The organism is Rhizobium sp. ZK1 (genome assembly GCF_047782645.1).
GTDB lineage: Bacteria > Pseudomonadota > Alphaproteobacteria > Rhizobiales > Rhizobiaceae > Rhizobium.
In genome coordinates this window covers 856,254-1,085,627 of sequence record NZ_CP180587.1, presented here as the reverse complement: position 1 = coordinate 1,085,627, position 229,374 = coordinate 856,254, and the positions used below count along the sequence as shown (strand labels likewise).

The window sequence follows — 229,374 nt, the reverse complement described above, 5'->3', positions numbered from 1 at the left end:
ACCGTATCGCCGCCGGCAAAGCTCGATGCGCCGCCCTTCGGGCCTGGGATCGGGGCGACCGCGAACTTGACGTCGGGATATTTGCTGGTCAGCAGGTTGACGATGTAGGAGCCGGTCATGAGAATGCCGACCTTGCCCGAGGCGAACGCTTCGACGGCGTTGTTACCGTTGCCCGAACGCGAGGTTGGATGGATTGCGCCTTCCTTCCACATATCGCGATAGGCGGCGATGGTGTCGCGCAGCGCCGGGGTGTCGACGGTGGCGGTGCGGCCGTCATCGGAGAGCACATCGGCATTGGCGGCCCAGAGATGCGGCAGGAAATCATAGATCAGCCAGCTGCCGGAATTGGCGACGAAGTAGAAGCCGTAGGTTTCCTTGTCGAGCGCATGGATCTTCTTGGCGTCGGCAGCGATCTCTTCGAGTGAGGCTGGTGCCTTCTCCGGATCGAGGCCGGCCTTCTTGAAGAGGTCGGTATTGTAGGCGATGATCGAGGCATCGGGCAGCGCCGGTACGCCGTAGACCTTGCCGTCATAGGTGGCAAGGCGGATATGCGACGGGCTCAATGCTGCCGAATAGGGCAGACCCTTGACGAAATCGCTGATGTCCTCAAGGCTGTCATTGGCCGCGAAAGTCGGCAGGTAGATCAGGTCGAGCACCGCGCCATCAGGTGCCGCGCCGCCAGCAATCGCGGCACCGAGCTTCGGAACCATCTGCTCGGCGGTAATCTGAGTGACGTTAACCTTGTCGGAATGCGCGGCATTGTATTTTTCGGCCAGGCCCTGAAGCACGGCGCCCGAAGACGTCCGCACCCATAGCGTGATTTCTTCGGCGCTGGCGAGAGAAGAGCTCGCCAGCAGCGCAACGGCGGCAATGGTGGTTTTCAAATGTAACATGCGGGTTCCCCTTCTCTTATGCGAGGCTCCTCTGCCTCGAGACAAAGACGACGTTAAAGGAGAAAATTTTTCATGTCGACAGTCTGTATGCATCAAAAGGCCATGTTTTTGTTAAAACCTTTTAGCAACTAAATTATTTCTGCTAAAAGGTTTTAACAAGCCAGTTGAATGGGTGCGATTTTGAAGGAATCAGGCGGCGGCCGGCATACGATCCGTGACGTGGCGAAGGCTGCGGGCGTGAGTATTTCAACGGCCTCGAACGCGCTGAACGGTACCGGGCGAACCAATGTCGAGACGCGCGAAAGGGTGAGGAAGATTGCCGAGGAAATCGGATTTCGCCCGAATGCGCTCGCGCGTGGGTTGTTGACGAAGCGCAGCCACGCGATCGGTATGCTGACCAACGATACCTATGGACGTCTGACACTGCCGATGGCATCAGGCGTGTCGGAAGTGCTGGTCGACCATGGTGTCTCGCTCTTCCTCTGCGCCACCAACAACAATCCGAGGCTTGCGAAACTACACCTCGAAGCACTGCTCGACCGGCAGGTCGACGGGATCATTTTCACCGCGACGCGTATCGACCTCGAGCCGCCGCCGGAACTGACCAAGCTGCGTATCCCGGTCGTCTATGTTTTCGCGCAGGGGCCGTCGGACAGCGTCAGCTTCCATCCCGATGATGCCCAGGGCGCGCGGCTTGCGGTCGAACATCTCCAGAGCCTCGGCCGGTCGCGCATCCTGCACATCACCGGCGAGCAGAACTACCGCGCTGCCTGCATTCGCGCCGAGGCCTACCGGGAGCTCGTCGGAGCGGCGGCCGAGGTCATGTTCGGCGACTGGTCGGAAGAATGGGGACATGCGGCGATCGAGAGCGTCTTCTCGCGATCCGGTGCAAAACCGGACGCGATCTTCTGCGGCAGCGACGAGATCGCCCGCGGCGTCATTGATGCGCTGCGCGACAGAAACATCTCCATCCCCGACGACATCGCGGTCGTCGGTTTCGATAATTGGGAGGTTGTCTCACGGCAGACGCGTCCGCCTTTGACCACGGTCGATATGGAGCTCAAGGAGCTCGGTCACCGGGCGGGACTTGCGATCCTAGGCCTATCGAAAGGCGAGACGGTCGCACCCGGTGTTGAGAGATTGCCCTGTACGCTTGTCATTCGCCGTTCCGCTGGCCAAGCCGGCCAAGCCTGAGGTCAACCAGATCTAGCCGATCATCTACACGCGGGCTGCCTGATTGGTCTCGCTCTTGATCCCGGCTTTGTTGTCAGTTCCGCGCGACTTCAGCGCTTTCGTCAGGCACAAAGCCGCAATGATAACTGGCAAGCAGACGAGATAGGCGACCCTGATGCCCGCGTGTTCAGCGACAAACCCGAGCAGCGGGGGTGCCAGAAAGAAGACGACGAAGGACATCTGCCCGAGGGCCGCGACATTCAGATGGGCCGGACGATCGGTCCTCTGGGCTGCCGCGGAAACCGCCAGAGGGTAGACTGCGCTGCAGCCGCCGCCCATCAGCGCAAAGCCGAGCAGCGCGACATAGGGGTGTGGCGCGAGCCAGACGGCGCAGAGGCCCCCCACGGAGAGAATCAGCAGAAAGGTCGCGACAGCACGCGCGCCAAATCGATCGACCAGCGGATCGACGAACAGCCGCGCTACGGCCATGAAGAAGGTAAACAGCGTCAGCCCAAGGCCGCCGATAAAAGGCTCGGCTGCGAAGGCATCGCGCATATAAATGGCTGACCAGTCGATGCCAGCGCCTTCCACGAGAAAGGCGGCAATACCGATCACGCAAAGCGGCATCAGCCCCCATGTCGGCAACGCGATGCTCGGACCTTCTACATGTTCACCCTCGTCACGAGCCGCCGCATTCTTGATGCCCGAAATAACGATAGTGCCGACGATCAGAACGAAGGTGAATGTCAGTGCGAGGTGGAGATGCATGGGCACGCCTGCTTGACGAACGGCCGAGCCAACGAGCGCGGTCAGGAAGAAACCAAGGCTCCAGAAGCCATGCGCCCTGTTCATCACGCCGCGACCAAGCTGGGCTTCGATGCGATCGATCTCGACATTAAGATTGATCTCCAACGCGCCTGCCAGCAGGCCTTCGCAGAAAAGAATGAAGAAAACCAACCAGGCGGCGTTGGCCCAGGGGATGGTTGCCAGCAGAGCGGACGTACCGAGTACGGTCAGAAACGCCGTCTTGCGTGCGCCGAACTGTGCAATGAGCGGGGACGCGAAGGTCAGGGAAATCAGCGCACCGATCGCCGCACCGATCAGCGTGAGGCCGAGTTCGGACTTGTTGACGCCCAGCGCATCCTGAAGGTCAGGCAATCGCGAGAGCAATGCTCCCATCGATATGGCGAAGAGAAAGAAGCAGACATAGATCCGTTGTTGCGGCTGGATGTGCATTCGATCGCTCCGGGATGTGATCGGTTCGGGAGTTGGACCTCAGTCGCAACGACGGCGAAAAGGACAATTTCGAGTGGCATTTCCGAGATATATCTTGTTGGGGATTACCGCAACAACAACCTTAACTGGTTTCCGAGAGATTTTTAGGCTGACTTTCAAAGGCGATGATAGCCGCGCGGGAGCCAGCCTGTCGGGATCAGAGCGAGCCTCGCAGGAGAAGGGTACGATGCTCAGGTCAATCACCACTGCCATGCTGGCGCTGACCCTTGTTACGGAAAGGCCGTCACCCTGCCCCAGGATGTCTTCGATCTCTTGCTGATGCGCATCCATCGCTAAGGAGCTGGTTTCGAAGTCGATCAAGCAACGGAAATCGGCGCAATCTATGCGGGATAAATCCCGGCTTGCCAACACTGACGGCGATATTTGCCTGCAGATCGCATGCATAATGTTGGCCATTCAAAATTAAGTAAAAAACAAGTTTTCCTCTCAAGAATTAGGGTATTCGACGCATGGGGGACGATATGAGTGAAGAACAGATTAAGCGGCCGATTTGGATCCGCATCACAGCCTACGGGTTTGCGGCCGTTTTGTTTGCGAGCGCAGCAATTGGCGGACTTGCCTGGTATCGTCAGAGCGCGATGAGCGATCAATCGCTTCAAAAGGAGCTCTCGGCGGACCTGCACGTGATCCAGACCGACATGGATGCGCAGAAACGCGCCGCTGCCGCGCTTGCCATTACCCTTGCCGGCGAGCCCGATACGGCCGATCTGATCGCCAAGAATGACCGGGCGGCCATTTTCGCAAAATACACGGCCAGCTTGCCGGCAACTAAGGCGCAAGGCCTTCAGCTCATCACCTTCAGCAATTCCGATGGCCTCGCGGTCGCGCGTATCCACACACCTGATACCTTCGGCGACGACCTCAAGGCACGCCGCAAGATGATCGTTGCGGCGCTGACGCAGGGCAAACTGAATGCCGGCATTGAACCTGGACGGACCGCCGTCAGCATGTTTGCCTCAGCTCCCGTCATCAAGGATGGCAAGACTGTTGGCGTCGTCGACGTCGGCACCTCGCTCACGAATGCCTATTTTGCGCCGCTTGCAAAGTCCGTCGATGCCGAGGTTGCGGTCCATATCCTGCAGGACGGGAAATTTGTGCCGCAGGCTTCGACTTTCGGGGAAAAGGCAATCCTCACTCAGGAGCAGTTGCAGGCAGCCTTCAACGGCGAGCGCGTCCGTGTTCATGCCGTTCTCGGCGATAAGGATTACGAAGTCGCGGCTATTCCCTTCGAAGATTTCTCCGGCCGCAAGATCGGTGTTTTCGAAATCGGTTCTGATGTGACGGAGATCGTGGAAGCATCGCAGCAAGCGCTCTGGATGGCGGCGGTCGGTGCAGGTGTCGTTTCGCTCATCTCACTGCTCGGCTTCCTCATTTTTGCACGTTCGATTGCGTCGGTGATGAAGAAGACGACCGGCACAATGGCGCGTCTGGCCGCAGGCGATATCAATGTAGAGGTCGAAGGTCAGGCCCGGCCTGACGAAATCGGCGCGATGGCCCGTGCCGTTCAGGTCTTCAAGCAGAATGCAATCGAGCGGGTTCGCCTCGAGCAGGAGGCGGAAGCCAATCGCAGCTTGAGCGAGAGAGAGCAGATCGAGCGGGAGAAGGAAAAGGCGAAGGACGCCGCCGACGTGCAGTTTGCCGTCGACAATCTCGCTGCCGGCCTGTCGAAGCTCGCCGAGGGGGATCTGTCCTACCGCATCGTGCAGCCCTTCGTCACGAGGCTCGATGGCGTACGCAGCGACTTCAATGACTCCGCAGAGAAGCTGCAATCCACGCTGAACCGGGTGTCGCAGAATGCCCGCGGCATCGATTCCGGGGCAAACGAGATCAAATCGGCGGCCGACGACCTTGCCAAGCGCACAGAGCAGCAGGCGGCGGCTCTCGAAGAGACGGCTGCGGCTCTCGAAGAAATCACCACGACCGTCAAGACTTCCAGCAACCGCGCCCAGGATGTGGGCCAACTCGTGGCGCGTGCCAAATCCGGCGCCGAACATTCTGGCGAGGTGGTCCGCAAGGCCGTGCTCGCCATGGAGCAGATCTCCAAGTCTTCCGGTGAGATCGGCAACATCATCGGTGTGATCGACGACATCGCCTTCCAGACGAACCTGCTGGCGCTCAATGCCGGTGTCGAAGCAGCCCGCGCCGGCGAGGCGGGCAAGGGTTTTGCCGTCGTCGCGCAGGAGGTGCGTGAATTGGCGCAGCGCTCTGCAACTGCCGCCAGGGAGATCAAGGATCTGATCACGGCCTCGAATGCGCAGGTGCATGCAGGCGTGCAACTGGTAGACGATACCGGCAAGGCGCTTCAGGCGATCGTTTCGGAGGTTCAGGAGATAAACCGCCATATCGCTGCGATCGTCGAAGCATCGCAGGAGCAATCGTCGGGCCTCGACCAGATCAATATGGCCGTCAATCAGATGGACCAGGACACGCAGAAAAACGCTGCCATGGTCGAAGAGTCGACCGCTGCAAGCTACAATCTTGCGAAGGAGGTCGCATCGCTCAACCAGCTTCTGGCGCAGTTCAAGTTGAACGAAGCAGGCTACGTTTCGCGTTCGGCTGAACCTCGTCCGGTCGGGCGAAAAGATGCACCGGCACCGTCCCCCGTTCGAGCGCTCGGCCGCAAGATCGCCTCCGCATTCTCCGGAAATGCCGCACTCGATACGAAGGGCGGCGACTGGGAAGAGTTCTGAGGCTCGACCCGGCAAAAAGACAAGGTGCGACGATCATCGCCGCACCGCTTTCAGTGCCATGGTTTCGCGGATATTAGGCAGCATAAAGCAGCCGCTAGTCGATCGACAGGCGCTTTTCGGTCTTGGCGTCGAAGAGATGCAGTTTGCCGAGATCCGGCATCATACTGACGATGTCGCCGGCCTGCAGGGAAAGACGCTCCCGCACTGTGGCGACAATTGGATCCGATCCGAGCCTGGCATTAATCTGGGTTTCGGCTCCGGTGGGTTCGATCACCGCCACCTCGGCGCTCACGCCGTTCGGATTGACGGATAGATGTTCGGGGCGAATGCCATAGATCGCCTCCGAGCCTCGCGCTGACGAAGCACTTTCCGGCAGCGGCAGGCGCGCGCCACCATCGGCAATGAACTCCAACGGTCCCGAACTGCTGATCTTGCCCCTGATGACATTCATGCCCGGTGAGCCGATGAAGCCGGCAACGAAGAGATTGGCCGGCCGGTCGTAGAGATCGAGCGGCGAGCCTATCTGTTCGACGTAGCCGTCGCGCATCACCACGATCCGGTCCGCCATCGTCATGGCTTCGATCTGATCGTGCGTGACGTAGACCGTCGTCGTCTGCAGTCGCTGGTGCAACTGCTTGATTTCCGAGCGCATCTGCACGCGAAGCTTCGCATCGAGATTGGACAGCGGCTCATCGAAGAGGAAGACTTGCGGCTGGCGGACGATCGCGCGGCCCATGGCGACGCGCTGACGTTGGCCGCCGGAGAGATTTCTCGGGTAGCGGTCGAGCAGATGTTCGAGACCGAGGATCTGCGCGGCGTCACGGACGCGACCTCTGATCTCATCCTTCGGCGCCTTCGCCAGCCGCAGCGAAAATCCCATATTCGCCTCGACGGTCATATGCGGATAAAGCGCATAGGACTGAAAGACCATGGCGATGTCGCGCTCCTTCGGCGCCACATTATTGACGACCCGGCCGCCGATCGACACCTTGCCGCCAGAAATCTCTTCAAGCCCCGCGATCATGCGCAGCAAGGTTGACTTGCCGCAGCCGGAAGGGCCGACGAGGATGACGAATTCCCCGTCGCGGATGTCGATGTCGACCCCATGCAATACCTCGAAGTGACCATAGCTCTTGCGGACATTCGCCACGTTTACGGACGCCATAACTGTCTCCGGCTAGAAAACTGATATCGATCTGCACTCGCTCACCCGGAGCGATATGCGGTGATGAACGCGCCTGCTATCGAGGCGCCGTTGCGGCAGCGTAAGGCGCCAGCGCTGCATCAATAGCGGCGAGGCAGAGTTCGCGAGCATTCGGTGCGATGCGTTTCTCCACCACGTCCGGATAGAGGCGAGCAAGATGCTGGCTGATCAGCGTTTCCGGGATAGTGTCGGGAAGCCGGGCAAACAGGCGTTCGACCGCCGCCGCCGCACGCGCATCGGGCCAGTAATAGCGGATGCGGTCACTGTAGCTGAAATGCCGCTGCAGGCGCAGTTCCTCGGGCGTACCGCCGTAGTGGCCGGCCCAGTGGCCGGGCTCGGCGAGCATGATCTCTTCCATAATCGCTTTCAGCCCGTCAGCGCCTCTGTCTCCGGCTAGAATGGCAGCGATTGCGTCGAGGCCATAGAGGGCTTCGCGCAATGCGAAAGTGAGCCCAGGGCCGACTTTCAGGATTGCAAATCCGCCATCGACGAGCGCCGAAAGTGAAGCGGCCGGTTGATAGTCAGTGGAATGGGCTTCGAACAGCAGACCCTTCATCTCATCGAGCGCGGAGATTAGCGTCTGTGCACGATCCGGCTTGTAGAGCGCGACATTGGCGTTTCCGAATTCGACGCCCGGTTGGACGACGATGGCGATAATGCGCGCCAGTGCCGCACCGACGCCCGCTTTGATGAAAGCCTGGCGATGAACATCAAGCGTGCTCAAAGCGGCTTCCCGTTGCGTGACGTCGAGTTCGGCCAAAGCATGCGTTGCGCCGCCCGGCGGTGGCACTTCGGTGCCGATGACATAGACCGGCAGACGAGCACCGATGCGGCGGGCAGCGTCTTCCGCCGCCCTCGCCAGGCATGCTGCCCTTGCGGCGGTCAACTCGTCGGCAAGTGCCGATGGCTCACCGGCGCATCCCATCGACGTATCGAGATGCAGTTTTTCGAAACCGGCCTCGACATAGGCCGTCACCATGGCTTCGGCTCGGGCCATGGCATCCTCGGCGCCGAGCTTTCTCCACGGGTTCGGGCCGAGATGGTCGCCGCCGAGTATGATGCGATCGGCGGGAAAGCCGATACTTCCTGCAATCCGTTCGATGAAGGCCCGGAAGTCCGTCGGCGTCATGCCGGTATAGCCGCCTTCCTGATTGACCTGGTTGCAGGTCGCCTCGATGAGGACGGCTTCTCCCTGCAGGGCCGCATGTCGTAACGTCGCTTCGATCGCTAGCGGATGGGCGGAGCACACGGATGTCATGCCGCGCGGCAGGGGCAGGTCCCTTCCGCCGAACAGTTTTGCCAGGGCGATCCGGCGGTTCTGGTCGATGGCGGCGCTCATATCAGCGTCACGACCTTGGTGAGGTGGCGTGGCGAGACGGTATCGATGTGGCGCGCCTGCGCGGCGCGTTCGCCGAGGATCTGCAAGGCCGGCAGGACGACGAGACCGGCGAGCGACAGATCGACATCGACGGGAACCTCCAGATCGCCGGGGCCGCCGAGACCGATGACGACAGCCCCCTTCTCGCGCAGTTCGCCGACAAGCTTGGCCTCGGCTTGTCTCTGGTCCGAGCTGTAAAGCATGACGGCTGCCGTCTTTTCGTCGACGAGGCTGATCGGTCCGTGGCGATATTCGAGCGGATGAAAGGCCTGCGTCATCAGCTGGCTCATTTCCATCAGCTTGAGGGCACCTTCGAGCGCGATGCCGAAAAGCGGCCCGCCGCCAAGGAAGACGAAGTGCGAGCGGTCCCTGATGATATCGGGCAGCGCGGCATCGAGAGCGTTCGCCAGCTTTTGAGCCGATGCGACGACCGAGGCCGGGACGGTCTGGCCGATCATCTGCAGGCTCAGAAGTACCATGAGGCTTGCCGATACCGTCATGACGATGCCTTCGTCGGGATGGGTCGGAGAGCAGATCAGCTGGTCGCAGTTTTTCGCAAGCGTGCTTTCGGGCTCGACCGTCACGGCGGTCACGAAGGCGCCGGCGGCACGGCTCGCCTTGGCGGCGGCAACCGTTTCCGTCGTTTCGCCGCTTCGCGAGAGTGCAACCACATGCGTCTTCTGCCATTCCGGCCAGAAGGATGAGGGTCGATTCAGCCACTCCGCGCCGGGAACTGCGATCGCCTTGCGCTTGAGGCTATTGGCATAGGCGGCGAGAGACAAGGCGAGGTTGAAAGAGGTGCCGCAGCCGACAAAGACGAGGAGATCGTCTGTCTTGCCGCTGGCAGCATTCGAGCCGATAGCCTTTTCCCAATAAGGGAACTGCTCGAAGATTACCTTTTCGGTCGTGTTCATGATGTCTCCGATTATTTGACCGAACCAGCCAGCAGACCGCTGACGAGGTAACGGTTGAGGAAGATGACGACGAGGGCAGGGATGACGATCGCAATCGATCCGCTTGCCGTGATCAGCCCGTAGTCGATGAAGTTCTTGGTGACGAATTCGGGAATGAGAACCGTCAGGGGTTTTGTCGCCTGCGGCGAGAAGATGAGGGGGACGAGATACTGGCCCCACGCCCCCAGGAAGGTCAGGATGGCAGCCGCCGTCAGGCCGGGACCGGCAAGCGGCAGCACGATCTTGAAGAAAATATAGAGGCGGCCGGCACCATCGATCTGTGCCGCCTCTTCGAGCGCGATCGGAAGCTGCTCGAACACACTGCGCAATAGCCAGAGCGAGAGCGGCAGATAGGCCGAGACATAGATCAGCGAGACCCCGGTATAGGTATCAACCAGGTGCATCTTGATCATGATCTGATAGAGCGGGATCAGCACCGCATAGGCAGGAATGGCCAGTGTCGCGACGACAGCGCCAAACAGAATCTGACGTGCGGGAAAGCGCATCCTGGTGAAGGCGTAGGCGCCGAGTGCCGAGATTGCGACACAAAGCAGCGTGGCAGCCGCCGAAGTGATCATACTGTTGAGCAGCGCGGCGCGGAACTGTTTCCAGACCTCCACCCCGCCGATCCGTGAGATGTTGATGCCGAGCAGGCGCGAATAGTGGTCAAGCGTGAAATGCTGCGGGAAGAAGCGGATCGGCCGCGTGGAAAAATCTTCCGTCGGCGTCACGGAGCTTGCGAGCGTCCAATAGATCGGACCGAGCGACCAGATCAGTAGCACGGCAAGACCGGCCCAAAGCATCAGACGATGGAGAAAGCTTGGTTTCATCAGTCGAACCGTGTGTTGCGATAGACGCGCAGGACGTAAACGAGCGAGACGAGCAGCGACACCAGCGTGATGACGACCGAAAGCGCCATGCCGTAGGAGAAGCGCAGGTTCTGAAATGTCTCGAGATAGATCTGGACGAGGATCGGCCGCGTTTCGAGGCTCGACCCTGCCAATACCCACGCCTCGTCGAAGAGGTTGAAGGCGTTGACGGTCGCGTTCGTCATGGCAACGGCAATGGCGCTGCGTATGAGGGGAAGCGTCACCAGGCTGAACATCTGCACGCGCGTCGCGCCGTCGATACGGGCGGCCTCGTAAAGATGGGCCGGGATGCTCTGCATGGCGGCGAGCACGATGACGATCGTCAGCGGCATCATGCGCCAGACATGCACGACGGTGACTGCGATGATCGCGCTCGTCCGGTCGTTGAACCAGACATGATTTTCGAAGGGCAGGCCAAGTGCGACGAGGATGCCGTTCAAGAGGCCGGCGCCGGGCTGGTAGATCCACAGCCAGATGACGGAGTTGACGACGCCGGGAAGCGCCCAGGGCAGGATGACGGCCGCAAGCACCCATTGCCGCCCGACTTTCACCTGATTGATGAGCGCTGCGGCGAGCACGCCAAAGACGGTTTCGGCAGCGACGGCAAGGACGACGTAAATGAGCGTATTCGTCCAGGTCGACGCCAACTGTCCGTCCGACAGCATGCGCGTGTAGTTTTCCAAGCCAACGAAGGGTGTTCCCGCCTGCATCGGATTAACCCGGTGCAGCGAGTCCCAGACCGTTCGTCCCATCGGATAGAAGACCAGCGCTGCCATCGTCACAAGGATCGGCAGCACCAGCAGCAGTCCGAGCATGGTGTCGGCGTTGAGGCCGACACTACGCTTGGCTGCCACACCTTCAGCGGTGGCTGTTGTCATTGCGCCATCGCCTGCTTGGCGGCATCAGCGATGGCCTGCATGGCCTGATCAACCGTCATCTGGTCCTTCGCCGCACTGTTGATCGCCGTATTTACCGCGCTTGAAAACTGCGGGTACCACGGCGGCGTTCCCTGCTGGAACAACGGCTCGACGGTCTTCGACTGCGCGACAAGTGCGTCGCCGCTGGTCAGCTTGCCTTCCGTATTGAGTTCGGAAAGAGCCGATGTGCGTGTCGGCAGGAAGCCGTTCGCCGCGTTCTTTTTCTGGAACTCCTTGCTGGTGAACCACTTGACGAATGCGACAGCCGCTTCCTTGTTCTGCGACACGTTCGGAATGGCGAGCGCTTCCGGAAGGCCGAAGCTGCGCGTCTGACCGCTTTCGGTCGGCACGAGGATCGCTTCCACCTGGCCGGCGACCTTGGATTGCTTCGGATCGTTCATCTGACCCAGGCGGCCGGGTTCGCCCGAGATCATGATGCTGGTCAGTCCCTGGGCAAACATGCTCTCGTTGATCTGGCTGTCCTTGAGGCCAGTCGAGGCCGGATCGACCAGACCGTCTTTCAAGAGCGATAGTTCGAAGGCGAGTGCCTTGTGGCCGGCTGAATCCGGCGTGAGGAAAAGCGGCTTGAAATCCTTGTCGAAGAGTTCGCCGCCGAAGGCCTTGGTCAGCAGATACCAGCTTGTCGAAGCACCCTCCGTTGCCGAGAGCGGCAGGCCGATCGGATAGGTGGAGATGCCCTTCTCCTTGATCTTCCTGGCCGCGGCGACCAGCGCATCAAGTGTCTTCGGCATCTCGGTAACGCCGGCATCCGTGAAGTGCTTCTTGTTGACGAGCATGACGCGGAAGTCGTTGGTGTAGGGAACGCCGAGCAACTGACCATCGACGGTGAAGATCTTGGCAACACCGATATCCTCGACGGCGTCCTTGTCGATCACGTCGTTCAGCGGCATGTACCAGCCGGCGGCGCTGAATTGGCCGGTCCAGGACCAGTCGAATTCAGTGACATCGGCCGGTGCCGTGCCGGCGACCAGCGCCGTTACGAGTTTCGGGCGAATGTCGTCCCATGACAGGGTCTGAAGATCGACATGAATGCCGGTCTCGGCTTCAAAATCGGCAGCGACCGTGGCTCCCTGCGGCGATGGCATCAGGACCGTGATCGACTGGCCGGCAAGCGGCTTGGCATCATCGGCCAAAGCAGGCAAGGCAATCGCCAAGGCTGCTGAGGCAAGCAAAGGCAATATAAATTTACGCATGTTCCCATCCTTCGTTATCGTTGACACTCATTGTCTTGATCGCGCGATCACGGCTTCAGCCTCGACCGCGATTTGCCCGAACCAGCTTTCGTCCAGCGGCCAGTCGAGAAGTTGGGCGGCGGCCAGAAGCGCGCCGCCAATAGGAGGAAGTACAGGTAAAATCGCCCGTCGGCCGATCCGCCGTTCGACGGCTTCGAGCAGGAGACGGCTGGAAAAGGTGCCGCCCGCATAAGTCCAATCGGTGCCGGCCTCGCAATGGCTTGATATCGCCCAATGATGCTTGGCAAGCTCGTCGGCCGCCTTTTCGATCAGGCTGATCGACGTTTCGTCGCCCTGCTGGGCGGTTCGGTCAACAAGGACGGAGAGCGCGGCAATAGCCGCGCGTGGTCGTGCAAGCCCGTTGATCCAACTGCCGAGAGCATTGATCGGATCGGAAATGTCGAGCTGTAGATCATCGTAAATTGCCTTCGCCAGTGCCGTCGGCTTGGCACGTCCATCAAGGCTCTGGCTGATGAGCTGGAGCGCTTTGCGACCGATCCAGTAGCTGCTGCCTTCATCGCCGATCACATCGCCCCAGCCGCCTGCTCGGGTCGATAGCCCCGCGCCATTGCGCGCCCAGGACATAGAGCCGGTTCCCGAGAGGACGAGGATGCCTGGACGACCGGCAAATGCGCCAAGATGGGCGGCGTCGACATCGTTGAGCACGGCCTTGCGGATGTCCGGAAAGGCTTCGTCGATGCATTGCTTCTGGAGAGCGGAGAGATGCGCGACTTCACCATAGGCCGGCAGGGCCGCGCCGACGGCAGTCAGCCCCTGCTCGTTGCGGAACGGTTCGATATGTCGCTCCAGTTCGTGGCGCCAGTCCGGATTGTCCATGGGATTGACGCCGCCGCCGAGCGCGGTGCGCAGAATATGGCCATCTCTATCGGCCAATGTAACGAGCACCTTGCTTCCGCCGCCATCGATGCCGAGGATCAGCTCTCCGCTCATTCTTTTGCTCCGAGTTCGGCGAAGGTCGTATCGACGCCGAAGTTGGCGAGCTCGGCGCGCCATTGTGGTGTCAGGCCCTTATCGGTGATGAGCTTTGCGGCATTCAAAGGCGCGACCTTGTAGGTTGCCATCGTCCCGAATTTCGAGGAGTCAGCGAGCACATAACCGTTGGCCGAACGTGACAGCATGCGCCGGTTCAGGCTCGCTTCCGCGCTGTCCACGCTGTAGATCGCACCATCAGGACTGATGGCGCTGGCACCCAGAAACAACTGATCGAACCAGATCGTTTCCAGCATCGCCTCGGCCTGCGGGCCGACGAGCGAGGCGTTTTCGCTGCGCAGCTGGCCGCCGAGAAGGACGACCTCAAGGTTTGGAATATTGAGAAATTCCTGGGCGACGATCAGGCCGTTGGTGAAGATGCGCAGCGGCATCGGATTGATGCGGATCAGCCGGGCGAGCTGAAGAACCGTCGTGCCGGCGTCGAGGAAGATCGCCGTGCGGGGCAGGAGCATCTCATAGGCCGCATTGGCGATAGCGCGCTTTGCCGAAAGATGACGCTTTTCGCGCTCCTGGAAGGCGAGCTCGACCGAAGAACCCTCGGCGATGCGGGCGCCACCATGAACCCGATCGATAGCGCCATCCTGTTCGAGGACCTGCAGGTCACGCCGCACGGTCGCGAGCGAAGCGCCAACAGCATCGGCGAGATCCTGAATGGTCGAGAAACCGTTCGCATAGAGATGGCTTCTGATGGCATCGAGCCGATCGGTCTTCACTCCGCCACTCTGGTTCACCGGCTATCCCCCTGCTGCAATCGTGTCTTCTTGCGCCAAAGTTCACACCCAATTCGATCAATGTCAATCATAATTATGATCGTTTATGATCTTTTCCAGATTGGACGATTGCTTATTCATGATCAAAAACAAAGGCGCACCGTCCCGAAAGACGGCGCGCCTGCTGCAGAGTGTCTTCTATGAGAGAACCCGCGTGGGAACGGGCTTAGTGATATCCTGGCAGAAGGTCGCCATGCGCGTCGATCAGGTCGTCGACGAGGCTCCAGATCTCGTCCGGAGACAGTTCGGCCGACGTGTGCGGATCGAGCAGGGCCGCCTGGTAGATGCGGTCGCGCTTCCGTGTCAGCGCTGCCTCGACGGTGAGTTCCTGAACCGAAATGCTAAGCTTCATAACTGCCGCAAGCTGTGACGGGATCCTGCCGATACGGGTTGGTTGGATGCCATTTCTGTCGACATGGCAGGGCACTTCCACGACACATTCGGGCGGGAGATTCTCGATCAGGCCGTTGTTCGGAACATTGCCGTAGATCAGCGCCGGCTTGCCGGTGACGACAGCGTGAATGATGCCGGCAGCATATTCGTTGCTGCGGCAGACGTCGATCGGCTTGTTGCCCTCGAGATCGCGGCGCAGCGTATGCCATTCGGAGATCTGCTTCTCGCAGCGGCTGATATATTCGTCGAGCGGGATATTGAGTTTGTCGATGAGCTCGGGGCGGTGGTCCTTGATGTACCAGGACGTATATTCCGAGAAATGTTCGCTCGATTCCGTCACGAAATGGCCGAGCCGCTTCAGCACGTCAAAGCGGACCCGGTCGTCGGTTGGCACGCGACCCTCACCAGCAAGCGCCATCAGGCGGGGATAAAGGTCCTCGCGTCTGCCATCGGCGTGTAGCTTCTCGTATTTCAGGAAGAAGGCGATATGATTGATGCCTGCCGAAATAAAGTTGATGTCGGCGATGTCTTCGCCAAGACATGTCGCGAGATGAGCGGCTGTATGCTGGACGCTGTGGCAAAGGCCGACCGTACGGATGGACGGCGCCAACTCCTTGATGGCCCAGCAATTGATCGCCATCGGGTTCACATATTGCATGAGCAGCGCGCCGGGGCAGACCTCTTCCATATCGCGACAGATCGCTTCCAGTACCGGTATGGTGCGAAGCCCGCGGAAGATTCCGCCGATGCCGAGCGTGTCGGCGATGGTCTGCCGCAGGCCATATTTCTTCGGCACGTCGAAGTCCGTCACCGTCGCCGGCCTATAACCGCCAACCTGCATCATCAGGATGACGAAATCTGATCCGCGCAGCGCTTCGCGACGATCGAGGCTGGCTTCGATCGTCACCCTGCGCAGATTGAGCGCCTCGCAGATGCGCCTTGCGACAATCTCCGATGTCTTCAGCCGCTCGGGATCGATATCGAACAGGCTGATGGCATAGTCGCTGCCGGAAGGCGTCGACAGCACATCCCCCAGAATATTCTGCGCAAAAACGGTGCTGCCAGCACCCACGAGGCAAATCTTCGGCATTTTGATCTCCCGCCAATCAAGGTTGCCTTGTCTTTGCCTCTTCCAAATCGGAATTTCTTCCGCTTAATGGCATTTGTATTCCCGGATCGAAGCGCAAGAGTGACATGAAAGACGATCATTCTGACACAAGTGGCGAATGGACGGGGTCGCCATGCGGCTTTCTGATCGAGCGTCACACAGCAGATGCCATGAGCGCTGCACATTGGCACGACCATGTCGAAATCAACCTGCTTCTCGATGGAGCCATGACCTATCTCTTCAATGGCCGGCAAGAGCAGGTAGAGGCCGGCCGCCTTGTCCTGTTCTGGGCGGCCATTCCTCATCAGACGATTCTGGTGACGCAGGAAGCGCCGCTCATCTGCCTCTATCTTCCGCTCGTCGATTTTCTTGCTCTGTCCATAGACAAGAAGGCGAGGCAGGCGATCATGCAAGGCGCCTTCGTGGTCGAGCCCCACCGCCATGAGACGACACCGCCAACCGTCTCTGCATGGGTCGAGGAATGGGGCAGGGGCGATCCGGTGCGGCGTCAGCTGATTACCGAGGAGGTCAAGCTCCGATTGCGCCGGCTTATCCTCGATCATGCCGATGGCCAGGGCTCTTCGGTCGCGGCGCCAGTGACGCCGGTCAGTCCCGCAATCCGCCATTCGGAAGTGCTGACCGACCTGATAAACAGGCACTTTTCCGAGCCGCTCACTCTCGAGCTGCTCGGAAAGCGCGCCAATATCCATCCGACTACCGCCAACCGGGCGTTTCGCGATGTGCTCGGCATTTCGGTGATGGAATACCTGACGCGATATCGTCTCGCGAGAGCGATGCAGCGGCTGGTTGAAACCGAAGACTCGATCCTGGAAATCGCTCTGGACTGCGGCTTCGGCTCCAGCAGCCGGTTCTACGATATCTTCAAGCAGCGGAGCGGCACCACGCCCCGGCAATTCCGCCTGTCGCTCGGCAAGCGGTGATAGGCGCCAAGTCTGGGGCGAGGCAGCTATCGAATCCCCTGTCAAGCGCGCTAAGCTATCGGGGACAGAATGCCTGGACCTGCCAACGATAGAGCGAAATGGATTGAACCTTTGGCGAGTGATAGCACCAATCTTACCGGCGCTCTGGCGCCCCTGGCTGTCATCGAGGATTTCTGCCGGGAGGTCCTGCTTGCAGCCGGCGCTGACCAGCCAACCGCCGACGCCGCGACACGGGGGATGCTGCACGGCACGCGCTATGGCATCGACAGCCACGGTGTGCGTCTGCTTCCGCATTACGTAAAGGGGTTGACAGAGGGACGCCTCAATCCACGCCCAAAGCTCTCGCTGGCAAATGCCTTCGGCGCGGTCGCCTCGCTTGATGCAGATAATGCCCACGGCGCCCTTGCGACTTACACGGCCATGGATCGTGCGACGCGCCTGGCCGGTGAGTTCGGGATTGGCGCCGTCGCCATCCGCAATTCCTCACATTTCGGCCCGGCAGGGGCCTATGTGCTCGACGCCGCTGAACGTGGTTTCATCGGTTTCGCCTTCTGCAATTCCGATAGCTTCGTTCGCCTGCATGACGGCGCCATGCGCTTTCATGGCACCAATCCGATTGCCTGTGCCGTGCCGGTCAAGGGAGACAATCCCTGGCTCTTCGACATGGCGACGAGCGCCGTGCCCTATAACCGCGTGCAGCTCTATCGCAGCCTCGGCAGAAAACTGCCGGAAGGTGTCGCATCGGATGAACGGGGTTACGATACGACCGATCCCGATGTGGCCGACATGCTGGCGCCGCTCGGCGGCGAATTCGGCTTCAAGGGCGCGGGGCTTGCGGGCATTCCCGAGATCCTGAGCGCGGTGCTTACAGGCATGAAGCTGAGTTTCGATATCGCTCCGATGCCCGGCCCGGATTTCTCGACCCCGCGTGGGCTCGGCTCCTTCGTCATCGCCCTCAATCCAGCAGCCTTCCTCGACATGGAAACCTTCGATGCTGCCATGAAACGCTACGTCGAAACCTTGCGGGCATCTCCGCCGCGTGAAGGCTTCAAGGTGATGGCGCCTGGCGACCGCGAATGGGCTGTCGCCGCCGAGCGGGAAAAACACGGCGTGACGCTGGATCCGGCGACGGTCGAGGCGGTTAGGACCCTTGCATCCACTTATCAACTGACTAGCCCGGTCTGAGTGCATGCGTCGGATTGACGCACAACTTCCCCGATGATAGCTTCGGATCAATTGGTCAGGCCAGTTGACCAGTCGTGCGCTTGAGGAGAAGCGCGCCGGGAGGCCATAATGTTTTCGGCAGTTGAATCGCGCCGCCTTTACAGGCAGGTGGCGGACCAGATCCGTATGATGATCATCCGGGGCGAACTCGCCATCGGCCAAAGGTTGCCGGCTGAGCGTGAGCTCGCGGAGCAACTGTCGGTTTCGCGCCCCACGCTGCGCGAGGCGCTGATCGTGCTGGAAGTCGAGGGCTACATCAATATCCGCATGGGCTCCGGCATCTACGTCACGCGTAAACATGCGGCCGAAGGGTCTGGCAACGAGCGCGAACCTGTCGAAGGACCTTTCGAGCTGTTGCAGGCACGCGCCATCATCGAATGCGCAATATCAGAGGAAGCCGCAGAAAGCGCCCGGCCGGAAGACATTGCCGTTCTCGATGAGGCGCTGAGTGCGATGAGTGGTGTTGTGGATGATGCACGGGCCGTGCTTGTCGCCGACCGCGCCTTTCATACCGGCATTGCCGCAATCATCGGCAACGCGACCTTGATCCGGGTCACCGGCGAAATGTTCGACATGCGGATGACGCCATATTTCGAGCAGCTTGCCAGCCATTTCGAAGGACCGGTATCGTGGCGCAGCGCGTTGGAAGAGCACCGGGTCATCCGCGACGCGATCGCCGCCGGCGATGCGGCGAGGGCGAAGGCTGCAATGCGCACGCATCTGACGAATTCGCAGAAGAGGTTTTCCGAGAGCTTCGGGGAGGAGTTCTCGGGCGAGGAGGGGCGCGGCCATGTGGCCGGGCCAAACAAGGGAAAAGTAATCATCTAACCAGAGCTCAGGAGGAGAGAGCGATGAAGTTGAAACTGACAACGATACTCTGCGCCGCCGCCGCTATCATGGCGACAACGGCGATCGCCCATGCCCAGACGGTGCTGAAATGGGCGCATGTCTACGAGACCTCGGAACCCTTCCACACGGATTCCGTCTGGGCCGCGGAAGAGATCAACAAGCGCACCAACGGTCGCTACAAGATCGAAGTCTATCCGGCCTCGCAGCTCGGCAAGGAAGCCGATATCAACCAGGGCCTCAAGCTCGGAACGGTCGACATCATCATTTCCGGATCAAGCTTTGCTGCCCGCGACTACAAGCCGATCGGCGTCACCTATTTCCCCTATATCTTCCGCAGTCCGGAACACCTGATTGCCTATACAAAGAGCGACGTCTTCAAGCGCCTCGCCAAGGGTTATGAAGACAAGACCGGCAACCACATCGCCGCCGTCAGCTACTACGGCACACGCCATACGACCGCCAACAAGCCGATCGCCAAATGCGCCGACATGCAAGGCCTGAAGATCCGCGTGCCTGACGTTCCGGCCTACCTCGCCATGCCGCGCGCCTGCGGCGCCAACACAACACCGATCGCCTTTGCCGAGGTCTATCTCGCTCTGCAGAACGGCACGGTCGAAGCCCAGGAAAACCCTCTGACGACGATTGAGGCCAAGAAGTTCTACGAAGTTCAGAAGAACATCATTCTGACCGGGCACATCGTCGATCACCTGAATACGGTGATCTCGAAGACGCTCTGGTCGAGCCTTTCGGACGAGGACAAGAAGATCTTCGGCGAGGTCATGCAGGAAGCCGCCGAGCGCACGACAAAGACCATCGAGGGCAAGGAAAACGGCCTGATCACCACCTTCAAGGAAAAGGGTCTGAGCGTCACCGAGGTCGACAAGGCCGACTTCGAGAAGACTGTTGCGGAAAAGGTCAAGTTCGAGGACTTCGGCTACGAGAAAGCCGATTGGGAAGCGATCCGCGCGATCCAGTAAGAGCCCGAGGGCGCGCGGGAGCGCTGCGCGCCCTTCTTCCCCAACCGGAATAAGGCCGATGATGTCTCAAGAAGTCCATACGCAAGTCACCGCCGAGGAGATCGGCCATGAATTCGAAGGGCATGCGCCCACCGCAAACGTCTCGGACTATGCCATTGAAGACTGGATTACGCTGATCGTCTTCTGGCTGATGGCCGGCTGCGTCTTCTTGCAGTTCTTCACCCGCTACGTGCTCAACAACAGCTATGCCTGGACCGAGGAAATCGCCGTCAACTGCCTGATCGGCGTCGTCTTTCTGGGCGCCGTCATGTGCGTGCGCACCTCGCGCCACATCCAGGTGGACGTCTTCTATCACTATATGCCGGCAGGCCTTGCGCGGGTGCTCGCAACGTTCGTCGACATCGTGCGCATCGGCTTCTTCGCTTATGGCTGCTATCTGATGTGGCGCTATGTGCAGATCGTTGCCGACGAGCAGATGGTCACCGTCGACCTGCCGCGCAACATCGTCTTCTACAGCGTGTTTGCAGCCTTCGTGCTGATGCTGATCCGCGCGGTGATCGTCTTCATCGCCAACATGCGCCGCGGCTACTCCGTTCTGGAACGGCCTGAAGAATTCCACGCTGTCGAGGGTTGACCAGATGCTGCTCCTGCTTGGCTCGTTTCTGCTCCTGATGCTGATCGGTGTGCCCGTCGCAATCTCGATGGCCGTCGCATCCGTGCTCTACATCGTCCTATACGGCGTGGCGCCCGACATCATCGTCGCTCAGCGCATGATTGCCGGCGTCGAGAGCTTTCCCCTGCTTGCCGTTCCCTTCTTTATCCTTGCCGGTAACCTGATGAACTCGGCGGGTGTCACAGGCCGCATCTATTCCTTCGCGGTCGCGCTCGTCGGCTGGATGAAGGGCGGTCTTGCGCAGGTCAATATCATCGGCTCGGTCATCTTTTCCGGCATGTCCGGTACCGCCCTTGCCGATGCTGCCGGCATCGGCACGATCGAGATCAAGGCGATGAAGGATCATGGCTATCCGGTCGAAGCAGCGGTCGGCGTGACGGCGGCATCTGCCACGCTCGGGCCGATCTTCCCGCCGTCACTGCCTTTCGTCATTTACGGCATGATGGCGAATGTCTCGATCGGCGCACTTTTCATGGCCGGCATCCTGCCCGGCATCGTCATGACGCTCTTGATGATGATCACCGTCGCCGCCTTCGCCTACGTGAAGCGCTGGGGCTCCGACGCGCCGTTCGATCTGCGGCAATTATTCTCGGCGGGCATGGAGATCGTCGTCGTCCTGCTGGTGCCGCTGGCGATCTACCTGATGATACGATCAGGCGTATCGGTGAATGCCGCGGCCGGCATTGCCCTCGTCGCGCTTCTGGCGGCCGACTGGTATTTCCGCTTCTCCGCCGTCATGGCGCTGATGACGCCGGTCATCCTCATCGGAGGCATGACGATGGGCTGGTTTACGCCGACGGAAGCTGCTGTCGCGGCCGTGCTCTGGTCGCTGTTTCTTGGTCTGGTGCGCTACCGCACGATGACGCTCTCGACGCTTGCCAAGGCAAGCTTCGACACGATCGAGACGACGGCTTCTGTTCTCTTCATCGTCACTGCTGCTTCGGTCTTCGCATGGTTGCTGACGGTGAGCCAGGCCGCCCAGCTTCTTTCCGATGCGATCCTGTCCATCACCGACAATAAGTGGGTTTTCCTGATTTTGGTGAACCTGCTGATGCTCTTCGTCGGCTGCTTCCTGGACACGATCGCGGCAATCACCATCCTTGTGCCGATCCTTCTGCCGATCGTCGCAAAATTCGGCATCGACCCGATCCAATTCGGTCTCATCATGACGCTGAATCTGATGATCGGCCTGCTGCACCCGCCGCTCGGCATGGTGCTTTTCGTGCTGTCGCGGGTGGCGAAACTGTCCGTCGAACGCACCACGATGGCGATTCTGCCCTGGCTGGCACCGCTCTTCATCGCGCTGATCCTGATCACCTTCATTCCCTCCGTATCCCTGTGGCTGCCGCAGCAGCTAGGGCTTCTGAAATAGGAGAGTGTGATGGAGACCCGTCTGGCAAGGCTGTATGCAAAGGGCGACCTGCGGATCGAGACGGCTCCGGTCGCAGTCCCCGGTCCGGGCGAGGTGCTTTTGAAAATGGCAGCCGCAGGTATCTGCGGCTCCGACCTGCACTATTACCAGGATGGCGGTTTCGGACCGGTCCGGGTTCGCGAGCCGATGATACCCGGGCACGAGGCCTCCGGAACGGTGGAGCTGGCAGGAGAGGGTGTTACTCTGAGAGCCGGCACGCTGGTCGCCGTCAATCCGAGCCAACCTTGCGGGTCCTGCGAATATTGCAGGATCGGCATGCCGATTCACTGCCTGGAGATGCGCTTCATGGGCAGCGCGATGCGCCTGCCGCACGAGCAGGGCATGTTCCGGGAATGGCTGGTGGTGCCGGCCAGGCAATGCGTAGAGGTCGGCGCTACGACAACGCCAGCGGAAGCAGCTTGCAGCGAGCCGCTCTCCGTCTGCCTGCACGCCGCATCGCGCGCGTCTGAGGTTGCCGGCAAGAAAGTTCTCGTGACCGGCGCCGGACCGATCGGCTCCCTGATGGCCGCGGTTGTCAGGCATTTTGATGCAAGCGAGATCGTCATCACCGATCTTGCAGATGCGGCACTCGAACGCGCAAAGGCAATGGGTGCCAGCCGCATAGTCAATGTGGCACGAGATCCAGCTTCCTTTTCCGAATTCCAGACGGGAAAGGGATATTTCGATCTCGTCTTTGAATGCTCTGCAGCCGCTCCGGCGATTCAAAGTGCCATTGCGGCGATCAGGCCTCGCGGCACCATCGTTCAGGTCGGCGTTACCGGGGATGTGCCTCTTCCCCTCAACGCCATCGTCGGCAAGGAGTTGCATATCCACGGAACACAGCGGTTTCACGAGGAATTCGCTGTTGCCGTCGACCTGATCTCGCGCCGAAAGATCGACGTACGGCCGATTATCAGCCACAGCCTGCCGCTCGAGGATGCCGTTTCAGCCTTTACCGTTGCCGGCGATCGTTCGCTGGCTTGCAAGGTGCAGCTCACCTTTTAGTCAGTCAGACGATTGTCTCGCCGCCATCGACGACGAGGATCTGCCCTGTCATATAGGAAGAGCGGTCCGAAACCAGGAACAGGATCGGTTCGGCGATTTCCGAAACGTCAGCCCAGCGGCCGAGCGGCACTTTCTCGGCGATATAGCCTTCGATCGCGCTGCGCCCGCCCATCTGCTCGATGAACGGCTCGTTGAACGGGGTGTCGACCCATCCAGGGCAAAGTGCATTCACGCGGATGCCGAATTTTGCATAGTCGCCGGCCATCTGCCGGGTCATGGCGATGACAGCGTGTTTGGTGGTCGTATAGGCGATCATCTCGCGGTCGTAGAGCACGCCTGACGATGAAGACGTGTTGAGAATAACGCCCTTGCCGGCTTTTTTCATGATCGGCATCGCAAAGCGGGCGGCCATGAAATGCGCCCGTACATTCAGGCTCCAGGACTTGTCGAAGCCGTCGATCGTAACCTGCTCCAGATCGCCGGCAATCTGCGCGCCTGCGTGATTGTGGAGGATGTCGAGCCGGCCGTGACGGGCGGCGATAGCCGCAATGCCCGCTTCAAGCGCCTTGTCGTCGGTCACGTCGACGACAAGGCTTTCGGCGCTGCCGCCGGCCTCGGCAATCAGGCCGACGGTTTCTTCAGCGTTGGCGATATTGATATCGGCGACGACGACATGGGCGCCTTCGCGCGCCATGATCACAGCACCCGCACGTCCGATACCCGAACCTGCTCCCGTGACGATTGCAACGCGATCCCTCAGTATCATGATATTTCCCCGGTCAGTTTATCGTTGTCTTTTCGCGCATCAGGAAGCGCGCGATGAAAATGAGGGCGAGCGAGGCGATCAGCACCATCGTCGCGATCGCATTGATTTCCGGCGTCACGCCGCGGCGAATGGAGGCGAAGACATAGATCGGCAGCGTCGTGTTCGATCCTGCGACGAAGAAGGCGATGATGAAATCATCGAAGGAGAAGGTGAAGGCGAGCAGAAAGCCCGCGAGGATCGACGGCATGATCTGCGGCAGCACGATTTGCCGGAAGGTGGTGAACGGCGTGGCGTAAAGATCGCTGGAGGCCTCGACGATATCGCGCCCGAGGCTGGCGATACGCGCCTTCACGATCATCGTCACCAGCGCCATGGTGAAGAGCCCGTGTGCGGCTATGATCGAGCCGTAACCGAGCGCAAGCTTGGGCGGCTGGTCGCCCGGCCAGAGGGCGGCGATCACAGGGTTGATGAAGCCGAAGACTTCGACGAGGGCAACCAGGGTCGCAATGCCGATGACGACACCCGGCACGACGATCGCTGCAGCAAAAAGCCCGTCGAAGACGGCGCGCGTGCGGGCACTGAGCCGCTCCATGCCGATTGCGGCCATGGTGCCGAAGATCGCCGCGAGCGCGGCGCTGGTCACGGCGATGATCAGGCTGTTACGCAGCGCTTCCATCAGAAAGGTGTTCGACAGCGCCCGACCATACCATTGCGTCGAGAAGCCGGTGAACTCACTGGCATTGCGCCCCGCGTTGAAGGAAAATAACACGACGAGCGCGATCGGCGTATAGAGGAACAGGTAGACGAAGGTGACGAGCGCGCGCATCAGATGAGATCCACCTGCCGTGTGCCGGCGACACGCCAGGCGATCCGCATGGCGACAAGCAGAACGATGACGACGATGGCAACCAAAGTGACGGCGATTGCCGATCCAAAGGGCCAGTTGCGGGATTGCAGGAAAAGGTCGACAAGTGCATTGCCGATGAAGAATACCTTGCCGCCGCCAAGAAGCTGCGGGATCAGATATTCACCGAGCAGCAGGATCGTCACCAGCGCAACGCCGGTCATGACGCCCGGCAGAGACAAGGGCAGGGTGATGCCGAAGAAGGTCGAGATGGGTTTCGCGCCGAGATCGGCCGAAGCCTCCAGAAGCCGGCGATCCAATTTTTCGAGGCTGACATAGATCGGCATGATCATCAGCGGCAGATAGCCATAGACGATGCCGAGCAGCACGGCGCCGGGCGTATTGATGAGCCGGACGTTCTCTATGCCGACGAATTCGAGCAGATGCGGAATGCCGCGCGCGCCGAGCAGATACATCCAGGCATAGGTGCGCACCAGAAGACTGGTCCAGAAGGGAACGACGACAAGCGAGACGAGCAGCAGCCGGCGCTGCGGACTTGCCTTGACCGCAAGGTAGTAGGCCACCGGATAGGCGACGAGGAGACAGGCGGTCGCTCCGATCGGTGCCAGAATCAGCGTATTGACGAAGGCTGCCGAGCGCGCACCGAGATTGGCGAACTGCTCGAAGGTGAAGGCGGCCTGATAACCGCCTTCCGGCGCCCGCTCTCCGAAGGCGAAGACGATGATGGCGATGAAGGGTAGCACCAGGAACACGAACAGCCAGACACTGGCCGGGCCGACAAGGGCAGCAGTAATGAGGCGCCGCTTGGTGGCGCGGGTCAGGGGCATGGCTTAAGTCTCATCCGCCGGATCTTGGAGCTTGACCGGTCTCCCGCGACATGGCGCGAGACCGGAGTTCGGAGAGTGCGTCAGGCTGACTTGAAGCGCGCCATCAGTTCGGCACGGCCCGGATCGGTAAGCGTCACGGCGGCGCCGAATTCCAGCGGGGTGAGGGCGGCTTCGTCCGGATAGACGATCTTATTGGACGTGACCTCCTTCGGCAGCAGCGCGATGACGCGGCTGTCGGTGGTCGGCGCCCCGTTGGCGATATGCTCCTTCACCGCATTCTGCGGGTCCATCAGATAGTTGAGCAGTGCATAACCGGCAGCCTTGTTCGGCGCATCTTTCGGGATCGCGTAGTAGTCGGTCCAGATTTCACCGCCGTCCGTACCGAGGATATAGGCAAGTTCCGGCATGTCGCGGTTGAGTTGTGCGCCGTCATTGGTCCAGCACATGGTCAGCCATGCATCGGTGGAACGCATCGACGGCTGGTAGTCGGAATTGATCGCAAACAGATGCGGCTTGACCTTGATCAGCAGCTCTTCCGCCTTGGCAAGTTCTTCGGCCTTGATCGAATTGAAGTCATAACCGAGCGAGACAAGCGCGCTGCCGATCGTCGTCAACTGATAATCATGCACCATGGCGCGGCCATCGGCTTCCGTCTGGGCGATCTCGAAGAAATCCTTCCAGCTCGAAAGCTTGGTCTTGATCTTGGAGGTGTTGACGGAGAAGCCGGTCGTGCCCCAGTTCTTCGGCACGGCATAGGTCTTGCCGTCGATCTGACCTTCCTTGGTGAAGCGCGGGCTTTCGCTCGCCTGGCTGAAGTTCGGGATCTTCGAAAGGTCCAGTTCCTCGATCAGGCCAAGCTTGTGATGGGTCGAGATCGTATAGTTGGTCGGCACGAAGAGCGACCAGCCGGAAGCCCCGGCCTGCAGCTTGGCGAGCATCTCCTCGTTCGAACCGAAGACGTTGACCTCGACGGCGACACCGGTCGCCGCCTTGAAGTTCTCGAAGGTCGCCGGGTCATGATAGTTGGGCCATGTGGCGATCGACATCTGCGTGCCGAGATCGTCCGCCGCATGGGCTGATGTCGAAAGCGCGCCCGGGATGCGTGACAGCACGGCCGTTGCAAGGCCGAGGCCGGTGATGCCGAGGAAGTGGCGGCGGCTGACGGAGCCGCGCTTCAGGCGCATGAACTCGTCCATGAAACCTTCGGCGGAAATGGGGAGATTGTCCTTGTAGTCCTTGCTCATGATGCTGTTCCCTTGTTTTGGCTTATGCATTCGATGCTGGAAAGACATGGATGGCGGCAGGGTCGAAGCCGAGGAAAACCTCCTCGCCCGGCTCTACGAGATCGCTCTCGTTCATGCTGCGGCGATCGGCGGTGATCAGGAAGTCGCCGAGCCCCGGCACGCTCACGGCATATTCCGCCGACGAGCCGAGGAAGATGCGGTGCGTCACTGTCCCCTTGAATGACGCGCCTGATACCACCGGCTTGCGCGTCAGATGGATTGCCTCAGGGCGAAGCGCAGCGATGACGTCGCCTGAGGCGAGCCGCTTGCCGAAGGCGATCGCCGACCCATCCGCCAGCCGCAACGTCGTGCCGTCGGCTTCCATCGCAGCGGTGATCCGGTTCGTCTTGCCGACGAAATCGGCGACGAAAAGATCGGCCGGCCGGTCATAGACTTCCTGCGGGCTGCCGATCTGCCGGATGCGTCCGGCACTCATCACGCAGACGACATCAGCCATCGACAGCGCCTCTTCCTGGTCGTGGGTGACGAGGACGAAGGTGATGCCGAGTTCTCTCTGCAGGGTCTGCAACTCGATCTGCATCGCCGAGCGCAGCTTCTTGTCGAGTGCGGCCAGAGGTTCGTCGAGCAGCAGAACGGAAGGGCGGTTGACGATGGCGCGGGCGAGTGCCACGCGCTGCTGCTGGCCGCCCGACATTTCATGGATCCGCCGCTTGGCAAAGCCGCCGAGCCGGACCAATTCGAGCGCCTCGGCGACACGGCGGTCGATCTCCGCCGCCCCGATCCTCGGGCGCATCTGCTTCAGCCCATAGGCGACATTCTGCTCGACATTGAAATGCGGGAACAGGGCGTAGTGCTGGAAGACCATGTTGACGGGCCGGCGATAGGCCGGAACGCCATTCATCTCGCGCCCGTCGATCAGCACCGTGCCTTCGCTCGGCTGCTCGAAGCCGCCGATCATGCGCAGGCAGGTCGTCTTGCCGCAGCCGGAAGGCCCGAGCAGCGCCAGGAACGCACCCTTGGGTACAGTAAGGTTAATGTCCGTTACGGCGGTCACGGCGCCATAGTTTTTCGTGACCGAACGGAATTCGATATCGTTCGTCGAAGCGGATGCCACGTCTGTTCCCTGCGGTTGGTTGGAATGGCAGTCTGTTGCTGCCTCATTGCCACCGTCGTTAAGGAAAGAGTAAGCCTGAGCTTCCCGCGCGGTATATACCCCGAGAGAGGTATTTAGGCGCATAATGTTTCGTGGAAGGTGTATATCCGCTCTGCGCGAATTTGCGTGGAACGACGGAGGGAAAGGGCTAGATGAGCATCGACCTGGAGACGCTGTTTGCCGCCTTCAATACGACGATCGGTAAGCCGGCCATGCCGGATGCCGGTTTCGGCGATACCTTCCGCCAGATGATGGCCGCACTCGTGCGCTTCGACTATGTCGTCGTCTTCGCCTATCGCGGCAAGACGCGGCCGATCGATCTCTACAGTACCTTCGACCGCGAGGAGCACGTCGTTTTCGTCACGCTCTATCAGGCGGGGCCTTACTTGCTCGACCCATTTTATCATACCGCTCGGGAGCGGCGCGAAGGCGTCTTCCGGATGCGCGAACTGGCGCCGGACCGATTCTTCTCCAGCGAATACTATCGCACCTATTACGTCCAGACCGGACTTGCCGAGGAAATCGGCTTCTTCGTGCCTCTGGACGGCGACATCACAGTCGTCCTGTCGTTGATGCGACAGGAGAAGACCGGCGCTTTCCCGCCCGCAGAATTCGCGACGCTGAAGAAGGCCGAACCGCTGGTGGCAAACATGGTGAAACACTATTGGGCTGGACTTGCGCCGCGCTTCGACGCGCAGCTCGCCGTAAGAGGCAAAAGCCGCCGCAAAAGCGAGATCATCCCGCGCGCTGACACTGTCTGGAGCGATCTCAACCTTACGGGCCGTGAGACGGCAATCGTCGAACTGGTGCTGCAGGGACATTCGTCGGAATCGATCGGTCTGAAACTCAATATTTCGACGGGAACGGTGAAAGTCCACCGCCGCAACGTCTACCGCAAGCTCGGCATCTCCTCGCAGACACAACTGCTCTCGCTCTATCTGAAAAATCTGAGCTGACCGATTGCTTCCGGACCTGCTGTTATCGGCGTGCCTCCGCCTCACGCAGCGAAATCAGCCGTCGTGCCGTCTCGTCCCAGAGGATGAGTTTCACGCAGCGGAGGCTGTCACGAATGTTGATACGCCCCAGGCTCGCCAGCTCCGGATAATCCCGCAGGACTTCCGGCAACCTGTAAAACGGCACCCTGCTCGACAGATGGTGGACATGGTGCATGCCGATATTCGCGGTGATCCATCGCAGTGGGCGCGGTAGATCATAATGCGAGGCGCCATGCATGGCGGAATAGGGGAACGTCCATTCCGGAGGCTTGGACCAGTGGGTGTCTTCGAATTGATGTTGAACATAGAACAGCCAGACACCAGCCGATCCGGCAAGCAGAACGATTGGTAAATGGATCAGCAGAAAGGGAACGATCCCGACGGCCCAGATGAGGAGAATAGCCAGCGCAGCGATGCCCGCGTTGGTCGCCATCGTCGAAACCCAGGGCAGCGTCCCGGAGCGCATCATGCCGAACGGCAGTCTTTGTTTGAAGAGAAAAAGATAGGTGGGGCCAATGCCGAACATGACCAGTGGATGCCGATATAGGCGATAGGCGAGTTTTCCTCGTCCCGTCAGAGCGCGATATTCCGCGACCGTCAGCGTGCTGATGTCGCCCACCCCTCTCTCATCCAGATTGCCGGCTGAGGCATGGTGTTCCGCGTGCGCACGGCGCCAATAGTCGTAAGGTGTAAGCGTGAGGACGCCAATCGCGCGCCCTGTCCAGTCATCCCACTGACGCTTTCCGAAGAAAGAACCATGCCCGCAATCATGTTGCAGCATGAAGAGCCGTAAAAGGAAACCCGCCGCCGGTATGACGAGGATCATGCCGAGCCAATATCCAAAATGGATCGCGATCCACGCCGCTGCCCATAGAAGAACAAACGGGATCAGTGTTACGGCAAGTTCGTACAGGCTTCGGCCTGTATCTGGCTTCCGGTAATTCGAGAGAATCTTGAGCCAGGCTTTTTCCGTACCGGCATCTTGGCCGGCCGTTATCGTCATGTTCATGGTCGGTCGGCGTCTTTCTGTTCAGCTGCGCTGCGGAAGAAGTGTTCGGCATGCTGGTAGTCATTTTCTGCGCCGATCCGGTCGCCGGCCAAAGACTTCAGCTCGGCAAATTGAAGGTACTGCTTGTGTCGATCCAGCAGGCGCTGCCGCGATGATGTAGCACTTCTATCGGCTGTGGCGAAGTGGTGTTTTCTCATGATAAATCCGAACCGCGAGGGTTCGCTCCTGATCGTCTGAAAATAGTTTGAGCGCTCTGTTTGGCGATCATCCGCCATGACAGCTTGCAACTGATGCCTTGCGTTCGAAGGCTGTAGGCGAGTGGTCAGCGATCGGCCAAGCGGCGTTGCCGCCAACAGATGGGGTCATTGTGATCTGCAGGGATCCATGCGCAGAAGCAATCCTCGACTGCGGCTATTACAAATAGGTGATGGGAAGATTGCAAACGTGCGTCGGCAATCGGACCACGAATGCCTGCTTCATTGAGGATGCAGCGCCCTCGGATGTTGAGGTCGTTACAGCAGCATTGTGGCTGCATCAGGTCCAAACAGCCTTTCAAATCGATCCTGATCGAGAGATTCATGCGGCTGCCTTTCGCACCCACTGTTGAGCTGGCGACCGACGCGGGCTATCAGGACGGGCAACATATTATTGGCTCCGAGGCGCATCTCAAAATGATCCCGTTATACCTGGTTACGCATTCCGGCGGATTCCACGCCGATGAGCTGCTTTCGAGCGTCATCCTCACCCGGCTGTTCCCGCAGGCCAAGGTCGTTCGCAGCCGAAATGTCGAATGGATCACGCCTGGCACCGACCGCATCATTTATGATGTGGGCGGGGAATACGATCCCGCAGCAGGCATTTTCGACCACCACCAGCGCGGCGCACCCGCGCGCGAGGACGGACGGCCCTACAGTTCCTTCGGCTTGGTCTGGAAACATTACGGGGCGGATTATCTCTCAGCATTGGGCGTGCCCGAGGCGCATGTTTCGTCGGTACATGCGTCCTTCGACGCCAAGTTCGTCTTGCCAGTCGATCTGACCGACAATGGCGCGCTTGATCCTTCCATTGCGGGCGAGTTGGCTGGCCTCACGCTGCCGGCTCTGCTGGAAACCCTGAAGCCGGTTTTTGATGCCAAGGATCCCGAGGCCGATGACCGCGCGTTCCATGCCGCCCTTTCCATCGCGCGAAGTTTCGTAGAGGCAGGTGTCTTAACGCAGGATGCCAAGCTACGCGCGGAAGCTTTTGTTCTCAATGCAATTAACGAGACGGGCCAGGAGCACGTTCTCGAACTGCCGATGGGAATGCCCTTTCGCGCGGCGATCGTAAAGGCGAAGGCCGACCATCTGCTTTTCGTCGTTCACCCCAGGGAAAACGACTGGTGCCTGACGGGCATACGCCGTGCTGACGAGGGTTTCGAACTGCGCGCCGACTTGCCGGCATCCTGGGCGGGTCTTACCGGTCACGAGCTTGAGCGCATCTGTGGTGTCGAAGGAGCAACCTTCTGCCATAAGGGACGCTTCGTCGCGGCCGCAAAGACCCGGGAGGCAGCCCTTGCGATGGCAAAAATCGCCGTAGACGAAGCGCTCTCCTAAAACGACTGCGGACGTTCGTGATGTCATGTCATCCGATCCGATAGTGGGTCGACCGCGGCAATTTGTCGGCCGGCTTGCGTACCGCTTCGCTTGCGATCATGGTCACCGGCATGAAGACTATTGAGGTTATGCAGCGTCCTCGTTTACTGCCGCAGAGAAGCTTTCCGCGCTACGCCTATCTGCCCGGCCGGATGCCCCATCCCGTACGGGATCCGGCAGGGCATAGTTACCAGGTCGAGCCTGTGCCGGTTCTTCCGAAACAAGATTCCGATGAATTTGCGTGGGGGGCGGACCTTTTCAACCATGGCTATTACTGGGAAGCGCATGAAGCCTGGGAGGAGATCTGGCAGGTCGCGGAAAGAGGCAGTGCACTGCGTGCCTTGCTCAAGGGCCTGATCCTGCTCTCTGCCGCCGGTGTGAAGATCCGAGAAGGCAAACGCGCAGCGGCGATGCGTCATGCCGGCCGCGCTGCCGGGCTGTTTCGTCAACTGTCGAAAGTCCCGCATGACGCCTTTTCGCACGCACTCGGAATGTCGCTGGCAATGCTTGCTGATATGGCCGAAGAATCAGTGAACGCTCCACCGGTCTTGAGGGTGACCATGCCGGGACAGCCTGAACCGGTCTACGATTTCATTTTAGGGAAATCACGACACTTTGCGCCATTGGGATTTACAGGCACGTCCGTTTGAGACGGTAATATGGACGATCGTTCTTCGCTCGGTTTTCCGATCATGATGGAATTCTTCAATCTGATGTCAGACAGACGTGCACTTGCAAAAGGCCTTCTGCTTCTCGTGCTCGCCGGTTCTTGCTGCGGGCCATCGTTTGCCGCGGATCAGAAGACAAATCGACCCAGACTGCCGGAGGATGTCCGCACCTTTATAGAGCGTCGTGATGGATGCGATCATTTTCGTGGTGAAGGTTCTCCTGATGCGGAGCAGGGCGCAAATTGACAGGGAACTGCAGCGACTCTGCATCGGAACCGATGCCGAGCTTGCTCGACTGAATCGCATTTACGCCGGAAATAAAGCCGTCCAGCAATCGCTCGATGACTATGAGGTCAACATCGAAACGGGAAACTAGCTCATCGGTAGTCGAGAAGCGATTGCGTATTGACGAAAAGAGCGGCGGTTAGTTGCGAAGAAGACCCGCAAGAGAGCCACCATGGAGCCAATGCCCGATGACCTTCAAACCTCCATCACGTCTTCAAACGATTCCGGGAAAGTCTGGCGCGCCACCTTCTCGTTGATCACAAGCATCGCCTCATAGGATGTTGGATCGAAATCCTTGTCCGCTGCCACTACTTCCCGCCCAAAGAGCAGGTTTAGTCGGGCGGCGTCCAGATTGCCGCGCTCAAAAGGCTCCGCTCCGAAATGGTGCCAAAGCGCATGCAGGAAGGCAGCATCGACCCGGTGTTCCGCTGAGCCCGGCCGCGCACGGCGAGGCAGGGTTTTGATCGGCGTCACGCCCCTGGGGTTCGCGCGGCGGATGGTGAACTGAATGCCGCTGCCCGGCATACCAGATGGAAAGCCGCGGTGCTTCGTCATGTCTGCAAGCTTGGCCATCGCTGCCTCTCCTTCGCAATCGATCCTATCATTTTTTTAAAGTCGGGCTCGCCGATGGCGACACCCGCAGCCACACGAATAGCGATGTAGGTGCCACTTTACGAGCAAGAATATCACGTCCGATTGGGCCTGGCGTCGCGGCCTGGAAATTCGATGGCATCTCATGTCTGCCGGCCATCGTTACGACTGTCTATGAGGCGACAACACGCCCCAATCTTGAGCTCGAATTGTAGACGATATATTTCCAAACCCGTAACATGATACCTGCTAGTTTTCGATCGTAATCGGTCAAACAGGCTTTGAGGCCGTTTGAGCGCAAGGCACCATGACGAGGCCAGGATGCGAAGACAGCTTCAGCAAGAAATTCTGGATATGCTGGCACGGGGTTCCTCCCTTGAGGACGCCTGCGATCGCATTTGTGAGCATGCTGAACAGCTTGCGGCGGGCGTCCTTTGTTCAATCGTGACTGTTGATCGTGATGGTCTCCTGCATCCCCTGGCGGGGCCAACGATCGCCAAAACCTATTCGGACGCGCTCGATGGAATACCGGTTGGACCTGATGTCGGCTCTTGCGGCACGGCTGCCCATTTTCGCAGGCCGATCGCCGTCACCGATATCTTTGCTGACCCGCTTTGGATCCCCTATCGGTCGCTAGCCGACATCCTTGCAACGGAACATGGCGTCAAGGCGTGCTGGTCAAGCCCCATCCTGCGCAGTGATGGCCGCGTGCTTGGGGCGTTTGGGTTTTATTACAAGGACAATCGCGGCCCAACCCCCGAAGAACGAATGATCGTCGCCGAGTACCTCGACCTTTGCTCACTGGTGCTCGAGCGCGAGGAGGTGAAAGCCGACAATCAAAGGCTGGCCTTTTTCGACAACCTCACCGGCTTCGGCAATCGCGCCAATTTTCTCAAGACGCTGGAGGCAGCCATCGACGGCGGTGCTGGCCCTCTTTCGGTTCTGCTCATCGATATCGATCATCTCGGCCGGGTCAATGACGCCTTCGGGCATGCGACCGGCGACAGGCTGATCCTGGAGGTCGGTCAAACGGTTGCGCGGATCGCAGCCCCGGCGGCCACTTTTAGGGTAGACGCCGATGAGTTCGCGGTATTGATCGAAAATCGTTCCGGGACGGAATTGTCCGCGGTATCGGCGGAAATTCTACGCGCCATCGAGAACCGGACACCACGGCGCAACGAACATCTCCTGCCGGTCTCGGTCACCTGCGGGGGCGCGATCTCCGAACCGTCCCAGCCACCCGACGTCCCGACTTTTCTGCAACATGCAAATCTCGCACTTCACCACGCCAAGCGGACAGCCAGGGGCGGATTCGTGCTGTATAGCGACGATCTTGCCGGGGCGATCGCAAACCGGTTCCGTGTGCTCCAGACCGTGACGAGCGCCTTGGCCGAAGATCGGATAGAGGCGCACTATCAGCCGATCGTCAGCCTCGCAGCGCAGGAAATTATCGGCCTTGAGGCGCTCTGCCGCATCCGTCTGGATGGAGGGCAGATCTTATCAGCCGGCGCGTTCGCCGAGGCGCTCCAGGATCTATCGATGGGCCACCTCCTGACGGATCGAATGTTGGAGCAGGTCGCCCGCGACATCAGATACTGGCTCGATCGTGGGATGTCGTTTCAATATGTCAGCGTCAACGTGTCGATGGCGGATTTCAATCAGGGAAATCTCCGCGAGCGTATCAAAAGCATTTTTGCCCACCACGGCACGCCCCTCAAGCACGTTGTGCTGGAGGTGACCGAAACGGTCTATATGGACGAAAAGGACGGTAAGGTCGCACAGGCGATCGAAGAACTTCGCAGGGAAGGGTTGCTTGTGGCGCTCGACGATTTCGGCACGGGTTACGCCTCTCTCACGCATCTGCTGAATTTTCCGGTCGATATCATCAAGATCGACAAGACCTTCGTCGACCGGATGTCAGACGGACCCGGCGCAGTCATCGTCAAAGCCCTTCTCGATATGTCGATCGGTCTCGGCACCCGTATCGTGGCCGAAGGTGTGGAAACCGAAGATCAAGCGGAGCGTCTTCGGCGCCTCGGCTGCCCCTATGTACAGGGATATCTGTTTGGCCGCCCGGTTGACCGCGACAGGACAACCGAAGCGTTGCGGGCTAATGCTTCCGCCCTGGCAAGCAAGGCTGGACAAAAGGCCTAGCAGCCCGTGGCCTTGATGACGCGCTGACCATCACACGCGCCAGATAGCTCGATTATCGCGACAACAGTCGTGCCGCCATTACTCTGCAGCCTCGTTGCTGCGTTCGAGGTAATGCCCATTCAGGAAGGAGCGGTAGGCGCCTGCGATACCCTCCTTCAGCCCTATCTTCGGCGACCAGCCGAGAGCGCGGAGTTTGTCGACACTCATGAGTTTACGTGGAGTGCCATCCGGTTTGGTGAGGTCTCGCCTGATTTCGCCTTCGAAGCCGACGACCTCCGCGACGAGCTCTGCCAATTCGAGGATGGTAATGTCTTCGCCTGAGCCGACATTCACGTGACTTTCGGCGGAATAGGTCTTCATGAGATAGACGCAGGCGTCGGCACAATCGTCGACATGCAGGAATTCGCGCTGCGGTGTTCCGGTACCCCAGATGCACATGTCTTTCTGACCGCTCATCTTGGCCTCATGCGCCTTGCGTATCAGCGCCGGCATGACATGGCTCGAATCGAGGTCAAAATTGTCGCCCGGTCCATAAAGATTGGTGGGCATGGCCGAGATGAAATCACTGCCATGCTGTTTTCGATAGGCAGCGCAAAGCTTCAATCCGGCAATTTTGGCGATCGCATACCATTCGTTCGTGGGTTCGAGCGATCCGCTCAGAAGTGCCTCCTCAACGATCGGCTGATCGGCGAACTTCGGATAGATGCAGGACGAACCCAGAAACATCAGTTTTTCGACGCGAACCCTATGAGCTGCGTGGATGACGTTAGCCTGGAGGATCAGGTTGTCGTAGAGGAAGGCGGCCGGATAGGTGTCATTGGCGAGAATACCGCCGACCTTCGCAGCGGCGAGGAAGACGGCGTCGGGACGGTTCTTTCCCATCCATGCCTCCACCTGCTCCTGCCGTCCCAGGTCGACCTCGGCGCGCGTGGCCGTCAAAATCTCGCAGCCCTCGGAGGCGAGACGTCGCACGATCGCGGAGCCCACCATGCCGCGGTGGCCCGCGACATAGACCTTTTTTCCGGCAAGGCCGTAGATCACCTCAGGCATGGACCAAGCCCTTGTTCGCACCGACCGTCGGAACATTTCGTGCCATGACTTTCAGGTCTTCGCGAACCATCTCCGAAACCAGTTGATCAAGACTGGTCTCATGTTTCCAGCCAAGCTTCGTATGCGCCTTCGTCGGATCGCCGAGCAGAAGATCGACTTCTGTAGGGCGGAAGTAGGCCGGATCTATCTCCACCACACAGCGGCCGGAGATCGTGTCGTATCCCTTTTCCTCGACACCCTCCCCACGCCAATCGATCGGCATGCCCACCCTGACAAACGCCTTTTCGACAAAGGAGCGAACCGAGTGCGTTTCGCCGGTCGCAAGAACATAGTCCTCCGGTTCGTCCTGCTGCAGCATCAGCCACATGCCGCGGACATATTCTCGTGCATGCCCCCAGTCGCGCTTGGTGTCCAAATTGCCGAGATAGAGCCGGTCCTGCAGGCCAAGATGGATTGCAGCGGCCGCCCGGGTGATCTTGCGGGTCACGAACGTTTCGCCGCGGATCGGGCTTTCATGGTTGAACAGGATGCCATTTGAGGCATGCATGCCATATGCCTCGCGATAATTGACCACGATCCAATAGGCATAGAGCTTGGCAGCCGCGTAGGGGGATCGGGGATAGAACGGCGTCGTTTCGCTTTGGGGAACTTCCTGCACCTTGCCGTAGAGCTCGGAGGTGGACGCCTGATAAAAGCGGGTCTTCTTGGTCAGGCCCAGAAGGCGAATTGCTTCAAGCAGCCGCAGCGTTCCGGTTCCATCCGCGTTAGCCGTATATTCCGGCGTTTCGAAAGAGACTTGGACATGGCTTTGTGCGGCAAGGTTATAGACCTCGTCGGGCTGCGTTTCCTGAACGACCCGGATGAGATTGGTTGAATCGGTCATATCCCCGTAATGCAGGATAAAGCGAGGGTTCTCGACATGCGGATCCTCGTAGAGGTGCTCGATACGATTGGTATTGAAGGACGACGAGCGCCGCTTGATGCCGTGAACGATATAGCCCTTGTCCAAGAGCAATTCGGCCAGGTATGCGCCATCCTGTCCGGTCACGCCGGTAATCAGCGCAACTTTCCTGTTATTTCTCATTCCGGTATCCATGGTCGCTCTCCAACTCGAATACTAACGCTATCTTTGGATGCTGGTGGTGTAGGAAAGGCGCGAACGCCGATGAATTTCTCTGGCCATCCGGCGTTCTTTCGCTGCTTTATATCGTCGTTTTGTAGTATTTCATTAGCGATCTCGAGAACAACTCAGAATCGCCGAACGTATAAAGGGCATGCTTTCTTGGCTTTACGCCGTTTATCGCGATGGAAATTTCCGGGCTGCGTGAAGAAGCCCTCAACTGCTGAAGGCAAAAATCGACGGCTCGGCGGCTGGTTTTTGCCCATCTGACAACCATGAGCGTCCTCTCCGCGATCGCTGTCAGATGCATCGTATCGGTGGAGGCAAGCACGGGCGCACTGTCGAAGATCACAACCTGGCCATTTGCCCGGGCAATTTCGATCAGTTCCGCAAGATCGGCCAGACGGGTATGCCGAAGGTGGCTGGGGTTGCCGGCGGGAATGAAGTCGATACCGCTTGGATGATGACAGATGATGTCGTCGATCTCAGCCTGGCCGCTCATGAAATCGTTCAGTCCGCGCTTGAGTCCCGACTTGAAAAGCGAGTCGAGTTTTCCGCGCCGAAGGTCGCAATCGACGAGCAGCACGGGGGTTCCGTTGGCTGCGAGTTCGATGGCCAGCGATCCGGCGACAAGCGATTTGCCCTCGCCGCTATGGGCGGACGTGACGACAATGCTGGCCGGAAGCTTCCCGCCATTGGTTTGTTTGAGCGAAATCATGACGGTGCGAATTGCTTCGTCGAACATGCCGCCTTGAATTTGTCCAAAGAGGACCGACGGATTTCGCCGGGTTGCCTGACTCAGACGTGGTATGAAACCGGCAGGCACGAAGCGTCCCATCCCGACCAGCTGGTCGAAGCTGCGGACAGATTTGTCCATCATTTCTACAGCGAAAGCGGCCGTTGCAGCGATCGCGGACGAAGCCACAAGAGCACCGATCAGATAGAAAAGCCGGCCTCGTCCTTGTGGCATGAGTGGTACCGTAGCCGGCGACAGAACTTCAACTTCCGCGCCGGGCAGCATGGCTTGTGCCGCAAATACCCGACGCTGTTCCTCCAGCCTGTCCAAGGCTGTCTGTTCCCTATCGGCGACGCGCTCCAGTCGCGCCAGCTCGATTTTATCAAGTGTGGAGTGAGACCGGAGATTGTAAGCCGCCGCCAGGGCGGATCGGACTGTGCTGTCTTCACGATCAAGCGCAGCAAGCTTGGCGCGCAGCGATTGAACATAGCGATCGACGGCGGTGCCGAGATCGGCGCGTGATTTGACAATCTTTGCACGCAGATCGACGACCGGCTGGGCGTCGCTACCATATATGTCGAGAAGACGCTCGAGATCCTGTTGCTGTGCCCGAAGGTCACGTTCCATTGCGCTGATACTGTCGGGGATGGAGTCATTCTGCGTGGCGAGCGAGGCGTCGCCGGACGCCTCCAGGGTGGCGATTACTGCTTTTATATCGACGCGGTCCTGTTCAATTTTTGCCTGCCGGTCGCTCAGTTCCATAATGGATTTGATCTGTTCGCTCTGAGCATCGTCATTCGGGACGATGCCCGTGGTTTTTTGATATGCGTCGGCGGCATTGCGCGCCGCATCGGTGCGGCCCTGCTGCTCCGCTATACGCTGTCGAAGCCACCCTTCTGCAGCATCCAGACGATTGCGAGCGCTTTCTTCCCGCTCTTCAAGGTAAATATCGATCAGGCGATTGGGCACAGCGGCCGCCAATTCGGGATCATGCGTATCGAATCCGATTCGGATAACACCGCCCGGGCCGTCCCGGATCACCTGGAGCGCCTTGTAATATTCCTCGATAACCGGCTCGAGCCTGTCTTGCTGCGGCACGGACGGCTTACCGCTGTCGATCAACTGCCGCAGACTTGCCTTGATCTCGCTGATGAGGGACGGTTGACGCAGTGCCGGATTGAATTCCGCCCGCTCGTCGAGCCGCAGATCCCGAATAACACGTTCCGCCACGCTCCTGGACCGCAGCCGCTCCGCTTCCGATGCGACATTCAGGGGGTCATTGCCGCTGTCGTCGCTGTTCACCGATTTTGCCAGCGGCGCGTGGATCATAAGCCGGGACTCGGCATGATAGCTCGGCTGCATTCCCAGGATCATCACGGTGGTAACCGTCATCATCAGCACCACCAGACATACGATCATCACCATCCGGCGGCGGAGCAGGCGCAAACCGGATGCCAGATCGAAATCATCCGATCTCGCTTCTGCTTGAAACCGGGGTTCATAGTGCATCGTTCTGATAGGAACATTCCGATCTGGCGGAAAAGTCGAGATTGTCATGATGCGCTAACCCTTGCTTGAGGTTGCGTGGAGATGGCCTCGTAGAGTTTTTCGATCGACCGCATATATGCTGTCATACTGAAATGGTTGAGGTAGTGGACGCGGCCTTTGTTGGAGAGCTCAGCGCGCATTTCAGGGTCCGTAACGAGCTTTGCGAGGGCCGCAGCCAGAGCATCCTGGTCCCCGACAGGGACGAAGACACCGGTTTTGCCGTCGGAGATGACCTCCTCATGCGCTCCAACCCGCGTGGTGACGACGGCAAGGCCGTGGGCAAGTCCTTCAATGATCGCCATAGCCAGGCCTTCGGCATGCGAAGGCAGGACGAGAATATCGGCGCGGGCGCATAAGTCCTTGATCTCGTCGGCCCCAAGCCAACCAGGCATCTCCACCAGATCGGATAGCCCCATCGCGGCGGCTTGGCGGCGGTAGTCCTCGACCGGTCCGTCACCTGCCAGCACGGCACGCCACTGTAACTCTTTCATCGTCGGATGGCTGAGCGCCAGCAACAGCTCCGGCACGCCCTTGCGTTCGCTCAAACGGCCGAGAAAGACGATGAGTGGCGTCTGGCCGGCAGGAAGCCTGCGCCGCTCGCCGGGATCGGGGACACAATTGTGGATGACGACGACGCGGTGACCGTCTACGCCGAGAAGCGTCGTCAGCGTCACCTGATCACGCTGGCCAAGCGCCACCACGCAATCGGCATTTTGAAACATCCGCCGTATGAGCGCTTGTTGGCGTGGAGACCGGGCAGCAAAATCGCTCGCGTAATCATAGTCGTGCAAATGCAATATGTGAGAGCAGCCCAGCACACGGGCGGCCTCCGTCAGGATCAGCTTTCGTGACGTGCTGCCGCGACCTGCGACATGGATATGGTGAATACGTGCGGGAGCAACGATCCGATCCCTAGCCATCGTCAGGATGGCGCCCAACAGGCGCAGGGACGATGTCGCCGCGGACCATCGAGGCCCTCTGGTGTCGGTGACGAAGTGCGTTGCGCCGGCTTGCCTTGCAGAACTGGTTATATAACCGACCAGCCTGCCGATCCCACCGCCATTCTCGCAGCCGCCCGGGACATAGTGGCGTACGCTTGCCATTTGAGCTCTTTCCGCCGATGCCTTCATCAGCATGATCGGACGACCTCGCGATAGACGGCTGCAGCCTGGGCTCCAACCTGCTCGGGAGAATTCGGTCCCCTGGCCCAGGCAAGCGCGTTGGCGCCGAGATTGTTTCTGAGTTCGCTGTTTTCGGCCAATGTGCGGATGGCCTTTGCGAGGTCTTCCGCATCTGCGGGCGAGACCACGATTCCAAGCCCATTCGGCTGAACTGTCGCGCGCAATTCGCCGACGTCGGTGACGATGACAGGTTTGCCGAAGGCAGCGGCAAGGTTGAGTACCCCGCTTTGAGAAGCTTCCGTATAAGGGAGCACAACGATATCGGCATCGAGGAAAAGCTGCGCAACTTCAGCATCTTCAATGAATCGGTTGCGGATATCATAGCGACCGGCGTCCCCCATCAGTGGTTGGAACAGCCAGGGGTTGTCACCGCGGCCCGCGACCGTAATGCGCAGGTTCGGAAGCGCATCCTTGAGCATCGCTTCGGCGCGGATCAAATGTTCCAGGCCTTTGTAGGCAAAGATCCGTCCGAAAAGCAGGACGCGCAGAGTTCCATCGGCTTGGCCTCGCGCCAGATTTTGCTGCCGGGCGAGTTCCGCGTAACGCTGTATAGCGGGGTGCGACAGGACATGGACGCAGTCTGGAGATTTTGAATATCGATCGAGCGCCATCCGCTTCAGCTCTTCACCATGAACGACGAGGTGTCCGGATTGTCTCGCCATCAACTCCGGCGCCCAGCCGGGCAGGGTGCGGGTATCGGAATCTCCCGGATGTACATCGACATCATGGACGGTTGTGATGAGCGGGATCGGCCGCCAGAACGGAGCGGCGAAATTCAGCCAGAGCGTACTATTGCTGAGCAGATGAATAACGTTCGGCTTTTCGTTCCGGATGAGTCGGGTCAACTGATGCAGGAACCAGGGATTGGCGAGCGAACGGTGCCGCGGCCAGTCCAGCAGGTGCAGATCGATTGCCGGATCGAACCAGGACGCAAGATGCGCGTAGCGTCGGCGAGGGACGCCGAGTACGACATCAAGGTGCCGCGCGACGCCGCCGGCGAAGGCGATCGTGTAATCTTCCAGTTCGGAAACGAGGAGCAGCGCCTTCATTTCGCTGCCTCCGATAAGCCGATGTCCCGGCCGAACCGGGGGAGGTTGCGGACTGAACGCAATGCGTCGCGTGTGCGTCTGAGCACGTTTGGCTCGCCAGCGAAAAACAGCCCTTCGAAGGCAAGCTTGATGCGGGTACGCACATCGGCGCCGGCCAGCTCCGCCGATGCCACCCAGTAGGGATAGTGATCCGTCAGGCTTAACCGTGCCGGTATCTCGTGGATTGAAAGAAACCTGTTTGTCGCTTCGACGGTGCGCTGCCAATGGGCCATTCTCCGTCGCAACATCGCGGCATCATCGACCGGCCGATACCAGTTGTTGTTGTGGATCCGGTAGAAGCCGAGTGAATCCGGCAAAGACGCGACGTCCCCGAGAAACGGATAGATCCCCGTGAGCCATGCATCGGCCGAAATACGGAACTGATCCGGGATCGGTCCTGCAGCATCCCACGCGCTGCGCCGAACCGAGATGGCTGAGGTCATCGGGAAGGGCCACCAGCCGGCCGATCTCGTCAGCAGTGCCGAGAGATCTCCGGAACATAGCGTGCGGGGGATCGGCTTGAGGGTTGACGATCCATCGATCGAAACCGGCTGAAGTCGATGATAGACAAGCGATACCGCAGAATCCGACTGGAAGGCAGCGCGTGTCGCCGACAGTTTGCCCGGAGCCCACCAGTCGTCCGCGTCCAGAAAACACAGGATACCGCCGCTGCTAAGCTTTACCGCAGCATTGATCGCGGCTGCCTGTCCCGAATTTTCCTGGAAGAGTACCTTCACCCTGTCATCATATGCTTCCAGTACGGCGCGCGACCCGTCGCTCGATCCATCATCGACGACGATGATTTCGACGTCGGGAATATCCTGGCTCAGGACGCTGTCGATCGCCCGTCCGACGAAACGGCCATAGTTGTAATTGTTGATGAGAACGCTGATGCCTGACTGCTCCATGACGCCCTCAAGCGGCTTGCAGCACGACAAGGCGGTGCAACAGCATGGTCGTGATATCGTCCGGGAGGCAGGCCCCGCCATCGCCCCCATCCCTTGGGGTCTCGCGGATCGCTATATCAGGAGCGCTCACGTGCCCGATCTGGTTTTTTTTGGGTAGAGACGGTGAGGCAGGCGTTGACGCCGCCGCGACCGGTGAAGCTCTCGTCGTGGAGCATGCCGAACCAGGATCATAACGCGAAACCATAGCAATCCCAACCTTCCAAGCATCGCTGCGGACAGCCTGCGTCGGAACCCTCAATTCGCCAAAAAAACGTGGCGCAACGTGGCGTGCTTTGCTGTCTGCACCTTTGCAAGCTACCGGCGAATGGAGATGGGTAAAATCTGCTCTTATGGGCAATCCCGCAGGCTTAGGGCCTATCCTTTGGGGTAGGTTCCAGTCGCCTGCTTAAGCGTAACCACGTCTTTGGGTGATGGGTGCCTGCATTAGGCGTAGCCGCGTCGTCATTTGCGTGAGTTGACTGCGCGGATATTTGGATGGTTGTTCTTGTGAGGAGCGTAGCTGTGAAAGGAGATACATGCCTTTCCAGGCTGACGCGATCAACAGCCGCTCCTTTGGCCAGCTCGGCAAGGACCGACAATGAGCATATACGGTCTTAGAATTACAAGCGGGCCGGCCATCACTTGGCGAAGCATAGAATGCTGGGGAGCCGGTATATGCCTTTTCCTGCAGACGGGCGCGCTTTTTCCGCTTTTACTATCAGATCCGGACGGAGGGTTGAGCGATCACTCCAAGTCGCTGCTGCGTCTCGTCAGCCTACCCGTGTATGCATTTACAATAATGATCCTGACAAGAAATCTACCGCTCTTCCTCATGGCGCTGAGACGCAATCTGCTCCTCCCCCTGATCATCCTGCTGCCGTTTTTGTCCATCTTGTGGTCGATCAGTCCATCGCTCAGTCTGCGGCGCGCAGTCGGCCTGTTGTTTACTGTGCTTCTTGCCTACGTGCTGGCAATGCGCTTCACGCCGAGACAGCTGCTTTTGCTGGTCTTTGCGACTTTGGGAACGTGTATCGTACTGAGCCTGGCGATGTTCGCAGTGGCGCCTCATCTTGCCCGTATGCCCATGGACAGCGAGATGCGGGGCATCTTCATCAACAAGAACAGCCTCGGCTGGTATTCGAGCATCATGATACTGGCGGCGACTGTCGTGCTGATCGACGGCACTCTCGGCTTGCGGCGAACCGCATTTATTCTGCTGGCTGCGAGCGGGATTTGTCTTGTTGCTTCAGGATCGATGACTGCGACGATTGCGACTGCCTCGGCATTTTGCCTGATCGGATTCTATTCAGCCCTGCAGAGAAGCAGCGGCATCGGTCGCATCCTCCTCATCCTGCTGTTCGTTCAGCTCGCGGCTGGCCTTCTCATCTCGCTTCACGAGTTCCTGGTTCCGTTCCTCGAAGCGCTCGGTAAGGACGCCACTTTGACAGGTCGCGTACCGTTGTGGGAGCTTGTCGACCGCCAGATTGCCAGCCACTTGATGTTCGGCTTCGGCTATCAGGCGTTTTGGACGGAAGCTAACCCCGGAGCATGGTCCATCTGGTCCGAAATCCTATGGATGGCGCCTCACGCCCATAACGGTTACCGCGACGCGATGCTCAGTTTCGGCATCATCGGCACGGCCTTCTTTGTTCTGCTGCTTTTGCGTGCAGTGCGCCAGGGGGCGATTCTTCAATGCCGCGATCCGCAATATGGCTGGCTCTGGCTCAATGTCTTCACCGTCATGATCTTGGTGATGAACCTGACCGAGAGCATTTTTCTGGTCCAGAATGACGCCATTTTCATTCTGTTCAGCACGGCTCTCATCATGTTCTCGCTGCATGTGCCCGTCGTCTCGGCAGAGGCCGATCAAGGGTGGCAGATGCCCATGACAGCGCCGGATCCATCAATCCCATGAGACCTCGCTTCACACTGTCCTGTTGCGTACTGCTTGCAGCGCTCTCACCGCGCCTGGGTCATACTTCGTCGCTGAGTTCGGACGCAAACGCGCCCGACATCATGCGTAAGGCAATCCAGGCAGCGACCTGCGCCGAGGCCGCGCCAGGCGCATTATCGGACGAACTCAAGGGAATTCTCTCTGGTGATGCGGTGACCGGCACAGCCGCGGGACGCACGATATTCTATGTGTCGCCCGCCGGCAAAGACACTTGGAGCGGCCGTCATCCCGAACCAAATGCCACAGACGGGCCCTTTGCCAGCATCGAGCGCGCGCGCGATGCTGCGCGCGAAGCAGGGGGGCAGCGCATGATTGCCATGGAGGGTGGAGATTATTATCTAGCCCGCCCCGTTGTCTTCGATGCCAGAGACAAGGGTCTGGTCATCACGGCGAGATGCAACCAGACACCTGTCCTGCATGGCGGTCCACTTGTGAATAACTGGGTGTCACAGACTGCCGGACGCTGGACGGCGCCACTGCACTTGCCGACGGACGAGGCCGTCGGCGATCTCTTCGTCAACGGGGTTCGCCAGACCCTGGCCCGTTTTCCGAACGCTCCTTCCGACGGAGATCCGCGCAAGGGATGGCTGTTTGCCGCCAAATGCAATCCGGCGATTGACCAATGGGAAGGCAATACGCGCTTTTGCTATTATGCCGGCGACGTCCCGGTGCTTGAAGGCGCATCAGGGCTTGTCGTCAACATTGTCGGTGGCTTCAAGCCTGGAAGCCAATGGGGCAGCGACACACTGCCGGTCGTTTCGATCGACGCTGCAACGCGGACCGTTCAAACCAAGGGCACCAGCTACTTCTTCACTGCAGAAGGCAGCCGCTATTTCTTGACAGGAGCAGCGTTTCTCGACGCGCCAGGAGAATGGCGCTACAATGTTGCAGCAGGCCAGCTCGACTATATCCCGGCCGAGGGACTGTCACCTCATTCTACTGTTGTGGCCGGTGTGCTGCCGACATTCTTCCGGCTGGAGAGTGCCGATGAGATGGTCGTATCAGGGCTCCAGTTTCGTGACGGAGCGCCTCAAGGCAGCGGTAAGTTCTATACCGATACCAGAGGGTTCGGCGCCATACGGCTTGAACACGCCAACGGTGTCAGGCTGCTCGGAAATCTCGTCGAAAATGTCGGCGTCGGCATCCATGTGACCGAGAGCAGCGATGTTCTGATTGCCGCCAATGTGATCGGAGATATCGCCGGCAACAGCATCTATGTCGGCACCACCTATGGCAGCTTCGGCAAATCGAACGGCGTCAGAATTCTGTCGAACCATATCCATGACATCGGAAAGGTCTATTTCGAGACTGCGGGCATATGGTTCCAGGCAGGCGACGGTATCCGGATCGCCAATAACCTGATCGAAAATACCGCACAATTCGGGATCGCCGGCGGCTCCCTTTGGGGCGCCCAGGATGCAGTCCACGACGCGATCATCGAACACAATGTCGTGCGCAACGCCAATCAGCAGACAGCCGACGGCGGCGCCATCAAGATGATGGGCGAGCAGGCCGACCTGCTGAACAGCACCATCCGCTACAATCTCGTCACCGGAACAGGGCATCTCATGAACAGGGCCGATGGCACTTTCTGGCCTGCGGGATACGAAAATATCAATGAATGGCCGTCTCCGATCAGCTGGGCGATCTACACTGATGGCAAGGCGAGTGGCGTGCGCATCGAAGGAAACACTCTTTCCGGCAATGTCTGTGCGATCGGCATCAACGGCGGCTGGAATAACCTGGTGACAGGAAACACCATCTCAAACGGCTCGGGCGCGGCCTTCCGCGTGGACGACGGCACCGGTTGGGGATGGCATCCGCCGTGGGCCGTCCCCAACCGGATAGAGGACAATATCGTCTCGATCGATAACAGCAACGGGGTCGCAGCCTTCGTCTACGCGCCTGATCACGGGACTGGATCCGTACAGTTCGCGCGCAACCGCTACAGCGGCAATCTGAACAACAAGAGCTTTCGGATCGCTCCGGCGATCATGCGCTGGGGTGCTTTTGGCAGCCTGGCCGATCTTCAGAGAGCCGGAGCCGACACGGACAGTGTTTTCACCCGCGCTAATGATTGATAGCGCCGAGATGACCGGCAACGGAGCCGCATGACCTGTGGTTCGCACCGGCATGCATACGACGATGGGTGACGATGCGCTCGTTCCTGATCCGCGAAAGCCGTGCCCCGGCGGTTCAGTGCGATACGGGCATCCCGATAATGGGCGGGACAATATTGTTGACCGCGAGCTGCGCCAATACCTCTGCGCTGAGCGTGCCCCGAACACCGGGATGGCGATGGCCGCCTTCCTCGGCATAGGAATAGGTCTCCGCCTCTGACGGACCAAATGTCATGAAGACCGCGATACGATCAGGCGTTCTGCCGAACCGTCGAATGATCGATCGTGTTGAAGTGAAGGCCCGCTGAACATCCAGGCGAAACCACGGTCCGATCCGCTCACATAGCTTGCGCAGACCCCTGTCAACGAGTGTCGGCATTTGCCCCGCATGTTCGATACGCACATCGAAGATGATGGCGTCGCCCGCGCGTACACCAAGGCTCTTCGCCGGCAAGCTCTGGGTCAGGCCCTTGAGATGGGATCTTGGTCGAACCTTCAATGTCGCTCGCGAATTTTCGGCCTGGTCCTGCAGGTAGAACGCGATCTTGTAGACCCTGAAACTCTCGTCCGAGAAGATACTTCCATCAACGCAGCGAGGATGGTGAGGAACGTCGTTATGCCATGACGATGTCGTGTTGATCATGAGATCGCATTCACCTGTAAGGACGGCATCGAGCGGTTGCGTAATTTCCTTGAGACGAGTGAGGATCGTGTCGGAAGTCATGAAGCTTGCGACTTCCTCTACGGCATACATGGCATGAAGCTGAAATTTCCCACCGTACAGATACTTGCCGCCGGACCTCAGATACCGTTTGGCGATCCGCCGTAATGTTTCCACCTGCTGAGGCGTCAGGACGTCTCTGATGACGATATAGCCATCAGCGCTCAAATCGTCCTGCAGTTGGCTGGTCATGCCGGGTACCCTTGAAGGCTCTCTGGCCGGCACCCGTAATTCGTCTGTTGAATTCACTGCTGTTGAATTAACCATTGTCTCTCTCCTTTAACTTTATCGCGCGCCAATCTCCACTAGCTATGGTTGTGCTAGAGCGACTGTCTTCTATGTCTCGGCGAAGGTCAAACTGCTCTTTTCGGGGTAACGCTTATCAAAAAGGGCAATGAGGCATACCCTGGGGATGCCGACTTACTTCGAATATTGTAACTTATTTCTATATCTGACGCAGAAATGTGAAGTCTTTCTACGTCCAATAGCTGGACTTGAAAGTATGGATACACGCGGCTTGCCAGCATATTCTAGAAACAGTTTCAGTTGGCAAAAGCGTAGATCATGAGAAATTCAGCAGCAGCCAGAGGCCAGACTTCAGGCTTTCATCCAAAGGGCTCCCTGGAGTGGACGAATGTCCTTGGTGTTCGAATTTCAGCAGTCAATCTCAAGAGTGCGACCGGACTGATCGAAAAGGCGATTGAAGACGGCAAGAGAGAATATGTGTGTGTGCGTGACGCGCACGGTGTCGTGCGGTGTCAAAAAGATCCCGAACTTCGATCTATCCATAATCGTGCATTCCTCGTGACCCCCGACGGCATGCCGTTGGTGTGGGCGTTAAGACATGCTGGCCACGTGGAGAGCGACAGGGTCTACGGGCCGGATCTGATGCTATCTGTTTTCGAGGCCGGCAGATCGAAAGGCTTGCGTCACTTCCTCTACGGCGCAACGACCCAGACGCTGGAGCAGCTGGAGGCTCGACTTATCGCAAAATTCCCGGAAGCCCGGATCGTCGGCTCCTATGCGCCGCCCTTTCGTGACCTCTCGCGGCAAGAGGAAACGGATATTGCTGACCGGATCAATCTGTCAGGCGCGGATATCATCTGGGTCGGGCTGAGCAGTCCCAAGCAGGAACTCTGGATGGCGCGTATGCGCGACCGTCTGGACGCTTCGGTTCTCATCGGAGTCGGAGCTGCCTTCGATTTCCACGCCGGCCTCAAGCGGCAGGCTCCAAGGTTCATTCAGAGAAGCGGCTTCGAATGGGCGTTTCGTCTCCTATGTGAGCCGCGACGGCTGTGGCGGCGCTATGCGCTCGTCGTGCCGACCTTCATCTCACTGACTGCCTTTCAGAGACTGGGGATTCGGGAGTTTCCGCTCGAAGACCCTGTTTCTGGATCGGGTGCGTCGGCACAAAGGCTGTAGAGGAGTAAACCCACCATGTCCTTACTTGCGCCGTCAGCAATGACATCGGGTCCGTCGAAGGTAGCCAACACGAATGACGCATCCTCGCGAGCAGCGCCGGTAGGCTCTGTTCCCCCCATAACGGCCGCCAAGACCGTCGAACCGCTAAGGCAGGCGGGGCTGAATATGCCAGTTGCGCTACGGCGCCGGTTTCCTCGGCTTGCAACATCGTCGGTCTTGGTTGCCGGCGACATTGCCGCCTATCTGATCGCCTATTTTGCTCTCCTTTCCTTCCTTCCCGATGGTTCGGCGGGCACGGTATTGGAGCGTGCTTTCGCCCTCGCGGCACTGGCAACCATCGTTCTCTATGTATCGGCCGGCCTCTACCCCGGCTATCGTCTTCACGACCACGAACATCTGCGGCGTCGCACGATCGCCGCCTTCAAGGTGGCCGTTCTCGCGGCGCTCGGAGCAATCCTCCTGCCGGAAGGGGAACGACTGCTGCTCGCCGTCATCGGCTTCCTCGGCCTCGGACTGATTGTCCAGCCTGTCATGCATTGGCTCGCTCGAGGCTTGTGCTGGAGACTTGGAATCTGGGGAGAGCGTGCGGTAATCATAGGGGGCCGCAATCTTACCCCGGCACTCATGGCGCATTTCAAAGATCACTGGAAATATGGCATCAGGCCGGAACCCTTTTCCCCCGATGCGCCAGAAGTGTCGTCCGACAGCGCGCCATCCATTGCCCTGATTGCCGGTGACACCTCCTCGCTTGTTGCCGATCTGGCGGCGATGCGGCGAAAGTACTCCGAAGTCATTCTTCTGTCGGATACGCCGAGCCTCAAGATAAACGGCTTGCGACCGGCGGATGTCGGCGGAGAGATCGGTGTTCGTCTCACCAGCAGTGGGAGTTCGGTCAATTCGGACCTGGTTCGCCGGATCCTCGATCTCGCGATCGCCATTCCTGCGACGATCGTTGTTGCACCCTTCATTGCGATTGCTGCCGCGGCGATCTACGCCATCGATCCAGGCCCTGTCTTCTTCCGCCATGCCAGGGAAGGTCTGTCCGGCAAACCAGTGCACGTCCTGAAATTGAGGACGATGTACCAAGATGCCGAACAGCGCCTCGAAGCATTGTTCCGGGAGAACCCTGCGATGCGGGCCGAATGGTTGGCCCACTTCAAGCTCAAGAACGATCCCCGCGTTCTGCCTGTTATCGGCCATCTCCTGCGCTCTTCGAGCTTCGACGAACTCCCGCAATTGGCGAACATCATCGCAGGCGAGATGGCGATCGTCGGACCGCGTCCGTTTCCGGAGTATCACCTCCTGGCTATGGACGGTGAATTTCGAGATAAGCGCCGTTCCGTAACGCCGGGGCTTACAGGCCTTTGGCAGATATCCGAACGAAGCAACGCGGATATCGAGCTGCAGCAGCAACTCGACGAGTTCTACATCGACAACCGGTCCCTATGGTTCGACTGCCAAATTCTTCTCAGCACAATCCCTGCGGTCTTCAAACGCAGGGGAGCTTACTGACCATCCTCGTTCTGCGAGGCAACCATCAACAACGGAGCACACCAATGCACGGACATAAGCGAATTATGGTAACTGGCGGTACCGGGTTTCTGGGATCGTTCCTGTGCGAAAGGCTTTTGAGGGAGGGCAACGACGTCCTTTGCGTGGACAATTTTTACACCGGTTCACGCGACAATGTGCTGCATCTTCTCGACGATCCTCGTTTTGAGATTCTGCGCCACGACATCACCTTCCCGCTCTATGTGGAGGTCGACGAGATCTACAATCTCGCTTGCCCGGCATCCCCGGTTCACTACCAGTTCGATCCTGTGCAGACCGTGAAGACCAATGTTCACGGCGCCATCAACATGCTTGGCCTCGCCAAGCGCACCAAGGCGAAGATCTTCCAGGCATCGACGAGTGAAGTTTACGGCGATCCGGCAGTTCATCCACAGCCCGAGGAATATCGAGGCAGCGTCAATCCCATCGGCCCGCGGGCATGCTATGACGAAGGCAAGCGCTGCGCCGAAACACTGTTCTTCGACTACCACCGTCAATATGGCGTGGAAATCCGGGTGGCGCGGATCTTCAATACCTACGGGCCGCGCATGCAGACCAATGACGGCCGCGTCGTCTCCAATTTCATCGTTCAGGCGCTTCGAAACGAGCCGATCACCATCTTCGGGAATGGTACGCAGACACGCTCGTTCTGCTATGTGGACGATCTGATCGAAGGTTTCATCCGCCTTATGGGCACGCCTGCTGGCGTTACCGGTCCGATCAACCTCGGCAACCCGGGAGAATTCCAGGTTCGCGAGCTGGCGGAAATGGTCGTCGAAATGACGGGCTCTAAATCGGGTATCGTCTACAAGCCTCTGCCGGTGGACGATCCGACACAGCGCAAGCCGGATATCAGCCGCGCAAGGCAGGAACTTGGCTGGCAGCCGACGATAAACTTGCGTGAGGGCCTCGATAAAACAATCGCCTACTTCGAGTGGAAGCTTTCTGGCGGAGCGAGGAGCGTGCCCGGCACCAAATCTCGCACGGCGGTTACGGCATATATGCCTTCTCCGGCCGCCGGTCTTTCCGTGCCGGAAGCCGCACAGCTCGGTAACTGATGCTCAACGTCTCGTAGCCTAGCTGGGCGCCTTCGAACCGGATGTTGCGATATCTCCGACATCCGGTTGATGGCACCGGTTCGATCATGCGCATTCGAAAACGGCCGCCAGCTTCAGACCGGCGGCCGCGAAATAAAACAATGGGTCGACGATCATCATGAAGGTTCTCGTAAGCGCGCATCGCCTGGAGATTGGTGGGACGCAGGTCAATTCCATAGAACTGGCCGCTCATATGCGCGACCGATATGGCCACGACATCGTATTCTGGGCTCAGCCCGGGCCGATGTTGAAACTGGTCGAAGCGAAAGGTCTGAAATTCATCCCCGCGCCCGACGCCAGGGTGCATCCATCCCTGGCCAGAATGAAGTCACTCCGTACGATCGTGCGCGAGGAGGTTCCGGATCTCATTCATGCCTGGGACTGGTGGCAGGGTCTCGACGTTTACCTATCCGTCCATCTCCCATGGAAAAAGCCACTTGTCATCACTGACATGATGATGGGGGTGAGCAGGGTCCTTCCGAAGACGATCCCCACAACTTTTGGCACTCCCTTTGTCGTCCGCAGCGCGAAAGCGGCCGGATGGCGGCGAGCGGAACTGTTGCTTCCGCCTGTTGATGTTGAGTTCAACGCCCCCGGCGCCGTCGACGCGAGCGCCTTCCGGCAGCAATATAGCGAGCCCGGCACCGTGCTGGTGGTGACGGTAGCGCGCCTCGCAGCATTGATGAAACTTGATAGCTTGCTGAGAGCGATTGATGCCGTTCAACGGCTAAATGGGCGCGTTGCACTCAAGCTGATCATCGTGGGCGACGGAACCGAGCGGGCGAGGCTGGAGGCGCTGGCGCGCCAGACAAATGAGCTTTTGAAGCGGGAGGCCGTCGTTGTTGCCGGCCCCATGGTCGATCCGCGGCCGGCCTACGCCGCAGCCGATATCGTGATCGGCATGGGCGGCTCGGCGCTGCGGGGGATGGCCTTTGCCAAGCCTGTCATCGTGGTTGGCGAGCAGGGCTTTGCGCAGGCATTCCTGCCGGAAACCAGGGACTATTTCTACGACAACGGCATGTTCGGTCAGGGGGATCCTGCCTCGAAGGAAAGCCAGCTCGCATCCGAGCTCGCGCTGATGACACAGGATGGCGTCGACCGGGATGCGATAGGAGTATTCGGCCGTGACTTCGTGGTGCGCCATTATTCGCTCGATGCGGTAGGGGCAGTTCTGGACAGGGTTTACCGCTCCGCGGCCGTGGGCAGATTGAGCAGCACGGCTACCGCATCCGATGCCGCCCGCACGATGTACATGTATCTGCGGGAGCGCAGATTCTCCTGCCCCTCTCGCGAGCGCTGACAGAAAACCAGGCGAACCGTTCAAAATCCTGAGACAACAGTTCATGAACGCCTGCATTTCGGTAGCTGTGATCGGGAAGAGACTATCCAGCCTTGCGGCCTCGCTTACCATGCTGCTGCCTACATCCGCCGGCGGCGAAGCAGCAGCTATAGAACCTGATTGGATGGGAATGGAGAGAGGGCGTGTGGCGTTCTGCGAGACCTCGCTCTGGCTGGATCCTGTGTCCTCAGCGGATAGAGCTGCAAGTGGACTCCCAGCTTATGTCTGGTCACGGAATTACACAGACTTATGCCACTCGAACATCGAGGAGCAACCTCGGTGGCGCAGTTCACTTGCGTCCACCGAGGGTTGTTAAAATGAGAGCATGTTAGTGATGTGACGAGACTGGCGAACGACCGACAGTATCAATGCGATCTCTATTGGCGCCAGCTGAAGTAATACCTTCGAAGAGATCGTTTATTTTGAATACAACCTCTGTTCGATTGGTCGCCTTGACTTTCTTCATGATGTTGCGAACATGCACCTTGACGGTGCTCTCTCGCAGATTGAGCTCATAGGCGATGATCTTGTTCGCCTTTCCGCGCCGGAGCGCCTCTACGACTTCGGCCTGACGATCCGTGAACATGCCCGCCAACGGACGCGCCGTCGAGTTGCTGGACTCCAGCAAGTGACGCATGGCGAATAGGGTGCTTGCGGGAACAAAAACGCCTCCCGCAACTGACAGTGCGATCAGTTCCATGCAGACGCTGACGCTGACCGAGGCAGGTATGTAACCCTTGGCTCCATATTCGAGCGCCTTCACGATTTGAGTGAAATCGTCACTATCAGCCAGAACGATGACAGGGATCGTCCCGAACTCCGACGAAAGGCTCCTGATTTGCTCCGAAACGGCAGGCTCGTCGATTTTCTTGCCGCCAATGTTCAAGAGTATTGCCGAAAGCGGCGGATACTCGTCGCGTTTTTGCTTCCACTCTTCAACCGTTCCAAATGCCAGGATAAGTAAATCCGTCTTGTGGGCGGCCATGCACTGCGCAAGGCATTGCCGATCAAGTTCACGGTTATCGAGGATCACGAGAGAGTGCTTTGGCCTCGACGGTAAGATTGATGCCGTCGAACTATTCTCTATCTTAAGTGGCAGAGTTACATTTTCCTGCCTAAGGTCTAAATTTGGTATAAGCGCTGAATTCACTGCTTCATCCTCCCCAGCCGAGTTTCCCTACGCCCCAACAAAATCGAACACTCAAGCCCTTCAGATATGAGGGTTTGGAAGCACTAAAGTAGGAATTAAATACCACAGTTTCCGCGATATCAAACTAGCTAATATAGGCTAAAGACGCACATTAGTTCCATCGTAAGGTGTAAATAAGACTTAATTCTTGGTATAAACTCACGCGATATTAAGCCACTCGGGGAGTGGTCGATTACGTTGCTCATCGGTTACGGATCGAATGGCTAAACGCATGAAAACAATGTCTGCGTCTGGCGTGTGATTGAACCGAATCCGGACTTGTTCCACCACCAATGTTGATCGTTGGCTATGAATTTCGGCGTAAATCGTCATAAGTATATACGCCTTTAGGTGAATAAGCTTAGACGTTTTGTTTCTTTACTCAGATGACGAAAACAATTCTCTTTAAATGGAGAGCAATATTTGTTCTCTCGAAATGAAAACCTTGGGCGCAATCACCTGATTGTCGGTTTCATTTAGAAATAAGGGTTTGTTCAAGAGTAGAGGTGCATGCGTAATGATTGCATCGAACGTCAAGCTGGATGATAGCAGCGTCATCCATCATCGGGAACTCGTAAATCTTTACGGCTGCACGATCGGTGCCGGAACGCGCATCGGCACTTTCGTTGAAATCCAGAAAAACGTCCTCGTCGGAAAAGACTGCAAGATCTCCAGCCATTCCTTCATCTGCGAGGGCGTGACGCTGGAAGACGGCGTTTTTATCGGCCACGGGGTCATGTTCACCAATGACACGTACCCGCGCGCCGTCAATGTGGATGGCGGTCTGCAGACCGAAGCAGACTGGGTTGTCATCCCCACGCTGGTCAAGCGTCACGCGTCGATCGGCAGCAATGCGACCATTCTGCCCGGGGTGACCATCGGAGAAGCCGCGCAGGTCGGAGCCGGGGCAGTTGTAACAAAGGATGTGCCTGCGGGCGCCATTGTCGCGGGCGTTCCGGCCAGGATTACCGGTCACGTTCACGACCGATCAGTTGACATGCAAGCGTTGGGAGGAATGCGATGATCGGTATTGCCGTTGTTGGATATGGGTATTGGGGTCCGAACCTGGTTCGTAACATCTCGGAAGCGGCCGGTGCGCACCTCGTTTCAGTTTGTGATCTGAATGTCGAACGGTTGGCGGCAGTTAAAAGCCGCTACCCCGCAATAACGATCACCGATAATTTTGAGGAAGTCCTTCGCGATCCGAGAGTGGACGCAATCGCTATCGCAACGCCGGTCTCGACCCATTTCAAGCTCGCAATGCAGGCTATGATGGCCGGAAAGCATGTCTTCGTCGAAAAGCCGATGGCATCGACGGCGGACGAAGCCTCGCGAATGGTCGAGGAGGCCGCGCGCCGACGGCTCGTGCTGGCCGTGGATCATACCTTCGTCCACACCGGCGCCGTCCGCAAGATGCGCGAACTGGTCGAAAGCGGTCTGGGCGACATGTATTACTATGACTCGGTTCGGGTCAATCTAGGGCTCTTCCAACATGATGTGAGCGTCATCTGGGACCTCGCGGTGCATGATCTCTCCATCCTGGACCATGTTGTGCAGGAAAGGCCGGTGGCCGTTTCAGCGACGGGCATGAGCCATGTGCTCGGCGAGCCGGAAAACATCGCCTATCTGACCCTCTTCTTCGAAAGCAAGCTTATTGCCCACATCCACGTCAATTGGCTGGCGCCGGTCAAGGTGCGTCGCACACTGATCGGCGGCAGCAACAAGATGGTCGTCTACGACGATCTGGAGCCTAGCGAAAAGATCAAGGTCTATGACAAGGGCATCACGCTGAACCCAAATTCTCAGGCCTACGGCGAGAAGGTGCATCAGATGATGGTCGGTTACCGCAGCGGCGACATGTGGGCGCCCAAGCTCGATATGACCGAGGCATTGAAACGCGAACTCGATCAGTTCGTCGAGTGCATCGAGCAGAATTCGCGCCCCATTACGGACGGCCAGGCCGGCCTGCGTGTCGTTCGCACCCTTGAAGCAGCAAGCCGGTCGCTCGCCCAGCGCGGTCGTATCATCGAACTCGAAGAGGCGAGGCGCATTGCATGATCCCGTTCCTGGATATCAAGGCACAATATCAATCCATCAAGGGCGAGATCGACGCCGCCGTGCTCGGCGTTCTCGCCTCGGGGCAATACGTACTGGGCGAAGAGGTTCTGCGCTTCGAGCAGGAATTCGCAGACTATTGCAGCGTCAAGCATGCAATAGCCGTCAATACCGGAACGAGTGCCCTGCATCTGGCTCTCCTTGCCGCAGGCATTGGCCCCGGCGATGAGGTCATCACCGTGCCATTCACTTTCGTCGCGACTGTGTCGGCGATCTGCTATACAGGTGCGCGACCGGTGTTCGTCGATGTCGAGCCTGTGACGCTTACGATGGATCCGGCTGAGATCGAGGCGAAGATAACCCCCCGGACCAAGGCCATCATTCCCGTCCACATCTATGGTCAGATGGCCGATATGGACGCGATCAAGGCGATTGCTGATCATCATCGCATTCCCGTCATCGAAGATGCCTGCCAGGCCCATGGGGCTCTATACAAGGGGCAGCGGGCCGGCAGCATCGGTGTGTCCGGATGCTTCAGCTTTTATCCAGGCAAAAATCTCGGCGCCTGCGGTGAGGGAGGCTTGGTCGTCACCAACAGCGACGAACAGGCCAAGACGATGCGTATGCTGCGCGACTGGGGTCAGGAACAGCGTTATCATCATCTGCTGAAGGGTTTCAATTATCGCATGGACGCCATTCAAGGTGCGATCCTGCGCGTGAAGCTCCGGCATCTGGAAGCCTGGACAGAGGCGCGTCGCACTCATGCGCGCCGCTACTCGTCGCTGCTCGCTGGATCGCCGCATTTGAAGATACCCGTCGAAACAGCCGACCGGCGTCACGTCTATCACGTCTATGCCATCAGGACCCGCGATCGCGATGGGCTTCAGCGTGTGCTGAGTGCTGACGGCGTTCCGTCCGGATTGCACTACCCCATTCCCGTTCATCTGCAGAAGGCTCATGCCGACCTTGGCTACCAAGCCGGCGATTTTCCCGTCTCGGAAGCCGCCGCCAGAGAGGTCCTCTCGCTGCCGATTTATCCTGAGATGCCTTCGCAGCATATCGACCAGGTGGCCGCCGCGCTGGAGTATGCCTATGTCAGCTAGTCGGACAGGTGAGGCGAGGGTCGTGCAGGCGGTGCATGGCCGCCATGAACGGCCGGCAGATCCGGCCTATCAGGCTGGTCTGGCCGAAGAGCTCAAGCAATCATATGGGCGTGCTGGCCTAATCGATCTCTATGGTCGCTTCGCAACCGGGGACGGTGTTGTAGACAGCCTTATGCGAAAGGCCATCTGGCAAGCCATCACGCGGAGCTGCGGCACCGGATTGCAGGTTGCAGGTGGTGCCGGTTTCAAGCATCCGGAAACGTTTGAAATCGGCAACGGCGTGTTCATCGGCGCCCAGTCCTATATCCAGGGACGCTTCGACGGCACCTGCAAGATCGGCAACAACGTCTGGATCGGCCCGATGGCCTATTTCGACGCCCGCGACCTGGAGATCGGGGATTCCGTCGGCTGGGGGCCGGGAGCCAAGGTACTGGGCTCGACTCATACGGCGCTGCCGGTAGACGTGCCAATCATTCGCACGGATCTTGAAATCAAACCGGTCCGCATCGGCGCAGGAGCCGATATCGGAACGAATGCGACCATTCTTCCCGGCGTGACCATCGGCGAAGGGGCGATCGTTGGAGCCGGAGCAATCGTTGTTTCCGACGTGGCGGCGTATTCGGTTGCTGCGGGTGTGCCGGCGAAACACATACGCTGGCGCAAGGAAGGAGATCCTGTGCAGGAAATCTCGCGTGGAGTAAAATTATGAAAAATCAACGAGTTCTTATAACGGGCGGAGCCGGCCTGATCGGGTCGCATATCGCTGATCTGGTTGCTTTGGAAAAGCCACGCGAAATCATCATCCTCGACAATTTCGTCCGTGGACGCCGTGACAATCTCAGCACGGCAATAGCCAGCGGCTCCGTGAACATCATCGAGGGAGATATTCGCGATAGAGCGCTGCTTGCGAAGACCTTCGAAGGCGTCGACATCGTCTTTCATCAGGCGGCCATTCGCATCACACAATGCGCGGAAGAGCCACGGCTCGCCTTCGATGTCCTGGCCGAGGGCACGTTCAATGTTCTCGAAGCAGCCGTCAAGGCGGGCGTATCGAAGGTGGTTGCTGCTTCCTCGGCCTCTGTGTTGGGCTTGGCCGAGAGCTTTCCGACCACCGAAGCGCATCATCCCTACAACAACAGGACGATTTACGGCGCGGCCAAGACATTCAACGAGGGATTGCTCCGGAGCTTCGCGGACATGTATGGCCTGCGCTACGTGGCGCTGCGCTATTTCAACGTCTACGGGCCGCGAATGGATGTTTACGGGGCCTATACGGAAGTGCTGATTCGTTGGATGGAGCGTCTGGCAGCAGGCATGCCGCCCCTCATCTATGGCGACGGTAGCCAGACGATGGACTTCGTCGATGCACGCGACATCGCCCGGGCAAACCTGCTGGCTGCGAAGAGCGATGTCACGGATGAAGTATTCAATGTAGCGAGCGGCCAGGAAATAAGCCTCCTAGAACTCGCTCAGGTGCTGAGCAGCGTCATGGGCGTTTCACTCACGCCAGAACACAAAGAGGCCCGGACCGTCAACGGCGTAACGCGTCGTCTCGCCGATATCAGCAAGGCTGAACGGCTCCTTGGGTTCAAGGCGGAGATATCCATGGAACAGGGGCTTCGCGATCTCGTTGCCTGGTGGCAGCAGCAGACCACGGCGGGAGGGGCGGCAGCATGAGCTCATCTCAATCCACAATTCCCGTCGCCAAGCCCGTCCTCGGGGAGGAAGAGGCTGAGGCCGCGCGTCGCGTCATTCTGTCGGGATGGGTGACGCAGGGGCCGGAAGTCGCGGCTTTTGAAAAGGAATTCGCGGCTTTCGTCGGCGCCGTGCATGCTTGTGCGGTTTCCAACTGCACGACGGCGCTTCATCTCGCCTTGATGGCGGTCGGCGTAGGTTCAGGTGACGAAGTCATCACGGTCAGCCATTCGTTCATCGCCACCGCGAACGCTGTTCGATATTGCGGTGCGCTGCCCGTCTTCGTCGACATCGAGCCTGACGGTTACAATATCGACCCCAGCCTGATCGAAACGGCAATCACGCCGCGCACAAAGGCAATCCTCTGCGTGCATCAGCTCGGCATGCCTTGCGATCTCCGTTCGATTGTGGAGATCGGCAAGCGCCATTCGATACCGGTTATCGAGGATGCCGCTTGTGCAACGGGAAGCGAAGTCCTGTGGGAGGGGCGTTGGGAAAAGATCGGCAAGCCGCATGGCGACATTGCCTGCTTCTCCTTCCACCCCCGCAAGGTCGTCACGACGGGCGATGGCGGCATGCTGACCACGGCCAATCCCGAATATGACAGGAAGTTCCGCCTCTGGCGCCAGCATGGAATGAGCGTCACCGATACCATCAGGCATGGCTCGAAACAGGTGATTTTCGAGGACTATGACGAACTGGGCTACAACTATCGCATGACCGACCTTCAGGCGGCCGTCGGACGAGAGCAGTTACGGCGGCTGCCCGGACTGATTGCGCAGCGAAGGCGGTTTGCCGAGCAGTATTGCGAACGCCTGTCCACGATCTCCGGTGTGTCGATTCCGACCGAGCCTCGCTGGGCTCGCAGCAACTGGCAAAGCTTCTGTGTGCGATTGTCTGATGAAATCGACCAGCGGGCAGTCATGCAGGCGCTGCTCGATCAAGGGATCTCGACCCGGCGCGGTGTGATGAACATTCATCTGGAAGGCGCCTATGCCGACCAGAGCTCCCATCGCGCTGCCACCAGCCTGACGCGAAGCGTGTCGGCGCAGCAGCAAACCATCATCCTGCCGCTTTATGCCCAGATGACGGAGCTCGACATCGTCGGGGTCGTCGAGACACTGCGTCAGGTCCTTGCTAACGCCAACACCGGACGCGTCATCCGTCAGCCCGACCGGGGCGTCGTGCCTGCCTGATATGATCCCTGGAGTACCGCATAAAGAGACACGCGCATCATCTGATGCGCGTGTCTCTTTATGCGGATTTCGTGATCCATCCTCTAACGACTGCGGGTACTGACTCCGGCGGAAGCAGTTCGATCAACATGCGCAGCGAGTAAAGCCCGCTCACGACCACGGCGACGCAACCAATCACCATCGCCGGCCATGGCGGCAAGATCAAAAAGGCCGAAAACACCAATCCCGAGGCAGGCAGGAAAAGAAGCGCGTGCCTGCGATTGGCGGCCGACCAGCGGAAGCCGGTAAACCGCCGTACGATCACGTAAATCAGAATACTATGCCAGACGTAGAGGCCGAAAAACGCCATGCCCGCCCCTGGCGTGCCGAACTTTGACACAAAGAGCCACGCCAGCCCCACATGCACCAGCGTCGCAGCGACTTCCGTCCAGAAGAAGATCGTCTGCGCCCCCTTCGCCACAACGATGAAACCCATCGGCCAGGCGACAATCCTGAGCATCATTCCAAGGCAGATCCAGCGCAAAAGCTCTACAGCCCCATGAAACTCAGCGGAATAGAACAGACTCATCACGAGCGGTGCCAAGGTCAAGGTAGCGAGCAGGCCAGGGCCGGCCAACAGCAGGCTGATTTCCGCCTGCTCATTGACCAGCCTGTTGCACTCGGCATTGTTGTCTGCGGTCGCAGTCAGGCGCGGATAGAAGTCCGTGCTCATCGCCTGCAGGATAAATCCGGCATAGAGACCCCCAAGCGCCCAAGCCGCCTGATACAGTCCGGCCGCCGCTACGCCCCCTTCCTTCAGCACGATGATGCGGATGGCATAGGCGGCACCGAAGGTCAGAAGTCCGCTTGCCATGAATGCGAAACCGAGCCTGAGCAGCGCGGTCGCTTCCTGACCGAACTGGCGCGCCGACATCGGCGGGCGATCGGTGCAGATCTTTCGGCTGTACCACCAGGTAGGAAGGATTGAAGCAGCTGCGATCACGACGAGAGACGGCGCGATGGCCTGTGCGCCAAACAGATAGATCAGCGGGATGCTGACCGCCGTTCCGAAGAGCCCCGAAAGCACGTTGATAAGGGCAAGGTTTCCGATGTTCCGCATGCCCTGAATCAATGCAGTTTGTCCGGCGGAGACCACCCGGAAAAAAACGGCTAGAGAGAGAAGTACTATCCCGCCGGCATGCAGGTAGTCGCCAAAGGTGAAACTTGAGACCGGAAACGCCAGTGCGGCAAGCAAGAGCGCACCAAGGAGCCCGAGCACCATCGATATGCGCCTGAGCGCTGTCGCCGATCGTGCGATCTTCTCTGTGTCGCCAGTGCCGGCAGCTTCGGCGATCTGGCGCACGCCGCTGCCGCTCACGCCCAGACCCGCGATCGCTTGCGCCATGTCGATGATCGACCCGTAAAGGCCGATAAGTCCCACGCCTTCCGGCCCGAGCAGAACAGCCAGGGCCTTATTTCTGATAATACTGAGCGCGACGTTCACCAGCGAGGAGCCGCCCATCAGCATCGTCGATTTGAGAATCTGGGTATAGGTCTGGCCAGGAGGAGGGATCATGCGCAAGGTCATCAGATATCCCTAGCCATAGGCTCGCAGCAAGCCTCGTCGCAACACATGCTTTCGCCGGTCACTGGCTGGCCCGATCTACAAGCGCCTGGGTTTCTTCGGAAGGCTCGGCGGAATCGGGATGGGACGAGCTTCCCAAAATGTGAGGTTGGACCACTCTCACCACATCGCCAGGCTCCAACGCCGTCGTTTCCGAGGCCGGGAATTGATTGATTTGTCCGTCATTCCGCCGGCTGACGGTAAAGGTAAGCGGGAGTTCATCGCCAGGGTTTTTGGCATCTTCGCCGGCGGCGAGCCCCTCGATGAGCAGCTTCTGCGTCAATTCCCGTTTCATCTTGAGCTGATCGAGATTTGCCCGTTCGGACTGCGCTTCGGTTGCAATTTCGCTCCGGCGCGTATCAGCAAGCCCCTCGAGGTTCCGCGTTGTCTCGCTGATGGCCTGACGGCCCCGCATGATCGCGGTGACGAGGTCGAGCTTGTCGGCGCGGTAGGTCGTCAGCAGCCGTTGCAGGTCCAATTGCCGCGACGAGAGCGTAAGGCCCTTCGCAACCAGCGTCTTAACACTGACCAGCTGGTCTTCGACTGATTTGATATTGTCGTCTGCCCCCGCCAGCTTTTCTTCCAACGTCGAAATTTCGGTATTCAGAAGATCACGCAGTTCCACGAGTGCCTTTGACTGCCTCTCCAGCGCACTTGCACGGGCCTGAAAGATGACCCGTTCCTCGTTATAGATCCCCGCCGCATATTGCTGGTTGCTGCCATCCGTCCGGTCGAAGGTAATTTCCTTCGCTCCGTCCATCTCCGCCTGGAGCCGCGACAGTTTCGCGGCGCTGCGCAGGATCGCGTGATCGGTTTCGCGCAATTCGCCTGCGAGCCTGATCGACTGCGTTTGTTGCTCGCTTTTGGCGCGGACCGGGCCGCCACCCATTGCGAGCGATTGCAGGACGGTAAGGCCGGGGCGGAATTTATACTCTCCCGGCTTGGCTACGTCTCCCACGACATAGATCGGCGGGTATTCGAGGATTTCGATCATCACCACAGGAGCCTGCATCAAACCGATCTTTTCCTGCAGGCGCGTGGCAATCTGGTTTGTGAGGCCGGCATTATCGAGCTTGCCGACGGGAAGGGATCCAAGAAAGGGCAAGAAGACCGCGCCGTCATCCGAGACGGTGTATTCGCCACCGATCGCTTCCCATCGCTCATACTGGCCTTTGGATGGCATCCACTGCGCAATCGTCAAACGGATTTTCGTTTGAGGAGCGAAAGGAGTGTCGTCGGCGAAAGCCGGCAACACAGGTCCGGCGAGAAAGACGAGCGCACTGATGGCAAACGTCGCACGAAAGAAGATGTGAGGAACGCGGTACGATAACTTCATCTATGTGTCCAGCCTACAAAGCATCCTCAAGCGGATACAGATTCAATGCCTTAGGCGTTGCGAGCGCGCCGGACGCAGGGTCCAGCGCCGCAACACCAGTGTGCAATCTGACGGGGCCTTGAGGAAGGTGGAGGCCGGATGCTTCGCTTCATCACTATTGATGAAAGGGGGTAGGGCGCCTCACCCTGAGAGAACCGGAAGATATGTCTCCGGTTCATAAACGCTCGATTTCAAGCGGAGAGGCTAGGCGTTCCGCATGCGCGATCGTGAGCAGACGGGGTCCAATCAGGTCGCATCAGGCTCAGTGCGGAGATTGGCGACGACGCGCCGGTTCTGCACCTTACAGGAACGCTCTGTGCAGTCGCGCACTTCTCGGTCCTCGCCGTAACCCTTGGCCCACATTCGTTTTGGGTCCACACCCTTCGAGGCCAGATAGGCCATCGCCGTATCGGCGCGCTGCTGCGACAGGCTCTTCATTTTCGATACGGAACCGGAATCGTCGGCAAATCCCTGCAGCTTAATCAGCCAGCTTGGATTCCTGTTCAGCCAGGCTGCCTGGTTGTCCAGCGTCGTCATCGCGACGGAGTCGAGTTTGGCGGAGTCCTGTGTGAAGTAGATACGCCGGCCGACATTGAGGATGAAATCCTCTTCGCTGCCGGCCTTGACGCTTTCAAAACCGGGCGCGGGATCGTTGGTCTGGCCAGTCAACGGCACTGCGGGAGGTTCTTCCACGGAAGCGATATCGGTGGTGGTGCAGGCAGTGAGCGCCAAAAGCATGGCCGCGGCGGCAAGAGGCCTCGTATAGTCAGACATCAACGTGATATTCCTCATTCGACCGGGGTTGCCTGGCTGACCTCAGCTGCCGGCGCCTGGTCGGCAATGTGCGGCAGGACCTGAACCGCGGTGCCGATCGGGCAGCGCTGATAAAGATCGATGGCATCTTCGTTGAACATCCGGATGCAGCCACTGGAGGCATCCTTGCCAATGCTCCAGGGTTCCAACGTGCCGTGGAAGCGATAGCCCGTGTCGACACCGTCACGATGCAGGTACATGGCCCGGGGGCCGAGCGGGTTCTTCGGTGAGCCCCCGGCCACGAATTCGGGCAGTTCAGGATGGCGCTTGCGCATTTCCGGTGGCGGCGTCCAGCGCGGCCAGAGAGACTTACCGTCGATCGTGGCGCGGCCGAACCATTTGAAGCCCTCGCGGCCGACGCCGACGCCGTAGCGGATGGCTGTCTTATTCTCCATGATCAAATAGAGAAAGTGATGCCGGGTATCGACAACAACGGTGCCGATCGGCTCGCTGCTGAAATATTTGACAACCTGACGCTGCCACTGCCTGTCGATCTTGGCGAAATTGGTCGCTCTGAACGTCACGCCATTATCGGCGGCCGTGCCGGTAAAATAGGAGGCAGCCTGGGCAAAAGCCGGTTTCTGTACCGCGCTGGTGCCAAGCAATGCCAATCCACCGAGCAGAATATCCCTGCGGGTCCACACCATCGGCCATATCCCCCTCAAAGCCAAGCAGCGTCGCGCCAGTAAATCAGATTTTTCATTTGCCACAACACAAAATTCTTCTCATCCCCCAAAGCTTGAGGTCGAGTTGCTGCCGCCTCTGGGTCCGTGTTGCTCTGATCGTTACTCGGCGATAACAGCACTATACCCAATTTCATAAGGCAACCGAAGGCGCCACGAACTGTGTTGCCTGCGAAGTCGAATCCTGGTTCCGCGCATAGAGTCGCTGATCGAACCGTTCGTTCAATTTAGAAAGCCCTGCAAATTCAATCTTGGAAAAAACATGCTGGAAATTGTCAAGTTTTTTTGGTTTACCTCTCACGTTGCGAAATAAGCGGAACTTGCAATCCGGCGTTTAGCCAGCCGTCGATTGTTCCTCTCCGCGTTTCTTTATGGATATTGCTATGGGCATCAGGGAGGACGACCGGCGTTACGCGGTCTATGCGGCACATCGCTCCGACCTCATTCGATATGCTACGCCCATCGTCGGTTCGCGAGAGGAAGCTGAAGACCTCGTCCAGGAGGTCTTCATAAAATTCGTGCCGGAAGACGCAGCTACACCTCAGAAGTTGAAGGCCTATCTCTTCCGCATGGTGAGGAACCTCGCGCTCGACGTGCGCAGGCGCCAGAAGCGCGATTTGCGCGCCCGTCCGGAAGATACGCCGTGGTGGGGACTTCCCCTGGACACGGGAACGCCGGAGGAAAACGCGCTCTTCTGCGATCAGGTCAGACAAGTCGACGCAATCCTTTCGGCAATGCCGGACCAGGCACGCATCGCTGTCGAAATGCATCGCTTCGGCGGATACCGCATGGAGGACATCGCCAGCCACCTCGACATTTCGGTGGCCGGCGTCCACAGGCTGATCAAGGCCGCAATTGTCGAAATCGCCAAAAAAATGGGATGATCCGCTAAAAATCTCGAATCCGCATGAAAAAACCGGACGAGATAAACGTCATTGTTCGTGAAGCGGTAAAACAGCGGGGATGCGAGACGTGGTTTGGCTAGGGGAAAGACTGGGAACTGATGGCCGTCGAACCGGATAAAAGGCCTGATGTTTCGGACGAGGCACTCTCGGCGGCGGCAGACTGGTTCCTTCTTCTGCAGGAAGGTCCCGAAGACGCCGAGCTCAAAGCGCGCTTCGATCGCTGGCGAGACAGCCATAGTGAACACCGCCTGGCCTGGGAGCGCACGGAAAAGGCATGGACCGCGATGGGGCAGGTCGTTCCTACCATGCGATCGCAGTGGGAATATGCGTCGAGATCGGCGGCCAGACCCGTCATGCCAAAACCGGCAGCGGCTCGCCGTCGCGCGCCGTGGCGGCGGGTTGCCGTGGCAGCGGCGGCTGTGACCGCACTCTGTCTCGGGCTTGTCGTTGCGCCCGGCCTGATGCTTCGCTTGAGCGCCGACTATTCAACGTCTACGGCGGAGACCCGCACGATCACCCTTCAGGACGGTAGTATGGTAACGATGGCTGCCGCGACCTCGATTGCTTTGAACTACAGCGACGGACGGCGAGGCATCAAGCTTCTTGCCGGCGAGGCGTATTTCGAGGTGGCGCCGGACAAGGACAGGCCCTTTACGGTGGAGGCAAATGGCGTCCGCGTCGAGGTGCTCGGCACGGCCTTCGATGTGCAGCTCGCCGATGGGCTGACCAGCATTGCCCTTGCGCACGGTTCCGTTCAAGCCTCCATTGCGGGTTCATCTGCGACCCCGCCCGAACGGCTGATGCCCGGAGATCTGTTGACGGTCGATCCAAATAGCGCCGTCATGACGAGGGACACGATCCCGGTCGATCAGATCGCCAACTGGCGCAATGGCGAACTTTACGTCGTGAACGCGACGCTTGCCTCGGTCATAGAGCAGATCCAGCGCTATCACCCTTCCTGGATATCGGTTCCCGACGCGATACTCGCTCATCAGCGGGTCACGGGCTTCTACAATCTCAGGCAACCCGATCAGGCGCTGCGCGCCTTGGTCGAACCCTATGGCGGCAAGGTCCGCTCAATATCCTCGCTCGCGCGCATCGTCAGCCGATTTTAGAAAAAATTTGACTGTAATTATCAAGATTTAGCTCACCCCAGCCGAAAACCCTGAAAAAACTCTGAGAGCCAATCGTCATTTCGTTGAAAGCGCCGAGCACGGCATCGGCGCAAACGACTGGAGAGACGAGAGTGAGCATGCGAGTGAGGGTAGGGGTTCTGAGGCTCAACGGCGCGCGCCAAGCGGGCGGGCACGCCTGGCGAGCACGGTTGTTGGCGACAACGGCTTTTGCGATTTTATCGGTTGCGATCAACGCTCACGCGCAGTCGGCTCCGGCCGATCAGGCACAAGCGCAAGCGGCCACCGTCCTCCCCTTCAACATCCCATCCCAGTCCTTAGCGAGTGCAATCCGTGCATTTGGGCGTCAATCCGGTATGCAGATCACTTTGTCGTCGACGCCGACAGGCTCTGTGAACACCAGCGCCGTTGTCGGTCGATTGACGCCTGCCGACGCGCTTGATCGAATGCTGTCGGGAACGGGAATATCGGCCCATATTTCCGGAGATGGCGGCGCAGCGATGATCGGCAGCGCCGAGATTGTGAATGCCATTCCGCAGGAGGAAGGTGTCACCCAACTTGCTCCGATCGTCATCAAGGGCGGCCGGCGTGCAAGTTCCGGCGCGGGCTATCGCGGCACGCCCGACTGGGTCTACGACGAGCCGGCAAGCGTCAGTGTCATTTCCAGGGAGGCTATTCAAAGCTCTCCCGCCCGTAACGCACGTGACCTGCTCGATACCGCCGCCGGCGTCTATGCCAACCGTTCCGAAGGGCAAAACCCCGGTGTAACGGTCAATATTCGCGGCCTCCAGGACCAGAACCGCGTCGTCACCATGATCGACGGGGCAAGGCAGAATTTTCAGCGCAACGGTCATGGATCGACGCAGCGAACCTATGTCGAAACTGCCTTCATCCGTGAAATCGACGTCGAAAAGAGCGGCACCTCAGGCGTTGGCGGAGCCGGCGCACTCGGCGGTTCGGTCAACTTCCGAACCATCGAAGCCGATGATCTTATAGAAGACGGCCGCCAGTGGGGCGGCGAGTCAAACGCGACCGTTGGCACCAACGAGTTCCAGTTTGATGGCGCAAGCATGGCGGCGGTCAGATTGTCGGACAGCTTCTCGGTGCTCGGCGGCATCAGCCACAAAAAGATTGGCGCCTATGACATCGGCGAGAATGGCGACATCAAGCTCTATGACAGCTCCGTGCATGACGGAGCGGCAATCTTCACGGGGCAGGACTCCTACTCCTACCTGCTGAAGGCCGAGGCGGAGCTCACCGACGATCTCGATACGTCGCTGACCTGGCTTCGCAACGATTCCGACTTCAGCCAGGGCTCCTACAATAACGATGGCGACCTCGATGAAGATACGCAGCAGGTTCTGAACGATACGATCACCAGCAGCCTTCACTGGGATCCCGACAGCGAGCTCATCGATCTCAACGCCCGCCTCTGGTACAACCACACGCGAAACCGCGAGAAGCGCTACGGCTCGGCCATCAACGACGATGGTTTCCCCGTCAATTACGCTCTCGGCACACTGGGCTTCAGCATCGATAATACCAGCCGCTTCGAAACTTCGGCCGGTTCACTTTCGCTGAACTACGGTGTCGAAGCCTTCTTCGATCGCGGCAAGACGGAGACGCTCGAGGATTATTTTCTCAATGGCGTCGATATGACGGCCACCTATACCGGCACGACCCCGTCAGGTGATCGCGACGTCTACAGCGCCTTTACCAATGCCACGTTCGAACATGACGATTGGCTGATGGCGCAGGCCGGCCTACGCTACGACTATTACAATCTGTCGGGCGATGCATCGCTCTACGGTCTGGAAGTCAAGACTATCGACAACCGGAGATGCCGCTTGTACTTCCCCGACGGCGTGACCTGCCGGATATGGACGGGCACTATCGATCGCGTAACGGTCTATCCGGAAAATGTCATCCCGGTCGACAATTCGGACGGCGCGCTGCTGCCCTCCGCCATGCTCGCCGTCAAACCCGTCGACTGGCTGCAGCCCTTCGCCAAGTATTCGCGCAGCTTCCGTCCTCCGACGATCATGGAAACCTTCCTGACGGGCGGTCACCCCGGCGTCAATCTCGTGGAGAACGCTCCCAATCCCGATCTCGTGGCCGAGGAAGGCAACACGTTCGAGCTTGGTGTGAATGCCACGACCGACGGGCTCCTGTCCGCTGACGACAGCGTGCGCCTGAAGGCCGTCGGCTTTTACCGCAAGATCGAAAACTATATCGCGCTCGGGACAGTTCATCGCGCCGAAACGGGCCGCGACTATGCCTCCTATGTCAATGTCGACGGCACGACGCGCATGAAAGGCATCGAGCTGGAGGCGAGCTACGATGCAGGTAGATGGTATGCCGGCCTCTCCTATACCTATCTCAAGACGGATTTCGGCACCAGCTACAGCTACGACGGCGCGAGCTACGAGATCGAGCCCTCGATTATTTTCGTGCCGCCGCGCAACAAGTTCACCATCGATGCCGGCATGCGGCTTTTCGACGACAAGCTGACGATCGGCGGTCGCGCCACCCATGTCGGCGGCACATCGCCCAATATCGGCGTGCTGGCGAGCAACTATGTCACCGAAGACTATTCGCTCTACGACATATACGGGTCCTACGCCTTCAACGACACCGTCAAGCTCCGCTTTGCCGTCAACAACGTGACCGATGTCGCCTACGTCCCGGCGCTCGGGACAATCAGCCTGCCCGGACCGGGACGCACGGCGACGGCATCGCTCAACTTCAAGTTCTAAGCAATTTCCCGGCCGACAGGCCCGGATCCGAGGTTCGTCGACCGACGGACAACCAACCATCAATGGAGAAAGACAATGAGTGTAGGAATTCAGGTCCCCGCCGGTGCGCCCGATTGGGTCAACTATCTCGAAACCACGTGGCTCAACTCCTTCTCATATCGCAGCCATGGCTCGTTCAGCCCGGGCTCGGCGCCTTACGACCAGTGGGTCGCCGGCAATGCCGGTACTGCCCAGTCGGGCGTGGTTCTCAACGGCGATTTCAGCTACATTCCGCCGGGCGGCTTCGTCGGCTCGCTCGACACGCTGGAATTCGGCTCGCATCTGACCGGCAGCACGGCGGCCGGCTATGATCTCAGCACCGTGCTGACGCTGGACCTGTCGGACGCGACCGCCTCTACGGCGTTCACCTATGCGATCTACTACCTCTCCAACTTCGCCGACCTGACGCATCTCTACGACTATCTCGGCGAACAGGGCACGACGCAGACCGGCAATAGCGGCGGCCTCGGCGAGACCCTCTACAGCTTTGCCGGTGACGACGTGCTGACGGGCGCCGGTGCGAGCGACTTCGACACCTTCTACTATCGCGCCGATCTGAATGCCGGCGGATGGGGCGATGATTCCATCACCGACTTCGTTGACGGCAACGACCTGATTGTTCTCGATGGTTATGGCTGGGACGATTACAGCGACTTCGTCACGGCTGGCGGCAGTATTTCCGGCTCGACGATCTCCTACGCCGGCAACAGCATTGACGTCGCTTTCGCAGGCGGCGGCACGCTTGACAGCTCCGATCTGATCTTCGTTGCGTGATCGGCCGATGAGGAACCAATTTCTGGTTCGGACGTCGTCGCAGCCCTTTGCTGCGGCGACGATCCTCCCGCTGAAGAGCAATGTCGTCAGCATTGCCCTCATCAGCGGGGTCGTCAACCTGCTCGCCCTGACGTCGCCCCTGTTCATGCTGCAGGTCTATGATCGCGTGCTCGCAAGCGGCAGCGTTCCGACGCTGATCGGTCTGGCGGTACTTGCCGCAGGCCTCTACGCATTCCAGTCGATCCTCGATATCGTCCGCACCCGTGTCTTGCTGCGGATCGGCGAGCGATTTGACGGAAAGCTCAGCGCCCGCGTTCATGAGGCCGTGATACGCCTTCCATTGGTCAGTCGACCCCACGGTGATGGCTTGCAGCCATTGCGGGATCTCGACAACGTCCGCGGCTTCCTGTCGGGCACAGGCCCCACGGCCTTTTTTGACCTTCCGTGGATGCCGCTTTATCTCGGCATATGTTTCCTCTTCCACATCTGGATCGGTGTAACGGCGCTCGTCGGCGCGATCATCCTTGTCTCGCTGACGCTGATCACGAACACCCTGTCGCAAGGTCCTATCCGCGAAACCATTGCCCAGAACATGATCCGCAACGGTCTTCTGGAAGGTACTCGTCGCAATGCGGAAGTCGTCCGCGCGATGGGACTGGAAACGCGGCTCGCCAAACGATGGCTGAAGGTCAACGCCGCCTATCTTGCGGCCAACCGTCGGACCGGCGACATCGGCGGTGGCTTGGGAGGCCTGTCGAAATCGCTGCGCATGATGCTGCAGTCCGCCATTCTCGCTGTCGGCGCATATCTCGTGATCACTCAGCAGGCCACGGGCGGGATCATGATCGCAAGCTCGATCATGATGGGTAGGGCGCTCGCACCCGTCGAACTCGCAATCGGCAACTGGAAACCGTTTCTGATGGCACGCCAGAGCTGGGCGAGGCTTCAGGACCTGCTGGGCAAGATCCCTGAGGCGAAGCCCGTCACGGCTCTGCCGCGCCCCGAACGTGAGTTGCGCATCGAGGCGGTGACCGTCGCGCCTCCGGGCGAAAGAAAACCAACGCTGGCCGGGCTCGGCTTCTCGCTGGTCGCAGGAAACGCACTCGGCGTGATCGGTCCATCCGGATCGGGAAAGTCGACCTTGTCGCGAATCCTGGTCGGCGCCTGGCAGCCGTCGGCGGGCAAGGTCCGGATCGATGGCGCCAGCCTGGACCAGTGGGACAGCGCCACACTCGGTGAGCATATCGGCTATCTCCCGCAGGGCGTGGAGCTGTTCGACGGAACCATTGCCGAAAACATTTCGAGATTCGAGGAAACTCCTGACGCAGACGCGATCATCGCCGCGGCGCGCACGGCCGGTGCCCATGAACTCATCTTGAAATTCGAACTCGGCTACGAGACGCAAATCGGCGAAGGCGGAGCCGCGCTCTCGGCCGGTCAGCGCCAGCGCATCGGCCTTGCGCGTGCCCTTTATCGCGATCCGTTTCTGGTCGTCCTCGATGAGCCCAACGCCAATCTGGACGCCGAAGGTGAAGCCGCTGTTGTCAGGGCCATCGCCGCGGTTCGCGATCGCAAGGGTATCGTCGTCGTCGTTGCCCATAGACCCAGTGCACTTGGGATCGTCGATCATGTGCTGATGATCGAAGGTGGCAGGCAAAAGGCCTTCGGTCTGCGTGACGAGGTGCTTTCCAAAGTTCTCAAGAGCGGCTCGGGCTTGCACTCTGGCCGGGGCTTTCCAGCAACCGGCGTGAGCACTGCACCGCTGCGGGTGATTGCAAACGTCGCCCAGGCGACATCCGATGCAGCAAATGGCGCCATAGCGGATAGTCAGGAGGATGCCGATGTCCGACATTGATGATCGCGAAGTCAGCCGTTCAATCCGTCGCCACCTGATGGTGGGCGTCATCGCTTCGCTCGCGATGGTCGGAGGTGCCGGGGCGTGGGCCTCGGTGACGGATCTCGCCGGAGCGGTCGTTGCATCGGGGCGTTTTGTTGTCGATTCCTACGTCAAGAAGGTCCAGCATCCGAAGGGCGGGGTCGTTGGAGAAATCCTTGTCGGAGAGGGGGATGAGGTCAGGGCCGGTGACGTGCTCATGCGCCTCGATGCCACCCAGACCCGCGCCAACCTGGCGATCGTCACCAAGCGGCTGAACGAATTGGCTGCGCGGCTTGCGCGGCTTGAAACCGAACGTGACGATCTTGACGAGATCGCTTTTCCAGACTGGCTGCTTGCCGCCGACAAGGATCCTGAGGTGGCTGCTGCCATCCATAGCGAATCTCGATTATTCCAATCTCGGCGGGACGCGAGGGAAGGGCAGAAAGCCCAGCTCAATCAGCGCATCGAACAGTTCGAGCATGAAATCGCCGGGCTGAAGGCCCAGGAAGTTGCCTATGGCGAGGGGATAGAGGTTCTGAATACAGAAATATCCGCTCTGAACAGGTTGCGCGAACAGGGCATCGTTTCCGATCAGCGGCTGAACGGCCTCAAAACCCAGGCTGCGACCTTCGGCGGCGAACGCGGCGAGAAGATTGCTTTCCAGGCCCAGTCGGCCGGCCGGATCACGGAAACACGGCTACAGATCCTGCAGATCGATCAGGATCTCAGAACCGAAGTCGGCCGCGAATTGCGGGAGGTCCAGGCTCAGATCGGCGAATATGTCGAACGCAAAGTGGCAGCCGAGGACGACCTGAAACGCATCGATATTGTCGCTCCGCAATCCGGCGTCGTGCACCAACTGGCGGTCCATACTGTGGGTGGGGTGATCTCTCCTGCCGATCCGATCATGCTGATCGTGCCGGAAGGCGATGATCTGGCCCTTGAAGTTCAGATCGCACCGAAGGATGTGGATCAGATTCAGATCGGGCACGCCGCCTTGTTGCGCATGACCGCTTTTAATCTTCGCACGACACCAGAGCTGAGTGGCATCGTCAGCCGAATTGCGGCCGATCTGACCATCGACGAACGGTCCGGCCAGTCCTACTACCTGGTGCGCGTCGCTATCCCGCAAGCCGAAAAGGAGAAGCTGAAGAGCCTCACGCTCGTTCCCGGCATGCCGGCCGAGGTGATGATCAAAACGGGTGACCGCACAGCACTCTCCTATCTCGTCAAGCCGCTCTCCGACCAGATCCTGCGCGCCTTTCGGGAGGATTAAGATCGACGCGATCGCCGAAATCGGAGCCCGGCTTTTCGAGCGCTACCATGCCGTGCGGGCAGTCCCTAGCGCGAACGTATGGGAGGACGTGACGAGGGCGACGTGAGCCTTGAGCGAAACGGCACAGTTTCCCGGATAGGAGAGATTGTGCTGGATCAGGTGCTTTAGCAGCTCATCGGCGTTGCGCTTTTCTGTTAGCGGAAATGTCACTGTCATGTGCGTTCCTCGACAGAGCAAATTGACCGTTCGCAGGGATTAAGGCGTGAATCCTTTTGCGCTGCAACAAGAAAAATTTAACCATAAAATTAAAATCGATTAGTTTTTGAAGTGTACATTTTAAAATCGTTTTAAATCGGGAAGTTGCCATTGGTGCGGTGTGCGTCGGGTAACTGCGACAAAAACACACGCAGTTGGATAAGACCTTGTTAACCATCCAGGTCGCAGATGGAGAGAGGTTTAAATGTTCTGCCAGAGCGGTGAGAATGCGTTCCGCCGCGTGGGGCTTTAAATCCGCACATATCCCCCTCGATAGCCGATGCCGACAGGTGGGTTATGCGCTGGTGCGTTCTGTTCTCGGTGTGTGGCAATGTCGATCATTCATAGTATCAGCGTAAGAAGCGGTCGGCTGGTGAAACTCACCTTCGAATCTGCCTCCTTCACGCGGGCCGCTCGCAAAACGACGGGAACGGCACGTCAGGCGAGAAGCCGTATCGTCACTCTCGCAGGCGTCCTCGGCATCGTCTACGCCGGGATGTTCGGCAAGCTGATCTACTATGGACTTGTCGTCGACACGACGACATCGAGCATTCCGCCAAATCCGATCATGGCCTCCCGGCCTGATATTCTCGACCGCAACGGCGAGCTTCTGGCGACCGATATCCGCACGGTTTCGATGTTTGCCGAGCCGAGCCATATGGTCGATGTGGATGAAGCGGTCGAGAAGCTCACGCAGCTTTTCCCGGAGCTCGACCGGAAGGCGCTCTATCAGAAACTGTCGGACAAGCGTTCGCAATTCACATGGCTGCGTCGCCAGCTGACGCCGAAGCAGCAAAGCGAGGTTCTGGCCCTCGGCCTTCCCGCCATCGGCTTCCGTCCGGAAGTAAAGCGCTTCTATCCCGGCGGGCGCACGGCGGCCCACATTCTCGGCTATGTCGATATCGACAACAAGGGCATGGCCGGCATGGAGAAGTATCTCGACACGCAGGGCCTTTCGGATCTGGAATCCACCGGGCTCGCAGTGCGCGAGAATCTGGAGCCGGTGCGGCTGTCGATCGACATCCGGGCGCAGAATGTCGTTCATGACGTCGTCACCGATGCGATCACCACATACAAGGGCAAGGCTGCCGGCGCCGTCATCCTCGACGTCCATACCGGCGAGGTGCTCGCCATGGCGTCCGCTCCCGATTTCGATCCGAATGACCCGCAGGCGACAGGCAGCGAAGGCTGGCTGAACCGCATGTCGAACGGCACCTTCGAAATGGGCTCGACATTCAAGACCTTCTCGATGGCGTTGGCACTCGACAGCGGCACGGTGAAACTCTCCGACAGTTTCGACGCCACTGGGCCGTTGCATTACGGCGGCTTCACAATCCATGACGACCATGATGTGCCGCGCCGCTGGCTGACCATTCCGGAGATCTTCCGCTATTCCTCCAATATCGGCACGGCGAGGATGATGGACTTGGTCGGCATGGATCGTCAGAAGGATTATCTGACCCGCTTTGGCCTGTTGACAAAGATGCAGACCGAGCTGCCGGAGGTGAAAACACCGACACAGCCGAAAGTCTGGAAGAAGATCAATTCGATCACGATCTCCTTCGGCCATGGTGTCGCGACCACGCCACTGCAGACGGCGGTTGCCGGTGCCGCCCTCGTCGACGGCGGCGAGCTCATAGAGCCGACCTTCCTGCCGCGCTCGGCGGAAGCGGCGGCGAAAACCGAACAGCAGATCGTCAAGAAAAGCACCAGCGACACGATCCGCGCTCTCTTCAAGCTGAATGGCGAACAAGGCTCCGGGCGCACCGCCGACGTGCCCGGCTTCCATGTCGGCGGCAAGACAGGCACGGCGAATAAAGTTGTGAACGGCCATTATTCGCACACGCTGAGTTTCAACGCCTATCTGGCGGCCTTCCCGATCGATGCCCCGAAATATGTCGTGCTGTCCTTCATCGACGAACCGCTGACCGGCCAGCACGGTCTTACCTTCGCGACGAACACGGCAGCTCCGATGGTGCATGACATCATCAGTCGCGTCGCACCGATCCTCGGTGTCGAGCCGGATTTCGGGCAGAACCTGCTGGCCTCATATTGAGGGCAGCACCGGGCACTGTTTGGAATCGAGCTGCGAGCAACGATGTACATCATGGCCGGCAATGGACGGTTCCGAACTTTCATCGCATTGCGTCATCCGGGCTACATACTTGCGGTCTAGGTCATTGGGTGAAGGTGCGCACCTCATGTCCAGTCGAACGAACGTCACTGCAAAACGCCTCATGGACGCCTGCGAGCTGCTGCTTTGCGAGGCGCATGCCCTCGAAGAGCTGACGGCGCGCCGGATTGCGATCCAGGCGCAGGCGACGCCTTCGGCGATTGCTTATCATTTCGGGTCTCAGGAAGAATTGATCACCGCAGTTGCGGAGCGTGTCTATCGCCGGTTAAACACCGAGCGACTGAGCCTGCTGCAGAAAGCCGTCGATCGACGGGCGCCCAATCCTCCTGATATCGACGAGGTAATAGCAGCTCTCGTCGGCCCATCGATCCGCTGGGCGACCGATCCGACGTCGAGCTATCCCGTGCTGTCGCACTTCACCTCAATGGCACACAGCCATCGTGACGGTGCGCCTCACTACCGGCGCATCATCGAGGATGTCGAGCATCACCGGGCCTTTATCCCGCAATTGAAGCGGATCGCACCCTGGCTCGATGAAGTGGATATCGGCTGGCGTCTGAACTGTGCGCTCGGCATCCGCTCGCAGGTCACCCGCAGCCGGCAGAGAACCGAGGTTCTCACCAATCATCAGATGGATCTCGACAATCCGGATCTCGTCATCGCGCGAATCGTGGAGGTCATTGCGCCGATGTTCCGTCGGGTTTCCTGACCTACGTCCGATCAGGTCTGAACGTGTTTCGAACAGCATTCGAAATCCGTCACGCCCGCGAAACACGCCCCCTCTATCGGTCCCATGAGAGAACCGTCAGGGAGCCTTCCGATGCGCCGCGATACCACTTTCATTCATCTGACCGACTTGCACATCGGCACTGCCGATGATGACCATCTCTACAGCGATACGACCGAGACGCTCAGCCAAGTGCTCGATCTGGTCGCCACAGTCGCGCCCAAGCCGCAATTCGTGATCGCCAGCGGCGACCTCACCAATCGCGGTGATGCGGAAAGCTTCCGCCGGCTGAAGGAAATCATGGATGCGCGGCTCGATGTGCCGGTCATCTACGCGCTTGGCAATCACGACACGCGTCCCGGCTTCTACGAGGGAATGGGCGTTGCGACGGATGATCCGGACGCTCCTTATGATCACGATGTCGTCGTCGACGGCATCCATATCGTCACGATCGACTCCTCGACACCCGCGCTGATCGGCGGCACGATCGATCCGGAACAGTTCGACTGGCTGGCCTCAACGCTGGATACGCATCCCGACCTGCCGAAGCTCATCGTCGTTCATCATCCACCGGCTCTGGGTGAAGAACCCGATACAACCCACTGGCGGACCATTCATTTCCCGCAGTCGGAACGGTTCCGCGCGCTGCTCAAGGGCCGTAACATCATCGGCATTCTCAGCGGACATATCCATCATGATCGCGTTTCGGTCTGGCACGGCATCCCCGTCGTCGTCGGCACCGGCCAGCATGCGGCGACCGATATTCTGCGCACCGACATTCTGCGCATGGTGCGCGGCGCCTCTTTCGGCATCGGCACCATCCGCCCGTCCGGCCTCACCATGGCCTTCGTGCCGCTGCCGTCCGACCGCGCCGAACTCAACACCTATCCACTCGAAATGCTGTTGGCACGGGCCGTGCCCATCGCTGCCGAATGAACGTCAGGAGACATACATGTTGCGCAGAACCACGTTGAAGTTCACGGGAGCGCTCGCCGCCGCCTCGCTCTTACCATCAGGCGCATTCGCCGAAATGCCCGCATTCGTCGACAAGCCGGTGACGATCAGCTTTTACAACTACAATCTCGCTTCGGCGAGCGCCGGAGCCGATGCGACCAAGGAACTGATTGCCGGTTTCGAAAAGAAATTCCCCAATATCAAGGTGGAGACCGTTGCCGTCCCGTCCAACGAGATCATGTCGCGTGTGCAGGCCGATATCGTCGCCGGCAAGCAGCCGGACGTGGCGCAATTGGTCTTCCGTGACCTGATCTACATCGCCAGCGACCTCGGCGCCAATGCCCTCGAAGACATGGTCGATGCGAACGAACTGAAGGATCAGCTCACCGGCATGATCCCGCAGGGGCTCGAACTCGGCAAGGTCGACGGCAAGACCTATGGCCTTGCCTACACCTTCTCGACGCCGATCCTGTTTTACAATGCCGACCTCTTCAAGCAGGCGGGCCTCGATCCCGACAAGCCGCCGAGAACGTGGGACGATGTCGCGGCTGCCGGCAAGGCCATCAAGGAAAAAGCCGGCAAGAACGGCTTCTTCCCCGGCGCCTATGGCCCGACCGACGGCACTTTCGTCTATCAGTCGATCGTCATGTCGAACGGCGGCAAGGTGCGCGACGGCAACACGCTAACCTTTGCCGACGGGGACTCGGCGGACGCCGTCAAGATGCTGCGTGGCATGGTCGACAGCGGCGCGCATGCCAAGATCGATCCGGCCAGCGCGTCCGACACGTTTGCCGCCGGTAACATGAGTATGTTCCTCTATACGAGCGCGCTGCTTTCCAGCGTCAAAAAGTCGGCCCAGGGCAAGTTCGACCTGCGCCTTGCTCCGATGCCTTCATTTGGCGACAAGCCGACGGCGCCGACCAATTCCGGCAGCGCCCTCTTCGTCTTCAGCAAGGACCCGGACAAGCAGCGCGCCTCCTATGAGCTCCTCAAATATCTGACGAGCAAAGAAGCCTACACGATCATCACCAGCAAGATCGGCTACCTGCCGCTGCGCCTCGATATCGTCGACGATCCGAACTATCTCGGCCCCTGGCTCAAGGAAAACCCGATGTTCCGGGCCAACATCAAACAGCTCGACCGTCTGACCGCCAATATCGCCTTTCCCGGACCGAATTATCGCCAGGTCGAGAAGATGATGATGGACGGCGTCCGCGAAGCCGTCTTCGGAAGCGGCGACCCGGTCGAAGCGCTGAAGGGTGCGCAGGAGCAGGGTCAGGACCTGATGCCATAAGTAAGTTGCAGTCTTCACGAGGAATGTGAGGGGCGGCAACGAGGCCGCCCTTTATCGACAGTCGATCGGAGCTTTCGCCAATGACAGATATCCAGGCAGAGGTGGCCGGCCCCGCCTCGACGAAAGCGGCTTCGGCACGATCGCAAATCACCCGCGAACGCTTTACCATTTCTCCCTGGCTGTATCTGGCGCCCGCCCTCGTCCTCCTGATGGTCTGGACCTACGTCCCGCTTGCCGAGACGTTTCGTTTGTCTTTCTACCAATGGAACATGCTGCCGACATCGCCGCAACGCTTTGTCGGGCTAGCGAACTACCAGCGGCTGCTGGCTCTGCCGGAAATGCGCAACGCCCTCTGGAACACGCTCTGTTACACGATCGGCCTGTTTCCGATGTCGGTGATCATTCCGCTATTCGTAGCGATCTGGACGCAGGATCTCGGCGGTCGCGCCCGGACGATCTACCGGACGATGATCTTCGTGCCGATGATCATCGCTCCCGTCGTTGCCGCCGTCCTGTGGCGCTGGCTGCTGAACGAAGATCAGGGGCTTGTAACGCTTGCCCTCGATAGTCTGGGGCTCGGCCGCGTCGGCTTTCTGACCGATCCTCTCTATGCCCTGCCGACGTTGACCTGGATCACCGGCTGGAAGCTGATCGGCTTTTCGACGCTGCTCTTTTCCGCCGCCAATGCGGGCATCAACCCGTCCTATATCGAAGCCGCGCGTATTGATGGTGCCAGCCGCTGGCGCATCATTTGCGATATTCGCCTGCCGTTGCTCTCGCCGACGATCCTGCTGCTGTCGATGATGACGGTCCTTTTCGGCGCGCAATGGAGCTTTGCCTATATCAACGTGCTGACCAATGGCGGCCCGCTGAAGTCGACGACCAACATTTTTTACCTGCTCTGGGAATACGGCTTCCAAACGCTTTCGGCCGGCTGGAGTTCGGCCGCCGGCATGATCGCTTTTGCCGGCTTCGCTGTGCTTGCCGCCATCTGCATGTGGCTGACGAAGAGGTTTGCCTTCTATGACAACTGATGCCCTCGACGACCACCGGCCGAGCCGATCGGCGCCGACCCGCGGGTTCGGGCGCAAGTTCGGCGTACACGCCGTCATGGTCGTGCTCTCGTTCGTTTCGATCTTTCCGATCTACTGGATGATCGTCACATCGTTGCGACCTGAGAACGAGACCTTCTCCACCGCGCTCTGGCCGTCCCATCCGACCTTCGACAATTACCTCTTCGTGTTGACGCGTGTGCCGATGCTGCAGATGCTCTTCAACACGACGCTCGTATCAGCCGCGACTGCGTTGCTGCAGGTCGTGACCGGCATGTTTGCCGCCTACGCGCTGGTGCGCTGGCGCATGCGGCTATCGTCTGTCGTCCATGGCCTGATTGCCTTGTCCTGGCTCGTGCCTTTCCAGGTCACGATGATCCCGAACTACGTGCTCGCCTCCAGGATAGGGCTGCTCGACACATTGACGGGTCTCGTTGTGCCGAATGCCGCCCACGCATTTGCGATCCTGCTCCTCTATCATGCCATGCGGGCCTTTCCGACCGAAGTGCTGGAGGCTGCGCGCATGGATGGCGCACGGAGCTTCCGCATCCTCTGGCAGATCGTCACGCCGAATATGGGCGCCCCCATCGCCTCCTTATCGATCATCGCCTTCATTTCCGCCTGGAACGAATATTTCTGGCCGCTGCTACTGTCGCGCAAGCCAGAGAACTCCGTCGTGCAGATTGGCTTGCAGATGTTCATGACCCAGGAGGGTAACCTCTGGGGACCGCTGATGGCGGCGGCGGCACTCGCCAGCCTGCCGATCCTACTGATCTATCTCGTTCTCCAGCGACACGTCATCGAATCCTTCATGAAATCCGGAATCCGCTGATCATGCAAAATTATGAAAGACTCATCGCACTCACTGGCGCCCGCAACGTGCGCGACCTTGGTGGCTATCCGGCCGGCAACGGTGGACTGACGCGCTGGCGTTCGGTTCTGCGTGGCGACACATTGCATGCGTTGAGTGCGGCCGATATCGAGGCGCTGATCGCTTACGGGGTCAAGACGGTGATCGACTTGCGCAATCCGCAGGAAATCGCCCAGGAGGCCAATCCTTTTACGGATGATGCGCGGGTCCGTTACGACAACGTCCCGCTCTTGTCGGCTTTGGCGCCGGTCGAAATGATGGCAGCGCAATCGTCCGATTTCGATATGAGCGACCGCTACTGCCAAGCACTCGACAATTGTCAGCCGGCGATCGCCAAGGTGCTGACGATGATCGCACACGCATCGGACGGGATCGTTCTTTTCCATTGCACGGCCGGCAAGGATCGCACCGGTATCATTGCCGCTCTGCTGCTCGCCCATGCCGGCGTCGACGAAGCTGTTATCATCGAAGATTACGCCCTGACCGGATCGATATCCGTTCCCTTGCTTGCCGACCTCCATGTACGGGCGGTCGCACGCGGCGTGCCTTCGAGCCTCGCGGATGTGGTTCTCGCATCGGCGCCGCACAGCATGGCCCGCACACTCGGGCACCTTGCCAGACGTTACGGCGGCGTTGGCGCCTATCTCGCGCAGATAGGCTTGGACCAATCGGAAATCACCGGCCTCAAGCGGCGGCTCTGCGTTTGAGCCTTGCCTTGTCTCGTTAAAAGCGACTTGCTGTGATGCCGGCAATTGCAGTGGCGACCGCCCGGTAATCAGACGGCCGTATCATCGCGGCAGGTCAAGGCAGCGTATGTCCTGCAGCCCTGAACAGCCGGTACCATTCCTCGCGAGTCAGCGAGACAGAAGAGCCGGCCGCGGCTTCGATGACACGTTCCGGCTTCGTGGTGCCGAGAACGACCTGGATCTTTGCCGGATGACGGGTGATCCAGGCGACTGCAATGCCGGTCGGGGTGACGCCATAGGCCTTCGCGAGCTCGTCGATGGCGTCGTTCAAATCGGCGAAATTTTCACGGTCGCCGAGGAATACGCCGTCGAAGAAGCCCTTCTGGAACGGCGACCACGCCTGCAGCATCATGCCGTTGATCCGGGAATAGTCGAGGAGGCCGTTGTCGCGATCGACGGACTGGTCAAGCCCGGCCATATTGGCGGCAACTCCTGATGCAATCAGCGGCGCATGGGTGATGCTGAGTTGCACCTGGTTGACGATGAGCGGTTGCTTGACAGCGGTCTTGAGCAGTTCGATCTGGCCGGGTGTGTGGTTGGAGACGCCGAAATGCCTGACCTTGCCCGACGTTTTAAGCGTGTCGAAGGCTGTTGCGACTTCCTCGGGCTCGACGAGCGTGTCAGGGCGATGCAGCAGAAGCACGTCCAGATAGTCGCTTCGCAGGGCTGCGAGCGACTGATCCACCGAGGCCAGAATATGCTCGGCGGAGAAATCGAAAAATCCCTTGCGGATGCCGACCTTGCTCTGGATGACAAGCTTCTCACGCTCGGAGGCGTTAAGAGAAATCGCCTCGCCGAAACGGGCCTCACAGCGATGAGGCGCGCCGCCATAAATATCCGCATGGTCGAAAAACGTCACGCCGGCATCCCGTGCGGCGCCGACCAGCTGTTGGATTTCGCCGTTCGTCATTTTGGCGATCCGCATCATCCCGAGGATGATGCTGGACACGTCGAGGTCCGTCTGCGGAAGCTTATAGAGTTTCATGATGAATACCTCAGGGTTGCCAAATAACTAAATGGTTATCCGCTTTTACGGGAACGGCGGTCGGGTGGCTAGCCGAAGCTACTGTTACCAGGCGTCCGCAGAGATCGGCTTCGGATATGGCTGCTCCCTTTGCACGCAACTCCCATGATAGGCTAGAGATTGCCGTGTTGCAGTAGCGGCGTCGATTGTCGAAGTGGAGGAAATCTGGGTGGCGGATCAAGCAAAACTGGCGGCATCCCGCAGGGCTGCCCAGCGGGTGACCCTGCGCACGGTGGCGAACTTGCTTGGCCTGTCCGTCACGACCGTCAGTCGCGCGCTAAAGGATGGCCCCGAGGTCAACCGCGAGACGATCGACCTCGTCAAGAAAGCGGCATCCGACCTCGGCTACCGTCCCAACCTCGGAGGCATCAATCTGAGAACGGGAAAAACCCATGCTGTCGGCGTCATCATGCCGTTCCATCGAGACGGCGAGATGAATATCGTCGTTGCCTCGCTGATCGAGGGCTTCTGCGGTGCAATGAAGCAACGTGGGTATCGCACGACAGTCGCCCCGCAGTTTCAGGCTGACGACCCGCTGGCAACGGTGCGGGATCTTGTCGAAGAGGGAACGGTTGACGGCGTCATCCTTACTCATACGAGGCCGCAGGACGATCGGGTGAAATATCTGCTGGAAGTCGGCATGCCCTTTGTCACCTTCGGCCGCACTGAGCTGCTCAGCAAACATCCGAGCATCGATATCGAGCATGAGGAGATCGGCGCGGCGGCGGCGGCGCGGCTGCTCGATGCCGGGCACAAGGCGCCGTTGCTCGTCGCGCCCTCCAGCCAGTTCACCTACAGCCTGCAATTTATCAAGGGCTGGACGAGCGAATTCAACCGCAGGAACCTGACCGTTCCCGACGAGAGGATGTTCTTTACCGCAACCACGCCTGATAGCGGCAAGAAGATTGCCGCGGATGCGCTTGCGAAATATCCAGACGTGACCAGCGCCTTCGTTGCAAGCGACGAGGCGGCCCTCGGCTTCGTTTCCGCTCTGGCCGATCTTGGTCGAAAGGTCGGCGAGGATTTTTCCATCCTGACCTATTCCGGCAGTCGTCTTCACGACTTCTACAATCCGCCGCTCAGCACCTATTATTTTCCGAATTTCGTCATCGGACAGCGCCTGAGCGATCTTCTCTACAGGTCGATGCAGGGCGAGCCGGCATCCGGCCTGACCGAGATCGTCCACGCAAGTTTTGTCGAACGCCGCAGCGAATTCAGCCTTCGCTGAAAATCCCCAAAAATCCGGCACAGGTAAGTTATTCGTAACGTTACGAATTCACCTTCCTTGCCGCAATGCGGCAAAAGCTCCATGACAGAAGCCGTTGACAGCTTAAGCCTCACTATGCATTCGTAACGTTACGAATTGGCATTTGGAGCGGGTTGGAGCGCTTTAAGAGCCAAGACAAGCCACTGCGACAATGATGGGAGGACGGCGTGGGTGCTCAAGCACTTTTTTTCGGCTCGCCAATTTGGACGTTCAACTGGAACCCACCTTATACAGCGCCGCTGCGCCGGCTGGCAGCTACCGGCTGCAAGGGATTCGAGCTGACCGCATGGTCGGTCGACATGCTCGGTTACTACACCGACGAGACGATCCGCGAGCTCAAATCAATTGCCGACGGTGAAGGGCTGACGCTGACCAACTTCTTCTACAATCTGCCATTCGCACGTGATGACGGTGCGCCGGTTTCGCATGTGGACCTGGATGCATATAAACGTGGCGTCGAGCTGGCGGCAAAGATCGGCACACCGATCATGACAAGCATGACTCCCTATCCCTTCCAATCCGAAGTACGTCCGATCCTGCAGAGGCCGACGGCTCAGGAATGGTCGGCAGCCGTTCGGCCCGAGTGGGATTGGACTGCGGAATACGATGTCGTCGTCGAAGGTTTCGCTGCAGCCTGCGCCATTGCTGCGGATGCCGGGCTGCGCGTCGCCATCGAGCCGCATCCCTATCGCTGGGTCAGTTCCGGGCAGGGCATGCTGCGGCTGATCGAGCGCACCGGGGCTCCCAATCTCGGGCTCAATTTCGACCCCAGCCATCTCTTCCCTGCTGGTGACATGCCGCACTACGTGGTGCTGTCGCTTGCAGACCGGATCTACAACACGCATTTCTCCGACAATGAAGGGCACACCAATGCTCATTGGCGTCCTGGCCGCGGCAAGATCGACTGGACGGCGATTTTCGCGGCGCTGCGCACAATAGGCTATTCCGGGCCGATCACCCTGGAGCTTGAGGATGCGCCCGGTGCATCGCACTGGACCCATTTTCGGGAAGCCACGCCGGAATTCGATTCCGAAATGAAACGCGGCATCCGTTATCTGCGCGACTGCGCCGCCGAAATCGACATCACTATTACCTGAGGAACCAGAATGAGCGGAAACAGCCCCATGAAAGTCGGCATCGTTGGCGCTGGAAACATCAGCGCCACCTACGTCGCCACACTGCATATGTTCGATTTCATTCGCGTGAAGTCGATCTACGACCTCTATGAGGAGCCGGCGCGCAAGCTCGCCGAGCAGTTCGGTGTCCAATCGGTGTCGCTCGCTACAATGCTCGCCGATCCCGAAATCGGCCTCATCATCAACTTGACCACGCCGACCGCCCATTATTCGATCAGCAAGAGGGCGCTGCTTGCCGGCAAACACGTCTATTCGGAAAAGCCGCTCGGCGTTTCGATGGAAGAGGCCGAAGAACTGATGGCGCTCGCCCGCGCCGGCGATCTGCGGCTCGGCTGCGCCCCCGATACGTTCCTCGGCGGTGGCCATCAGTTGACGCGTCGTCTTTATGATGAGGGACGCATCGGCACGGCGATTTCCGCGACCGCGATGTTGCTTCTGCCCGGCCACGAGCACTGGCATCCCAATCCGGCCTTCTTCTACGGTCGTGGCGGAGGGCCGATGCTCGATGTCGGGCCTTATTATGTGACCAATCTGATTGCCCTTCTGGGGCCGGTCCGCGAAGTCTTCGGTGCTGCCAAGGTCACCCGCATAGAGCGAACCGTGAAGACGCAGCCACGGTTCGGCGAAACGATCAAGGTGCTGACGCCGACGCATCTGACCGGCGTCATGGAATTCCACAGCGGCGCGACCGTGACGATCGCTACCAGCTTCGACGTCATCAAACACAAGCACAACCAGATCGAGATCTATGGCTCCAAGGGCTCGATGGTGACGCCGGACCCGAACAATTTCACGGGCAAGGTCGAGATCTTCACCGAGGGGGGCGAAACCTGGGAAGAGGTCGCCGTCGACCATCCTTATGTCGAAGGCGTTCCCGGCCATCTGGGCCTCAGGGGACTAGGCGCTGCCGAGATGGTGGATTCGTTGCGCTCCGGCAGGCCACATCGCGTCTCGTCAGAACTCGCCTTCCACGCGCTTGAGGTCATGACCGCCTTTGAACGATCTGCCCAGTCGAAGCGGCCGGTCGCCATCCGCAGCAGTTGCGGCCGCCCGGACCCGATCCCGCAGCACCTGAAGGAAGGCAAGTTCACATAGGGTTTCCTCCCAGACCAGCGGGCGACGCGCAAATGCGCCGTCCGTCTCCCGGGGAGGGAGGCTGTCTGATATCCTAGAACGCGGCTGGCTTTGAGCAGCCCGTAACGGTTGGGCATCTATCGCTGCTTCGGTTTTGCGGTCGTCTTTTGATTCGCTCGCTTGGGTCCAGCAGCCAGGTCCGCCGGAATTTCGGGGGGCACGGACCGGATATCGTTGGTGATGGACTGCGCTGCCGCGATCACCGCCTGCCTGATATCTGCCACACGCTTTTCGTCCACCCCCGTGACGAAAGGAACGCTGACAGCCGCAATGACCGTGTCTTGATGATCCCTTACCGGAGCTGCGATCGCATGAACACCGGACATCTGCTCTCCCATGTCCCGCGCCCAATTCTGCTTGCGGATCAGCGCAAGCTCTTCAAGCATTTGCTTGGGATCCGTAATCGTCTGGTTGGTAAAGCGCTCGAGCTTGGTCAGGCGCCGCTCGATGTCCTCCTGCAATGAAAAGGCAAGCAGGATCTTGCCGGCAGCACCTGCGTGAAACGGCAACCGCTGGCCGGCGGTGGCCGACAGTGCATATTGGCCGTGCCCCTGTGCCGAGGCGACAACCAGGATATTGTCGCCTGACGGTACCGTCAGCTTGCTGCCTTCGCCCAACAGCTCGGAGATTTTGTTCAGATGCGGCTGCGCGATCGCCAGCAGGTCATAACTTGCAACGGTCGGAGCAACATGGGCCGCAAGCGTCAGAAGGCGGCGCCCGAGCGTATAGCTTCCTGCCGGTGAACGATGCACGAAATCGTAAGCGCTCAGCGTGTTGAGCATGCGGTACACGGTCGTACGCGACAGCTTCACCGCCTTGACCACGTCGCGGATCGTCGCGCCCTCCGGCGTGCGTTCCAGCAGCGCGAACACCTCCACCATCTGCTCGATGACGGGGATGCGGTACTTCTGCGCGGCGTCTTCACTAATGTCGGTCATTCAAATCCTGCCAAGCCTATCAGGCAACGCTTCGCCTTCCATAAGCAATGCGTGGAGTTCACGCAATCGCGGCTCCTTTCGATTGACTCCGGCACGAGAATGCCGGTAAATTCATACATGAACTTATATCAGTTCAAATAAGAAACGTCACGTCGATTTATTCCCGACGTGGCGTTCCGAAAAAGAGTGCCGGATCGGAGGCTCGGCGAGCACTGTTTCAGCACGCGCGGGTGCAACGGAAATACGGAGGAGGATGCAATGAAGAGTGTGAAATCGATCGGACATGTGGCTGTCAGTGTGAAGAACATCGACCGCTCGCTCGACTTTTATGTCAACAAGCTAGGCTTCGACGAAATGTTCCGGCTTGAACGCGACGGCCGCTTGTGGATCGTCTATCTCAGGATCACTGACACCCAGTTCATCGAGCTGTTTCCAGAAGGTGTCGGCGACAGCGCCCCGCCGTTTGCCAATGTCGGCTACAATCATCTCTGCCTCGAGGTCGAAAACATCGATGAGGCGATCGCCGATATCACCAGCCGCGGCGTTGTGCTGACAGCCGAGAAGAAGCTCGGCGTCGACAACAACTACCAGGCCTGGATCGCAGATCCCGAAGGCAACCGCATCGAACTGATGCAGCTTGGTGCCGACGCCATGCAGACGGCCGCCGTTCGCCGCATCAAGGGGCTGGTCTGAGCCATGGATCTTTTCAAGCATCTCGGCCACATCGCATTGCGCGTCAACGACCTCGACAAGTCCCTGGCCTTTTATCAGAAACTCGGCTTTCGCGAGATGACGCGACTGTTCAACGATCAGGGCGAGGCGTGGATCGTCTATCTGCGCATCAACGACGATCAGTATCTGGAGCTTTTCCCGAAAGGCGTAAAGCGGCCGGAAACCGGCCCAGACGCCATTGGCATCTTCCATATCTGCCTCACCGTTGAGGACATCGACAAGACGTTCGAAGAGCTTGCAAAAGTCGGCATTCAGCCGAGTAAACCGAGACCGACAAAGATCGGCATCGACGGCAATCGCGGCGCATGGATCGAGGATCCCGATGGCACGCAGATCGAGGTCATGGAAATGGCGCCAGATTGCATTCAGTTGCAGGCCATCAAGAGACTTCAGACGGAATCAGTCTGACTGGACTGTATTTCGACTATCGGCTCTGTGATTGAAAGAACCCGGCAGCACTCTGCCGGGTTCTTTCGTGTCGGGGTTCAGAAGATCTGGTCGTAGGCGTTCTGCATCGCCTGCACGAAATCGTCTTCGGTGCGGCTCGGATCGCTCCAATATTTGTCGGCCTCCTGCCAGATGGTGCGATACCAATCGGCGTCCGCCGTATTGAAGGGGTTGGACACCTGCTTCGACGGGTCCTTCAGCGTTTCCAGGACGAGCTTGTTGCAGGCATCAAGGTTTGTCGTGTCGGCATCGGTGCGGACGGGGCTTGCCCCCTTCTTCAGCACAAATTCGGCGTTCAGCTTCGGATCGACATCAAGCTTGGCGAAGTCCTCCTGGGCTTTGGCGGTGTCAGCGTTATTCGTGTTGAGGAAGCCCCAGGAATCGACGGTCACGACGACGGCCTTGGTGCCCGGGATATTCATGCAGTCGAAATCCGTGCCCAGCTTCTTCTGCGCAGCGACGAACTCGCCTTTCATCCAGTCGCCATGGATCTGCAGTAGGGCCTTTCCAGTGATGACGAGATTGGTCGTGTCATTCCACTGGCGGTTCGGGGATCCCGGATCCGTGTGCTCGGCGATTTGGCGGAAACGCTTCAGTGCTGCCCGCATTTCCGGGGTGTCGATCACGTCGCGATCAGGCTTTTCGCCGTAGAAACGATCGTAGATTTCAGGGCCTTCCTCGGAAGCGATCAGGGCCTGAAGAAGATAGGCCTTCTGAAACTGGTCGCCACCCTGCGCAATCGGTATGTAACCAGCAGCCTTGACCTTGTCGAAGGCGGCAAAGAGATCGTCGAGAGACTTCCAGGACTTCGGATCGACGCCTGCCGCCTCGGCGACATGCTTGTTGTAATAGACCATCCCGTCGATATGCACCGTGGCCGGGGCCTTCATGATCTCGCCGTCGACAGTGATGTTCTTCAGAACAGACGGCGGGAAATTATTCGTCGCTCCGATGCTGTCGAACAACTTGGTCAACGGCACGCCGAGCCCCTGCTTGTTCAGATCCCGATAGATGCCGGGATCGGAATTCATGAAGATCGCAGGCGGATTGCCGCCGGTGATCATGTTCATCAGGCTGACATTGGCGCCGGAATCGTGGGCTATCGAGAGGTCCTTCCATTGGTGACCGTCCTTGGCCCAAGCCTCCCGCAGGACGGTGAGCGCCGCAATCTCGGATGGTTTCGACCAGGTGTGATAGACGACGACTTCATCTGCCCAGGCGTTTGCGGCAAGAGTGGTCGCGGCAAGCAACAGCGATAGTCGTTTCAGCGATTTCCATTTCGTCATGCAACATTCCTCCCTTTTAGATCTGATCAGAGCCGTTGGCCGGTCGGGCCGTCAAAGACGTTCAACTTGGTGAGCGGCAGATAGACGGGCAGGGCCGGTCTGCCCCGGTAGCGGTTCGCATCGCGGCCATCGATACGCACGGCGATGCTCTTTCCCGACATGGTCAGGAAGGCGAAGGCATCGGGTCCGGATTTCTCGAAATATTCGACCGGGCAGTCGAAGCGGACGGTGTTTCCCGCATCCGCGCGTTCCTCGATCAGCAGTTCCTCCGCCCGGAAGCCGATCTTGACGGGCTTGCCTTCGGCCGCCTTGGCCTTCCATTTGTATTCGCCAAGGCTGATGCTGACGCCGTCCTTCTCATCCACGGCGACAAGGTCAGTGCCTTCCTGCCGGACAACGCAATCGAGCAGGTTCATGGCCGGCGACCCGACGAAATCGGCAACGAACAGATTGGCCGGCTCGTTGTAGATTTCATCCGGTGTGCCGAATTGCTGGATGACACCCTTGTTCATCACGGCAATCTTGGTCGCCATCGTCATGGCTTCGACCTGGTCATGCGTGACGTAGACGACGGTGTTTCTGAGCTGATTGTGGAGCTTCTTGATCTCCATCCGCATCTCGTTGCGCAGTTTGGCATCGAGGTTGGAAAGCGGCTCGTCAAACAGGCAGACGCCATATTGCTTGACCAGTGCCCGGCCGATCGCAACGCGCTGGCGCTGGCCGCCGGAAAGCTGGGAGGGCTTGCGGTCGAGAAGGTGTTCGATCTGTAAGAGTTTGGCGGCCCATGCGATGCGCTTATCCGCCTCCTCGCGCGATATACCGCGGGAGGACAGCCCGAAATTCATGTTTCCGCGCACCGTCTTGGTGGGATAGAGCGCATAGGACTGGAAGACCATTGCAAGGCCCCGGTCCTTGGGGTCGAGGTAACTGACATCCCGCTCGTCAATGAGGATTTCTCCATCGTCGATTTCGAGCAGACCGGCGAGAAGATTAAGAAGCGTTGTCTTGCCACAGCCGGATGGCCCGAGCAGCACCAGAAATTCCCCGTCACCGATACTGAGATTCAGGTTCTCGATGACCGTCAGGGCACCGAATTTCTTGACGATATTGTTGAATGCGATGGAAGGCATGCCTCTATCCCTTAATGGCGCCAGCAGTGATGCCCTGCACGAAGAACCTGCCGAGAACGAAATAGATGACGAGCGGCGGCAGGGCGGTGAGCAGTGCCGAAGCCATGTCGACCGCATAGTTCTTGGCGCCTGTCGTCGTCACCGTGATGTTGTTGAGCACGACCGTCATAGGCTGCGTGTCCTGCGCGCCGAAGGTGAGGCCGACCAGGAAGTCGTTCCAGATGCCCGTGATCATCAGGATCAGCACGACGATCATGATATTGCCGGACATCGGCAGGACGATTTCGAAGAAGATCCGCCAGAAGGAGCCGGAATCGATCATGGCAGCGGCGATGATCTGCGGCGGCATGCCTCGAAAATAATTCCGAAAGATCAACGTCAAAAAGGGCAGCGACAAGACGCTGTGGATGACAGCGATGCCGAACGTCGTACCATAGATATGCAGCGAGCCGGTGATCTTGATCAGCGGATACATGATGATCTGGAACGGCACAAAAGCGCAGATGAAGAGTATGAACAGGAAACCGTTCGCCCATTTGATGTTCCAGAGCGCCAAGCCGTAGCCAGTGATGATCGATAGCGAAATCGTCAGGACTAGGCTCGGGGCGAGGATATAGAGCGAGTTGAGGAAGCCGATTCGCACGCCGTTGCAGTTCATGCCGGAACAGGCCTGCATCCAGGCATAGGACCACGCATCGGTCGTCCAGGGTGAGGGCAGAGAGAAGATTTGCCCCTCGCGGATCTGATCCATCGTCTTGAAGGACGTCACGATAATGACGTAGAGCGGGACTGCGAAGAAGGCGGCGGCCATCAGCAGGAAGACGAAGATCACCACCCGGCTCGGCCGGATCAGCGGGCGCCTGCGCACTTTCGTTTCGCGGCGGGGTTGGGATGTCGCTGAGATAGCCGTCATGCCGCTCTCCTCTGCCGGATGGCCGTGATTATAACGAGCGGCAGGAAGAGAACGAGCGTCGTCAGTAGCATGACGGTCGCGCCCGCAGAGGCGAAGCCGAGGTTCTGCTTCTGCCAATAGGCGTCGATAACGAAATAAGCGGGCATGACCGACGCACCGCCCGGACCGCCGTTGGTCATGGCGACGATAATGTCATAAGCCTTCACCACACCGATGCAGAGCAGGATGATGCAGGTCAGGAAGGTCAGCTTCATCATGGGAATGATGACCTCGATATAGAGCCGCCAGAAGGGCACGCCATCAAGGCGCGCAGCTTGCCAGATCTCGGTGTTGATCGATTTCAAGCCGGCGAGCATGAGGGCCATGAAGAAGCCGGTCGATTGCCAGACCGCCGCCAGAATGACCCCGAACATGACCGTGTCCTGGCTTGCAAGCCAGTTGAAGGAGGCGCTCTCCCAGCCCATCGAGTGAAGAACGTTTTCGACGCCGAGGCCCGGATTGAAAAGCCAGCGCCAGACGAGCCCGGTGACGATCAGCGAAACGGCAAGCGGATAGAGAAAAACCGTGCGGAAGATGCCTTCACCATGCACCTCCTTGTCGATCAGCGCCGCAAGGATGAAGCCCATGACGATCGACAGCAGGCTGCCCACGGCGAAGATGACGAGGTTTTGCAGCGAAAGCATCCAGGACGGATCATGAAAAAGCCGCCAATATTGCTTCCAGCCGACCAGTTCATAGTCGGGGAAGCGGCGGCTTGCCGTAAACGAGAGATAGACGGTCCAGCCTATCGCCCCAATGAAAAAGACAAGCGTCAACAGCGCTGCAGGCGCAACGGCCAGATGCGGGATGACGCGGCTCCATCGGATTCCCATGAGCCTCCTCCTCAGGCCACCAGCCTCCGCTCCTCCGGTTGGCCGCCGCCTGTTTCTTATATGAACAGCATGTAGTTCATAATAGACCAAATATAGGAATCAAAAGAACGCGATGTCAAATGACAATTGGCCGCGCCGCGATCTGGATGCACGCCGAAGTTGGATGAAACGCGACGACTGTTCAGCCAGCCGATCAATCGAAGACGGTCTAGTCATCTTCCGCCAGATAACGTCTTGCTGGTTCGGGCACGAGATCGACGCCCAGGCTCGGCCGGTCGATCACGTCGATGAGCCGTCCTTGACGATCGTCTGCGGCAGCCCGTCGACGATGTCGTACCACCGGTCCGGATCGCCAGTCGTCTACGCGAATGCAATGAAGTTGTGGGGCAGGGTGGCGCAGACCCGGATGAGTGCGGCCAGACCGAGGAGCTCGCTCGCCGTTCGATGCGGCGCCATCAGGATCGAATGAAGGTGGACATATTAGCCGATCCATTCAAGCTCGGCGATCCTGCCGACATTAACCGCGTGACCTTCGATCAATTCCTTGAAGTTCTGGCGCAGATAGATCTGTTCGCCGAGATGGATCGGCGTCGTGCTGGAACGGGTCAGCTCACGATAGACGCCGGCATTGACCCATGGCGTGTAGTCGCAGGAGAGCAGGGCCTCGATCCAGAACAGTTGGGCCGTGGTTGATCAGGCGAGGGGCATTTTTGAGTTCGACGACTTTCATATGCTCGTTCATTCGAAGCCCACGAAATATGAAGCTTCCCGGCATTTCTCCGTAGCTGAGACAGAGAAAGATGATGACGGCGAAGGCGCCGCAAAACCGAATGCATTCCGCATCTCAGTCCTTATCGTGCCGGTCACGATGGTGGGGAACTGAAATGATCGAGCTGTGAACCGCTTCACATGGAGGGCGCTAACGTTTCAGGTCATAGGCCTGGTGAGATGCACGAAGCTCTGCCAAGGTCTTGCCGACGCAGCTGCCGCCCTCCGCGCCTCCGGTTGCCTTCGCGTGGCCGTCCAGGGTGATCGTGCCGGCCATCCGCTCAGATGCCACATAGGTCGCGACACCGTCCTGCGAGATGCGCGATATGAAGAAGGCATGATAGGTGTCTTTGTACTTGCACTGGATGAGCAATGGAAATTGATCGAACGGATCGTCCTGCGCCTGGAGCGCGGTGAGTGGAAGCCCCGCTAGCGAGACCAGACTTGCAAGAAGCGTTTTGGTCAATCCGTTCGATATTCGGCCGAATGCGTACTTCATTGCTCAATCCCTCCTTTTGCACGATTAGTTCTTCCGAAATCCGCTGCCGCTAGATCGTCATTGCGATGAGTGCATCGCGGTCAAGAAGACGAACAATGCGTTGCAGTTTACCGTTCAGGCAGAGGATGCGCTTTCCGCGGAGTTTCGTGAAGCAGCGGGCGACGGTTTCGACCGTCAGTCCGAGATAGTCGGCGATATCGCTGCGCGACATCATCATATCGAATTCGCAGCTTCCTGGATGACGATCGGCCATTTCGTAGACAAAGGCGGCAACGCGCTTCAGTGCGCTTTGCTCGGTGATGACGAGTTGTTTGTGCTGTGCCTTTGCGAGGCTCGTCAGCGCAATGTGGAGAAGGTCTATGGGGACGAGTGCGTCCCGATTGGCGCGAAAGGGCCTGATACAGGTCTCGCATACGGCTTCTGCGAAATCGGTTCGAACATTGCCCGTTTCCAGACCGAACCACTCACCCTTGCCGCAGAAAGACAGGATGTATCGCTGCCCGCTGGCCGTCAGGCGATAGATGCGCACCGCACCCGCTTCGACCTGATAGATCGCAAGTGCATGTTCGCCTTCGCTATAGATCGTCTCGTCGGCCTTGAGCTTGATCGACTGATCCTTGGCCGTCCCAGCAGTCGCGCCATAGCGGTACCCCGGAACTATCGTCTGCTTTACCATCGCGTGGTCTTGAAGCATATGCGTCGCCCCCATCCGTATCGCAGAATAGGCAATCGCGGCCTGACCCGGTATTCGAGATACCCCTTACGTATTGTTACGGAGGCCCGGGACCATCGACAGGTGTATAAAGCTATTCCCCTTGATGAGAGCGATACGAGAATATCGCGGGAGGTCTCGATGGCATCGGAAGAGGAAGGGGACAGTCGCGCATTTCAAGACTCTGCAAGCGTGCGTGCACAACTTGACCTTATACTCGCCAGTCCGGAATTCCTTGTCCCTGAGCGCGGACGCCGCTTCCTGCAATATATCGTTGAAGAGACGCTTGAAGGGCGCAGCGAGCAGCTTAAGGCCTATACGATTGCACAGGCGGTTTTTGGCCGCGATGCCTCCTTCGATGCGCAGAGTGATCCGGTCGTCCGCATCGAAGCGGGGCGGATCCGTCGCGCGCTCGAACGATACTACCTCGTCTGCGGACGCGGTGACCCGATCCGGATTACCGTCCCCAAAGGAGGCTATGCGCCGCACTTTTCCCGTGGGGAAGACAGTCCGGATGCGGGCGAAATCTCCGTTCTGCAGAACCGCGAGAACAAGCGGCGCCCCCTCGGGCGGGAGCGGCCGGCGAGTTATCGAGATCTCCTGTTGCCGATCGGCATCCCCGCGCTGTTCGGGGTCGTGGCTATACTCGCCCTTGTCCGTCCGCTGGAAACCTATCTCTCCCCACCAAAACCGTTGCCGGCCCCTGCCACATCATCATTGACGAGCAAGATCAGGATTGTTGTCGAACCCTTCGCCGCTCTCGGCGGTACCGTGCAGGGAGCTGATTTCGTGAAGGGATTGGCCGATCAGCTGATTGCAAAGCTGATGAAGGTGGAAAACCTTGTCGTGCTCGCTCCAGGCCGTTCCAGGACGGAAACGACCGGTTCGCTTTTCAACCTGCAGGGAAGCGCCCTCGTCGAGGGCATGATCCTTCATCTGCATGTCCGCCTGATAAACGACGCCGACGGCACGGTTATCTGGGCAAATCAATATGATCGAGACCTGCGCGGCCAGACCATTCTCGATGTTGAGGACGAGATCGCCGCACAGATCGCGATGGAGGTTTCGAACAGCCAGAGGCTGAACGGCACGGGCACCGATCCATAGCTTATCTTATCTTGCCGACACGGGGTCGACGACCAGTCCTGAGGCGCGCAGCCCGTTCAGGAACCGTTCCTGGTCCTCCGGCCGCTGCAGGCGGAGCGACACTTCCTGACGGATATTCGTCATCAAAGCCGGCGCGTGGATTTTGAGCCAATCCTGTTCCAGCATGGCTTCATCAGTCTTTCCGGCCGCTCCGAGAATGGATAGCAGCACAAGGCGGTGCATGGGATTATTGTCGAGATCGGACCGTCTCGACCACTGCTCGGCCTTTCCGATATCTCCTTTCATGAATGCGCACAAAGCCATGCCGACCTCGTAATAACCTCTGGTGCCGACACCCTTGTTGAGGGCGACCGACAGCAACTCGCAGCCCGATTGCCATTTCCCCGACATCGCCAGTCGAAAACCGTATTCGCCTGCGAGTTCTACATCATCAGGGTCTGCATCGTAGGCTGCGGTGCCTGCCTTCAGGGCCTTGTCAATATCTCCCCTGAAGAAGCTCACCTGCATCTGCGCTTGCAGCACGCGGGGATTGTCCGGTGCGAGTGATGTTGCCCGCTCCACCGCAGCGCTCGCCAGTGCGAGAGGCTGGGTCGACGATGACGTGCCGAGCGTGTAACGGAATCTGATTTCGTCGAGATAGGCCATGGACAGCAGCGCCCAGGACACCGCGTCATTGGGAAAGCGCTGGGTCGCCTGTTGCAGGCATTCGCGTGCTGCACTGAGACTTTGCACAGTCATGGTCTGGCGGTAGTTGGAATAGGCGAGTGTACAGGCATAAGCACTCTGGTTTCCCCTCTGCGCCGGTCGCGCTACCATATCCGCGTCGGTTTGGAAGAGGGCGCCATAGGGCTGCGCGACAGCATTGGCGATTAACCGGGCGATATTGCTTTGAATCGCAAGCTCGTTTTGATCTTGAAGATCCGCATCGAAATTATCGGCCCAGATGACCGCTCCATCCAGTTGGCGGACCAGCCTGGCAACGGCACGCAGCCTGCTTCCATCGAGCTGGACATTGCCCTGCAATGCGTAGTTGGTACCGGTGGCGTGTTCACCACGCAGCGGATCGGCGACCACGACGATGTCATCGAACTGGGCGAGCTGCCCGATAATGTCGTCCCTGAGACCACGCGCGATATCCGAACCGGCGTCAGCGGGGCTGCTTTCGGCAAAAAATTCGATGATCACCTTTGGCTTGGGAGATCCCTGCGGCATCGTTGCGGTTGGAGTATCACGCAAGGACAATGCGGACGTGAGAGCGAGAAGAAGAAGAGCGACGACGACGGCCAGCGCAGTTCCGAGACCGATAAGGGTGGCCAACCCCGGACGACGTGTTTCCTGAAGCGAATGATCTTGATCTTCGTGTTCGGCATTTTGCGCATTATCCGAGACTTCGGCGGGATCTGCCGGGGCCGGCGCCTCCCGCGCATATTCGAAATGCGGGACATATCCACCCTTGGGCACAGTGATGACGATGTCGTCCCTCTGGCCTGCGACGAGATAGTAACGCTCGAGCGCCTTTCGTATTCGGCCGGCCTCGATTCGAACAACCGGATCGTTCTGCGGGTCGAACGAAGCTTCCCGGCCAAAAACCACATTTGCTATCGTAAATGCCTTCAGGAAGTCCGATCGGCCGGCGAGTGTCTCATTGACGACGAATGCCAGGAAATTCCGCCCGCGTTTCGGTGCGTGAAATTCCTCGCTTGTGAGAATTCGTTCGACCTGCCGGCTGATTTCGTCAGCTGTTGGCCCAAGACTACTGAAAGCATTGATCTTTGCGCTTCTCATGATCGCCCCTACGACAAGATCACGCAATTATTTAAGTTACTTCTAACGCATCATACCTCACAAGCCTGGGGTTGCAAGTTCTGCTTTAGGCTTGTCGAATATAAGCTGACCAGCTGCCGATCGGCGAAGCCTTTGCGGTTTCAAGCGGTTGCGCCGCATCGATGGCAATGGCCATGCGCATGAGCTCTGCCAGATTGCGCGCGCCCATCTTGGCCATCACATTGGCGCGATGGACCTCCACCGTGCGCGAGCTGATGCCGAGATGATAGGCGATCATCTTGTTCTGTAAGCCATCGAGCACGCCGGAGAGAACCTGATGTTCGCGGTCCGTGAGCTGACGAAGTCGCGCCGCAACGCTTTCGCAATCGGCCACGGCGCTGCCGCACCGCCTTTGCCTCATTGCTCCGTTAATGGCCGAGATCAGCGCTTCTTCCTTCAGCGGTTTTTCCAGAAAATCGGATGCTCCCGCCTTCATCGCCTGAACCGCGGCGGCGATATCGCCCTGACCGGTAATGACGATCGCCGGCACGTCCGTGCTGACACGCCTTAACCGCTCAAGCAATTCGATGCCGTTGATATCGGGCATGCATAGATCGGTAACAAGGCAACTTCGCCCCGACAGCGGCAGAAGTTCCAGAAAGGCTTTCGCACAGCTATGTGCACGAACGGCAAAGCCGGCCGACACCAGCAGAAACGTCAGAGATCGCCGGAGCGACTCTTCGTCGTCGACGAGATGGATCGTAAGGTCATTCGCCATTGATTGTGGTCTCCGCCAGCGGCAGCGAAAACGAGAGGATGGAGCCTCCCTGTGTTCCCTTGCGCGCGCTTATGCGGCCTCCATGCGCTTCAATGATACGCTTTGACAATGCCAGGCCCATGCCAAGTCCGCGCGGTTTACTAGTGACGAAGGGACGAAACAGCGCCTCTTCGATCTCGACGGCAATTCCGCAACCATTATCGGACACGTCGACAACCAGATGCGAGCAATCATCGGTCCTCGAGTGGATCGCGATCGTCGGCCGCTCGACGCCGTCGGTCGCGTCCACGGCATTGTGAAGAAGGTTTATCAGCACCTGGACGATCTGGACACGGTCTGCGACTACGATGTCCCGCTCTGCTTCGAGTTGCAAATCGGTGTGAAGGCCTTTCCGGGTTGATCCGGCAAGCCCAAGCGCCGTCGCTTTGTGGATCAACGCGTGCATCGCCTCCAGTTGTTTCTCGGCGGTGCCGCGCTTTGCAAATTCCCTGATGTTCTGGACGATCGTTCCCGCCCACAAGGCGTGCTGCGTAATTTCCGACAAGGCTTCACGAAGCTCCGCGCCGTGCCTGCGGCGGTCGTTCGTCATGAGGCGCCCGCACCCCTCGGAGTAAGCGGCGATCAAGGAGAGCGGCTGAGAGAGTTCGTGAGCCAGCGTCGTTGTCATTTCTCCAAGCGCGGCTACTCTTGCGAGACGCGCCAGCTCACACTGAAGCTCCTGAACCTGCTGCAATGTCTCGCGCTCTGTTCGGAAGTCCTCAAAGATCGCCGCAGCGAAGGTTTCTTTTTCGCCCTGTTCTCGGATGATGGTCAGCGTAGTTGGAAACTGGACGCCCCTCTTGGTCGTTGCTAGGCCGGCGCGTGCCGCGCCCTGGTCCGCCCAGCGTCCCCTGAGTTTGACATCCGGCGTCGCGGACCAGACGAGGTCGATCTTGCGGTCGAGCAATTCATCTTCCTCATAACCGAACAGGACCACCGCAGCCCTGTTACAGGCTGAAATTCTATTGTTGCCGGTCATGAAGAACACTGCGTCCGGTATGTGTTCATAGAGCTGCCGAATCCAGTTCGCCTGTGGCCGATTATCACCCTTGGAAGCAGCACGCACGGGTTCGCGCCGTGCTATTCGCGTTCCGATGAACGAGGTTCGTGCCGCCAGGCTTGAGACAGGGGAACTGAATTCGGTAGCATGCGGCGACTCCATCTTGGTGGACATGGTGGTCTCCTCCGCCCTTGAGAAGCAATCCAGTGCCTCGACGCTAGTGCCTCGACGGCATCCTCAACAATGGCGCGAGTTTACCATCTTTGGATGGGGGATCGGTGTAATATCGCGTAGACTCTATTGGTCTTCTCCTACAACCGGGCCTGCTGAAGGCCCAGCGAGCCAGCGCCTTGGCCCGGCCTCACCTCCATTGATCCGACTCAATGCCTCTGGCTCGTTGTTCCGCTAGTCTGAGACGTCGTGGGTATATGGCTATTTGAGAGAGCTGGTTCACTGCGAGGAGGGCTCGCGATCGCTGGTGCAACGCCAAGGCAGGACATGGCGAAATGCAACATCCGCAGACGTACAGGCAGGAAAAACCATGCCGGACGAGTGACTGGCACGCCGAAACGATAGCATCTTGCCGGTCGACGCCGGTGCATCGTCGGGGAGGGTTCGGTGATGTGGCGCTTGGTCGCTGAAGCTCCGTTCGAAGAGGACATAGAACTCGCCGTCATCGACGACGAAGGTACCCATGCCCTGGTCTTTCCTTGCCAACGTCTGCCCGGCGGATGGGCCAACGCCATGACCGGCGAGATGCTTGATATTCACCCGACCCATTGGCGCGCATGGCAAATTCAGCGATGTGATCCGTCCGATCTTCATTGAAAGGGACTGCGAATGCCTCGTCAGCCGGATCCCGACAGTTTTCGCTCTCAAATCGGACCATATATTTGCTAGGTCGGGAACATTTCGACCTCTTTCTGCCTTCGTATCAATTGCAGACGTGCTTTGAATACGGAGCGATCCATGAGCCTAGAACGCGGTCGCAGAAAACTGATGTTGCGGCTTCCCGATATCCGTCATCTTCTAGCGGAGATAACCAACGAGACACTCGGTGAGATGTTCGAGGCCTATGATCTTGCCGTCGATGCGTTGGACAGATTTCGGATTCAAAGACCGAGGGAAGATAAGCTGATTACAGAATATGAGCAGCTCTGCCGCGAAATAGAGCAGGAAGTTGTCGTCTACTGCACCAGCCGATGAGCTTGCCGATACCTATCCGATGTGTTCCGCTTCGGATCCATTTGAGGTCGCCGGCGGCCAGGCCCAGGCTCTCAGCAACTCGTAGAAGACGCTGAGGACGACCGGCCCAAGGAACAAACCCAGAAGCCCGTGAGAGAGCGTGCCGCCGATGACGCCGATCAGAATAACGGGCATCGGCGTCGAGAGGCCTTTCGCCATCAGGATGGGCTTCAGAATATTGTCCACGACGGTGATCGGCACCGCAAGGCAGGTAAAGATAAAGGCAGTCGCGAATGGCCAGGAGAACCACGCCCAGATGACGACCGGCAGCAGCACGAGCCCAGGACCCAGTTGCATCACGCAAAGCATGAAGACCGCAAAGGTCAGAGCACCCCGTGCCGGAATGTCAAAGAAGGCAAAGCACACTCCGCAGAGCAGGGTCTGCAGGAAGGCAACGCCGATCACGCCTCGCGAAACATTCCGCACCGTGGTTCCTGCCAGCCGGGCAAAACCGACACCCTTTTCGCCGGCGATCCGGCTGGCCAGCACCTGTATTGCCGCGGCCAGACGCACGGACCACGTGAGAAACAGCCCGGAGAGTATGATCGAAGCGACGAAGCTCAAGACGCCGCCGCCGATCGAGGCGAGCTTTGCGACGACAACACCCATGACCTCACGAATAGGCGCCTGAAACTTGATGATGGTGGAGGCCAGATCGCCCGCAATCTGGTTCCAGGTGTCATGGACACGCTCACCGACGACAGGCCATTCCTTGATGGCGACCGGTGCTGTGGGTAGCGTGAAGTTTCCCGTCCACAACTTGCCGATCAGTGCCTGCACCGCATCGGCAAAATTGACCGCAACGAGTGCGAGCGGTGCGATAATCAGCACAAGGCAGCCGATGACGATGATAACAGCCGCAATCATCGGCCTGTTTCCAATCAGTCGCAAGAGAGTCTGGAACATCGGAAATAGCGCCACTGCGAGGATCGCCGACCAGATGACGATCAGTGCGAAGGGCGCGATGAGAACCATCGTCCAGTAGGCGAAAAGCCCGATGATGCCTAACCGGACCAGATCACTTACTCTCGCCTCTATCGAAATCTGGCCCGCATCGGTTTTCCGCGCCGGCGTATCGGCTATCTGCTCCATTGTTACATCCGCCACGTTCCAGGCCGGCAGTGCTTACGACGTCATGTCGGGCACGATATGGCGGATGCTGCTATCCTCTATGAAGTCGGCCGGACGCTTCTGACGTTTTCCGAGATCGGGCTCGTCAAACTTCACCCGCTCATAGGGAATGGACTGCAGGATATGCGAGATGCAGTTGATCCGCGCGCGCTTCTTGTCGTCCGAAGGCACGATCCACCATGGTGCATGGTTGGTGTCGGTCATCCGCAGCATCTCGTCATAGGCGCGCGTATAATCCCACCAGCGCTGATAGGATTCGAGATCCATGGGGCTAAGCTTCCACTGCCGCACCGGATCGTCGATCCGCCGCCTGAAGCGCCGCTCCTGTTCTTCCTCGCTGACGGTCAGGAAATATTTGAGCAGAATGACGCCGCTTTCGACGATGGCCGCTTCAAAGCGGGGCGCGAGCTCCAGAAAACGCCGCGCTTTCTTATCGCTGCAGAAGCCCATGACACGATCGACGCCCGCCCGATTATACCAGCTGCGGTCGAATATCACGACCTCGCCGGCCGCCGGCAAGTGAGCGATGTAACGCTGCATATAGATCTGCGATTTCTCCCGATCTGTCGGCGCAGGCAGCGCCACGACGCGGAAGACACGCGGACTGACCTTTTCCGTTATCCGCTTGATCATCCCTCCCTTTCCGGCGGCATCGCGTCCCTCGAAGATGATGACGATTCTTGCGCCGGCTTTCTTCACCCAGGCCTGCAGATGAGCGATTTCGACCTGCAGCCGACCGACCTCTTTCTCATAATCCCATGATTTCTTTTTCTTTTTATCCTTGCCCCGGCTCTCATCGCCGGTGGCCTGCTTCGGCTTGTAATTCTCGTCCATGGTTCTCCCTCCTTCTATCACTAAAGTGCATTGCTCGCCGGCGTGGCACTACCGATCTGGTCGATATCGCCGATCAGTGTTCGCAGGGCTTCTTCTCTGCCGTTAAAAATATTCTCGGCGCCGACCATCTTGATGACACCGGCCCGTTCGAGAATGACCCGGCTTTCGTCGCTGAGATCGGCAAAGGCGAAGATGATGTTTCGATTCACGAGGATTTCGGCGACGGCCTCGAGCGCGGTCGCGCCGGTGCTGTCGATTTGTGTGATGGCGCTGGCATCGAGCACCAGACATTTGGTATCCGCGGGAAGCTCCTTTGCCACCGATGTCAGCCGGATGCGAACGTAATCAGCATTGTAGAAAAGGATGCTGCCCTGCACCGCGAAGACGGCTGCGCCCGGGACGGGTCGGGCCTCCGGATAGCGCTTGAGATCGAAGAAACCGTGCCGCCCCTCGATGCGGCCAAGAAGGCCGTCGCGCGGAAACATGGTCTTCCGCAGGAGATAGACGAAGGTTGCGGCAATTGCGACGATGACGCCATTGAGGACACCGAAGCTGATCGCTCCCCACATGGCGATCAGCGCGAAGACGAATTCCATACGGCTGATGCGCCAGATCTTCCTGAGCTCGGGAAGATCGATCAGGCTGATGGCAGCCATTGCAAGGATTGCGGCGAGCGCGGGAATGGGAAGGATGCGCAACGCAGCATGGAGGAAAACCAGCACCGCGATCAGTGCTGCCGCGGAGACCAGTCCTGCGAGCTGCGACACGCCGCCCGTCGACAGATTTATGGCGGTTCGAGAATCCGATACGCTGACCGGAAACGAACCGAAAAGCCCGGGCGCTATATTGGCCGCGCCAAGCCCGACCAACTCCTGATTTGCATCGACCTCGTCACCGGTCCGCGACGCGAAGCTGCGCGCCGCCACAATGCCGGAGCCGAAGCTGACAAGAAAGATCGCGACCGAACCGGTGACGATCTTGTCTAGGGGCATCTCATGAAGCGGGGGTAGGGAGAAACTCGGAAGTCCGCGCGGTATGTCCCCAACGACGGCAATGCCTTGGCCCCGAAAATCGAAAATCGCGGAAAGAACGACCGAGATAACGACGACCAGGATAGGACCTGGAATTCTGAAAGGAAAAAAACGGAGGATCCACAGCAGCGCGAACATGCTGAAGCCAAAAATGAGCGACGGCCAGTGGATCAGACTGCTTTTGGCAAGAAATTCGACAAGCGGCTGGATCAACCCATCGGATTCGATCTTCATCCCCGTGAAACGGCCGATCTGTCCCACAAGGATCGAGAGGGACACGCCGGCAAAGAACCCGACCAGAATGGGGCGGGAAAGAAAGTTTGCGAGGACGCCAAGCCTCAACAATTTGGCGGCGATATAGCAGACGCCGACGCCGAGGGCGAGGGCTGCCGCGATCGCCACCCGGTCGCCGCTGCCCGTGGGATCGGCAGCTATGATAGTGCCCATTGCAGCCGCCAGCACCGACATTGACGCGGCGTCAGGCCCCACGATCAGCAGCCGGGAAGGCCCGAAAATCGCATAGGCGATCGGCGCGACGATGCTCGCATAGATGCCGGTCTCCGGCGGCAGGCCGGCGATAGCGGGATAGGCGATGGCGCTCGGCAGGCCGACGGCGGCGATCGACAGGCCGGCCGGGATATCGCTCCGGAGCCAGCCTCTGTTGAAGCCAGTCAAGCCTCGCAACATCGGAAGACTGCGTATCACCGCTAGCTCCTTATGCTTTCACCGTTGGCGCATTTGCGTCTTGGCATTCCACTCGCATCGCCGGGACTGGTGCTTGGCCATGAAATGAGGAATGTCGTGGATCGCAATCACTGCGTAAAACAGGGCATCGATGACAAAGACCAGCACGCCCAGAGCAAAATAATCGAGAAACACGGCTGCTCCCTTCCGGCCGGTTCGGCCGAGCCTTTCGATTGCTATCGACAACAGGATATTAGGCCCGTTTTGGCGCGGAGGCCCGTAGCATCGCGTAACCTCTATTCACGCGTCGGCAGCAGACCCGCTTAAGCAGATCGTCCCTGCGGAAAATGAAGAAGGCGGGATCGGTAGGATGGGTGCCATTCCGGCCTCCGCGTACCGAATTGGCCAGGTTTTTTGGAAGCCGGCTAATGTAAGATCGCGTATTTTACGTCTGCTGCCGATCCGCTTGATATATATAGTTTCTGCATCTGCTTGGCGCAGTTTGACGGCGGGGGCGGGGATGGTCTCGGGAGAGCAAGGTTCGACATATTTGTCCGTCCTTGAGACGGCGGAGACTTATTTTCCCAATCAGAAGCGGCTGGTGCAGCGGCTTTTCTATGTAAACGAACCCTTTCACAGCATGTGCGAGGATCTCACGGCTGCGGCACAGGCGCTCGCGCATGTCGAGCGGTTACCGGAGGCGGTTAGGGAAGCACGGCGGCTGGAATACGCGGGTCTCGTCGATGCCCTCCTGAAAGAGATGGGGGAGGCCATCGCCCAATCGAAAATTGTGGTCCTCAGGCGGTCAACGCAGACTGGCCCGAAGCCTCTGTAGCAGTATCTGTCGTTCAAGAACTCAAGGGAGGTCCGTGCGTGATGAAAGCAATTTCCCGCAAACTGCTTGGCGGATTGTCGGCACTGGCAATTATTGCGTTGCAGCCGGCGCTCCCAATGCGCGCGCAGACGCAGACCCCCGCACCGACAGCAGCACCAGCGCAGACAAGCACAGAACAGCCCGCAACCGCACTCCTGTCTGATGATGAGCTTGAAGTGCTCGTAGCGCGGATCGCGCTCTATCCGGATGAATTGGTCGCGGTAATTTCCGCCGCTTCGCTCTTTCCTCTTCAGATCATTGAAGCACAGCGCTTCCTCGAAGCGAAAAAGAAGAATTCCGACCTCAAGCCCAAAAGCGATTGGGACGGCAGCGTCGTTTCGCTGCTGAACTACCCAGACATCGTCAAGATGATGAGTGAGGATCTCGATTGGACGCAGTCGCTCGCCGATGCGCTCGCCAACCAGCAGAAGGATGTCTTGATTGCCATCCAGCAGCTTCGTGATGAAGCGGTGGAAAAGAACATCATCAAGACGGATGACAAGGTGACGATCGTCACCGAAAACGACAACATCATCATCCGGCCGACCGATCCGGAGAAGATCTATATCCCGCAATATCCGCCGGAAATGCTCTACGAACCGGGCTATGCGTCGGAACCGATCTCCTATTATCCGGATTATTACGACAGCTATTATTATCCCGGGGCAGGGTTCTTTGCCGCTGCGGTCACCGGGTTGACCTGGGCTGCCCTTGTCAACTGGGACGACTGGGGCGTGTGGGGCGGCCGCTGGGATGGCGATATCGACATTGACTGCAACAATTGCCTGAACGACCGCAACTTCAACGGAAAGATGAAGTGGAACGACGTCGACTGGAGCAAGGTCGACCGGAGCAAGCTGAACATCAGCAAGGACCAGCTTGCGAAGATGGACCGGTCGGCGATCAAGTCCGGCTTGCAGGCCGACAATCGCAACCAGTTGCGCAACAGGGCCAACGATATCCAGGCGAGCCAGCGGCCCGGCAATCGCGCTAATTCGGCGCGTGCAGAAGATATCCGCAAGAGCACGGCTCAGGGCCTAAAGGACAGACCGCAGGCAACTAGGCCAACGGCAGCAAATCGACCGGCGGCGGCCAATCGGCCGACCGCATCCCGGCCCGAGGCACGTCCTCAGAAGGCCGCCAATCGCCCGTCCAAGCCTGCGCAGAAATCCGTCAATAGGCCCAATAAACCGCAGATGGCTGCCAGACCCGATAATCGCGGACGCCAACCGAGCGCGCTCGGCAATGTCCAGTCCGGTCGTCGTGAGGCGGTTGCCTCGAAACGCGGATCGCAGAGCATGGGCGCAAATCGCCAGTCAGCTCGCCCCGCACAGCATCGGCCACGCCCGCAGGGTGGTGGCGGTCGCGGTGGCGGTGGCGGTGGCAGACGGCGGTGAGACCTCTTTCCAGCTCAGGGAGTAACCTCATGGGACGCCAATCGATCGTAATTCCGCTTATGTTTGCGACAGTACTTTGCGCAATGCCGGCGCCGCCCGTGCTTTCGCAGGAGCAGACAGATCTTGCTGACTACAAGGCGGCAACGCCATCGCCGAAATTCGACAGTCCTGAGCTTGCGCTCGATAAGCTCAAATCGGTGCTGGGCTCGAACAATATCGACGATCTTGCCACGTTGCTCGGCTTGAAGCCGGACAAGCTGCGCTCGAACAACGAGGCGATGATCGCCTACGGATTGATCCGCGAAGGCGCCGAGCGGCGGGTGGTTTTGCGGGATTCAGAAGGCATGAAGATCGTTGCGATCGGGGATCGGCTTTGGCCCTTGCCGTTTCCGCTGACCGAGGGCAAGGACGACAAATGGTCTTTTGACACTCAGCGCGGCCTCGAAGAGATCATCAATCGCCGCATTGGCGAAAACGAACTCGCCACCATCGACACCATGCATGAATATGTCGCGGCCCAGTATCAATTTGCATCCGAGGACCGTGATGGCGACGGCATCTATGAGTTCGCAAAGAAATTGATCAGCAGTCCAGGCAAGCTCGATGGCTTGTACTGGGATCCGAACGTTTATCCCGAGGAAAGCCCGGCAAGCGCGCTGGTCGAGACAGCTGCCTTCGGCGCCGCCAAACGCGGGGAGGGCTATTACGGCTATCGCTACCGCATCCTGACGTCTCAGGGAGACAACGTGCTTGGCGGCAAGCAAAGCTATATCATCAACGGTTATATGACCGGCGGCTTTGCGCTCATCGCCTGGCCGGTCAAATATCGGGTCACCGGCGTGCAGACATTTATGGTCAACGGGACGAGCGTCATCTACCAGCGCGATCTGGGACCGGAAACGGAAGCGCGCGCGGCGGCGATCAAGGATTTCAATCCGGATGCCAACTGGACCGTCGTAAGCGAATAGGATCTTAGTCCATGCTGCCGGTATCGCCGGCGGTATGCGCAAGACAGCGGCCATGGCGCTGTTAGAATAACGTTCGATCCCATCCATGCGGCAGGTTCGGCCGATCATCCTCGCTCGCCATTCGGTCCCGGCGGCGTCAGTTCCTCAAAGGCGCCAGAGGCGTCCACATCTCGGCTTCTGCCATCATGAAGAACGCTGTCGCAATAATATGGCCGGCGGCGTGGAGCAGGAGGTTCCGTGCCTCTTCGACTGGAATCTCATATTCCTTTCGTCCGGGCGAGGCCGGCACGAAATCTGTTCGTCAGGCGCGCGGAACCCGTCCATCAAGCGGACACGGATGGAGTTCTGATCTTGGCGGTAAAGGTAGGTCTCCTGCTGGAGATCCAGGTCGTCGGCGCAAACGCGCCCACGGTCGTTGCGGACCGGGAACGTTCACTCGATCTCGGTCGCTCTCAATTCGGTATTCCCTTGCTCATGCCTGATGTTGCCGGTCAGTCGACAGGCGGCTCCCAGGTGAGGAAGAAGCCCACATCCCCAGGCATGCCATCGGGAAAGTTGATGATCATCGCCTTGAGCCCGTAGCCTTGAGGCTTGGCGACCGTCTCGAAGAGTTCGAGAAGTTCCTTTGCCTTTCCCTGCAGTGTTTTCTGCCATCCAGGAAGGTTGTTGTTGATGGCTCGGCCGCTATCCGTGCAGAAGGTCGAGGGGAAACTGTAGATCAGCGCCTCGTATTTGCCGTCTGCAGCGGCTTTCATCACCAATCGCTTGATGACGGCGCGTTCCGTTTCACCGATCTGTTTGCGGAAGAAATCCTCGACGAATTCCGAATGTTTCTTCGCTTCACGCGCCTTGATCTTTTCGTTGCGCTCCATTTCCAGAAGCTGGAGTTCCAGAGCACGTTTGCGCAGCTCCTCTGCGCTTGCCATGGATTGGGTTGTGGACGTCTCAGGTGATGTCATCGCCGTCTCCTCCAGAGTGCATGGGCGATGATAGAGCGCGCAGGCAGTCGAAGGCAGTAAAATACACGTCCGATCCGGTAGAATACGGTATCTTACGCCGGCATATGGCCCGCGAAGACGTGTTAGGCCATCAGGTGATCCATTGCCCAAACTTTGTTTTATTAGCGTTTGCTACTAAATGACATTGCCGTCATGGCGACTTCGGACTATCGTCCAAGGCAGTATGCTGCAGGTTGTTATCAGTCGGATTCTTGGGGGAGCCGATGGCAAATGCAGGCGTTGACAGGGCCGGCGACAGCACTTTTTCGCAGGAGGAGGTGCGGCAGCAGCTTGAGCGCATTCTTTCCAGCCCGGAGTTTCGTCTTCCCGAGCGGGCGAGAAGATTCTTCGAATTCGTCGTGACGGAAACACTTGAGGGCCGTCGCGAGCATCTGAAGGCCTTTACCATCGCGCAAGCTGTTTTCGGCAGGGATGCGAATTTCGATGCTCAACAGGATCCATGTGTCCGTATCGAAGCCGGGCGGCTGAGGAGGGAGCTGGAACACTATTACCTCACCGCCGGCGGCGCTGACCGGATCATCATCACAGTTCCCCTGGGCGGCTACGCGCCGGTCTTCGACGTGAGGCAAGGCACTGAGCCCGCAGATATGCCGAAACTCGGGCTCTCCAATCACCCGATACCAGGGGGAGGCGATGCATCGCGGCAGGCCAATATCATCGGAGATACGGTCGGCCGAGATAGGGCGAGCTGGCGCTTGTCACGAACCCGATATTGGCTCCTTGCGGGGGGCGCAGTGATCCTCCTCGTCTCGGCGGCGATGCTTTTGCATGCAAAGTTGTTCGATATGGAAGCCGAGACAGCGACGGGGGCCGACAGCCGCCCCACCATCGTCGTCGAACGCTTCGCAAGTGCCTCTGAAGGAGGGCTTGCATCCGATATCTCCCGAGGCATTACCGACGACATCATCGAAAAACTCGTCCCCTTCAACGACATCGCCATCGCCGTCGCCGTGCTGCCGCGCAATGGGGAAGGCCAGGCTTCGTCGGACCCGCTCTACGCTCTCCAGGGAAGCGTCCGGCTGGAAGGCAACACTCTGCGCTCAACGGCAAGGCTGGTGCGACGGGCGGATGGAGTTGTCATCTGGGCAAACAATTACGATGCCGACACGAAAGTGCAGGGCATTCTGAAAACGCAGTCGAGCCTTGCCGAACATATCGCGACGGCGGTCGCACGGCCGTTCGGCGTTATGTTCGAAACGGACACCGCCAGCATTGCCGGAAGTGGCGACACTTTTTCCTGCATTCTGTCCTACTACAGCTATCGCAGCGAAATGACTGCGCAGGCGCATGAGGTAGCAAAATCATGTCTGCGGCGGGCCGTTGAAAAGAAACCCGATGTTTCCAATACTATCGCTCTTCTTTCGCTGATCCATCTCGACGAGTTCCGCTTTCTGTACCAGCTGAACACCAAGCCGACAGCCGCTACGCTCCGCGTTGCGAAGGAACTTGCCGAACGCGCAGTAAGGCTCGACCCGAAGAATGCGCGCGCGCTTCAAGCACTAATGCTCGCCGATTTTTTCAGCAATGACCCAACCGGAGCCCTGAATGCCGGCGAGGCCGCCTATGCCAGCAACCCGAACGACACCGAAGTAGCGGGTGAATACGGCTTGCGCCTGTCGATGTCGGGAAAATGGGCCAGGGGTTGCGAACTGGTTTCCGAGGCGGTCAGCCGGAATGCCGGACCACGCGGATATTACGAGGTTGGAATGGCGCTTTGTGCCTTCATGCGGGGCGACACGCAAGCCGCGGAACTCTGGTCCCGCATGTCGGACCTGAACTACAATCCGATGCATCGCCTCGTATTGCTCTCCATCCTCGGCACGCTGGGAAAAACGGCCGAGGCCAAGGAGCAGCTCGACTGGATCGAGCTCAGGTCACCCGCATTGATCCCGAACGTCAGGCGGGAGGTCGCCAGGCGGCTGGCGCGGACCGAAGACCAGGAGCGCTTTCTTGCGGGACTTAAGTCTGCGGGCCTGCCTGTGTCGGATGACGAGGCGTCAAAGGACTGAAGTGGCGATAGCCATGCAAAATGCGGATGGCGCTGAAGCTTTCTCAAGCGCCGCCGCTCCTCGGCTACCGGCGCCTGTCGAGACACAGCAGCCAAGCGATCCCGAGAAGACCGGAGAGGGCACTGACCACCGCAGTGCCGGAATAGCTGGTGATGGCTGTGCCGGCGGCAAAGAGAAGAGCGCTCAGTCCGGCGCTGAGAAAGATGTTGACGGAAATCAGCGCGCTGCCGAGACCGGGCCGCTCGGCGATCAAATCCTGCAGATAGGTGATTGGAATGGAGATCAGTGACGCCGCGCCGATGCCACTGATCAAGGTGAGGGCATAGACATGCCAGGGCTCATGGGCAAAAGCCAGAAGCAGCAGGTAGACAGCATAGATCAATGCCCCGGCTGCAAGGGCTGCGAGTTGGCTGATGCGGCGCAACAGGCGTGACCAGACGATGATGAAGACCACCTCGAGGAGCGCGACGATCCCGACCAGAATGCCGATATCGGCGACAGCGCCGCGGGCGGCGCCCGTTACGACGAGGGGGAAAATGGCGTCGTTCACATGCAATGTGCTGCTGATCAGCGCGATTGCCGTGATCCGGCTGAAGATTTTCGGGGAAATCACTTGGTCCAGTGCGGCGAGATAGGAGAGATGGTGGGTGGCGGCACGATCCGTACCGCTCTGTCGGGGCAAAAAGAAGCCCACGAGTCCCACACAGACAAGGCAGGAAATAGCGGCGAAGAGATAGGCTGGCAACATGGTCGAGGAGGGGGAGAGCAGAACCCCCGTGAGCCCGGGAACCAGGACCCAGGAAAGCGAGATCATCGCCCGCACGCCGGAATTGACGGTCGCCACGTCAGCCGGTGCCAGTCCATGGGCCGCGGCCCGGACATTGGCAAAGAGCAACGAGTTCAGGCAACCATAGACCGGAAGCAGCAGAAGTGCGCTGAGGACAAATATGTCCTGCGTCGGGAAGAAGAACACCGCGCCATAACCGATAACGCCGAAGCTCGCCGCTACAAGCATCATCCTACGGTATTCACCGAGCCGGTCGGCAAGATTGCCGAGCAGAATGCTGACGATCACGTTGACTGCCGCGGCAGTGAAGATCAGCGTGGCATAGAGCTCATTCGACAGCCCGAGCTCGCGGATACCGACCACGGACCGATAGGGGGCCGTCGTCGCTCCGGCAAATCCGAACGTGAAGATGGCGATCATGCTCACCCGGATTGCAGGATTACGGAAAACGTCGGGAATCAAGCGGTTCATTATCGTCGCCAGTTGGCTTTGAGGCGTCCTTGTGCGGGCCGGGAAACCGCTCCGCACAAGGATTGTCATGATCAATCTCGGTCGCGCCTGAGGGCGGGAAGGCGCGCATGCGGCGCGTAGCCGAAATCCTGATTCAGGGGAAAGACAAAGCGGCAGGCCTGACGCTCATCTGATATTCGATGTCTCGATCGACCGCCCCCGGGTTAGGACTGGCGAATATCGCTCCGATGTCAATTTTCATCGTTGCCAGCTCAGAGCCTCGGGCTAAGCGTCACGATCGCAGCGAAACGGTCCCAATCCTTCGACGCCTTCGGGGTCCAGGCAGCCTCTGCGATTGCCGGAAGACGCGGGAAGACGAGTCGATTGAAATAACCGCGCGACAGGAAGTGCTCCGACCAGATGCAGGCCTGGACGCCTTTCAGCTTATGCTTCAATTCCTCCGGGAATTCGCCGGCTGCCTCATAGGCATAGGTGTGGGCCGGCGGCACAGTGCCTGCCCAACTCGCACCCGGCTCCTGAAAGGCTTCGGCCTGGACCATGTCGAGATAGTAAGCCTGCCCCGGCGTCATGACGACGTCATAGCCTTGTTCGGCAAGCTCGATGCCGACCTGCGGATTTTCCCAAGCCATCAAGAGGCTATCCTTCGCCGCGACTCCACCGCCATGGGCGACCTCGTTCCAGCCGGCGAGCTTGCGGCTGCGCTTGTCGAGCATCGACTTGATCTGCTTCAGAAAATGGGACTGCAGCCCGAACGTGCCGGAAATGCCTTCTTCGGCCATCAGCTTCCGGGCAAGGGGCGAGGCCAGCCAGGAGCCGTTCGCCACTTCGTCGCCGCCGATATGGATGTAGGATGAGGGGAACAGCTCGACCATTTCGTCGAAGACCTTTTCCAGGAATTCGTAGGTCAGCGGCACCGCCGGGTTCAGTGCATTGTTCGGATAGCCCTGGACAGAATGGTAACTTTCAGGTGCCTCCTGGCCATCAGTCAAATTGGGAAGGGCAACCAACGTCGCCGCATTGTGGCCGGGGATGTCGATTTCCGGAACCACCTCGACATGAAGGGAACTCGCATGAGCAACGATGTCTCGGACATCGTCTTGCGAGTAGAAGCCGCCGACCGGTTCTGCGCCATTGCCCAGTTGCGGCAGCAGCGGTTCGTCCGGGCCTCGCAACACGCCCGTTGTCGTCAGTTGCGGATAGGCCTTGATCTCCAGACGCCAAGCCTCATCATCGGTCAGATGCCAGTGGAAGATGTTGAGCTTAAACCAGGCAAGAATGTCGATCAGCCGCTTCACGTCGGCAACCGGATAAAATTGCCTGGAAACGTCGAGATGGCAGCCGCGCCAGCTATAGCGGGGCCGATCGGAAATCGTTCCCGAAACCGGGAAGCAGAATTTGCCCTTGGTGACGCGCGCACCGTTCAGCATCTGCGCGAGCGAGGTCAATCCGTACTGGCGCCCGGCGGAGCCGGAATAGGAAAGTGTCACACGATCGGCCGCGAAGGTCAGCCGGTAGGCTTCAGCGTCGAGCGAGGTGTCCTTGTTGAAGGTGAGTGCGCGGCCTTGCGGCGAGGCAACCAGATTGAAAACAGAATGATCGCTTTCGAAAAGGCGGCGCGTCAGGGAAATGCATGTTGATATTGCCGACAATTCGTCTGCGCTCGCACCTTCCGGATAAAGGACGACCGGAAAACTATCGCCCGGCTTCGCATCGATCTCGGCAGGCCACGGCTGCAACGCAAAGGGCAGGCCGATCCTGCCTTCAGGCAGGAGCGCAGGCGGAGGCTCGCTCACTCGGCCTTCGAGAAGCAGATCGGAAACGGCGACCGGTACATGCTTTCCTGATGACAGCGTCAGATAGGCGGACTTGGCGCCGTCAGTGCAATGGCGCGCAGGGCGATGCAAGCCGGCGACCGTGAAGGTCCAGCTTTCGCCGGCTGCGAGGGTCAGCCCGGCCGGCGGCTCGAATTCATGAAAATTGGCATTGCGTCTGAGAAAGGTGGCATTGCCGCATGCGGCCGCATCGATGATCCGCGTGAGCGAGGTGTAGGCAAGCTTGAAACCGGAAAGCGCCTCACCGGAGAGATTGAAAAGCGTGAAGGTGAACGCGCCATGCGGCCCGCCATTGGGGTCCCAGCTGCTTTCCAGGCGATAGTCTGCCGGTTTCATCTCTCGTTCCTCTCGTTATGTTCTATGAATCTCAGTAGTGCTCGGACTGGGAAAACGTACGGGCAAGCTCGGCCTGGCCGGCCGTCAGGCCGCAGTCGACGGGCAGGCAGACGCCGGTGATCGCCGCAGCCTGGGGACCAGCCAGGAAGGCGACGGCATTGGCGACGTCCTTCGGATCGACCACGCGTTGCAGCGGATACCAGCGACGGGCGTCCTCGAAGACATTGGGATTGGCGGCCGCCCGGGCTTCCCAGGCCTGGGTCTTTACCGTTCCGGGGGCAACGGCATTCGCGCGGATGCCGAATTTTCCATATTCGACGGCGACCAGCCGGGTGAAATGCAGAAGGCCGGCCTTGGCGGCGCTGTAGGCCGGATGTCCGAACACGTTCATGCCATTGACCGAGGCAATATTGACCATAGAGCCCTGCGAGGTCTTCAACTGGTCTTCGACGGCCCGGAAGCAGAGAAAGGCGGCTTCGAGGTTGAGCGCATTGTCGGCGCGCCAGATCTCCGGCGTCGTATCATGCAGGCTGACGGCGCGGGCTGCTCCCGCATTGTTGACGAGGGTACGAAGATTGCCGAGCTCCGCCGCAGATCCGGCGAGAGCCGCAACGCTTGTCTCGCTGGTCACGTCGCATTCGATGGCGACGAAACGATCAGCCGGTCCAAGCCTGCCGGCAACGGCTGCCGCAGTGACGAGATCGATATCCGCAAGCAGAATGACGTCATGATCGGCGGCAAGTCGATCGGCAATCGCCGCGCCGATATCACCTGCTGCTCCCGTCACAATGGCCACCGATTGCGTCATTGTCGCTCCCTCTTGTTGATCAGTCTCCGAGCAGCTGCTTGTCGTCGCCGTCGCGGTGTGTGACCAGCTGCTGCTTGATGCGTCTCAGCGTCGTCGTCGCCTTCGGTTGGATCGCATAGGCGACGAGGCTCGCCAGGATATCGACGGTTGCGATATAGGCGATACGCGTCGATGTCGGGCGGAAGATGTTCGTTCCTTCCGGAAGATCGATCGGCACGACGATTCCCGCGGCCCTTGCGACCGGGCTGTCGGTTTGCGTCAGCGCAATGGTCCTGACCTTGGCCTCGCGTGCCAGTGCAAAGGCTCGCACCAGCTCGGCATTGCGCCCTGAAAAGGACGAGCCGATGATTACATCGCCAGCCTTCGCTGCCGCCGCCATCATCAGTTGCATGCTGTGATCGGAACTGGAGGTGATCCTGAGACCGAGCCGAAAGAGCCGATTCTGCAACTCATCGGCGATCATCGAAGAATTGCCGCCCGATCCGAAGGCATAGATCATCTCCGCCTTGGCGATCTGCGCGACCGCAGCTTCGATCGCGGTGAGGTCCAGCGAGCGATGTAAGAGGAAAAGGGCATTCTGCGCCTTGGTGATGATATCCTGAGCGACATCGGCTGGATCGCTACTCTTTGATTCCGGCTTCAGGTAACGCACGCCGACATGGGCGGTGCGGGCAAGCTGCACCTTGAAATCGGAAAAGCTGTCGCAACCGAGGCGGCGGCAGAAACGTGTGACCGTTGGCGGCGAGACTTCCGCGCGTTCGGCAAGCTCGATGATCGAGGCATTCACCGCGAATTCGAAATCATTGACGATGATGTCGGCGATGCGGCTCTCGGAGGCGGAAAGCCGGCTTCTGTCTTCCTGTAATGTGGAAAAGATATCCAAGCCGATCCTCCCGCCGATCCGTCAGTCAACTCTTCTTCTTATAGGCAACGCAGTCGATCTCGACCTTGCAATCCACCATCATCGACGATTGGACGCAGGCACGAGCCGGCGGGTGCACGCCGAAATAATCCTGATAGATCTTGTTGAATGTCCAGAAGTCGCGCGGATCGTCCAGCCAGACGCCGACGCGCACCACGTCCTCGACGCCATATCCGGCTTCGTCGAGAATGGCGAGCACATTGGCGATCGTCTTATGCGTCTGGGCAACGATATTGCCGTCGATGATCTCGCCGTTTTCCATCGCCACCTGACCGGAAACATAGAGCCAGCCATCGGCCTCGACGGCGCGCGCAAAAGGCAGCGGCTTGCCGCCGGCGCCGGTCTGAACAGTGCCATATCGCTTGATGGGCATGTTTGGATTCCTGCAAATTATTTTCTTGATAAGTTGACAAGGGACCATAGAAAGCAGATTTTGACCAGTGAAAAACACCATTTATGAAAAGAATTTAAATCGGGGGCGAAGATGCGTGATCCTTTCAAGAATCCTTTTCCGCCCTCCGATACTGCACGGCACGCCATCTGGGAGATGCTCGTGCCTCGCGACATCGATGCATTTCTGGCAGCCGACTGGTCGATGGTGGAAGATGATTTCGTCGAGGAAGGTTTCATCGGCATCGATGGCCGCAAAGAGGTCAACCCTGACAAGTGGCGCCTGGCATTCCCCGCACTCAGCGCCTATCGCGACGAGTGGCTGAGACAGGCAAAGGATTTTGCGACGCAGAGCTTTGCCGAGGACACCCGAACGGCGATCTTCACCACCACGACGCTCGAGGACATCGAGATCGAGGGCGACATGGCGCTTGTCCGCAAGAAGTTCGACGGAAGTCTCACCAAGAGCGATGGCACCCGCGATATCATGCAGTGGCAGACGCTCTATTATTGCAGGCTCCACGAAGGACGATGGAAGATCTGCGGATTTACAGGCTACCTGCCGAACCCAATGGGTTGAGGCGGGACCGCAAAAACGAGGCCAACTCATTTGCGTATTTTCACGGCAGCACTGGCGACCGAAACCAATACGTTTTCCCCGATCTGTGTGGACCGCCGCGCTTTCGAAGCGTCTCTTTATGCCCCGCCCGGCCAGCATCCGGAAACGCCCACACTCTGCACCGCGCCGATCACTGTCGGTCGCCGTGTCGCCGCTGAAAAGGGCTGGGAGCTGATCGAAGGCACGGCAGCCTGGGCAGACCCAGCCGGCCTCGTCAACCGCCAGGCCTATGAAGGGCTGCGAGACGAAATCCTCGACCAGCTCCGTGCCGCAATGCCTGTCGATGCCGTGGTTATGGGCCTGCATGGGGCAATGGTGGCCGCAGGATATGAGGACACGGAAGGCGACCTCCTGACCCGCATCCGCGACATCGTCGGGGCTGATGTGCTGATCTGCGCCGAGCTCGACCCACATAGCCATTTGACCAGGAAGCGTCTCGAAGCGCTGAATTTCGCAGTCTATTTCAAGGAATTTCCGCATACGGATTTCGTCGATCGCGCCGAGGATCTCTGGCGCATTACCGTCCATGCGCTTGAGGGCAGGGTCAGGCCGGTCAATTCGGTGTTCGACTGCCGCATGATCGATGTCTTCCCGACCTCACGCGATCCAATGCGTTCCTTCGTCGACAAGATCATGCGGATCGAGAAGGAGGATGCTGAAATCCTGTCGATTTCCGTGGTCCACGGCTTCATGGTCGGCGATGTGCCGGAGATGGGCACCAAGCTGCTTGTCGTCACCGACAACAATCCGCAAAAGGGTGCGGCCCTGGCGCGCGAGCTCGGCATGGAGCTGTTTTCCAAGCGCGGCACCTTCATGGTGCCGCAGATCGACGAGAAGCAAGCCGTCTCCCGGGCGATAGCCGCCAAAGCGTGGCCGGTCGTCATTGCCGATGTCTGGGACAATCCGGGCGGTGGGACGGCTGGCGATGCCACTGTCATTGTCGAGGAGCTTCTGGCCCGCGGTGTGGCAAGTGCTGCTGTCGGCACGATCTGGGATCCGATTGCCGTTCAGATCTGTTTTGCCGCAGGCGAGGGGGCCGAAATTCCGCTGCGCTTCGGCGCGAAATCGGCGCCCGGAACAGGCAATCCCGTCGATGGCATGGTGAGGGTCGTCAAACTGGTGAAGAATGCCGAGATGCAGTTCGGCGAGAGCCTCGCCCCCTTTGGCGATGCCGCGCATATCATGCTTGATGGCATCGACATCATTCTGAACTCGACGCGGGCGCAGAGCTTCGATCCGAGCCTGTTTTCAGTGATGGGCATCGATCCGACCGAGCAGAAGATCCTGGTGATCAAATCGACCAACCATTTCTTCGCATCCTTCTCGAAGATCGCCGCAGAAATCCTGTACTGTTCGGCGGGAAGCCCCTATCCCAACAATCCGGCGACGACCCGCTATCGCCGGGCACCGAAGACTATCTGGCCGATCGTGGCCGATCCTCATGGAACCGAATGCGGAGCTGCCTGAGATGCATGACAACCGGTTTGCCGTCGTCGAGAAGGCTGGAGACAGGATCGCAGATCTCTCCACGCCGCGCCCGATCATCGACGAGGACAAGCTGGCCGCCAACATTTCCCGGGTCCAGTCCTACATGGACGAGCATGGGCTGAATTTCCGCCCGCATATCAAGACGCATAAGATACCTGCACTTGCCGCCGCCCAAGTCGCGGCCGGCGCCAAGGGGATCAACTGCCAGAAAGTGACGGAAGCCGAGGTCTTTGCTGAGGCCGGTTTCGAAGACATCCTGATCACCTTCAATATTATTGGAGCCCAGAAGCTCGAACGGCTCGCAGCGCTGAACGATCGCATTTCCGGTCTCAAGGTCGTCGCCGACAGCCAAGTCACGGTCGACGGGCTGTCTGCACATTTTTCCGGCCGCAAACCGCTCACCGTCCTCGTGGAATGCGACACCGGCGGCGCGCGCTGCGGTGTGCAGACGCCCGAGCAGGCGGTCTCGCTCGCCAGACGTATCCTTGCCGCCGACGGGCTGTCATTCGGTGGTATCCTCACCTATCCGAAGCCGCAGTCGGCTGATGCCGTCGAAGCCTTCATCCAGGCTACATTGAACCAATTAGCGGCAGAGGGTATCGCCTGTCCAACCGTCAGCAACGGCGGAGCACCCAGTCTCTTTCAGGCGCACCTGGTCAAGTCGGCGACCGAACACCGGGCCGGGACCTATATCTACAATGACCGGCAGATGATCCGGATGGGACATTGCACGCAAGACGATTGCGCGATGCACGTTTTGGCAACAGTGGTGTCACGGCCGAATGCCGACCGCGCCGTTATCGATGCAGGTTCGAAGGCGCTGACCTCCGATCTTCAGGGCTTTGCCGATTTCGGCCTCGTCGTCGGATATCCCGAGGCGAAGATAGCCAGCCTCTCTGAAGAGCACGGCGTTATCGACCTTTCGGCGTGCACCGCTGCGAGGCCGCAGATCGGCGAAAAACTCTCCATCATCCCGAACCACACATGCGTGGTTTCGAACCTGTTCGACACGATGGTCTTCCATCGCAACGGCATCGTCACGCGCGTCGAGGCCGTCGCCGCGCGCGGATTTGTCTGGTAGCTGATCAATCGACCCTTCACGCCGTTGCCGGAGCCAGCAGGCTAATGTCGATATCGGTGAGTTCGACGCGGCGTTCGAAGGCGACACCGTCCTCGTCAAAGAGATGGCAATCGGCGGCGTTGATGCCGACGGCAACCGGCGCCTCGGTGCGGATACCGACACTGCCGGGCAGCATGGCGCAGAAGTTTTCCGTTTCGCTGCCGAGCGCCGCATAGGCCACGGTGTTCGCGCCAAGCCGCTCGATGACGCTGGGCGTAACCGTCAGCGAAATATCGCCGGAGCTGAGCTGGATATGTTCCGGTCGGATACCGAGTGTCATCATCTTACCGACCATACCGTCACGCGGCTTTACGGGCAGGGTTGCCATCTGGCCGCGATAGTCGACGGTCGCGCCTGCCTCGCTTGCGGACGTGCAGGTCACGGGTAGGAAATTCATTTTCGGATTGCCGATGAAGCCGGCGACGAACTGGTTGGCGGGCTTATGGTAGAGCTCGAGCGGCGCACCGGTCTGTGAAATATTGCCGGCGTCCAGCACGACGATGCGGTCGGCCATTGTCATGGCTTCCACCTGGTCGTGCGTCACATAGATCATCGTCGCCTTCAACTGCCGGTGCAGCTTGGCGAGTTCGATGCGCATGTCGGCGCGAAGGGCGGCATCAAGGTTGGAAAGAGGCTCGTCGAACAGGAAGATCTTTGGCTCGCGAACGATGGCGCGGCCGATTGCGACGCGCTGGCGCTGTCCGCCCGAGAGCATGCCGGGTTTCTGCTGCAGCCGCGTTTCGAGATGCAGGATACGAGCGGCATTCTCGACCTTGGCCTTGAGCTTTTCCTCCTCCATCTTTTCCACACGAAGAGGGAAGGCGATATTTTCGAAAACCGTCATGTGCGGGTAGAGCGCATAGGACTGGAAGACCATGGCGATGCCGCGCTTGACCGGCGGCAGGTCGTTGACCCTGACGCCATTGATGATGATGTCGCCTTTGCTCGTCGCATCAAGACCTGCGATCATGCGCAGGAGGGTGGACTTGCCGCATCCCGAAGGCCCGACGAAGACAACGAACTCGCCGTCCCTGACGTCGAGCTCGACGCCTTTTAGAACTTCGTAGTCGCCATAGAATTTTTGAACCTTGTTGAGCTGAAGCTGTCCCAAAAATCTGTCTCCGGTCCCGGCCTGAATGCGCAAGAGTTTGGTCGTCGAGGATCGCAGATCGTCGACCTGCGATCCTCGACGTCGATTTACTTGAAGGCCTCGATCTCGCCGGCCGCCTTCTTCAGTGCGGCTTCGGGCTCGGCCTTGCCGGTAACGACGGACTGGACCATCTCGATCATCGAATTCTGGAAGCCCTTGTAATCGGTGAAGAGCGGCTCGGGACCACCGAAGGCGATGCCGTCGATGAACGGCTTCCACGACGGGTCGGCCTTGACGAATTCGTCGACCTTGGCGGACGGACGCAGCGGGGTGAGGCCCGCACCGCCCTGGAGCTCGTATTCACCCTGCGGACCCGGCGAGGTGATGTACTTGGCAAATTCCGCCGCCTTTTCTTCGACCCCCGTGCCCTTGAATACGACGAGGCTGTCGGTAATCAGCAGCGTGCCTTCACCCTTGGCCGATGGTCCGAGCGGCAGCGCTGCGACGCCCCAGTTGATCTTGGTGTCTTTCAGGCGGGCAGCAGCGCCCGAACCTGCCTGTATCATGCCGACCTTGCCGTCGAGGAAAATGGCACGGATTTCATTTTGTTCGTAGGCGGTTGCACCTTCGACGGAGTAGGGGATGATGTCCTTGTAGGCCTGCAGGGCAGCCAGCACTTCCGGGCTGTCCATGACGATCTTGTCGCCATCGATGACCTTACCGTTATTCGTGTAAACCCAATGCATGAACTGATGCATGGTGTTGTCGAAAGTCTTGGCCGGAAGACCGTAGCCTGCGATACCGGTCTTTTCCTTGATGGCTTTGGCATCGGCGATTTCTTCGGCCCAGGTCTTGGGCGGCGTTTCCGGGTCGAGGCCGGCCTGCTTGAAGAGATCCTTGTTCCAGTAGAGGGCCTTGGTCGAGAATGCGACCGGCACGCCCCACTGCGTATCGTTAAAGGTGACGGTATCGACGATGTTGGGATAATAGCTTTTCTTCTCTTCGTCGGTCATCGGCACCGGAACGATCAAATCGTTCTGGGCGAATTCCTTGAGCGTACGCGAGCCAACATAGGCCATGCCGACCGGCGTGCCTGCTGCAGCAAGCGTCGTCGCCTTGTCCTGGCACTGTTCCCAGCCGACAACTTCCGGCTTGACCTTCCAGCCGGCATTCTTGCCTTCCCATTCCTTGATGTACTTCTCATGGATGGGGTCGATCTTGTCGCCGCAATAGATCCAGCTGATTTCCTGGTCAGCGGCATGAGCAGTCATGGTACCGAGCGCGGTGGAGCCGAGCAGGGCGAGGGCCATGAGCCCGGTCTTGAATTGGATTGTCACTTTTAGCTCCCGTTTTCTCTGGTGGTTCTGGTCTTGTCTTACTGTTTCACCGCGCCGGCGGTCAGACCGCTGACGAGATACCGTTGAAGGAAGAAAATCACGATCATTGCTGGCGCGATGCCAACGAAACTTGCGGCCATCAGCTCATTCCAAACGACTTCCTGACGGCCGAAATAGGCGAAGAGTCCAACTGGCAGCGGTGCGAATTCGGTCTTGGAGTTGAAGGTCAGGGCGTAGATGAACTGCTGGGCGTAGGATCCGATGAAGGTGGTGATCGCCACCACTGTAACGCCGGGCATGGCGATCGGCAGGATGACGCGCCGCAGCGTGTAGAAATGGCTGGCGCCGTCGACAAAGGCCGCTTCATCCAATTCCCTCGGAATGCGCATCATATAGGTGCGAAGTAGCCAGATCGCCGAGGGGATCAGGAAGGCGATGCCCGGGACCATGATGGCGAAATAGGTATTCAAGAGGCCGAAGGAGCGCATCAGCCGGAAGAGAGGAATGAGCAATACAGCGCCCGAAAACATGTTGACCGCCAAGAACGCGCCGAGCAGCAGCCCGGCGCCTTTGAACTCGAAGCGCGCGAAGGCATAGGAAGCCGGAACGACGAGGATCAGCACAGCGGTGGTGACGACGGTCGAGATAAAGAAGGAATTGAAGATGTATCGTGCAAAGCCCGGTACGCTGACCCACATCGTCCGGTAGGCCTCAAACGAGCCGTTTTCGGGAATGAACCGGTAGGGGGAAGAAAACAGCTGGCTCAGAGGTTTCAGCGAGACGAGAAAACCCTCGACGAAGGGGGCGAGAACGAAGGTGAGGAACACCAGGATACCGGCATAGATGCCGACGACTTCATACCATTTGTACCGATTGATCAGCAGATGGGGTGTCTTCATCGCTTGTCTCCGGAAGCAAGGCGGCTAGTAATGCGGAAGTAGCAGACGCAGAAGATCGACAGGAAGATGCAGATCAGCACGGCGCGCGCGGCGCCTTCGCCATATTTGTTCGAACCGATCGCGGTGCGATAGGTATCGATGATCATCGTCGTGGTCTCGCCGCTCGGGCCGCCGCGCGTCAGGATCCAGATAATGTCGAAGGAGTTGAAAGTGGAGATCAGCGACAGCATCGACATAGTGATCATCGAGGGTACGATCAGCGGCAGAGTGATGCGGCGGAAACGATAGAAGCGCCCGGCGCCATCCGTCCAGGCTGCCTCATAGAGATCCTGCGGGATCGCCTGCATGGCGGCCAGCATATAGAGCGTCACCATCGGAACGCCGATCCATACATCGGTGATGATCGTCGCCCAGAAGGCAGTCGATCCTTCAGCAAGGAAGGCGACAGGGCCGGAGACGAGGCCAAAGCGCTGAAGCATGCCGGAAATCATCCCGAACTGGCCATTATACATCCAGCCCCACATGAAGATGCCGATTGCCATCGGAACGATCCATGGTGGCATGGTCAATACGCGAAAGAGCGCGCGGCCGGGCACGGCGGCGTTCAGCATGGTGGCGCCGAAGACGCCGATGATCATCTTGATCGAGACAGAGAAAAACGTCCAGATGAAGGTCCGGATGATGACCTCGGCGAAGGTCGAATTGAAGATCTTGCCGTAGTTGACCCAGCCCACCCAGTTGGTGGTCTTCTTCAGCGATGCGTCAGTGAACGACAGGATGAAGGTGTCGAGTAGCGGATAGGCAACGATCACAGTGACGTAGAGGACAGCCGGAAGGAGAAGGATCCAGGCGAAGATGACGGCACTTTTCTGAGCACTCATCTTGCCGTTCTCCTCAGGCCGCTCTGGCGTGTAGCGCCTCGTCGAACCGGTCCCATATGGGACGAAGGTCGATTACGGCCTTCTTCATGCGAGCCTCGTCCATGGCGAGGGCGAGAATACCCGCCTCCAACGCGTTGAGCGTGGAGACCGGGAGTTCCGAACTGGTGCGCACGCTCTGCAGAATATCGGCCGCCATTTGCTCGTCGGCGCCGTAATGCTGCGACAACTCGGTCGCGGCATATTTGTTTCCGACGATCTTGTTGCCGGTCAGCTGCTCGTGGACATCGAGATAACCGCGGACGAAGTCGCCTTCAGCCATGCCGCGCGAGCCCATGATGGCGAAGCGGCGGAACTGGTCCGGAACATTCAGATTGGTATGAAAATTCATGCCGACGCCATTCGCGTATTCGACGATCGCCACCTGGTAATCGATGATGTCGGCATCGCTGTCGAACACCTTGTCCGAGCCCATCCAGCCGCTCGGCTTTCGGTGGAAGAGTTCCAGATCGTTGATCCCTTCGCGCGCCGGGTCGTTGGCGGGGATAAAGCTCTTGCGGCCGCCGAAGCTTGCAACACGTTCGGGACGGGCACCGACCACACCATTATAGAGGTCGAGGTCGTGGCAGCATTTTTCCAGCATGAAACTGCCGGAATAGCGCTCGTAGCGGCGCCAGTCGCGCATGAAGAATGCGCCGTGATAGGGCTCGATATGCTCGGAGGCTTCGATGGAAACGATATGCCCGAGCTTGCCCTCGGCCTGGATGGCACGCAGATCCTTATAAAGGGGGGAGTAACGCAGCACGAGACCGACCATCAGCCGCTCATGGCCGAACTTCGCCATCAGATGGGCAAGTTCGATGCTCTCGGCGATCGTCGTGACGATCGGCTTTTCGCAGAAGACCTTAAGACCAGCCTCGAGGCCGAGGCGGATATGATCGAGATGCATGTGATTGGGAGAGCCGATCATCAAGAGATCGAGATTTTCTGAAGCAAGGAGCTCTTGCGGCGAACCATAAGCCTTGCCGACAGAAACGCCCTTTTCCGTCAGTCCGGGAAGTCCTGCGGGGTCCGGATCGACGTAACCGACGATCTCGAAGCTGCTGTCGATAGCCTTGAAGACATAGCCAAGATAGCCGAGCCGGAATCCCAGCCCTATGATTCCCACTTTCATGCGAGCAATGTTCCCAATTCGTAATTTATTTTCTTCAAGTTGGGACAAAAAATGAAGGCCGTCAACTGGAAACGGGTTTCAAAGGGGATTGATGAAATTAATTTTCATCATCGATTGGCTGGTGGGCGATGTTCCACCCGGCTCTTGGCCTGCGGAGTGTTGGCACAGATAATGTCGATGTTCAGCTCATAAAGCGCCCGGCCAAATTGCGCGTCAGGCCGCGCGTCCGGTCTTTCTCTGGCGCATGGGTGGAGCGAATGACGCCGTGCTTGTCGCTATAGAAGGCCAGCGGCTTGCCCATTGCTGCAGACACGCCTTCGTCGCATGCAGATAGTCGAACGTATTCTCCGATCCGGCAAAGCGAGATTGCAATTCTTTCTGCGACATGGCGATCATAAAGGACATGACAACTCCAACCGCTCATGGTCTCGACCAGGCTGAAGGTCGTCATCCTTGCTCCCAACGTTGGCTTTGACCAGCGCGTCAAGAGGCGAGACTGTCGCATCTCTAACTGGCCCAACTGTCGCATTACTAAATAGCCCTTACATTTTAGTGTCGCATAACATACGTTATGGAACTAGTAGGGAGCTATTTTGGGTGGAATTCTTCATGTTACGTCTGGAGCGACGCTATGCACGACGGTCAGGCCGGACACAATCCGATTGAAATGTCACGGTGTTGGCTGCGTTCAAAAGGTGCGCAGTTTTTCCAACGTAAGAGAGCATTGACGCCTTATGAAGGCGAATGCCACTCAGATGGAAGGCAAGTCGTACCGATCCACAGTGAACGTTCGGTCGGCCGTGACTGAAATCTCCAGAACCTCGTTCCAACGCTCCTTCCCTTCCAGCATTTCCAGCGCAAGAAGAAGGAGCCTACGTTGCAGCTCGAGCGTCATGACGCCTGCGACCGTGTTCAGCGCGATCAGTCCGACATGCATCTCTTCCTGCTCGTAGCGCGGCAGGAAGACTGCCGGAAGGCGACGCGAAGAAAAGGAAAGATCGTCAGTCGCTCCGACCAAGCGCAGACCCATAGACCAGTATTCAGATAATCTTTACTCGGCGTCGAACCGCTTCAGCATCGATCTCAGCTCGGCATTTTCTTGACGAAGCTTGATGATCATCAGAGTCTTCAATCGGCGATTTTCTTTCTCGATCGCATCAAGGTCGTCCTCGCCATTGCGGTGAGCGGAGACTTCGGAGCAACCTTCGACGACGGTCCGCTCCTGAATGGACACGCGCTCATCGCGCATCGAAGAACGGGTCTCCTTACCGGCATTCCGTGCGTAATCGCGCACCGTTTGTGCCTCAATGGTCGGAAGCTCCTGTGGCAGCTCTTCCTGGGATACACCGTCGTCACTGGCTACCGTCTGTTCGATTGAAGTGAGAGCATGGTCCTCGACTGGCGCTTGAGGATGCTGCGAAGGAGCAATCGCCGCGATCGGAGCTCTGCCGCTGTTGGTGAGATGCGGATCGAGCGCAGCCGCATCAACCAAGATGCCATCGGCCTCTACCTGCCGCGCGACCGCCTGCAGATCAAGATTGCCCCAAATGGATGGAGGCCTTGTTTGGGCTTGTCGCCGATTTGTCTTGTATTCGACCACGAAGTTGCGCCGTGGTGTCTTCATCGCTCATCCAATGCATATCGATTGCAGCAGCGCGGTGACCACTGGATCATTGATTGTGTCATCTGAAATTTGGTGTCTTGGTCTAACTCATGCCAAGCCGCTTGCGCAACGCGGCGTTTTCGGCACGAAGTTTTTCGGCAAGCAGCTTGCGCAGCCTACGATTTTCTTCCTCAAGCTCGGTGAACTCGGCGAGTTCATCGTCAAATGCGACCGTGCCTGAGGGAGCCTCACCACTCGCCGCAGCAAAGGCTTTCTTCCATGTGTAGTAGGTCTGATCGGATATAGCCGCGGCACTCACGGCATCCTTCAATGTCGTGCCACCGGCAACGGCAGCTTCGACCTGCTTGATCTTCACGAGCTTTTCTTCGTCGCTCAAACCGCGTGACTTGGGCTTTGCCATCTTTTGAGCGACCGTGTCAGCCTTCCCCCCTTTCTTCTTGGAACTTGAGCGTTGTGCACCAGCGGCAGTTGCGGTCTTCTCCGCTTCAGGCTTTGTGGCGGTGCTAGCAAGCGATGTTTGGAATTCGTCGTCAGCCATCGATGATCCTCATATTGTTCCGAGCGTTTTCGGCCAGGTCGCTGCAGGAGTCAACGTCGCCGCTTCACAGGCCGCCCACGATCAAATTGGATCCGCTCAAGGACCTGTAACAGATGACCTTTCTGTAGCGTCATAGGTTATGGATCGCATCGGAGTCTCGCGGGTCAGTGTGTCGGCATGACGAACTATCGTGCTGTACTGCAGTCCAGGCAAACGGCCCCACGATGAACGGTGCCGAGGACACTTTCCGCCGCCCGCTCGGTTGAAGATCGAGACCTCCCCGGTCGCGCGAGGCACTGTACCATGCATTTCAACGGTCACCTGCCGCCGCATCTCCGCCGGAAACGCTGCCGATCGTGATGTCGACGACCACATTGGGAGGGAGGTTTCAGTCGAAGAAGCCCGCATCCTCTTCGCTGAGGTATCTCCTGGCTCCTTCAGCGTCGATATCGAGGCCCAGGCCAGGCGCTTCCAGTAGGTCTACCATGCTGTCCTTCACGATCTGCGACGGCAAGCCGATTACCAGATCCTCCCACCAGGGGTCGGAGGCGGTCGGATATTCGAACGCAATGTAATTTGCCGGCAGCGTGGCGCAGACATTGATCAACGCGCCGAGGCCCAGCAGTCCGTTGGCCGTGCCGTGCGGTGCCATCAGGATCGAGTGCATGTAGGCGTGCTCGGCGACCCATTTGAGCTCGGCAATGCCGCCAATGTCGGCTGGATCGGGGCCGATGACGCGTACCGCCTGCGTCTCGATCAGTTCCTTGAAATTGTGCCGCAGGTAGATCTGCTCACCCGTGTGGATTGGCGTCGAGGTGGAGGTCGTCAATTCCCGATAGGCCTGCGGATTGACCCACGGCACGTAGTCGCCAGTGAGCATATCCTCGAGCCACATCAGATTGTATTTCTCGACCGCGCGAGCGAACCTGATCGCATCGGGCAGCATCCAGCCCGGGCCGCAGTCGAGCGCCAGACTGACTTTATCGCCCAGCACTTCCTTCATCGCGATCACGCAGTCGAGTATGTGATTGAAACCGCGCTCGCTGATCACGCCTTGATCCATGGCGCCGTGATAGCCGGCCTTCTTCTGGATCACGCCGTAGTGGAAGCCCTCAATGGTATCCTTCATGTTGGAGTGGAACGAGATTCCTTGCTTGACCATGAAGAAGTTTTGCGGCTGCTCCATCATCCATTTGACGTCAGCGGCGTAATCCTCCGGCCGGTCACCTGTGCGTTTCTGGCGGACCGAGCCGTTGTAGACGCGCACCTTGTCCCGCACCTTGCCGCCGAGCAGTTTATAGACGGGTACGCCCGCCGCCTTGCCGGCAATATCCCACAGCGCATGCTCAATAGCGCTCACCGCCGCGCCGTACGGCTTGAAAGAGCCGCGTTGGCGGATCTTCAGCATGACTCTTTCGACGTCGGTCGGGTCCTCGCCGATGAGCGCCTCGCGGAAATGCAGCACAAAGGGCTTGAGATAGGACTTTGTGAATTCGACTTCGCCCAAGCCATAGAGGCCCTCGTCGGTCACGATGCGCACGATCGGGTGCTTGCCGATGACGGCGCAACGGAGATCGGTGATCTTCATCTTCGTTCCTTTTTTACCTCAGCTCCAGGTGCGATCCCAGGAATACTCGTCGTCCCAATGATCCGTCGGCCGCCAAATGCCGGTGACACCCGGCTGCAAATGCTGCGAGATCACCTCGTCGACGATGTCGTCGATCCCGAGCCCCGGCTTGTCCGAAACAGTGATAAAGCCGTCCTTCACCAGGGGCCTCGGAAGGCCCGTGACGATATCGTCCCACCAGTCGACATCGGCGGAATGGTATTCGAGCGCCATGAAATTTTCGGTCGCGGTCGCGACATGTGCGGCGGCCATTGCGGCGATTGGGCTTTCTGCCATGTGGATGGCCATGGCGACGCCATGGTCCTGCGCCATGTCCCCGATCTTCTTGGTCTCCAGGATGCCCCCGCTGGTGAGCAGGTCAGGGTGGATAACGGAGACGCCGCCGCTTCTGAGCAGAGGCTCGAAGCCCTCCTTGAGGTAGATGTCCTCGCCGGTGCAGATCGGCACCGTAGTGGCGTCCTGGAGTTGTCGATATTGCTCGGTATACTGCCACGGGATCACATCCTCGAGCCAGGCTGGCACGTATTTTTCAATTCGCCTGGCAAGGCGAATGCCGTTCTGCATCGAGATATGGCCGATATGGTCGATGGCAAGCGGCACATCCATGCCGATGACCTCACGAACCTCGGCGATATATTGCTCAAGCAGGTCGAGGCCCTTGTCGGAAAAATGCAGGCCGGTAAACGGGTGCTGGACGTTATGCACATCGTAAGCAGCGTTGCGGAGGCGCCGCTCTTCAATGGTCTTCAGCGGCCCGCGACGGGGATCGTCGCGGTATCCTTCCAGTGAGCCGGCCGGAAACACGACCGCACCAGGCACATCCGCGATCTGCATCAACCCCAGATCCATCTTGAGAAAGGTGTATCCGAGCGCCATGCGCTCTTTGAGACGCTTGCCGGTCTCGGTACCGCTCGGTACGGTGGCGTCGGTATCGCAGTAGACGCGCACTTTGTCCCGAAACCTTCCGCCGAGCATCTGGTAGATGGGAACGCCATAGGCCTTGCCGGCAAGATCCCACAAGGCGATTTCAACCGCTGACACGCCGCCGCCTTGCCGCCCATGCCCGCCGAACTGCTTGATCCGGCGAAACAGGCGATCGATGTCGCAAGGGTTTTCGCCAAGCAACCGGCTCTTCAGCATCAGCGCATAGGTGGCGCTGGCACCGTCGCGCACCTCGCCCAGCCCGACGATGCCCTGGTTGGTGTATATCTTGAGCAGCACTGAGGTGAACGGCGCGCCGACAATTTCGGCCACCCGCATGTCGGTGATGCGAAGATCGGACGGCCTGGAATGCGTATTCACCCGATTGAGCGCTTCGTCGGCTCCATCTGCCTCTAGCATGATTTATCCTCGTTCTGGTCGGAGGGCACTTTGGGGTGGCGTCGAGCGTGGCGAGCTAATCCAGCTCTATCTCGTGATCTTGAAGATAGTCGCGGTTCATTTCGACGCCGAGACCGGGCTTGGAGGTAAGCTTGAGGCTGCCGTTCGAGACATCGAGTGGTCTGTCGATGAGGTGATCATATTTGCCCAGATTCCATTCCGACGTTTCGAGTTTGTAGAAATTTGGAACGGTCATCATCACCTGCGCTCCCGCAACCACGTTGATCGGCCCTGCGGCGTCATGCGGCGAGACCGGAATGTAGTAGGCTTCGCAAAGGGCAGATATCTTCTTGAGTTCGGTAATGCCGCCGGTCCAGGTGACATCAGGCATGATATAGTCGGCGAGCTTGTTTTCGAGCACCGGCACGAAATCCCATTTCGTGTGGCCGCGCTCGCCCCACGAGATAGCGGCGCTGACCTTCTCACGCACCTGCTTGAGAGCGTTGAGGCTCTCCGGTGGACAGGGCTCCTCAAACCAGTCGATCTGGCCAGCTTCCTCGAGACTGCGACAAAGACGAATGGCCGTCGGAACGTCGAACCGGCCATGCGCATCGATGAGGATGTCGACATCAGGCCCCGCCGTTTCGCGGATCAGGGCCGTGAGTTCAGCGGCTTCGCGCTCATCCTTGCGGGTCATGCTGCCATCGAGGTAGCCATCCCGCTGTTCGCGAGGCAGCCCATCGGCAGTGCGGCCTTGGTAGGGGAAAGGATCGAACTTGAGTGCAGTGTGGCCAGACTCGACGATGTCTCGAATCTCCCGGACGACCGCCTCCTTGCTGGTAAACTTGCGCTGGTTGGGATGAGTGTAGAGCGAAATTTCATCGCGCACCGGTCCGCCCAGCAGTTCGTAGATCGGCTTGCCAAGAACTTTGCCGCGGATGTCCCAGAGGGCGATGTCGATGGCGCTTATGCATTCGACTGCGGCGCCGCGACTGCCCATGTAGGTGAAGCTGCGAAATATCTTGTGCCACAGATACTCGATCCGCGCCGGGTCTTCGCCGGCAATAGCGGTACCGATCTGCCGCAGGATCGTACAGAGGGCGCGATTGGCAAGCCTTGTCGTGGTGGTGATCTCGCCCCAGCCGCTCACCCCCTCGTCGGTCGTCACTTCGACGAACAGGAACTCCCCCCAATAAGAAGCATCGGATTTGATAAGCCACGGCCGAACGCTGGTGATTTTCATCTCAACTGCCTTTAACTGAAGTGGTGGGGATAACGATATTAAGGGTGATGGATTCTATCCTGCCCGAGCGGCGTTACGCGCGCGCATATGTTCGAGGATGTGCCGGCCGGAGCCCTCGACATGGCGTGCAATAAGGTCGGCTGCCTCGTTCGCATGTCCCGCTTTTACATGCGCGATGAGCTCGCGATGCTCGCTGAGGATTGCGGCACGCCGGGCGAGCGTGAAGTCGAAACGTCGGCTCACGGCTCGCAGCACTTCGCGATGCTTCCACCAAAGCTCGGCGGCATGGCGGTTATAGTGCTTCTGGTACATGACTGTGTGAAACGCGGTGTCCAGCTCGCTGTGCCTGAACGGGTCGGCGAAGTTGTTCTCTTCAATCAGGCCCTGGATGCGTTCGAGTTCAGCAATGTCCTCGACGGTGGCCATATTCACGAACCATTTCGTCAATGCCGGCTCGATCAAGACGCCGATCTCGTAGATGTCCCGAACGAAATCCTGATCTATGGGCCTCACGCGCGCTCCGCGGTTGGGAACGAAGGTGACAAAGCCCTCCCCGCGCAACAGTTGCAGAGCCTCGCGCACGGGGTTGGTTGAGGTGCCGTGGCGCCGGGCGAGATCCGTGACAACAAGTCGCTCGTTGGCCGCGAGTCGACCCTCGATGATGTCTTCCCTGATCAGCTGATAAAGCGAGGCGCCCTCGCTGGAGGCCCCGATAGCGTCGATCCCTTCGGGTGGCTGCGCCCTGAAATCACTTGTTTCGGCCAAGACTGTCCCCAGTAAATACACACACTATTCGGATATCACGCAAATTTTCCTTAAACAATGTACGATTTCTGTCATTGACAGGCAATCTGTGATCTGAAAACGTATGATCAGGCCGAAGGGATACATTAGGAGAAGTCCTGCGGCCGGGGAGAAGACCGCTCGCCTCGACGCAGAGTGGCATGGGAGAGAACCTGGGAGGTACCTATGACGAGGATTTCACTCGGCCGTGCCGTTTTGCGCGGCACTGTCTCGACTGCTTTGATGGTATCGTTGATGTCCGTGTCTGCGTTGGGTGCGCCGGTCGACCTGAGCAAGTGGTCGCCGGAATATGTCCGCTCCATCGCCGGCACACAGGATTTTGACACGGCCGGCGATTGCGCCAAGGTCACTCCGCTCGACTATAAGGGGCGACTGACTTTTTGGTATCAGGGCGTGTTCGAGGGCGACCCCGACCTCCTGCGCCAGTATTACAAGGACTTCTTCGAGACCTTCCGCAAAACCTATCCAAACATCCAGCTTGAGGAACAAGCCCTCACCTATAATGACCTTCTGGACAAGTTCCGGACCGCACTTCTGGGTAATGCAGCGCCCATGGCGGTGCGCCTGCAAATCCTTGGCGGCACCGAATTCGCCTCTAAGGGCTATCTGGAACCGCTCAAACCCGAAGATATCGGGTATTCGACCGATGACTTCTGGCCCGGTGCGATGAAGGCCGTAACCTGGGAGGGGGTGACCTACGGCATCCCAACCAATAATGAGACGATGGCGTTCATCTGGAACGCCGACATCTTCAAGCGTGCGGGCCTCGATCCGGACAAGGCTCCGGCAACCTGGGACGACGTCGTCAAATATTCCAAGCAGATCCACGACAGGCTCGGCATTGCCGGTTACGGCCTCGTGGCGCGCAAGAATGCCGGTAATACACCGTACCGTTTCATGCCGCAGCTGTGGGCCTATGGCGGCGGCGTCTTCGATGAAGCTGCCGCCAACCCGACCTATAAGGAAGTCGAGCTAAACACCGCGCAGAGCAAGGCGGCATTGCAAGCCTCCTACGATATGTATGTTCGCGACAAGTCGGTTCCGGTTTCGGCGCTCACCAATCAGCAGGCAGATAACCAGCCCCTCTTCCTCGCTGGCCAGCTCGGCATGATGATCTCGCACCCGTCCGACTATAACGTCATGCTCGACCTGCAGAAGAAGACGACGGGCAGCGACAAGGAAAAAGCCCAGACCGTCATCGACAACATGCGCTACGGCCTGATTCCGACAGGTCCCGACGGCAAGCGTGCCGTCGTGTTTGGCGGCTCCAACATTCACATCTTGAAGCCCGAATATGTCGAGGGCGGCAAGGTAGACGAGCCGGCTGCAAAGGCTATCATCTGCATGTGGACGAGCCCCGAATGGTCACTGAAGATGGCCTATGCCGGCTCTAACCCGGGAAACCTTAACGGCTTCAAGACCAAATGGATGAAGGAGCGTCTTGATAGTATCAAGTTCCTCGATGTCACGACCTCGATGCTGCCCTACGGCATCCCGTTCCCGGCGCTGCCACAGTCGCCCGAGATCATGAATATCATCGTACCGGACATGCTGCAGAATGCCCTGACCGGAGCCATGTCCGTCGACCAAGCAGCGGACGACGCGGCCAAGAAGGTCAAAGACCTGATGGATGGCGGTCTCTAGTCCAAGCCTGACCACGATCGATCTGACCGGCTGCGCCGAGATTGCAGCCGGTTTCTTCCGAAGGACGAGGGCAGGCACAGTGACGATCTTGACTGATAAGGCCGATGCGCGCCGAGGACTGCAACCCGACAGGTCCGGCGTGCTGCGAAAGATTTGGGAGCATCGCGCTGACTATGCGTATGTGCTTCCTTCGATCGCCGTCATGCTCATCGTCATCGCCTACCCTATCTATTATACGATCGAGCTGTCGTTCTTCAATACACCGCCTGGACTGCAGCTTCGGGACAAGATTTTTGTCGGCCTCGACAACTACACCGCCATCCTCACAAGTCCGGTGTTCTGGAAAGTCACCTCCAACACTCTTATCTGGACACTGGGATCCACGTTCATCTCATTTGTCCTGGGGTTTGCCTGCGCGCTCGCGCTCCATGGCGACTTTGTCGGCCGCGGCATCCTGCGCGCCATCCTGATCATTCCCTGGGTCATCAGCGCGGTCGCCGCGTCCTATATCTGGAAGTGGATCTACCATTCGGACTTCGGAATCATCGGCGCGGTGCTGGTCGGCCTCGGAGTGGCCGATCGGCCGCCGAACTTCATCGACAGCGTCAGCACGGTGCTGCCCTCGCTGATCGTCGTCAATATCTGGCGAGAGTTTCCGTTTGCCATGATCATGATGATGGCTGGCCTGCAGACGGTTCCCGAGCAGTTGCTGCGCGCCGCGAAAGTCGACGGAGCCAATGCGTGGCAGCGGTTCTGGCACGTCACCTTTCCGCACTTGCGAAACGTCTCGACGGTGACGGTTCTTCTGCTTGCAGTGGCCAATTTCAATTCCTTCATCATCCCCTGGATCATGACCGGCGGCGGGCCGTCGAATGCATCGCATATCTGGATCACTCACATTTATGAACTCGCCTTCGGCCGCCAGCGCTGGGGGGTGGCATCAGCCTATTCGGTGCTGCTGTTCCTGATCCTGATGTCGCTCGGCTACTTCTACGTCCGTGCGCTGAGCGGCAACGAAAAGGATGGAAGCGAATGACCGCGATTGCCGAGACTGCTCATCGAGATCAGGCGCGTCGCCGTACACGCATCGATGGATGGCGGTGGGGTGGACGCATCTTCCTTGTGTTCATGCTCCTTTACACTGCGCTACCGATGATCTGGATGCTGATCACCTCGATCAAGTCCGGCTTCGCCGCCATGCAATTCCCGCCGCAATGGTGGCCGGACCAACCGACCCTCGACAGCTACCAGAAGCTGCTCGATCCGCAAAACAGCGTCGGCCAGGACTTCCTGCGCTTCTTCTGGAACAGCCTTTTCGTCTCCACTGCCACGACCATCCTTTCGGTGATCGTCGCAGTTCCTGCGGCCTACGCGTTTTCGCGCTTCAAATTCCCGGGCCGGAACTTTCTGTTCTTCGCCGTCCTGCTTCGCAACATGTTCCCGGCAGTGATCTTTCTCGTGCCGCTCTTCATCCTGATGCGCGCGATCGGGCTGGTGAATACGCATGGGTCGCTTGTCCTCACCTACCTCACATTCGGCCTGCCGCTGGCAATATGGCTCCTGAAGGGCTTCTACGACAACATCCCGGTGCAGCTCGAGCAGGCCGCACGCATCGACGGGGCAACGCGGTTCCAGGCCTTTGTCCTGATCGTGATGCCGCTCTCGGCGCCAGGAATCATCGCCACGGCGATCTATTCCTTCATCGGTGCGTGGAACGAGTACATCTACGCCTACACCTTCCTCTCCAAGAACGAGCAATTGACGCTGCCGGTCGGCATCCAGCGCTTCTTCTCGGAAAACACGACGGACTTTCCGGGCCTGATGGCGGCAAGCTTCATGATGAGCGTGCCCGTCGTGGTCCTGTTCCTCGTTCTTCAACGATACTTCGTACGCGCCCTTACCGAAGGCGCAGTCAAGCACTAGGGGAGTTGCCTGTGGCCCACGTGGTCCTCAAAGATCTGGTCAAGACCTATGGCGCCTTCAAAGCTGTCAACGATGTTTCGCTGACGGTCAACGACGGCGAATTCGTTGCGCTTGTCGGCCCTTCAGGCTGCGGGAAGACAACCACGCTCAATCTTGTGGCAGGGCTTATCCCCATCACATCTGGGGACATCGTCATCGGCGACCGGGTGGTCAACGACCTCGACCCCAAGGACCGGGACATCGCAATGGTGTTCCAGAACTACGCGCTCTATCCGCAGAAATCTGTCTACAAAAATCTGGCGTTCCCGCTACAGATGCGCAAACTGCCGCGAGACGAGATCGACAAGAAGGTCAGGGAAGCAGCGCGCGTGCTGGACATGACGCAGCTGCTCGAGCGCAAGCCACGCGAACTTTCGGGTGGCCAACAGCAGCGTGTGGCGCTCGGCCGTGCCCTCGTTCGCGATCCGGCAGTATTCCTGATGGATGAGCCGCTCTCCAACCTCGACGCAAAGCTGCGCGTGCAGATGCGCTCGGAGATCAAGCGCTTCCACCAGGACCTCAAGGCGACGATCATCTACGTGACGCACGACCAGCTCGAAGCCGTAACCATGGCCGACAGGATGGCGGTGATGAACGGAGGCTACCTGCAGCAATACGATACTCCGGCGCAGGTTTTTGCCCATCCGGTAAACATGTTCGTCGCCAGCTTCGTCGGCAGCCCGGCGATGAGCCTTGTCCCATTGGAGGCGTCAACGGCAGGCGGCGAGACCGTGTTGACCAGCGCGGAGGGCTGGCGCCTCGAACTCTCGCCAGAAAACGCCCAGAAGGTCGCAAGGTCATCCACCAGGAAAGTCGTGCTCGGCGCGCGCCACTCGACGATAAAGCTGCATAAGAGTGCGGTGCCCGGAAGCGTCCCTGCCAAGGCCTACACGGTAGAGCCGACCGGAGACGTCACCTTCGTACAGGCGTTTCTTTCCGGCGCCATCGTCAATGTCAGCGTGCCGCCGACCATTGCCGTCACGCCCGACGAACAGATTTGGCTCGAGTTCGATCAGGAGCGGATGCATCTGTTCGACGGCGAAACGGAAATGGCGCTCAAGGCCAACTGAGACCAGGCGGATGCGCGTGAAACGAGGGCGTGGATGACTGCGAAACTTAAAATCACGGCGATCAAGCCCTATCCAGTATGGGTAGGAACGCGCAACCAGATGCTGGTCAAGGTGGAGACCGACAACGGCATCTTCGGCTGGGGCGAGAGCGGTTTGAGCGGCCGCGAGAAGGCTGTGACCGGCGCGATCGAGCACTATCGCGAGTTCCTCATCGGCCGCGACCCGATGCAGATTGGCCGGATCTGGCAGGAAATTTATCGCAGCCAATATTTCGAAGGCGGGCGCGTTCTGCAGGCGGCGATTTCCGCGATCGACATTGCCCTTCACGACATCAAGGGCAAGGCGCTGGGCGTGCCGGCCTACGAACTCTTGGGCGGCAAGCAGCGCGACCGCATTCCGACCTTCGCCTCGACCGGCGACGAGGCCGAGGGCGATGTTGCCATCGAACGAGCCCGCGAACTCCGTGTACAAGGGTGGCAGGCGATCCGCTTCTTCCCAATCGGTCAAAGCAGTAACGACATCTTCGAGCCGCGCGAGTCGATCGGGCCCACCGCACGGATGCTGAACAAGGCGCGCGAGGCGCTCGGCGACGACGTCGTCCTCGGCATCGACTATCATCATCGATTGTCGGTGGCAGAGGCGGCGAGCTTCTGCAACAAGCTCGGCCGTGGCGTGCTTGATTTCCTCGAGGAGCCGATACGAGACGAGACACCTGAAGCCTACGAATCCCTACGCAGGATGACTGACGTCCCCTTCGCCATTGGCGAGGAATTTGCCAGCAAGTGGCAGTTCCTGCCCTATATCGAGCGCGGCATCCATCAGTTCAACCGGCTCGATGTCTGCAACGTTGGCGGGCTCACTGAAGCGATGAAGGTCGCTGGCTGGAGCGAGGCGCACTATGTCGACCTGATGCCGCACAATCCCCTTGGCCCGGTCTGCACGGCCGCCACCATCCATCTTGCTGCTGCGGTGCCGAATTTCGCCTGGCTCGAGACCAGGGTGCCAGAAGCAAAGCTCGGCTTCGACAATTCCGACTTCTTCCCCGTGCAACCACGGCTCGACGGCCCTGACTATCCGGTGAGCGACCTGCCGGGGCTCGGCGTCGAGGTCAACGAAGAAGCTGTCAAGGCGGAGAGCTTTCGTTTCTGGGAAGCGCCTCACCTGAAGCGCCGCGACGGTTCTGTCACAAACTGGTAGTTTCATCCACCGGAGCTTAAAATGACGCATACGCCCGATATTACGCGACCGCCCAGAGAGCTGATCGATGCGCTGAAGGAGATCGGCGCCGCGACCATTGCAGGTACGCTCGGCCACATGGGCTTCCGCAATCCGCATATGGTCGGCCCGGTATCGCAGAGCCGCGGCAAGTCGATCGTCGGCCCGGCGCTGACGCTTCAATTCATGCCGCAGCGGCCGGATCTTTTCACCGAGGGAGAATATGCAGATCCGGAGACGCAGTTGCACCGGCACGTGCTCTATCACGCGCAGGAGGGGGATGTGGTCGTGGTCGACGCGCGGGCCGATATGAGCTCGGGCGTCTTCGGCGACATGATGTCGACCTATTTCAAGGGTAGAGGCGGCGCCGGCATCGTGATCGATGGCTGCATGCGCGATCGGCCCAATGTCGAGAAGCTAGATCTCGCCCTCTGGCTGCGCGGCTGGACACCCAACTACCATGTGCAGACCAGCATTTATCCCAACGCCGTCAACGTTCCGATTGCCTGCGGCGGTGTCACGGTCATCCCCGGAGACATCATCGTCGCCGACGATGACGGGGTGGTGGTGCTTCCAGTCGCAATGGCCTCGAAGGTGATCGAAGAATCGCAAAAGCATCACGATTGGGAGGAGTTCTCGCGCATGAAGCTCATGGGGGGCGGGTCGTTGCAGCGCTACTATCCGCTGCATGACGGTGCCCGCGGAGAGTACGAAGAATGGTGCAAAATTAACCGCTCGGGAAAGACTTAGCCAAGGGATTACCCTAGGCGGGCGGCGAACTTGACCTCGATGGAGCGGCTGATTTGGGGCCGCAAGTCCCGTAGGTTTGGACGATGCTGTCGAATATGTGAATTCTACACCAGTGGCGGTGCCGTCGAGGTACGAGCGGGTGTCGTTTGCTTCGTTTGGTGGCCGACTGAGAGGCCTAGCCGATCCACGAGGCCGCGGCAGCTCCAGGTAACCAGAGCGCCGAAGACGGCGCTGAAAATATCAAAGCCAACGGCAGAATAGGCCACGTGCGCTTGTGGAGTTAACGGCAGTTTGGTGCCACTTCGACCGGCTGGCCAGCCTCTATGCAAAGACGATGGCCGACGCCGCCATGGAAGCCCTAATGGTAGCGGTAGAGCCAAGGCGAACCTCGAGCGGTCGGAGTTTTCGTGACACCTAACAACTACTTTCGGCTCGATGAATTCCAAGAACATCGGACAAGCGCGACGTAATTGTTTTCATCACATCGGGTGAGCTTCTATCTACGCCATAAACGAAACCCGGAAAGTCCAGTGTCTTCTGGAGTGCCCATATGGCTTCGTGCTGATCGGAGGATAGCATTTCCGCCGGGTCACCAACGGCGACCCATCCGATCGGCACGGTTGAGCCCGGCTCCAGCCGCGTTCGCAAATGCACGGTTCCGTTGATGCGGACTTCTGACCCACGTCCGATCTGCGCCCCGTGAAACACGGCTGCCCCGGTTGCGACGAAAACTTCGCCGTCGATTTGCGCGCCAACGACATGGCTGTTAGGCCCGACTATACAATGGTCTCCAATGGAACAGTCGTGACGACTGGTGGCTCGGATCACGGCATTTTCGAACACGATGCAATTCCGTCCGATGTGGATGGATCCACCGGCTTCCGCCACCAAGCGAGCGCCATGCATGATTCTGCTTCCCGCACCGATGGTAACATCGCCACAGACCGTCGCATCCTGCGCTACCCAGGCATCGGAATCGATCGATGGCGACTGTTCTTCGTACGATAAGATCATGTTTTACCCTCCTGCCTTGATCTCGGCGCTACGCCGACGCCCTCACACTTTCAAGGTGCCAGACCTTTGCGACGATCCGCCAGCCCTCAATGCCTTTCACGAAGCAAAGATGATCGATAAAGATATTGGCGTGGATCCGCAGCCTGACCTTCACGGTGGCCGCAGCTGGCGAAAGCCAATCGATCAGAATGATTTCGTCCTCACGGTCTTGCGAGCGGCTCGCGGGAGATTCGCGCCTGGCGATCACCTGGCGATAATCTGCAATCGGGTCCACCCTGATTGCGCCTTCGTCAGCGTCGAACAGGCTACAGGCTGGATGAAAGATGTGGTCAAAGAGCGAGAGATCGCAGGCGTAGAGGGCATCGAAATAGTTTTGTATCGCGTTTAGCAATTCGGTATCGCGGCTCATCTGGTTTCTCCGTTTTGTTGGCGGGTGACCGTGTTGCATGCCGACAGCGCGAGTTGCCAGCGGCAGGATTGCCAGATAAGACGGCATTCATGCCAAAAAATGAGAACGTACGCTTTCCTGCAAACAGACGTGTCGTCAGCCTTGTCTATGATGGCCTCTGCACCTTCGAGTTCGGGATCACGGCCGAAATCTTCGGTTTGGCCCGACCTGAGGCAGGACCCGACTGGTATCAGTTCAAATCGGTCTCGCTGGAGGATCAGGTTCTCAATGCCTGTGGTGGCTTGACGGTAGCAGCAACGGGCACCGAGACGGATCTGCACCAAGCCGGAACAATTATCGTCCCCGGCTGGCGTGGACCCGACGAGCCGGTACCCGACCAGATCTGCAACGCATTGGTTCGCGCTCATGAGGGCGGCGCCCGCATCGTTTCCATCTGCGGGGGCGCGTATGTGCTCGCGGCCGCCGGCTTGCTCAATGGCCGCCGCGCCACAACGCATTGGCGTTTCGCCGAGGGCCTGGTTCAGCGCTATCCCGCCATCAAGATTGACGCGAATTGCCTCTATATTGATGAGGGCGACATCCTCACCTCGGCAGGCAGCTCAGCAGGCATCGATCTGTGCCTGCATATCGTCCGTTCGGATTTCGGAGCGGAGCTCGCCAATACGGTGGCGCGCCGGTTGGTGATGTACAGCCATCGCCAGGGTGGACAATCCCAGTTCATCGAGCGTCCCGTGCCGCTTAGGCGGGAGGCAGATCGGCTGTCATCGATCCTGGACCACATTCTGACCAACCTCCACCACCCGCACACAGTCAGTTCTCTCGCCCGCCACGCCGGCATGAGCGAACGTACCTTTCAACGTCGTTTTCGCTCTCTGACCGGCCTGCCACCGCTCAAATGGATCCTGAGGGAGCGACTTGAGCAGGCCCGCATCATGCTGGAGACCGGTTCTACCGTGCCTGATGACATCGCAAGGGCGACAGGACTCGGAAGTACTGAAAACCTACGGCTTCAGTTTGGTCGACATTACGGGGTTAGCCCAATGATTTATCGCAATCGTTTTGCGCAACGACCGCAAATAGACCAGGCGCTTCCGAAGCACACTGGCCAAAGTTCTTCGAACATCGATTTCCTCGTTGATTGAACTGCAGCCCCCCCGTGAATGTCGCAATTCATGCAACAAGATAGGCGCCGCGCAAACATGGCCCGGTTGCAGCTTGCGGCGAACCGGCCGAGGATTGCTGTGCCGCTGCTTTCGGTGGTGGCATGCGTGTCCCGATGGCAAACAAAATCGCGCTGATGGCCGAGAACCCGGCGAATAAAAGGAACATGCCTGGCCCGCCAAAAGCGCCAAGCATGGCACCGCCCAGAGTCGGTCCAATAAAGTTGCCGATGGTTGAGAACGAGTGAGCGCCAAAATAGCTGCCTCTGTTCCGATCGTTCGCAATGCCGTCGACCAGCATGTATTCGCAAGGTACGACGAGAATCTCTCCGATCGTGAAAACAACCATCGAGGCCGCAAGCCCCCAGAAGCCGGCGGCGCTGAGAAACCCGACTTCGCCGAAGGCAAACAGCATACAGCCGATCACAAGGCCGTTGAGCGCGCCTGCACGTTCGACGAACCTGCGGGCAAACGGATTCCCGATCAGAACAGCTGCACCGTTGATCGAAACGAGATAGGCGTAGATTTCCATGCCTTCGGCGACATTTCCCGTGAGGTACGGGGCGAGTGTCGCTGACCATTGGCCATAGACGGCGATCAGCAATGTGCCGCCACCGACGAAGAAGGCCAACCGCGGATCGCCGATCGCCGCCTTCAGGCTCTCAAGCAATGGCGGCGAAGCGGGTGCTTTGGAAACATCGTCACTCTGGTGAGCTGGAACGTGCAACATGTACAGGGCAAGCGCGAACATCGCGTAGACAACACCCGCAATAACGAAAAGAATGGTGGATGCAGCCCCAGCGGCAATCCCCATCAAAGGTCCGATGGCCCAGCCGACATTCGTGGCCGTGTAACGCCAGGAAAAATACCTGAGGCGCAGCGGCTGCGGACAGACGTCGCTCATCAGCGCGCGTGAAATCGGTTCATAAATCGCGAGAGCGATGGCAGCAACGATCTGGGCAATGCAAAATGCCAGCACGGTTTCAGCCAACCCCATACAGGTTAGCGCAACGGCCATGGAAAGCAGAGTAAGCGTCAGCACCGTCTTGCGCCCCACCCTGTCCGACAGGGATCCCGCGAAGGGAGCCGCGACAGCGCCTACCAGGGGACCAATGCCCAGAAGCGCGCCAATCATGGCCGGACCAAGCCCGAACGACTGCTGCAGCTTGATGGCAAGGAACGAGAGCGTCATTGCACGCGCGATGGTCACGAGTCCTGACCCCGCGATGAGGAACAGGACGTAGCTCAGTCGTTGATTGTCGTACCTCATCGGGCCTCTCAGCAATTCATGGTCGTCAATACAGCCATACCGGTATTCACGAGCTTCCGGTCTCTCCATCAGATAAATCGCGGACTTTTGCAACGCACGACGTCTGGGATGGCTGCGGCCTCGCTTGCACTATGCCGACAGCCATCATGACCCAGGCTTGTGACAAGTCATCTGAATGGCTGCGCAACCAGCCGGCCGTAAAGGGCATGATGCTGGCGATGATCTATCCGCCCCCCTGCACGAAGGCGGTGAGGCGGCCGGCGCTGGTCGGTTCGTCGGCGTGGTCGAGTGTGACGATCAACGAAAGTGGAAACAGCGCGCCGATGCTCGACCCAAGCAGGATCATCGCTGGAAGGGCAGCGTCAGTGGCATGGTGATGAGGCAGACCAAGCCTCCGAGAATGGCAAAAAGAACGGCGGCAAGAGCTCCCCGCCGATTGGGAAACCAGTTGATCATCACCGACACAGCGGGGTCGGCTAGAACCTCCACCAGCGTGAGGCCCGCGAGCAGATAGTCTGCGATATCCTCGCTCCGCCCCAGTTGAACATAGAAGGGCGGCAGCCACGCCAGCACGAGCGTGTAGGCGCCCGTGCCGACGCCGAAGAAGGCAAGCAAAAGCCACGCCCTGCCGCTTCGCGAGGGGGACGAACTACTAGTTTTACTTGTTGCCGTCCTTTGCCCTGAGGCAACACGATGCGGCTTGCCACAGAACAAGCGCAAGGAGAGCAGTCAGCGCCCACAATCCCAGCATCGCTTCCGAGCCCAGTTGCCGGGACACGCTTGCTGCCGTCGCGGCTGCCAAGCGTCGGAAAGTGGGCCAGCAAAAACTGCAGACGGATGAGATTAAAAATCCCACGGGTTGACGAGATCGAGACCTGTTGTTTCAAAATCCTTGAGATTGCGCGTGGCTAGGCGTCCGCCGTTCACGCGAGCAACTGCAGCGATCATTGCATCGGGTGCTGACATTCCTCGCCCCTGACGAACCGCCCGCCCCATAATTTCTCCGTAAGCAAGCGCGGCTTCCTCCGTAAGCCCAAACATCCGATCGGCAAACCGGCGACGCCACTCTGTAAGCCCCTGTTTGAGGCGATCGGCACGCTGGTCCGGCTTGATCTTTTGAATGCCGAAAGCGATCTCGGCTATTGTCACAGTGGGCAGGGCCAATTCCGCGTCGAACCGAACCAGCCAAGCCATTAGGGCTTCGTTGGGATCCCTCCTCAATGTCTCGGAGACGACGTTCGTATCGAGAAATATCAAAGCTCAATGCCCTGATGAGGACGACGGCTTTCTCGGATGACGGCATCCAGATCGATATCTGCGGCAGCCTGCGCATTTACACGTGAGTAGAAGCTGGACGCAGGTTCGCGCCCCGCCTCGCGTATCTCGTAAGCTTCTAGCGCTCGTTCGACCACTTCAGCGATCGAACGATTTTCGCGGCGAGCCAGCCTGTGTGCCAAATCACGTGCTTTGGAGCTTCGAACAGAGAGTTGTGGTGCGGCCATTGCGGTCTCCTTCGCAGAAAATATATGGTAGCCCGGTCTCGCCATCAAGATGGCAGATGACGGCTTGCCATCTGACAAACGCAGGGCAATTGCAGAGAGGTCAAAACAACGAACATAATCTCAGAGCGTCATAAACGGCAGCATGGATGTTGCGGCTGGAAACCGCATCGCCGATCCGCACGAGATCGAAACGCTCCTGACTACCGAGCTTCGGCAATGGCGCCCGACGATTGATCAAGGCAGCATAATCCACGGCTCCAAGATTCCGCGAAAGCGGCTTCAGCTCGAGATAAAGCCCATCATTGGCAAGCGTGCCATGCTCTACAACGACTTGGGAGACGCGCCGCTCCCATTGTGCGCCGTCTGCAAAATCCGATCCGAGTGCGGCGACAAGAGCATTGCCGTCGCGCCGGACGGATTTGAGCCGCGTGTTGATGGTGACCCTGACGTTCCGTTCTGCGAAGGTACGGGCATAGGGCACGTGGTTCATGCCTCCCATATCGGGCGCGAAAAAGCGTTCGGGTGACACAATCTCGAGCTCGGCGCCGCTTCTGGCGATCACTTCGGCGGCCGACATGCCCGGATGTCCGCCATTGTCATCGAAGAGCAGGACCGCATCCGCAATCCTGACGCCGCCTGAAAGGATGTCCCAGGAAGAGGTCACGAGTTCATCGCCTGCAACGAGTTCGGGCTGCTGCGCAATGCCGCCGGTCGCAATGACAACGAGGTCGGGTTCAAGAGCAAGGACATCGCTTGCCTCCGCATAGATATCATAATGCATGCGAACACCCAGCCGCTCGAGTTCCGCCAGCCGCCAGTCGATGATGCCTATCATCTCCTTGCGTCTGACATTGCGGACGAGTAGATTGACCTGTCCGCCGGCTTTTCCCGTTGCTTCCAGGAGATCGACCACATGCCCGCGCTCGGCGAGCACACGGGCGGCCTCGAGGCCGGCCGGTCCCGCACCGACTACGACGGCCTTGCGGCGAAGCGCGGCCTTTTCGATCTCATGTGGGATCTGTCCCTCGCGGCCGGTCGCGGCATTGTGGATACAGAGTGCCTCCCCGCCTTCGTAGATCCGGTCGAGGCAGTAGGTGGCGCCGACGCAGGGCCGGATGCGTGCCTCCTCGCCGCTCTCGATCTTGCGCACGATATACGGGTCGGCGATATGGGCGCGTGTCATGCCGACCATGTCGAGCTTTCCCTCGGCGATCGCATGACGGGCTGTTGCTACATCACCGATGCGCGCGGCATGAAAGACCGGAAACTTGGTGATCGCCCTCACCTCGCCGGCAAAATCGAGATGCGGGGCAGATGCCATGCCCTGGATCGGGATGACCTCGTTGAGCGCAACGTCACTGTCGATATGGCCGCGAATGATGTTGAGAAAATCGATTTCGCCGGATCGGGCAAATCGTGATGCAATCTCTATGCCTTCCTGTCGCGACAAGCCCTTCTCCCAGTCCTCGTCTGCGACGAGACGCATGCCGACGATGAAATCCGGCCCGACTGCCTTGCGAACTGCCTGCGTGACCATGACAGAAAAACGCATGCGATTGGCGAGCGAGCCGCCAAATTCGTCCTCACGCCGGTTGGTTGCCGGCGACCAGAAGCTATCGAGCAGATGGCCGTAAGCCTCGATCTCGATACCGTCGAGGCCGGCTTCCTGCATGCGCTGCGCGGCGCTTGCATAATCGGCCACGATGCGCTCGATGTCCCAGTCTTCCACCTCTTTCGGGAAGGCCCGGTGCGCCGGCTCACGGATCGGCGAGGCTGAGAGCACCGGCAGCCAGTCGCCCTTGTTCCAGCTTGTGCGGCGGCCAAGATGCGTAAGCTGGATCATGACTGCCGCACCGAACTCATGACAGTCGTCGGCAAGGCTCTTCAGCCAGGGCACGATCTCGTCGCGATAGGCATGGAGATTGCCGAAGGATGGCGGAGAGTCAGGTGAGACGACCGCCGATCCCGCCGTCATGGTCAGCGCGATGCCACCCCTCGCCTTTTCCCTGTGATAAAGCCGGTAGCGATCCGTCGGCATGCCGTTTTCCGAATAGGCCGGCTCGTGAGCGGTCGACATGACCCGGTTTTTCAGCGTCAGGTGCTTGAGTTGAAACGGCTGCAGCAGGGGATCTTTGGAGGACATGTCCGCACTCGTTGCTTGGGTGGGAGTGGCAATCGAACCGCTATTCTGACCCATGGCGCCTGAAATGACGATCCGATCGGCGTCGCTTTCTAGCCGGCATGCGCCCGCCGGCTGCGGCCGAGGTCGACGGCGGTATGCCAGAGAACGGCTGCGAAGATGATGACGCCGCCGAAGAAGGTGGCGACAGGCGGTTGCTCGGAAAACAGAAGCCAGACCCAGAACGGGGTCAGCACGATCTCCATCGTCCCTATCAGCGCAGCTTCGGCCGGCGGCATTCGTCTGGCCCCTGCCAGGAAAAGCACAAGCGCCAGCGAAAAATTGGTCGCACCGAAAGCAGCAAGCACGATCCAGTTATGAAGATCAACCGAGCCGACCGAGCCGAATGGAGCGAAGATGACGAGTGTCAGGAAGGCGCTGACAACAGTCGGCGGCAGGCTCGGAACCTCGGGATTGATGCGCGGGATGATGATGACGAGGGCGAAGGAGACCGTCATGCCAAGCGCCAAGAGGTCGCCGATCCCGGTACCACCGCCGATCGACGAGGCGACGATGACCACGACACCCAGAAGAGAAATGCCCCCGGCAATCAGCGTGCGCCGTCCGACGCCCTCTTTCAGGATGATCCATCCGAACAGGGCGGCGATGAAGGGTGCCGTCGAATAGATCATCGTCACATTCGCGACGCTGGTCATATAGAGCGCCCCGATGAAGCAGCCCTGACTGACGGTCTGGCAGACAATCATCGCCAGACCGGACGGATGCAGGACCGAACGCCATTGATTTCGTGATATCCCGCCTTCGAGGAACAGGCAGGGGATCAGCAGGAACAGCCCGCCGAACAGCGAACGCCAGGCGATCGCCGTCCAGACATCTGTCGTCAGGAGCCGCGAGTAGACCCCGCTGGCGCTCCAGGCAAGTGTCGCCCCGATGACGAGAAGGATGCCCTTCTCGCGCTCGCCGGCACCGAGATGCCTAGCCGAATGGTCAATGGTCACGCAAGTTAGTCTCGAAGGAGGAAAAGTCGAACGCACCTCCTTTCTGCACCCGCAATTGACATCAGACAAACGAATAGTAGAGATGGATGGCATCGATTTTTTCTATGGCTGTCCATGCGCGAGCCCATCGAGAGTGATCTTCTCCGGACCTTCCTCGTCGTCGTCGAGACCACCAATTTTTCGGCGGCCGCCCAGCGCGTCGGCAGAACGCAGTCTGCGATCAGCGCGGCGATCAAGAAGCTGGAAGACACGATCGGCGAAGCACTGTTCGAACGCGGCGCTCGAGGGGTCGTCCTTACACGTCAGGGCGTCCAGCTTGTCCCCTATGCGCGGCGCGTCATCGATCTCCTGAGCGAGGCGGCAGCGACGATCCGCAGCAAGCCGCTCGGCGGACCGGTTCGCATCGGTATTCCCGAGGAATATAGCCAGACCGTGCTGCCCGCCGCACTTGCAGCCTTCGCCGTGCGTCATCCGGCTGTCGAGGTTACGATCTCCTGCGATTATACCGTCCGCAACATCGCCGCCCTTGAACGCGATGAGCTCGATCTCGCCGTCGTTTTCGACTGGAGCGATCAGATGAGTGGCGAGGTGCTCTGCATCGACCCAACCGTCTGGGTGACCTCGATCGTCCACCGGCTGCACGACATCGATCCGCTGCCAATCGCCACCTATAGAGACTCGAGCTGGTGTCGCGATTTTGCGTTGAAGTCGCTGCACCAGCTCGGTCGCAACTACCGGGTCGCCTTCATTGCTGATACCAGTTCCGGACTGAAGAACGCCGTGACTGCCGGTCTTGCCGTCACCACCCTGTCGCGCAGCAACATCCCACCCGGCTGCCGGGAACTGACGACTGAGGACGGCTTCCCGCCGGTCGATTCCTCAAGGGTCGTGCTTCGTCGCAACACCTTCCGGTCGAGCGAAGCGGTTCGCGAGCTTGCCGAGATGGTGCGCGATGCCTTCCAACCTATGGCCGGGCTTCCGATGGCCTGACCGGTCGCCGCAGCCGTCGCCGCGTTTCCGACGGGCTTTCGGAATAGCTTGCCCGATAGCTTCGCGCGAAGGCGGAGGCCGAATTGAAGCCGGTTGCAGCCGCAATATCGGCGAAGGACGCCGTCGTCTCGATCACCTTGCGCCGCGCCGCGTTCAATCTGAGCGCAAGATAGTGGATATGGGGCGGCGCACCGATCGAGGCCTGGAAGAGATCCTGCAGGTGCCGGGCGCTGATCCCGACCCTGCGGGCAAGACGCGCCAGCACGATCGGCTGCTCGATATTGTCCTCCATCAGCCGCACGGCGTGGGCCACCCGCGGATCGTCCATGCGCAAGCCTGCCGACAGCGCCTCGTCGGCATGAAAGGCCGGCTGCTCGTAGCGGAACAGCCGGCTGACCTCGAGCGCCAGCGAATAGCTCTGGCGTCGCCGGATGATCTCCAGCATCAGGTCCACGGTCGGCAGCGAGCCTGATGTCGTCACACGCTTGCCGTCGATGACGAACCGGTCCTTGACGGCCGCCACGTGCGGATAGGCGAGCGCGAAATCCTCGTAATCCTCCCAATGCACGGTCGCCGACAAGCCGTCGAGCAGGCATGCTTCGGCAAGCAGCCAGGTTCCGGATTCGATGCCGGCGATCATCGTCCGGTGGCGAGCCGCCTGCGATAACTGCATCTTCAGGGAAGCAGTTGCGCTTTGCCGCCAGTTGTAGCTCGCCAGCACGAAGAGCGGCGTGTCCGACGCCGTCGTCTGGAACGTCCCCTGCGCCGGTATGGCAATGTGGCTGGTTGTCGGCACAGCTTCTCCATCAGGCGTGAAGATGCGCCAGCGGTAGAGCTCGCTGCCGGAAATGCGATTTGCTCCGCGCAACGGCTCGATGACGGACGCAATGAGAATGAGATTGGTGTCCGGCAGGACAAGAAGATCGATGTCGAGCCGTTCGGTCGATCGCTGCAGCAAACTCCCCTCCCCGATGTTCCGATAATGTATCGATCGATTCCGAAAATGCAAAGCATCCTCACTCATCCTGGCGCGTAATAGCCTCAAGACGAGGGAGAACAACAAACATGCCTCTTGCGATGAACCGCGATGTCTTCATCACCTGTGCCGTCACCGGCGCCGGCGATACGGTTTCGAAATCCAGCCACGTTCCCATCACTCCCAAGCAGATCGCGGCCTCCGCGATCGATGCCGCCAAGGCTGGGGCGGCAGTCGTTCACTGCCATGTCCGCGATCCGGAAACCGGTGCCGCAAGTCGCCGCAACGACCTCTACAGGGAGGTCACCGACCGCATCCGATCGGCCGATGTCGACGTGGTGCTGAACCTGACGGCCGGCATGGGCGGTGACCTGATTTTCGGCGATGTCGAAAGCCCGCTTCCCCTGAAGGCGGCTGGAACGGATATGGCAGGGGCAACCGAGCGCGTCCGCCATGTCGCCGAATGCCTGCCCGAAATCTGCACGCTCGACTGCGGCACGATGAACTTCAATCTCGGCGATTACGTCATGACCAACACGCCCGCCATGCTGCGGGCAATGGCGAAGAAGATGACCGATCTCGGCGTGCGCCCTGAGATTGAGGCCTTCGACACAGGGCATCTTTGGTTTGCAAAACAGCTCGCCGAAGAAGGCCTGATCGAAGATCCGGTGCTGATCCAGCTCTGCATGGGCATTCCCTGGGGTGCTCCAGACGATCTCAATACCTTCATGGCCATGGTCAACAACGTGCCCAACAGCTGGACCTTCTCGGCCTTTTCGATCGGTCGCAACGCCGTGGCCTATCCGGCTGCCGCGGTTCTGGCGGGCGGCAATGTCCGCGTTGGCCTGGAGGATAATCTCTATATCGGCAAGGGCGCTCTCGCCACCAATGCGCAGCTCGTCGAAAAGGCCGTGCAGGTGGTCGAAGGCATGGGTGCCAGGATCATCGGTCCTGAGGACGTCCGCAAGAAACTGAATCTGACGAAGCGCTGAGGACGACATGACAGGGATTACCAAAGCGGCCTGTATCGGCGGCGGCGTCATCGGCGGCGGATGGATTGCACGTTTTCTGCTTGCCGGCATCGATGTCAGCGTCTTCGATCCGCATCCGGAAGCAAGCCGCATCGTCGGCGAAGTCCTTGCCAATGCGGAAAAAGCCTATGCCATGCTGACCGGCGCGCCGCTGCCGCCGCGCGGCCGGCTTACCTTCGAAACGTCGCTGCAAGAGGCCGTCTCCGGTGCGGACTGGATCCAGGAAAGCGTACCGGAACGGCTCGACCTCAAGCGCCGCGTCTTGACGGAAATCGACGCTGCCGCACGCCCCGATGCCCTCATCGGCTCGTCCACGTCAGGCCTGCTGCCGAGCGACCTGCAGCGCAACATGAAGCATCCCGAGCGCCTCTTCGTCGCCCATCCCTACAATCCCGTCTACCTGCTGCCATTGGTGGAAATTGTCGGCGGCGAGAAGACTTCGAAAGCGACTATCGAGGCAGCGATGGAGCGCCTGGCTCCTATCGGCATGAAGGGCGTTCATATTGCCAAGGAGATCGAGGCCTTCGTCGGCGACCGACTGCTCGAAGCGCTGTGGCGCGAGGCGCTCTGGCTCATCCATGACGATATCTGCACCGTCGAGACGCTCGATGACGTCATCCGCTATTCTTTCGGACTGCGCTGGGCGCAGATGGGCCTGTTCCAGACCTATCGCATCGCCGGCGGCGAGGCCGGAATGCGCCATTTCCTCGCCCAGTTCGGGCCATGCCTTGCCTGGCCCTGGACGAAGCTTACCGATGTCGTCGATCTCGACGACGCGCTGATCGAGAAGATCGGAAAACAGTCCGACGAACAGGCTGCCGGCCTTTCGATCCGCGCACTGGAGCGCATCCGCGACGAAAATCTCGTCGGCATCCTGCAGGCGCTGAAGGCCGGAAACGACGGCAAGGGCTGGGGTGCCGGCGAGTTGCTCAAGGATTTCGAACGGTCCCTCTGGGCCGCAGGTGCCGGGAAGACTGCTCCTGCCGACCCCGCAGAGCCCCTGAAGCTCGTCGAGACGAAGGTGAGCCCCGCCTGGGTTGACTATAATGGCCATATGACGGAGCATCGCTACCTGCAGGTCTTTGGCGACACCTCCGACGCGCTTTTGCGCCTGATCGGGGTCGATCTTGCCTATGTCGAGGCCGGGCAGAGCTACTATACGGTCGAGACCCATATCCGCCATCTTGGCGAGGCAAAACTCGGGCAGGCGATCCATTCGACTTGCCAGATCCTCGCAGTCGACGACAAGCGGCTGCACCTCTTCCACACGATCCGCGACACCGAGAGCGGCGCCGTGCTCGCCACTGCCGAGCAGATGCTGCTGCATGTCGATACCGAGGCCGGCAAGGCGACCCCGGCACCTGTCGCTGTACTCGACAAGGCGAATGCTATTGCCGCGGCTCACGCAAAGCTGCCTCCCCCCGATGGGGTTGGCCGCCATGTCGGCCAGAAACGATAGGGAGATCGACATGGATTTCGGCCTCAGCGAAGAACAGGAAATGATCGTCGAGACGGTCCGCGGCTTCGTCGAAACCGAAATCCATCCGCATGAGAACGAAGTCGAGCGCACAGGTTTCGTTCCGCCGGATCTCGCAGCGGAGATCCGGCGCAAATGCATCGAACTCGGCTTCTACGCCTGCAATTTCCCCGAAGAGGCCGGCGGCGCCGGCCTCGATCATGTCACCTTCACGCTGGTCGAGCGGGAACTTGGCCGCGGCTCCATGGCGCTGACGGTCTTTTTCGGCCGGCCCTCCGGCATCCTGATGGCCTGCGAGGGCGAACAGCGTGAACGGTATTTGCTTCCTGCCGTCCGCGGAGAAAAGATCGACGCGCTGGCGATCACCGAGCCGGATGCCGGTTCAGACATGCGCGGCATGAAATGCATCGCTCGCAGCGACGGCAGCGACTTCGTCCTCAACGGTACCAAGCATTTCATCTCGCATGCCGATGTCGCCGATTTCATCATCGTCTTTGCCGCAACCGGCGAGGAGGAAACGCCAAGGGGCCTCAAGAAGAAGATCACCGCGTTTCTGGTCGATCGCGGCACGCCGGGCTTCGAAATTCTCAAGGGTTACGATTCCGTCTCCCATCGTGGCTATCACAACTGCACCCTGAGCTTTGCCGATTGCCGGATTGCGGCCTCCCAGGTGCTCGGCGAGGTCCATCGCGGCTTCGAACTCGCCAATCAATGGCTCTACGGCACGCGGCTGACTGTCGCCGCCACCTGCGTCGGCCGGGCACGTCGCGTCTTTGACATGGCGCTTTCCTATGCTGCCGAGCGCAAGCAGTTCGGCAGGCCGATCGGCGCCAACCAGGGGGTCTCCTTCAAGCTTGCCGACATGATCACCGAGATCGACGCAGCCGAATGGCTGACACTCTCGGCGGCATGGCGGCTGGATGCAGGCCTGACTTCCGATCGCGAAATCGCTTCGGCCAAGCTTTACGCCTCCGAAATGCTTGCCCGCGTCACCGATGAAGCGATCCAGATCTATGGCGGCATGGGCCTGATGGACGATCTGCCGCTTGCCCGCTTCTGGCGGGATGCGCGCGTCGAACGCATCTGGGACGGCACGTCGGAAATCCAGCGCCACATCATCAGCCGCGATCTCCTGCGGCCTCTGGGAGCGTAGCCGATGCCAGCACGCACGCTCGATCGCCTGTTCAGACCGCAAACGATCGCCGTCTTCGGCGGCCGGGAAGCGCGTCGGGTGATCGAGCAGTGCGACCGAATGGGATTTGCGGGTAAGCTCTGGCCCGTTCACCCGACGCTCGACGAGGTCCTCGGGCGGCGCTGCTACAGAAGCGTTTCCGACCTGCCGTCGCCGCCAGACGCGGCCTTCGTCGGGGTCAACAGGATATTGACCATCGAACTCGTGCGCAGCCTGTCGGCAGCGGGTGCCGGGGGTGTGGTCTGTTATGCCTCGGGCTTCAGCGAGGCCGTGGTGGAGCTTGCCGATGGCAACGACCTGCAACGAGCGCTGGTTGGCGCCGCCGGCGACATGCCGATCCTCGGACCGAACTGCTACGGCTTCATCAACGGCCTCGACGGCGCGCTGCTCTGGCCCGATCAGCACGGCATGAGGCGCGTCGAACGCGGCGTGGCGATCTTGACCCAATCGTCGAATATAGCGCTCAACCTGACCATGCAGACACGCGGCCTTCCGATCGCCTATGTCGTGACGTCGGGCAACCAGGCGCAAACCTCGCTCTGCGACCTCGCCTGCGGACTGCTTGCCGACCCGCGCGTGACGGCACTCGGCCTCCATGTCGAAGGTTTTGGCGACAAAGCCGCGCTTGAGCGCCTTGCCGCCACAGCTCGCCTGACGAAAAAGCCTGTTGTTGTTTTGAAAGTCGGCAAGTCCGAACAGGCAAGACAGGCAACGCTCTCCCACACAGCATCCCTTGCCGGCGGCGATGCCGTGGCCGATGCGGTGCTTGCCCGCCTCGGCCTCGGCCGCGTCGAGACGCTGCCGGCGCTGCTTGAAACGCTGAAACTCCTGCATGTCGCAGGCCCGCTGCAAGGTGCCTCGATCTCCTCGATGAGTTGCTCGGGTGGCGAAGCCTCGCTGATGTCGGATGCTGCGATCGGACGCGCTGTCACGTTCCGAGATCTCGAACAAAAGCAACTGCCGCGCCTGAGAAAGATCCTCGGCGACATGGTGACGCTCTCCAATCCGCTCGATTACCACACGTTCGTGTGGGGCGATCTCGCGCGTCAGACAGAGGCTTTCACCGCCATGTTCGAAGGTAGCTACGACCTCAATCTCGTCGTCCTCGATTTTCCGCGCGGCGATCGATGCGAGGCGGCAGATTGGGTGACGACGGTTGACGCGGTCACCGCTGCGGCGTCTGCGACAGGCGCGCTTGCCGGGATCATGGCGACCCTCCCCGAAAACATGCCGGAGGCCGTCGCCGACGGTCTGATCGCTGAAGGCGTCGTCCCCTTCTGCGGTATTGATGAAACCCTGATTGCCGCAGAAATCGCAGCCGGCATCGGCCATGCCTGGCGCAAGCCGCCTTCCCTGCCGCTTCTCAATGTGGCGCCAGTCGAAGGCGCAATCGAAACACTAACGGAGGCTGATGCAAAGACCGAACTCGATCTCGCCGGCCTTCGGATCCCCAAAGGCCGAGTTGCAAGCTCGCCGCTTCAGGCGGCAGATTGTGCCGCGCGGCTCGGCTTTCCTGTTGTCCTGAAAGCTCTTGGCGTCCCGCACAAGACCGAAGCAGGCGCCGTCGCACTCAACCTGAAGGATGCCAAGGCAGTATCGGATGCCGCATCAAAGATGACTGCGACACGCGGTTTTCTGGTCGAGCAGATGATCGACCGGCCCGTCGCCGAGCTGATCGTCGGCGCCTCTCGCGACCCGGTCTTCGGATTATCGCTAACGCTCGGCGCCGGCGGAATTTTCGTCGAATTGCTGGAGGATTCCGTCATTTTGCCGCTGCCGACGACGAGGTCGGAAATTTCCGAGGCAATTTCACGCCTGAAGATCGGAAAATTGATCGAGGGATATCGCGGGCGTCCGAAAGGAGACCTCGAAGCGACCGTAACGGCTGTCGCACGGGCGGCAGATTATGTCGTAATGAATGCGGCACGGCTGGAGGAACTGGACATTAATCCATTGATGGTTCTTCCTGAAGGTCACGGCGTGGCCGCAGTCGATGCCCTGATCCGGCGGAGGAGGTAGCATAGGTTGAGCGACCCCATTCGCACCCGACAGGTTGGCGCAGTGCTGGAAGTCATCATCGACCGGCCGAAGGCGAACGCAATCGATCTTGCTACCAGCCGCACCATGGGACTGATATTCCGTGATTTCCGCGACGATCCATCGCTGCGCGTGGCAATCATCTCCGGTGCAGGCGAGAAATTCTTCTGTGCCGGATGGGACCTGAAGGCTGCCGCAGCAGGCGACGCGGTCGACGGCGATTATGGTGTTGGCGGTTTCGGCGGGTTGCAGGAGCTGCGCGATCTCAACAAGCCTGTCATCTGCGCCGTCAACGGCATCTGTTGTGGAGGCGGACTGGAGATCGCGCTAGCGGCCGACCTGATCCTCGCCGCCGAACATGCGACCTTCGCCCTTCCGGAAATCCGCTCCGGCACGGTTGCCGACGCCGCCTCGGTGAAGCTTCCGAAGCGCATCCCCTATCACATCGCCATGGACATGCTTTTGACCGGCCGCTGGCTTGACGTCCAGGAGGCGCATCGCTGGGGTTTCGTCAACGAAATCCTGCCAGCGGACAGGCTGATGGAGCGGGCTTGGGATCTCGCCCGCCTGCTCGAAAGCGGGCCGCCGCTTGTCTATGCGGCCATCAAGGAAATCGTGCGTGAATCGGAGGGTTCGACCTTCCAGACTGCCATGAACAAGATCACCAAACGGCAGTTTGCAACGGTTGACCGGCTTTATTCGAGCGAGGACCAATTGGAAGGCGCACGGGCTTTCGCCGAAAAAAGAAGCCCCAACTGGAAAGGACGGTAACAGGCGGCGACAACAGCATCATCTTCCCGCAAGCGTGCGGGCACCTCGAACGGAAGAGGAAACCGGTCGGGGATCATGCCCGGAAATCGAAGTCAACGCACCATAAGAAGGAGAAGGGGAATGAACGACTACACGAAATATCTCGCAACCCGGGTGACCGCCGGTGGCCTCAGCCGCCGCGAATTCCTGGGACGTGCCATGGCAGCCGGCCTGACGCTTGCCGTTGCCGACAAGCTCTTTACCGAAAGTGCTAGAGCCGCCGAGCCGAAGCGCGGCGGTCATCTGAAGCTTGGCCTGGAGGGCGGAGCTGCAACCGATTCCAAGGACCCGGCGAAATTTCTGTCGCAATTCATGTTCTGCGTCGGTCGCTGCTGGGGCGACATGCTGGTCGAATCCGATCCACTGACGGGCGCCGCCGTACCGGCGCTTGCCGAATCCTGGGAACCGTCGAAGGATGCGGCAACCTGGACCTTCAAGATCCGCAAGGGCGTCAAGTTCCACAATGGCAAGGAACTGACGATCGATGACGTGGTTGCGACCCTTAAGCGTCATACCGACAAGGCGTCGGAATCCGGCGCGCTCGGTGTTCTCGGCTCGATCAAGGAAATCAAGGCGGACGGCGGCAATCTCGTGCTGACGCTTTCCGAAGGCAATGCCGATATGCCGCTGCTGTTGACCGACTATCATCTGGTCATTCAGCCAAATGGCGGTAACGACGATCCTCTCGCCTCGATCGGCACGGGTCCCTATAAGTTGACGAACTTCGAGGCGGGCGTGCGCGCCACCTTCGAGAAGAACAAGGACGACTGGCGCACCGACCGCGGTTATGTCGATTCCATCGAAATCATCGGCATGAACGACGCCACGGCGCGCATCGCCGCGCTGTCGTCCGGCCAGGTGCATTACATCAACCGTGTCGATCCGAAGACCGTCAACCTCTTGAAGCGTGCTCCGAATGTCGAGATCCTTTCGACTGCCGGGCGCGGCCACTATGTCTTCATCATGCATTGCGACAAGGCGCCGTTCGACAACAACGACCTGCGTCTCGCGCTCAAATACGCCATGGACCGCGAGACCATGGTGGAGAAGATCCTCGGCGGTTACGGCAAGGTCGGCAACGACTTTCCGATCAACAGTACCTACGCGCTTTTCCCCGAAGGCATCGAGCAGCGCGTCTACGATCCCGACAAGGCGGCCTTCCACTACAAGAAATCAGGCCACAGCGGCTCGGTCCTTCTGCGCACGTCCGAAGTCGCTTTCCCCGGCGGTGTCGACGCGGCCGTCCTCTATCAGGAAAGCTGCAAGAAGGCCGGCATCGAGATCGAGGTCAAGCGCGAGCCGGGCGACGGTTACTGGACCAACGTCTGGAACGTCCAGCCCTTCTCGACCTCCTATTGGGGCGGTCGCCCGACGCAGGACCAGATGTATTCCACCGCCTATCTCTCGACGGCCGACTGGAACGACACCCGCTTCAAGCGCCCTGACTTCGACAAGCTGTTGCTGCAGGCCCGCTCCGAACTTGATGAAGCCAAGCGCAAGGACATGTATCGCGCCATGGCGATGATGGTCCGCGACGAGGGTGGCGTCATCCTGCCGATGTTCAACGACTTCGTGAACGCCTCCACCAAGCAGGTGAAGGGCTACGTCCACGACATCGGCAACGACATGTCGAACGGCTATGTCGCAACCCGCGTCTGGCTGGAGGCCTGACGCCGGGCGTCTGCCCTCAGATCTCCAGGCAAGTCGGGACCGTGGGACAAAACCCGCGGTCCTCCTGACGTTTCAGCGCGAGGCCATCACCATGTCCAGTCCGACCTCAGGCAATATCCTGCCCGGTCTCAGGTTCCGGCAGCGTTTTCCGCTGCTTGCCCTTATTCTCGAGCGCTTCGTGCTCAGCATCATCCTGCTCTTTGCCGTCTCCATCCTCATTTTCGGCGGCCTGGAAGCCCTTCCCGGCGATTTCGCCACGACTTATCTCGGCCAGTCGGCAACGCCGCAGGCAGTTGCCAATATCCGCAAGGATCTCGGCCTCGACCGGCCGGTGACGACGCGATACATCGAGTGGCTAGGCAATGCCGTGCAAGGGGATTTCGGCACATCCTGGGCCAGCAAGAATTCCGTCAGCGAACAGATCGGCAAGCGGCTCGGCAATTCGCTGTTTCTGGCGGGCTTTGCTGCACTGATTTCCGTGCCGCTTGCCGTCGGGCTCGGCATGGTTTCGGTACATTTCCGGGGCCGCCTGCCGGACAAGATCATCAACATCATTTCGCTTGCGGCGATTTCATTACCGGAATTCTTCATCGGCTACCTGCTGATCATGTTTTTCGCGGTGAAGTTCGGCGTCGCCACCTTTCCCGCAACCGTCTACGAAAGCATGGGGTTTGCCGATCGCTTGAAGGCGATTGCCCTGCCGACGGCGACCCTCGTGCTCGTCGTGCTTGCCCACATGATGCGCATGACGCGGGCCGCAATCCTCTCGGTCATGTCGTCGGCCTATATGGAGACGGCAGAGCTGAAGGGCCTTTCGGCGTTTCGCTCGATCGTCAAGCATGCCGCACCGAACGCGCTTGCGCCGATCATCAACGTCGTGGCGCTGAACCTTGCCTATCTGGTGGTCGGGGTGGTCGTCGTCGAGGTGGTCTTCGTCTATCCCGGCATGGGCCAGTATATGGTCGATGCCGTGACGGTGCGCGACATGCCGGTGGTGCAGGCCTGCGGCCTGATCTTTGCCGCCGTCTATATCTTCCTCAACATGCTGGCCGACATTCTCGCCATCATTGCCAACCCGCGGCTGAGGCATCCAAGATGAGATTGAGAGACATCCCCATCACCGCCTGGATCGGCATGATCGGCATCGCCGTCGCCTTCATCTTCGCGCTCCTTGCACCTTTGATTGCTCCCTACGGGGAGACCGAAGTCGTCGGCAGTGTCTGGCAGATGCCCGACGCGCAATATGTCTTCGGCCTCGACAATCTCGGCCGCGACATCCTCTCCCGGCTGATCTACGGCGCGCGCACGACGCTTTTCGTGGCGCTTGCGGCAACGGTCATCTCCTTTTCGCTCGGCGTCATCCTGAGCTTTACGGCAGCCGTCTCGCGCGGGCTGATCGACATGGTCTTCTCGCGCTTCAACGACCTGATGATGTCGATCCCGACGCTGATCTTCGCGCTTGTGGTGCTCGCCGTCCTGCCACAGAACATCATCGTCCTGATCCTCGTCATGGCGATCCTCGATTCCACACGTGTCTATCGTCTCGGCCGTGCTGTGGCGCTCGATGTCGCTGTCATGGAATTCGTCGAGGCGGCCAAACTTCGCGGCGAAGGAAAGCTCTGGATCATCTTCCGGGAAATCCTGCCGAATACGCTGACACCGCTGCTGGCCGAGTTTGGCCTGCGTTTTGCCTTTTCGATCCTGTTTCTCTCGACATTGTCCTTCCTCGGCCTCGGCATCCAGCCGCCATCGGCCGACTGGGGCGGGATGGTCAAGGACAATAAGGACGGCATCATCTTCGGCATTTCGGCAGCGCTGGTGCCGGGTAGCGCGATCGCCATCCTCGCCGTCTGCGTCAACCTCGTCGTCGACTGGCTTTTGAAACGAACCTCGAGCCTCAAGGGAGGGCGTGGCGATGCCTGATCTTCTTTCCGTCCGCAATCTCAAGATCGAAGCCACCAGCTATCCGCCGGGTGAAGCGCCGAAACGCGTGACCATCGTCGACGGCGTTTCCTTTGATTTGCAGAAAGGTCGGGTGCTCGGACTGATCGGAGAGTCCGGGGCCGGCAAGTCGACAATCGGGCTCTCGGCACTTGCCTATGGCCGAGGCGGTGCCGAGATCACCGGCGGAGAGGTGAGGCTCGATGGCGACAATATCCTTGCCCTCGACAGGAATGGCATCAGGCAGATCCGCGGTGCCCGTGTCTGCTACGTCGCACAGTCAGCCGCCGCCGCCTTCAATCCCGCCCACCGGCTCGGCGACCAGGTGATCGAGGCTTCCGTCAAACACAGGCTCATGAGCAGACAGGAGGCGAAAAAGCGAGCGCTCTACCTGTTTCAGGTGCTTGGCCTTCCCCATCCCGAAAGTTTTGGCGAACGTTTCCCCCACCAGGTCTCGGGCGGCCAGCTGCAGCGCGCCATGACGGCCATGGCGCTCTGCTCCAACCCGGAACTGATCGTCTTCGACGAACCGACGACGGCACTTGACGTCACCACCCAGATCGATGTGCTGGCGGCAATCAAGCATGCGATCGAGGCAACCCATACGGCGGCCCTCTATATCACTCATGATCTCGCCGTCGTCGCCCAGATATCCGACGACATCATGGTGCTGCGCCATGGAAAGACAGTGGAATACGGCAGTGTCCAGCAGATCATCGAAGCGCCGCGGGAGGACTATACCCGCGCGCTCGTCAACGTCCGCCAGACGCTGAGGGACGAAGCGGTCGATCAGTCCGATGCGCTGCTGAAGATCGAAAACGTCAGCGCGGAATATTCCAATGGCTTCAAGGTTCTGAACGATGTCAGTCTGCACGTGCCGATGGGACAGACATTGGCGATCGTCGGTGAATCGGGCTCTGGAAAATCGACGCTCGCCCGCGTCGTCACCGGGCTCTTGTCACCCACATCAGGGAGGGTCTCTTTTGCCGGCAAGCTATTGACACCCGACGTCCGACACAGGCCGCGCGATGATCTCCGCCGCATCCAGCTCATCTACCAGATGGCTGACACGGCGATGAACCCGCGTCAGACCGTGCGTGACATCATCGGTCGGCCGCTGACCTTCTACTATGGCCTTAGGGGAGCTGCGAAGACGGACCGCGTGAAGGAATTGCTCGACCAGATCGAGATGGGCAACGGCTTCCTGAACCGCTACCCGGCAGAGCTCTCGGGCGGCCAGAAGCAGCGCGTCGCCATCGCACGCGCGCTCGCGGCCAAGCCGGAACTCATCCTCTGCGACGAGCCGACCTCGGCCCTCGACCCGCTGGTTGCCGAAGGCATCCTGAAGCTGCTGCTGAAGCTGCAGGAAGAGGAAAAGCTCTCCTACATCTTCATCACCCACGACATCGCCATCGTCAGGGCCATTGCCGACAGTGTCGCAGTCATGCATCGCGGCAGGCTCGTGCGTTTCGGACCGAAGTCGAAGGCGCTCTCGCCGCCCTTCGACGACTACACCGACCTGCTGCTGAAATCCGTTCCGGAAATGGAGATCGGCTGGCTTGAAAAGGTGCTGACCACCCGACGGATGGAAAGTGCCGGCAACTGACCCTTCAACGCCGCCGGCCGCTTTCGACCGGCTCTATGATTGCCTCCAGGAAAAACCATGAGCCAACGCTCCTTCACGACCGTCGAAAATCAGTGGATCACCTTGAAGGACGGCACGCGGCTCGCCGCACGCATCTGGATGCCCGACGGCGCGGAGAAGGATCCCGTGCCGGCCGTCTTCGAATTCCTCCCCTATCGCAAGCGCGACGGGACAAGCCCGCGTGACGAATCCACCTACCCGGTCTTCGCTGCAGCCGGGATTGCCGGCGTTCGTGTCGACATCAGAGGCTCCGGCGAATCCAGCGGCATCATCGATGGCGAATATACCGAGCTCGAGCTTGCCAATGCCTGCGAGCTGATCGCCTGGATCGCAGCGCAACCCTGGTCGAACGGCTCGGTCGGCATGATGGGTATTTCCTGGGGCGGCTTCAACTGCCTGCAGGTCGCAGCCCTGAAGCCCCCGGCGCTAAAGGCGGTGATTTCAATCGCTTCCACGGTCGACCGCTATAATGATGACATCCACTACAAGAACGGCTGCCATCTCTCCGCCCAGCTCTCCTGGGCGGCGACCATGCTTGCCTACCAGTCCCGCCCGCCGGATCCGGGCATCGTCGGCGACGACTGGCGCGATATGTGGCGGCAGCGCCTGGAGCAGGAACCCTTCTTCATGGAAGAATGGCTGGAGCATCAGCGCCGTGATGATTTCTGGCGGCATGGGTCGATCTGCGAAGATTTCGCGGGCTTCGATATTCCCGCCATCGTCATCGCCGGCTGGGCGGATGGCTATCGCAACACGCCGTTGCTGGCCGTCGAGGGTCTCGGCGAGAAGGCGAAGGCGTTGATCGGCCCATGGATCCACAAGTATCCGCATTTCGCCTGGCCGAAGCCGCGGGTCGATTTTCATGGCGAGGCCACCGCCTGGTGGAACCGCTGGCTGCGCGGCGAGCGAAACGGCGCCGAGACCATGCCATCCTTACGCGCCTATATTCTCGATGCCATAAAGCCCGCCATGCGCCGCGAATTCGACCCCGGATTCTGGATCGCCAAGCGCAGTTGGCAGCAGCCGGACATGCAGTGCTTCTATGTCGAGCAGTTCGGCTCCTTGATGGAAGGCATGCCGATCCCACATGCGCCGGAACATCCCGTTTATCTGCGCTCGCCGCTCGATACGGGCACGGCCTCGGGCGAATGGTTCACTCTGAAGCCGGATGCGGAACTGGCGATCGACCAGCGCCTCGATGACGCCGGATCGCTGACCTTCCAGACCGCTCCGCTGATCGAGGACCATGATTATCTCGGACGCCCGGCCGTCACATTGACGCTCAGATGCGACGCCGAAACCGCCAATCTCTGCGCAAGGCTCGTCGATGTCCATCCAGACGGCACGGCAACGCGCGTCTCCTTTGGCGTGCTCAATCTCGCTCATCGCAATGGCAATGCTGCACCGGAGCCGCTGAACAAGGGGGAACTGACAACCATTACCATCACGCTCGATGCCTGCGGCTATCGTTTCCGCAAGGGGCACCGTATCCGCCTGTCGCTATCAACGGCCTATTGGCCGATGGTGCTGCCACCGCCGGAAGATCCGGGGTTGACGATCGACATCGCCTCCATCGGTCTAGCTTTGCCCATGCTCGGCGCGCATGAGATCATCGACATCAAGCAACCCGACAATCCCGATCCCCTGCCGAAATATATCGAACACGCACCCGCCTCCACAAAACGGCAGGTGGTGCGCGATCTCCAGGCCGGCGTCACGCGCTATGAAATCCATGAGGATACCGGCCTTTTCGAGCATCCCCGCACCGGTCTTTCCACTCGGCAGTTTCGCGAGGAAACCTGGTCAATCGCGCCGAACGATCCGCTATCGATGACGGGCACCTCGACCTGGACTTGCGACATGCAGCGTCCTGGTTGGTCCGTGACAACGGTTGCGACAGCATCGATCCGTTGCACCGCAACACACTGGATCATCACCGCCTCGGTCATCGCCCATGAAGGCGGAATAAAGATCTTTGAGAAGGATTTTGGCGAGACGGCAATCGCCCGCGATCTGATGTAGCCGTCAGCGCGATGCGAAGAGCCGCGCCGCCTCGCATACCGCCTTGAAGCCTGTCCGGGCACCTTCGCTCATGTGGCGCGCGCGCAGCCACGCATGCACCATCTGCGGTTCTTCCCGGAACCAGACTTCCACGCCGGCCTCCGCAAGCCGGGCAGCGTAGGCTCGTCCGTCGTCTCGCAACGGATCGAACCGCGCGACTGTGATGAAGGCAGGTGCGAGCCCTTCGACCGAAACCGCGTGAAGCGGTGCGGCGACAGGATGGCGCAGGGGTGCCTGCAGAATATCGCGATAATAGGCGACATCAGCCGTGGTCAGGCTCGGTGCATTTGCCATTTCAACATAGGAACCCTTCTGCAGGTCGCCACCCAGCGCCGGATAGACGAGAACCTGACCGGCGATACCAGGCAGGGCCTCCTCGAGCGCCCTGACGGCGAGCCCCGCCGCCAGATTGGCGCCGGCGCTGTCGCCGATGATGACGACCTTGCTCCCGGCCGAGGACAGCAGGTGTTTCAAAACGAGGAAACAGTCGTCGCTCTGGGCCGGCCAGCGATGCTCGGGCGCCAGCCGGTAGTCGACGGACACGAGTTCGGCGCCGGCAAAATCGGCGATTTCGGCACAGATCGAGTGATGGCTTTCGAGCGAGCCGACAACAAAGCCTCCGCCGTGAAGATAGAGGAGAACGGTCGATGCGGTGATTGTCCGTGGCCGATAGCGGCGGATCGGTATCCGCTGCACCATACCATCGGCATAGACCATCCCTTGCGGCAGAGCGCGGTCAAACCGCGCACAGAGCGCGTCATACCATTGACGTTGCTGCTCGACCGATGCCTCGACCGCATCCGGCGGATAAAAGCCTTCGCAGACATCAAGGAATTCCAGAATGCTCGCTTCGGTGGGCATCGGTCGGTCGATCGACATGAAGATCCTTCCGGGTGCTCGCAAGATGCTGCCGAGGTGGCGACAAGCCAGCGATCAGGCCATCATGCACGGGTCTGGCCACGAGGCCTGTCTTGCTGCGACCGCCGATGTCGCCGGCAGGTTCGGCCCTGAAAAATAGGCCGGCGCGAGCGCCCGGAACAACGGATGTCGGCAAAGCGATAGCGCGCCATCATCAAGCTGGTTATCGTGGCGTGATAACTGCACCCCACGCCGTCGAGAGGATCCGTCATGCGACGACCAGTGCCGCTTCTGAAGAGGATAATGGATCTGATCGGCGCTCGCCGAGCCAGATCGGCACCCGACGGCGATATACAAATCCCTCAGGCGAACTGGTGGCGGACGCATCCGTAGATCACCTCCCCCACCCCGAACGTGAGCAGTATCGAATATCATGGCCCGCCCCAATATTCTCATCATTATGGTCGACCAACTGAACGGCACACTGTTTCCGGACGGGCCGGCCGATTTTCTGCATGCACCACATCTCAAGGCGCTCGCTGCCCGTTCGGTCCGCTTCGCCAATAGCTATACGGCGAGCCCCCTCTGCGCGCCGGCGCGCGCATCCTTCATGTCGGGCCAGTTGCCGAGCCGGACGCGAGTCTATGACAATGCGGCCGAATTTGCCTCCGACATTCCGACCTATGCGCATCATCTCAGAGCGGCTGGCTATCACACCAGCCTGTCGGGCAAGATGCATTTCGTCGGACCCGATCAGTTGCACGGTTTCGAAGAGCGTCTGACGACGGATATCTACCCGGCCGATTTTGGCTGGACACCCGACTATCGCAAGCCCGGTGAACGCATCGACTGGTGGTATCACAATCTTGGATCGGTAACCGGCGCCGGCATCGCGGAAATCACCAACCAACTCGAATATGACGACGAGGTCGCCTATAACGCAACCCGCAAGCTCTACGACCTATCGCGGCGACAAGACGAGCGTCCCTGGTGCCTGACCGTCAGTTTCACCCACCCTCACGATCCCTATGTCGCCAGGCGCAAATTCTGGGATCTCTACGAGGATTGCCTGGCCCTTGATCCGACCGTTCCGGCCCTGCCGTTCGAGGAGATGGACCAGCATTCGAGGCGCTTGCTGGAAGCCTGCGACTACAAGGCCTTCGACATCACCGCCGAGCAGATCCGCAGGGCAAGACGCGGCTATTTCGCCAATATCTCCTACATCGACGAGAAGGTCGGAGAGATCCTTGACGTACTGGAGCGCACACGGATGGAGGAAGACACCGCCATCCTGTTCGTGTCCGACCACGGCGACATGCTGGGCGAACGCGGTCTCTGGTTCAAGATGTGCTTCTTCGACGGTTCCGCGCGCGTGCCACTGATGATATCGGCGCCGGGCTGGCAGCCTGGCCTAATCGATCAGCCCGCCTCCACGCTTGATGTCACGCCTACGCTTGCCGGGCTTGCCGGGCTTGATATTTCTACGATTGCCCAGTGGACGGATGGCGAGGATCTGGCACAGCTCCTGAGCGGCAGCAAGGCACATGGTCCGGTCCTGATGGAATATGCCGCTGAAGGATCGATTGCACCGCTTGTGGCCATTCGCGCCGACCGTTTCAAACTGACGGTCTGCGAAAAGGACCCGCCTTTGCTCTTTGACCTCCTTGCCGATCCCCACGAACTCTCCAATCTCGCAGGTGATCCAGACTATGCGGAAACGCTGGACACCCTGCTTTCTCAAGTCCATCTCCGGTGGAATCTATCAAGCTATGATGCGCAGATCCGAGAAAGTCAGGCCCGTCGGTGGGTCGTCTATCCCGCCTTGCGGGAAGGGTCCTACTATCCGTGGGACTATCAACCTCTGCAGAAGGCCGCCGAGCGATACATGCGCAATCATATGGATCTGAACGTCTTGGAGGAGAACCAGCGATTTCCTCGCGGCGAATGACGGTCAGGAGGAACAATCGCGACGCCCGGACACTGACCCTTCGCTCCGGCTCCTGAGCGGTCGTCGCGGCGCTTGTTTCAGCTGTCAGGCTCCTCCTCCATGGGCCGACGGTCCCCACGTCGTGGGCGTCACCTAGCTGCCGTCTCACACGCTGGCGATGAGGCCACCATCGACCCTGATGACAGAGCCTGTCATATAGGAAGCGCGCGCGCTCGCCATGAAGACGACGACATCGGCATATTCTTGAGGATCGCCGTAGCGGCCAACGGGGATTGACGCGGTGCTTGCCGCCGAGATTTCTTCGACGGCCTTGCCCTCCCGCTTTGCCTTCTGCTCGTCGAGGAAGGTAATGCGTTGCGTGGCCACACGACCAGGCAGCACGACATTGACCGTCACGCCATCGCGGCCGACTTCGCCTGCGAGCGTTTTCGACCAGCCGAGGAGCGACATGCGCAAGGCGTTGGAAAGTCCGAGATTCGGAATGGGCGCAACGACGCCCGAGGATGTCGAGGTGATGATGCGGCCCCACTTCTTTTCACGCATCTTCGGAAGAACGGCATCGCTGATGGCAATGATCGACAGTACCATGCTGTCGAAATATTTGCGCCAGCTGTCAGCACTCTGGCCGGCAACGAGCGTCGGCGGCGGGCCGCCGGTGATGTTGACGAGGACGTCGACCGAACCGAGTTGCTTTTCGATGGCAGCGAGATTGGGTGCGATCACATCGAGATTGGCGAGATCCCACGCCAGAGCCATCGCCGAGCCGCCGGCCGTGCGGATGTCGGCAACCGTCTTTTCGGCCGCTTCCGCGTTAATGTCGGCGACCGCAATCTGTGCGCCCTCGGCGGCAAGCGTTTTCGCTATCGCTCCACCAAGCCCACCGCCTGCTCCCAGAACAAGAGCCGTCTTGCGTTTCAATTCCAAATCCATGGTCTGTTTTTCCTTTCCATTATCGTCGATTTTTTCGACGCCCGATCAGCCGGCCATCCAGCCGCCGTCGACCATCAGATTGACACCGGTGATGTAGCTCGCCATGTCGCTGGCGAGAAAAACTGCCGCGTCTGCAACGTCGCGCGGCTCGCCGAGCCGCGGCCAGGGGGTGCGCCGGCGCGAATAGTCGAGGGCGTCACGATCGTTGGCGACACCCGGCTTGCCGGTGATGATCTTGCCGGGGGCGATCGCATTGCAGACGATACCTGAGTGAGCGTGATCGACGGCAATCTGCCGGGTCATCTGGACGATCGCCCCCTTACTGACGCCATAGGGAAAATCACCTGGGCAGGCGACCATGCCGTGTTGCGACGAGATGTTGATGATGCGGCCACGTGCTTCCGCGACCGGTTCCTGCGTCAAGAATTGCTGGACCGCCCGCTTGCAGCAGTAGAAAAATCCGGTGACATTGACCGCGATTACCCGTTCCCATTGCTGCGCCGTCGTCTCCAAAAGGTTCGTCGAGGTGTAGATCGCAGCATTATTGACCAGGATATCGAGACGGCCGAAATTGGTGACTGTATCGGCAACCAGTCTATCGACCTCAGTCCAAAGGGAGATATCGGTCTTGACGAAGATCCCCTTGCCGCCGGCTCCGCGGATAAGGGAGAGCGTCGGCTCGCCGCCTTCGACCGGCATCTCGGTGATATCGGCAAGCACGACCGCTGCACCTTCCGCGGCGTAGCGAAGTGCGATCGCGCGCCCGAGACCGGAACTCGCACCCGATACGATGGCAACCTTTTCGTTCAACATGGGCATGGACATTCCTTCAGGCGGCATGACGGACGATTTGGCCGCGGTTGGGCAAAAGAAGGGCACCGTCGCGCACGATGCGTTCGCCGCGCAGGAAGACGTCCGTCAGGTATCCGACGGTGCGCCGGCCTTTGAAGGGCGTATAGCCGGCACGGGTCGCCTGATCGGCATTGGAGATCGAAGTCGAGCGATTGAGGTCGACGACGAGAATGTCGGCATCGCAACCGACGGCAATCGATCCTTTCGAGCCGCCGAGCCCGAAGCGCCGGGCCGGATTGTAGGCGCAAAGGCGTACAAGCGCCGAAAGATCGATCAGCTTCTCGGCCACCAGATCGAGCATGACGAAGAGCAGCGTCTGCAGGCCCGGCATTCCGCCCGGAATATCGGCAAAGGCTGGATAGGTAGCGGACTTCTCGGCCCTGGCATGCGGGGCATGATCGGTCGCCATGATGGTGATCAATCCTTCCGAAAGCGCATGCCGCAGCGCCTCGACATCTCCTCGGTCGCGAAAGGGCGGCGATCCCTTGAGGTCTGCACCAGCCTGACCCGCATAGTCATCGGCCGTGAAGTAGAGGTTCTGCGGGGTCGTTTCGACGGAAACGTCAGCGAGATCGCGAAGCCGGCGCCAGACTTCGATCCCGCGTTTCGAATTGATCTGGCGCACGTGCACAGGGGCACCGGTTTCTGCTGCAGCCAGAACCGCACGGGCAATGCCGCCGGCTTCCGCGAGCGGCGGCCTGCTATCGAGAAAGGCCGAAATGCCCTTTCCGCCCCGCCCTGCACTTGCCTCCAGAATTGACTGATCACCCGGGGAAATGCCGATTACCGGACCGGCTTTCGCCAGCCGGCGCAGCATTTCAGTCACGGCGTGGAGACTATCGAAGCGAAACTCCTTCGGCACGTCGGCCGTGAATAGCTCGAGCGAGACGGGCGAAAGCGGCAACAGTTCCTCCAGCGCCTGATTGCTCTTCGAGACGACGGCCTGAAATCCGACATCGACGTTCAGCCGTCCGGCAGCGCTCGCCATCTTCTGCGACAGTTGCGCAGCAGTTGCCGTCCATGGATCGTCGGTCGGCATGTCGAGGATGGTGGTGACGCCACCAAGCGCTGCCGCACGCGTACCGCTCTCAAAATCCTCCTTCTGCGTCAGGCCGGGTTCGCGCAGATGCGCATGGGCATCGATCAGCCCCGGCAGAAGCTGCATTCCGCTCGCATCGACAAAGGAGCGCGCCATCGCGGTGTCGCCGGGAGCAAGCAGGGCAGCAATCCTGCCGTTGCGGATGCCGATATCAGCGCATATTTGCCCGTTGGCATTGATCAGCGTCCCGCCGGTGATCAGTAGGTCGAACATGCCGGCCTCCCGCTCTACCACAAGCCCGCAAGACGCGGCTCTTCATGGGTGATGACTTCCAGAAGGGACGCCTGTCCGCCTTTGACCCGGTCGAGGGCGTCAAGCAGCGCCGGGCGCAGGTCTTCGGGTTCGCTCACGCAAGCCCCGTAGCCGCCGAGCGCCTCGGCGATCGGTGCATAACTGCCGGTTATCCGGTTGGCGCCATATTTTTCCGTCGCGACCGGCATGCTTTTCGCGTAGCCCCCGAGCACATTGTTGCGCAGGACGATCGTCAGCACCGGCAGGTCGCAGCGCACAGCCGTCTCGAAATCGATGCCGACCATGCCGAACGCGGATTCCCCCATCAGATTGACGACCGTGGCCTCGGGCCGCGCGAGCTTGGCGCCGATCGCAAAGCCGAGGCCGCTGCCGAGCTGGGTCGTCTTGCCCCAGCCGATATAACTGCCGGGCACGCTCGCCACATAAAAAGGGCAGAACTGGTCACGCGGATTGCCGGCGTCATGAGTGACGATCGAGGTTACCGGATCGAGCGCCTGCATCAACTCCCAGACCACCCGATAGGGCGAAATCGGCCGGCTCTCCGACGTCAACAGGGGCATCCATCTCGCCATGAAGGCCGCGCGCACCTCAGCAATTTCCGCTGTCGGGTCGGGACGTCTGCCAAGCTCCAGGCCTTCCTGCCGGATATGGGCGATCATCTGTTTCAGGACCGAGCCGACGTCACCTATCACCCCTTGCGCGACTGCGTAGTCCTTGCCGAGGTCGGCCTCGTCGAGCGTTACCTGCAGGATGATTTTATCGTCCGGCACGGGCAGGATGTAATAGGAGCGCGTCAGGCTGCTGCCGAGCGCAAGCACCACGTCGGCCTTGTCGAGAAAATGATCGACGGGGGCCGGGCGTGCCCGACCGGCTGTCCCTAGCGCCAGCGGGTGGTCCTCCGGAAAACCACTCTTGCCGTTTGGCGTCGTCATGACGGGGATGCGGAGAAGTTCGGCAAACTCGACCAAATCTCTTGTCGCCGACGCCGACAGGATCCCCTGCCCTGCCAAGATGATCGGGTTTTCCGCCGCAAGCAGGGTTTCGACGAGAGCGGCCACTTCACCATTATTGGCCTGTGGCACGCTGCGGCGCGGGCGCCGGTGGTCGGAGGGCTGCGCGTCGAGGCTTTCGGCCAGAAGATCGACCGGCAGCTCGAGCAGGACAGGTGCCGGCGGCCCATTTCTGACACGTGATATCGCCGCGTGCATCAGCTTCGGCAAGTGGGTGACCTGTGTTGCCGCCTCGCACCATTTGGTGATGTGACGAAAATTGCGGCGGGATTCGAAATTTGGAGAGACCGCCTCCGAGCCGCGCGGATAGCCGGTCGGCAGGAACAGCATCGGCACGCGGTCGTTAAAGGCCTGGGCAATGCCAGCAAATGCGCTTTCCGCGCCAGGACCATACTGGACGGTCACGACCGCGAGCTCCTTGCCGGCGGTGGCGCGCGCATATCCTTCGGCGATATTGACGGCAACGCGCTGGGTGCGGGCAATCAGCGGCGGAATGTCGAGTGCTGCCGAAGCATCGAAAAGCTCGCTTGCCGGAAAACCGATGATCTGCTTGACGCCTTCTTCCTTAAGGACCCCTGCGACATAGTCGGCGCCGCTCATCCTTGTCGTCTTCGCCAGAAGGTCGTCATTGGCCATTGCATGCGTGCCGTCAGCCATGATGTTCGATCCAGTAGCGGGCAATGTCCTCGCGCCGCATGAAGGCAGCACCGGGCGTTTTCCTGACGTGTTCGATGACGTCACGCAGGCCGGACGCGCGATTGGGTTGTCCCATCCAGCGGGCATGCACCCCAATCGTCAGCATACGCCCGCCCGTCTCCTCGGCCTCGCCAATCATGTAGTCGATGGCCGAGCGGCAATCCTCGGCAAAGTCGCGCGGATTGCTGTAGCCCGGTGCGATCAGATAGCGGCTATCGTTCAAGGTCTTCGAATAGGGCACGACAAGAAGGCGCGTTCCCTGATGATCGAGAAAATAGGGAAGATCGTCGTTGCAAGGATCTGAATAATAGAGGAACCCGCCCTCCTCGACGATCAGGTCGCGCGTATTGACGCTCGGAAACGAGCGGCAGTTCCAGCCGAGCGGCCGTTTGCCGGTAAGCTCCTTGTAAAGCGCGATCGCCTCGTGGAGCTGACGCTCCTCCTCATCCCGCGGCATGGTGGAATATTCGCTCCAGCGCAGGCCGTGTCCGAGGAGGTCGTGGCCGCGCGCTGCCATCCATTCAGCGACTGCTGGGTTTTTCTGGAGCGCCACAGCACAGGCCGAGACCGTCACGGGGATCTCGTAGCGGTCAAATAGACGCGCCAGGCGCCAGACGCCCGCGCGGCTGCCATATTCGAAATGGGTCTCCGTCCCGAGATCGCGGACCGGTGGGCTGTTGGGGATATTGTATTCGCCCCAATTGTCGTTACGACCGTCGTCCAGCCAGGAATATTCCGCGCCTTCCTCGTAGTTCAGGACGAGGTTGATCGCGAGCCTGACGCCACCAGGCCAGGTGATGGATGGTGGCATCGGTCCATAGCCGACGAAATCGCGCGTCTGGTCGTTGGCGGAAACGCTCATTGTCTTTCCTCCCCCTGCATCTCGTTGTCCTTGATCCAGTCCATGTAGTCGTGGAATGCCTGCCTGGCGGGCCGTGGTCGCCAGGCAGTATCGTGGACGATGCGGGCGATGTCGTAGGCGCCCCACATACCGTCCTTCAAAGCGACGTCCTGGATGATATTCGCCGTCTCGACGGGGCTGATCTCAACCTGAAGTCCAGGCGAGCGTTCGCTTGCCCAGTTGATCACGTCGCCGATCGTCGCGGTTTCCCCGCTGCCGATATTGTAATGGCGATAGCGCAGGCGCTCGGCCGAGAGCAGCGCGATGATCGCGTCGGCGACATCGGCCGAATGGACATAGTCGCCGACCGGCTCCAGGCTGTTCGGCCTTATGACCTTACCGGTGAGCGCCATATGGGCAACGCGGTTCGGCACATGGCGGAAGTTGCGACTGCCGGTTGCCCGGTCCATCGGGCCATAGACCGAGGCAAGCCTGACGGAGACCGCCGACAGCCCGAAAAGATCGGCATAGCGGTTGACGACCATCTCGGCGGCGAATTTGGAAATGCCGTAAAGCGTCAGCGGCGCGACATAACCGTCCTCCGGCAGCGGTTCGCCGCTCCAGTCGGGTCCGTGATGGCGGTAGACCGAACCGGAGCTGACATAGACGAAACGCTTCAGCCCCTTGTGCGTGCGAGCCCATTCCAGGATGCGCACCGAGCCCATGAAATTGACGTCGACGATGCGTGCGGGATCTTCCGCTTCCGGCTGGAGCCTGGCTTCCGCCGCACTGCCGCGCGAGATCGGTGTGACGGTCGCGCCATGCACGACATGGGTTATATCATACATGTCAAGGGCAGCCTGCCACTCTGCCGGATCGCAGATATCGGCGGTAATCACGCCGAGCCGGTCTCGCACCGGTGCAAAATAGCGTTCCGCCATGGCATCAAGACCGGCCCGGTCGAGAATGACGACACGCGCCGTCGGGTCACGCTCCAGCCACGTTCTTGCAAGCACGCTCATGACAAATCCGGTTCCGCCGGTCACAAGTAGGGTCATTTCAAGATCCGTTCGAAGGTCTCAACAACAGCATGTCAGCGCGTCGCATAGCCGCCGTCCACGAGTAGATCGGTGCCGGTGACGAAGGAAGCATCCGCCGAAAGGAGAAAGGCAGCAGACGCGGCAATCTCATCCGGCTGAGCGATGCGGCCGAGAAGATGGGCCGGGCCGAGCGCAGCACCGGCGGCGTCGAGGTCGGGAAAGCGCTGCAACAGCCGCGGCGTGGCGACCGCACCGGGCGACAGGGAATTGACGCGAATACCGTCGGCCGCGTGATCGACCGCCATCGCTTTGGCAAGATGCACGAGCCCGGCCTTGGCCGCGCAATAGGCAACCGCCTTGCCGACGGCGACATGGGCAAATTGCGAGGCGATGAAGACGACCGAACCCCCGCCTGCCGCAATCATCGCCGGCAGCGCGTATTTGCTGACGAGAAAAGCGCCCGTCAGGCTGACGCCGATTTCCAGCTGCCACTGTTGCTCGGCAAGGTCGATCACGGTGCCGTCGCGCGAGGGTGCTGCCGCGTTGTGCACCAACCCGTCGAGGCGGCCGAAGCGCGCCAACCCGATCTCGACGGCTGCCTTGACGGACCGGGCGTCGGTCACGTCGCATGCGGCGCCGATCGCCGATCGGCCGAGCGCCTCGGCGAGCGCCAGAACATCTGCGCTCGCTTGGTCGAGACAGATCACCGAAGCGCCTTCGGCGACACAGCGCCGGGCGATTGCCGTGCCGATACCGCTTGCCGCTCCGGTGATGAGCATGACCTTGCCGCCAAGGCGGGCTGCGGAGCCGCTCATGACGCGAGAACCTTCGAAAGCGCCTGCTGCGGCGGGAAGGGACGTTCGCGCGCGATGAATTGCCCGCGGCCCGGCTCGGCGAGCACCTTGCCGTCGTCCCAGACGATATCGCCGCGCGAGATCGTCATGATCGGCCAGCCCTTGATGGTCTGCCCTTCATAGGGTGTGTAATCGGTATTGTGGTGCAGGGCCGAATTGGTGATCGTCACCGAGCGGGCCGCATCCCAAATCGCGAGGTCGGCATCGGCGCCGAGAGCAATGCGGCCCTTGCGGGGATGAAGGCCGAAAAGCCTTGCCGGTGCGCCGGCCGTCAGATCCGCAAATTTCTGAAGCGACATCCGGCCACCGTTGACACCGGCCGAAAACAGCAGCGGCAGGCGCGTCTCGATGCCCGGAATGCCGTTCGGGATCCGGTGAAAAGGCGTATTGGGGCCGCCGGCAATCTTGTCCGCATAGTGCCAGGGCGAGTGGTCGGAGGTGAAAACCTCAAGCGTCCCGTCCAGGATGCCGGTCCAGATGGCGGGCTGGTTGGATTTATCGCGCGGTGGCGGTGTGCAGACGCATTTGGCGCCCGACAGGTCATGCGTGTCGATATCGTCTGCCGACAGGAAAAGATATTGCGGGCAGGTCTCCGCATAGATCGGCAGGCCACGTGCCTTGGCCCGGCGGATTTCCTCGACGGCTCCGCCGGCCGCGACGTGGCTGACGAGAATGGGCGTCTCGATCAGCTCGGAAAGGCTGATCGCCCGGAAGGTCGCCTCCCGGTCGCCGATTTCCGAATGCGCCTTTTCATGATAGCGAAGCTGCGTCTTGCGTGCGGCGATGAATTTTTCCGTCAGCCAGCGGATGCAGGCATCATTTTCGGCATGCACCATCACCATCGCGCCTTGAGCGCGGGCAAGATCGAGAACGTTCAGTACCTCGTAGTCGTCGAGCTTCAGGCCGTCATAGGTCAGGTAGATCTTGATCGACGTGCATCCCTCGGCGATCAGGCCGGGGATCTCTTCTCGCAGGGCCTCGGCGGACGGGTCGCCGACAATCAGGTGAAAGCCATAATCGATACGGGCCTTCGGGCCGGCGCGCTCATGGTAGTCCTCGACGATCGCGCGCAGCGACTGGCCGCGCATCTGCATGGCGAAGGACACGACGGTGGTCGTGCCGCCGCAAAGGGCCGAGAGCGTGCCTGTATTGAAATCGTCGGCCGTCGACTTCCCCTCCCATGGCTGCTGGTCCATGTGGCAATGTGTGTCGACGCCGCCGGGCAGGACGAGGCGGCCTTCGGCCTGGACCTCGCGATGGGCTTCTCCAAGATCCTCATCGAGAGCAACGATCAGCCCGTCGCGAATGCCGATGTCGATCTGCTTCGTCGCATCAGGCAGCACGACACGACCGCCTCGGATAACGAGATCAAAGGGGTGTTCGGACATCATTCGCATCCTCCCGGTTCGAGGCAGAGTTTGGTGCCGCCCGATCGATGGCGCGACAGGTTGAGGCAGGCGGCGACGGCGACAAGAAATGCGCCGCCGCCGAGAAGCAGGAAGAGCGCCTGCGGGGCAAACCGGTCCATCAGCCCTGCAGCAGCCCCGGGTGTCATGATGTTACCGATCGAATAAAGGAGCAGCAGCCCTCCGGACGCCGAGACCATGTGGCGGCTGTCGAGCTGCGAATTGGCATAGGCGATGGCGACCGGGTAGATTGTCAGCGCGACGGACCCGTAGGCGAAGAACAGTCCGAGAAGCAGGATCTGCGGATGCGAGCCGGGCCAGGCGATCGCGGCGCAGAGCCCGGCTGCGACCAGGCCTTGAACGAGCAGCAAGATGCGCCGGTCGATGCGGTCCGAAAGCCATCCGACGGGCGCCTGCGCGAGCATGCCACCGAGGCTGAAGGCCGTCACCAGCGTGACGGCCGAAGCCGCATCGATCCCGACGCGTTCGGCATAGATCGGTGTCATCGTGTAGACATTCATGTTCGTCATGCCGGCCTGAAACACGCCGACGACGGTGACCGGCGCGAGGGCTGCCAGCTGCCAGACGCCGAAGCAATGCCTCAACTGGACGCTTCCCGTCCCCTCTGTTTCTGCAGCCGCCGACACGCGCAAGGCTGGCCAGGGTGCGCCGACAAGGCGGGCGTAGGCTAGCCCGCATAGGATGACGCCGAGCACGATCTCAAACAGATGCGGAGAACCCGGTCCGGTGGCCTCGACGAGTAATTGCGCAGACAGGGTCGCAAGCGAGGTCATCAGCATGTAGAGGGAGAAATAGGCTCCGCGGTTCTTCTGGTCGGCATAGAGGTTGATCCAGCTCTCGGCGACGACGAAGAGCGTGGCGATGGCAAAGCCGTTGATCAGACGCAGGCAGAACCAGACAGCTGGTGCCTGCGTCAGCATGTAGCCGCAGGCACCGAATGCTGCGAGTGCGGCGACAGCCAGAAAGGCGCGCTCGTGGCCGTAGCGGCCGACCAGCAGGCGCGCAGACAGGCATCCGGCGAGAAAGCCTATGGGGAACGCCGTCAGCAAGAGCTGCACGACCTGGGGATCGATCGCCGGGTCGCTCAGATGCAACGAGACGGTCGTCGTTAGAAGCGAGTTGCCGGTTGCGACGATTAGGATGCTCGCCATGACATGCAGGATCGCACGAAACCTTGCCGTCTTCGGCTGGAGGCCGGCAACCGCATTATCGGGAGGGACCATTGCTCACGCCTTTCCCGGGCGCACCAGCACCGAGGGACGGGCTGCAAGCTCGTCCTCGTCGATGTGGCAGGCAATTTCGTGCGTATCAGACATCCTGCGCAACGGTGGGGCAACGGTATCGCAGATCGAGCCGACCTTGCGGTGGCAGCGCGTTGCAAAGCGGCAGCCAGCCGGCACGTTGATCGGGCTCGGCGTTTCACCTGAAAGCCGGATCCGCTGGCGCGGCGCCTCGTCCGGATGGGGGCTGCGGATCGCCGACAGCAACGCTTCCGTATAGGGATGCGCGCCTTCACCAAAGACTTCCTCGACGCTCCCCTGCTCCATGATCTTGCCGAGATACATGACCACGACCTTGTCGGCGACGTGGCGCACGAGTGACAAGTCATGGCTGATGAACAGCATCGTCGCGTGTTTTTCCCGCTGGATGTCGAGGAGCAGCGTGACGATGGCGGCCTGGACCGAGACGTCGAGCGCGGAAACCGGTTCGTCGGCGACGATCAGGCTGGGCTCGGCCGCGAATGCACGCGCAATCGCGATACGCTGCTTCTGGCCGCCCGACAGCTGGCTCGGCTTGCGATCGGCGACGGCAGGCGACAGACGCACCATTTCCAGAAGCTCCTGCACCCTCTTCTCGATCTCGGCCTTGCCTTTGCGGATGCCGAATTTCTTGATCGAGCGGCGGATCGAAAAAGCCGCCGGATGCGACGGGTTGAGCGTGCTGTCCGGGTTTTGGAAGATCATCTGGATCTGCTGCAGCATTTTGCGCGGCCGCTCACGAGCCTGCAGCTCGGCGATATTGTCACCCGCCATGCGGATCTCACCAGACGTTGCCTTGTCGAGCCCGGTGACGATGCGTGCGAGCGTCGACTTGCCGCAACCCGATTCGCCGACAAGCGCGACGATCTCGGCCCTGGCCGCATCGAAGGAGATCGCTTCATTGGCCTTGACTGTCTTCTGATAGCCGATTGCGTAGAGCCGGCTGACCTCGGACAGCGCAATCGCGGTCTCAGGCTCGCCACGTTCATTGTGCCGGGGCGCCGGCGCCTGCGACACATCGGGGATCTCCTGCCAGCGGGGGCAGCGCACCAGATGACCCTCATCCGCCTCCTCGAGCCTCAATCCTAGCTGATCGCATTGCCCGGCAGAAAAACTCGTGCAGCGCGGAGCGAAGAGACAGCCGACGGGCCGCTCCGAGGGGAGCGGGATATGGCCGGGAATGGCGGCGAGCGTGCGGCTGCGCTTGTCGCTGGCAATGTCGGGAATGCAATCGATCAGGCCGCGGGTATAGGGGTGTCGGGGCCGACGGAATACCTCGCCCGTCGTCCCCTCCTCGACCATCTCGCCGGAATACATGATGCCGAGGCGATCACAGCTTTCGGCAATCAGGCCGAGATTGTGGGAGATGAAGAGCAGGCTTGTGGAATAACGCTGGCGAAGCTCCGCTATGAGATCGATGACCGCTGCTTCGACGGTCACGTCGAGGCCGGTGGTGGGCTCGTCAAGAAGCAGGAGCGAAGGTTTGGCAAGCAGCGCCATGGCGATGACGACGCGCTGCTGTTGACCACCCGACAGCTGGTGCGGGTAGCGCTTGAGCATGTCGCCTGGATCGGCAAGGCGCACATCGGCGAGCATCGCTTCTGCCATAGCGATCGCCTCGGCCTTCGTGGCGCCGAGATGCAGGAGCGGCACTTCGGCAAGCTGGGCTCCGATCGTCTTGACCGGGTTCAGCGCGCTCATCGGGTCCTGGTAGACCATCGCGATCTGACGCCCCCGGATCGAGCGCAGATCCCTGGCCGAGGCGCCGACGAGTTCCTTGCCGTTGAAGCGGATGCTGCCATTGGCAATCACACCGGTATTGCCGAGGTACCCCATGATCGCCATGGCCGTCGTGCTCTTGCCGCAGCCCGATTCACCGACAAGGCCATAACTTTCGCCGGGCTTAACGCAAAAGGACAGGTCGGGAATGGCGACCACCGTCTCGGCCTTGCCGCGAAACTCGATGCGCAGGTTCCTGATATCGAGGACGGGTGCCTGATCGGTCATGGGCGTGATGGACATGGCCGCTCCTTGAAGATTGGAGGCGAGAATGTTCATGGCTTCCAGGCCTCCCGCATGCCGTCGGCCAGGAGATTGAAGCCGAGGACCAGGGTGACGAGAGCAAAGGAGGGAATGAGCGACATGTGCGGCCAGACGTTGAGAACTGTCACGCTCTCCTTGACCATGCCGCCCCAATCCGGGTTCGGCGGCGGCAGACCGAGCCCGAGGAAACCGAGGATGCCGATGGTGATGATCGTGTAACCGATGCGCAGACAGGCATCGACGATGAGCAGGCTGCGGCAGTTCGGCAGTAGCTCGACGAGCATGATGTAGATCGTGCTCTCGCCGCGCAATTTCGCCGCCGAGATATATTCCTGTTCCTTCAGGCCGAGCACGAGGCCGCGGGTGATGCGGCCAATGCCGGGTGCCGAAGCGATCGTCGTCGCGATGACGATATTGAACACCGACGGCCCTATATTGGCGATCAGGATGACGTAGATGACGAGGACCGGGAAGGCCAGGATGATGTCCGAGAAACGGCTGATCAGGGCATCGATCCAGCCGCCGTAATAGCCGGCGATCATGCCGATCGTGATGCCGACGACCATCGCCACGGCAACCGACAGCGGCGCAACGGAGAGCACGGTGCGGGCACCGAAGATCAGCCGCGCCAGCACATCGCGCCCGAGAATGTCCGTACCAAGCCAGTGGGCGGCCGACGGATAGGGGTTGGCCATGGCCATGACGTCGGAATCCGTCGGCGACGGCAAGGGCAAAATTGGCGCCAGAAGTGCCGCCAAAACCCAGAAGAGCACGAGTGCGAGACCGACAAGTGCCGTGCGCGAATGGAGAATACGCATCCAGCTCGGACGGGCGGTGCGTTTGGCGGGTGCTGTAACTTGAGCAATAACGTCCTGTAAGGCCATGATTATCTCACCCGGATGCGAGGATCGAGCAGCATGTAGCCAAGGTCGCCGAGCAGCTGCGTGACAACAGCGACGGCGACGGTGATGAGCGTGGCGGCCTCAAGCGTGGCCATGTCGCCAAAGAGGCTCGCTTCGAGGATGAGCCGTCCAAAACCCGGATAGGCAAAGACGAGTTCGGTGACCACGACGCCGCTGATCAGAAAGTTGATCTGCAGGAGAAGCACGGTGAACGGCGCGATCATCGCATTGCGCAGCGCATGGGAAAGCACCATGCGGCGGGTGCTCATGCCTTTGAGGATGGCCGTGCGGATATAGGGCCGTTCCATGACGCCGATCATCGAGACCCGGATCATGCGGGCAACATAGCCGAAATCGTAGATGACAAGGACAGCGACCGGCAGGACGAACTGGTAGGGAACCGCCCATCCACCATCACTATTGAGCGGGCTCGTTCCGGGCAGGATCGGCCAGAGGATGACGAAAAGTGTCACCAGGAAAACGCCTGAAGCGAATTCCGGGATGGAGGTGAAGGTGATGCAGATGACCGAGAGCGTGCGGTCGAGCACGCCGCCTTCCTTGAGCCCCGACAGGACGCCGAAGATGATCGACAGCGGAACGATCAGCAGGAAGGCAAGACCTGCGAGGATCGCTGTATTGCCGAGCCGATCCCAGATGACGTCGTTGACCGGAAGCTTGTTCAAGGTCGAATAGCCGAAATTGCCAAAATACTGGGCACCGCGCGGATCCTTGAAGTTCAGGCCGGTGGCAGGATCCTGAAGCGGATCGGGAATGGCGCCGATAAGCACGCCGAGCCAGCGGCCATAGCGCACGAGAAGCGGATCGTTTGCCTTGAGCTTCTCGGTGAGCAGATCGACCTGCTGCTGGGTTGCGAAGGGACCGAGCGATTTGCGTGCCACGCTGCCCGGCGTAAATTCGCAGACGGCAAAGACGAGAAACGAGGCGCACAGCATCGTCAGGATCATCATCGCCAGTCGTCGGAGGAGAAAATTCGCCATAGCCCAAAGGTATCCGAGGTCTGCGCCGGCACCCGACCGCGCAAGCGCGACCGGATGCCGGCTCAAGATTAGGCCGAGATCGCGTATTGATGCGCGAAGATATATTGCGAAGGATGGAGTTCGAAGCCCTTGACCTTCTTGTCCATGACGGTCGAGAAGACTCGCCAGAACGGCTGAACGATCGGACCGTCATCCTGCATGATCGCCTCGATCTTGGCCATGACCTTGCTGCGCTCCTTCGGATCGAGGATGCCCTCGGCCTCGGTCAGGAGCTTATCGAAATCCGGATTGGAATAGTTCGATTCGTTCCATGCAGCATTCGACCGGTAGGCAAGAGACAGCGTCATGATCGCCAGCGGGCGGTGGCCCCAGGCGGTCAGGCTGAAAGGCGCCGTCGTCCAGACTTCCCAATATTGGGCGCTCGGCAGCGCCTTGATGTTGATCTTGACGCCGATGTCGGCGAACTGCTGGGCAAGCACCTGGGCGGTGTTGAGTTCCCAGATCGGATCGGGGCGCGTCACCATGTCGAATTCGAAGCCGTCGGGATAACCGGCATCGGCAAGCAGTTTCTTGGCCTTTTCGATATCGCGCGGATATTTGGGAAGGGCGGCGTATTCGGGATGTGACGGCGCCACGTGATGGTCTTCGGCTGGCGCGCCGGCACCGAGAAGGGCGGTCTGGATCACCTTGTCGCGTTCGATGGCATAACGCATGGCCTGGCGCACGCGCTTGTCCTTGAACTGCTCGATATCCGGGTGCATGCGCGCGACCACGGTCTGGGTCGTCTCGACCTGGTAGACGGCGACATGCGGGAAGTTCTTCATCGAATTGATCTGTACGGCGTCGGCTTCCGACAGACCATCGACCTGTTTGGAGGCCATCGCCGCGATACCGGCGCCCGGATTGTCGCCGAGGTCGACATATTCGAAGGTGTCGAGATAGGGACCCGTGCCCCAATAATCGGTTCGCGCCTTGTATTTGGCACCCTTGCCGACCGTATATTCGGTCATTTCGAACGGACCGGTGCCGTTGGCGTCGGGGCCGAAGGCGCCGTTATCGGCCGGATCGAGAATGAACATCGGATAGTGGTAGAGATGCTCGGGTACGGCGATCTGCGGCGCGAAGCAGTTCAGGCGCACAGTGTAGTCGTCGACCTTCTCGATCGCGTTGTCGGCCCAGAGCTTGCTCGACTTCTTCGCATTGCCCTTTTCGTCCTTCTCGCCTGTCTCGTATTCCTGCACGAGATAGCCGGTGAAGAGACCGAGCACCGAGGAGCCGACGTTCGGATCACTGACGCGCTTCAGGTTCCAGACGACGTCGTCAGCCGTCAGCGGCTTGCCGCCCTTGCGCCACTTGACGTCCTTGCGGATGTGGAGAGTCCAGGTTTTCAGGTCGTCGCTCGCCTCCCACTTTTCCAGAAGATAAGGATGCGTGATGTTGTTACGGTCGGTAAAGGTCAGATATTCGCAGACCTGGCGGATGACGTTGGATTTTTCCGCGAAATCTGCCAGATGCGGATCCTTGATTTCCATGCAGCGCATGCCGATGCGCAGGTTTCCGCCCTTGGGCATGTCCTCGGCCTGCGCACCGGCGCCAGGCATGGCAACACCGGCCATGGAATAGGCGGCTGCCGCTGACAGGCCAAGTAACGTCGCCTTGCGCAGGAAGTCGCGTCGGCCGATCGTGCCGGATGACATTTCTTCGACTAGTGTCGGGATATAGGAATGCTGTGTCTTGTCCACGGTAGTCATCTCCAGGTTCGCGCTTTAACTGTTCCCAATTCTTGTTGGTCGGGCCGCCTGGCAAGCTTTGCTCCCAGAACCAGCCGCAGCGGGCTTTTTGCCCGTCATCCATCCGTCTCCCTAAAAATTAGAACGGGATGAATGTCTGTGACATGCAGTGAACCGACATGTTTTCTGCGTGAACCGACATTGTTCAGGTGATGGTTACCTCCCTGCCCGCCTTTCGGGCTGCTGCCGGGCTCTCGCCAAAGCGTGTCCGGTATGAGCGGCCGAAATGCGAGGCCGACTGATAGCCGCAGATCTCGGCGATCTGGCCGACCGAAAGCTCCGTATAGGTCAAGAGCTCGCGGGCGCGGGTCATGCGAAGCTCGATATAGAAACTGCTCGGGCTTTTGCCGAGATTGGCATGGAAAAGCCGTTCGAGCTGCCGCAGCGACAATGCTACGCTGTCGGCAAGATCAGAAATGTCGAGCGGATCGCCGAGACTTGCCTCCATGCGGCGGACCGCAAAGGCAAGCTTGGCGTTCCTGATGCCGAACCGGTCTTCCGGCGACATGCGCTGGACGTCGTCTTGGCGTCTGATGCGTGCGTGATTGAACTGGTCCGAAATCAGCGATGCGAGTTCCCGGCCTTCGACGGCGGCAATGAGGTAGAGCATCATGTCGAGCGTGACGGTGCCACCCGATGAGGTCAGAAAACGGCCGTCGATCGCGAAAATGTCGTCCGTGGCAAGACAGTTTGGAAACTCGCTGCGGAAGCTTGCAAGCGACTCCCAGTGAACAGCGCAACGCCGCCCCTCCAACAGGCCGGCCTTGGCAAGGAAAAAGACCGCGGTACTCACGGCTCCAAGTACACAGCCCTCGGAATGAAGGCGCCTCAGCCAGGCAAAGACATTGGCATCATAGGCATCGGCATAATTGATGCCGGCGCAGAGGATGACGACGTCGCAGCGTGGCGCCCTGGCAATCGGCGCATCGGCGTCGAAGCCGAGACCACTGCTCGAATTGACGCGGTTTCCATCGGCCGACAGGATCATCCACTCGAACGCCTTTCGCTTCACCAGACGATTGCCCTGTCTGAGCGAATCGAGCGCCGCGGCAAAGGTCATGAGCGGGAAGTCCGGCACAAGGTAAAAGCCGATCCGGATCGGGCGCTGGCCTTGCGCCAGCTGTTTCAGTGAATAGCTTTGCTCCGTCATCGACAAGCTCCATCGCATCGCTCGATCGGTGCCGGTCGGATCTCCCGATGCTTCCCAGCGAGCGGCTAATCGGTAAACAGCCAGCGCATGAAGCGCTCGCGCACGCGGTCGATATGGATCGCCATGGCCTGACGCGCCTCTTCGGGCTTCTTGTCGGCAACCGCCTCCAGGACAGCAATGTGTTCAAGCGCCTGCTGCTCGAAATTCTTTTCCATGCGAACGACGTGGGCCATGCGGGCTTTGTCGCGAAGGTTGCGGATATGTTGCGCCAGCAGCGGCTTGCCGCTGGCATCCGCGATGAACAGATGGAATTCGTCGTCGTATTCCCAGAACGGATCGAAGTCGAAGCTCGGATCAGCGGCGATCGCCCGGCTCTTTTCCAATATGGCATCGACACTGCCGGGCGTGCTGCGATGAGCAGCTTGTGCAGCAGCCTCGCCTTCGAGAAGGCGGCGGATCACGAGGATCTCCATCAACTCTTCGATCGCCACCTGCCTGATGACGATGCTGCCATTCGACAGACGCGATACCAGCCCTTCACCGACAAGGCGGTTGATCGCCGCTCTCAACGGCGTGCGTGACGCATTGATTTGTTCGGCAAGTTTTCGCTCGGTGAACACATCGCCGGGACCGAGCTCACGGGCGAGGATCAGGCTTCTCAGGTATTGATAGGCCTGCTCGGAGATTTTTGTCTGATCACGTCCCGCAGGGAGGTTTGTTTCGTCCGCCACTTTCCGTCCTTGAGAATTTCCTCGCCCATCTTCTCATAGACGATGAAACCACGCCACGCAATCCCAGCGGGATCCCGCTGGTTTATTCATCGCTCGTCTCCGGGATTTGCGCTTTACAAAGATATTTTTTTGTCGCTAACTTCACCCCGTGCCCCAGTGGTATCCCAGTGGGATTTATATGGAGTTGATGTGAGCAGGATTGTCCAATTGCTTAATCAGGCCGATTTCTCGGATTTCGGCGATGTCATCGAGCATCGAGGCGATCAGCGCAGGCGAGCCCTTTCGATCGACTTCACACATGATCATGGCGATATGCGCCGGGCTTTCTGGGTGTCGAAGGTGGTCGAGGCGACAGACCTTCCGGCGCAGGTCAGGTTCCTGGAACGGCATCCCTTTTCCGATCAGGCGTTCGTTCCGCTGCGCGATACTCGCTTCCTCGTCGTCATTTGCCCGAGTAATTCCGACGGAAGCCCCAACCTCGATCAAATCCATGCCTATGAGGCAGGTCCCGGTCAGGGCGTGATCTACAGGCGTAACGTCTGGCACGCCCCGCTTTCCGCCCTCACCGCGCCTGCAGAGTTTTTCGTGACGATGGGGATCACCGACAAGGCAGCGAACGACGAGTTCTACGAATTGCCGACCCCTGTCGCGATCAAGCGGGAGGCCTAGGGATGGAACCTGTGAGGCACCTGACGCGGGATTTTGTCGGCTACGGCGCAAAAGGCTACGATCCCAAATGGCCGAACGGTGCCCGTCTGGCGCTGAACATCGTCCTAAACGTCGAGGAAGGCTCCGAGCCTTCCATCCCAGACGGCGATGCATCCAGCGAGGCTGCGCTGACCGAAGGCGGTTCAGGCTCGTTTGCGGGCCGTGATCTCGCCGCAGAATCGATGTTCGAATATGGAAGCCGCGTCGGATTCTGGCGGCTGGCGGGATTGCTGGAAGAGCGCAGTCTGCCGGCGACCGTCATGGCATGCGCCTTGGCGCTCGAACGAAATCCCGAGATCGCCGGTTATCTGCGCGCGAGCCGGTTCGACGTCTGCGCGCATGGCTGGCGCTGGGAGCACCATCGCGGCCTTTCGCTGGACGAGGAGCGCGCGCGTATTGCCAGAACCGCGCAAAGCATCAGGAGCTCGATCGGCACGGCGCCGGAAGGCTGGTATTGCCGATACGGTCCAAGCGTCAACACGCGCGAGCTGCTGGTCGAACATGGTGGATTCTCCTACGACAGCGACGCTTACAACGAGGAGCTGCCTTATTGGGTCAGGGTCGGCGACCGTAACCACCTAATCGTTCCCTACAGTCTTACAAACAACGACGCCAAGTTTATGCGCGGTGCAATGGCGACCGCCGACCAGTTCTTCCAGTTCCTGCGCGACGCATTCGACTTCCTGTATACCGAGGGCCGACACGCGCCGAAAATGATGTCGGTCGGCCTGCACTTGCGCATCGCCGGGCATCCCGGTCGGGCCGCCGGGCTGCAGCGCTTTCTCGATCATGTCTCTCGCCACGACGGCGTTTGGATCTGCCGCCGCGCCGACATCGCCAGGCACTGGCACCGCTACCACCAGCCGTCATAATCAACACCAACGGAAGAAAAGGGGAATGCAATGACAATAAGAACAATCAGCTCAATCGCACTTCTGACCGCGCTTGCAACCATCGGGTTTTCCGGCGCACCCGCTCTTGCCGACGATCACCCGCAGGACCAGCCTCTGGTCGTCGGTTCGGATTTCGGCGTCGCACCCTGGATGGTGCGCGGCGCCAACGGCCCCGAAGGTTTCGGTGTCGATCTCATCAACGCGATCTCGAAAAAGATCGACCGGCCTTCGGTCGACATCCAGGACATCAATTTTTCCGGCTTGTTTGCAGCGCTGTTTTCGAAGCGGATCGAGTTCACCGTCAACCCGCTCAATATCACCCAGGAGCGGTCGGAAAAAATGCTCTACACCGAGCCCTTCTTTGCGACGGGCAATGGTTTCATCGTCGCCAAGGGCACGAAGCTCGATGGCTTCGACGGGCTGAAAGGCAAGACGGTCGCCGTCAACCGCGGCACGATCTCCGATACTTGGGCGACCGAGAATGCCGGAAAATACGGCTTCGAAGTGCAGCGCTACGAGACTTTCCCAGACTCGGTGCAGGCCGTCATCACCCGTCGGGCCTTCACCGCCTTGAACGAGATTCCGACGACCGTCTACGCCGCAAGCAAGAACCCGGCGATCGAAGTCGGCTTCAAGGACTTCAACGGGCGCAACTTCGGCTATGCCTTCCGCTATGGTGACGAAGCCTATCGCGACAAGGTCGAGGCAGCCATCGAGTGCCTCAAGAAAGACGGTACGATGGCTCAGCTCTACGAAAAATGGTACGGCGAAAAGCCGGCAGACGGAACGTCGCTGACGACGATCTATCCCGGATACGGCGCTCCGGGCTTCAAGGGCTATGATGAAAAGCCCCATGATCTGACTTGCAATTGACCTGAATACCGGCGCGGCGGCTGCCGCGTCGGGTTTCCTTGCGAGGAGTAGATGGATCAGATCCTTGAGAACTACTTCAACCGCGCGATCATGGCGCAGGCGCTGCCTGACGTCTTCAGCGGTTTTCTGGTTACGGTCGAAGTTGCGGTCTGCGTCATCGTCATCGGCGTGACGACCGGGCTGCTTTTCGCGCTTCTTCGCTCCACCCATAATCGCATCCTCAACGCGCTGGTCACGATCTATGTCGAGGTCTTCCGGACGCTGCCGCAGTTGGTCATCATCATATTCATCTATTTCGGCCTGCCTTATATGGGCGTGGTTCTCTCCCCCTTTCTCGCCACTGCGCTCGCACTTGCAGCAGTGCTTGCCGCCTTTTCGGCCGAGATCTTCTGGGCGACCATCATGGCGGTGCCGAAGGGGCAATGGGAGGCAGCGCAGGCCCTGGGCATCTCCCGTTTCGTCACCATGCGGCTGGTGATCCTCCCGCAGGCGATCCGTCTTGCCATTCCGCTCGTCACCAACAGGGCCATCGCCATCACCAAGGGCACGGCGCTCGGCGCTGCCGTTTCGCTTCCCGAAGCGCTGGGAAGCGCACAAAGCGCCATGTCGATCCACGCCAATCCCTCGCCTTTGACGCTTGCCGCCGGCTTCTATCTTGCGTTCTTCATTCCGCTGGTCTGGCTGAGCCGGGTCCTGGAAAAGCGTTTTTCCCGATCGCAGTGAGGCGCAGCCATGGATCTCTTTCTTCAGAATTTTGCAAGCCCCGCCTCCTTCCTGCAGATCTATCCTCTGCTTCTGCAAGGCCTTGAGCTGACCGTCCTTCTGGCGCTCGTCACCCTGCCCCTGTCGATCATGACCGGCCTTGCCGTTGCAATCCTCTACAGCTTCGGCGGCTCGCTCACCCGTCGCGTCGTGATCGTATTGATCGATCTGCTGCGATCCTTCCCTGTCATCGTCCTGCTGATCCTCATCTTCTACAGCCTACCTTTCTTCGGGATCACGCTTGGAAATTTCACCGCCGTCGTTGTGGCGCTCGTGATCAACAATACCGGCTATTTCGGCGAGATCTTTCGTGCCGGGCTGCAGTCGATAAATAAAGGGCAGCATGAGGCGGCGGCCGCCCTCGGCCTGCATCGTGGCCATACGATGATGCTGATCATCCTTCCCCAGGTGCTTCGAAAGGTGCTTGCGCCACTCGCCAGCAATTCACTCGAACTCGTCAAGACGACGTCGATCGCCTCCATGGTCGCACTTCCGGAGCTTCTGCGTTCGGCGCGCGTCGCTCAGGAGCAGACCTATAATCCGACGCCGCTGACGGCCGCAGCAGTGATCTTCTTCATCATGCTGTGGCCATTCTCTCATTGGGTTTCCCGCATGGAGCGGCGCGCCATCATCGGGAGAAACCAACGATGAGCGTCATTATCACCGGTGGTACAGGCTTCGTAGGGCTTGCCCTTGCCGAGACATTGCAAGCAGCCGGCCGAGAGGTCGTGCTGTTCGGACGGGATCCGATGCCGGAAGCCTTTGCGGGCGTCCTGGGTTGGCTACCGTTCCACCGCGGCGACATTACCGACGGCAAGGCGCTGGAAGCGCTGCTCGCCGCGACGGAGCCAGAAGCGGTCGTTCATCTCGCCGCCGTGACGCCGGATCGGGCTGCCGAAATGGACGATCCATCATCCATCGTTGCCGTGAACATCGGCGGCACGACCAACTTGATGCGTGCACTATCGCGACTGAAGCGGCGTCCGAAGGTGTTGCTCGCCAGCAGCGTCGCGGTCTACGGCGAGATCCCGCCCGCAAGCGCCACGTATCGGGAAAACGAGGCCGTACCGGCGCCGCAGAGCCTTTACGGCATCACCAAGCTTGCCGCCGAAGATGCAGCACGCCGCCTTGCCGGCCTCTATGACATCGATCTGACGATCGCCCGGCTCGGACCAGTCTATGGTCCCTGGGAATACAAGACGGGCCTGCGGCCGCTTCTGAGCCCGCACGCCCAGGTCGTTGACCTTTGGCGGCGAGGCGAGCATGTCGTGCTTCCACGCCGGCTCACCGGCGACTGGCTCTACAGTCGCGATGCCGGACTGGGTCTTGTGGCCCTGCTGCTCGCCGATCATCTGGGCAACGGCCTCTATAATCTGGGCGGAGGATCGATGACGGATGTCGCCGACTGGTGCGAACAGCTGGAAACGGCGCCCTGGGCGCATGGATGGCACATCGCCAGCGGGGCCGAAAAGCCCAATGTGGTATTCGGATTGGCGAAGGATCGCGCGGCACTCGATATTGCCCGCATTGGCAGGGATGTCGGTTTCCACCCGCGTTTTTCGGGTCGTACTGCCGCTGATGACTATCGGTCCTGGCTTGCGGCAATCGGTACCCCTCTATGAGAAGCGAGGCTAGGCCATGCGGCTGAACAACAAGACCGTCGTCATCACCGGCGCATCCTCGGGTATCGGGCGTTCGATCGCCCGCAGATTTTGCGAGGAAGGGGCCAACATCGTTGCCGTCGACATCACCTCGGATGTCGTCGAGGGCGGCCCGCCGGTGCTCGACGCTCTTCTTGCCATCAGCTCGAATGCGATGTTCATCAGGGCCGACATCGCCAGGACGGACGAGGTGGAACACGTATTTGCACAAAGTGCGGCCCGTTTCGGCCGGCTCGACATCCTTGTCAACAATGCCGCGATCCATGCGCCAGCGCCGCTTGCCGAAACCGAGGAAGCCGATTGGGACCGCGTCATGGATGTCAACCTGAAAGGCGCCTTCCTCTGCAGCCGGGCAGCGGTCCGCATCATGCTCAAGCAGGATGTCGTCAACGAGGCCCGCGGACGCATCATCAATATCTCATCGCAGCACGGTATGATTTCGGCGCCCGGCGATTTCGCTTATGGCGTCAGCAAGGCAGGCCTCGTTTATATGACAAAGCAGATTGCCGCCGACTACGCCAAGGACAACATCATCTGTAACGCGGTCGCCCCTGGAAAGATCCTGACGGGCAAGTCGGGACGCGCTGTAGCCCCTGACATGCTGGACTACTCGCACAGGCGAACGCCGATGACCCGTCTGGGACGGCCTTCCGACGTCGCCAATGCGGCATTGTTCCTGGCCAGTGACGAGGCGAGGTACATTACCGGGCACAATTTGCTCGTCGATGGCGGCTGGATGGCAGCCTGAACGCGTGCCTGCGCTGAAGGACCTATCAATTTTGCACTCCTCGCGCTCATAAACGCGAGGAGTGCCCGTTACACACGACGGGGATTACGTTCAATCCGTCTTTAAACGGAGTGTTCTGATGTCGCCTTAAATGTTGACCGGACCATGCCACAGCGAATTTTTGGCACTTCTTCGCACCGCCAGGTCAACCCGCGAGGAACGGCCGGACCTAGAAATCACCGAAGGCCTCCTCCTCGGCGTGTCGGGCGAATGTCAGCAGCGGCTCGTAGTCGGCATCGGAGAGAGCCACGAAATCAACAAGGCCCAGCGTCTCGCGCACAGGCGCGAGCGAAGCTTCGCCGATGGCAGCACCGAGCGCCTCCCGGATGAGAGCGACCTGCCGGTCGCTTGCATCGGCAGCCGTTATGAAGGGAAGGCCAGGTCCCGACGGCGTTTCGCTGACAATGCGGACAGCTTCGACGCGCTCCGGATCGAAGCGTTGAATATTGGCGAATGTGATGCAATCGATCGCGGCGCAATCGGCCACCCCTTGCGCAACGGCATCGATGCTCGCACCATGGCCGCCCGTTTCCAGGACATCTGCGAAGAAAGGGCTGCCGCCAGCGAGCGGCGCGATCGCCGCGCGAAAGAGATTTGCGCCTGAATTGCTGTCCGGACTATTGATCGCGGCGACCGTGCCGCGCAAATCTTCAAGCGTGTGAATGCCCGCGTCCCGACCCGCGATGATGAAACTACGCATCAGCGCGCCAGAGCAACCCGGTTGGCTATAGGCCGGCGTAGCCACCAGCCGGACCCTGCCTCGCAAATGTCTCACATAGGGGTACCCGCATGTCTGGGAGAGCAAGAGGTCCGGCCGCAGCCAGGCCGCGTCATAGGCGAGGTCCCAATCGAGTGTGTCCGGCACTCCGGCAAGCCCCGCCGCCGCCAGCCGGTCGCGCAGAAACGACCAGAGCGCGGCCGTGGCCTCCGCAAGCGGCTCGGGTGAGACATACATCGCTATGCTGGCAATACCCATTACTCTTCAGCTACGCTCCCGCCTGACCGGCATCCAAAATACGGGACGCAAGCACTGCCACGTCTTCGCCGAGTGGACGGTCCTCGTGCATTGGCGGCACGGCCTCGCGGACCATCGCATAAATCCTTGCCGTCGCCTCGCCGCAGCGGTGCCCTGGACGCTGGTCGACCGCTTGGGCGGCAGCCAGCAGTTCGCAGGCGATGAGAAAACGCCAGAGGTCGAGCATGTCAGCCAGTTTCTGAACCGCAAGGGCCGATTGCGTTGCGTGATCCTCAACGCCCTCGGAGACCGAAAGAAAGTCCAACATCACAGGATTGGCCTTATGACGAATGGACGCCATGAGTGCCGCGACGGTCTTCTGCAAAGGCACGAAACCTGCCGACGGCCCGCCGACCGGTGAAAGATTGCGGGGCAGGCCGCTGCGGCCGGATCCGGTGAGTTGGATGAAGCGCGCAGCAGCGGCGCCAGCGCTTTGAGCAATCGCAAGGCCGAGCGTTTCGAAGGTGAGCGATAGCGACGGCGTGTGGAAGTTGCCGGTTGACAGCACCCTTCCTTCCTCCACCAGTACAACCGGATTGTCGGCTGCGGCATTGAGTTCGATCTCGACCGCATCTTTCGTCCGCGACAGCGCCTCGGCGAGCGCTCCGTGGATGGGTGCAAGACAGCGCAGGCTGAGCGGATCCTGGATCGCAGCCGCCGCTTCGAAGAGAGAGGAGCCTACAAGCGCTTGCAGCAAGCGTTCTGCTTCCGCGGCCTGACCGGCAGCAGGCCGGGCTGCCTGGATACCGGGCGACAGCACGAGCGGGTTGCCGCCGAGCCCTTCAAAACTCAAAGCCGCCGCCTCGCGCTGAGCATTCATCAATCTTTCCGCATCGTAAAGGGCAAGGGTCCCGAGGCCCGCGGAGACGGCCGAAGCGTTGAGAAGCGAAATGCCGTCCTTCGGCCGCAGTGTCACGGGCACGAGCCCAGCAAGGCTGAGAGCTTCGTCTGCCGGATAGACAGAGCCTCGATATTCGGCCCTGCCCTCTCCAACAAGCACGCGCGCCATGGCCGAAAGCAAAACAAGGTCGCCAGCGCCAATCGAGCCGATCGACGGCATAGCCGGATGAACGCCGGCATTCAGCATCGCAAGCAGTGCCTCAAAGACGGATAGCGAAATGCCGGATCCGCCGACAGCCAGCATCGCCAGCCTGGCGGCGATGACCGCACGGGTCGCGTCGCGCGGCAAGGGATCGCCGACGGCCATGCCGCGACCGCGGATCAACTGCAACTGGAAGGCAACGAAATCACCGGTGACGGCGGTCTTCAGATTGGCACCAAGCCCGGTATTCATGCCGTAGATCTGCTGGCCGCCTGCGGCTGCGTTTTCAAGGATACGCCGCGCTGCGATCAGCCGCTCGCGCACCGGATCGGCTACCCCGACCACGGCATCCTGCCTGGCGATGGCAACGATATCGGCAATGGAAATGCCGGAACCGGTGAGCACCACGCTTGTCATGCAAAACGCAGCCTCTGGCCGATACCGGCCGAGTGCGCCTTGGTAAGCATCGCATGCCCGAGTGCGATGTCGCTGAGAGATAGGCCGCGGTGCCAGAGCAGGATCGTCTCGTCTTCGCTCTGCCGCCCCGGCTTCAGCCCGGCGACGATCTGGCCAAGCTCGGCATGCAACGTCAGTTCCGAGAGCCGGCCGGTTTCAACATGGGCTCGCAGCGAGCCGAATTTGCCGGTCTTGCACTGACCCCAGTCGTCGACGACGAGCTTGTTCATGATATCGGTCAGCGACAGTTCCACCGCGCTCATCGTCCCGTAAGGTACCACGAAGGCGCCCTTCTTGATCCATTCCGTCTTCAGCATCGGCTCCGGCGCCGAAAGGCGCGAAGCCTCGACGACGATGTCGGCGTCCTCGACACAGTCGCGCCAGTTGTCAACCACGGTGATTTTCTTGCCGAGATCGGTCTCCAGCTTGGCGCCGAAGGCGTCGCGGCTTTCAGGCCGCCGGGAATGCACGCGGATCTCATCGAAATCGAAGAGATGGTCGAGCAGGCGGACGTTCCAATAGGCCGTACCGCGCGCACCGATATGGCCAAGCACTTTGGAGCCCTTGCGGGCAAGATGTCGGGCGCCGAGCGCGGTGACCGCACCCGTGCGCATATCGGTGATGACGGTCGCATCGAGAATCGCCTTCGGCACGCCGGTTCGCGGGTCGAAGAGGTTGAGTACGCCGAATTCCGAGGGATAGCCGAGCTTGTAATTGTCCACATAATCGCCGACCACCTTCACGCCGGCAAGCGCGATCGGCGCCACATAGCCGCGCAGGACATTGAAATGCCCGTGGAAGCGGGCATCCGGTTCCAGATGCACCCGCGGCTCGATCACCGTCTCGCCCCTGCCCTGGGCCGAAAGCGAGGTTTCGATCGCGGCCAGGATCTCAGCGTCGGTAAGGGCGAGCGCCTCGATATCGAAGGCGTTCAGATAGTCGATGTAGATCGGGTCCATTGTCATCTCATTTATCGTTTGCTTGGCGCGCCGACACCGAGGTTGGCGCGCAGCGTCCGACCCTCGTATTCCTCGCGGAAGAGGCCACGGCGGCGCAGTTCCGGCACCACATGGGTGATGAAATCCTCAAGACCGGAGGGGAAAAGCGGCGCCATAACATTGAAACCATCAGCAGCCCCCTCGCGAAAGCGTTCTTCCATCGCATCGGCAACCTGGGTCGGCGTTCCGACAACTTGCCAGTGGCCGCGCGCACCGGCGAAATGGCGGGCGAGTTCGCGGATCGAGAGGTTCTCGCGTCGGCCGAGATCGATGATCAACTGCTGCCGGCTCTGAATGAGATTGGTCTGCGGCATGTCGGGCAGTGGCCCGTCGAGCGGATAGGCCGACAGATCCTGGATCGAAAGATAGCTCGCGAGCAGGGCGACACCGACGGCATCGGGGATCAGCTCCTGCAGCGCTCGATACTTCGCCTTGGCCTCGGCTTCCGTTGCACCGACTACAGGCGATATGCCGGGCATGATCTTGACGTCGTCGGGCTTGCGTCCGTATTTGGCGAGCCGCGATTTTACGTCCGCATAATAGGCCTTTGCCTCGGCAAGCGTCTGCGAAGCGGCAAAAACGATGTCGGCGGTGCGGGCGGCCAGATCCTTTCCAACATCGGAGGCGCCGGCCTGCACCATGATTGGCCGGCCCTGGGCCGAAGGCAGGCTTTCGAGCACGCCTTCGACGGCAAAGTGCTTGCCGTGATGGCGGAGCACATGAAGCTTGGCACGATTGGCAAAAACCGTTGCGTCTTCAGGCAGATAGGCGCCGTGTTCAACGCCGTCCCACAAGGCAAGTGCCACATCGGCGAATTCTTCGGCACGTTCATACCGTTCCGAATGTGGCCGCAGGCCGCTGCTTGCGAAATTTTCGGCCTCGAGCTCGCTTGCCGAGGTGACGAGGTTCCAGCCCGCCCTACCGCCGCTTAAGCTGTCGAGCGAAGCAAATGCTCGGGCAAGGCTATAGGGCTCGTTATAGGTCGTCGACGCCGTCGCGACGAGGCCAATATGCGATGTGTTGACGGCAAGGGCAGCCAATAGACTCAGGGGCTCGAAAGCGGTCGAGCGGGCCGCCTGGCTTGCCATGTCGGGATTGCGCTCGCGGATGGCGGCGGCATCCTCGACGAAGACCATGTCGAAGGTTCCCCGCTCGGCTATACGCGCGAGCGCGATGAAATGATCGATATCGACGCCGGCCTCAGCATGAGCGTCGGGATGGCGCCAGGCAGCGATATGATGACCGCCCGCCATCAGGAAGGCGCCGAGCCTCATTTTCCGATCGAAACTCATGGTGCACGCTCCAGAATTGTCGAAGGATGAGCCGGGCGGACAAGATCAAGCCGATCGCGCAAGGTCTGGCCGGTCTTGGCCTTAAGCAAGCCCAGGCCGCGCAATTCCCGGACCACCTCCGTCAGGAACAGATTGCCGATCGCAAGTGTCGGCGGCAAAATCGTAAAGCCGTCGACATGGCCGAGCTCAAACCACTGTCGCATGGAGGCGGCGATTTCGGCTGGCGTGCCGACGAGACGGGCAGCAGAAAGCGGTTGGCCTTTCCGCTCCGCCTCGCCGAACTGGAGCGCTTGGCTTGCCGCCTGCGCCGCTTCGGAACTCTCTGCGACGACCGGCACGATATTCGCCAATATCCGCACGTCCCGCCGCCTGCGCCCCGCCGCTTCGACCAGGCGCACGAAGTCGGCCGCGGTCTCGTTTGCACTTTCCGGCGTTGCGTCCTGAAGCAGGGCAAGTTCAGCGCCGCGGGCAGCGAGCCCCTTGCTTTCTGCGCTCAGCAATTGGGCGATAACAGGCCTTCCCTGCGGTGAGCGATTAACGTTCAGGGGGCCGCGCACCGCAAAATGCTCACCGTGATGATGGAGCACATGCATCTTGCCGGGCTGGAAGAAGCGGCCCTCCGCCTTGTCATAGACGAAGGCGTCGTCTTCAAAGCTGTCCCAGAGAGCACTGACGAGATCAACATATTCCCGGTCGCGGGCAAACTCCCCGGCCGCCGGAAGAACGACCCATCCGGTCCGCCCCTTGCTGATCTGATCGAGCGAGGCAAAACGACGGGCGAGATTGTAGGGTTCGTGCTGGCGCGTCGAGGCGGCTCCAAGGAAGCCGATGCGGGATGCCTTTGTTGCAAGCGCGGCGATGAGCGTCGTCGGCTCGAAAGGCGTGGCAACGGGGGAGAGATCATCGACCGGCCTCACCCCCATCCGATCGGAGAGCAGGACGAAATCGAAGCCGGCGCTCTCTGCTTGTGCCACCTGGGACGAGAGCGCATCAAAGCCGAGGTTTTCGACATGCGCCGCCTCGCGCCAGGCCGCGGGATGGTGACCAAAGGGGGTAAGCGAAAGGCCGAGATACATCCGGGGCTCCTGCACTCAAATGGAAAAGATGGCGTCGCGCGTCAGATGCCCGGTCACATCGCCATCCTCGACAACAGCAAGCACGTCACTATTGGCCGCGACCATCAGCGACAACGCATCGCGCAGATTGGCGGTGACCGCAACTCTTGCGGCCGGCGATGACGGTGTCCCCGCAATCATCGCATCGGCAACCGTAAACAGGCTCAGGCGCTTGATCGCCCGGTCAACGCCGACGAAACTGGATACGAAGGCGTCGGCCGGCTTGGACAAAATGGTATCGGGCGTATCATATTGCACAATCCTGCCTGAGCGCATGATGGCGATGCGGTCGCCGAGGCGGATCGCCTCATCAAGATCATGGGTAACGAGCACCACGGTCTTGCGCATACGCCTGAGGATCTGGCGGAATTCGTCCTGCAGGCGGCTTCTTGCAATCGGGTCGATCGCCCCGAAAGGCTCGTCCATCAAAAGCACCGACGGATCGGCGGCAAGGGCGCGGGCGACGCCGATGCGCTGCCGCTGGCCGCCAGAGAGCTGACGCGGATAGCGTTTCAGCATTTCGGCCGGATCGAGGCCAACGAGATCGAGCAGTTCATCGGTGCGCCTCGCAATCCGTGCCCTCTCCCAGCCGAGCAAATTCGGCACCGCGGCGACGTTTTCGGCGATCGTCATGTGCGGAAAGAGCCCGACATTCTGGATGACATAGCCGATATGGCGGCGAAGCTTGACGGGATCGGCACCCGTCACATCCTCGCCATTGACGAAAATGCGCCCTTCGCTTGGCTCGATCAGCCGATTGATCATGCGCATCGTCGTCGTCTTGCCGCAGCCGGACGGTCCGATCAGCGCAACGGTCGATCCCTCAGGCACATCGAGCGTCAGATTATCGACCGAAGGCGCTGCGCTGTCGCCATAACGCTTGGTGACGTTCTCCATGCGGATCATGCAGCGGCTCTTTCTGAAAACAGCAATTTCTCGACGCGGCCGAGAATGAATTCGGTGGCAAGGGCAAGGATTGCGATCGGTACGGCCCCGACGAGCAGGCGCGACATGTCCATCACGCCGATGCCGGTGGCGATGAAGTCGCCGAGCCCGCCACCGCCGATGAAGGGTGCCAGCGTTGCGCCGGCGAGAACCTGGACGGCAGCGGTACGGGCGCCGGCAAACATGGCAGGAGCGGCAAGCGGAATGCGGATCTTACGCAGCACCTGGCCACGGTTCATGCCCATGCCGATCGCCGCCTCCACCGCGTCGGGATCCACGTCGCGAAGACCGACGAAAGCATTGAGCAGGATCGGCGGCAGGGCGAGCACGGTCAGCGCCACGATAGACGGCATGAGGCCGATGCCGAGCAGCGGCAGCATGATGGCGAGGATCGCCAGGGAAGGGATGGTTCTCAGACCATTCACGGTGTTGATGACGGCAAAGGCAAAGCGCCCGTGATTGACGATCAAGATCGCCAGCGGCAGCGCGATGGCAAGGGCGATCGCCATCGACACGCCCGACATCAGCAGATGCTGTCCAAGCGCCCGGAAGAACTCCGGCTGATGACCGATGATCCAGAAAAAGGCCGTGCTCAGCATCGAACGCCTCACTGCCAGCCGACGAGGCGCTTTTCGGCCCGCGTCAGGAGGAAATCGAAGGTGACCGCCAGCAGCGCCGTCAGGATGCCGCCGACCAGAATCTTTTCGGGATATTCTTGGTCGATGCCGATCAGGATGATAGTTCCGAGCCCCCCGCCATCGATGAAGGCGGCAACCGTCGCAATGCCGATAACGGTGACAAGCGCGATGCGCGCACCGGAAACGATAAGCGGCAGGGCAAGCGGCATTTCGATGCGGAAGAGCCGCTGCCACGGACCATAGCCCATGCCGTTGGCGGCATCGAGCACATCAGGCGACACGCCGCGGATCCCGGTGACGACGTTGCGAAGCAGGATGAGCAAACAATAGGAGGAAAGCCCGATCAACGCCGGTTCCATGCCAAGGCCAACGAAAGGAATGAGCAGGGCAAAAAGCGCCAGGCTCGGAATAACGAAGATGATGTTGGTCACCGTCAGCGCGAAGGCATAGAGTCGCGGCCGGCGGGCGCAGACGACCCCGAGAACGAGCGCGATCACCAAGCCGATCAGCACCGAGGAGATCGACAGGACGAGATGCTGCCAGACGGCAAGCGCGATCTCGGGAATATGCTTGGGTGCCCAGTTCAAAAGAGAGCGATCCTATCTGCGATTACGACAATACGGCCAAGCTTCAAGTTTGGCCGTATTCCGTCTCCAGAAAAAGCGAAAACCGTCTTGTCGGTCAGATGCCCTGCGCTTTCAGGAACTCGGCAGCGACATCGGCCGGCTCTTCCTTGTCACGATCGACCTTGGCGTTCAGTTCGCGCATGTTTTCATTGTTGAGTAGCGGGCTGATTTTGTTCAGGACCTCGGCGATCTTCGGGTTCGTGGCGAGCGCGTCCTGACGGACGACCGGAACCAGATAGTAGGGCGGGAACAGGTGCTTGTCATCGTCGAGCACGACGAGCTTATTGTCGGAAATCTGCCAGTCTGTCGCAAAGCCGTAGGAGACGTCGAGATCCTTGTTGGTCAGCGCACTGTAGCGGATGCCGAGCTTGGCGAAGACCTTGAACTCCTTGAACTCGATGCCATAGGTCTGCTTCAGCCCCGGCAAGCCGTCCTTGCGCTCGCTGAAGCCGCCTTCCGCGCCGAAGGTCAGGTCCTTGGAGACGGGACCGAGATCCGTTAGTGTCTTTAGCTTGTACTTCTCGGCCGTCTCGGGCAGCGTGATGATCGCATAGCCGTTGTTGATCTTGGTTGGCGCGAGAAGCGTCAGCTTGAGGTTCTTTTCGTAATAGTCCTTGACGTCCGTGTAGATCTTGTCGGCAGAGCCGGACAGGTCACCCTTAACCACGGCTGCAAGCGCCGTTCCGGTATATTCGGGATAGAGGTCGATATCGCCATTCGTCAGCGCGGTATGGGCGACGAGCGTGGCGCCGAGGTTCAGATGCCGCTCGACTTCGACGCCCGCCTTTTCAAGTGCCTGGGCGTAAATTTCGGCGACGACGAACTGTTCAGTGAAATTCTTGCTGCCGATCTTGACGACATCGGCATGGGCGGGTGCGAAGGTCGCGGCGGCAAGCACTGCGCCGACGAGCGCTCCGACCATAGTCTTCGAAATCATTGCATTCCCCTCTCGTTGTCGAGTTCACGACGCCGGTTCTAAAGGCTTCACACAGGGCGGGCGCGCAATGGCATGCCAATTTTCTACTAATTTGCGAGAAAATCGCCTTTGCTTTGCGAATCCGGCCGAAACACGCGGTGCAACCTATCGGCGGCGGAATATCGAGCCTAATAATTATCTATCAACCGGCCTGTCGGCGGTGACCGACCACCCGGAACTATCTGCACGAGACATTGAGACAGAATCTGTGCCTGAAATCAACGTCGCCAGGGCTGCGCACCTCACCCACACGCTCGACCTTGCGATCAGTTCTCTATCGGGAAAGCGAAGCCAGCTTTTACTCGATCCATCACAACCATGGTTTTGAAACCTTTGATATCGTGGTTCTCATAGAAGAACCGACGTGTGAAGGCTTCGTAGTCCTCCATGTCCTTGGCGGTAACTACCAATATGAAATCGGCATCGCCCGTTACGTAATAGCCGATCATCACTTCCTTGGTGGCGCGGATCGCCGACTTGAAACGATCAACAATGTCGGCCCGTTCACGCTCCAGAGAGACAAGAACAATCATGGTGATGCCGCGCCCGGCAGCCTTTGGCGAGACGATCGACACGTCTGCCTCGATCACCCCTTCCTCACGCAACCGCTTTAGCCGTCGCTGACAGGCAGTTGGTGAGAGATTGACGATTCGTGCCAGCTCTTCAGAGGTCAAGCGATTGTTCTGCTGGACAGCGTCAAGCAGCGCCCTATCGGCTCTATCGAGATTGGCCATGCAGAAATCCTGCGTTTGGGATGCGAATTAAGTCCATTTCCTGCTCCGAAGACCAAACCAATGCAGCCAATCGATCATGGCGCGCGGTTAGTCTCCTTGTAAACCCCACTTGGAGCCCCGCATGAAAGGTATCGCCAGCATCGCGCTGAAAAACCTGCAACGACCCGATCTGATCGAACGCCGTGCCTTTCTGGACGGCACATGGGCCCCGCGTGGAGAGACATTGAGTGTCATCGATCCGGCAACCGGCGAGCACCTCGTCGATGTCGCAGTCTGTTCGCTCCAAGATGCCGATGCTGCCGTCGACGCGGCGAAAAACGCCTTTCTCGATTGGCGTGACAGGCTCCCTGTCGAGCGTGGTCAGATCCTGCGTGCCTGGGGCAAGCTAATGCGCGATCACGCGCAAGACCTCGCTGTGATCATGACCGCTGAACAGGGAAAACCGCTGGCAGAATCGCTTGGCGAGATTTCTTACGCCGCGAACTTTCTCGACTGGTTCGCGGCCGAAGGCGAGCGTTCTTACGGCGAAACGATACCGAGCCACCTGCCGGGCAGCCGCCTTTCAGTGCAGATGCAGCCGCTTGGTGTGACGGTCGCAATCACGCCGTGGAATTTTCCCTCTGCGATGATTACCCGCAAGGCGGGTGCCGCGCTCGCTGCCGGCTGCACCATGATCGTCAAGCCTGCCCCGGAAACGCCGCTATCGGCGCTTGCTCTGGCAAAGCTTGCTGAGGAGGCTGGAATGCCCGCTGGCGTATTCCAGGTTCTGACGGGCGAAGCCGCCCCGCTTGCGCGCCGTCTGCTTGAACACACGGATGTGCGCGCCTTCTCTTTCACCGGGTCTACTGAAGTCGGGCGCATCCTGCTGACGCAATCGGCGGCGACCGTGAAGAAGGCCTCTTTGGAACTTGGCGGCCACGCACCCTTCATCCTGTTCGACGACGCCGAGCTCTCCAAGGCCGTGAAGGGCTGTATCGGCGCAAAATTCGCTACGTCCGGGCAAGATTGTCTTGCCGCCAACAGGATTTACGTCCAGCGCGGGCACTATGATCGGTTCGTCGATGCATTCGCCAAGGCGACCAGGGAGCTTCACGTCGGCCATGGGCTTGAACCCGGCACCGATATCGGGCCGATGACACGCCCTTCGGTTGCTGAAAAATGCCGCCAGCAGATTGCGCAGGCGCTTTCTGCCGGCGCGCGTCTCGTCTGCGGCGGACAAGACAGCCCGTTTGGCGGCAATTTCGTCGCGCCAACCCTGCTCGCCGATGTCAGCGACGACATGCTGATCGCCCGAGAAGAGACCTTCGGTCCAGTCGCCGCGATACTGCCCTTCGACGACGAGCAGGAAGTGATTGCCCGTGCCAATGCCACTGAGATGGGACTGGCGGCCTACGTCTACACCAACGATCTTGGTCGCGCGATGCGTCTCACCGACCGGCTGGAATACGGCATGATCGCCGTCAACACACCGAAATTCACCGGCGCTCCGATACCATTCGGCGGCTGGAAACAATCCGGCCTTGGTCGCGAAGGTTCGCGCCACGGCCTCCTGGAATATCTCGAAGCAAAATATGTTTGCTTCGGTAATCTTGCTGCATGAAAAGGATCCGCACCATGACCGTCAACCCTCACCAGATCGCCGAGATGGACCGCAATTCGGTCCTGCATCCCTTCACGCAGCTCAAGGATTTCGCCAGCGGCAAGATGGGCGATCCGACGATCGTCGACACCGGCAAGGGCATCCGCATTCAGGATGCCCACGGCAAGCAGCTGATCGACGGTTTCGCCGGTCTCTACTGCGTCAATATCGGCTACGGCCGAACCGAGGTCGCCGAAGCGATCTCGCGCCAAGCCTACCGCCTCGCCTACTACCACACCTATGCCGCCCACACGACGGATGAGCTCGCGATTCTTTCCGATCGGCTGGTGAAGATGGCACCCGGCAAGATGAGCAAGATCTTCTACGGCATGTCAGGCTCCGATGCCAACGAAACGCAAGCCAAGCTCGTCTGGTATTACAGCAACCTGCGCGGCAAGCCGGATAAGAAGAAGATCATCTCTCGCGAACGCGGCTATCATGGTTGCAGCGTCGTCTCCGGCTCCATGACCGGCATGAGTTTCTACCATGATCATATGGACCTGCCGCGTGCTGGCATTCTCCACACGGGTGCGCCGCATTTTTATTGGGGGGCGGAAGCCGGCGAAACGGAACTCGAATTTTCCAAACGCCGGGCTGAGGAACTTGAAGCGCTGATCCTGCGTGAAGATCCGGACACGATCGGTGCCTTCATCGGCGAACCGGTGCTCGGCACCGGCGGCATTACGCCGCCGCCGCAGGGCTATTGGGAGGAAATACAGAATATCCTCAAGAAATACGATATCCTGCTCATCGCCGACGAAGTCATCACCGGTTTCGGACGCACCGGCTCGATGTTCGGATCGCAGCATTACGGTATTGAACCCGATCTGATCACCGTCGCTAAGGGTCTCACCTCGGCCTATTTTCCGCTGTCGGGCGCAATCGTCAGCGAAAAGGTCTATAAGGTGATGGAAGAAGGGGCCGATCGCGTCGGCTCTTTCTCGCACGGCTACACTTATTCCGGCCATCCGATCGGCGCCGCAGCCGCGAACGCCGTCCTCGACATCGTCGAGAAAGAGGATCTGCCGGGGAATGCACGGACGGTCGGCAGCTATTTTCAGGCGCAGTTGAAGGCCAAGTTCGCTCAGCTTCCCATCGTCGGTGAAGTGCGAGGCGTCGGCTTGATGGGCGCCATCGAATTCGTAGCCGATCGGGAAAGGAAGACCCGCTTTGCGTCCGGCCTGACTGTCGGTGCACGAATTTCGAAGGCCGCGCGCAACCATGGACTCATTGCCCGGGCCATGCCGCATGGCGATATCTTGGGTTTTGCCCCGCCGCTCGTCACGACGAAGGAAGAAGTCGACGAAATCGTTGCTATCGCCGAATCCGCCGTACGCTCCGTGATGGACGAATTGATAAAGGCTGGCGAGAAGATCTGATCATGCCCGCCACTGCCGATTTGCGAGAAAAGTCGAGATGATCGTGATTATTTCTGGAGCAATTACGGCTTGATATGCATAGCGCTTCATCTTTTCAGACGAAGTGTGCATAATGTCATGAAATTATCGTCCTAAAAACGAGACAATTTCATGCGACGTCAAGCCAATCCCCTGAACCTTTATCCGACGACGGCGACGAAGCCGGTGGCATGGCGGCCTAGCCTCGCCAAGCAAAAGGGTGAGACGAAGCATGCAGCACTCACCGAGCGCATTATCGCTGATATCGATGCCGGCGTGCTCAAGCCGATGGATCGTATGCCGACGCATCGCGATCTGGCGCGTGAACTCGGCCTTTCCGTCCAGACCGTCAGCCTCTCCTACAAGGAGGCTGAAAGGCTCGGCTATCTGAGCGGTGAGATCGGTCGCGGCACTTTCGTGAAGACACGGGTAACGGACCGGGCCGGGCGCATGATGCTTGATCACAGTGCCAACGAGGTGCTCGATCTTTCCATTATCCGCGGCGTCTATCTCGATGCGCATGAGACAGCATCGCGCGAGATCCTTCGTGAGCTATCCGAGGGCGACAATGCAAGCTTCATGCGCCCGTGCCGCCCAGTCGCGGGCCTCGATCGCCATCGAGAGACTGCTCGCATCTGGTTGCGCACGCTTGGCGTCTCGGCAGGAGTAGAGCGCATTCTCGTCACCAACGGTGCTGCCCATGGGATCTTTCTCGCTTTGAGCTGCATTATCCGCTCCGGAGACGTCGTCTTGTGTGAGACTCTCACCGATCACGGCATCATCGGGCTTTCAAACGTCCTTGGCTTCAGCCTGAAGGGCTTGCCGACAGACAATGAAGGTATTTTACCCGATGCGCTGGAAGCCGTTTGTGCTGCAGGCGGGGTGCGAGCTCTGGTACTTGTCCCGACCCTCAACAATCCGACAGGCCATGTCACGGGCGCGGCCCGTAGGAGCGAGATAGCCGCGATTGCAGCGCGATATGATGTCTTCGTCATCGAAGACGAGGTCTATCGCCCGATGATCGAGGAAGACCTACCGTCGATCACTGAGATGCTGCCCGATCTCGGCTTCTTCGTCACGAGCTTCACCAAGGCAGTGTTGACAGGGTTGCGCGTCGGCTATCTCGTCGTTCCACCCGCCTATTCCATTCGCGCCGCCTCGATCCTGCGAGTGTCGAGCTGGAGCGGCACCTATCTGACCGGCGAAATCGCCACGCGATGGGTTGAGAACGGCACGGCTCAGCGGTTGGTCGAAATCCAGCGTGACGAAGCACGAGCACGCCAAGAGATTGCCAGTGAAATCCTCGGGGACCATATCGCCTCCAGTCATCCGCGCTCGCTCTGTGCCTGGCTCAAGGTTCCGCCGCACTGGACCGAGGATGGACTGGTCCGTTCATTGGCCAACCAGAATGTCGCGGTCACGCCGTCCGAACCCTTCATCGCAGGCCCCGGCCATGGCGGTGGCATTCGCATCTGTTTGGGCGGACGTATGAACCATGCAGGCCTGGCCAAGGCACTGACAATCGTACGGCAGGCCTTCGAGCAATTGCCGCCGGTCTATGACATCGGCGCCATCGGCTAGATTTCGCCCAGGACAATCATTGAATCATTACAATATAACAATTGACATGATTTTGTTTCGCTCTCAACATGACAATCATGAAGAGCGAAATCCTGTCCCGATCGACCGAGGAAAAGGTGCTGCCAGTCACGTTGGCGGACATCGAGCGGGCTGCTGCTCGCATCGTCGGCCGGGTAATGCGCACACCACTGGTTTTCTCCGGCACTCTGTCTGAGCGCGCCGGCCAGCCCGTCCATCTCAAGTGCGAGACACGCCAGCCGATCGGCGCCTTCAAGCTGCGCGGCGCAATGAATGCGATCCTCTCGCTGGGTGACGCGGCGCGCAAGCGTGGTCTCGTTACCGCCTCGACAGGCAATCATGGCCGCGCGGTGGCTTATACCGCGCGCCAACTCGGCGTTCCCGCCACCATCTGCATGTCATCGCTCGTCCCTGCCAACAAGGTCGAAGCAATCCGCGTGCTCGGCGCCGACATCCGCATTGTCGGCAGATCGCAGGACGACGCCCAAGAGGAAGTGGAACGCCTTACCAAGCGTCGTGGCCTCACGCCGATCCCGCCTTTCGACGATGTGAACGTCGCTGCCGGTCAAGGCACGATCGGCCTCGAAATTGTAGACGACCTGCCCGATCTCGCGACCGTGCTCGTACCTCTTTCCGGCGGCGGTCTGGCTGGCGGCATTGCCGTTGCCGTCAAGGCCTTGAAGCCTGAGGCCCGCGTCATCGGTATTTCGATGGAACGCGGGGCAGCCATGCATGCGGCGATTGCCGCTGGTAAGCCTGTCGCGATCCGCGAGGAGCAAACGCTGGCGGATTCGCTGGGCGGTGGCATAGGTCTTTCAAACCATGTGACCTTTGCGCTTTGCCGCGATCTCCTCGACGACATCGTCCTCCTCACCGAAGACCAGATTGCTGAAGGCATCCGTCATGCCGCGCGACAGGAAGACATGATCGTTGAGGGTGCGGGTGCGATCGGCATTGCCGCTATGCTCGCAGACAAGATCACACTTTCCGGCTCCACCGCCATCATCATCTCAGGCGGCAACATTGACCCGACGCTGCACCAGAGAATCCTCGCGGAGGCCGCCATATGAGCCGCATCAGCATTCTGATGGAAAAAGACCTTCGCGCTATCGTCAAGCTCGACCTCTCCGCAGTCGATTGCATCGAACAGGCCTTTGCTGCGCTCGCGACCAAAGCCGTTGCCATGCCGGCGATCCTGCGCCTCGACATTCCGGAATTTCGTGGCGAGGTGGACGTCAAGACGGCCTATGTGCCAGGCTTCGAGGGTTTTGCCATCAAGGTCAGCCCCGGATTTTTCGACAACCCCAAGATCGGTCTGCCGAGCCTCAACGGGCTGATGATCCTCCTGAGCGCGAAGACCGGGCTGGTCGAAGCCCTTCTTCTCGACAACGGCTATCTCACGGATGTCCGCACTGCGGCGGCCGGTGCGGTTGCCGCACGCCATCTGTCGCGCACGAACGCCAGCGTCGCCACGATCTTTGGAGCAGGCATGCAGGCGCGGCTGCAGCTTGAGGCTCTCATGCTCGTACGGCCGATCAAATCGGCCCGGATTTGGGCACGCGAGCACGCGAAGGCCAAGACGCTTGCTTCAGACTTCGTTCGCGACCACGCAATCAAGGTCGCCGCCATCGCCGATCCGCGTGAAGCGATCCACGGCGCGGATATCGTCGTCACGACGACGCCGGCAGAAAAGCCGATCCTAATGGCCGAATGGCTCGAGCCCGGTCAGCATCTAACCGCAATGGGATCGGATTCGGAGCACAAGAACGAGATCGATCCGGCCGTCTTTGCTCGCGCCGTTTACGTTGCAGATCGGCTTTCGCAGACCCGCATTCTCGGCGAGCTGCACCATGCCATCAAGGCCGGTGCAGTCCCGCAGGGCCAACAGTTTTCCGAACTCGGAGCCGTTATCGCCGGCGCGGCACTCGGCCGCTCGAGCGCACACGAAATAACCTTCGCCGACCTCACAGGGACCGGCGTGCAGGACACCGCCATCGCCAATCTGGCGCTTACCCGCGCAAAAGCCGCAGGAAGCGGCCAGACGATCGAAAACGACATCAAAATGGGAGACGCAGCGTGAGCGTTACGCTGAACTTTACGCGCGAGGAATATGCCGTGCGCCTTTCCAAAACCCGTCAGGCGATGGAAAAGGCGGGGATCGAGCTCCTGATCGTCAGCGATCCATCCAACATGCACTGGCTCACCGGCTACGATGGCTGGTCCTTCTATGTGCATCAATGCGTTCTGGTGCCGCCGAGCGGCGAGCCGATCTGGTACGGACGCAAGCAGGATGCCAATGGCGCAAAGCGCACCGCCTATCTGAATCACGACAATATCATCGGCTACCCGGATCACTACGTCCAGTCGACGGAACGCCACCCGATGGATCTCCTGGCGCAAATCATCGATGAGCGGAAATGGTCGAGCCTCACAGTTGGCGTCGAGATGGACAACTATTATTTCTCGGCAGCCGCCTTCGCGTCTTTGCAAAAGTACCTGCCCAATGCCCGCTTCAAGGATGCGGCGGGCCTCGTCAACTGGCAGCGCGCGGTCAAGAGCACGACCGAACTCGACTATATGCGCAAGGCAGGCAAGATCGTCGAGCTGATGCACAAGCGCATTGTCGATGTCGTCGAGCCCGGCATGCGCAAATGCGATCTCGTTGCCGAGATCTATGATGCCGGCATCCGTGGGACGTCGGAATTCGGCGGCGATTATCCGGCGATCGTGCCGCTTCTGCCGTCGGGCGCAGACGCTTCTGCTCCGCACCTGACCTGGGATGACAAGCCGATGCGCTCGGGCGAAGGGACGTTCTTCGAGATCGCCGGCGCCTATAAACGTTACCACTGTCCGTTGTCGCGTACCGTATTCCTGGGCAGGCCGACGCAGGCCTTTCTCGACGCGGAAAAGGCGACGCTCGAGGGCATGGAGGCGGGCCTTTCAGCAGCAAGACCCGGCAATAGTTGCGAAGACATCGCCAACGCCTTCTTCGCCGTGCTGAAGAAATACGGGATCATCAAGGACAACCGCACCGGCTATCCAATCGGTCTGTCCTATCCACCGGATTGGGGCGAACGCACCATGAGCCTTCGCCCGGGCGACCGCACGGAATTGAAGCCTGGCATGACCTTCCACTTCATGACCGGTCTCTGGCTCGAAGACATGGGGCTGGAAATCACCGAGAGCATCGCGATCACCGAAACAGGCGTGGAATGCCTGTCGAACGTGCCGCGCCAGCTGTTCGTGAAGGGCTGATGCGATGCTGACCAGCACGCCCCGCCCCTCGCCGATCGCCCCTTCCGTCGATTTCGACGCAAAGGGTGTGCAACACGGACACTTGCGACTGCCCCACAGCCGTGATGACAGCGCCTGGGGATCGGTGATGATCCCGATTTGCATCATCGCCAATGGCGAAGGCCCGACCGCTCTTTTGACCGGCGGCAATCATGGTGACGAGTACGAAGGTCCGGCCGCCCTCTTCGAGTTGGCGCAGTCGCTCGATCCTTCGCAGGTAAACGGGCGCATCATCATCGTGCCGGCGCTCAACTATCCGGCGTTCCGAGCCGGCACACGCACCTCGCCGATCGATCGTGGAAATCTGAACCGCAGCTTTCCAGGCCGCCCGGATGGCACGGTGACAGAGAAGATCGCAGATTACGTCACACGCCATCTGATACCACTCGCCGACATCGTCCTCGACTTCCATTCGGGCGGCAAGACGCTCGATTTTCTGCCTTACGCTGCAGCACACGAACTGCCCGACAAGGATCAGGAGGCGCGCTGCTTTGATGCCGTTGCGGCTTTTGCTGCGCCCTACTCGATGAAAATGCTGGAGATCGATGCGGTCGGCATGCTGGATACGACTGTGGAGGAAATGGGCAAGGTCTTCGTCACAACCGAGCTCGGCGGTGCCGGCACTGCCAGCGCAAGATCGATCGAGATCGCGCGGAAGGGCAGCCTCAATCTCCTGCGCCATGCCGGAATCCTGAGGGGCGCGCCAGACGCTCGGCCGTCCCGCTGGCTGGATATGCCATCGAGCGACTGCTTCGCATTTGCCGAGGACGACGGACTTATCGCCTTTGCCCGCGATCTAGGCGAGCCGGTGAAGAGGAACGAAATCGTCGCCCGCCTGTATTCCGTCGGCAAGACCGGTGTTGCACCGATCGACTACCGCGCGGCCATGGACGGCGTGCTCGCGGCTCGCCATGTGCCCGGCCTGATCAAGGCCGGCGACTGCCTTTCCGTCATCGCAACGATCACGGAGAAGACCTGACCACACGAATGCCGTGAGATCCGAAAACGGACCACAAAACTTAACCAGAGGAGAATTCGAATGCGCATCTCAAAAACCATTTGCCTTTCCGCGCTTGCGCTCAGCATCGGCGTCACATCTGCCAGCGCACTGACCGTGGAAGAGGCCAAGAAGCAAGGATTTATCCGGGCTGCCACTGCCAACGAGGTCCCGTACTCCTACATGCAGCCGGACGGCACCTCTGCCGGTATCGGCCCCGACGTTGCCAATGCCGTCCTGAAATCCATGGGTATCCAGGAAATCAACTGGACGGTGACCCCCTTCGGCACGCTCATCCCGGGCCTCAAGGCGCGCCGCTTCGACTTTGCCGCCGCAGAGCAGAACATATCTCCCGAACGTTGCAAGCAGGTCGCCTTTACCGAACCCAACTCGTCCTACGGTGAGGGACTGCTGGTCAAGAAGGGCAATCCAAAGGGCCTGACAACCTATGCCGACATTGCAAAAGACCCATCCTTGAAAGTCGCGGTGGTTTCGGGTGCAAACAATGTCGACTTCCTGCGTGCCGTCGGCGTCAAGGACGATCAGATCGTCTTCATTCCGGCGAATGCGGATGCGATCCCGACCGTACAGAGCCGCGTCGACGCCTATGCGGCCACCGAGCTGACGGTCTCCGCGCTCGCCAAGGATCAGGCTAATGTCGAGCAGGTCGCGCCGTTCAAGGATCCGATCGTCAAGGGCGCACCGGTCCGCAATTATGGCGGTTTTGCCTTCCGTCCGGAAGACAAGGAATTGCGTGACGCGTTCAACACTGCGCTCGTCGCGTTCCGAAAGACGGACGACTACAAGAAGATCCTCATGAAGTATGGTCTGTCGGAACAGAGCATCGCGGCAGCAGCTCAGAAGAATGTCGCCGATCTCTGCGCCGGGAAGTAACGACAAACGCGCCTGGTCCCGGACCGGGCGCCATCTGCTTTCACTCGGAGAGATTGCCAGATGAGCTGGACAGCCTATCTGCCGATGCTTTGGCAAGGTGCTACCGTGACGATGACGATCACTTTGGCAGCGATCGTCTGCGGCGCGGTGCTCGCCTTCGTCTTCGGCATCCTGCGCGTCGAGGGAGGACCGATCCTGTCGATCGTCGCGCTGTGTTATACGGAAGTGTTTCGCGGGACGTCGCTATTCGTTCAGCTGTTCTGGTTCTATTACGCGCTCCCGTTGATCGGCCTGAGTTTCGATCCGATCACCACGGGCATCCTGGTATTGGCCGCCCATGTCGGCGGCTATGGTGCTGAAATCGTCCGTGGGGCACTCCTATCGGTCTCCGCGCAGCAACTGGAAGCTGCCCGCGCATTGAATTTCAACCGTGTCCAGACCCTCTTTCGCATTTCACTGCCACAAGCCATTGTCGAAATGATGCCGGCCTTCGGAAACCTCACCATCGAAACGCTGAAGCTATCCTCGCTGGTGTCGTTGATCTCGATTGCCGATCTCACCTTCGCGGCCCAATCGATCCGCAACATCACTTTGGACAGCGCCAGCATCTATTCGATCACGCTCGTATGCTACTTCGCCATGTCGCTCGTTCTCATGATCGCCGTACGCGCGATCGAGCATTTCGTGCGACGCGGCGATGTCTTCCCTCGCTCGGCTCGCTCGTGAGGACCTTACGGCTATGATGTATGGTTATGAATGGGACACGACAACCTGGGTTACCTACACGAGTTCGATCCTGCCGATCATTCTGATTGGTTTGACCGTCACGTTGAAGGCGGCAGCCGCTGGGTTCGGAATTGCACTCGTGCTCGGCCTGGTGTTCGCTCTCTTGCGCCGAAGCCGCGTCAAGGTGATCTCCTGGCTGACCGCCTTTATCGTCGAATTCCTGCGCGATACGCCGCTTCTGGTGCAACTGTTCTTCCTCTACTACGTGCTGCCCGATTTCGGTATCGTGCTGCCTGCCTTTCTCACCGGTGCATTGGCACTCGGTCTGCAATATGCGGCCTATACGTCTGAAGTCTATCGTGGCGGAATTGAAGCCATTCCGCATGGACAATGGGAAGCAGCAACGGCGCTCAACCTGTCGCGCATGCAAACGTATTGCGATGTCGTCATTCCGCAGACCGTTCCGCGCATCGTGCCGGCTATGGGCAACTATCTTGTCGCCATGATCAAGGAGACGCCGGTTCTTTCCGTCGTGACCGTTCTTGAGATGATGGGGCTTGCCAACATGATCGGCGAGCGCACGTTCGAATATCTTGTGCCGCTGACACTTGTCGGCCTGATTTTCCTCCTCCTGACGCTGATCTGCTCGGCCGGCCTCCACCGCTTGCAGAGAGCTCTTCCAAAAGCAGGAATTCCCTTGCGATGAACGATACTTCTGAGAAACCCATTATCGAATTTCGCGATGTCACCAAACGTTTTGGTATTCTGACCGTACTCGACAAGTTCAATTTCAGTGTTGCGAAGGGTGAAAAGGTCACCCTGATCGGACCGTCCGGCTCCGGTAAATCCACGGTTTTACGTATCCTGATGACACTTGAGCCATTCCAGGAGGGCAAGCTGACGCTGGCCGGCACTTCCTACCACGAGTCCGGCGGAAAAGGTCCTTTTCAAGCCTCGGAAAAACACCTGCGCCAGATCCGCAACCATGTCGGCATGGTCTTCCAGAGCTTCAATCTCTTTCCTCATATGACGGTCCTTCGTAACGTTGTCGAAGCGCCGGTACGGGTATTGGGAATGGCGCGGGCACAAGCAGAGGCGCGTGCGATTGAACTGCTGCAGATGGTGGGTCTGGCCGATAAGAAGGACCATTATCCGGTACAGCTTTCCGGCGGACAGCAGCAGCGCGTGGCGATTGCCCGTGCACTTGCCATGCGTCCACGCGTTCTGCTTTTCGACGAACCAACCTCGGCGCTTGATCCGCAACTGGTCGGCGAAGTGCTTTCCGTCATCCGCGGACTGGCGCATGAACATGATCTGACGATGCTGCTCGTCACCCATGAGATGCGCTTTGCCCGAGAAGTGTCGGATCGCGTCTGCTTTTTCGATAAGGGGCGCATCTGCGAACAGGGTGCTCCGGAACAGATATTCGGGGCACCGAAAGCGGAGAGGACGCGCGAATTTCTGTCATCGGTTCTTGGGTAACGAAGGAATCGACCGATGGTGCTGGATGCCAGCGATATGGTTCTGCGACAAGCGGCCGCCTCCGGCAGCGGCCAAAGCATTTCCTCTCGACGCATAGGTTTCAGCCAGGCATGCAGGTATGGGAGGAGCTGAACGGAACGTTCCGCCAGCGCACGTTTCCTGCTTTCCGGCCGCGAGCGGAGTAGGAAGTGCCGACTGACCGTAACCATCGTCACTGCGCCCACAATCGGCAAAACCGTATTGCCTAGCAGTATCTCAGCCCCTTGCCGGGACACCCCTGGTGAATGTTGTAAAGACTATGTGCTCGGCTGAGTTCATGTCACCCCGGAACTGCGGCCCTTTGGGACAAACCAGCACGCAGGGTGAACCGCACCGAGCTGTCACTGAGAGCAATATACGACGAGCCGATCCATATAACGCGACCCGGAAGCTTTTCGGCGCCCTCTAATGAGGGGCGAATAATACCGAACGCGCGTGAGACGCACGACCAGGCACGACACGAGGTTTAGGAACGATCTTCGCGTCGAAAATTCCTTTCATGAACCGGGGGACGTTTTCTGCCGGCCAAAGAGGCTCTTCTGCATCGGTGGTAGATCGGGTTGATCGCGCGACAGCTAATCGCTAGATTGCAGGCGCGATTGAACCGCAAGCACACGAGGATTCTCATGCCGACTGGCAAAGTAAAGTTTTTCAACAACGACAAGGGTTTCGGCTTCATCACACCTGACGACGGTGGAGCTGACGTTTTCGTGCACGTGTCCGCATTGCAATACGGCGATGCACTGAAGGAAGGCCAGAACGTGTCCTTCGATATCGGCCAGGATCGGAAGACTGGCAAGTCAAAGGCCGAAAACGTCAGACCGCTCTAAACTGCGCGGAATCTCCTTTTCGACAATCAGAACTCATCGCAGGGCGCTCATCGACGCGCCCCGCTTTTTCAATCCCATCCGACCAGGTTGCATGGACCGCCAGGAAGCAGCCCTGTTAGTGCTTGGTAACGCCTGTGGCAATCTTCGTTGACTTCGGCGGCGGAGCCGTCGTCGGAACGCTCTGGGCGCCGCCTTTGGACTTGCTTGCGGCTTTTACCTTAGAAGCGACCTCCGCCTTCCCAGCCTTCTTCGACCGGGGTTTCTTGACCGGCTGACCATCGGCTTCGGTGCTCGCGGCGATTTCCTGAAATGCCTGCAGCCAGTGCTTCATGTCCTCCCCGTGAGGCCGGCCCTCCTGCTCCCAGATCTCATAGGCGCGTTGTCTGATACGGTCTTCGTTCACTGCCATCCGTTCCTCCCTGAGCTAGACCTTAAGACCACTCACATGGTGCGGCTCATACCAGAGGCAAGTGCCACCGCGCATTTCCGGCAGCGAATAGTTGGCAGCGCGGTCATGCCTCCGTTCTCCGGCTTGCTGACCGCGCCGGCGATCTATTGGTATGACTCCTCTCCGGGCGGCGTCGCAATTTGCCGATTGCGAATGCCGTTGTTCACCATCTCTTGAGAAGTCAAAGCCGATTGGCGCGCCATTGGATGATCTGGCAAGCAATTTCAGATAATAGCTGAGGCATCGATAGCTGAATTGCCTCGGAGTAATATCGTGAAATCTCGATTGTCGTCCAAATTTTCACTTTCAGCATCTGCGTTGCTCATCGGTTCGACGCTGGCTTCAGCACAGGGATGGCAAACAGACAGGCAAGGCACATCCAATTGGCATGTGTCACCGCCGGTCGGGCAGTGCAATGTCAGTCGGGCCAGAAACCGCGCGATACGCGCCGGCATTTACCGCAGCGAAATCGTCTATCGTGACGAGAACGTGCTGACCTTCAGGGGGCTGACGATTAACGGAGATCGCAAGGAGATCACCTTCGGAAACGAGGCAAGCTGCCCGGAATTGGAGTCGAGAGACATTCCATAGCTTGCCAAACTTGCAATACCTTGAACCGCGCGGTCATGCAGAAGTGCTGCGACTTCGGTGGCAGCACATGCGATGCTACGTCGAATCCTCCGACAACGGCAACGCTTCGTCCGACCGCAAACAGCAACCGTTCGGTGCCTACGTGAACGTATAAGGTCTGTAATCCGTATCGTAGCCGAAGTAGCGTGGCCCCACCAAGGCGATCCCGGCAGGCGTCTGCCATTGCGGATTACACGGGAAAGCAAGGGCCACGAGGCGCAACCCGTACCGCAATGAGTCCGCAGTCACGGGAGCCCCCATCTCAGCTTCCAGCAGCGTGATGAGATCGGGCGTCGTGCAGATTATCCTGCCGTCCCGTTCGGCCATCAGGAATTCGTTCTGGAAATCCAGCTTGAAACTGTGGCCTTTCCATTCGTCCAGCCCGTCGAAACGCGCACTGCCGCGTGCAAAGCCCCCGATCGTGCGGCGATCGACATCCGTGACGCGGCCGTTGAAGATCACGCTCGCCCCGAGCAATTTGGTGATCGCGCCGACCGGATCGGCATGCGCCGTTCGGGCTTCCCGCAGCGTACGGCCAAGGTTGACGCAAAGGGACAGCGTACCGCGCACAACCGCCTTTTTGGCAATCGCTCCGCTCATGGGATAAAAAGCAAGCAGGGCGGAGCCGCCCATTTCGACGGTTGCGACGCGCGCCAGGCGTTCCGTCCAGCCGTTACTCACGGTTTCCAGGACCAGTGAATTGCCTTTGTCGTCGCAAAGCACCATCGGCGTCGCGGAGACGCCATGAAGCGTGAAGGTCTCCATCTGCAACTCGGGATAGGCGCGCCCCATGCCGTCGCCATCGACGAGCGGCAGGCCGCTTGCTGCTGCAACAACGAAAGGCGTGGTCGAATTGATACCGCCTGCCTCGCCGCAAAGCACTGCATCGATCTTTCGTCCCAGCACTTTCTCGAGTTGACGGAACGCGTTCATCAGTTCGTCGCCCTGGGGCAGTTTTTCGGTCATGACTGTTGGCGCACCCATCATGCAGACGGGCACGACCAGCGCATCGTCGGGCAGTTCCTCGACATCGATGAGTTTGACCGGGCCATGCTTGCGGATCGCCTCCTGCGCCATCAACTTGCCGACATAGGGATCACCGCCGCCGCCGGTGCCGAGAATGGCGCCACCGATCGCAATGTCTTCAAGATCCTCGACGTGGATCGTCCTCAATGTCTTCATCATTCCCCCTATCGCGCAGCATGGCGCGTAATCAGCGGCTCGAATGTCAGCTCCGGAAAGCCGAAGGCCTTCGGGCCGACGATTTCGAGTGCACGCGGCGTCTTCATCAGATCGTGTACCGGCAGGCCGATGACGGCGACGCGCTGGCCATAACGCAGCATCTCCGTGGTGATCGGCTCACCGGTGTCGATTTCGAGATTCATGATCAGATCGGGCACCATGATCACCGGCTTCTCGTCGATCCAGAGCACAAGGTTCTCGTTCTGGATGGCGATGCGGGCTTGCGAACCAGTCCAGTTACCGGTGCCGGCGATGATGGCATGGCCGCGGGCAAAGCCGCCCCTCAGCTCGCGGCGGATATCGACGATCTTGCCCGTGAAGAAGAGCTTGGCGCCGGCACTTTCAACGACACGTTCGACCACATTCTGACGCCTGGCGCGGGCATCGAGCACCGCGCGGCCGATTTCCAGTGCCTGGCTGACCGTTCCTGGGATGGCGTTGCGGCGGACAAAATCGCCGCGCATCGGCGCGGTGGCGAAGCCGGCCCCTGCCCCCATGGCGACAGCCGTGTCGCGGGCGAAGCGCTCGAGCCAGAACATGTCGATGACATCCTTGAAGACGACGACATTGCCCTTCTCATCGGCGATTGCCGCCGGCGACACCGGCGCACCGTAGATCATGTAGGTCGTCATCTGCACCTCGGGGAACGCGCGTCCCATGCCGTCGCCATCAACGACCGGCAGTTCGGCCATCGCCGCGGCAATAATCGGTTCGATAGAATTGGCGCCGCCGATTTCGGCGGAAATCACCGCCGAGACCTTAACGTCAGCGGTCTCCTCGACCGCACGCATCGCGCGATAGCACTCGCCACCCTCCTCGATCTTTTCGACGCCGACGACAGGCGCACCGATGCCGCCGACTTCGGCGACCCAACTATCCTCTGCAAGCGCCTCCAGCGGTATTATGCGCACTTGCGCTCCCTTGCGCATCAGTTCACGGGCGCGCAACATGCCGATGTAGGGATTGCCGCCGCCGCCGGTACCGAGCAGGGCCGCGCCGAGCGACAGGGGCAGCAGGTCTTCTTCCTTGAGCAGGTAACCTTCAGCGGGCATTAAGCTCTCCCACGGCCTTGACGCGGATGCGGGTGGCATTGCCCGGCAGGTAGGCGAGCGGCACATCCTCGACATCGACGATCTCGATCGATTCGCGTGCCGCACCCGCCGCAACCGCCGCTTCGATTGCCCGCCTCTTGGCGTCCTCGAGCGATTTCTCACGCCCCATCTCAGCAAGAGCATAGACACGGTCGACTTCGCCCGAGACCTGCGCAATCGCCGCGCCGACAGCGTTGGCGACGCCGAAATGTGATGGTTTGATCACTTCGAGGCCGGCAATCGGCCGGTTGACGAGGATCGAGCCGCCGCCGACGACAATGACAGGCAGGGGATCTGGAGACAGACGGGAGCGCTCGACGCAATCCTCCAGCATGTCGTGGATCTTTTCCTGCGCGCGCTGCAAGAGATCGGCCGGAAGATGGGAAGCCTTGGCTGGATCGCCGAGTGCCGCGTTGCCAGCAGCAACGGTGATGTCGGTCGTCGTCAGCGTCTTTCCGCCGAAGATGAGCGCTTCCGTCTGAATCCGGTAGCCGACCGAGACTGGGCCGACCTTGATGCCACCTTCCGTTTCGACGACATGCGAACCGCCGCCGAGGCCGATCGAGAAGACGTCGGGCATGCGGAAATTGGTGCGCACGCCGCCCACCTCGACAGCAACAGTCGCCTGTCGCGGGAAGCCTTTCTGAAGCGAGCCGACGTCCGATGTCGTACCGCCGATATCGACGACGATTGCATCGCTGACACCGGAGAGGAAGGCCGCGCCGCGCATGGAATTGGTGGGACCCGAAGCGAAAGTCAGGACCGGGAATTTCTCGGCGAAGGCGGCATCCATCAGCGTGCCGTCATTCTGTGTCAGGAAGAATTTGCCCTTGATGCCCGCCTCTGCGATCGCTTTGCGGAAGGCATCGATCACATGGGCCGAGAGATCGCGCAGGCAGGCATTCATGATCGCCGCATTCTCGCGTTCAAGCAGACCAATGCGACCGATCTCGCTGGACAGCGTGATGTGGGCGCCTGGAAGAGCGTTTTCGAAGATCTCTCCTGCGCGCTTTTCGAAATCGGTGCTGACAGGCGAGAAGACGGAGGTGATGGCAATCGTGTCGATGCCTTTCGCCTTGATGTCGGCGGCGATCTTTAGCAGTTCTTCTTCATCGAGCGGCGAGATCACGCGGCCGTCAAATTCATTGCCACCATGGGCGAGATAGGCGTGGTTGCCGATTGCCTGCTTCAGATCCTCCGGCCAGTCGACCATCGGCGGCAGGGAGGCGGTGGCAGGCAAGCCAAGACGCACGGCGGCTGTCTGCGCGAGATCGCGACGCTGAACGACAGCATTGGTGAAATGCGTTGTGCCGATCATAACGAAGTCGACAACGGATGCCTCCATCCGTGAGGCGGCAAGTACGTCACGCAGCGCGTTGACGACGCCGCTCATGACATCCGCTGTCGTCGCGGATTTCACGCCGGCAATCACGTCCGGTCCGTTCATGATGACGGCGTCCGTATTGGTGCCGCCGACGTCAATACCAATTCTGATCATCAGTCCTAACCTCGTTGGTGACTTGCTTCTTGACCGACTTCCCTGAGCGCCAGCAATTTTTCGGCTGACGGGATTTCCCCGTCGATCAACGGAATTTTCGGGCGCATCGCCTCCTCCTCCTTCGAAATGACGGGAACTGAGGCAAGGAGAAGCCGGGTATAGTCGTGGGATGGATGTTCAAAGACGGACGATACCGCCCCCGTTTCGACGATCTGGCCGCGGTAGAGCACACCGACAGTGCCGGCGAAGTTGCGCATCAGGCTGAGATCGTGGGAAATGAAGAGATAGGTGAGATCCATACGCCGGGCGAGATCGGTCAAGAGGTCGATGACACGCGCCTGTACCGAGACGTCGAGCGCCGAGGTCGGTTCGTCGAGCACGAGCAGCTTCGGCTCGACGGCAAGTGCGCGAGCAATTGCCACCCGCTGTTTCTGGCCACCGGAAAGCTCGTGCGGATAACGCTCGGCGAAATTGGCCGGCAGCTGCACCATCTCCAGTAGCTCGGAAATGCGCTGGCGCCTGTTGCCGGAAAAGCCATGCGCATCGAGCGGCACGGCGACGGACTGGCCGACGGTGCGACGCGGATTGAGCGAGGAGCCCGGATTCTGGAAGACCATCTGCACATGCCGGGAATGGTGACGTCCCGTTTTCGCAAGGACTTCGCCATCGATCAGGATCTCGCCGGCATCCAGGTTTTCAAGCCCCATGATCATGCGGGCGATGGTTGACTTGCCGGAGCCGCTTTCGCCTGCGAGGCCGTAGACTCTCCCCCTCTCGATCGAAAAGGAAACGTCGTCGACCGCCCTCACCTCGCCGATCTGACGGCCGAAGGTATTGCGGACGGGAAAGGACTTCACAAGGTTGCGGATCTCAAGCATCGGCGTGCTCATGCGGTGACCTCCCCGCTGGAACGCATACCGCCTGTCAGCCTAGGCACGGCATCGATCAGGCTGCAGGTATAGGGATCGCGCGGATTGTCGAAGATACCGGCGGTCTCGCCATGTTCCACAATGGCGCCTCTGTTCATGACATAGACATAGTTCGAGGTCTCACGCACCACGCCGAGATTATGGGTGATCATCAGCAGCGCCAGGCCGCGCTCTTCGACAAGGTCCTTCAGCAGTTTCAGGATCTGCGCCTGGGTGGTAACGTCAAGCGCGGTGCCCGGCTCATCGGCGATCAAAAGCTGCGGTTCACTCAAGAGCGCCATGGCGATCAGCACGCGCTGGCGCATGCCGCCTGACAACATGATCGGGAAGGCCTGGGCAACGCGCTCGGGATCGCGCATGCGGACCTGTTCGAGCACCTGATGGACGCGCGCCATCCGTTCCTTGCGCGAGCGTGAGCGGCCGAGACGCTTGTCGGCATATTTCAGGATCGTACCCATCTGGTCGCCAACGGTGAAGACCGGATTAAGCGAACTCATCGGGTCCTGGAAAACCATGGACATGGCGGTGCCTCGCAGCCGCAGCCGGTCCTTCTCGGGCATAGTGAGCAGATCAGCGCCGTCATAGTAGATCTCGCCGGATGTGATGCGGGCGGGCGGCTGACGTAGGAGCCCCATGATCGCCTTCATCGTCACCGTCTTGCCGGAGCCGCTTTCGCCGACAAGGGCAACCTGCGACCGGGCTGGGACATCGAGGCTGACGCCGTGCAGCACCCGGCTCGTGCGACCATAGGTGGAGAACTCGACCGAAAGATTGCTGACACGCAGGAGCGGGAAACTCATCGGACCTCCTGAACGTCGAAGAGATCGCGCAAGCCATCACCCAGCAGATTGAAGCCGAGCGCGACGAAGAGGATGGCCGAACCGGGCAAAACCGATTCCCACCAGTAGTCAGGCAGGAAGGCCGCGCCTTGGGCAACCATCGTGCCAAGATCCGGCGTCGGCGGCTGGATACCGAGGCCGAGGAAGGAGAGCGAGGCACCGACGAGGATGACGAAGCCGCAATCGAGCGAAGTCTTCACAGCGATTGCCGAGACGCAATTCGGCAGAATCTCGCGGAAGAGGATATGGAACTTGCTCGCACCGAGCGTTTCCGCCGCCTCGATGAATTCCTGGGCGCAGATCTGCTTTGTGATCGAATAGATCAGCCGTGTGTGCCAGGTCCACCAGAGCGCTGATATGGCAAGCAGCGAATTAACGAGGTTCGGTGACAGCACCGCGGCGACGGCGAGCGCCATAACGAGCGGCGGAATGGCAAGCGCAATATCCGTCACACGCATGATTAGCACTTCGACCCAACCTCCGAAGTAGCCGGCGACAATACCGAGGATGGTACCGATCGGAACAGCCGTGCCGAGCACGACAAGCGCCAGAAGCAGGGAAATGCGCATTCCGAAGATCACGCGCGTGAAGATGTCGCGGCCGACATTATCGGTACCGAACCAGTAGTCGCCGGACGGCGGCAGATGGCGAGCACGGAAATTGACGGCGGCGCCCACATGGTCAGGATGCGGCGTGATCCATGGCGCGAGGATCGCGGCGAGTACGCAGATGATGACGATCGCGGCACCTACGACGGCGGTCGGATTGCGCGAGAAGCGATACCAGTTTTGATAGGCATTTGAGAGGCGTTCGGCCTCGATAACAGGAGCATCGGACATCAGCGCCTCCCTCGGATACGGATGCGCGGATCGACGATGCCGACCAGTACATCGATAATGAGATTGACGATGACGAAGAAGACGCCGGAGACGATCACCACGCCCATGACAGCGTTTAGATCCTTCTGCATGATGGTCCGCACGCCATAGGCTGCCATGCCGGGCCAGGCGAAGACGAGCTCGACGACAAAGGCATTACCGATCAGCGATGCAAACTCGAGGCCGGAAATGGTGAGCGGCGGAACAAAACTCGGCCGCAGCATATATTTGAAGATTCTCACACGCTCAGGAATCCCGAAGGCGCGGCTCGCCTCAATATAATCCTGACCGGAGACGTCGATCATCGAGGACCGTGTGATGCGAGCGATCTGACCCATTGTCGCCGCGGAGAGCGCAAGCGAGGGAAGAAGGAGATAGCGCAGACCTTCGCCGAAGACGTCCAGCCGCCCGTGCAGCAGGGAATCGAGCGTTACGAGACCGGTAATGTCGGCGCTAAAGGTTATGCCCGGCGGCAGACGCCCGGTTGTCGGCAGAACGTGCAGCACATAGCCGGCAAGGATCTGCAGCACGAGCGCGAGGAAGAAGCTGGGCGTCACCGCAGAAAAGATCGCGATCAGCCGGACCAGATTATCGGGCCATTTATCCTTCCAGCGCGCAGCGGCGACACCAAGGGGAACACCGAACAGGAAGGCGATGGTGATCGTGGCAAGCACCAGTTCGAAGGTCGCGGCAAAGGTTTCACCGATATCGTCGCTGACGGGACGCTTGGTCAGCAGCGACAGGCCGAGATCACCGCCGGCAAGGCCGGATACATAGATGCCATACTGCTCGATCAGCGGCCTGTCGAAACCGAGTGTCTGGCGAAGCTGCTCGACCTGCTCGTTGCTGGCACGAGGCCCGAGCGCCAGGCGCACGGGATCCCCCGGCATGCCGCGGGCGATCGTGAAGATAACCACCGACAATCCGAAAAGAACGAGCAGCGACCACAAAGCGCGCCTGATCAGGAAGAGGAGGAATTCCAATGTTCCAGCCCTGTTACAGTTCATGAAGGAGGATGTGGACGGCCCTTTCGGGCCGTCCTTTCCAGGCATTTCGTCATGAGGGTGACGCTGCCCGAAATCCAGTCAGCCGCTATTTGCAGGTCCAGCGATAGCGGGTGAACTTGTAGTCAAAGGACTGCATCGGTACGGCATGGAAGCCATCCAGGCACTTGTCCATGGCATGCTGCACTGTCTGTGTTTCCAAAAAGACATCCGGCTGCAGGTCGACGATCTTGTGCTGCAGTTCCTTGTAAATCTCCGCCTGCTTCGCCTTGTCAGGCGTTTCGCGGGCCTGATCGATCAGTTTGTCGATCGCCGGATCCTGCAGCCATTCGGCCGAAGCCCAGGTGCCAGCCGCTTTCGAATGGTACTGCGTGAAGAACATGGAATCCGGCGAGGGATATGTCGGGCCAAAGAAGATCTGGTTGACGTTGGGCGTCGTTTCGACCTTGCCGGCAATTTCCGTCACTCGGTTCCAGGGATCGGCCTGCTGGGTCACCTTGAAGCCAAGCTGTTCGAGATTAGACTGCATCAGCAGGCTGAGCTCTTCCTCAAACTTTGTGCCTGCGACATAACCGAGCGTGATCGGAATTTCACTGCCGGCATATTTCGACTGGGCGATCTCCGCCTTGGCGGCCTCAATATCATATTTCGGCGCAGGCAGGTCGCTGGCATAATAGTCGGCAAAACCGGATGGCAGCGGACCGTTCAACTGACCGCCCGGCACGATGACGCTGCGGATCGTGTCGTAATCGGTCGCATAGGCGAGCGCGCGGCGGATATGGATATCGTCGGTCGGCGGCACCTTGGTGTTGAGCTTCAGATAAAAGCCGATCGTCGTGTCTTCGCTGACAATGTTGAAGCGGCCCATCTCCTGCAATGCCTTGTAGGTATCGGGGGCCTGATACTGGCTGCTCATCGTCAGTTCACCGGAGGCTGCAAGCGAACGCACAGTCGCTTCATCATTGGTGATGATCCAGCGCACTTCGTCGATCGGGCCGTCGTTGAAGCCCTTGTAGTAATTGGGGTCGCGTTCGATCGTCATCGAGGCGCCACGGTCCCAGTTCTTCAAGGTGTAAGGGCCGGCGCCTGCAGTCTTCGTTGAAAGATAGGTCTGGCCGTCATCACTGCCGGCATTGGCCTTGACCACGTCGGCATTGACGATGAAGACGGCCGGAACCGTGCTGAGGAACGGCGCAAAGGCCTTCGCCAGGGTGAATTTGACCGTGTGCGGATCAACGGCAACGACCGAGCCCGGCTTCAGCACGTCCGCGAAGAGGTTGGCCGGCCCGAGATTGATCTTCAATAGTCGCTCGAAGGAATAGACGACGTCTGCGGCTTCAACCGGCGAACCATCGCTGAAATGCGCGTCGGTGCGCAGTTTAAAGGTCACTTCCTTGGCATCCGGGGAAACAGTCCAGCTTTCGGCGAGCTCGGGCTGCAGGTTGCCGCCGGAATCGACGGTAACCAGGCCGTCATAGAGGTTCACGGCAGCCATATAGTCGGTGTAATCGGAGATCTTGGCGGGATCGATCGTACCGAAGATCTGGACGGTATTCATGGTCACGGTCGTTTTGGCCGCGGCCTGACCCGCGAAGCCGGCGGCAAGCACGACTATCGCGGTAGAAGCAATCAGCTGTATTCTGCTCATGGTATCTCCCGGTTCAAAAGTTCCCTGCGACCATTTGGTCGCTTTTGTTGGACCGCCCTGTGCCCGGCGCTGAATGGCAGCGTAAGCACTGGCACACATCGGTCTGCTCGGGAGGTGCACCAGGCACTTCGGTTGCCGGTAGGCCGCATTCCCTTCGCCGACCCACCCTATTTTTCCGCCAGAGGAGGTCTGAGAAGAAGATTGCACATGCAAAGGAACCTGCTCAACAGATGGCGAGTCTAGGTTTTAGCTTAAATGGTCTAGGTTTTGTGTCTCTGACGAAAGCGAATCTCGCCACACGATTTACAATCAGCTGACAAGGCCGAGCGCCCTTGCGGCGCTGATTGCCTCCTGCCTGTTACGGCAGCCGAGCTTGCGATAGACATTGCCAAGATGGAATTTGACCGTCGCCTCGCTGAGACCGAGTGTGCTGGCGATGAACTTGTTGGCGGCACCTTCCGAAATCATTAGCAGGATCTTGCTCTCACGCCGCGACAGCTCGTTGCGCCCGCCCGCAGAACGGCTCGATAATCTTCCGCTGTCCCGCAGCTTGCGGATGATCTGCTTGATGGGCAACGATGTCGCCAGGAAACCGCCTATGCGTTGGTTGTCGATCAACTCCCCAAGGAAAACGCGCTCCTCCGAAAGAGGAGCAATGGCACCGAGCCGGGCACAATCCTCGAATATCTTCTGCAGGATGGCGCGGGCACGCGTCAGGTTGCGTTGGCGCTTGGCAATATAGGCAAGCCAAATCTGCGCACTCAGACGCTGACGGTCCGTCAGGTGCAGGTTGCCGATGATGCCTTCGATCAGGGCGTCGAGGCCGGGGCGTGCGGGCTGCTCGTAGGTTATCTGGCGCAGCCATGCGAGCGCGAGCGCTATTTCGTCGCGATCATGCAGGTGGACCAGCTCTCCATCGTTGTTTACCACCCAGTTCCGGTCGATGCGTGACCTGATCGGCGCAAGACATTGCGATGCCTCCTGCCAGCGATTTGCATTCTGCAGGATGGCCGCTTCGCGGATTTCGATCATCGCCTGGAACTGCCGGTTGGACACCTGGTAGACCCGCCAGCGGTCGAGAAAGCTGCGTGCTGCGATCGTCGAAAAATGATCTCCGAGCGCCTGGCTGCCGTAGTGCAACGCGAATTCCAGCAGGCTTGGCCAGATTTCGCTGTGGGAAAAATCATCGATCTCAAGGCTGAGAAATCGGGCGAGCGGTTCAGCCCGTCCGGTTTCGTATTCAACGCAGGCCTCCAGGAGCAATTGAAGGCGCCGGTCGTTTGGGCTTTCGAACGGAAGTTCGCGTAAACTTCCGGCAGCCTGGGCCGAATGCTTGCGAGCAGCAAGCGCGTCACCCATCAAAAGACGGATCAACGCCTGGTGGAGGCTGACATAGAAGCAGAGCATCGGCGCTTTGGCACGCTCGTAGTGGTGCATTGCACGCTGCGCCACTTCCTCTGCCTCCGCAAAACGTCGATTGCGGATGTAGAATTCGAGCACCGAATTGTAGAAACTGCCCCGAAAGAGATGGTCGTCGAGCGGGAACTCGGCAACGAGCGCGAAACAAGTTTCCAGAAGCTCTTCGGAGAAGAAGTAGTCTTCATAAATAAGCATCAGCAGCCGGAATGCCCTGAATTCCCGCGAAAACACGGCATTCTGGGCAAAGACCGCTTCCGGGTCGTTGGCGAGATCGCCGAAGCGGTCGGCAAGCAGTCGGCGCGCTCGCGACACATCCCCGAGCTTCAGGGCTTGCAGGGCAAGCGCAAGCACCAGCACTTCGCTTTGCAGCGCATAGCTTCGCGGAAAACCGGCAAGAACTCGATCATAAACATCCGGCCCATGAAAATAGAGCAGAAAGATGCCCTTCGCCTCGATAAAAACCCTGAGCGCGTTGTCGTAAAGGCCGATGCGCTGGAATATCTCAATCGCCCGCACCGGGTGACCACGGACTGCAAAAGCCTCCGCAATCGCTTTCGCATCTGCCAGCGTCTCTATCCGCTCCGCGAGCACGTTATTGAGCGCGTTGTCGATCTCTCCGGCAATCGCCGTCACATGCAAGCCACTCTTTCCAACGAGTGGAAGGAAATGGAATTGCCCGCGAAAATCACCCTTACCGGTATCCAGAACGATGCGCAGATCAACCAGGACTTCGGGTCGCGCAGCTTGAAGAAGCTCGCTTTCGAGAAATGCGCTCAAATGTTCCGAGCTCAGTACCGGGTTAAAAGCAATCAGGGGCCAGCCGCCTGAGGCATGCATGATATCAGCCGCGCCGTCAGCAAAAATCTCTACCGCTTCGTGCTGGTCTATAAGCAGAAAAGCTTGATCCACGACGTAGGCCTGGCCATAGGCGACAGCCCGCGGGAGACCCGGCAGCAGCGTATCGGGACGTTTTGCGATAAAAATCCGTGCTTGAGCTGAAAGGAAGGCTTCGGGTAACGCGGCAGGCTTGCCATGGGGTGGGATATCCCAGATGCAGACCTGATCAGGTCGGGCTGCCGGTGCCGTTTCCTCAGCGTGAATATCGGCGCCGAAATAAGCTGCCACCTCGTGCAAAGCCGAGGTCTTCCCCATGCCGGCGGGCGCATCGAGAACGACGATCGGCTCCCGGCGCGCCAGAAGAGCATCAAAGACGCGAGGTCTGTGAATCAAAGGCTGCATCAATTACCTGAGGCTAACGCGTTCCATAAACCCGCTCCGCCCATGTCATAGCAGCGAGCCACCGAATGAACTATCTCCGAGCTTAAGTTTTTTGTTGCCGCCGACTTTCTTAGGATTGTTAATTTTCATGCATATCGCCAACGTGAACCGGTGCTGCGCCTATTTTCTAGGCGTTAGTATGCACTTTTTCGGCACCTGCCAGTGCGCAACATACGTCAGCCCTGTAAAATCAAATAGATACACCACCTGGCATGGTGTTTGCTTCGATAAAGGCAGAGTTGGTGGCTAGGGTTCCGGCGTTCTTAGAGAGCGCGGCTGGTCCGAGAGCCACCACCGGCGGGGGAGAAATCCCGCCGGGTGCACGGCGGGACAAAAGCCCGGGAGACCTCGTAAGCCAAGGGATTGGCGGCACGATGGTCATTGCCGATCCCTTTTGAAGAAAAGCAAAAGGGGAATTTCAATGCAGACTTTTTCGAAAATCCTTTCCATGACCGCGCTCTCTGTGTCGCTGGCGCTCGGGTTCGGCTCCATCGCCGAGGCCGAGCAGAAGACCGAATTCAAGGTCGCATGGTCGATCTATGTCGGCTGGATGCCCTGGGGCTATGCAGCTGACCACGGCATCGTCAAGAGATGGGCCGACAAATACGGCATCAAGATCGATGTCACCCAGTTCAACGATTATGTGGAGTCGATGAACCAGTACACGGCCGGCGCCTTCGATGCCGTGACCCTGACAAATATGGACGGCCTGTCGATCCCCGCTGCCGGCGGCGTCGACACGACAGCGGTCATTGTCGGCGACTTCTCGAACGGAAATGACGCCGTCATCCTGAAGGACAAGGGGAGCCTTGCCGATATCAAGGGCCAGAACGTCAATCTCGTCGAATTCTCGGTATCGCACTATCTGCTGGCTCGTGCGCTCGAAAGCATCAAGCTGACAGAACGTGACGTGAAGGTGGTCAATACGTCTGACGCCGATATGGTCGCAGCCTACAAGACGCCCGATGTCAGTGCCGTCGTCACCTGGAACCCGCTGGTCTCGACCATCCTCGAAGATCCCACCGCCAAGAAGGTTTTCGATAGTTCGCAGGTTCCGGGCGAAATCATCGACCTGATGGTCGCCAATAGCGGCGTACTGAAAGACAATCCGAATTTCGGCAAGGCGCTTGCCGGCATCTGGTACGAGACGGCAGCCCTGCTGAGGGCCGACACCGCTGAAGGCAAGGCAGCCCGCGAGGCCATGGGTTCGGCATCCGGCACCGATCTTGCCGGCTTCGAAGCCCAGCTCGCCGCCACCAAGCTCTTCGACAAGCCGGCTGATGCAGTTGCGTTCACCGCCTCGCCGAGCCTGCCGAAGACCATGGACCTCGTCCGTGCCTTCCTCTTCGAAAAGGGTCTGCTCGGCAACGGCGCCCCGTCTGCCGATGTCATCGGCATTGAAATGCCCGACGGCAAGGTGCTGGGTGACACGGGCAACGTGAAGCTGCGTTTCACCGAAACCTACATGAAGGCCGCAGCCGACGGTTCGCTCTGATTGCAGCAGGCGGCGCGGCCCACACGCGCCGTCCCTTTCCTTCACCAGCGGAGCATTTCCCATGCGTTGGATCAACACGAGGCCGAGCCGGGGCGCACAGTTTGCCTTGATGACGTTGCCATTCGTGCTGCTCGTCGTCGCCTATGCGTTCGGTTCGGCCGCGCGACTGGCGGATAACGCCAATGACAAGCTTCTGCCAAGCCTTGCTGGCTTTGCCGATGCGATCAACCGCCTTGCTTTCGTTGCCGACCAGCGCACAGGCGAATATCTGCTCTGGTCGGATACGGGAGCAAGCCTGATCCGGCTGCTCTCCGGCCTCGGGATCTCCACCACAATTGCGCTCGTCGTCGGCATGCTGATCGGCATGCTGCCCTATCTGAGAGCGCTGCTTTCCCCTTTCGTTGCCGTCATCTCCATGGTGCCGCCGCTGGCACTCCTGCCGATCCTCTTCATCGTCATGGGGCTCGGCGAAACGTCGAAGATTGCCCTCATCGTGATCGGCGTCGCGCCGACGATGATCCGCGACCTGGCACTGAAGGCGTTGGAGCTGCCCCGCGAACAGATCGTCAAGGCCGAGACGCTCGGCGGCTCCTCCTGGCAGATCGGCCTGCGTGTCGTGCTGCCGCAGATCCTGCCGCGGCTGATCACCTGCCTCAGATTGCAGCTCGGCCCGGCATGGCTGTTTCTGATCGCGGCGGAGGCGATCTCCTCGGATTCCGGCCTCGGTTACCGCATCTTCCTCGTCCGCCGCTATCTCTCGATGGATATCATCTTTCCCTATGTGGTCTGGATCACCCTGCTTGCCGTTGTGATGAATTATCTGCTCGACCGCCTGCGCATCGCCGTCTTCCCCTGGTCGGAACTGGAGAGGCAGGCATGAGCGAACTCAGGATCGAACGGGTCTGGAAGGAATATGGCGACCAGATCGTGCTCGAGGACATCTCGCTGACAGTCGATGCACGCGCCTTCGTCGCGCTGGTCGGCCCCTCCGGCTGCGGCAAGTCCACATTTCTGCGCATGCTGCTTGGTCAGGAACGGCCGACGAAGGGCAAGATCCTGCTCGACGGTGAGCCGCTGCCACTGGAACCGGGGCCAGATCGTGGAGTCGTCTTCCAGCGTTATTCCGTCTTCCCGCACCTGACCGTGCTCGGCAATGTGCTGCTCGGCAAGGAATTGACCGTCGCACGCTACAGAGCGAGGCTCTTCGGTGCAGCCCGCCGCAACGCATTGGAAGACGCACGCCGGCTGATTGCCGAGGTCGGTCTCGCCGGCTCCGAAGGCAAATATCCGGCCCAGCTTTCCGGCGGCATGCAGCAGCGCCTGGCGCTGGCCCAGGCGCTGATCATGAAGCCGAAGGTGCTGCTGCTCGACGAGCCTTTCGGCGCGCTCGATCCCGGTATTCGCGCCGAGATCCACATGTTGATGAAACGGCTCTGGCACGAGACGCAGATGACCGTCGTCATGGTCACGCACGACATGCGCGAAGCCTTCACGCTTGCGAGCCGAGTCGTCGCCTTCGAACGCCGCCGCGACCGGCCGGAGGAGAAGGAGCGTTACGGCGCCACCATCACCAAGGACATTTCCATCTGGCCACCGCGCCTTGCCGGCCAGTCATCGATTTTCAGCCCCGACCGGGACGGCCCGGTCGCTTCCCTGGGGCACGGCCGGGACGACCTGGCACCGTCAGGAGAGATGCTATGATGCATATGAGACGCTCACCCGAAGAGATCGCCGCCAACCGCGCGCGCTATGAGGAGCATCAGAAGAAGGGGCTGGAATTTGCCCCCAAGGCCCTGCCCGGCCCAAGCCCGCTGCCGGCGCCGGCCATCGATGCCGCCGCCATCGTTCATCAGGAGACCATTCCGGGCGGTTGGTACTGGTCGACGAAGCTTCTATGCGGTGAAGCAATCCGCATCGATCAGGCAGAGGGCAATTCCACGGTAGCGATCGTCGCCTGGAACGCGGCCGATACCAGCGAGCGCATTAATCTGGTCGATACCGCCAAGGTCCAGTGGACGACGGCGCTCGGCAAGGGGCGTGTGATCTTCTCCGACATGGGTCGCGTCATGTTCTCGATGATCGAGGACAGTTCCGGCGCCCATGACTGCCTGATGGGTGGCTCGACGGCCGTCTCGAATGCAGACAAATATCCCGGCGAGAAGACGCGCAATACTCGTGACAACCTCGTCCTCGTCGCCGGCAAGCTCGGCCTCGACCGCCGCGACATACCCGGCATCCTCAATCTCTTCGCGCCCGTTCGTCTTACCGAGGACGGTGGCTTCGGCTGGCAGAAGAAGCTCTCCAACAGCGGTGACTATGTGGAGCTGCGTGCAGAAATGGACATGCTGGTCGGCTTTTCCAATTGCCCGCATCCGCTTGATCCCGAACCGGCCTATCAGCCGAAGCCGGTCGTCGTCACGCGCTACAAGGCCGCGGTTCCGGCCACGGATGATCTTTGCCGGACGGCAACCGCTGAAGCCGTGCGCGGCTTCGAAAACAACGCCTTGATGCAGGCCTGAGGAGAAGACGATGTCAGATTTCATCCAGACCTCCCCAGCCCGCGCCATAGAAAATGCCGCGCAGGATCACTTCATTCCAGCAGAAGCCCCATGGTCCGGCATCGTGCGCAAGGGCCAGACGATCCGCATCGAGGACAGTTACGGCCAACAGGCTATCGACACGCTCTTCTATCGTGCCGGTGATTTTTCCGAGCGCTATTCCAACCAGGATACGATGCGCATGCAAGGTGCCGCCTATGTCGGCATCGGCACGAAGATCATGTCGAACGAAGGCAATGTCATGCTCACCATGACGGCAGACAGCTGCGGCCGTCATGACACGTCGGCCGGCGCCTGCTCCTGCGAGAGCAATACGGTGCGCTTCGGCCATGGCACGAAATACCTGCACGCCTGCCGCGACAACTTCGTCCTCGAAGTTTCGAAACACGGCATGGGCAAGCGCGACATCGTCCCGAACATCAATTTCTTCATGAACGTGCCGATCAAGCCGAATGGCGAGATGACGATCGTCGACGGCATCTCCGCGCCGGGCGATTATGTCGAACTCGTCGCCGAGATGGACGTGCTCTGCGTCATCTCCAACTGCCCGCAAATCAACAACCCGTGCAACGGCTTCGATCCGACGCCGATCCGCGTGCTGATCTGGGATGGCGAGGACTGAGGATGTTCAAGAAAGTCCTGATCGCAAACCGGGGCGAAATCGCCATCCGGGTCATCAAGACCCTGAGGCGCATGGGAATTGCTTCCGTCGCCGTCTATTCCGATGCCGACCGTTTCGCAAAGCCTGCCGTGAT

209 protein-coding genes, 3 pseudogenes and 1 riboswitch (2 of these 213 running past the window's edge) are annotated in these 229,374 nt (G+C 59.6%); of the genes and pseudogenes, 99 read left to right on the top strand and 113 right to left on the bottom strand.

Features of this window, described 5'->3' with window-relative positions:
* Positions 1–893, bottom strand: the 5' portion of a protein-coding gene (locus tag ACK9YZ_RS27605; RefSeq protein WP_416068391.1) for an ABC transporter substrate-binding protein. The gene continues 352 nt to the left of window position 1, outside the view; only the first 893 of its 1,245 coding nucleotides appear in the window; its start codon is at positions 891–893; its stop codon lies beyond the left edge, outside the window.
* Between the two features lie 168 nt (positions 894–1,061).
* On the opposite strand from ACK9YZ_RS27605, the gene ACK9YZ_RS27600 reads away from it, so the two are divergent.
* Positions 1,062–2,087, top strand: a complete 1,026-nt coding sequence (locus ACK9YZ_RS27600) for a LacI family DNA-binding transcriptional regulator (RefSeq protein WP_416068390.1) — start codon at positions 1,062–1,064, stop codon at positions 2,085–2,087.
* Positions 2,088–2,111: 24 nt separating this feature from the next.
* Here ACK9YZ_RS27600 and ACK9YZ_RS27595 read toward each other — a convergent pair whose 3' ends face one another.
* Entirely contained in the window at positions 2,112–3,302 is a 1,191-nt protein-coding gene (locus ACK9YZ_RS27595) for an MFS transporter (RefSeq protein WP_216760498.1), read from the bottom strand.
* A gap of 39 nt (positions 3,303–3,341) precedes the next feature.
* Positions 3,342–3,662, bottom strand: a complete 321-nt coding sequence (locus tag ACK9YZ_RS27590; protein WP_216760499.1) for a hypothetical protein — start codon at positions 3,660–3,662, stop codon at positions 3,342–3,344.
* 161 nt (positions 3,663–3,823) lie between these two features.
* Here ACK9YZ_RS27590 and ACK9YZ_RS27585 point away from each other — a divergent pair, with 161 nt between their 5' ends.
* Entirely contained in the window at positions 3,824–6,052 is a 2,229-nt protein-coding gene (locus tag ACK9YZ_RS27585; RefSeq protein WP_416068389.1) for a methyl-accepting chemotaxis protein, read from the top strand.
* A gap of 94 nt (positions 6,053–6,146) precedes the next feature.
* Here ACK9YZ_RS27585 and ACK9YZ_RS27580 read toward each other — a convergent pair whose 3' ends face one another.
* The 9 genes from ACK9YZ_RS27580 to ACK9YZ_RS27540 all read right to left on the bottom strand — a co-directional run bounded on the left by ACK9YZ_RS27580 (position 6,147) and on the right by ACK9YZ_RS27540 (position 15,890).
* Positions 6,147–7,217, bottom strand: coding sequence for an ABC transporter ATP-binding protein (locus ACK9YZ_RS27580; RefSeq protein WP_416068388.1), 1,071 nt, complete (start codon positions 7,215–7,217; stop codon positions 6,147–6,149).
* A gap of 76 nt (positions 7,218–7,293) precedes the next feature.
* Positions 7,294–8,595 (bottom strand): D-tagatose-bisphosphate aldolase, class II, non-catalytic subunit, encoded by a 1,302-nt coding sequence (locus ACK9YZ_RS27575; RefSeq protein WP_416068387.1) that lies wholly within the window; start codon positions 8,593–8,595, stop codon positions 7,294–7,296.
* A complete protein-coding gene (locus tag ACK9YZ_RS27570; protein WP_416068386.1) occupies positions 8,592–9,548 on the bottom strand; it encodes an SIS domain-containing protein in 957 nt (318 codons plus the stop codon). Before ACK9YZ_RS27570 ends, ACK9YZ_RS27575 begins: the two co-directional genes overlap by 4 nt.
* Before the next feature lie 11 nt (positions 9,549–9,559).
* Entirely contained in the window at positions 9,560–10,417 is an 858-nt protein-coding gene (locus tag ACK9YZ_RS27565) for a carbohydrate ABC transporter permease (RefSeq protein ID WP_416068385.1), read from the bottom strand.
* A complete protein-coding gene (locus ACK9YZ_RS27560) occupies positions 10,417–11,334 on the bottom strand; it encodes a carbohydrate ABC transporter permease (RefSeq protein WP_416068384.1) in 918 nt (305 codons plus the stop codon). The genes ACK9YZ_RS27565 and ACK9YZ_RS27560 overlap by 1 nt, the downstream gene beginning before the upstream one ends.
* Positions 11,331–12,587: an ABC transporter substrate-binding protein gene (locus ACK9YZ_RS27555; RefSeq protein ID WP_416068383.1), complete on the bottom strand. Its 1,257-nt coding sequence runs from the start codon at positions 12,585–12,587 to the stop codon at positions 11,331–11,333. Before ACK9YZ_RS27555 ends, ACK9YZ_RS27560 begins: the two co-directional genes overlap by 4 nt.
* A 27-nt stretch (positions 12,588–12,614) precedes the next feature.
* Positions 12,615–13,577: an N-acetylglucosamine kinase gene (locus ACK9YZ_RS27550; RefSeq protein WP_416068382.1), complete on the bottom strand. Its 963-nt coding sequence runs from the start codon at positions 13,575–13,577 to the stop codon at positions 12,615–12,617.
* The gene (locus tag ACK9YZ_RS27545) at positions 13,574–14,368 is read right to left on the bottom strand and encodes a DeoR/GlpR family DNA-binding transcription regulator (protein ID WP_183733063.1); all 795 of its coding nucleotides are present in this window, start codon (positions 14,366–14,368) and stop codon (positions 13,574–13,576) included. Before ACK9YZ_RS27545 ends, ACK9YZ_RS27550 begins: the two co-directional genes overlap by 4 nt.
* 205 nt (positions 14,369–14,573) lie before the next feature.
* Positions 14,574–15,890 carry an alpha-glucosidase/alpha-galactosidase gene (locus ACK9YZ_RS27540; RefSeq protein WP_416068381.1) on the bottom strand — a complete coding sequence of 439 codons (1,317 nt, stop codon included), beginning with the start codon at positions 15,888–15,890 and terminating at the stop codon, positions 14,574–14,576.
* Positions 15,891–15,994: 104 nt separating this feature from the next.
* On the opposite strand from ACK9YZ_RS27540, the gene ACK9YZ_RS27535 reads away from it, so the two are divergent.
* From ACK9YZ_RS27535 to ACK9YZ_RS27505, 7 genes are all read left to right on the top strand, one after another.
* Complete coding sequence (locus tag ACK9YZ_RS27535; protein ID WP_416068380.1) at positions 15,995–16,849, top strand: helix-turn-helix domain-containing protein; 855 nt, start codon at positions 15,995–15,997, stop codon at positions 16,847–16,849.
* A 111-nt stretch (positions 16,850–16,960) separates the two neighbouring features.
* Positions 16,961–18,034 carry an Ldh family oxidoreductase gene (locus ACK9YZ_RS27530; protein WP_416068379.1) on the top strand — a complete coding sequence of 358 codons (1,074 nt, stop codon included), beginning with the start codon at positions 16,961–16,963 and terminating at the stop codon, positions 18,032–18,034.
* A gap of 108 nt (positions 18,035–18,142) precedes the next feature.
* The gene (locus tag ACK9YZ_RS27525) at positions 18,143–18,901 is read left to right on the top strand and encodes a FadR/GntR family transcriptional regulator (RefSeq protein ID WP_416068378.1); all 759 of its coding nucleotides are present in this window, start codon (positions 18,143–18,145) and stop codon (positions 18,899–18,901) included.
* Positions 18,902–18,924: 23 nt separating this feature from the next.
* On the top strand, positions 18,925–19,899 hold the full coding sequence (locus tag ACK9YZ_RS27520; RefSeq protein ID WP_416068377.1) for a sialic acid TRAP transporter substrate-binding protein SiaP: 975 nt from the start codon (positions 18,925–18,927) through the stop codon (positions 19,897–19,899).
* 61 nt (positions 19,900–19,960) lie between these two features.
* Positions 19,961–20,533 carry a TRAP transporter small permease gene (locus ACK9YZ_RS27515; RefSeq protein ID WP_216760810.1) on the top strand — a complete coding sequence of 191 codons (573 nt, stop codon included), beginning with the start codon at positions 19,961–19,963 and terminating at the stop codon, positions 20,531–20,533.
* 4 nt (positions 20,534–20,537) lie between these two features.
* Entirely contained in the window at positions 20,538–21,944 is a 1,407-nt protein-coding gene (locus ACK9YZ_RS27510; protein ID WP_416068376.1) for a TRAP transporter large permease, read from the top strand.
* A 9-nt stretch (positions 21,945–21,953) separates the two neighbouring features.
* Positions 21,954–22,988: an L-idonate 5-dehydrogenase gene (locus ACK9YZ_RS27505; protein ID WP_416068375.1), complete on the top strand. Its 1,035-nt coding sequence runs from the start codon at positions 21,954–21,956 to the stop codon at positions 22,986–22,988.
* Positions 22,989–22,992: 4 nt separating this feature from the next.
* Here the strand turns inward: ACK9YZ_RS27505 and ACK9YZ_RS27500 are convergent, their stop codons facing one another.
* From ACK9YZ_RS27500 to ACK9YZ_RS27480, 5 genes are all read right to left on the bottom strand, one after another.
* Positions 22,993–23,754 (bottom strand): SDR family NAD(P)-dependent oxidoreductase, encoded by a 762-nt coding sequence (locus ACK9YZ_RS27500; protein ID WP_416068374.1) that lies wholly within the window; start codon positions 23,752–23,754, stop codon positions 22,993–22,995.
* Positions 23,755–23,767: 13 nt separating this feature from the next.
* Positions 23,768–24,580 carry an ABC transporter permease gene (locus ACK9YZ_RS27495; protein ID WP_416068373.1) on the bottom strand — a complete coding sequence of 271 codons (813 nt, stop codon included), beginning with the start codon at positions 24,578–24,580 and terminating at the stop codon, positions 23,768–23,770.
* Positions 24,580–25,446 carry an ABC transporter permease gene (locus ACK9YZ_RS27490; protein WP_416068372.1) on the bottom strand — a complete coding sequence of 289 codons (867 nt, stop codon included), beginning with the start codon at positions 25,444–25,446 and terminating at the stop codon, positions 24,580–24,582. Before ACK9YZ_RS27490 ends, ACK9YZ_RS27495 begins: the two co-directional genes overlap by 1 nt.
* A gap of 80 nt (positions 25,447–25,526) precedes the next feature.
* Positions 25,527–26,690: a spermidine/putrescine ABC transporter substrate-binding protein gene (locus ACK9YZ_RS27485; RefSeq protein WP_416068371.1), complete on the bottom strand. Its 1,164-nt coding sequence runs from the start codon at positions 26,688–26,690 to the stop codon at positions 25,527–25,529.
* 22 nt (positions 26,691–26,712) lie between these two features.
* On the bottom strand, positions 26,713–27,804 hold the full coding sequence (locus ACK9YZ_RS27480; protein WP_416068370.1) for an ABC transporter ATP-binding protein: 1,092 nt from the start codon (positions 27,802–27,804) through the stop codon (positions 26,713–26,715).
* Positions 27,805–27,995: 191 nt separating this feature from the next.
* Here ACK9YZ_RS27480 and ACK9YZ_RS27475 point away from each other — a divergent pair, with 191 nt between their 5' ends.
* Complete coding sequence (locus tag ACK9YZ_RS27475) at positions 27,996–28,799, top strand: helix-turn-helix transcriptional regulator (RefSeq protein ID WP_416068369.1); 804 nt, start codon at positions 27,996–27,998, stop codon at positions 28,797–28,799.
* Between the two features lie 22 nt (positions 28,800–28,821).
* Here ACK9YZ_RS27475 and ACK9YZ_RS27470 read toward each other — a convergent pair whose 3' ends face one another.
* Together ACK9YZ_RS27470 and ACK9YZ_RS27465 are read right to left on the bottom strand one after the other, a co-directional pair.
* Entirely contained in the window at positions 28,822–29,847 is a 1,026-nt protein-coding gene (locus tag ACK9YZ_RS27470; protein ID WP_416068368.1) for a fatty acid desaturase, read from the bottom strand.
* Positions 29,844–30,122 (bottom strand): DUF4167 domain-containing protein, encoded by a 279-nt coding sequence (locus tag ACK9YZ_RS27465; RefSeq protein WP_416068367.1) that lies wholly within the window; start codon positions 30,120–30,122, stop codon positions 29,844–29,846. Before ACK9YZ_RS27465 ends, ACK9YZ_RS27470 begins: the two co-directional genes overlap by 4 nt.
* Before the next feature lie 396 nt (positions 30,123–30,518).
* On the opposite strand from ACK9YZ_RS27465, the gene ACK9YZ_RS27460 reads away from it, so the two are divergent.
* The 3 genes from ACK9YZ_RS27460 (at position 30,519) to ACK9YZ_RS27450 (ending at position 32,522) form a co-directional block, all read left to right on the top strand.
* A complete protein-coding gene (locus ACK9YZ_RS27460; protein ID WP_416068442.1) occupies positions 30,519–31,439 on the top strand; it encodes an MYG1 family protein in 921 nt (306 codons plus the stop codon).
* A gap of 110 nt (positions 31,440–31,549) precedes the next feature.
* Positions 31,550–32,128, top strand: a complete 579-nt coding sequence (locus ACK9YZ_RS27455) for a DUF309 domain-containing protein (protein ID WP_416068366.1) — start codon at positions 31,550–31,552, stop codon at positions 32,126–32,128.
* A 205-nt stretch (positions 32,129–32,333) separates the two neighbouring features.
* A complete protein-coding gene (locus tag ACK9YZ_RS27450) occupies positions 32,334–32,522 on the top strand; it encodes a hypothetical protein (RefSeq protein ID WP_416068365.1) in 189 nt (62 codons plus the stop codon).
* 104 nt (positions 32,523–32,626) lie between these two features.
* Here the strand turns inward: ACK9YZ_RS27450 and ACK9YZ_RS27445 are convergent, their stop codons facing one another.
* The gene (locus ACK9YZ_RS27445; protein ID WP_216760598.1) at positions 32,627–33,004 is read right to left on the bottom strand and encodes a hypothetical protein; all 378 of its coding nucleotides are present in this window, start codon (positions 33,002–33,004) and stop codon (positions 32,627–32,629) included.
* Between the two features lie 339 nt (positions 33,005–33,343).
* On the opposite strand from ACK9YZ_RS27445, the gene ACK9YZ_RS27440 reads away from it, so the two are divergent.
* Positions 33,344–35,176 (top strand): putative bifunctional diguanylate cyclase/phosphodiesterase, encoded by a 1,833-nt coding sequence (locus ACK9YZ_RS27440; protein ID WP_416068364.1) that lies wholly within the window; start codon positions 33,344–33,346, stop codon positions 35,174–35,176.
* A gap of 78 nt (positions 35,177–35,254) precedes the next feature.
* On the opposite strand, the gene fcl is transcribed toward ACK9YZ_RS27440, so the two are convergent.
* From fcl to ACK9YZ_RS27410, 6 genes are all read right to left on the bottom strand, one after another.
* The gene (gene fcl / locus ACK9YZ_RS27435; RefSeq protein WP_416068363.1) at positions 35,255–36,226 is read right to left on the bottom strand and encodes a GDP-L-fucose synthase; all 972 of its coding nucleotides are present in this window, start codon (positions 36,224–36,226) and stop codon (positions 35,255–35,257) included.
* Positions 36,219–37,322, bottom strand: coding sequence for a GDP-mannose 4,6-dehydratase (gmd, locus tag ACK9YZ_RS27430; RefSeq protein ID WP_416068362.1), 1,104 nt, complete (start codon positions 37,320–37,322; stop codon positions 36,219–36,221). Before gmd ends, fcl begins: the two co-directional genes overlap by 8 nt.
* Before the next feature lie 106 nt (positions 37,323–37,428).
* Complete coding sequence (locus ACK9YZ_RS27425; protein ID WP_416068361.1) at positions 37,429–39,639, bottom strand: GumC family protein; 2,211 nt, start codon at positions 39,637–39,639, stop codon at positions 37,429–37,431.
* On the bottom strand, positions 39,636–40,766 hold the full coding sequence (locus ACK9YZ_RS27420) for a glycosyltransferase family 4 protein (RefSeq protein WP_416068360.1): 1,131 nt from the start codon (positions 40,764–40,766) through the stop codon (positions 39,636–39,638). The genes ACK9YZ_RS27425 and ACK9YZ_RS27420 overlap by 4 nt, the downstream gene beginning before the upstream one ends.
* A complete protein-coding gene (locus tag ACK9YZ_RS27415; RefSeq protein ID WP_416068359.1) occupies positions 40,760–41,860 on the bottom strand; it encodes a glycosyltransferase family 4 protein in 1,101 nt (366 codons plus the stop codon). Before ACK9YZ_RS27415 ends, ACK9YZ_RS27420 begins: the two co-directional genes overlap by 7 nt.
* Entirely contained in the window at positions 41,857–42,807 is a 951-nt protein-coding gene (locus tag ACK9YZ_RS27410; protein ID WP_216760605.1) for a glycosyltransferase family 2 protein, read from the bottom strand. Before ACK9YZ_RS27410 ends, ACK9YZ_RS27415 begins: the two co-directional genes overlap by 4 nt.
* Before the next feature lie 637 nt (positions 42,808–43,444).
* Between ACK9YZ_RS27410 and ACK9YZ_RS27405 the strand changes: the two genes are divergently transcribed.
* Positions 43,445–44,761 carry an O-antigen ligase family protein gene (locus tag ACK9YZ_RS27405; protein ID WP_416068358.1) on the top strand — a complete coding sequence of 439 codons (1,317 nt, stop codon included), beginning with the start codon at positions 43,445–43,447 and terminating at the stop codon, positions 44,759–44,761.
* Positions 44,758–46,881 carry a right-handed parallel beta-helix repeat-containing protein gene (locus ACK9YZ_RS27400; RefSeq protein ID WP_416068357.1) on the top strand — a complete coding sequence of 708 codons (2,124 nt, stop codon included), beginning with the start codon at positions 44,758–44,760 and terminating at the stop codon, positions 46,879–46,881. Before ACK9YZ_RS27405 ends, ACK9YZ_RS27400 begins: the two co-directional genes overlap by 4 nt.
* A 115-nt stretch (positions 46,882–46,996) precedes the next feature.
* Here the strand turns inward: ACK9YZ_RS27400 and ACK9YZ_RS27395 are convergent, their stop codons facing one another.
* Complete coding sequence (locus tag ACK9YZ_RS27395; RefSeq protein WP_416068356.1) at positions 46,997–47,908, bottom strand: phytanoyl-CoA dioxygenase family protein; 912 nt, start codon at positions 47,906–47,908, stop codon at positions 46,997–46,999.
* Positions 47,909–48,205: 297 nt separating this feature from the next.
* On the opposite strand from ACK9YZ_RS27395, the gene ACK9YZ_RS27390 reads away from it, so the two are divergent.
* The 4 genes from ACK9YZ_RS27390 to ACK9YZ_RS27375 all read left to right on the top strand — a co-directional run bounded on the left by ACK9YZ_RS27390 (position 48,206) and on the right by ACK9YZ_RS27375 (position 53,011).
* Positions 48,206–49,063: a WecB/TagA/CpsF family glycosyltransferase gene (locus ACK9YZ_RS27390; protein ID WP_416068355.1), complete on the top strand. Its 858-nt coding sequence runs from the start codon at positions 48,206–48,208 to the stop codon at positions 49,061–49,063.
* A 15-nt stretch (positions 49,064–49,078) separates the two neighbouring features.
* Positions 49,079–50,575 (top strand): sugar transferase, encoded by a 1,497-nt coding sequence (locus ACK9YZ_RS27385; RefSeq protein WP_416068354.1) that lies wholly within the window; start codon positions 49,079–49,081, stop codon positions 50,573–50,575.
* A gap of 44 nt (positions 50,576–50,619) precedes the next feature.
* Entirely contained in the window at positions 50,620–51,672 is a 1,053-nt protein-coding gene (locus tag ACK9YZ_RS27380; protein WP_216760611.1) for a UDP-glucuronic acid decarboxylase family protein, read from the top strand.
* Positions 51,673–51,829: 157 nt separating this feature from the next.
* Positions 51,830–53,011: a glycosyltransferase family 4 protein gene (locus tag ACK9YZ_RS27375; RefSeq protein ID WP_216760612.1), complete on the top strand. Its 1,182-nt coding sequence runs from the start codon at positions 51,830–51,832 to the stop codon at positions 53,009–53,011.
* Positions 53,012–53,378: 367 nt separating this feature from the next.
* Here the strand turns inward: ACK9YZ_RS27375 and ACK9YZ_RS27370 are convergent, their stop codons facing one another.
* Positions 53,379–54,200, bottom strand: coding sequence for a LuxR C-terminal-related transcriptional regulator (locus ACK9YZ_RS27370; protein WP_416068353.1), 822 nt, complete (start codon positions 54,198–54,200; stop codon positions 53,379–53,381).
* 556 nt (positions 54,201–54,756) lie between these two features.
* Between ACK9YZ_RS27370 and ACK9YZ_RS27365 the strand changes: the two genes are divergently transcribed.
* Genes ACK9YZ_RS27365 through ACK9YZ_RS27340 form a run of 6 tightly spaced genes read left to right on the top strand, consistent with a single transcriptional unit; the run spans position 54,757 to position 60,288 of the window.
* Complete coding sequence (locus ACK9YZ_RS27365) at positions 54,757–55,263, top strand: acyltransferase (protein ID WP_416068352.1); 507 nt, start codon at positions 54,757–54,759, stop codon at positions 55,261–55,263.
* Positions 55,260–56,297 carry a Gfo/Idh/MocA family protein gene (locus tag ACK9YZ_RS27360; RefSeq protein ID WP_416068351.1) on the top strand — a complete coding sequence of 346 codons (1,038 nt, stop codon included), beginning with the start codon at positions 55,260–55,262 and terminating at the stop codon, positions 56,295–56,297. The genes ACK9YZ_RS27365 and ACK9YZ_RS27360 overlap by 4 nt, the downstream gene beginning before the upstream one ends.
* Positions 56,294–57,397 (top strand): DegT/DnrJ/EryC1/StrS family aminotransferase, encoded by a 1,104-nt coding sequence (locus tag ACK9YZ_RS27355; protein WP_416068350.1) that lies wholly within the window; start codon positions 56,294–56,296, stop codon positions 57,395–57,397. The genes ACK9YZ_RS27360 and ACK9YZ_RS27355 overlap by 4 nt, the downstream gene beginning before the upstream one ends.
* Positions 57,387–58,106: an acyltransferase gene (locus ACK9YZ_RS27350; protein WP_416068349.1), complete on the top strand. Its 720-nt coding sequence runs from the start codon at positions 57,387–57,389 to the stop codon at positions 58,104–58,106. The genes ACK9YZ_RS27355 and ACK9YZ_RS27350 overlap by 11 nt, the downstream gene beginning before the upstream one ends.
* On the top strand, positions 58,103–59,074 hold the full coding sequence (locus tag ACK9YZ_RS27345; RefSeq protein WP_216760618.1) for an NAD-dependent epimerase/dehydratase family protein: 972 nt from the start codon (positions 58,103–58,105) through the stop codon (positions 59,072–59,074). The genes ACK9YZ_RS27350 and ACK9YZ_RS27345 overlap by 4 nt, the downstream gene beginning before the upstream one ends.
* Positions 59,071–60,288, top strand: coding sequence for a DegT/DnrJ/EryC1/StrS family aminotransferase (locus ACK9YZ_RS27340; RefSeq protein WP_416068348.1), 1,218 nt, complete (start codon positions 59,071–59,073; stop codon positions 60,286–60,288). Before ACK9YZ_RS27345 ends, ACK9YZ_RS27340 begins: the two co-directional genes overlap by 4 nt.
* A 58-nt stretch (positions 60,289–60,346) precedes the next feature.
* Here the strand turns inward: ACK9YZ_RS27340 and ACK9YZ_RS27335 are convergent, their stop codons facing one another.
* From ACK9YZ_RS27335 to ACK9YZ_RS27320, 4 genes are all read right to left on the bottom strand, one after another.
* Positions 60,347–61,855: an O-antigen translocase gene (locus tag ACK9YZ_RS27335; RefSeq protein ID WP_416068347.1), complete on the bottom strand. Its 1,509-nt coding sequence runs from the start codon at positions 61,853–61,855 to the stop codon at positions 60,347–60,349.
* 58 nt (positions 61,856–61,913) lie between these two features.
* Positions 61,914–63,227 (bottom strand): SLBB domain-containing protein, encoded by a 1,314-nt coding sequence (locus ACK9YZ_RS27330; RefSeq protein ID WP_416068346.1) that lies wholly within the window; start codon positions 63,225–63,227, stop codon positions 61,914–61,916.
* A 285-nt stretch (positions 63,228–63,512) separates the two neighbouring features.
* Positions 63,513–64,058: an OmpA family protein gene (locus ACK9YZ_RS27325; protein WP_416068345.1), complete on the bottom strand. Its 546-nt coding sequence runs from the start codon at positions 64,056–64,058 to the stop codon at positions 63,513–63,515.
* Positions 64,055–64,726, bottom strand: a complete 672-nt coding sequence (locus tag ACK9YZ_RS27320; protein WP_416068344.1) for a L,D-transpeptidase — start codon at positions 64,724–64,726, stop codon at positions 64,055–64,057. Before ACK9YZ_RS27320 ends, ACK9YZ_RS27325 begins: the two co-directional genes overlap by 4 nt.
* 419 nt (positions 64,727–65,145) lie before the next feature.
* Between ACK9YZ_RS27320 and ACK9YZ_RS27315 the strand changes: the two genes are divergently transcribed.
* The 6 genes from ACK9YZ_RS27315 to ACK9YZ_RS27290 all read left to right on the top strand — a co-directional run bounded on the left by ACK9YZ_RS27315 (position 65,146) and on the right by ACK9YZ_RS27290 (position 73,521).
* Positions 65,146–65,646: an RNA polymerase sigma factor gene (locus ACK9YZ_RS27315; protein WP_416068343.1), complete on the top strand. Its 501-nt coding sequence runs from the start codon at positions 65,146–65,148 to the stop codon at positions 65,644–65,646.
* A gap of 119 nt (positions 65,647–65,765) precedes the next feature.
* Positions 65,766–66,782, top strand: coding sequence for a FecR family protein (locus tag ACK9YZ_RS27310; protein ID WP_416068342.1), 1,017 nt, complete (start codon positions 65,766–65,768; stop codon positions 66,780–66,782).
* Between the two features lie 374 nt (positions 66,783–67,156).
* A complete protein-coding gene (locus tag ACK9YZ_RS27305) occupies positions 67,157–69,556 on the top strand; it encodes a TonB-dependent hemoglobin/transferrin/lactoferrin family receptor (RefSeq protein WP_416068341.1) in 2,400 nt (799 codons plus the stop codon).
* 75 nt (positions 69,557–69,631) lie between these two features.
* Complete coding sequence (locus tag ACK9YZ_RS27300; RefSeq protein ID WP_216760625.1) at positions 69,632–70,369, top strand: heme acquisition protein HasA; 738 nt, start codon at positions 69,632–69,634, stop codon at positions 70,367–70,369.
* Positions 70,370–70,376: 7 nt separating this feature from the next.
* Positions 70,377–72,224 (top strand): type I secretion system permease/ATPase, encoded by a 1,848-nt coding sequence (locus ACK9YZ_RS27295; protein ID WP_416068340.1) that lies wholly within the window; start codon positions 70,377–70,379, stop codon positions 72,222–72,224.
* Entirely contained in the window at positions 72,211–73,521 is a 1,311-nt protein-coding gene (locus ACK9YZ_RS27290; protein WP_416068339.1) for an HlyD family type I secretion periplasmic adaptor subunit, read from the top strand. The genes ACK9YZ_RS27295 and ACK9YZ_RS27290 overlap by 14 nt, the downstream gene beginning before the upstream one ends.
* Before the next feature lie 42 nt (positions 73,522–73,563).
* Here the strand turns inward: ACK9YZ_RS27290 and ACK9YZ_RS27285 are convergent, their stop codons facing one another.
* Positions 73,564–73,737 carry a hypothetical protein gene (locus tag ACK9YZ_RS27285; RefSeq protein WP_183732908.1) on the bottom strand — a complete coding sequence of 58 codons (174 nt, stop codon included), beginning with the start codon at positions 73,735–73,737 and terminating at the stop codon, positions 73,564–73,566.
* 370 nt (positions 73,738–74,107) lie between these two features.
* Here ACK9YZ_RS27285 and ACK9YZ_RS27280 point away from each other — a divergent pair, with 370 nt between their 5' ends.
* The 7 genes from ACK9YZ_RS27280 to ACK9YZ_RS27250 all read left to right on the top strand — a co-directional run bounded on the left by ACK9YZ_RS27280 (position 74,108) and on the right by ACK9YZ_RS27250 (position 81,515).
* A complete protein-coding gene (locus ACK9YZ_RS27280) occupies positions 74,108–75,832 on the top strand; it encodes a peptidoglycan D,D-transpeptidase FtsI family protein (protein ID WP_416068338.1) in 1,725 nt (574 codons plus the stop codon).
* Between the two features lie 145 nt (positions 75,833–75,977).
* Complete coding sequence (locus tag ACK9YZ_RS27275; protein WP_416068337.1) at positions 75,978–76,619, top strand: TetR/AcrR family transcriptional regulator; 642 nt, start codon at positions 75,978–75,980, stop codon at positions 76,617–76,619.
* 111 nt (positions 76,620–76,730) lie between these two features.
* A complete protein-coding gene (locus ACK9YZ_RS27270; protein WP_416068336.1) occupies positions 76,731–77,573 on the top strand; it encodes a metallophosphoesterase family protein in 843 nt (280 codons plus the stop codon).
* Positions 77,574–77,589: 16 nt separating this feature from the next.
* Entirely contained in the window at positions 77,590–78,885 is a 1,296-nt protein-coding gene (locus ACK9YZ_RS27265) for an ABC transporter substrate-binding protein (protein ID WP_416068335.1), read from the top strand.
* 80 nt (positions 78,886–78,965) lie between these two features.
* Complete coding sequence (locus ACK9YZ_RS27260) at positions 78,966–79,919, top strand: carbohydrate ABC transporter permease (RefSeq protein WP_416068334.1); 954 nt, start codon at positions 78,966–78,968, stop codon at positions 79,917–79,919.
* Positions 79,909–80,769: a carbohydrate ABC transporter permease gene (locus ACK9YZ_RS27255; RefSeq protein WP_216760631.1), complete on the top strand. Its 861-nt coding sequence runs from the start codon at positions 79,909–79,911 to the stop codon at positions 80,767–80,769. Before ACK9YZ_RS27260 ends, ACK9YZ_RS27255 begins: the two co-directional genes overlap by 11 nt.
* A gap of 2 nt (positions 80,770–80,771) precedes the next feature.
* Positions 80,772–81,515 carry a tyrosine-protein phosphatase gene (locus ACK9YZ_RS27250; RefSeq protein ID WP_216760632.1) on the top strand — a complete coding sequence of 248 codons (744 nt, stop codon included), beginning with the start codon at positions 80,772–80,774 and terminating at the stop codon, positions 81,513–81,515.
* 94 nt (positions 81,516–81,609) lie between these two features.
* On the opposite strand, the gene ACK9YZ_RS27245 is transcribed toward ACK9YZ_RS27250, so the two are convergent.
* Positions 81,610–82,539, bottom strand: a complete 930-nt coding sequence (locus tag ACK9YZ_RS27245; protein ID WP_216760633.1) for an aldo/keto reductase — start codon at positions 82,537–82,539, stop codon at positions 81,610–81,612.
* A gap of 208 nt (positions 82,540–82,747) precedes the next feature.
* Between ACK9YZ_RS27245 and ACK9YZ_RS27240 the strand changes: the two genes are divergently transcribed.
* The 3 genes from ACK9YZ_RS27240 (at position 82,748) to ACK9YZ_RS27230 (ending at position 86,076) form a co-directional block, all read left to right on the top strand.
* Complete coding sequence (locus tag ACK9YZ_RS27240; protein ID WP_216760634.1) at positions 82,748–83,806, top strand: substrate-binding domain-containing protein; 1,059 nt, start codon at positions 82,748–82,750, stop codon at positions 83,804–83,806.
* Positions 83,807–84,012: 206 nt separating this feature from the next.
* The gene (locus ACK9YZ_RS27235) at positions 84,013–84,942 is read left to right on the top strand and encodes a sugar phosphate isomerase/epimerase family protein (RefSeq protein ID WP_216760635.1); all 930 of its coding nucleotides are present in this window, start codon (positions 84,013–84,015) and stop codon (positions 84,940–84,942) included.
* A 9-nt stretch (positions 84,943–84,951) separates the two neighbouring features.
* A complete protein-coding gene (locus ACK9YZ_RS27230) occupies positions 84,952–86,076 on the top strand; it encodes a Gfo/Idh/MocA family protein (RefSeq protein WP_216760636.1) in 1,125 nt (374 codons plus the stop codon).
* A gap of 116 nt (positions 86,077–86,192) precedes the next feature.
* On the opposite strand, the gene ACK9YZ_RS27225 is transcribed toward ACK9YZ_RS27230, so the two are convergent.
* Positions 86,193–87,053: an IclR family transcriptional regulator gene (locus tag ACK9YZ_RS27225; protein WP_216760637.1), complete on the bottom strand. Its 861-nt coding sequence runs from the start codon at positions 87,051–87,053 to the stop codon at positions 86,193–86,195.
* Positions 87,054–87,311: 258 nt separating this feature from the next.
* Between ACK9YZ_RS27225 and ACK9YZ_RS27220 the strand changes: the two genes are divergently transcribed.
* Together ACK9YZ_RS27220 and ACK9YZ_RS27215 are read left to right on the top strand one after the other, a co-directional pair.
* Entirely contained in the window at positions 87,312–87,746 is a 435-nt protein-coding gene (locus ACK9YZ_RS27220; protein WP_216760638.1) for a VOC family protein, read from the top strand.
* A gap of 3 nt (positions 87,747–87,749) precedes the next feature.
* Positions 87,750–88,193, top strand: a complete 444-nt coding sequence (locus tag ACK9YZ_RS27215; protein WP_216760639.1) for a VOC family protein — start codon at positions 87,750–87,752, stop codon at positions 88,191–88,193.
* Between the two features lie 77 nt (positions 88,194–88,270).
* On the opposite strand, the gene ACK9YZ_RS27210 is transcribed toward ACK9YZ_RS27215, so the two are convergent.
* From ACK9YZ_RS27210 to ACK9YZ_RS27180, 7 genes and pseudogenes are all read right to left on the bottom strand, one after another.
* Complete coding sequence (locus ACK9YZ_RS27210; RefSeq protein ID WP_216760640.1) at positions 88,271–89,518, bottom strand: ABC transporter substrate-binding protein; 1,248 nt, start codon at positions 89,516–89,518, stop codon at positions 88,271–88,273.
* 26 nt (positions 89,519–89,544) lie between these two features.
* Positions 89,545–90,648 (bottom strand): ABC transporter ATP-binding protein, encoded by a 1,104-nt coding sequence (locus tag ACK9YZ_RS27205; RefSeq protein ID WP_216760641.1) that lies wholly within the window; start codon positions 90,646–90,648, stop codon positions 89,545–89,547.
* 4 nt (positions 90,649–90,652) lie between these two features.
* A complete protein-coding gene (locus ACK9YZ_RS27200; RefSeq protein WP_216760642.1) occupies positions 90,653–91,561 on the bottom strand; it encodes a carbohydrate ABC transporter permease in 909 nt (302 codons plus the stop codon).
* Complete coding sequence (locus ACK9YZ_RS27195; RefSeq protein ID WP_216760643.1) at positions 91,558–92,433, bottom strand: carbohydrate ABC transporter permease; 876 nt, start codon at positions 92,431–92,433, stop codon at positions 91,558–91,560. Before ACK9YZ_RS27195 ends, ACK9YZ_RS27200 begins: the two co-directional genes overlap by 4 nt.
* A gap of 208 nt (positions 92,434–92,641) precedes the next feature.
* A pseudogene (locus ACK9YZ_RS27190) lies at positions 92,642–93,111 on the bottom strand (enolase C-terminal domain-like protein); the annotation flags it as partial.
* A 241-nt stretch (positions 93,112–93,352) separates the two neighbouring features.
* Positions 93,353–93,700 carry a hypothetical protein gene (locus ACK9YZ_RS27185; protein ID WP_216760645.1) on the bottom strand — a complete coding sequence of 116 codons (348 nt, stop codon included), beginning with the start codon at positions 93,698–93,700 and terminating at the stop codon, positions 93,353–93,355.
* A 49-nt stretch (positions 93,701–93,749) separates the two neighbouring features.
* Positions 93,750–94,394, bottom strand: a complete 645-nt coding sequence (locus ACK9YZ_RS27180; RefSeq protein ID WP_416068333.1) for a helix-turn-helix domain-containing protein — start codon at positions 94,392–94,394, stop codon at positions 93,750–93,752.
* A 159-nt stretch (positions 94,395–94,553) separates the two neighbouring features.
* Here ACK9YZ_RS27180 and ACK9YZ_RS27175 point away from each other — a divergent pair, with 159 nt between their 5' ends.
* The gene (locus tag ACK9YZ_RS27175) at positions 94,554–95,519 is read left to right on the top strand and encodes a hypothetical protein (RefSeq protein ID WP_216760647.1); all 966 of its coding nucleotides are present in this window, start codon (positions 94,554–94,556) and stop codon (positions 95,517–95,519) included.
* Between the two features lie 6 nt (positions 95,520–95,525).
* Here ACK9YZ_RS27175 and ACK9YZ_RS27170 read toward each other — a convergent pair whose 3' ends face one another.
* The 3 genes from ACK9YZ_RS27170 to ACK9YZ_RS27160 form a co-directional block, all read right to left on the bottom strand.
* On the bottom strand, positions 95,526–97,304 hold the full coding sequence (locus ACK9YZ_RS27170; RefSeq protein ID WP_216760648.1) for a hypothetical protein: 1,779 nt from the start codon (positions 97,302–97,304) through the stop codon (positions 95,526–95,528).
* 85 nt (positions 97,305–97,389) lie between these two features.
* On the bottom strand, positions 97,390–98,061 hold the full coding sequence (locus ACK9YZ_RS27165; protein WP_216760649.1) for a response regulator transcription factor: 672 nt from the start codon (positions 98,059–98,061) through the stop codon (positions 97,390–97,392).
* Entirely contained in the window at positions 98,051–99,274 is a 1,224-nt protein-coding gene (locus ACK9YZ_RS27160) for a sensor histidine kinase (RefSeq protein ID WP_416068332.1), read from the bottom strand. Before ACK9YZ_RS27160 ends, ACK9YZ_RS27165 begins: the two co-directional genes overlap by 11 nt.
* 447 nt (positions 99,275–99,721) lie before the next feature.
* Between ACK9YZ_RS27160 and ACK9YZ_RS27155 the strand changes: the two genes are divergently transcribed.
* Positions 99,722–99,928: a hypothetical protein gene (locus tag ACK9YZ_RS27155; protein ID WP_216760651.1), complete on the top strand. Its 207-nt coding sequence runs from the start codon at positions 99,722–99,724 to the stop codon at positions 99,926–99,928.
* Between the two features lie 141 nt (positions 99,929–100,069).
* Positions 100,070–100,306 (top strand): hypothetical protein, encoded by a 237-nt coding sequence (locus ACK9YZ_RS27150; protein ID WP_183732881.1) that lies wholly within the window; start codon positions 100,070–100,072, stop codon positions 100,304–100,306.
* A 12-nt stretch (positions 100,307–100,318) separates the two neighbouring features.
* On the opposite strand, the gene ACK9YZ_RS27145 is transcribed toward ACK9YZ_RS27150, so the two are convergent.
* The 4 genes and pseudogenes from ACK9YZ_RS27145 to ACK9YZ_RS27130 all read right to left on the bottom strand — a co-directional run.
* Positions 100,319–101,437, bottom strand: coding sequence for an AI-2E family transporter (locus ACK9YZ_RS27145; RefSeq protein WP_416068331.1), 1,119 nt, complete (start codon positions 101,435–101,437; stop codon positions 100,319–100,321).
* 33 nt (positions 101,438–101,470) lie between these two features.
* Positions 101,471–102,310, bottom strand: coding sequence for a polyphosphate kinase 2 (ppk2, locus tag ACK9YZ_RS27140; RefSeq protein WP_416068330.1), 840 nt, complete (start codon positions 102,308–102,310; stop codon positions 101,471–101,473).
* 20 nt (positions 102,311–102,330) lie between these two features.
* Positions 102,331–104,046, bottom strand: coding sequence for a SulP family inorganic anion transporter (locus ACK9YZ_RS27135; protein WP_416068329.1), 1,716 nt, complete (start codon positions 104,044–104,046; stop codon positions 102,331–102,333).
* Positions 104,047–104,118: 72 nt separating this feature from the next.
* Positions 104,119–104,220: pseudogene (locus tag ACK9YZ_RS27130) on the bottom strand (DUF3302 domain-containing protein); the annotation flags it as partial.
* A 325-nt stretch (positions 104,221–104,545) separates the two neighbouring features.
* On the opposite strand from ACK9YZ_RS27130, the gene ACK9YZ_RS27125 reads away from it, so the two are divergent.
* From ACK9YZ_RS27125 to ACK9YZ_RS27115, 3 genes are read left to right on the top strand one after another with little or no spacing between them, the layout of a single operon-like run.
* Positions 104,546–104,860: a hypothetical protein gene (locus tag ACK9YZ_RS27125; protein ID WP_216760655.1), complete on the top strand. Its 315-nt coding sequence runs from the start codon at positions 104,546–104,548 to the stop codon at positions 104,858–104,860.
* Positions 104,861–104,901: 41 nt separating this feature from the next.
* The gene (locus tag ACK9YZ_RS27120; protein ID WP_416068441.1) at positions 104,902–106,296 is read left to right on the top strand and encodes a DUF3300 domain-containing protein; all 1,395 of its coding nucleotides are present in this window, start codon (positions 104,902–104,904) and stop codon (positions 106,294–106,296) included.
* Between the two features lie 29 nt (positions 106,297–106,325).
* Positions 106,326–107,264, top strand: a complete 939-nt coding sequence (locus tag ACK9YZ_RS27115; protein WP_216760656.1) for a DUF2950 family protein — start codon at positions 106,326–106,328, stop codon at positions 107,262–107,264.
* 491 nt (positions 107,265–107,755) lie between these two features.
* Here ACK9YZ_RS27115 and ACK9YZ_RS27110 read toward each other — a convergent pair whose 3' ends face one another.
* A complete protein-coding gene (locus ACK9YZ_RS27110; RefSeq protein ID WP_216760657.1) occupies positions 107,756–108,223 on the bottom strand; it encodes a hypothetical protein in 468 nt (155 codons plus the stop codon).
* A gap of 263 nt (positions 108,224–108,486) precedes the next feature.
* On the opposite strand from ACK9YZ_RS27110, the gene ACK9YZ_RS27105 reads away from it, so the two are divergent.
* The gene (locus ACK9YZ_RS27105; RefSeq protein ID WP_416068328.1) at positions 108,487–110,292 is read left to right on the top strand and encodes a hypothetical protein; all 1,806 of its coding nucleotides are present in this window, start codon (positions 108,487–108,489) and stop codon (positions 110,290–110,292) included.
* Positions 110,293–110,356: 64 nt separating this feature from the next.
* Here the strand turns inward: ACK9YZ_RS27105 and ACK9YZ_RS27100 are convergent, their stop codons facing one another.
* From ACK9YZ_RS27100 to ACK9YZ_RS27080, 5 genes are all read right to left on the bottom strand, one after another.
* Positions 110,357–111,619 carry an MFS transporter gene (locus tag ACK9YZ_RS27100; protein WP_416068327.1) on the bottom strand — a complete coding sequence of 421 codons (1,263 nt, stop codon included), beginning with the start codon at positions 111,617–111,619 and terminating at the stop codon, positions 110,357–110,359.
* Positions 111,620–111,801: 182 nt separating this feature from the next.
* On the bottom strand, positions 111,802–113,718 hold the full coding sequence (locus tag ACK9YZ_RS27095; RefSeq protein WP_416068326.1) for a beta-N-acetylhexosaminidase: 1,917 nt from the start codon (positions 113,716–113,718) through the stop codon (positions 111,802–111,804).
* A 31-nt stretch (positions 113,719–113,749) separates the two neighbouring features.
* Entirely contained in the window at positions 113,750–114,526 is a 777-nt protein-coding gene (locus tag ACK9YZ_RS27090) for an SDR family oxidoreductase (protein WP_416068325.1), read from the bottom strand.
* Between the two features lie 19 nt (positions 114,527–114,545).
* Positions 114,546–115,409, bottom strand: coding sequence for a MurR/RpiR family transcriptional regulator (locus tag ACK9YZ_RS27085; RefSeq protein ID WP_037108795.1), 864 nt, complete (start codon positions 115,407–115,409; stop codon positions 114,546–114,548).
* Positions 115,410–115,434: 25 nt separating this feature from the next.
* Positions 115,435–115,821, bottom strand: coding sequence for a RidA family protein (locus ACK9YZ_RS27080; protein ID WP_416068324.1), 387 nt, complete (start codon positions 115,819–115,821; stop codon positions 115,435–115,437).
* 111 nt (positions 115,822–115,932) lie between these two features.
* Here ACK9YZ_RS27080 and ACK9YZ_RS27075 point away from each other — a divergent pair, with 111 nt between their 5' ends.
* The 3 genes from ACK9YZ_RS27075 to ACK9YZ_RS27065 are packed head-to-tail and all read left to right on the top strand — an operon-like array spanning position 115,933 to position 119,026.
* Positions 115,933–116,418, top strand: coding sequence for a hypothetical protein (locus ACK9YZ_RS27075; protein ID WP_216760663.1), 486 nt, complete (start codon positions 115,933–115,935; stop codon positions 116,416–116,418).
* A gap of 30 nt (positions 116,419–116,448) precedes the next feature.
* Entirely contained in the window at positions 116,449–117,924 is a 1,476-nt protein-coding gene (locus ACK9YZ_RS27070) for a M81 family metallopeptidase (RefSeq protein ID WP_416068323.1), read from the top strand.
* A gap of 1 nt (position 117,925) precedes the next feature.
* Positions 117,926–119,026: a D-TA family PLP-dependent enzyme gene (locus ACK9YZ_RS27065; protein ID WP_416068322.1), complete on the top strand. Its 1,101-nt coding sequence runs from the start codon at positions 117,926–117,928 to the stop codon at positions 119,024–119,026.
* 16 nt (positions 119,027–119,042) lie between these two features.
* On the opposite strand, the gene ACK9YZ_RS27060 is transcribed toward ACK9YZ_RS27065, so the two are convergent.
* The 13 genes and pseudogenes from ACK9YZ_RS27060 to ACK9YZ_RS27000 all read right to left on the bottom strand — a co-directional run bounded on the left by ACK9YZ_RS27060 (position 119,043) and on the right by ACK9YZ_RS27000 (position 131,560).
* A complete protein-coding gene (locus ACK9YZ_RS27060; RefSeq protein ID WP_416068321.1) occupies positions 119,043–120,176 on the bottom strand; it encodes an ABC transporter ATP-binding protein in 1,134 nt (377 codons plus the stop codon).
* An 86-nt stretch (positions 120,177–120,262) separates the two neighbouring features.
* On the bottom strand, positions 120,263–121,465 hold the full coding sequence (locus tag ACK9YZ_RS27055; protein ID WP_416068440.1) for an ABC transporter substrate-binding protein: 1,203 nt from the start codon (positions 121,463–121,465) through the stop codon (positions 120,263–120,265).
* Positions 121,466–121,530: 65 nt separating this feature from the next.
* On the bottom strand, positions 121,531–122,391 hold the full coding sequence (locus tag ACK9YZ_RS27050; RefSeq protein WP_216760668.1) for a carbohydrate ABC transporter permease: 861 nt from the start codon (positions 122,389–122,391) through the stop codon (positions 121,531–121,533).
* Complete coding sequence (locus tag ACK9YZ_RS27045) at positions 122,388–123,272, bottom strand: carbohydrate ABC transporter permease (protein ID WP_416068320.1); 885 nt, start codon at positions 123,270–123,272, stop codon at positions 122,388–122,390. The genes ACK9YZ_RS27050 and ACK9YZ_RS27045 overlap by 4 nt, the downstream gene beginning before the upstream one ends.
* 13 nt (positions 123,273–123,285) lie before the next feature.
* On the bottom strand, positions 123,286–124,443 hold the full coding sequence (locus ACK9YZ_RS27040; RefSeq protein WP_416068319.1) for a Gfo/Idh/MocA family protein: 1,158 nt from the start codon (positions 124,441–124,443) through the stop codon (positions 123,286–123,288).
* 131 nt (positions 124,444–124,574) lie between these two features.
* Positions 124,575–124,821: pseudogene (locus ACK9YZ_RS27035) on the bottom strand (ISNCY family transposase); the annotation flags it as partial.
* 373 nt (positions 124,822–125,194) lie between these two features.
* Positions 125,195–125,473 (bottom strand): hypothetical protein, encoded by a 279-nt coding sequence (locus tag ACK9YZ_RS27030; protein ID WP_416068318.1) that lies wholly within the window; start codon positions 125,471–125,473, stop codon positions 125,195–125,197.
* A gap of 21 nt (positions 125,474–125,494) precedes the next feature.
* The gene (locus ACK9YZ_RS27025) at positions 125,495–126,067 is read right to left on the bottom strand and encodes a hypothetical protein (protein WP_416068317.1); all 573 of its coding nucleotides are present in this window, start codon (positions 126,065–126,067) and stop codon (positions 125,495–125,497) included.
* An 82-nt stretch (positions 126,068–126,149) separates the two neighbouring features.
* A complete protein-coding gene (locus tag ACK9YZ_RS27020) occupies positions 126,150–126,605 on the bottom strand; it encodes a transposase (protein ID WP_416068316.1) in 456 nt (151 codons plus the stop codon).
* Between the two features lie 388 nt (positions 126,606–126,993).
* Positions 126,994–128,193 (bottom strand): mandelate racemase/muconate lactonizing enzyme family protein, encoded by a 1,200-nt coding sequence (locus tag ACK9YZ_RS27015; RefSeq protein WP_416068315.1) that lies wholly within the window; start codon positions 128,191–128,193, stop codon positions 126,994–126,996.
* A gap of 18 nt (positions 128,194–128,211) precedes the next feature.
* Positions 128,212–129,573 (bottom strand): mandelate racemase/muconate lactonizing enzyme family protein, encoded by a 1,362-nt coding sequence (locus ACK9YZ_RS27010; protein WP_416068314.1) that lies wholly within the window; start codon positions 129,571–129,573, stop codon positions 128,212–128,214.
* A gap of 55 nt (positions 129,574–129,628) precedes the next feature.
* The gene (locus tag ACK9YZ_RS27005; protein WP_416068313.1) at positions 129,629–130,795 is read right to left on the bottom strand and encodes a mandelate racemase/muconate lactonizing enzyme family protein; all 1,167 of its coding nucleotides are present in this window, start codon (positions 130,793–130,795) and stop codon (positions 129,629–129,631) included.
* A gap of 54 nt (positions 130,796–130,849) precedes the next feature.
* Complete coding sequence (locus ACK9YZ_RS27000) at positions 130,850–131,560, bottom strand: GntR family transcriptional regulator (RefSeq protein ID WP_216760681.1); 711 nt, start codon at positions 131,558–131,560, stop codon at positions 130,850–130,852.
* Positions 131,561–131,764: 204 nt separating this feature from the next.
* On the opposite strand from ACK9YZ_RS27000, the gene ACK9YZ_RS26995 reads away from it, so the two are divergent.
* The 6 genes from ACK9YZ_RS26995 to ACK9YZ_RS26970 all read left to right on the top strand — a co-directional run bounded on the left by ACK9YZ_RS26995 (position 131,765) and on the right by ACK9YZ_RS26970 (position 138,240).
* A complete protein-coding gene (locus tag ACK9YZ_RS26995; protein WP_416068312.1) occupies positions 131,765–133,243 on the top strand; it encodes an ABC transporter substrate-binding protein in 1,479 nt (492 codons plus the stop codon).
* A gap of 79 nt (positions 133,244–133,322) precedes the next feature.
* On the top strand, positions 133,323–134,279 hold the full coding sequence (locus ACK9YZ_RS26990; RefSeq protein WP_416068439.1) for a carbohydrate ABC transporter permease: 957 nt from the start codon (positions 133,323–133,325) through the stop codon (positions 134,277–134,279).
* Positions 134,276–135,166: a carbohydrate ABC transporter permease gene (locus ACK9YZ_RS26985; RefSeq protein WP_416068311.1), complete on the top strand. Its 891-nt coding sequence runs from the start codon at positions 134,276–134,278 to the stop codon at positions 135,164–135,166. Before ACK9YZ_RS26990 ends, ACK9YZ_RS26985 begins: the two co-directional genes overlap by 4 nt.
* Before the next feature lie 11 nt (positions 135,167–135,177).
* Positions 135,178–136,275, top strand: a complete 1,098-nt coding sequence (locus ACK9YZ_RS26980; protein WP_416068310.1) for an ABC transporter ATP-binding protein — start codon at positions 135,178–135,180, stop codon at positions 136,273–136,275.
* Positions 136,276–136,308: 33 nt separating this feature from the next.
* Positions 136,309–137,472, top strand: coding sequence for a mandelate racemase/muconate lactonizing enzyme family protein (locus tag ACK9YZ_RS26975; RefSeq protein WP_216760685.1), 1,164 nt, complete (start codon positions 136,309–136,311; stop codon positions 137,470–137,472).
* 21 nt (positions 137,473–137,493) lie between these two features.
* Positions 137,494–138,240: a ribonuclease activity regulator RraA gene (locus tag ACK9YZ_RS26970; protein WP_416068309.1), complete on the top strand. Its 747-nt coding sequence runs from the start codon at positions 137,494–137,496 to the stop codon at positions 138,238–138,240.
* A 414-nt stretch (positions 138,241–138,654) separates the two neighbouring features.
* Here the strand turns inward: ACK9YZ_RS26970 and ACK9YZ_RS26965 are convergent, their stop codons facing one another.
* Together ACK9YZ_RS26965 and ACK9YZ_RS26960 are read right to left on the bottom strand one after the other, a co-directional pair.
* Complete coding sequence (locus tag ACK9YZ_RS26965) at positions 138,655–139,254, bottom strand: gamma carbonic anhydrase family protein (protein WP_416068308.1); 600 nt, start codon at positions 139,252–139,254, stop codon at positions 138,655–138,657.
* A 28-nt stretch (positions 139,255–139,282) separates the two neighbouring features.
* Entirely contained in the window at positions 139,283–139,663 is a 381-nt protein-coding gene (locus tag ACK9YZ_RS26960; RefSeq protein ID WP_416068307.1) for a nuclear transport factor 2 family protein, read from the bottom strand.
* A 68-nt stretch (positions 139,664–139,731) separates the two neighbouring features.
* Here ACK9YZ_RS26960 and ftrA point away from each other — a divergent pair, with 68 nt between their 5' ends.
* Complete coding sequence (gene ftrA, locus ACK9YZ_RS26955) at positions 139,732–140,805, top strand: transcriptional regulator FtrA (protein WP_416068306.1); 1,074 nt, start codon at positions 139,732–139,734, stop codon at positions 140,803–140,805.
* Between the two features lie 28 nt (positions 140,806–140,833).
* Here the strand turns inward: ftrA and ACK9YZ_RS26950 are convergent, their stop codons facing one another.
* The 6 genes from ACK9YZ_RS26950 to ACK9YZ_RS26925 all read right to left on the bottom strand — a co-directional run bounded on the left by ACK9YZ_RS26950 (position 140,834) and on the right by ACK9YZ_RS26925 (position 146,733).
* Positions 140,834–142,093, bottom strand: coding sequence for an MFS transporter (locus ACK9YZ_RS26950; RefSeq protein ID WP_416068305.1), 1,260 nt, complete (start codon positions 142,091–142,093; stop codon positions 140,834–140,836).
* A 342-nt stretch (positions 142,094–142,435) separates the two neighbouring features.
* Positions 142,436–142,708, bottom strand: coding sequence for a hypothetical protein (locus ACK9YZ_RS26945; RefSeq protein ID WP_416068304.1), 273 nt, complete (start codon positions 142,706–142,708; stop codon positions 142,436–142,438).
* Positions 142,709–142,936: 228 nt separating this feature from the next.
* A complete protein-coding gene (locus tag ACK9YZ_RS26940; protein ID WP_416068303.1) occupies positions 142,937–143,350 on the bottom strand; it encodes a type II toxin-antitoxin system VapC family toxin in 414 nt (137 codons plus the stop codon).
* Positions 143,347–143,595 (bottom strand): type II toxin-antitoxin system VapB family antitoxin, encoded by a 249-nt coding sequence (locus ACK9YZ_RS26935; protein WP_183725134.1) that lies wholly within the window; start codon positions 143,593–143,595, stop codon positions 143,347–143,349. The genes ACK9YZ_RS26940 and ACK9YZ_RS26935 overlap by 4 nt, the downstream gene beginning before the upstream one ends.
* Positions 143,596–143,695: 100 nt before the next feature.
* Positions 143,696–145,738 (bottom strand): FAD-dependent oxidoreductase, encoded by a 2,043-nt coding sequence (locus ACK9YZ_RS26930; protein WP_416068302.1) that lies wholly within the window; start codon positions 145,736–145,738, stop codon positions 143,696–143,698.
* 89 nt (positions 145,739–145,827) lie between these two features.
* On the bottom strand, positions 145,828–146,733 hold the full coding sequence (locus ACK9YZ_RS26925; protein ID WP_416068301.1) for a DMT family transporter: 906 nt from the start codon (positions 146,731–146,733) through the stop codon (positions 145,828–145,830).
* 114 nt (positions 146,734–146,847) lie between these two features.
* Between ACK9YZ_RS26925 and ACK9YZ_RS26920 the strand changes: the two genes are divergently transcribed.
* Entirely contained in the window at positions 146,848–147,723 is an 876-nt protein-coding gene (locus tag ACK9YZ_RS26920; RefSeq protein ID WP_183725140.1) for a LysR family transcriptional regulator, read from the top strand.
* Here the strand turns inward: ACK9YZ_RS26920 and ACK9YZ_RS26915 are convergent.
* Positions 147,698–148,747, bottom strand: coding sequence for a GlxA family transcriptional regulator (locus ACK9YZ_RS26915; protein WP_416068300.1), 1,050 nt, complete (start codon positions 148,745–148,747; stop codon positions 147,698–147,700). The genes ACK9YZ_RS26920 and ACK9YZ_RS26915 overlap by 26 nt on opposite strands.
* Before the next feature lie 41 nt (positions 148,748–148,788).
* Between ACK9YZ_RS26915 and ACK9YZ_RS26910 the strand changes: the two genes are divergently transcribed.
* From ACK9YZ_RS26910 to ACK9YZ_RS26865, 10 genes are all read left to right on the top strand, one after another.
* Positions 148,789–149,691, top strand: a complete 903-nt coding sequence (locus ACK9YZ_RS26910) for a 3-keto-5-aminohexanoate cleavage protein (protein WP_416068299.1) — start codon at positions 148,789–148,791, stop codon at positions 149,689–149,691.
* 7 nt (positions 149,692–149,698) lie between these two features.
* Positions 149,699–151,189 (top strand): carnitine 3-dehydrogenase, encoded by a 1,491-nt coding sequence (locus ACK9YZ_RS26905; protein WP_416068298.1) that lies wholly within the window; start codon positions 149,699–149,701, stop codon positions 151,187–151,189.
* A gap of 10 nt (positions 151,190–151,199) precedes the next feature.
* On the top strand, positions 151,200–152,360 hold the full coding sequence (locus ACK9YZ_RS26900; protein WP_416068438.1) for an acyl-CoA dehydrogenase family protein: 1,161 nt from the start codon (positions 151,200–151,202) through the stop codon (positions 152,358–152,360).
* Between the two features lie 3 nt (positions 152,361–152,363).
* Positions 152,364–154,418 carry an acetate--CoA ligase family protein gene (locus tag ACK9YZ_RS26895; protein WP_416068297.1) on the top strand — a complete coding sequence of 685 codons (2,055 nt, stop codon included), beginning with the start codon at positions 152,364–152,366 and terminating at the stop codon, positions 154,416–154,418.
* Positions 154,419–154,424: 6 nt separating this feature from the next.
* Positions 154,425–155,207, top strand: a complete 783-nt coding sequence (locus ACK9YZ_RS26890; protein ID WP_416068296.1) for a carnitinyl-CoA dehydratase — start codon at positions 154,425–154,427, stop codon at positions 155,205–155,207.
* A gap of 120 nt (positions 155,208–155,327) precedes the next feature.
* Entirely contained in the window at positions 155,328–156,917 is a 1,590-nt protein-coding gene (locus tag ACK9YZ_RS26885) for an ABC transporter substrate-binding protein (RefSeq protein ID WP_416068295.1), read from the top strand.
* A 91-nt stretch (positions 156,918–157,008) separates the two neighbouring features.
* Positions 157,009–158,016 (top strand): ABC transporter permease, encoded by a 1,008-nt coding sequence (locus tag ACK9YZ_RS26880; RefSeq protein ID WP_216760696.1) that lies wholly within the window; start codon positions 157,009–157,011, stop codon positions 158,014–158,016.
* Complete coding sequence (locus ACK9YZ_RS26875; RefSeq protein ID WP_416068294.1) at positions 158,013–158,840, top strand: ABC transporter permease; 828 nt, start codon at positions 158,013–158,015, stop codon at positions 158,838–158,840. The genes ACK9YZ_RS26880 and ACK9YZ_RS26875 overlap by 4 nt, the downstream gene beginning before the upstream one ends.
* Positions 158,833–160,464, top strand: coding sequence for an ABC transporter ATP-binding protein (locus tag ACK9YZ_RS26870; RefSeq protein ID WP_216760698.1), 1,632 nt, complete (start codon positions 158,833–158,835; stop codon positions 160,462–160,464). Before ACK9YZ_RS26875 ends, ACK9YZ_RS26870 begins: the two co-directional genes overlap by 8 nt.
* 57 nt (positions 160,465–160,521) lie before the next feature.
* Entirely contained in the window at positions 160,522–162,525 is a 2,004-nt protein-coding gene (locus ACK9YZ_RS26865; RefSeq protein WP_416068293.1) for a CocE/NonD family hydrolase, read from the top strand.
* A 3-nt stretch (positions 162,526–162,528) separates the two neighbouring features.
* On the opposite strand, the gene ACK9YZ_RS26860 is transcribed toward ACK9YZ_RS26865, so the two are convergent.
* A complete protein-coding gene (locus ACK9YZ_RS26860) occupies positions 162,529–163,443 on the bottom strand; it encodes an alpha/beta hydrolase (protein WP_416068292.1) in 915 nt (304 codons plus the stop codon).
* A gap of 412 nt (positions 163,444–163,855) precedes the next feature.
* Between ACK9YZ_RS26860 and betC the strand changes: the two genes are divergently transcribed.
* Positions 163,856–165,370, top strand: coding sequence for a choline-sulfatase (betC, locus tag ACK9YZ_RS26855; RefSeq protein ID WP_416068291.1), 1,515 nt, complete (start codon positions 163,856–163,858; stop codon positions 165,368–165,370).
* A 144-nt stretch (positions 165,371–165,514) separates the two neighbouring features.
* Here the strand turns inward: betC and ACK9YZ_RS26850 are convergent, their stop codons facing one another.
* The 15 genes from ACK9YZ_RS26850 to ACK9YZ_RS26780 all read right to left on the bottom strand — a co-directional run bounded on the left by ACK9YZ_RS26850 (position 165,515) and on the right by ACK9YZ_RS26780 (position 183,244).
* Positions 165,515–166,300, bottom strand: a complete 786-nt coding sequence (locus ACK9YZ_RS26850; protein WP_416068290.1) for an SDR family oxidoreductase — start codon at positions 166,298–166,300, stop codon at positions 165,515–165,517.
* Between the two features lie 45 nt (positions 166,301–166,345).
* Complete coding sequence (locus tag ACK9YZ_RS26845) at positions 166,346–167,119, bottom strand: SDR family NAD(P)-dependent oxidoreductase (RefSeq protein WP_416068289.1); 774 nt, start codon at positions 167,117–167,119, stop codon at positions 166,346–166,348.
* 10 nt (positions 167,120–167,129) lie between these two features.
* The gene (locus ACK9YZ_RS26840; RefSeq protein WP_216760704.1) at positions 167,130–168,464 is read right to left on the bottom strand and encodes a dihydroorotase; all 1,335 of its coding nucleotides are present in this window, start codon (positions 168,462–168,464) and stop codon (positions 167,130–167,132) included.
* 14 nt (positions 168,465–168,478) lie between these two features.
* On the bottom strand, positions 168,479–170,170 hold the full coding sequence (locus tag ACK9YZ_RS26835) for a thiamine pyrophosphate-requiring protein (protein ID WP_416068288.1): 1,692 nt from the start codon (positions 170,168–170,170) through the stop codon (positions 168,479–168,481).
* Positions 170,163–171,071, bottom strand: a complete 909-nt coding sequence (locus ACK9YZ_RS26830; RefSeq protein ID WP_416068287.1) for an allantoinase PuuE — start codon at positions 171,069–171,071, stop codon at positions 170,163–170,165. Before ACK9YZ_RS26830 ends, ACK9YZ_RS26835 begins: the two co-directional genes overlap by 8 nt.
* Positions 171,068–172,108, bottom strand: a complete 1,041-nt coding sequence (locus ACK9YZ_RS26825) for an NAD-dependent epimerase/dehydratase family protein (RefSeq protein ID WP_416068286.1) — start codon at positions 172,106–172,108, stop codon at positions 171,068–171,070. The genes ACK9YZ_RS26830 and ACK9YZ_RS26825 overlap by 4 nt, the downstream gene beginning before the upstream one ends.
* Before the next feature lie 35 nt (positions 172,109–172,143).
* Positions 172,144–172,905: an SDR family NAD(P)-dependent oxidoreductase gene (locus tag ACK9YZ_RS26820; protein WP_416068285.1), complete on the bottom strand. Its 762-nt coding sequence runs from the start codon at positions 172,903–172,905 to the stop codon at positions 172,144–172,146.
* Positions 172,902–174,332 (bottom strand): dihydropyrimidinase, encoded by a 1,431-nt coding sequence (gene hydA / locus ACK9YZ_RS26815; RefSeq protein WP_416068437.1) that lies wholly within the window; start codon positions 174,330–174,332, stop codon positions 172,902–172,904. The genes ACK9YZ_RS26820 and hydA overlap by 4 nt, the downstream gene beginning before the upstream one ends.
* Entirely contained in the window at positions 174,332–175,594 is a 1,263-nt protein-coding gene (locus ACK9YZ_RS26810; RefSeq protein ID WP_416068284.1) for an MFS transporter, read from the bottom strand. Before ACK9YZ_RS26810 ends, hydA begins: the two co-directional genes overlap by 1 nt.
* Before the next feature lie 3 nt (positions 175,595–175,597).
* The gene (locus ACK9YZ_RS26805) at positions 175,598–177,688 is read right to left on the bottom strand and encodes a dipeptide ABC transporter ATP-binding protein (RefSeq protein WP_416068283.1); all 2,091 of its coding nucleotides are present in this window, start codon (positions 177,686–177,688) and stop codon (positions 175,598–175,600) included.
* Positions 177,685–178,557 (bottom strand): ABC transporter permease, encoded by an 873-nt coding sequence (locus ACK9YZ_RS26800; RefSeq protein WP_416068282.1) that lies wholly within the window; start codon positions 178,555–178,557, stop codon positions 177,685–177,687. The genes ACK9YZ_RS26805 and ACK9YZ_RS26800 overlap by 4 nt, the downstream gene beginning before the upstream one ends.
* 2 nt (positions 178,558–178,559) lie before the next feature.
* Positions 178,560–179,573, bottom strand: coding sequence for an ABC transporter permease (locus tag ACK9YZ_RS26795; protein WP_416068281.1), 1,014 nt, complete (start codon positions 179,571–179,573; stop codon positions 178,560–178,562).
* A 68-nt stretch (positions 179,574–179,641) separates the two neighbouring features.
* Entirely contained in the window at positions 179,642–181,324 is a 1,683-nt protein-coding gene (locus tag ACK9YZ_RS26790; RefSeq protein WP_416068280.1) for an ABC transporter substrate-binding protein, read from the bottom strand.
* A 184-nt stretch (positions 181,325–181,508) separates the two neighbouring features.
* A complete protein-coding gene (locus ACK9YZ_RS26785) occupies positions 181,509–182,513 on the bottom strand; it encodes a GlxA family transcriptional regulator (protein WP_416068279.1) in 1,005 nt (334 codons plus the stop codon).
* Between the two features lie 65 nt (positions 182,514–182,578).
* Complete coding sequence (locus ACK9YZ_RS26780; protein ID WP_416068278.1) at positions 182,579–183,244, bottom strand: GntR family transcriptional regulator; 666 nt, start codon at positions 183,242–183,244, stop codon at positions 182,579–182,581.
* Positions 183,245–183,433: 189 nt separating this feature from the next.
* Here ACK9YZ_RS26780 and ACK9YZ_RS26775 point away from each other — a divergent pair, with 189 nt between their 5' ends.
* From ACK9YZ_RS26775 to ACK9YZ_RS26745, 7 genes are read left to right on the top strand one after another with little or no spacing between them, the layout of a single operon-like run.
* Complete coding sequence (locus ACK9YZ_RS26775; protein WP_416068277.1) at positions 183,434–183,913, top strand: ureidoglycolate lyase; 480 nt, start codon at positions 183,434–183,436, stop codon at positions 183,911–183,913.
* Positions 183,914–183,915: 2 nt separating this feature from the next.
* The gene (locus tag ACK9YZ_RS26770; protein ID WP_416068276.1) at positions 183,916–184,824 is read left to right on the top strand and encodes a polysaccharide deacetylase family protein; all 909 of its coding nucleotides are present in this window, start codon (positions 183,916–183,918) and stop codon (positions 184,822–184,824) included.
* A 30-nt stretch (positions 184,825–184,854) separates the two neighbouring features.
* Positions 184,855–185,718, top strand: coding sequence for a substrate-binding periplasmic protein (locus tag ACK9YZ_RS26765; protein WP_216760718.1), 864 nt, complete (start codon positions 184,855–184,857; stop codon positions 185,716–185,718).
* A 51-nt stretch (positions 185,719–185,769) separates the two neighbouring features.
* Entirely contained in the window at positions 185,770–186,441 is a 672-nt protein-coding gene (locus ACK9YZ_RS26760; protein WP_416068275.1) for an amino acid ABC transporter permease, read from the top strand.
* Positions 186,442–186,450: 9 nt separating this feature from the next.
* On the top strand, positions 186,451–187,131 hold the full coding sequence (locus ACK9YZ_RS26755) for an amino acid ABC transporter permease (protein WP_416068274.1): 681 nt from the start codon (positions 186,451–186,453) through the stop codon (positions 187,129–187,131).
* Positions 187,128–188,102 carry an NAD-dependent epimerase/dehydratase family protein gene (locus tag ACK9YZ_RS26750; RefSeq protein WP_416068273.1) on the top strand — a complete coding sequence of 325 codons (975 nt, stop codon included), beginning with the start codon at positions 187,128–187,130 and terminating at the stop codon, positions 188,100–188,102. Before ACK9YZ_RS26755 ends, ACK9YZ_RS26750 begins: the two co-directional genes overlap by 4 nt.
* Before the next feature lie 16 nt (positions 188,103–188,118).
* Positions 188,119–188,889 (top strand): SDR family NAD(P)-dependent oxidoreductase, encoded by a 771-nt coding sequence (locus tag ACK9YZ_RS26745; RefSeq protein ID WP_216760722.1) that lies wholly within the window; start codon positions 188,119–188,121, stop codon positions 188,887–188,889.
* Between the two features lie 208 nt (positions 188,890–189,097).
* On the opposite strand, the gene ACK9YZ_RS26740 is transcribed toward ACK9YZ_RS26745, so the two are convergent.
* From ACK9YZ_RS26740 to ACK9YZ_RS26695, 10 genes are all read right to left on the bottom strand, one after another.
* Positions 189,098–189,904, bottom strand: a complete 807-nt coding sequence (locus tag ACK9YZ_RS26740) for a phosphate/phosphite/phosphonate ABC transporter substrate-binding protein (protein WP_416068272.1) — start codon at positions 189,902–189,904, stop codon at positions 189,098–189,100.
* Positions 189,905–189,914: 10 nt separating this feature from the next.
* The gene (locus ACK9YZ_RS26735; protein WP_416068271.1) at positions 189,915–191,402 is read right to left on the bottom strand and encodes an HAL/PAL/TAL family ammonia-lyase; all 1,488 of its coding nucleotides are present in this window, start codon (positions 191,400–191,402) and stop codon (positions 189,915–189,917) included.
* On the bottom strand, positions 191,399–192,400 hold the full coding sequence (locus tag ACK9YZ_RS26730) for an ornithine cyclodeaminase family protein (RefSeq protein WP_416068270.1): 1,002 nt from the start codon (positions 192,398–192,400) through the stop codon (positions 191,399–191,401). The genes ACK9YZ_RS26735 and ACK9YZ_RS26730 overlap by 4 nt, the downstream gene beginning before the upstream one ends.
* Before the next feature lie 11 nt (positions 192,401–192,411).
* Positions 192,412–193,731 (bottom strand): LLM class flavin-dependent oxidoreductase, encoded by a 1,320-nt coding sequence (locus ACK9YZ_RS26725; protein WP_416068269.1) that lies wholly within the window; start codon positions 193,729–193,731, stop codon positions 192,412–192,414.
* A complete protein-coding gene (locus ACK9YZ_RS26720; RefSeq protein ID WP_416068268.1) occupies positions 193,728–194,807 on the bottom strand; it encodes an LLM class flavin-dependent oxidoreductase in 1,080 nt (359 codons plus the stop codon). The genes ACK9YZ_RS26725 and ACK9YZ_RS26720 overlap by 4 nt, the downstream gene beginning before the upstream one ends.
* 15 nt (positions 194,808–194,822) lie before the next feature.
* Positions 194,823–195,752, bottom strand: a complete 930-nt coding sequence (locus ACK9YZ_RS26715) for an ABC transporter ATP-binding protein (protein ID WP_416068267.1) — start codon at positions 195,750–195,752, stop codon at positions 194,823–194,825.
* Entirely contained in the window at positions 195,749–196,390 is a 642-nt protein-coding gene (locus ACK9YZ_RS26710) for an ABC transporter permease (protein WP_416068266.1), read from the bottom strand. The genes ACK9YZ_RS26715 and ACK9YZ_RS26710 overlap by 4 nt, the downstream gene beginning before the upstream one ends.
* Positions 196,391–196,398: 8 nt before the next feature.
* Positions 196,399–197,016, bottom strand: a complete 618-nt coding sequence (locus ACK9YZ_RS26705; protein ID WP_416068265.1) for an ABC transporter permease — start codon at positions 197,014–197,016, stop codon at positions 196,399–196,401.
* A gap of 94 nt (positions 197,017–197,110) precedes the next feature.
* Positions 197,111–197,992, bottom strand: a complete 882-nt coding sequence (locus ACK9YZ_RS26700) for a glycine betaine ABC transporter substrate-binding protein (RefSeq protein ID WP_416068264.1) — start codon at positions 197,990–197,992, stop codon at positions 197,111–197,113.
* A gap of 305 nt (positions 197,993–198,297) precedes the next feature.
* Positions 198,298–198,765: an Lrp/AsnC family transcriptional regulator gene (locus ACK9YZ_RS26695; protein WP_416068263.1), complete on the bottom strand. Its 468-nt coding sequence runs from the start codon at positions 198,763–198,765 to the stop codon at positions 198,298–198,300.
* Between the two features lie 121 nt (positions 198,766–198,886).
* On the opposite strand from ACK9YZ_RS26695, the gene ACK9YZ_RS26690 reads away from it, so the two are divergent.
* From ACK9YZ_RS26690 to ACK9YZ_RS26635, 12 genes are all read left to right on the top strand, one after another.
* Positions 198,887–200,365 (top strand): NAD-dependent succinate-semialdehyde dehydrogenase, encoded by a 1,479-nt coding sequence (locus ACK9YZ_RS26690; protein ID WP_416068262.1) that lies wholly within the window; start codon positions 198,887–198,889, stop codon positions 200,363–200,365.
* A gap of 14 nt (positions 200,366–200,379) precedes the next feature.
* Positions 200,380–201,783 carry an aspartate aminotransferase family protein gene (locus tag ACK9YZ_RS26685; protein ID WP_416068261.1) on the top strand — a complete coding sequence of 468 codons (1,404 nt, stop codon included), beginning with the start codon at positions 200,380–200,382 and terminating at the stop codon, positions 201,781–201,783.
* A gap of 150 nt (positions 201,784–201,933) precedes the next feature.
* A complete protein-coding gene (locus tag ACK9YZ_RS26680) occupies positions 201,934–203,382 on the top strand; it encodes a PLP-dependent aminotransferase family protein (RefSeq protein WP_416068260.1) in 1,449 nt (482 codons plus the stop codon).
* 68 nt (positions 203,383–203,450) lie between these two features.
* Positions 203,451–204,470 (top strand): hydroxyectoine utilization dehydratase EutB, encoded by a 1,020-nt coding sequence (eutB, locus tag ACK9YZ_RS26675; RefSeq protein WP_416068259.1) that lies wholly within the window; start codon positions 203,451–203,453, stop codon positions 204,468–204,470.
* Positions 204,467–205,480: an ectoine utilization protein EutC gene (gene eutC, locus ACK9YZ_RS26670; RefSeq protein ID WP_416068258.1), complete on the top strand. Its 1,014-nt coding sequence runs from the start codon at positions 204,467–204,469 to the stop codon at positions 205,478–205,480. Before eutB ends, eutC begins: the two co-directional genes overlap by 4 nt.
* The gene (gene doeA, locus ACK9YZ_RS26665; protein ID WP_416068257.1) at positions 205,477–206,655 is read left to right on the top strand and encodes an ectoine hydrolase DoeA; all 1,179 of its coding nucleotides are present in this window, start codon (positions 205,477–205,479) and stop codon (positions 206,653–206,655) included. Before eutC ends, doeA begins: the two co-directional genes overlap by 4 nt.
* Before the next feature lie 4 nt (positions 206,656–206,659).
* Complete coding sequence (gene doeB / locus ACK9YZ_RS26660) at positions 206,660–207,673, top strand: N(2)-acetyl-L-2,4-diaminobutanoate deacetylase DoeB (RefSeq protein WP_416068256.1); 1,014 nt, start codon at positions 206,660–206,662, stop codon at positions 207,671–207,673.
* Between the two features lie 60 nt (positions 207,674–207,733).
* Positions 207,734–208,585, top strand: a complete 852-nt coding sequence (ehuB, locus tag ACK9YZ_RS26655; protein ID WP_416068255.1) for an ectoine/hydroxyectoine ABC transporter substrate-binding protein EhuB — start codon at positions 207,734–207,736, stop codon at positions 208,583–208,585.
* 60 nt (positions 208,586–208,645) lie between these two features.
* A complete protein-coding gene (gene ehuC / locus ACK9YZ_RS26650; RefSeq protein WP_416068254.1) occupies positions 208,646–209,311 on the top strand; it encodes an ectoine/hydroxyectoine ABC transporter permease subunit EhuC in 666 nt (221 codons plus the stop codon).
* Between the two features lie 13 nt (positions 209,312–209,324).
* Entirely contained in the window at positions 209,325–210,017 is a 693-nt protein-coding gene (gene ehuD / locus ACK9YZ_RS26645; RefSeq protein ID WP_416068253.1) for an ectoine/hydroxyectoine ABC transporter permease subunit EhuD, read from the top strand.
* Positions 210,014–210,793, top strand: a complete 780-nt coding sequence (gene ehuA / locus ACK9YZ_RS26640; protein ID WP_416068252.1) for an ectoine/hydroxyectoine ABC transporter ATP-binding protein EhuA — start codon at positions 210,014–210,016, stop codon at positions 210,791–210,793. The genes ehuD and ehuA overlap by 4 nt, the downstream gene beginning before the upstream one ends.
* Positions 210,794–211,458: 665 nt before the next feature.
* The gene (locus ACK9YZ_RS26635) at positions 211,459–211,662 is read left to right on the top strand and encodes a cold-shock protein (RefSeq protein ID WP_216760723.1); all 204 of its coding nucleotides are present in this window, start codon (positions 211,459–211,461) and stop codon (positions 211,660–211,662) included.
* Positions 211,663–211,777: 115 nt separating this feature from the next.
* On the opposite strand, the gene ACK9YZ_RS26630 is transcribed toward ACK9YZ_RS26635, so the two are convergent.
* On the bottom strand, positions 211,778–212,071 hold the full coding sequence (locus ACK9YZ_RS26630) for a DUF2934 domain-containing protein (RefSeq protein WP_416068251.1): 294 nt from the start codon (positions 212,069–212,071) through the stop codon (positions 211,778–211,780).
* A gap of 312 nt (positions 212,072–212,383) precedes the next feature.
* On the opposite strand from ACK9YZ_RS26630, the gene ACK9YZ_RS26625 reads away from it, so the two are divergent.
* A complete protein-coding gene (locus tag ACK9YZ_RS26625) occupies positions 212,384–212,701 on the top strand; it encodes a hypothetical protein (protein WP_416068250.1) in 318 nt (105 codons plus the stop codon).
* 138 nt (positions 212,702–212,839) lie between these two features.
* Here ACK9YZ_RS26625 and ACK9YZ_RS26620 read toward each other — a convergent pair whose 3' ends face one another.
* The 9 genes from ACK9YZ_RS26620 to ACK9YZ_RS26580 all read right to left on the bottom strand — a co-directional run bounded on the left by ACK9YZ_RS26620 (position 212,840) and on the right by ACK9YZ_RS26580 (position 224,527).
* Positions 212,840–213,925 carry a DUF917 domain-containing protein gene (locus ACK9YZ_RS26620; RefSeq protein ID WP_416068249.1) on the bottom strand — a complete coding sequence of 362 codons (1,086 nt, stop codon included), beginning with the start codon at positions 213,923–213,925 and terminating at the stop codon, positions 212,840–212,842.
* Between the two features lie 5 nt (positions 213,926–213,930).
* Positions 213,931–215,034, bottom strand: coding sequence for a DUF917 domain-containing protein (locus ACK9YZ_RS26615; protein ID WP_416068248.1), 1,104 nt, complete (start codon positions 215,032–215,034; stop codon positions 213,931–213,933).
* Positions 215,024–216,571 carry a hydantoinase/oxoprolinase N-terminal domain-containing protein gene (locus ACK9YZ_RS26610; protein ID WP_416068247.1) on the bottom strand — a complete coding sequence of 516 codons (1,548 nt, stop codon included), beginning with the start codon at positions 216,569–216,571 and terminating at the stop codon, positions 215,024–215,026. Before ACK9YZ_RS26610 ends, ACK9YZ_RS26615 begins: the two co-directional genes overlap by 11 nt.
* Before the next feature lie 5 nt (positions 216,572–216,576).
* A complete protein-coding gene (locus tag ACK9YZ_RS26605) occupies positions 216,577–217,461 on the bottom strand; it encodes an ATP-binding cassette domain-containing protein (protein WP_416068246.1) in 885 nt (294 codons plus the stop codon).
* The gene (locus tag ACK9YZ_RS26600; RefSeq protein ID WP_416068245.1) at positions 217,458–218,300 is read right to left on the bottom strand and encodes an ABC transporter ATP-binding protein; all 843 of its coding nucleotides are present in this window, start codon (positions 218,298–218,300) and stop codon (positions 217,458–217,460) included. The genes ACK9YZ_RS26605 and ACK9YZ_RS26600 overlap by 4 nt, the downstream gene beginning before the upstream one ends.
* Positions 218,297–219,178 (bottom strand): ABC transporter permease, encoded by an 882-nt coding sequence (locus tag ACK9YZ_RS26595; RefSeq protein WP_416068244.1) that lies wholly within the window; start codon positions 219,176–219,178, stop codon positions 218,297–218,299. The genes ACK9YZ_RS26600 and ACK9YZ_RS26595 overlap by 4 nt, the downstream gene beginning before the upstream one ends.
* Positions 219,178–220,200: an ABC transporter permease gene (locus ACK9YZ_RS26590; protein WP_416068243.1), complete on the bottom strand. Its 1,023-nt coding sequence runs from the start codon at positions 220,198–220,200 to the stop codon at positions 219,178–219,180. The genes ACK9YZ_RS26595 and ACK9YZ_RS26590 overlap by 1 nt, the downstream gene beginning before the upstream one ends.
* A gap of 109 nt (positions 220,201–220,309) precedes the next feature.
* Positions 220,310–221,869, bottom strand: coding sequence for an ABC transporter substrate-binding protein (locus ACK9YZ_RS26585; protein ID WP_416068242.1), 1,560 nt, complete (start codon positions 221,867–221,869; stop codon positions 220,310–220,312).
* A gap of 309 nt (positions 221,870–222,178) precedes the next feature.
* Positions 222,179–224,527 (bottom strand): response regulator transcription factor, encoded by a 2,349-nt coding sequence (locus ACK9YZ_RS26580; protein ID WP_416068241.1) that lies wholly within the window; start codon positions 224,525–224,527, stop codon positions 222,179–222,181.
* Positions 224,528–224,801: 274 nt separating this feature from the next.
* Positions 224,802–224,913, top strand: a riboswitch (guanidine-I (ykkC/yxkD leader).
* A 74-nt stretch (positions 224,914–224,987) separates the two neighbouring features.
* Here ACK9YZ_RS26580 and ACK9YZ_RS26575 point away from each other — a divergent pair.
* The 6 genes from ACK9YZ_RS26575 to uca all read left to right on the top strand — a co-directional run.
* Positions 224,988–226,061: a putative urea ABC transporter substrate-binding protein gene (locus tag ACK9YZ_RS26575; RefSeq protein WP_416068240.1), complete on the top strand. Its 1,074-nt coding sequence runs from the start codon at positions 224,988–224,990 to the stop codon at positions 226,059–226,061.
* Positions 226,062–226,122: 61 nt separating this feature from the next.
* Complete coding sequence (locus ACK9YZ_RS26570; RefSeq protein WP_416068239.1) at positions 226,123–226,941, top strand: ABC transporter permease; 819 nt, start codon at positions 226,123–226,125, stop codon at positions 226,939–226,941.
* Positions 226,938–227,762, top strand: a complete 825-nt coding sequence (locus tag ACK9YZ_RS26565) for an ABC transporter ATP-binding protein (protein WP_416068238.1) — start codon at positions 226,938–226,940, stop codon at positions 227,760–227,762. Before ACK9YZ_RS26570 ends, ACK9YZ_RS26565 begins: the two co-directional genes overlap by 4 nt.
* The gene (locus ACK9YZ_RS26560; RefSeq protein ID WP_416068237.1) at positions 227,759–228,580 is read left to right on the top strand and encodes an urea amidolyase associated protein UAAP1; all 822 of its coding nucleotides are present in this window, start codon (positions 227,759–227,761) and stop codon (positions 228,578–228,580) included. Before ACK9YZ_RS26565 ends, ACK9YZ_RS26560 begins: the two co-directional genes overlap by 4 nt.
* Positions 228,581–228,590: 10 nt before the next feature.
* A complete protein-coding gene (locus ACK9YZ_RS26555) occupies positions 228,591–229,241 on the top strand; it encodes an urea amidolyase associated protein UAAP2 (RefSeq protein ID WP_216760729.1) in 651 nt (216 codons plus the stop codon).
* A gap of 2 nt (positions 229,242–229,243) precedes the next feature.
* A protein-coding gene (gene uca, locus ACK9YZ_RS26550; RefSeq protein ID WP_416068236.1) for an urea carboxylase crosses the window boundary here: on the top strand, positions 229,244–229,374 show its start. The gene runs 3,409 nt beyond the window's last position; only the first 131 of its 3,540 coding nucleotides appear in the window; the start codon lies at positions 229,244–229,246; the stop codon falls past the right edge of the window.

Excerpts from the sequence above, each read along its gene's own strand:
- ACK9YZ_RS26985 (WP_416068311.1), top strand. The coding sequence starts at position 134,276 with ATGACCGCGATTGCCGAGACTGCTCATCGAGATCAGGCGCGTCGCCGT.
- ACK9YZ_RS26555 (WP_216760729.1), top strand. The coding sequence starts at position 228,591 with ATGTCAGATTTCATCCAGACCTCCCCAGCCCGCGCCATAGAAAATGCC.
- ACK9YZ_RS26690 (WP_416068262.1), top strand. The coding sequence starts at position 198,887 with ATGAAAGGTATCGCCAGCATCGCGCTGAAAAACCTGCAACGACCCGAT.
- ACK9YZ_RS27215 (WP_216760639.1), top strand. The coding sequence starts at position 87,750 with ATGGATCTTTTCAAGCATCTCGGCCACATCGCATTGCGCGTCAACGAC.
- ACK9YZ_RS27075 (WP_216760663.1), top strand. The coding sequence starts at position 115,933 with ATGCGTGATCCTTTCAAGAATCCTTTTCCGCCCTCCGATACTGCACGG.
- ACK9YZ_RS27385 (WP_416068354.1), top strand. The coding sequence starts at position 49,079 with ATGTCCTTACTTGCGCCGTCAGCAATGACATCGGGTCCGTCGAAGGTA.
- ACK9YZ_RS27320 (WP_416068344.1), bottom strand. The coding sequence starts at position 64,726 with ATGGTGTGGACCCGCAGGGATATTCTGCTCGGTGGATTGGCATTGCTT.
- ACK9YZ_RS27565 (WP_416068385.1), bottom strand. The coding sequence starts at position 10,417 with ATGAAACCAAGCTTTCTCCATCGTCTGATGCTTTGGGCCGGTCTTGCC.
- ACK9YZ_RS27445 (WP_216760598.1), bottom strand. The coding sequence starts at position 33,004 with ATGGCCAAGCTTGCAGACATGACGAAGCACCGCGGCTTTCCATCTGGT.
- ACK9YZ_RS27300 (WP_216760625.1), top strand. The coding sequence starts at position 69,632 with ATGAGTGTAGGAATTCAGGTCCCCGCCGGTGCGCCCGATTGGGTCAAC.
- ACK9YZ_RS27560 (WP_416068384.1), bottom strand. The coding sequence starts at position 11,334 with ATGACAACAGCCACCGCTGAAGGTGTGGCAGCCAAGCGTAGTGTCGGC.
- ACK9YZ_RS27495 (WP_416068373.1), bottom strand. The coding sequence starts at position 24,580 with ATGCGCGCGCTCGTCACCTTCGTCTACCTGTTCCTCTATACGCCGATC.
- ACK9YZ_RS27505 (WP_416068375.1), top strand. The coding sequence starts at position 21,954 with ATGGAGACCCGTCTGGCAAGGCTGTATGCAAAGGGCGACCTGCGGATC.
- ACK9YZ_RS27315 (WP_416068343.1), top strand. The coding sequence starts at position 65,146 with ATGGGCATCAGGGAGGACGACCGGCGTTACGCGGTCTATGCGGCACAT.
- ACK9YZ_RS26800 (WP_416068282.1), bottom strand. The coding sequence starts at position 178,557 with ATGGCCTTACAGGACGTTATTGCTCAAGTTACAGCACCCGCCAAACGC.
- ACK9YZ_RS26860 (WP_416068292.1), bottom strand. The coding sequence starts at position 163,443 with ATGTCGATCGACCGACCGATGCCCACCGAAGCGAGCATTCTGGAATTC.
- ACK9YZ_RS27005 (WP_416068313.1), bottom strand. The coding sequence starts at position 130,795 with ATGAAAATCACCAGCGTTCGGCCGTGGCTTATCAAATCCGATGCTTCT.
- ehuB (WP_416068255.1), top strand. The coding sequence starts at position 207,734 with ATGCGCATCTCAAAAACCATTTGCCTTTCCGCGCTTGCGCTCAGCATC.
- ACK9YZ_RS27225 (WP_216760637.1), bottom strand. The coding sequence starts at position 87,053 with ATGACCGACATTAGTGAAGACGCCGCGCAGAAGTACCGCATCCCCGTC.
- ACK9YZ_RS26970 (WP_416068309.1), top strand. The coding sequence starts at position 137,494 with ATGACGCATACGCCCGATATTACGCGACCGCCCAGAGAGCTGATCGAT.
- ACK9YZ_RS27260 (WP_416068334.1), top strand. The coding sequence starts at position 78,966 with ATGACAGATATCCAGGCAGAGGTGGCCGGCCCCGCCTCGACGAAAGCG.
- ehuA (WP_416068252.1), top strand. The coding sequence starts at position 210,014 with ATGAACGATACTTCTGAGAAACCCATTATCGAATTTCGCGATGTCACC.
- ACK9YZ_RS26575 (WP_416068240.1), top strand. The coding sequence starts at position 224,988 with ATGCAGACTTTTTCGAAAATCCTTTCCATGACCGCGCTCTCTGTGTCG.
- ACK9YZ_RS27400 (WP_416068357.1), top strand. The coding sequence starts at position 44,758 with ATGAGACCTCGCTTCACACTGTCCTGTTGCGTACTGCTTGCAGCGCTC.
- ACK9YZ_RS27425 (WP_416068361.1), bottom strand. The coding sequence starts at position 39,639 with ATGACAATCTCGACTTTTCCGCCAGATCGGAATGTTCCTATCAGAACG.
- ACK9YZ_RS26760 (WP_416068275.1), top strand. The coding sequence starts at position 185,770 with ATGGATCAGATCCTTGAGAACTACTTCAACCGCGCGATCATGGCGCAG.
- ACK9YZ_RS27195 (WP_216760643.1), bottom strand. The coding sequence starts at position 92,433 with ATGGGAATCCGATGGAGCCGCGTCATCCCGCATCTGGCCGTTGCGCCT.
- ACK9YZ_RS27110 (WP_216760657.1), bottom strand. The coding sequence starts at position 108,223 with ATGACATCACCTGAGACGTCCACAACCCAATCCATGGCAAGCGCAGAG.
- ACK9YZ_RS27270 (WP_416068336.1), top strand. The coding sequence starts at position 76,731 with ATGCGCCGCGATACCACTTTCATTCATCTGACCGACTTGCACATCGGC.
- ACK9YZ_RS27155 (WP_216760651.1), top strand. The coding sequence starts at position 99,722 with ATGTGGCGCTTGGTCGCTGAAGCTCCGTTCGAAGAGGACATAGAACTC.
- ACK9YZ_RS26935 (WP_183725134.1), bottom strand. The coding sequence starts at position 143,595 with ATGGCCGCACCACAACTCTCTGTTCGAAGCTCCAAAGCACGTGATTTG.
- ACK9YZ_RS27345 (WP_216760618.1), top strand. The coding sequence starts at position 58,103 with ATGAAAAATCAACGAGTTCTTATAACGGGCGGAGCCGGCCTGATCGGG.
- ACK9YZ_RS27295 (WP_416068340.1), top strand. The coding sequence starts at position 70,377 with ATGAGGAACCAATTTCTGGTTCGGACGTCGTCGCAGCCCTTTGCTGCG.
- ACK9YZ_RS26620 (WP_416068249.1), bottom strand. The coding sequence starts at position 213,925 with ATGATGAAGACATTGAGGACGATCCACGTCGAGGATCTTGAAGACATT.
- ACK9YZ_RS27395 (WP_416068356.1), bottom strand. The coding sequence starts at position 47,908 with ATGGTTAATTCAACAGCAGTGAATTCAACAGACGAATTACGGGTGCCG.
- ACK9YZ_RS27120 (WP_416068441.1), top strand. The coding sequence starts at position 104,902 with ATGAAAGCAATTTCCCGCAAACTGCTTGGCGGATTGTCGGCACTGGCA.
- ACK9YZ_RS26745 (WP_216760722.1), top strand. The coding sequence starts at position 188,119 with ATGCGGCTGAACAACAAGACCGTCGTCATCACCGGCGCATCCTCGGGT.
- ACK9YZ_RS26630 (WP_416068251.1), bottom strand. The coding sequence starts at position 212,071 with ATGGCAGTGAACGAAGACCGTATCAGACAACGCGCCTATGAGATCTGG.
- ACK9YZ_RS26570 (WP_416068239.1), top strand. The coding sequence starts at position 226,123 with ATGCGTTGGATCAACACGAGGCCGAGCCGGGGCGCACAGTTTGCCTTG.
- ACK9YZ_RS26615 (WP_416068248.1), bottom strand. The coding sequence starts at position 215,034 with ATGCCCGCTGAAGGTTACCTGCTCAAGGAAGAAGACCTGCTGCCCCTG.
- ACK9YZ_RS26770 (WP_416068276.1), top strand. The coding sequence starts at position 183,916 with ATGGAACCTGTGAGGCACCTGACGCGGGATTTTGTCGGCTACGGCGCA.
- ACK9YZ_RS26755 (WP_416068274.1), top strand. The coding sequence starts at position 186,451 with ATGGATCTCTTTCTTCAGAATTTTGCAAGCCCCGCCTCCTTCCTGCAG.
- ACK9YZ_RS27030 (WP_416068318.1), bottom strand. The coding sequence starts at position 125,473 with ATGGGTCTGCGCTTGGTCGGAGCGACTGACGATCTTTCCTTTTCTTCG.
- ACK9YZ_RS27160 (WP_416068332.1), bottom strand. The coding sequence starts at position 99,274 with ATGTCCACCAAGATGGAGTCGCCGCATGCTACCGAATTCAGTTCCCCT.
- ACK9YZ_RS27185 (WP_216760645.1), bottom strand. The coding sequence starts at position 93,700 with ATGAAGTACGCATTCGGCCGAATATCGAACGGATTGACCAAAACGCTT.
- ACK9YZ_RS27330 (WP_416068346.1), bottom strand. The coding sequence starts at position 63,227 with ATGAAGTTATCGTACCGCGTTCCTCACATCTTCTTTCGTGCGACGTTT.
- ACK9YZ_RS27570 (WP_416068386.1), bottom strand. The coding sequence starts at position 9,548 with ATGAACACGACCGAAAAGGTAATCTTCGAGCAGTTCCCTTATTGGGAA.
- ppk2 (WP_416068330.1), bottom strand. The coding sequence starts at position 102,310 with ATGGACGAGAATTACAAGCCGAAGCAGGCCACCGGCGATGAGAGCCGG.
- ACK9YZ_RS27175 (WP_216760647.1), top strand. The coding sequence starts at position 94,554 with ATGGCATCGGAAGAGGAAGGGGACAGTCGCGCATTTCAAGACTCTGCA.
- ACK9YZ_RS27125 (WP_216760655.1), top strand. The coding sequence starts at position 104,546 with ATGGTCTCGGGAGAGCAAGGTTCGACATATTTGTCCGTCCTTGAGACG.
- ACK9YZ_RS26810 (WP_416068284.1), bottom strand. The coding sequence starts at position 175,594 with ATGGTCCCTCCCGATAATGCGGTTGCCGGCCTCCAGCCGAAGACGGCA.
- ACK9YZ_RS27115 (WP_216760656.1), top strand. The coding sequence starts at position 106,326 with ATGGGACGCCAATCGATCGTAATTCCGCTTATGTTTGCGACAGTACTT.
- ACK9YZ_RS26795 (WP_416068281.1), bottom strand. The coding sequence starts at position 179,573 with ATGGCGAATTTTCTCCTCCGACGACTGGCGATGATGATCCTGACGATG.
- ACK9YZ_RS26725 (WP_416068269.1), bottom strand. The coding sequence starts at position 193,731 with ATGAGTTTCGATCGGAAAATGAGGCTCGGCGCCTTCCTGATGGCGGGC.
- fcl (WP_416068363.1), bottom strand. The coding sequence starts at position 36,226 with ATGCCTGAGGTGATCTACGGCCTTGCCGGAAAAAAGGTCTATGTCGCG.
- ACK9YZ_RS26995 (WP_416068312.1), top strand. The coding sequence starts at position 131,765 with ATGACGAGGATTTCACTCGGCCGTGCCGTTTTGCGCGGCACTGTCTCG.
- ACK9YZ_RS26610 (WP_416068247.1), bottom strand. The coding sequence starts at position 216,571 with ATGATCAGAATTGGTATTGACGTCGGCGGCACCAATACGGACGCCGTC.
- ACK9YZ_RS26595 (WP_416068244.1), bottom strand. The coding sequence starts at position 219,178 with ATGTCCGATGCTCCTGTTATCGAGGCCGAACGCCTCTCAAATGCCTAT.
- ACK9YZ_RS27525 (WP_416068378.1), top strand. The coding sequence starts at position 18,143 with ATGTTTTCGGCAGTTGAATCGCGCCGCCTTTACAGGCAGGTGGCGGAC.
- ACK9YZ_RS26965 (WP_416068308.1), bottom strand. The coding sequence starts at position 139,254 with ATGATCTTATCGTACGAAGAACAGTCGCCATCGATCGATTCCGATGCC.
- ACK9YZ_RS26715 (WP_416068267.1), bottom strand. The coding sequence starts at position 195,752 with ATGATCCGCATGGAGAACGTCACCAAGCGTTATGGCGACAGCGCAGCG.
- ACK9YZ_RS27015 (WP_416068315.1), bottom strand. The coding sequence starts at position 128,193 with ATGAAGATCACCGATCTCCGTTGCGCCGTCATCGGCAAGCACCCGATC.
- ACK9YZ_RS26920 (WP_183725140.1), top strand. The coding sequence starts at position 146,848 with ATGCGCGAGCCCATCGAGAGTGATCTTCTCCGGACCTTCCTCGTCGTC.
- ACK9YZ_RS27335 (WP_416068347.1), bottom strand. The coding sequence starts at position 61,855 with ATGACCTTGCGCATGATCCCTCCTCCTGGCCAGACCTATACCCAGATT.
- ACK9YZ_RS27045 (WP_416068320.1), bottom strand. The coding sequence starts at position 123,272 with ATGAGTGCTCAGAAAAGTGCCGTCATCTTCGCCTGGATCCTTCTCCTT.
- ACK9YZ_RS27455 (WP_416068366.1), top strand. The coding sequence starts at position 31,550 with ATGAAGACTATTGAGGTTATGCAGCGTCCTCGTTTACTGCCGCAGAGA.
- ACK9YZ_RS26740 (WP_416068272.1), bottom strand. The coding sequence starts at position 189,904 with ATGGGTATTGCCAGCATAGCGATGTATGTCTCACCCGAGCCGCTTGCG.
- ACK9YZ_RS26905 (WP_416068298.1), top strand. The coding sequence starts at position 149,699 with ATGACAGGGATTACCAAAGCGGCCTGTATCGGCGGCGGCGTCATCGGC.
- ACK9YZ_RS26635 (WP_216760723.1), top strand. The coding sequence starts at position 211,459 with ATGCCGACTGGCAAAGTAAAGTTTTTCAACAACGACAAGGGTTTCGGC.
- gmd (WP_416068362.1), bottom strand. The coding sequence starts at position 37,322 with ATGGATACCGGAATGAGAAATAACAGGAAAGTTGCGCTGATTACCGGC.
- ACK9YZ_RS27390 (WP_416068355.1), top strand. The coding sequence starts at position 48,206 with ATGAGAAATTCAGCAGCAGCCAGAGGCCAGACTTCAGGCTTTCATCCA.
- ACK9YZ_RS27150 (WP_183732881.1), top strand. The coding sequence starts at position 100,070 with ATGAGCCTAGAACGCGGTCGCAGAAAACTGATGTTGCGGCTTCCCGAT.
- ACK9YZ_RS26880 (WP_216760696.1), top strand. The coding sequence starts at position 157,009 with ATGTCCAGTCCGACCTCAGGCAATATCCTGCCCGGTCTCAGGTTCCGG.
- ACK9YZ_RS27250 (WP_216760632.1), top strand. The coding sequence starts at position 80,772 with ATGCAAAATTATGAAAGACTCATCGCACTCACTGGCGCCCGCAACGTG.
- ACK9YZ_RS26835 (WP_416068288.1), bottom strand. The coding sequence starts at position 170,170 with ATGGCTGACGGCACGCATGCAATGGCCAATGACGACCTTCTGGCGAAG.
- ACK9YZ_RS26910 (WP_416068299.1), top strand. The coding sequence starts at position 148,789 with ATGCCTCTTGCGATGAACCGCGATGTCTTCATCACCTGTGCCGTCACC.
- ACK9YZ_RS27165 (WP_216760649.1), bottom strand. The coding sequence starts at position 98,061 with ATGGCGAATGACCTTACGATCCATCTCGTCGACGACGAAGAGTCGCTC.
- ACK9YZ_RS27230 (WP_216760636.1), top strand. The coding sequence starts at position 84,952 with ATGAGCGGAAACAGCCCCATGAAAGTCGGCATCGTTGGCGCTGGAAAC.
- ACK9YZ_RS27490 (WP_416068372.1), bottom strand. The coding sequence starts at position 25,446 with ATGCCCCTGACCCGCGCCACCAAGCGGCGCCTCATTACTGCTGCCCTT.
- ACK9YZ_RS27100 (WP_416068327.1), bottom strand. The coding sequence starts at position 111,619 with ATGACAATCCTTGTGCGGAGCGGTTTCCCGGCCCGCACAAGGACGCCT.
- ACK9YZ_RS27540 (WP_416068381.1), bottom strand. The coding sequence starts at position 15,890 with ATGCCGAAGATTTGCCTCGTGGGTGCTGGCAGCACCGTTTTTGCGCAG.
- ACK9YZ_RS27025 (WP_416068317.1), bottom strand. The coding sequence starts at position 126,067 with ATGAAGACACCACGGCGCAACTTCGTGGTCGAATACAAGACAAATCGG.
- ACK9YZ_RS27515 (WP_216760810.1), top strand. The coding sequence starts at position 19,961 with ATGTCTCAAGAAGTCCATACGCAAGTCACCGCCGAGGAGATCGGCCAT.
- ACK9YZ_RS26960 (WP_416068307.1), bottom strand. The coding sequence starts at position 139,663 with ATGAGCCGCGATACCGAATTGCTAAACGCGATACAAAACTATTTCGAT.
- ACK9YZ_RS27095 (WP_416068326.1), bottom strand. The coding sequence starts at position 113,718 with ATGAAACCGGCAGACTATCGCCTGGAAAGCAGCTGGGACCCCAATGGC.
- ACK9YZ_RS26585 (WP_416068242.1), bottom strand. The coding sequence starts at position 221,869 with ATGAGCAGAATACAGCTGATTGCTTCTACCGCGATAGTCGTGCTTGCC.
- ACK9YZ_RS26820 (WP_416068285.1), bottom strand. The coding sequence starts at position 172,905 with ATGAGCGGCTCCGCAGCCCGCCTTGGCGGCAAGGTCATGCTCATCACC.
- ACK9YZ_RS26950 (WP_416068305.1), bottom strand. The coding sequence starts at position 142,093 with ATGAGGTACGACAATCAACGACTGAGCTACGTCCTGTTCCTCATCGCG.
- ACK9YZ_RS27450 (WP_416068365.1), top strand. The coding sequence starts at position 32,334 with ATGGATGCGATCATTTTCGTGGTGAAGGTTCTCCTGATGCGGAGCAGG.
- ACK9YZ_RS27180 (WP_416068333.1), bottom strand. The coding sequence starts at position 94,394 with ATGCTTCAAGACCACGCGATGGTAAAGCAGACGATAGTTCCGGGGTAC.
- ACK9YZ_RS27520 (WP_416068377.1), top strand. The coding sequence starts at position 18,925 with ATGAAGTTGAAACTGACAACGATACTCTGCGCCGCCGCCGCTATCATG.
- ACK9YZ_RS26720 (WP_416068268.1), bottom strand. The coding sequence starts at position 194,807 with ATGTATCTCGGCCTTTCGCTTACCCCCTTTGGTCACCATCCCGCGGCC.
- ACK9YZ_RS26930 (WP_416068302.1), bottom strand. The coding sequence starts at position 145,738 with ATGTCCTCCAAAGATCCCCTGCTGCAGCCGTTTCAACTCAAGCACCTG.
- ACK9YZ_RS26850 (WP_416068290.1), bottom strand. The coding sequence starts at position 166,300 with ATGGATTTGGAATTGAAACGCAAGACGGCTCTTGTTCTGGGAGCAGGC.
- ACK9YZ_RS27280 (WP_416068338.1), top strand. The coding sequence starts at position 74,108 with ATGTCGATCATTCATAGTATCAGCGTAAGAAGCGGTCGGCTGGTGAAA.
- ACK9YZ_RS27090 (WP_416068325.1), bottom strand. The coding sequence starts at position 114,526 with ATGACGCAATCGGTGGCCATTGTGACGGGAGCAGCAGGTGATATCGGC.
- ACK9YZ_RS26580 (WP_416068241.1), bottom strand. The coding sequence starts at position 224,527 with ATGCAGCCTTTGATTCACAGACCTCGCGTCTTTGATGCTCTTCTGGCG.
- ACK9YZ_RS26895 (WP_416068297.1), top strand. The coding sequence starts at position 152,364 with ATGCCAGCACGCACGCTCGATCGCCTGTTCAGACCGCAAACGATCGCC.
- ACK9YZ_RS27405 (WP_416068358.1), top strand. The coding sequence starts at position 43,445 with ATGAGCATATACGGTCTTAGAATTACAAGCGGGCCGGCCATCACTTGG.
- ACK9YZ_RS27470 (WP_416068368.1), bottom strand. The coding sequence starts at position 29,847 with ATGAACATGACGATAACGGCCGGCCAAGATGCCGGTACGGAAAAAGCC.
- ACK9YZ_RS27305 (WP_416068341.1), top strand. The coding sequence starts at position 67,157 with ATGCAGATCACTTTGTCGTCGACGCCGACAGGCTCTGTGAACACCAGC.
- ehuC (WP_416068254.1), top strand. The coding sequence starts at position 208,646 with ATGAGCTGGACAGCCTATCTGCCGATGCTTTGGCAAGGTGCTACCGTG.
- ACK9YZ_RS27220 (WP_216760638.1), top strand. The coding sequence starts at position 87,312 with ATGAAGAGTGTGAAATCGATCGGACATGTGGCTGTCAGTGTGAAGAAC.
- ACK9YZ_RS26870 (WP_216760698.1), top strand. The coding sequence starts at position 158,833 with ATGCCTGATCTTCTTTCCGTCCGCAATCTCAAGATCGAAGCCACCAGC.
- ACK9YZ_RS27020 (WP_416068316.1), bottom strand. The coding sequence starts at position 126,605 with ATGGCTGACGACGAATTCCAAACATCGCTTGCTAGCACCGCCACAAAG.
- ACK9YZ_RS27365 (WP_416068352.1), top strand. The coding sequence starts at position 54,757 with ATGATTGCATCGAACGTCAAGCTGGATGATAGCAGCGTCATCCATCAT.
- ACK9YZ_RS26915 (WP_416068300.1), bottom strand. The coding sequence starts at position 148,747 with ATGAGTGAGGATGCTTTGCATTTTCGGAATCGATCGATACATTATCGG.
- ACK9YZ_RS26900 (WP_416068438.1), top strand. The coding sequence starts at position 151,200 with ATGGATTTCGGCCTCAGCGAAGAACAGGAAATGATCGTCGAGACGGTC.
- ACK9YZ_RS26845 (WP_416068289.1), bottom strand. The coding sequence starts at position 167,119 with ATGCCCATGTTGAACGAAAAGGTTGCCATCGTATCGGGTGCGAGTTCC.
- ACK9YZ_RS27535 (WP_416068380.1), top strand. The coding sequence starts at position 15,995 with ATGAAAGACGATCATTCTGACACAAGTGGCGAATGGACGGGGTCGCCA.
- ACK9YZ_RS26875 (WP_416068294.1), top strand. The coding sequence starts at position 158,013 with ATGAGATTGAGAGACATCCCCATCACCGCCTGGATCGGCATGATCGGC.
- ACK9YZ_RS26730 (WP_416068270.1), bottom strand. The coding sequence starts at position 192,400 with ATGGACCCGATCTACATCGACTATCTGAACGCCTTCGATATCGAGGCG.
- ACK9YZ_RS27080 (WP_416068324.1), bottom strand. The coding sequence starts at position 115,821 with ATGCCCATCAAGCGATATGGCACTGTTCAGACCGGCGCCGGCGGCAAG.
- ACK9YZ_RS26840 (WP_216760704.1), bottom strand. The coding sequence starts at position 168,464 with ATGTTCGACCTACTGATCACCGGCGGGACGCTGATCAATGCCAACGGG.
- ACK9YZ_RS27580 (WP_416068388.1), bottom strand. The coding sequence starts at position 7,217 with ATGGCGTCCGTAAACGTGGCGAATGTCCGCAAGAGCTATGGTCACTTC.
- ACK9YZ_RS27440 (WP_416068364.1), top strand. The coding sequence starts at position 33,344 with ATGCGAAGACAGCTTCAGCAAGAAATTCTGGATATGCTGGCACGGGGT.
- ACK9YZ_RS27415 (WP_416068359.1), bottom strand. The coding sequence starts at position 41,860 with ATGAAGGCGCTGCTCCTCGTTTCCGAACTGGAAGATTACACGATCGCC.
- ACK9YZ_RS26695 (WP_416068263.1), bottom strand. The coding sequence starts at position 198,765 with ATGGCCAATCTCGATAGAGCCGATAGGGCGCTGCTTGACGCTGTCCAG.
- ACK9YZ_RS27065 (WP_416068322.1), top strand. The coding sequence starts at position 117,926 with ATGCATGACAACCGGTTTGCCGTCGTCGAGAAGGCTGGAGACAGGATC.
- ACK9YZ_RS26865 (WP_416068293.1), top strand. The coding sequence starts at position 160,522 with ATGAGCCAACGCTCCTTCACGACCGTCGAAAATCAGTGGATCACCTTG.
- ACK9YZ_RS27340 (WP_416068348.1), top strand. The coding sequence starts at position 59,071 with ATGAGCTCATCTCAATCCACAATTCCCGTCGCCAAGCCCGTCCTCGGG.
- ACK9YZ_RS26735 (WP_416068271.1), bottom strand. The coding sequence starts at position 191,402 with ATGACAAGCGTGGTGCTCACCGGTTCCGGCATTTCCATTGCCGATATC.
- ACK9YZ_RS26565 (WP_416068238.1), top strand. The coding sequence starts at position 226,938 with ATGAGCGAACTCAGGATCGAACGGGTCTGGAAGGAATATGGCGACCAG.
- ACK9YZ_RS26700 (WP_416068264.1), bottom strand. The coding sequence starts at position 197,992 with ATGATTTCGAAGACTATGGTCGGAGCGCTCGTCGGCGCAGTGCTTGCC.
- ACK9YZ_RS27410 (WP_216760605.1), bottom strand. The coding sequence starts at position 42,807 with ATGGAGCAGTCAGGCATCAGCGTTCTCATCAACAATTACAACTATGGC.
- ACK9YZ_RS26885 (WP_416068295.1), top strand. The coding sequence starts at position 155,328 with ATGAACGACTACACGAAATATCTCGCAACCCGGGTGACCGCCGGTGGC.
- ACK9YZ_RS26975 (WP_216760685.1), top strand. The coding sequence starts at position 136,309 with ATGACTGCGAAACTTAAAATCACGGCGATCAAGCCCTATCCAGTATGG.
- ACK9YZ_RS27420 (WP_416068360.1), bottom strand. The coding sequence starts at position 40,766 with ATGCTGATGAAGGCATCGGCGGAAAGAGCTCAAATGGCAAGCGTACGC.
- ACK9YZ_RS27350 (WP_416068349.1), top strand. The coding sequence starts at position 57,387 with ATGTCAGCTAGTCGGACAGGTGAGGCGAGGGTCGTGCAGGCGGTGCAT.
- ACK9YZ_RS26790 (WP_416068280.1), bottom strand. The coding sequence starts at position 181,324 with ATGACTACCGTGGACAAGACACAGCATTCCTATATCCCGACACTAGTC.
- ACK9YZ_RS27050 (WP_216760668.1), bottom strand. The coding sequence starts at position 122,391 with ATGAAGACACCCCATCTGCTGATCAATCGGTACAAATGGTATGAAGTC.
- ACK9YZ_RS27040 (WP_416068319.1), bottom strand. The coding sequence starts at position 124,443 with ATGAAAGTGGGAATCATAGGGCTGGGATTCCGGCTCGGCTATCTTGGC.
- ACK9YZ_RS26785 (WP_416068279.1), bottom strand. The coding sequence starts at position 182,513 with ATGACGGAGCAAAGCTATTCACTGAAACAGCTGGCGCAAGGCCAGCGC.
- ACK9YZ_RS27285 (WP_183732908.1), bottom strand. The coding sequence starts at position 73,737 with ATGACAGTGACATTTCCGCTAACAGAAAAGCGCAACGCCGATGAGCTG.
- ACK9YZ_RS27145 (WP_416068331.1), bottom strand. The coding sequence starts at position 101,437 with ATGGAGCAGATAGCCGATACGCCGGCGCGGAAAACCGATGCGGGCCAG.
- ACK9YZ_RS27600 (WP_416068390.1), top strand. The coding sequence starts at position 1,062 with ATGGGTGCGATTTTGAAGGAATCAGGCGGCGGCCGGCATACGATCCGT.
- ACK9YZ_RS26600 (WP_416068245.1), bottom strand. The coding sequence starts at position 218,300 with ATGAGTTTCCCGCTCCTGCGTGTCAGCAATCTTTCGGTCGAGTTCTCC.
- ACK9YZ_RS27475 (WP_416068369.1), top strand. The coding sequence starts at position 27,996 with ATGAGCATCGACCTGGAGACGCTGTTTGCCGCCTTCAATACGACGATC.
- eutB (WP_416068259.1), top strand. The coding sequence starts at position 203,451 with ATGACAATCATGAAGAGCGAAATCCTGTCCCGATCGACCGAGGAAAAG.
- ACK9YZ_RS27360 (WP_416068351.1), top strand. The coding sequence starts at position 55,260 with ATGATCGGTATTGCCGTTGTTGGATATGGGTATTGGGGTCCGAACCTG.
- ACK9YZ_RS26830 (WP_416068287.1), bottom strand. The coding sequence starts at position 171,071 with ATGAGCGTTTCCGCCAACGACCAGACGCGCGATTTCGTCGGCTATGGA.
- ACK9YZ_RS27310 (WP_416068342.1), top strand. The coding sequence starts at position 65,766 with ATGGCCGTCGAACCGGATAAAAGGCCTGATGTTTCGGACGAGGCACTC.
- ACK9YZ_RS26560 (WP_416068237.1), top strand. The coding sequence starts at position 227,759 with ATGATGCATATGAGACGCTCACCCGAAGAGATCGCCGCCAACCGCGCG.
- ACK9YZ_RS26765 (WP_216760718.1), top strand. The coding sequence starts at position 184,855 with ATGACAATAAGAACAATCAGCTCAATCGCACTTCTGACCGCGCTTGCA.
- ACK9YZ_RS27105 (WP_416068328.1), top strand. The coding sequence starts at position 108,487 with ATGGCAAATGCAGGCGTTGACAGGGCCGGCGACAGCACTTTTTCGCAG.
- ACK9YZ_RS26685 (WP_416068261.1), top strand. The coding sequence starts at position 200,380 with ATGACCGTCAACCCTCACCAGATCGCCGAGATGGACCGCAATTCGGTC.
- eutC (WP_416068258.1), top strand. The coding sequence starts at position 204,467 with ATGAGCCGCATCAGCATTCTGATGGAAAAAGACCTTCGCGCTATCGTC.
- ACK9YZ_RS27595 (WP_216760498.1), bottom strand. The coding sequence starts at position 3,302 with ATGCACATCCAGCCGCAACAACGGATCTATGTCTGCTTCTTTCTCTTC.
- ACK9YZ_RS26825 (WP_416068286.1), bottom strand. The coding sequence starts at position 172,108 with ATGACCCTACTTGTGACCGGCGGAACCGGATTTGTCATGAGCGTGCTT.
- ACK9YZ_RS27245 (WP_216760633.1), bottom strand. The coding sequence starts at position 82,539 with ATGAAACTCTATAAGCTTCCGCAGACGGACCTCGACGTGTCCAGCATC.
- ACK9YZ_RS27355 (WP_416068350.1), top strand. The coding sequence starts at position 56,294 with ATGATCCCGTTCCTGGATATCAAGGCACAATATCAATCCATCAAGGGC.
- ACK9YZ_RS27265 (WP_416068335.1), top strand. The coding sequence starts at position 77,590 with ATGTTGCGCAGAACCACGTTGAAGTTCACGGGAGCGCTCGCCGCCGCC.
- ACK9YZ_RS27500 (WP_416068374.1), bottom strand. The coding sequence starts at position 23,754 with ATGATACTGAGGGATCGCGTTGCAATCGTCACGGGAGCAGGTTCGGGT.
- ACK9YZ_RS27325 (WP_416068345.1), bottom strand. The coding sequence starts at position 64,058 with ATGAGGAATATCACGTTGATGTCTGACTATACGAGGCCTCTTGCCGCC.
- betC (WP_416068291.1), top strand. The coding sequence starts at position 163,856 with ATGGCCCGCCCCAATATTCTCATCATTATGGTCGACCAACTGAACGGC.
- ACK9YZ_RS27275 (WP_416068337.1), top strand. The coding sequence starts at position 75,978 with ATGTCCAGTCGAACGAACGTCACTGCAAAACGCCTCATGGACGCCTGC.
- ACK9YZ_RS27555 (WP_416068383.1), bottom strand. The coding sequence starts at position 12,587 with ATGCGTAAATTTATATTGCCTTTGCTTGCCTCAGCAGCCTTGGCGATT.
- ACK9YZ_RS26750 (WP_416068273.1), top strand. The coding sequence starts at position 187,128 with ATGAGCGTCATTATCACCGGTGGTACAGGCTTCGTAGGGCTTGCCCTT.
- ACK9YZ_RS27055 (WP_416068440.1), bottom strand. The coding sequence starts at position 121,465 with ATGGCCCTCGCCCTGCTCGGCTCCACCGCGCTCGGTACCATGACTGCT.
- ACK9YZ_RS26805 (WP_416068283.1), bottom strand. The coding sequence starts at position 177,688 with ATGAACATTCTCGCCTCCAATCTTCAAGGAGCGGCCATGTCCATCACG.
- ACK9YZ_RS27290 (WP_416068339.1), top strand. The coding sequence starts at position 72,211 with ATGTCCGACATTGATGATCGCGAAGTCAGCCGTTCAATCCGTCGCCAC.
- ACK9YZ_RS27255 (WP_216760631.1), top strand. The coding sequence starts at position 79,909 with ATGACAACTGATGCCCTCGACGACCACCGGCCGAGCCGATCGGCGCCG.
- ACK9YZ_RS27010 (WP_416068314.1), bottom strand. The coding sequence starts at position 129,573 with ATGCTAGAGGCAGATGGAGCCGACGAAGCGCTCAATCGGGTGAATACG.
- ACK9YZ_RS27460 (WP_416068442.1), top strand. The coding sequence starts at position 30,519 with ATGATCCCGTTATACCTGGTTACGCATTCCGGCGGATTCCACGCCGAT.
- doeB (WP_416068256.1), top strand. The coding sequence starts at position 206,660 with ATGCTGACCAGCACGCCCCGCCCCTCGCCGATCGCCCCTTCCGTCGAT.
- ACK9YZ_RS26605 (WP_416068246.1), bottom strand. The coding sequence starts at position 217,461 with ATGAGCACGCCGATGCTTGAGATCCGCAACCTTGTGAAGTCCTTTCCC.
- ACK9YZ_RS27210 (WP_216760640.1), bottom strand. The coding sequence starts at position 89,518 with ATGACGAAATGGAAATCGCTGAAACGACTATCGCTGTTGCTTGCCGCG.
- ACK9YZ_RS27485 (WP_416068371.1), bottom strand. The coding sequence starts at position 26,690 with ATGAGCAAGGACTACAAGGACAATCTCCCCATTTCCGCCGAAGGTTTC.
- ACK9YZ_RS27200 (WP_216760642.1), bottom strand. The coding sequence starts at position 91,561 with ATGACGGCTATCTCAGCGACATCCCAACCCCGCCGCGAAACGAAAGTG.
- ACK9YZ_RS27550 (WP_416068382.1), bottom strand. The coding sequence starts at position 13,577 with ATGAGCGGAGAGCTGATCCTCGGCATCGATGGCGGCGGAAGCAAGGTG.
- ACK9YZ_RS27585 (WP_416068389.1), top strand. The coding sequence starts at position 3,824 with ATGAGTGAAGAACAGATTAAGCGGCCGATTTGGATCCGCATCACAGCC.
- ACK9YZ_RS27510 (WP_416068376.1), top strand. The coding sequence starts at position 20,538 with ATGCTGCTCCTGCTTGGCTCGTTTCTGCTCCTGATGCTGATCGGTGTG.
- ACK9YZ_RS27575 (WP_416068387.1), bottom strand. The coding sequence starts at position 8,595 with ATGAGCGCCGCCATCGACCAGAACCGCCGGATCGCCCTGGCAAAACTG.
- ehuD (WP_416068253.1), top strand. The coding sequence starts at position 209,325 with ATGATGTATGGTTATGAATGGGACACGACAACCTGGGTTACCTACACG.
- ACK9YZ_RS27380 (WP_216760611.1), top strand. The coding sequence starts at position 50,620 with ATGCACGGACATAAGCGAATTATGGTAACTGGCGGTACCGGGTTTCTG.
- hydA (WP_416068437.1), bottom strand. The coding sequence starts at position 174,332 with ATGTCCGAACACCCCTTTGATCTCGTTATCCGAGGCGGTCGTGTCGTG.
- ACK9YZ_RS27375 (WP_216760612.1), top strand. The coding sequence starts at position 51,830 with ATGAAGGTTCTCGTAAGCGCGCATCGCCTGGAGATTGGTGGGACGCAG.
- ACK9YZ_RS26710 (WP_416068266.1), bottom strand. The coding sequence starts at position 196,390 with ATGCTGAGCACGGCCTTTTTCTGGATCATCGGTCATCAGCCGGAGTTC.
- ACK9YZ_RS26680 (WP_416068260.1), top strand. The coding sequence starts at position 201,934 with ATGCGACGTCAAGCCAATCCCCTGAACCTTTATCCGACGACGGCGACG.
- ACK9YZ_RS27170 (WP_216760648.1), bottom strand. The coding sequence starts at position 97,304 with ATGAGAAGCGCAAAGATCAATGCTTTCAGTAGTCTTGGGCCAACAGCT.
- ACK9YZ_RS27205 (WP_216760641.1), bottom strand. The coding sequence starts at position 90,648 with ATGCCTTCCATCGCATTCAACAATATCGTCAAGAAATTCGGTGCCCTG.
- ACK9YZ_RS27465 (WP_416068367.1), bottom strand. The coding sequence starts at position 30,122 with ATGGCGGATGATCGCCAAACAGAGCGCTCAAACTATTTTCAGACGATC.